Genomic DNA, 230,686 nt, shown 5'->3' with positions numbered 1-230,686 from the left:
GTAGCAGCAGGGCCGGCAGCTGAATGAGCCCGCCGCCGCCCACCATCGAATCAATAAAACCGGCCAGAAAGGCGAAAAAGCCTAGTGCAGCAATGGTAACCGAATCAATCCCGTGAGGCATACGAAAATCTACTTATGCTTCGGGATAAATCAATCTGTAAACCACAAGCACTATCAAAGGTGAGGTGATAATCAAGCAAATGAGCAGCGGCTTCCAAATACTTTTGGCCGGAAACTCGGCTTGTTTCTCGATGAACTGCTTTGAATAGGCATCCAGCCCTATGGCTCCCACATAGCCCACTACAAAGGGAAAAATGGGGCCGCCTGAAGTGATGTGGAAGGAAGTCTGCAGCCAAATCATGGCAATAGCATACACGATGCTAACCCACAGAATCTTGCGCCCCGCTTCGGGCTGGCCAATATCCTTGAGATTCTGCGCCGTCATCACTCCGCCAGCAATTGCGGTGAACAACATAGAAAACGCCCGAATGGCCCGCGCCGAATAGAGCGGATGGTCGGCGGCGAAACCGAGCGAATGATTGGTGGGCTGCATCACACGCTAGAACGGCGGCTCCTCGCCGAAGCTGTTGCTCTTCGGGAATGGCACCGGCGACTCGTTAATCTTCGAGCCCAGCCGGATGGTGTTCGGGGCGAAAGGACTTGGCTCGTTGTCGAAGTTGCTGGCGGGCAGGCCCATGGGCTGGTAGCCGCTGTCGAAGCCGCCGCCCACGCCATCGAGGTCGGCAAACTTGGTGTACTTGCCGATGAACTTGAGCTGCACGGTTTCGAGCGAGCCGTTCCGGTGCTTGGCGATGATGACTTCGCCCACGCCCTGGGTCGAGTTGCCCTCGGCGTCCTGGTCGAGGCCGTAGTATTCGGGGCGGTAGAGGAAGATAACCATGTCGGCATCCTGCTCGATGGAGCCCGATTCCCGCAGGTCACTCAGCTGGGGCTTTTTGTCGCCGCCCCGGGTTTCCACCGAGCGCGAAAGCTGCGACAGGGCCAGCACGGGGATGTTCAGCTCCTTGGCAATGCCCTTGAGGGCCCGCGAGATGCTGGCAATTTCCTGCTCGCGGTTGCCGCCGCGGCCGTCGGTGTTGCCGCTCATCAGCTGCAGGTAGTCGACGATAATCATCTGCACATCCTTCTGCGAGCGCAGGCGGCGGCACTTGGTGCGTAGCTCCCGAATGCTCAGGCCGGGCGTATCGTCAATGTAAATCGGGGCGGCCGAGAGGGCCGTTATTTTGTGGTTGAGCTGCTGCCACTCGTGGTCGGCCAGGCTGCCCTTCTTGATTTTCTCGGAATCCAGCTCTGCCTCGGCCGAAATCAGACGATTGACGAGTTGGAGGGAGGACATTTCCAGCGAGAAAATGGCCACAGCTTTCTTGAAATCAACCGCCGCGTTGCGCATGGCCGATACCACGAACGCCGTGTTGTGCGTCACCGTCATGTCCTGAAGCAGGAACAGGCGGTTGCCGTCAATCTCAAAGCCGTAATAGTCATCCACGTTGTCGAACTCAACGGTAATGCCGGTCTGCCGCCAGTCAACAGGCGAGGCCCAGGGCTGGGCCTTTTTGCGAGCCACGCGCACCGGCACCCGGTTTATGTCGCCGTAGAGGCGCACGCGCCACACGTCGCACTCGTAGCCGATGCTGGAAATGGTGGCGCGCTTCTTCGTGAGCGAAGTGCGGAAGCCCAGCGAGTCGCCCAAAAACTTGATTTGGCGGGCCAAACGCTGGTTTTTCTGGGTGATTTCGTAGCCGTTGGAAACTGGGTCGAGGTGGCCGTCGCTGTCGATGAGGCCGGCCAGCAGGCGCAGGCGGTTCTCGGTCGAGTTGATGGCGTAGGCGCGGGGAATGTGCTTATCGCCCAGCACACCCAGCTGCCGCAGCTCATCCTGCAAGGAATACTCGGCAATGTTGCCACCCTGCCGGCCCTTGGTAATGCCGTAGCTGTTGCAGCGATTTTCCACCACGCCCACGGTCACCTGCATTTTCAGCGCAGTGGCGTATTCGTGCAGGTAATCGATGATTTCTGGGTCCTGGCCGGTGATGCGGCAGTTACCAGTGTTGCCATCGCCCAGCCATACGCCCAGGAAATACGGGTCCACGGGTAACTCCTGCGCCTCAAATTCCACCGGCACCTTGTAGCCCTTATAGTTTGAGCGGAATTTTGGGTCTTTGGCCAGATAGTCCTTTACGGTGATGTTCAGCACGTCGCCGTGGCGGTGTGGGCCCTCATTGCGTGAGCGTTTCAGGGAGAGAATATGGCTCTCGTTCACGCGGTAGTCGTCGCCCTTGTTTTGGCGCACCCAGTACATGTTTTCGCGTCCGCGCGCAATGCTCAGGACCCGGCGCGGGGTCGAGTCGTCGCCCATCAGCAGGTCGCCTTCGCGCACGTCTTCCACGTTGCACAGGTCGCCGTTGAACAACAGCACTTTGGTGCCTTTGCCCAAACACTTGCCCATGCCCGGACGAGCCGCAATAATCACAAGGTCAGATGGTTGCCAGCCGCTAGTGACGCGGTCCAGCGCCGTGAAGCCGGTGGGTACACCAGTCAGGCCGTCGGCCTGGTTCTTCTTTTCTTCGAGCTCCTTGATGGCTTTGCCCATCAGGCTCCGCATGTCGTCGAAGTTCTTGCGGATGTTCGATTCCGACACCTCGAACAGTGCCGATTCGGTATCGTCGAGCAGCTTGAATACATCGGTAGTATCCTCGAACGCATCGCGCTGGATTTCGCTCGAAATCCGAATCAGCTCGCGCTTGATGGCGGTTTCAGTGATGATACGGGCGTGGTACTCGACGTTGGCCGCCGAGTTAACTTTCAGCGTGAGGTTGGCTACGTAGAAGGGGCCGCCGGCGGCTTCAAGCTCGCCCATCTCGCGCAGCTCGTGCACCACGGTGAGCTGGTCGATGGGTTCTGACTTATCGAACAGCCGGATAACGGCGCGGTAAATGCGCTGGTGGGCATCTTTGTAAAAGCTCTCGGGCTTGAGCAGGTCAATAACCGAGGTGAGGGCGTCTTTTTCCAGCATCAGGGCACCGAGCACGGCCATTTCGAGCTCGGGGGCCTGGGGCGGCAGCTTGCCGGCCGCACTGGCATTCTGAGGAACTACCATACCCCCCCGATTGGTCCAGGCCGCTTTGGCGCGGGCGGCGGATTGCTTCAGGCGGTCGTCCATCTGGTCGGGCATAGGGGAATTGGGAAACTAAAGTAACGAAATAGCGGAGACGAGGAAACCGGCCGGGAAAATAAAACCGGGCCGGCCGTGATATATACAAAGCTAACCCCGCCAACGGAGAAAAGATTGGTGGACAAATTCGATTCTTTTGGTTATGGAATGGCGGCGGCAGCCGGTAGTTTGTAATTTCGCGCCCCACCGAAATAGTTTTTGGTTTCTTGTTTCTGGTGGCTGGTTGAACGTTAGCTACGTTAGCCGCTACTCCCCCTTAGCCTTTTCGGATGGCGGGGTACAAATCAGTGTTTAGAATCCAGCTTAAAGTGTCCTGAATCAACTCCTTTGGAACCAGCAACCAGCAACCAGCAATCAGCAATCCACCCAGAAGCCATTCACCTCATCGCGGTGGGCGGCAGCATTATGCACAATCTGGCGCTGGCCCTGCACCGCCGGGGTGCCCACGTCACGGGCTCCGACGACGAGATTTTTGAGCCCGCCAAAGGCCGCCTTGCCGCCGCCGGCCTGCTGCCCGCCCAGGAAGGCTGGGATGCCGCCCGCATCACGCCCGACCTCTCGGCTGTTATCGTGGGCATGCACGCCCGGCCCGATAACCCCGAGCTGCTGCGGGCCCAGGAATTGGGCCTGAAAATCTATTCCTTCCCCGAGTACATCTACGAAGCCAGCCGCGACAAGCAGCGCATCGTCATCGGGGGCTCGCACGGCAAAACCAGCATCACGGCCTGCATTCTGCACGTATTGCGGTTCCACGGCCGCAAGTTCGACTACGCGGTGGGGGCCCAGCTGGCGGGCTTCGATTTGATGGTGCAGCTGACCGATGACGCGCCCATCATCATCATCGAGGGCGATGAGTACCTGTCGTCGCCGGTAGACCGGCGGCCCAAGTTTCACCTCTACCAGCATCATATTGGGGTGATTTCGGGCATCAGCTGGGACCACATCAACGTGTTTCCGACCGAGGAAATCTACCGCGAGCAGTTCCGCATCTTCGCCGATATGACGCCCAAGGCCGGCGTGCTCATCTACGACCGCGACGACGAGCAAACCCAGCTCATCGCCGTGCCCACCAACCCCGACGTGACCTACATCGGCTACGGCCCGCACGAAAACGTTATCCGCGACGGCCGCACGTTCCTCATCACGAAAAAGGACGAGGAAGTGCCCGTGCAGGTGTTCGGCGAGCACAACCTGCGTAACATCTCGGCAGCCAAGGAGGTGTGTAAGCAGCTGGGCATCAAGGGTAAGGATTTCTTCCGGGCAGTGGCCACGTTCCCCGGCGCGGCGCGGCGGCTGGAGCTGGTGCGCGAAGGCACTACTTCGGTGGTATATAAGGATTTCGCTCACGCTCCCAGCAAGCTAAAGGCCACGGCCACGGCCCTGAAGACCCAGTTTCCGCAGCGCCGTTTGGTGGCCTGCCTGGAACTGCACACGTTCAGCAGCCTCAACCCGGCCTTTTTGCCGCAGTACGCGCATTGTTTCGATGCGCCCGACGTGGCCGTGGTCTACTTTAACCCCCACGTGCTGGAGCACAAGCGCCTGCCGCCGCTGGCCGCTGCCACCGTGGCCCAGGCTTTCCAGCGGCCGGATATCAAAGTGATAACCGATAGCGCCGAGCTGGCCGCATTTTTAAGAAGCCAGACCTGGGACAATACCAACCTGCTGCTCATGTCGTCGGGCACATTCGACGGGTTGGACTTGAATGGCTTGGCGGCAGAAATTGTGGGTTGATTGAATATGTCATGCTCCGGTCCGACCGCCCTAGGCGGTCCGACCGGTTGTCGTTGTCTATTGGAACGTGTTTTTTATAACTGGTTGCCGGTCTGCATCAAATCGTGCTTTCTTCAACCGGTCGGACCGCCTAGGGCGGTCGGACCGGAGTAGATAAGAAACCAAAAAAGCCCGCTATTCAGCGGGCTTTTTTGGTTTCTTATCGGTGGTGATGAGCAGGGCCAGCGCCGTGAGCGCGGCTCGCAGCAGCCATTTATTGCGCGTATTCATTTGACAGGGGCCGAGGAGAAGAGCGAATTGTTGATGTTCACTTTCAGGTCGCAGGTGCTGCCGCCCACTTTCTCGCCGCAGGTGGTGCCCACGATGCGTCCGTTTTCAAAATTGAAGAAGCACATGGGGCAGCCCTGGCCGGTGATGGTGTAGCGCTCGGCGGTGGGGCGTAGGTAGTAGGTGTTGTCGCCGCCGGCGGTGAGGGGCAGGGCCATGGCCCGAAACATGCCGTTGCGCAGGCCCATGCCAATTAGGTAGTAGCTAATGGGCTCGTCGGGGCCGGTGGGGGCTTTGCGCACCTGAATCTTATCGATTACGGTGCCATCGCCAAACTGCCGGATGAAGGCTTGGGCCAGCTCGCTGCGCGGCGTGTTATACTCCGTGGAGCTGTCGGTGAAATGCACGATTTGCCGGCTTTCCGGCTTGGCAATAACTTCGCCTTTGATGCGGTTGGGGCTGCCGAACTCACTGGTAGCCTGTTTGGTGCTTTCGCACGACATGACCAGCAACAGCATTGAAATACTCAATAGGCTCAACCCAAGCAAACGCGAAAAAAGCTTCATAGTAGAATAGCAAAAAGTTGGGCCTTGGGAGCCGCTACCTAGCGGCCCTTGTAGTACTTACGCGCTTCCGGCAATTCGCGCTGAATATCTGCGATGCGGGTGCCGTTGGAGGGGTGAGTAGAAAGGAACTCGGGCGGCGAGGCTTGGTTCTCGCGGGCATCCATGCGCTGCCAGAACGTAATAGCGCCGTCGGGATTGTACCCGGCCATGGCCATGAAAATCAGGCCCAGGTGGTCGGCCTCCGATTCCTGGTTGCGGCCGTAGCGCAACAGGCCCAGCTGCGAGCCTACGCCAAACGCCTGCAACGCCAGCTGCTGCGTAGCGGGAGCATTGGTCGAAAGGGCGGCCGAGAGCACCTGCCCGCCCAACTGCTGCAGCAGGCCCTGGCTCATGCGCTCGGAGCCGTGCTTGGCTACGGCGTGCGCGATTTCGTGCGACATTACCACGGCCAGGCCGTTTTCGTTCTGCGTAATGGGCAGAATGCCGGTGTACACGGCCACTTTGCCGCCGGGCATACACCAGGCATTCTGCTGCTTGTCGTCCTGAATCACATTGAATTCCCACTGGTAGCCGGCCAGCTGGTCGGAGGCGTTTTGCTGGCGGAAATAGGTTTCCACCGCCGCCTGAATGCGCTGGCCCACGGTGCGAACCATGGCCACCTGCTGCGAGTTGGTGGAGAGCGGGCCTTTGGCAATAATCTCGTGGTATTGCGTGGAAGCCAGGGTGTTGATTTCGCCGTCGCTCACGAGGCTGAGCTGGCGGCGGCCCGTGATGGGCACCGTAGAGCAGGCGGAAAGCAAGGCCAGACTGGCCACGAGGGTGAGTTTTTTGAGCATGAGCATGAGTGAAAAAGTGGAAGAATGCGCTGGCCCCACGCCAACGTGGCGGGCTCCGGCGCGGGCAGCCGTTTCGGGCTATACGGGGGCAGGGCGGGGTAAAGTTTTGGCCGGGCCAGGCCGGCGGGCCGTAAAAATGGGCCGGCCGATGGCCGTAAGCCAGCGGGGAGCCGTAGTTTTGACTTATCTACGACCCGCCTTTCCCGTCGCCATGAAAATCATCTGCATCGGCCGCAACTACGCCGACCACATTGCCGAGCTGCACAACGAGGTGCCCTCCGCGCCCGTTATCTTTATGAAGCCCGAAACGGCGCTGCTGCAACGCGGCCAGCCGTTTTTCATCCCCGAATTCTCGCAGGACATTCACCACGAAATAGAATTGGTGCTGCGCGTGAGCAAGAACGGCCGCCACATCGACGAGTCGTTTGCCCTCAATTATTTCGATGCCATTGGCCTTGGTATCGACTTCACGGCCCGCGACTTACAGGCCGAGCTCAAGAAAAAAGGCCTACCCTGGGAGCTGGCCAAAGCCTTCGACGGCTCGGCCCCGATTTCGAACACCTTCCGGCCCGTGGCCGAGTTTGCCGACCTGGCCAACATCAATTTCCATCTCACCGTGAACGGCGAAACCCGCCAGACCGGCAACTCCGGCCTGATGCTGCACCCCTTCGCCAAAATCATCAGCTTCGTATCAAAATACATCTCCCTGAAAATGGGCGACCTTATTTTTACCGGTACGCCCGCCGGCGTGGGTCCCGTGCAGATGGGCGACCAGTTGGAAGGCTTCCTGGAAGGGGAGAAGCTGCTGGAGCTGGGCATTCGATAGGGATGTAGAGACGCATTCTGGCGGCTTGGCGTTGAACGGTTGGGCTGTGAACGAGTCTGATTGGCGCGGTGCCGGAGACATAAGGATGCGTCTCTACATCCGTTTATGAAAAGTATTAGCTGAATTAAAAGAAGCGTTATTGTGCAAAAGGGAAAGCTAACTGCGCGGTTGATAGGAAGTGTGTTTTTGGTGCTGCTGGCATGGCGGGTAGGAGGGCAGGAGGCTGACACTTCCGACCGCGACCGCGCCCCCGGCGAGCTGCTGAATGCCGGGCGGGCTACCGTGGCGCCGGGGTATTTTATGTTTCCGATTGCGCCGGGCAAGCCGGGCTTCCTGGCCGGGAGCATGGGCGAGCTGCGGCCCAACCATTTCCACGGTGGCCTCGACATCAAGACCGGCGGCGGGGTAAACCAGCCCGTGTACGCCGCCGCCGATGGCTACGTGTCGCGTCTCAAGCAGTCGTCGTTTGGCTACGGCAACGTGCTCTATATCAATCATTCAAATGGTCTGACCACCGTGTACGGCCACCTCAACGAGTTCAAAGGTGCCTTCGCGGCCGAGCTGCTGCGTCGGCAGTACGACAAGCAGAGCTACGAGTTGGAAGCCTTCTTCGAGAAGGACCGGTTTCCGGTGAAGCGTGGCGAGCTGGTGGCCCTGAGCGGCAACACCGGCGGCTCGGCCGGCCCGCACCTGCACTGGGAAGTGCGCGATGCCCAGGACCGGCAGTACAACCCCCTGCAATGGGGCGGCTTCCCCGAGATTCAGGACCATGTAGCCCCTACGCTGCAGGCATTTGCGCTGGAGCCGCTGTCTATTGAGGCGCGGGTGAAGAACGTGTTTGCCAAGGCGCTGTTTGCGCCCAAAGTGCAGCCGGGGCCGGGCGTGGCCACTACCTGGGCCGATACCATCAGTGCCTTTGGCACGGTGGGCGTGCTGGTGCAAGGCTTCGATAGGTTTGACAATGCCTGGAACCGCAACGGTATTCAGCGGGTGGCCATGACGGTGAACGGGCAGCCGTTTTACCAGCACAACATCGATGCGATTCCCTTCCCGACGGGCACCCGGCAGGTGGGCAATTTCGTCGATTTCCTGTATCAGAACACCCAGGGCCGCACCTTGCAAAAGCTGTGGGTAGACGATGGCAACGACCTGCTGATGTACGCCACCACCAGCCCCACCAAGGGCCGCCTGACCGTGGAAGCCGGTAAGGTATACAACGTCGACATCACCCTGGCCGACTCCTACAACAACCAGACGGCCCTGCACCTGGTGCTGCGCGGCGAGCAGCCGGCCTACTTCAAAACCCGCGCCGCCGTGGTGAAAAAGCCCGCCCTGCGCTTCGAGGTGACCCGCAACCTGCTGAAAGCCGTGGCCGCCGACCCCAGCGCCGACTCGGTGGGCGCCAACCTGGTGCTGCTGCGCGGCAACCGTCGCCTCGAAATCAAGCCGAGCTACACCCAGAACAGCGAAACCGTGTACCTCTACGACCTGCGCGCCGGCCTGCCCGATTCCATTCGTTTCGGCACCATCACCAAGAAGTTCGACCGGCAGGTGATGATTCCGGCGGGCAAGGAGACCAACTACGCCACGGCCAAGCTCAACGTGATGTTCGGCAAGGAAACCTTGTTCGGCAACATCTACCTCGGCACCAGCTACAAGCCCGAGCCCATCGGCAGCGGCTTCTGGACGGTGGGCGCGCAGCTCATTCCACTCTATCACACGGCCACCCTCACTCTCAAGCCCACCACCCCGCCCGCCGATCCGGCCCGCACTGCCATTTACGCGGCCACGCTGAAGGGCGGCAAAGCCTACCTGGGCGGCAAGTGGGACGAGCAAGGCAACATCACGGCCAACATCCGCCAGTTTGCCTCCTACCGCATTCTCACCGATACCGTGGCCCCTAAGGGCAGCCTCATCGGGCGGCCCGGCGGGCAGGTGCTCTTCCGCGTCGGCGACGACCTTTCCGGCCTGGCTACCTACCGCCTGCTGGTGGGCGGGCGGTTCCGGATGCTGCGCTTCGAACACAAGAATTCCACGCTGTTTTCGGTGCCGACCGATACGCTGGGTGCCCGCTTGAAAGGCCCCGCCGAACTGCGTTTGACGGACCAGGCCGGCAATGAGCGGGTGATTCCGCTGAGCTTGTAGTAGCGGAGAAGTGCGAATAAGACTCCCCTCCTTACCAAGGAGGGGATGCTGGCGCGAAGCGTCAGCTGGGGTGGTTGTAGCGTTGCATGGCATCCGCACGATTTCCAGTCAATTCCCGTAAGCGCTTAAATTACATTTATTGCATTCATTTCGCCAGCCGTTCAACGCCACAACCACCCCAGTTGACGCTTCGCGCCAGCATCCCCTCCTTGGTAAGGAGGGGAGTTTTGACCGTCTTACTCTTCTCAAAAACCCTTCCCATCATGTCCCTCGAACCCGGCCAACCCGCCCCCGATTTCACCGCCCAGGACCAGGACGGCAACACCATCAGCCTGCACGAGCTGCGCGGTCAGAAAGTCGCCCTCTACTTTTACCCCAAGGACGATACCCCCGGCTGCACCGCCCAGGCCTGCAACCTGCGCGACCACCAGGAGGAGCTGAAAGCCAGCAATATCAAAGTCATCGGCGTGAGCATCGACGGCGCGGCGGCCCACCAGAAATTCGCCCTCAAGTACGACCTGCCCTTCCCGTTGCTCGTCGATACCGACAAAACCATCGTGCAGGCCTACGGCGTGTGGCAGGAGAAGAAAAACTACGGCAAGACCTACATGGGCACCGTTCGCACCACTTTCCTTATTGATGAAAACGGCTTGATTGAGCAGGTTATCAAGAAAGTGGACACCAAGGAGCACGCCGCCCAACTGCTGAAGTAGCGGCAGTCGGCAGCACTATTTTGCCCCGAAAGGGCCCGTTGGCCCATCCCGCCGTTTACTACCTTTACCCACCGAACCCAACTATTCCCGACATGGCCGATACCACCACCACCAAAACTGTTGAACAGCCCGAGAAATCAAACGAGGAGCTGAAGGAAATTGCCACCCAGGTGCGCCGCGACATCGTGCGCATGGTGCATGCCGTGAACTCGGGCCACCCCGGCGGCTCGCTCGGCATCACCGATTTGCTGGTCGCGCTTTACTTTAAAGTAATGAAGCACCACCCCGAGCCCTTCGATATGGACGGCAAGGACCAGGACCTGTTCTTCCTGTCCAACGGCCACACGTCGGCCACCATGTACTCGTGTTTGGCGCGTTCGGGCTACTTCCCCATCAGTGAGTTGAGCACGTTCCGCAAGCTCAACTCCCGCCTCCAGGGCCATCCCACCACCCACGAGGGCTTGCCGGGCATTCGGGTAGCCTCGGGCTCCCTGGGCCAGGGCCTGAGCGTGGCCTGCGGCGCGGCCCAGGCCAAAAAGATGAACGGCGACAAGCAGCGTGTGTTCGTGCTCATGGGCGACGGTGAGCTCGAAGAAGGCCAGAACTGGGAGGCCGCCCTCTACGCCAGCCACCACAAAATTGATAACCTCATTGCCATCGTAGACCGCAACGGCCAGCAAATTGACGGCTCGACCGATGAAATCGGCGGTCTGGGCGACATTGGGGCGAAGTTCAAAGCCTTCGGCTGGCACGTCATCGAAGGCGACGGCAACCACTTCGATGCCCTGATTCCCCTGCTCGAAAACTGCGTGGCCGCCACCGGCAAAGCCAGGCCCGTCATATTCGTAATGGATACGAAAATGGGCTTCGGCGTCGATTTCATGATGGACGGCCACAAGTGGCACGGCGTAGCACCGAACGATGCCCAGCTGGCCACCGCCCTCGATGAGCTGAAAACCGGGACGGAAGGCGACTACTAAATCACTGATTTTCGCTGATTAACCGAGATTTCGCTGATGCGGTCCTGCGCCTTACGTCAACCTCACCCCCCCGGCCCCCCTCTCCAAAAAAGAGGGGGGAGCTTTACGTTCCTGTTCAAGCAAAATCGTAAAGCTCCCCCCTCTTTTTTGGAGAGGGGGGCCGGGGGGGTGAGGTTGCGCCTGGCGGCGTTGCTGCTGCTGCTATGGAGCATTAACACCCACGCCCAGAACGCCCCCCTCGAAAAGCCCAAGGTCACCCGCATTCTTTTCCTGCTCGATGCCTCGGGCTCGATGATGGCCCCCTGGGAAGGCCAGCCCCGCTGGAACGTGGCCAAGCGCATGCTCAGCAAAATGGTGGACTCCCTCAACACCTATCCCAACTTGGAAATAGCCCTGCGCGTGTACGGCCACCAATATCCCAATGCCGAGAAAAACTGCGAAGACTCCCGGCTGGAAGTGCCTTTCGCTCCGCGCAACGCGGTGGCCATCAAGAAAAAGCTGACCGAGCTGAAAGCCCAGGGCAATACGCCCATCACGTACTCGCTGGAGCAGTCGGCCAACGATTTCCCCACCGATAAGTCCTCCCGCAACGTGCTGCTGTTGATTACGGACGGCCTCGAATCGTGCAATCGCGACCCCTGCGCGGCTTCCATCGCCCTGCAGCGCAAGCACGTTTTCCTCAAGCCCTTCGTCATCGGCATCGGGGCCGAGCGCGATTTCGGCAAGCAGCTCGAATGCCTCGGCCAGTACTACAACGCCGCCGAAGTCGCCACTTTCCGCACGGTGATGAACGACGTAATTGCCAAAACGCTGAGCAAAACCACCGTCTCGGTGAATCTCACCGACGCCAACGGCAAGCCCGTGGAAAGCAACGTGAACATGACCTTCGTGAACAACGTGACCGAGCAGCCGGAGTACAACTACGTGCACTACCGCGACGCCCAGGGCAAGGCCGATGTCGTCGATATCGACGCTCTCCAGAGCTACGACCTCGTGATAAACACGGTGCCGCCCGTGCGCCAGGCCAACATCCCCATCACGCCCGGCAAGGCCAACGTGCTCACTTACAAAACGCCTCAGGGCACGCTTTGGCTGCAAAACCCACCTCTCACACCCAACCCGTATGGTACCATCCGGGCGGTGGTGCGCAGCCCGGCGGGGGCCACCGTCACGGCCGGCACCTTCGGCACCCGCCAGAAACTGCTGGCCGGCAACTACGAAGTGGAAGCCCTGACCCTGCCGCGCACCGTGCGCCGCCTCACCATCAAGCAAGGCCAGGAATACGCTTTCACCTACGATGCCCCCGGCACCCTCAATATTACCTCCGACCTGAAAGGCTTCGGCAGCATATATCAGTTGAATGATGACGAGTCGCAGACCTGGATTTACGACTTGCCGCAAGGTGGCAGCAGCAAAATCAACCTACCCATGCAGCCGGGGGCCTACCGGTTGGTATTTCGCACCAAAACCAGCATCGGCAGCAAGTTTACGGACGTGCGCAATTTTAGCATTCGGAGCGGGCAGACGACATCAGTAGCCATTTTCGGAAAATGACGTGAGAACGGAAAACTCCCCTCCTTACCAAGGAGGGGACATTTTCACAAAGTGAAAATTGGGGTGGTTGTAGGCGTTGAAGAATCGTTGAATCAAATGACAGCCCCATGACAACCCTCAACAACCTCCCCCACAAAAAAGAAGAACGCCGCACCCTCCGCAACAACCTAACCCCCGCCGAAGTCGTCCTCTGGAACCAATTGAAAAACGGCCAGTTGGCCAACCGCAAATTCCGCCGCCAGCACAGCATCGGCGAGTTCATTCTTGATTTCTACTGCCCGCAGGAAAAGCTTGCGGTTGAATTAGACGGTGCGGGCCATTTCACGGCATCCGGCAATTTGCATGATGCAGCGCGTACTGATTATTTGAATGCATCGGGTATTCGGGTAATGCGGTTTGAGAATAAGTTAATTTGGTCGGCGCTGGATAGCGTGCTGCATTCCATTGAAAGTAGTTTTAGTGGGCGCTGACGTTTGCCGTTCAACGCCACAACCACCCCAGTTGAGCCTGCGGCTCAACGTCCCCTCCTTGGTAAGGAGGGGAGTTTGTTCTAACGAAACCTCCTTAATATACCCATGAAAGACTTCCCCTACACCGAATCCAAAGACACCCGTAGCGGCTTCGGCGCTGGCCTGGCCGAGCTGGGCACCACCCATCCCAACGTAGTCGCCCTCTGCGCCGACCTTACCGGCTCGCTCAAGATGGATGCCTTTAAAAAAGCCTTCCCCGAGCGGTTTTTCCAGGTAGGCATTGCCGAGGCCAACATGATGGGCGTGGCCGCCGGCATGACCATTGGCGGCAAAATCCCCTTCACGGGCACCTTTGCCAACTTCAGCACCGGCCGGGTGTATGACCAGATTCGCCAGAGCATTGCTTACTCCGGCAAGAACGTGAAAATCTGCGCCTCGCACGCCGGCCTCACGCTGGGCGAAGACGGCGCCACCCACCAGATTCTGGAAGACCTCGGCATGATGAAAATGCTGCCCGGCATGACCGTCATCAACCCCTGCGACTACAACCAGACCAAAGCCGCTACCCTCGCCATCGCCGACTACGAAGGCCCCGTGTACCTGCGCTTCGGCCGCCCCGTGGTGCCCAACTTCACGCCCGCCGACCAGAAATTCGAAATCGGCAAAGCCTGGGTAATGAACGAAGGCCCCGACGTGAGCATCTTCGCCACCGGCCACCTCGTCTGGAAAGCCGTGCTGGCCGGCAAGCTTCTGGCCGAGAAAGGTATCAACGCCGAAATCATCAACATCCATACCATCAAGCCGCTCGATGCCGAAGCCATCCTCGCCTCGGTGCGCAAAACCCGTTGCGTGGTCACCGCCGAAGAGCACCAGATGAACGGCGGCCTCGGCGACAGCATCGCCCAGCTACTGGCCCGCGAAGAGCCCCTGCCCCTGGAAATGGTGGCCGTGCACGACAGCTTCGGCGAAAGCGGCACCCCCGACCAGCTGATGGAGAAATACGGCCTCACCGATGCCGCCATCGTGGAAGCCGTAGAAGCGGTGATGAAGCGGAAGAAGTAGGTTGACCGGATAAGCAAAAGCCCTCGTAGCATAAGTTGCTGCGGGGGCTTTTATTTTGTTGTCGCTAACGTTAAACGACTTTGCGATGTGGTGGTATTTCTTATTCCGTTAGTTTAAATTTATTACTAAAGTCAATAGTAGTACCGTCGCTCAGCACTTATTCTTCAGCCACCATATTGCAAAACCGATGTTAGCGGCTGACTTATTTCACTGGAGTTATTAGCCGCTTTTGTTTTAAGCTCTTTTCTTCTTATTACATAATAGATAGCAAATAAAGTGGTAACTACAGGTAGTACAATTCCAAACTCATCTATATACCATGGGGTCATTTCATTACTTTTTGTTAGTGGCGTAAATATTTGTTGAACATACAGGTTGTGAGTAGCATGAAGTATCATGGCAGGAAACAAGCTGCCACTCTTAATAGTAAACCATGTGAAAATAAAACTGGAGGAAATAATCATAACAGTAAAACACGTTAAACCATAATAAAAAGGAGTGCCGTTGTTATAGTCTCCAAATATCAAAACAGTATAATGCCACACTGCCCAAATAATGCCTACAATAAGAGATGTTTTGACAAAACCAAACTTGATGTAAAGTTCAGGTGTAAGGAAGCCTCTCCATCCAATCTCTTCGCCAAGGGCATCTGAAGCGCTTCTGAAAATACCAAAGGTTCCTGTCATCAGCACAAACAGAAAAATTATCCAACCCGATGAAAGTGAAGAAATACCAAAGGAGACACCAATTTCTTTAACAAAATCGGAATTATAGAATTTTCCAAAACCAACGCTCCAAATGACGGAATAAGCAATCAGGGAGTAAAGTATAGGAATAAAGAAGGCAGTAACTAGATATTTTGTTTTTGACCACTGCCATAATAACCCACTAATCTTCTCTTTAAATATATATTTTGTCAACAGTGCTGCAATTGTCGGACACCACATGGCGGCTGTAGTGAATAGTCTTTCAGCATTACCTGATACTTTTAATAGCACAGAGGTAATGTCAAACAATGCTGTTAAAAGAAATGTCAAAGCAAGAAATGTCCATACCTTTTTTGGATGGAATTGCCCTTCTCTATTAATCATAAGCGTTGGTTTAGGTTTGCCGCTACGGACAGGTATTGCTGCAGGTGGGATATTTTATAACGTCCAGCCCGGAACCGCTGCCCAATTGAAATAAAAAGTTGAAGTTAACAACAAAAAGCCAAATAGATATTCGTCTGCCCGAACTAAAGTACAGCGATGCAAACAGCCGAAGTTTCAACGTCAAGCCCAACTATTACAAAACCCCATGTTGTGCGTTCGTTGTATTCAACGGTCTGTTATTCTGCTTCTGAAACGATGCCAATAATTTGTCCAAGATTATTTTTTGTAACTAACGCAACCCTTGCACCAACTTTATATTTAATTAGATACTTACTTTGATTACTATTGCCGATGTTTTCTAAACGCATCACATTTTGAACCTGTCCAAATGTTTTAAGCAAAAAATTATTAGAAACAGTTAGAGCTTTTATTTTAGGTACTACATCTTTTGAAAAAAGTTCATTATTGAAATCTGTCGCTAAAGGATTTTTAAAGAGTTCAGTAGACTTGTTGCGAAGTGAGTGAAGTGCGGAATTTTCGACAAACTGTACTTAAATTTAGAACATGAACTTTTCCGTAAAAAACCTCACTACTTCGCGTAAATGGCGTGCTGCCACGGGACTCACGGCGGAGCGTTTTGCGCAGCTTTTGGCGCATTTTAAGCAGGCGTATTTTCGGTTAAATGGAACAGATATGATTGAACGTGGGGCTTTTGCGCCGTATGAAGTAGCCCTTAAAACAGAAGAAGAATTACTGCTTTTCACCCTATTCAGCTTCAAAGCAAACTTGACGTATGATTTGTTGGGATTGGTCAGTGGGATGGACGGTTCCAACGCGAAACGCAACCAGGAATTAGGCATTACGGTGCTCCAAGAAGCGCTGGAGCAAACCGGGCATGCGCCAAAGCGGGAATTTGCGACAGTGGCCGAATTTGAAGCCTATTTTCAGGAACACGAGACGTTATTGGTCGATGGAACAGAGCAACGCAAGCAACGACCAGGAAATAAAGAGATGCAAAAAGACTACTATAGCGGTAAAAAAAAATACACGCCGTAAAAGAGATAGTTATTTCAACGACCATTCGCTGGATTGGTTTTATCAGCCGTTGTTACGGCGGAAGACACCACGACTACAGTGTGCTAAAAAGCATTTTACCAGTTGATAAAGAGTGGTTTAAAAAGTTCAAGGTGCGGTTGGACCTGGGGTTTTTGGGCTTCGCGAAAGACTACGTTTGCCGGAAAGTTTTTATTCCTATCAAAAAGCCGAAAGGGAAAGAACTCACCGATGAACAACGAGAAATAAATACAAAACAAGCAAGTGAACGAATTACCGTAGAGCATAGCATTGGCGGATTGAAACGTTATCGAATTTTGGAAGACCGATTACGTTTGCATAATTTGAACCTGTACAATGACGTGCTGGGAGTGTGTGCGGGCTTGTGGAATTTCAGCTTAAATCTGTGATTAATAGCTCGCAACAAGTCTAGTAATAAGATTTATCATAATTGCATTATCATCTTTTATTACAGAAACTTTTGGTCTGCTTAGTTCAGGAATATAAATTGCTGCAATATCTTTAGCTATTAACCCTGGACTTGAAGGATTTAGATTTGTCAAAACAATAATAGTTAATTTATCGTCTGGGAATCTCGCTATGTAATTATTAAAACCTTGCCAACTGCCGCTATGCTGAAAAGCCTTGTGTCCGTTAACTGAATTTAAAAACCAAGCAAAGCCGTAGGGATGCAGGCTGTCATTATTTAGTTTTACAGGAGTAACCATAGATTGTAAATCTTCGTGGGTTAATACTTTTTCTTTCGTAATTGCAGCATCCCATTTTATAAGGTCAAGGATTGTTAAATATAACGAACCGTCTGCTGTAGTATTTAATGTTGGAGCAACCCAACTTTGATTTTTCCACTCACCATTTTTTAACTCGTAACCTGACGAACGGTTTAATATAATATCGGGTTCATTTATAATTCTTATTGTTTCCATTGAAAGTGGAGAAAATATTTTTTCCTTCAATATTTCTCCATAAAACTTTCCTGTTATTTGATGAATGAGGATTCCTAATATTACATAGCCTGTGTTACTGTAAGCCCATTTTTCTCCTGTCTTAAAATCAAGAGGGAGTTTCATTGCTATTTTTAATAGTTCTTGTTCAGTATAATTATTCTGTAGATTTATTCCTGTAGAATCTTCTGGAATATCAGGAATACCTGAAGTATGAGTTAGCAGATTTCTAATGGTAATATTTTGCCAAGTTGCTGGTGTTCCTACAAAATACTTTGATATTTTATCATCTAATTTTAATTTGCCTTCTTCCTTTAATTGCAATATTGCCGTTGCTGTAAATTGTTTACCTATAGAACCTGACTGAAAAATAGTTTCAGGATTTACAGATGTATTATTCTCAATGTTTGACAATCCATATCCCTTTACTTTTACTGTCACTCCGTCAAGTATAACAGCCAATGATAATCCGGGAATATGCCGTTCAATCATAGCCTTCTGAACGTAGCTGTCCACTTTGTCGGAAAGTGTCTGAGCAAATAATGTTTTAGAAAAAGATAAGATGCAGAAGTAAAAAGTAAAGAAAAATAATTTTCTAAGCATATCGTTTGATTTATTAAAGCTTGTGCGGAATAATGCGTTAGGTTAATGCGCGAGATTCAGCAGTGGCCGAAAAGCATCCCAAGACGCATTGTTGCAAATCGTCTGTTTGTGCATACAAGCATTTTTCCCGCATTAACATTATTAGAGTGTTCGGAACAATGACGCACAACGTCCAGGACTTGCTGCAGGTGTGGAATTAGTATTCCGTCTGCCTGGAACCGCTGCTCAATAAGGATTTAAAAGTACAAGTTAAAAATCTAAAGCCCAATTGCATTCCGCCAAGCCCGGACTGAAGCGGAGTAGCGAACTGCTGCTGATGCTAATAACGTCCAGCCACACTTGCAGCAAACCCCATGTTGTAGGCAGGGCAGTTCAAATACTTTAATCTGCTCTTACCAACACTCTCTTCCATGTTTTATTATTACCAATAATTAAAGTGTCACCCTTTAGTATAAATGGTCTGGGTTGGTCAGTGTCAATATAATTTGGAATAGTACCGCCTTTAACATGATGAATCACTATTGATTTTTCCCAGTCAACTGTATAAAATCCGAAGTATCCAAGAGCTGTAGTATCAATATATTCATAAAGATTAGGAAAATACTTCTTTGTTGAGTCTTCCGATATTTTTAAGGGTATAGTAGATGAAATATTCAAGTTAACGATTCCATTTTTTGTATAAGTAAAATACCCTTTTGGATTTTTACCATAGCGATATTTCCAATTTCCTGTCAAAGAATCTAAGTCTGCAAATTCAACTAACCTCCATGTACCTATTAATTTCCCTTGCCCCAGTGTCTTTTTATTTGTCTTTTAGTTTTTACTATTATTTTGTCCGTAGGAGTTATGTGTGAGTGTCAATATTGCCATTAGAATTATCAGTCGAACTTTTTCCATTTTGTCAAAATTTACGTTTGGTGATGTGGTCATTTTTGCCTTGCCTACAACGTTTTGCAGCTACCCGAAGGGCGGGACTTTTACCACAAAACTTGATTTGAAAAACTAATGTTTGATTAAACACAAAACTGTCTTTGGAACACGAAACCCCGCCTTTTGGGTAGGTGCTGTTATAGCCAGTTTTTATTTTCACCAAAGTTTCCACCATTTTTTCGTTTCTAGTTTTTCTTCTGTTTGTTTTTCTTTTCGTGGTTCAACTTTATACTCTTCTAATAATTTTCCATCAAAGTCAAATTTATATCTGTTATAATCCCAATCAGTCGCTAAAATATAATCATCATAAACTGCAAAATCATCAATTCCTTCTGCAGTTGTCCAAATATCTCGTCCCCCTTTTTGCCAAACTATTTTTCCGTCTTTGTCAAGTCGCGTAATATCAAGTTCTCCGTGTACAATATAATCTTTGTCAAGAAAGTGAATACCAAAGCAAGTAGCCGAATCAGCAACGGTCTTCCATTCTAAATTCAAATCTGGAATTGTCAACTTGAATACCGTGTTGGAACAACAAATAACTAGTCCGCCATAACTAATCATTGTTGTGTTTCCCGTTATTCCTGTTCCGCCACCTTCTGAGCCTATTAAGCAACTTGATTTTAGATTATCGTCTTCAAATAATTCAATTCCAATCTGAGAAGTCAATATATTCTTGTCACCACTTATAAATGTCTTGCTGTATGTTTTGATATTGTCAGTAGAGTCCAACTTGTAATCAGCTTCATCATAAAACTTGATTACTTGTCTTTCCAATACTAAAACTTCTATCGGTTCTTTCATTTACTGTTGTCTTTCTAAAATTGGTTATAACATTACGATTGCCGCAACCCGCAGCATTGGCAAGTTGCGTCAATCTGACCTTAGTGCGCAAGTAACTTGCGGGAAACTGGCTAAACCAGCGTGCTATACGCAACTCGCCGGCTATAATCCCAAGCTGTCGAGCGGAGAGGGCGGGCGGGCGCGTTGAGCGACATGGGTATAGATTTCGGTGGTTTTTATGCTGCTGTGGCCCAGCAAATCCTGGATGATGCGCGTGTCGGTGCCGGCTTCCATGAGGTGGGTGGCATAGGAGTGGCGCAGCATATGCAGCGAAATGGGGCGCTGGATGCCGGCCCGGCTGGCGGCCTGCTTCACTACCATTTGCAGGCTGCGCTCGCTGTAGGGCTCGCCGGGGTGCTGGCCTTCGAAGATAAACGTGATAGGGCGAAATTCCCGGAACTGTTCGCGGAGCAGGAGCAGCAAGGATTCGGGAAGCGGGAGGTCGCGGTCTTTTTTGCCTTTTCCGCCGCGCACGTACAGTGCCATGCGCTTGCTGTCGATGTCGGCGGGCGTGAGGGCCAGCACTTCACCTAAGCGCAGGCCCAGGCCATAAGCCAGCATGAGCATGGCGCGGTGCTTGCGGTTTTCGGTGCCTTGCAGCAGAGCCTTTACTTCTTCCTGGGCCAGCACTTTGGGGTTGGTCTGGGGCCTTTTGGGGCGCGGAATGTTGTAGTACTGCCGGGGCTGGCCCTCCACCTGCTCGTAGTAAAACTTGATGGCGTTGATGAGCAGGTTTTGGTACGTTTCGGAAATGCCTGCCGCTACGCGCCCGGCCAGATAGTCGAGCACATCCTGTTTGCTGAGGGCCAGCGGCAGCCGTGGGCCGCAATAAGCCAGGAAAAGTTGAAACGCGCTACGGTAATTTTTGAGGGTGTTGGGGCTGTAGCGTTTGAGGGCGATGAACTGGCAGTAGCGCGAAAGCAGCACCTCGTGCGGGGTGGGCGGGGGCAGCGCCACGGCCAGCGCCGGTGTGGGCGGCACCAGCAGCACCAGGCCCAGGTGCTGGCAGGCGGCCCGTACCCGCGCCACCAGCGCGGCATCGGCAGGCAGCACGTAGCCTTTGGCGGCGGGCTCGTAGCGAACGCCGGCGGCGAGCAGGGCGGTCCGCGTCGGCTCATTGGAGAAGGGGAAGAACACCAGAAACTCGGTGCGCGAGGGACGGAGGCGGAGTGAAACAGCAGCTTTCATAGGTAGCAGGCGGATGATGGAAGTTTGCGCTACTGGTCGCCGGGCTTTTTGTCCAACATCAGTACCTGTTCGCCAATTATTTCGGTCACGTAGTGGCGTAGGCCGGCGGGGTCGTCGTAGTGGCGGGTTTTTAGTTTGCCTTCCACATACACCAGGCTTCCCTTGCGCAGGTAGGCCTGGGCCAACTCGGCGAGCCCCCGCCACAGGACAATGGTGTGCCAGTCGGTGTTGGTGTGGGTCTGGCCACTTTTGTCGCGGTACGTTTCGGAAGTAGCCAGCGAAAATTTGGCCACGGGCACGTTGCCTTCCAGTACTTGTATTTCGGGGTCTTTACCCAGGTTGCCGATGAGGGTTACTTTGTTGAGGCCGCGCATAAAGTTGATGCATTAAGCGGAGTATGCTGCTTGCAGAGGCAAGAACGTCAGGAAGTTTGATTAGCCTGTTGCCGTTGAGCCGGTAATGCGCCCCCTTTTTATGCGGCTTCATTAAACGCGGCGCTTACTTTGCCCTCCAACCGCCACTTCACCGCCCACGCCCCGGCCTCCCCGCTTGGAAGACCACGAAATTCTCCTCAAGTTCCAGGACCCCGCCAGCCGCAACCTGGCGTTCAACCAGCTCGTGCGCAAGTACCAGAGCAAGGTGTACTGGCACGTGCGCAAAATGGTGGTGGACCACGACGATGCCGACGACCTCACCCAGGACGTATTCATTAAGGTCTGGAAGCACCTCGAGAACTTCCGACAGGATGCCCAGCTTTTCACCTGGATTTACCGCATTGCCACCAACGAGTGCCTGAATTTCCTGAGCAGCAAGCGGCGCAAGTTCCTGCTGCCGCTCACGGATGTGGGAGCTGAGCTGGCCGCCAAAATGGAAGCCGACCCCGCCATGGCCGGCGATGCCATTGAGCTGAAGCTCCAGCAAGCCATTCTGCGCCTGCCCGACAAGCAGCGCCTCGTATTCAACCTGCGCTACTACGACGAGATGCCCTACGAGCAAATGGCCGAGGTAACCGGCACCAGCGTGGGCGCGCTCAAAGCCAGCTACCACCACGCCGTGAAAAAAGTGGAGGACTACGTGACCCGCAACACTGACGAATAGCCCGGCCCCAGCACAATTTTTTATTCGCGGAATTAAACGCCGCCCCCTCTTCCTCATCCAACCAACATGAAACCTACTTTCAAGCTAGATGCGCACCCTCGGCGGCCCCGCCCGCTGCTGAGCGAGCCGCCCGCTGGTTACTTCGACCACCTTCCGATGCAGATAATGGCCCGGCTGCCCCAGGCGGAGGCCCGCGAGGCGGCTGCCGGCTGGCGCTGGTTGGCTTTTCTGTCGCCGGCTTTGCGCACCAGTTTGGCCTCGGTGGCCGTACTGGGCGGCTTTGCGGCTTCGTTTTTCCTGAGCGGTACGCCGCCGCTGGTGCCGGCCACTGCCAGCACTGCCTCGCTCGATGCCGTGCCCCGTACCGAACTGGTGGGCTACCTGCTCACGAGCGGGGCCCGCGTCGAAAACTCCGACCTGGCCATCCTCACGGCCGCCAACCCCGGTTTGGCCAACGGTTTCCTGCACGCTTCGGAAGACGAGCTGAACGATGCCCTGGACGCGCAACCTTCCGAAGACGCTACGTATTTATAAATCCCTGAATTACCACTTTGCTATCATGTCCATTTTATCATCCACGTTTCGGTTATTGAGTCTGGCAGCGTTACTGCTGACCGTGGCACCTGCCGCGCATGCCCAGGGCGGCTTGGGCGGCGGCCGCAAGGGCCAGCGTTTGGGCCAGCTCGAAAATGCCAAAATTGCCTTTATCACCAACCGCGTGTCCCTCACGCAGGACCAGGCCCAGAAATTCTGGCCGCTTTACAACGAGTTTTCGACTCGCCGCCGCGAGCTCAACCGCAGTGGCCGCCTGTTGCGCCGCGACGTGACCGACGGCATGACTGACCCCGAAATCCGCGACAATTTCAACCAGGCCTTCGCCATGCGCCAGCAGGAATTGAACCTGGAAAAGGAGTACTTCGAGAAATTTCAAAAGGCAGTTTCGCTGCGCCAGGTGGCCCAGCTATTCCAGGCCGAGCGCGATTTCACCAAGGAAGTCATCAAGCGGGTGGCCGGGGCGGGTGGCCCGCCCGCCATTGACACCAACTAGATTCTTTTTCTTTCTGAGCTATGCCAAGAGGCCGCTGCCCCCGCAGCGGCCTCTTTATTTTTGTGGAATAATCGAAACCGGGTTTAGCTGGTTAGGTAAGGAGCCCTTGCCCGTCATGCTGAGCGCAGCCGAAGCATCTCTACCGCATTAGTAAATGAATTACTCATTGCGGTAGAGGTGCTTCGGCTGCGCTCAGCATGACGTTCAACCTACTTGCGCATCCACCCGCACCGAACCACAAAGAATACGTCCCAATCCGCTTAAATCCGATAAATCCGTGGTCCTGACACCCCGCCAATTATTCCTGCGCCACCAGGCCCAAACCTCCGATTTCCCGCTGCTGCTGGAAATTGAGCGGGCCGAAGGCGTGTACATGTACGGCCCCGACGGCCGCCGCTACCTCGACCTTATTTCGGGCATTGGCGTGAGCAACGTGGGCCACCGCCACCCGCGCGTGCTGGCCGGCATTCAGGCCCAGCTCGATAAGTACCTGCACCTGATGGTGTACGGCGAGCTGGTGCAGGCCGTGCCCGCGCAACTGGCCGAGGCCATCCACCAAACCCTGCCCGCGTACCTGGATTCGGTGTTTTTCACCAATTCCGGCACCGAGGCCATTGAGGGTGCGCTGAAGCTGGCCAAGCGCCACACCGGCCGCACCGAGCTCATTTCCTGCCTCAATGCCTACCACGGCTCCACGCACGGCGCGCTGTCCATCACTGGCTCCGAAGACTTCAAAAACAGCTTCCGGCCGCTGCTGCCCGACGTGCGCCACATCCGCCACAACGACTTTGCCGACCTGATGCTGATTACCGAGCGCACGGCCGCCGTCATCATCGAAACCGTACAGGGCGAGGCCGGCGTGCGCGTGCCCTCCCTCTATTACCTGCCGGCACTGCGCCGCCGCTGCCGGGAAGTGGGCGCCCTGCTCATCCTCGACGAAATTCAGTGCGGCTACGGCCGTACCGGTACCATGTGGGCCTTCGAGCAATTTGGCATCGAGCCCGATATATTAGTGTGCGCCAAGGGCATGGGCGGCGGCATGCCCATCGGGGCCTTCATTTCAAGCACCGAAATTATGTCGGGCTTCAAAACTAACCCCATTCTGGGGCATTGTACCACCTTTGGTGGGCACCCGGTGAGCTGCGCGGCCGCCCTGGCCACCCTGCAAGTGATGCAGGACGAAAAGCTGGCCGAAGGCGTGGCCGCCAAGGCGGCACGGTTCCGGGAGCAGCTGCGGCACCCGGCCATTCGGGACGTGCGCGGCTGCGGCCTGCTCATAGCCGTGGAATTCGATTCCTTCGCCGTGCTCAAGCCCATCATCGACTACGCCCTGGAGTACGAAAGCATCCTCACCGACTGGTTCCTGTTCTGCGATAACTCGTTGCGCTTGGCCCCGCCGCTCACCATCAGCGACGCGGAGATTGACGAAGCCTGCGCCGCGCTGCTGCGGGCCGTCGATGCGGTGGTGAAATAGTGAGTTGGTGAAATGGTGAAGTGGTGAGTTTGGTGTTCTGCCTGCGCAAATCGCGCTGCTCAAACATCAAGCTCACCACTTCACTAGTTCACCAACTCACCACCTACACCGCCACGTTGGGCCGGGGTAATTCGTTGTAATTCAGAAAAGAAGTGCTTTCTTCCTTGATGCGCTCCTGGGGCAGGCCATCTTTCACGCCCTGCGAAATCTTGCGCACCAGCACGCCCACAATGGCCTTGCGGAAGCCCAGCTTCTCGGCCATCATGATGCAGAAGTCCATCTCGGTATCGTCCACGATGCCATCGGCCAGCATCATATCCACGAGGTCAAAAATCTGGTCGAAACGCTCCGAATCGGTGGTAGGCAGGTCATTGCTGCTGCCTTTGGCACCCGACACCAACGCCTGCACTTCCGACGAGCTGATGCCGTTCTTCTTGCCCACCGCCAGGATGAAATTCATCTCCCGGGCATCGATATGGCCGTCGGCTTTAGCCAGTGCCGCGAGATTCAACAGGTGGCTCTTGATTTTTTTGGCCTGCTCATTTTCGAAAAAACCGAACATAAACGTGGGAAGTAAGAAGTGGGAGATGATTTTGGAAACGAAACTGCGACTTCAGGCGTAAGGTACACGTAAAATCGGCTTATTGTTGTCAATTTATTATTCTGCTAAGTGAAATTACAATCGTTTCCATAACGCCAATTTCTACGCTTGGGTTGAGGGTTTGCATTCATTTCACCAACTTTGCGCGCTTTGGGTGCCATTTGCGCGCCCTGCTGCATTTATGACAGTTCAGATGAAGAGAATAGCAGTTTTCACAAGTGGGGGCGATTCGCCGGGCATGAATGCCGCCATCCGGGCCGTGGTGCGCACGGCTACGTACCACGGCATTGAGATATACGGCATTATGCGGGGCTACAGTGGCATGATTAAGGGCGAGTTTGTGCGTCTCGATTCGGCCTCGGTGTCCAACACGGTGCAGAAGGGCGGTACCATTCTGAAATCGGCCCGCAGCCAGAAATTTATGACCAAGGAAGGCCGCCAGCAGGCTTTCGACCAGCTGGTGAACAACGGCATTGAAGGCTTGGTAGCCATTGGCGGCAACGGTACCTTCACTGGGGCTATGATTTTTGAGGAGGAGTTCGGCATCCCCACGGTGGGCGCACCGGGCACCATCGACAACGACCTATACGGCACGGACTACACCATTGGTTACGACACGGCCGTGAATACGGCGCTGGAGTGCATCGATAAAATCCGGGATACGGCCGACTCGCACGACCGGTGCTTCTTTGTGGAGGTGATGGGCCGCGATTCGGGCTACATCGCCATTCCGTGCGCCATTGGCGGCGGGGCCGAAATCGTGATGATTCCGGAAACGCAAATGAGCGTGGATGTGGTGATTGAAACCCTGCAGACGGGTTGGAAGCGCTCCAAAACCTCGTTTATCGTCATTGTGGCCGAGGGCGAGGAAGAAGGCAATGCCACCACCACGGCTGCCCGCGTGAAGGAAGCCATCCCGCAGCTCGATACCCGCGTCACGGTTATCGGCCACATTCAGCGCGGTGGCTCACCCACGGCCGCCGACCGCCTGCTGGGCTCCCAAATCGGCATCGCCGCCGTGGAAGGCCTCATGAACGGCATGCGCAACGTAATGGCCGGTATTGTGGATAAGAAGCTGGTTTATACGCCGTTCACGGATACTATTAACAAGAAAAAAATCATCAACCAGAGCTTTATGCGGATGGTGGAGATTCTGAGCGTATAGTGTGTAGCGCGTAGCGCGAAGCGGCAGCTTCGCGGACGAACGAAGTGAGTGTTCAGCGTTTGAACTGCATGCTCGCTGCGCTCGTCCGCGAAGCTGCCGCTTCGCGTTACATTTCTACCCACTGATACGCCGGGTCGCGCCGCAGCCAGCTCATTTGGCGCTTGGCGTAGTGGCGGGTGTTGCGTTGGAGCAGGCGCACGGCTTCGGGCCAGTCATAATCCCCATCCAGAAAACCGAAAATTTCCTGGTAGCCCACGGTTTGCAGGGCGTGGTGGTGGCGGTATGGGAGCACCGATTTTACTTCGGCCAGCAGGCCGGCGGCCAGCATGTGCTCTACACGCAGGTTGATGCGCTGGTAGAGCGCTTCCCGCTCGCGGGTGAGCGCCACTTTCACGTTGCGAAAGAGCGGGTTTTCGGGCGGCGGGCCGGCGGTGTGGAAGCTGGAAAACGGCCTGCCCGTAGCACGGGTGATTTCCAGGGCGCGCACCACGCGCTGGGGGTTTTGCTGGTCGATGCGGGCGTGGGCCACGGGGTCGGTTTCGGCCAACTCGGCCACAAGGTGGGGGAGGCCGTGGGCGGCCAGCTCGGCGTGGAGCTGGGCGCGCACCTCGGGCGGCACGCCGGGCAGCTCATCCAGCCCATCGGTCACGGCCTGCACATAGAGCCCCGAGCCGCCGGTGAAGATGACGAGCGGGTGTTTTTGGAGCAAGTTGCCGAGCACGGCCAGGCACTCGGTGGCGAAGCGGCCGGCGCTGTAATCCTCCGTGATGCTGTGGCTGTCGATGAAATGATGGGGTACACCCTGCATTTCGGTGTGCGTGGGCTTGGCCGTGCCAATGCTGAGCTCGCGGAAAAACTGGCGCGAGTCGGCCGATACAATTTCGGTGTGAAACTGCTGCGCCAGCTGCACGCACAGGGCCGTTTTGCCCACGGCTGTGGGGCCGGCAATGGTGAGCAGCACGGGGCGCGGGTCGGCGGCAGTAGGGGCCAGCTGGGCGAGGATTTCGGGAGGAAGCATGGGGTGAACGGGTGGATGGGCAAACAGCTGTCATCCTTCGCAAGCTCAGGATGACAGGCAATGAAGTTGTTTAGAAAGTCACAAAAGGTGCTCAAACGGTCATGCAGCGCGCAGCGCAGCATGACCGTTCGGGGACTTTCTAAACAGCTTCAATTAATGATTACAGCCCCACGATGCGAAATTCGACGCGGCGGTTGAGGCGGCGGGTGGCTTCCTGCTCGTTGCTGGCAATGGGCTCGGCCCCGCCCAGGCCCAGGCCGGTGATGCGGGTGCCTGCCACGCCATGGTCGGCGAGGTAGGCTTTCACGGCGGCCACGCGCTGCTGGCTGAGCACTACGTTTTTTTCGGGCGGCCCCACGTTATCGGTGTGGCCGCGCAGCTCGATGGTGAGGCTGGGGTTGTCAATCATGAGCAGCACCAGCTTGTTGAGCGCGGTGGCCGACGAGGGCAACAGGGCTGCTTTGCCCTGCTCAAACTGCACAGTGGCCAGCTGCTGGGTGGCCCCCACGGCCAGCGGCCGGAGCAGGATGTCGCGCACCAGCGGACCGGGAGCAGCGGCCCAGGTGCTATCGGCGGGGAAATAGCCGGGGTGCTGGGCGTGGTATTGGTAGCTGCGGCCCGGCGCAGTAGTGTAGGTGAAGCTGCCCCGTACCGACAGCAGCACGGCCGTGCCCGCCTCATCGCGGTCGAGGCGCAGCTGGGCCTGCGGCAGGGGTAGCGAGGTGGTGGCATCCAGCACGCGGCCTTCCCAGGTGGCGGTGGTGGGCGTGGGTGGCGGCACGGCCGGGGCGGGTGGCACCACACCAAACAGGTTGCAGCCGGCCAGGTCGGTGTAGGTGCCGCCGCGCACGCGGGTGGCCTGGCGGCGCGCCAGGTCAACCTGATAAAGTCCGTGCGGTCCGGCTAGGTACATGCGGCGGCGGCCGGCGGCGTCGTTCTGCATCAGCAGGTCGCTGTAGCCGCCGCGCACGGGCAGGCCATCGAGCATAATGCGCTCGGGCGACGGCTGTTTGGTATTCATATTCACTTTCAGCAGCGAGCCATCGGTGCTGTACACCATGTACATGGTGCTGGCATCGTCGAGGCAGAAGTTGCCGTGCGTGCCCGCGCTGGCAAACCCGATGAGCGAATAATACGGGGCTTTGCGGATGGGGTCGGCGGCCCACACCACGCTCACGCGGCCCTCGTGGGGGCTCACGCGCACCAGCTGGTTGGCGTCGGAAGTCATGAAATACAGGTCGCCGTGGTCGTCGGTGGCGGCAGATATCCAAACGTTCTCGGGGCCTTGGGCGGGCAGCTGCCAGTCGGTGTAGGCCCCGCGCCGGGCGGCGGGGTCGTAGCGATATACGCGCTCGGGGGCGTTGGTGGGGGCTTTGGTAACGGAATACAGGCAGTTATCGAACCCCTTGGCCAGGGCGTAGGACTGAAACGGCAGCACCAGGCGGTGCGCTCTGGGCGTGGCCGTGGGGTTGGCCGTTGAAAACTCGTGAATGGTGCGGCAGTCATCTTCCCATTGCCCGTCGTGAAAGCGCAGGGCGGCGATGCCGTACATCTTGCCGTCGCAAATCTGGTCGGCGTAGCGGCGGCTGGGCCAGGGCGAGTTGGTAAAGGCAAACGACTCAACCAGCTGCCGGCCTTCGGCCAGATAGCGGCCGTCCTGTGCGGTGGCGGCCCGGTACTCTACCCGAAACTCGTAGCCGCCGCGCCACAGCTGCCGGCCCACTACGTGCGTGCGTGTGGCAGGGGCCGCTGGGGCGTAAGTGTATTCATAGTCAATCTCATCGGTGGGGCCGTCGCTGTGCTGGTCGAGGCGCAGTACCTGCACGCGGTGCAGCCGCTGAATGCGCTGCCACACCGAATCGGGCCGGCCTGCGCCCAGCAGCCGCAGGTCGCGCCGGTCATCGGGCAGGGCCTGTTGGCTGACTTTTACCGTTGCGCCCCCAGCGGGCGCGCCGGCCGTGAACGTGGCCACCGGCCCGCCCACCGCCCGGGGCGGCACCCAGCCCCGCGCATACGCCAGCTGGTAGCGGGCCTGCGCGTTGGTGTACTGGGTGGCCGGCGGCGTGGGCTGCGCGCTCAGTATCAACCGGCAACTTAACAAGACCAGCAGCAGAAAAATCTTCATAGGCCGGAGCAACGGGGGATTTCGTCAGGTAATTAAACGCAAATTACCACCTGGCGCACCCGGTGCAGCGCTTACCCGGAAATACTGTCCAGAAACTGTTCCCAGGCTCGGCCCTGATTTTTGCAAATAAGTATTTATTTGCTCATTAAGTATTCAAGTGGTTTGCTCTACCCTATAATTATCAGGCAAGTATTTGATAATAAAATACTTGCCTGATAATCCAGTCCAACAACCGTTCAGCTAACTGATTGGCTGTTGTTTGTGCGCCCGTCGTCGGACGGGTGAGTTGGCGCACGATGTCCAAGCCGTGGCGGCTCAGGCTCGTGGCCCGGTACCCGTGTTTTTTGCGGGCGATGGGCTGGCGTCGGTCTGCGGCCTGCCCCACGGCTAGACAAAAGGCGTAGGCCAGACTGACCAGGGCCAGGAGCTTGCGCAGCTTGTGGTGGCAGGCCAAGTGGCTGTTTTCCAAGTGGAAGCCCCGGCCTTTCAGATTCTGAAAGCACTGCTCGATGGTCCAGCGCTTGGTGTAGCGCTGGCCCAACTGCTGCAAGCCCGAGGTGCCAAAGAGAAAAAGAAACTTGCCGCCGGCCAGCGCCTTGACCCACACCTGCCCCCACACCCCATCCACCTGGCGCTGGGCAAAGCGCCGGTGCTCCCCCTCGGCCAGCCCCAGGTCGGCAATGGCGGGGCGGTGGCCGTGCGCGTCCATGAGCAAATGGTGTTTAGGCAGGCGTATGACGAAGTTCAGGCCGTTGTCCTTGAGTCACTTGAGCCATACATGGCCCACCAACTCACGGTCGCCCACGACCAGGCCGATGCGCGCGCGGCCGAGCAAGGCCATGCAGACCTCGAGCAGGGCGATGCGCTGGGCAGCGTTGGAGTTGCCGCTGCGGTTGTCGAGCAGTTCCCCGTACAACGGTACGTGAAACGCGCCCTGGCCCACGGTGACGAGCAGAATATTGACCTGACACCGGCCGAAATCCCATTCCGTGCGGTCGATGCACAGGCGCAGCTTGCCGGTGGCCGGCAACAGGCGGATAAAGAGCTGCGCCAGGGCGAGATAGTCCAGGGTCACGAGGCGGAAAAAGTTTTGAATCCGGGTCTCATTCGAGGCCGGTTTGGCCGCGTCGTTGAGGTGCTGGGCCACCTCGCAAAACGGCACGTTGCGGCTCTTTATCAAGCCAATAACGAACTGGGTGATGAACTTTTGCCGCGAGAGGTGGCCCACCAGGGGGCACGTGCTGTAAAACGGTCGTAATTTTGGCGATGAGGCGTTGCTTCACGGGGTGGGAAGGGCTTTGAGGTGTTGGAACTGCAAAGGTCGGCCCACCCCGTTTTTATGCCCGGTAACGTGGGCCAGCAGCTCTCCCCTGCTTAATTATCTGTGAGGCAATGCCTTGTGAAAATAGTAGGGTAGAGTACACCGGGCCTATACCTACTACTATTAACAGCAAACAATCAGCAAATCAGCAAGCGTCTAGTAATTAGACTAACAAAACCAAATGCTTTCAGTCCCAAATCAGGGCAAGTAGCCACAAAACAATGATTTCGGCGCGTAGTGCCACCCGTTAAGCCGGCAATGTATCCCTCAGCGCCGTCTTCCGTACAAAAAGCGGCCGTGGAGGCAGGGCAACCGGACTAATGGCTTATGGCATTGGCGGGTGTTTCTCGTCGAAATCGGTGGCGTCCTGGTAGGCCTTGGCGAGGGCCAGCAGGGTGCCTTCCTCATAAAGCTGGCCCATGAAGGTGATGGTGGTGGGCAGGCCAGCGGCCGTGAAGCCGTTGGGCAAGGCGATGGCGGGCTGGCCGGTGAGGTTGGTGAGCACGAGGTTGGCGCTGAACGAGGGCGCGATGTAGCAGTCGAAGCCCTTGAGTTGGGCGTCCATCTGCTCAATAAGCAGGCTGCGCACGCGCTGGGCCTGCAGGTATTCCACGGCCGGAATGAAGCGGGCCGAGCGGAAGCCGTTGGGCCAGGCCGAACGGTTCTGGAGCACCATCTGGCCGTCGCGGCCCGAGCGGGTGAGGTCGTCGAACGCCGCCGCGCCCTCGGCCGTGAGCACGAAGCGTAGCGCGCCGGGCGAGATGGCCGGCAGCTCCAGCGGCACCAGCTCCACGCCCAGCTTGCGCAGCACGTCGAGGGTGGCCTGGTCGTTGGCCTTTGTGGGGTAGTTCTGGTCGAACGCGGCCTTGAGGTAGCCGACGCGCAGCTTTTTGATATTGGTGCCGAAGGCGTACTGGAAGCGGTTGGGGGCCAGCATAGTGGCGGGGTCGCGGGCATCGGGGCCGGCGGCGCACAGGGCGGCCAGCACAATGGCGCAGTCCTCGGCCGAGCGGGTGAGGGGGCCGGCTTTATCCATGGTCCAGCTCAGAGCCATGGCCCCGGCGCGGCTCACGCGGCCGTAGGTGGGGCGCAGGCCAGTTACGCCGCAGGCCGTGCTGGGGCTAATGATGGAGCCCAGCGTTTCGGTGCCTATGGCAAACGGCAGCAGCCCCGCCGCCACCGCCGAGGCCGAGCCCGCCGACGACCCGCTGGAGCCCTTGGTTACGTCCCAGGGCGTGCGGGTTTTCTCGCCAAACCACACGTCGCCCTGGGCCAGCTCGCCCAGCGTGAGCTTGGCGCACAGCACGGCTCCAGCGGCCCGCAGGCGCTCCACCACGGCCGCGTCCTCGTCCAGGGTTTGGTCTTTGTAAGGCACCGAGCCCCAGGTGGTTTTGTAGCCCTTGGCACTAAACAAATCCTTCGCCCCGAAGGGAATGCCGTGCAGTGGCCCGCGGTATTTGCCGGCTTTAATTTCCTGGTCGGCCTGCCGGGCCTGTTGCAGGGCCAGGTCCTCGGTGAGGGTGATGACGCAGTGCAGGCGCGGGTCGTACTTCTTGAGGCGGGCCAGGAAGAAAGTGGTCAGCTCCTCGGACGTGACCTGCCGGGTGCGCAGCAGCTCGCTCAGCTGCCGCACGGTGTAAAAGGCCAGCTCGTCGCGGTTGGCGGGCAGCTTTACCTTGGCGGTTTCGGGCAGCTTGCCGGCGTTGGTGGTGGCGGCGGCCAACTGCGCCTGCCGCATCCGCAGCGGGCGCGGGTCGAATACTACGGATGGTGCCACGCTGTTTGGCAGCGGGATTTTGCGCAGGGCTTCGTAGCTGTCGCGGTAGCCCGTGAGGTTGCGGCGGGTCGAATCGAGCTGGGCGTCGTTGAAATTCAACCCGAAAACCTGCTGCGCGGCGCGCAGAATGGGTACCGTAATTTCATCGGGGGCAGTGGGACGGGCCACAAAGGCCCCGGCCACAAAGCAAGCGCCGCCGAGCAGCAGCGAGGGAAAAAGTTTTTTCATGCAAAACGAAGCTAAGAATACGTCTGGTTTAAATCTATTGTGCTGCTGGAACGGTGTAGAGACGCATCTTTGCGTCTCATCGTCCGCGCCGTGTGGCTGAAATCATTCACCTACGAGACGCAAAGATGCGTCTCTACACCATTCACCCGCTAACTCAAACAGCCTCTAAAGAAACAAACCAGCAAACAGTTTCAGCAGCACTTGTTCTTCGTGCTGCCAGCTGAGCTGGGGGGCGGCGCGGCGGCAGTTTTCGGCCAGGTGCTGGTAGCGGGCGGGCTCGTCGCGCAGTAGGCGGTTGAGGGCGGCGGCCAATGTAGCAGGTTCCAGGTCGCTCACCAGCTCGGCCACGTCGAACTGGTCGTTGAGGGCGCGGTATTCGGGGAAGTCGATGAGCACCTGCGGGATGCCGGCGTGCACGTAGTCGAAGAATTTATTGGCCAGCGAATAGTAGTAGCTCAGGCCGATATTTTCCAGCAGCATAATTCCCACGGCCGCGTGCCGCGTGACTTCGCGCAGCGCCCCCGGCAGCACGAAGCCGCGAAATTCAACCTTGCCGGAAACCAGCAGCCCCAGCCGCTCGGCCCGCCCACGCAGGGCGGCCGAGAGGTCACCTTCGCCGCAAATCACCAGCCGGCCCGCCACCTGTGGCATTGCATCAATCAGACTTTCCAGGCCCCGGCCCACGTTCAGCGCGCCCTGGTAGAGGATGTAGCCGCTGGGCGGCGCGGCAGTGGGCGTGGGCGGCAGCATCTCGTCGGTGCGCAGGCGGCTCACGTTGCGCACCACGGCGAAGGACCGGCCGTAGCGCTGCTCAAACACCCGCGCCAGGGCCGGGCCCACGGTGTAGGCCAGCCGGGTGCGCGGCACGATGAAGCCCTCGACCCAGCGCCAGAGGCGCTGCACGGCGGGCCGGGCCACCACCTCGGGCACTTCCGTAAATAGCTCGTGGGCATCGTACACGAAGGGCTGGCCGCCCAGCCGGGCGCGCAGCCACATGGGCAGCGCCGTGTCGAGGTCGCAGGCGCACCAGGCAGCGGCGCGCTGGCCCAGCAGGTAAAAAAACAGCCGCAGGTTGTATTCAAGGTAAAAAAACTTTCCCTTTTGAAACCAGCCCTGCAGCCGGTGCTGGTGGTAGGGCTGCGGCGTGAGCGGGGGCGAAGTAGGCCGCTGCCAGCCCACTAGCTGCACCCGGTAGCCGGCGGCGGCCAGGCTGCCACAGATGCGCTGCATGCGCTGGTCGAAGCACAAATCGGTGGTGACGGTGAAAAGCAGCGGCTTGGTTGGGAGCGGCAATGGGGGAGTGGGGCAAGGGCTGGCCGTGCGGGCACGGCTGGGGTTATTTTATTTTGGTCAAATTTACACCGCCGCCTCGCAGCGCGGTGGCTATCTTAGCCGGAAATATCAACCGGTAGTACGTGTCATTTATGGCTTCTTTTTCGGCTACTTCCACTACCCGCCCCGTGGCACCGCCCCTGGCGGCGCTGCTCGACCAGCTTGGCCAGATGTACCTGCTGGCCGATTTGAAGGGCACTATCATCGACGTAAATGAGGCCCTGCTGGCCCTCACGGGCTATACCCGCGATAAGGTGCTGGGGCAGCTCTACCACCAGCTGTTTTCCCCGCCGGCCGAGCGCGAGTCGCGGCGCCGCGAATTTTTAGAATGTATTGATAATCAGGTTTTAGATGCTAAGTACGAGCGGTCGGTACTGACGCGCACGGGCCAACTGCGCTACCTGACCTGGCAGGTCGGCTTCACGCACGATGCCGCCGGGCGCATTACCGGCATGTGGCTGGCCGGGCACGAAGTTGCCAGCCACAGCGTGGTGAGCCCGGCCCTGGCCGGCGACAGCACGCACCTGCAGGACTTCCTCGATAATGCCCAGGACCTGGTGCAGCACCTCGGGGCCGACAACGGCTTCCTGTTTGTGAACAAGGCCTGGAAGGAAAAGCTGGGCTACACCGATGCCGAGCTGGCCACCCGCACCCTGGCCGACGTGGTGCACCCCTACTACAAGGCCAAGCTGCTCTACCAGCTCCGCAACCTCTACGACGGCGAGCCGGTGAACAAGGTGGAAACCGTGTTTCTGACCAGTCAGGGCAAGCCCGTGCACCTCATTGGGAGCATGAACGTGGTGCGCGAGGAAGGCCAGCCGGTGAGCAGCCGCGCCATTCTGCACGATATTACCGACCGCATCAAGGCCGAGCGCCTGCAAAAAGTCTACTACAGCATTGCCAACCTGGCCATTTCGGCCAAGGACTTGCCCAGCCTCTACGGGGCCATTCACCGCGAGCTGAGCAAGATTATCGAAACCAGCAACCTGTTCATCGCCCTCTGCGACGATGCCCGCACGCAGCTGCAGTTCGTGTACCACGTCGACCAGCACCCGCAGGCCCGGGCGCAGGGCACGCGGCCGTTTTCGGCGGGTGTGTCGGAGTACATCATTGCCGGCGGGCAGCCGCGCTACCTCACCCACACCGACTACCAGCAGCTGGTGCGCAGCGGGGTTGTCACGGCCTTCGGGCAGGCCCCGGAGGTAATGCTGGCCTCACCGCTGAGCATCGGCGACCGCATTATCGGGGTGCTGGCCGTGCAGGACTACAGCCGCGCCGATGCCTACACGCCCGGCGACCTCGACGTGCTCCATTTCATCTCCAACCAGGTGGCGCTGGCCATTGAGCGCAAGCGCAACGAGGAGCAGATTGGCAAGCAAACGGCCCGGCTGAATGCCATTTTTGAGAGTGGCTCGCACGTGATGTGGACGGTGGATACCCGCGCCAACCTCATGAACTTCAACCGCAACTACGCGGCCCTGTTCCTGCGGCGCAACGGTATTTACCCGGTGCGCGGCCTCAACCTGTGGAAGTCCGACCTGGAGAATATGCCCGCCAATGAGCGCGACACCTTCGTGGCGCACTACGACGCGGCCGCCAATGGCCAGGCCCAGCGCTTTGAGATGCGCCTGCGCGATGCCCGCGGCTACGACGTGTGGACCGATATCTACCTGAACCCGATTTACCTGGGCGACGGCTCGTTTGAGGAAATTTCGGCCATTGCCCACGACATCACCGAGCAGAAGCGCGCCCAACTGGCCCTGGAAGGGCAGGAGGAGAAGTTCCGCTCCATCTTCGAGTCGTTTCAGGACATCTACTACCGCACCGATGAAGAGGGCCTGCTCACCATTGTCAGCCCCTCGGTGCGCGACGTGCTGGGCTACGAGCCCGAAGAAGTGCTGGGCAAAGCCGTGGGAGACTTTTACGTGGACCCTTCCGACCGGCTCCGGGGCAACGAGGAGGTGGAGCGCAGCGGCGGCCTGCGCAACTTCGAAACCCAGCTTCGGCACAAGGACGGCTACCCGGTGAGCATGCTCGTGAATGCGCGCATTGTGAGCGAGGGTCTGGTGGGCACCCAGGGCATTGCCCGTGACGTAACCGAAATTAAGCAGATGCAGGACGACCTGCGCCACGCCAAAGACGAGGCTGAAGCCGCCCTGGAGGCCAAAACCCAGTTCCTGGCCAACATGAGCCACGAGCTGCGCACGCCCATGAACGGCATTATCGGCATGATTGACCTGCTCGACCAGACGGTGGAAACCGACGAGCAGGTTGACTACGTGGACACGCTGCGTAAGAGCTCCGACGCGTTGCTCACCATTCTCAACGACATCCTGGACTTGTCAAAAATCCAGGCCGGCAAGCTCCAGATTCACGAAATGCCCATCGAGCTGCAGGCCGTGATGGAGCGCATCCGCGCCCTGTTCATCTACCGGGCCGAGCAGAAGCACATCCGCTTCACCTACTATATCACGCCGCACACCCCGCGCTACGTGATAACCGACGAGGTGCGCCTGCTCCAAATCCTGTCCAACCTGGTGGCCAACGCCATCAAATTCACCAACGAGGGCACCGTGGCCATCGTGGTGAGCAGCGTGAGCACCGACGGCGAGCTGCATACCCTGCGCTTTGCGGTGCAGGATTCGGGCATCGGTATTTCGAGCGACAATGCCAGCCTGCTCTTCACCAACTTCACCCAGCTCGACACCACGCCCAGCAAGGCCTACGGCGGCACGGGCCTGGGCCTGAGCATCAGCCGGCAGCTGGCCGAGCTGCTGGGCGGCGAAATCGGGGTGCTGTCGGACGAGGGCGAGGGCAGCGTGTTCTGGTTCACCATCAGCGCCCGCGAGGCCCACCACGTCGACCCGCCCACCATAGCCCCGGTGCGCGAGGCCGCGTTCCAGCCCTTTGAGGCCGCCCCGCAGGTGCTGCTCGTTGACGATAACGCCATCAACCAGAAGGTGGGCCAGCGCCTGCTCACCAAGCTGGGCTGCGACGTGACCATTGCCGGCAGCGGCCCCGAGGCCATTGGGCTGGTCAGCACGCCGGGCATCGGCTACAACATCATTTTCATGGACATTCAGATGCCGGACATGGATGGAGTAGCCGCCACCGCCGAAATCCGGCGCTTGCTGGGGGCCGCCTGCCCGCCCGTGGTAGCCATGACGGCCTACTCGATGCAGGAAGACGCCGGCCGCTTCATGAGCCAGGGCCTCGACGACTACGTGGGCAAGCCCGTGAAAAGCCGCCACCTCTACGAAGTACTGCACCGCTGGCTGCGGCCGCGGGCCACGCCCGCCCTGCTGCCGGCAGTGGCCGCCCCCCAGAACAATGGTACCGCCCCCGCTCCGCTACCCGCGCCAGTCGCGGCCAAGCCCCAGGAGCCTACGCTCGACACCACTATTCTGCACCAGCTGATAGAGCTGGGCGGGGCCGAATTTGCGTCCGACCTCTACCAGGAGTTTGAGCAGGAAGCCGGCGATTTGCTGCGCGACGCCGCGCTCCTGGTGGCCGAAGCCAACTTCCGCGAGCTTCTGCCCATGCTGCACCAGCTCAAGGGCACGGCCTCTACCCTCGGCGGGGTGGCCCTGGCCGCGCAGGCCCGGCACCTTGAGCATCAGTTCAAAGAGGAGCGTCTGGACGAAGGTGCCGTGGGGTTTCAACTTTTGGAACATTACTTTGCGCAGCTCGTTGCCGAATATCCCGGCGCAGTCGAGCGCGCTGCTAACCCTTCTGCCGCCTGAGCGCGGTAAATCTCTTATCTGCTCTACCCTATGAACCCAACCCAAAACCCTTCGAAAATGTCCGCCGAACCCGCATCCAAAACCATTCTAATTGCTGAGGACAGCTCGGTAATTCTCAATCTCACCCGCAAAATTCTGGAATTGCAGAAGTATAAAATCGTGCTGGCTAAAAACGGCGGCGAAGTACTGAAGCAGCTGGAAAGCAACCAGGTGGATTGTGTGCTGATGGACATCAACATTCCGGTGAAGGACGGCATGCAGTGCACCCGCGAAATTCGCGCCCACGCCGACCCCAAAATTAACAAGCTGCCCATCATCGCCATCACCGGCAACGCCAACAACTACTCGATGGACCAGTTCCGCGAGGCCGGCGTGACCGACTACCTGCCCAAGCCGCTCGATTTCGACGCCCTGGTGCGCGTGGTGAAGCAGTACGTGGGCTAAGGGAGTTAAGAGTTATGAGTTAAAAGTTAGGAGTTGGCAACGGAGATTCCGGTTGATGACCACTCAGGATTGACCACCCAAACTCATAACTCTTTACTCATAACTCTTAACTCAACTTAATGACCGTAACATTCTTAGGTACGGGTACGTCCTCCGGCGTGCCAATGATTGGCTGCACCTGCGAAGTGTGCCGCTCGCTCGACCACCGCGACCAGCGCCTGCGCGTGTCCGTGCACTTGGAAGTGGACGGCCGCAGCTTCGTGGTCGATTCCGGCCCCGATTTCCGCCAGCAGATGCTGCGCGCCCGCATCACGCACCTCGACGCCCTGCTCTTCACCCACGAGCATAAAGACCACACCGCCGGCCTCGACGACATCCGGGCCTTCAACTTCCGGCAGAAAACCGATATGCCGGTTTTTGCCGAGCCCCGCGTGCTCCAGCAGCTCCGGCAGGAGTTTGCCTACATTTTTGCCGAGCACAAGTACCCCGGCGTGCCCCGCGTGGTGCTGCACCCCATCGAGCGCGACGACGTGCCGTTCGACGTGCTGGGTGTGCCCGTACTGCCGCTGCGGGCCATGCACCACCGTCTGCCGGTGCTGGGCTTCCGCATCGGCGGCTTCTGCTACCTGACGGATGCCAACCACCTCGGCCCCGAAACCCGTGCCCAGCTCCGCGATGCCGACGTCATCGTTCTCAACGCCCTGCGCCGCGAGGAGCACATCTCGCACTTCACCCTGGCCCAGGCCGTGGCCGTGCTCGAAGAGGCCGCGCCCAAACGCGCCTACCTCACCCACATTAGCCACCAGCTGGGCCTACACCGCGAGGTAGAAGCCGAACTGCCGCCCTGGATTCGGCTGGCGTATGATGGGTTGAAAGTGGCGGTGTGAAATAACCGCTATGCTTGCACTTGGTAGGTAATTACGGCGAGCCGTCTGGTAATCATAGCCCTATTTGTCTCCAACTTATACTCAGCTTGCGATGAAAGTTATTAATCTTGAAGAGAAATTTGGTCAATTTAGCGACCATTGGCACCCGCGTGTAGTGGCCGATTTGAACGGGCAGCAGGTGAAGCTGGCCAAGGTGCAGGGTGAATTCATCTGGCACAGCCATGAAGCCGAGGATGAGTTGTTTTATGTAGTGAAAGGGCAGCTGTACATCGAGTTCCGAGACCATACAGCCACCATCAATACCGGCGAAATGCTGATTGTGCCGCGTGGCATTGAACACCGGCCCCATGCCAGTGAGGAAACCTGGATAATGCTCATGGAGCCCCAGGCTACCCGGCATACCGGGGCCGTCGAGCACGACCTGACGCGCCACGACCAGCCCCGGATTTAAGCGGCCCCGTGCACACCAACTACTATTTTCTGCGCCAACTGGCCCCCGCCCTCACCGAGCGGCTGCGGGGCTACCGCGTGGCCGTATGCTTCACCCAGGAAAAAGACGAGCTGGTAATCGGCCTTACCAACGGCACGGCCGAGTTCTGGCTAAAGGCGCAGCTGGGGGCTAATTTCCCCGCCCTGGCCCTGCCCGAAACCTTCCAGCGCGCCCGCGCCAATTCCGTCGATTTGTTCCCGGATATGCTGGGCGAGCAGGTCGAAACCGTGGCCGCCTGGCCCCAGGACCGGGTGGTGCAACTCAATTTCCGCAGCGGGGGCCGGCTCGTGTTCAAGCTCTACGGCCCGCGCCCGAACGCCATTTTCCGCGCTGCGCCCGATAGCAAGGCCCAGCTTTTCCACCAAAAGCTGCTGGCCGATGCCGACCTGCGCCCGCAGGCCCAAACTACGCCGCCCCCATCCGAAACCCCAAATTCATCCGAATCGGCGCAATCCGACAAACCCGTTAAATCTGCGGTCCAGAAACTTCCGCCGCCGCTGGCCGACCTGCCCCTGCGCTACCTGCGCGAAAACGGCTATGACTTGGCCTCGCCCGAAACCAAAACCCGGCAAGTAAACCAGGTGCTGGCTCAGCTCGAAAAGCCCGCCCATTACTACCTCATTCAGCTCGACGGCCGCACGCGCCTCAGCCTGCTGCCGCTAGGGGAGGTGCTGGAAACCTTTGCCGGTACCGACCCCGTGGCCGCCCTGCGCCGCTTTGTGCCCATGGCCCTGGGCCGCCGCGCCCTCGAAACGGAAACCAAACAGCTGCGCCAGCTGCTGGAGCGCCGCGCCGCCGAAGCCGATACCGCCGCCGCCCATGCCCGCCAGCGCCTCCACGCCCTGGCCCACGAAGCTGGCTATCGCCACACCGCCGACCTGATAATGGCCAACCTGCACGCCATTCCGGTCGGAGCCACGCAGATTGAGGTGATTGACTTTTACACTAACCTGCCCCGGCTCATCAAGCTTAAGCGCACCGAGAAGCCCCAGTTTACCGCCGAAAACCTCTACCGTAAGGGTAAAAACCAGCAAATTGAAGAGCGCCAGCTCACCGAGCGCATTGCCCGCCGCGAGGCCGAAGCCCTCTCGGCCCTGGAGCGCCTCGAAGACATGGACACCCAGCCGGCCCTGGCCGAGCTGCGCGGCCTGCGTACCTGGCGCAAGCAGCACGGCCTCGACCCCACGCCCACGGCCGCCAAAGCGGCCACGGAGCTGCCCTTCAAGGTGTTTGAGGACCGGGGCTTCACCATTCTGGTGGGCCGCAACGCCGCGAACAACGACCTGCTCACCCAGAAATACGCCCACAAGGATGACCTCTGGCTGCACGCCAAGGACGTAACGGGCTCGCACGTCGTTATCCGGCACCGGGCGGGGCAGCCCGTGCCCGAGCCCGTGGTGGAGCACGCCGCTATGCTGGCCGGCTGGTACTCGCGCCGCCAGCACGACACGCTGTGCCCGGTCACGGTCACGCCCAAGAAATTTGTGCGCAAGCCCAAAGGCGCATTGCCCGGCCAGGTGGTAGTTGAGCGTGAGCGGGTGGTGCTGGTGAAGCCCGGCAACCCGTTTGAGCAGCAGCAGTAGTGCGAAGCAGTGCTTCGCAGCCGTGAAACAGCAACTGGGGCGCGAAGCACCGCTTCGCACTATAGCAAAGAGCCCGCTGCAATTGCTTGCAGCGGGCTCTTCTTGTTTGCGTGCGCGCGGGGAGATTCGAACTCCCACACCCGAAGGCACCACCCCCTCAAGATGGCGTGTCTACCAGTTTCACCACGTGCGCAAATAGAGCAACTAAACCGGGTATTCGGCCGAGGCCGGCGTCGCTGAGGTAGCTTAGCGGGTGCAAAGATAGGAGGTGAAATCGGCTCCTACAACCTTCTGCCACGCTTTTTCATCAAAGGCCCATCGTTCAGTCGTTTACCTTGTGGTTCCGCAGAAGAAGGCCGTAAGCTTTCTCAATCTTACCGTTCATTTGGCCATGAATTCCGCCGCTAAATCGACTTCCAACTCCTTTTTTGGCCGCATGGCCGAAGGTATTACCAAGTTTTCGGGTTCCACGGCTGCTTTTATCGGGGCGTCGGCCATTATTGTCATCTGGGGTGTGACGGGGCCGCTGTTTCATTATTCCGAAACCTGGTAGCTGGTCATCAACACGGGCACCACCATCATCACGTTTCTGATGGTGTTTCTCATTCAGCGGGCGCAGAACAAGGATTCGCTGGTGCTGCACCTTAAGCTGAACGAGCTGAACGAGCTGAACGAGCTGATTGCGGCTACGCAGGGGGCCAGCAACCGCCTTATCAACGCGCAAGATTTTTCGGAGGAAGAAATCAAGCTTTTCCACAACTTCTACTGCGCCCTTGCCGAGTTGGCCAAAAAGGACAGCGACCTCGGCAAAACCCATTCGGTAGAAGAGGCCGAAGACAACGAAAATGATAAGCTGGAGGCGCGGGTCGAAGAAAATGTCAACTAGCCATCAACTCTCACTCAGATTGCAGGACAAAAAAGGGCTGCCGCAGATTCTGCGGCAGCCCTTTTTTGTCCTGCAGCCGGGAAGGTTACTCGGCTCGGGTGAGCGGCGACTCTACTACGTGCTCCGACACGAACCACACTTGCAGCTCGTTGGTACGCATGAGGTCGCTTACGATGAGGTCGTTGGTGCCGTCGTCGCCGGACTCATCGGCCCGCTTGGCGTATTCGTGGCAGTTTTTGAGGATGGACTGGTGGGCACTCAACAGGCGCGAAACCTGAATGGGCGCCTCCTCACGGTCGCGCGGGATGCGGGGCAGGCTGGTGAGCTCGGCCACGTCGTGGGCCATGGCCACGGCCACACCGCCCAGAATCTGGATGCGCTCGGCAATGGTGTCGACTAGACCGGCCTGCTCTTCGTAGTGCTTATCGTAGAGCAGGTGCAGCTGGTAGAACGTGGGGCCCACTACCTGCCAATGGTGCTTTTTGTACATATCGCGCAGCGTGATGGTATCGGCCAGCAGCTGGTTGAGCATGGTTACACTATCGTAGCGCGTGGCCTCTTCGAGGCCGATGGGCAGGCGCTGGCTCACGGTGCCGAAGCGCTGGGTGGGCGCCGGGGCATGGTTTTGCTGGTTGAGAATGGGCTGAATATCGACAGCGGCGTTGGAGCCGGCCCCTTTGCCGGCGTTACCGGCGTTTTTGGCGGGGGCTTTTTTGGCAGCCGGGGCGGCAGCTTTTTGGGGTGCGGCGGTTTTGGGCGCAGCGGTTTTGGCAGGAGCAGCCATAATGATAAAAACGAGTGAGGTGAGGGCAGCAACCGAAACATTTCGGCAGCGAAAATTCTATGTTCTTCGTACGTAAAGCACCCGGCCGGGTTCAGGCCACATTCTTAAATTTTCCTTTATGACCGAACCAATAAAGACGACGACCCAGCTGCCCCACGACGTGCATCCCGAGCACCACCTTACCAGCTCGGCCATGTTGCAGGACGTGGTCATTGGGTTGTCCGACGGCCTGACGGTGCCCTTTGCGCTGGCCGCAGGGCTGAGTGGGGCCGTGTCGTCCTCCAGCCTGGTTATCACGGCGGGGCTGGCCGAAATAGTGGCGGGTAGCATTGCCATGGGCTTGGGTGGCTACCTAGCCGGCCGCACCGAAGTAGAGCACTACGCCTCGGAGCTGGGCCGCGAGCACCGCGAGGTGCAGGAAGTGCCGGACAAGGAGCGCGTCGAAGTAGACGAGCTGCTGGCCGATATGGGCCTTTCGGCCGAAACCCGCCGCCAGGCTGTGGCCGAGCTCACCGCCGACCCCGAGCAGTGGGTGAAGTTCATGATGAAGTACGAGCTGGGCCTGGAGGAGCCCGACCCCCGGCAGGCTCCCAAAAGTGCCGTCACCATCAGCCTGGCCTACGCGGTGGGCGGGCTGATTCCGCTTAGCGCCTACTTCATGACCGACACGCCCCAGCAGGGGCTGGCGTGGTCGGCGGCCATCACGCTGGTGTGCCTGTTCGTATTTGGCTATTTCAAGAGCCGCATGACCGGGCAGCCGCCCGTGGCCGGAGCCGTGAAAATGGCTGTGGTGGGTGCGCTGGCGGCAGCGGCGGCCTTTGGCATTGCGCGGGCCGTGGGCGGCTAGCCCGCCGCCCACGGCTTTCGCGTAGGTATTCCTTTCAATCCTTATTTTCAGCAAGCGGCTCATGAAAGTTAACTATCCCGAAACGCCTGCCGTGCAGGTCAGGCATAAGTCCTTCAAACTGGCCGATGTTGACCCGGATTCCGAGAAGCCGTTCAAGCATCGCCTCACCAACCAAGAGGAGGCCCACCCGTTTATGGATGCCCTGCGCCACCGGCTCTGCGAGCTGCAGGAGCTGCTGTATGCCGAGCACCGGCACAGCATTCTGCTGGTGTTTCAGGCGATGGATACGGGCGGCAAGGATGGCCTTATCGAGAACCTGCTCACGGGCGTGAACCCGGCCGGGGTGCAGGTGGCCAACTTCAAAGCGCCCTCCACCGATGAGCTTAACCACGATTTCCTTTGGCGCATTCATGCCCAAACGCCCAAGCGGGGCCGCATTGGGGTGTTCAACCGCTCACATTACGAGGACGTGCTCATCACCCGCGTCCATGGCCTGATTGACGACAAAACGGCCAGGCAGCGCTTCGAGGATATCAATAATTTTGAGCAATTGCTGACCCGCAACGGCACGCGCGTCCTCAAATTCTTCCTGCATATCTCCAAAGACGAGCAGGCCGAGCGCCTGCAGGCCCGCCTCGACGACCCCACCAAAAACTGGAAATTCGACCCCAACGACCTCAAAGATCGTGCCCTCTGGGACGACTACCAGCGCGTGTACGAAGACGCCCTGCGCCACTGCTCTACCGATGATGCCCCGTGGTTTGTGGTGCCCGCCAACCACAAGTGGGTGCGGGACCTGGCCATTGCCGAAATTGTGGTGGCCGTGCTGGAAGAAATGAATCCGAAGCCACCCAAGCCGAATTTCGATGTGGAAGCACAGGTGATTGTGTAAGTGCTGAATTTCAGTACTATCCCCAACTGGCCCAACTGGCGCGAGTTACGCTGCGCTAAACTGGCGCCAGTTCCGGTAACTCGCGCCAGTTCCTTGCCTTACACGGCTACGGCGCTGGTTGCTTCTTCCTCCTTGCGCTCGCCGATTTGCTGGCGCCACATGGCGTAGTAGAGGCCCTTTTGGGCCAGCAGCTCGGCGTGGCCGCCCTGCTCGGCAATGTGGCCGCGCTCAAGTACAAAGATGCGGTCGGCGTGCAGGATGGTGCTGAGGCGGTGGGCAATGAGGATGGTCATGTGCTGGCGCGAGCCGGAGAGCTTGCGCACCGTTTTGCCGATTTCCTCTTCGGTGAGCGAATCGAGGGCCGACGTGGCTTCGTCGAACACCATGAGGGTGGGCTTGCGCAGCAGGGCGCGGGCAATGCTGAGGCGCTGCTTTTCGCCGCCGCTTACTTTCACGCCGCCCTCGCCAATCACGGTATCGAGGCCGAGCGGGGCGCGGGCCAGTAGCGTATCGGCGGCCGCCTGATGCAGGGCCATCAGGCATTCCTCGTCGGTAGCGTGGGGAGCCACGAAGCGCAGATTCTCGCGGATGGTGCCGGCAAAAAGCTGGGTGTCCTGCGTCACGAAGCCGATTTGCTCGCGCAGCTCATCGAGGTCGATTTCATCGCCGGGGATGCCATTGTACAGAATCTGGCCGGCCAGGGGCGGGTAGAGGCCCACCAGCAGCTTCACGAGCGTGGTTTTGCCCGAGCCCGACGGGCCCACGAAGGCAATGGTTTCGCCGAGCTTCACGCCGAAGGAAATATTGGTCAGCGCCTTGCCCTTGGCCGTGAGGTGCTGGAAGCTGACGTGGTCGAAGGCCAGGTTGTCGATGTGGGCTACCGACTTGGGCTGTGCCGGCTTCACGTCCTTGGGCGTGTCGAGAATCGTCTGGAAATTACCCAGCGAAATTTCGGTTTCGCGGTACACGCCAATGATGTTGCCCAGCTCCTGCAACGGCCCGAAGATGGAGAACGAGTAGATGAAGAACGAGAAAAACTGCCCCAGGCTGATGTGGCGCTGCACCAGCAGGTACAGCAGCAGCAGCACAATCACGTTGCGGAGCAGGTTTACGAAGGTGCCCTGCACGAAGCTCAGCGAGCGCAGGTAGCGCACCTTGCGCAGCTCCAGCTTCAGGATTTTATCGGTAGTGGCGTTCAGGCGCTCGGTTTCCTGCTGGGCCAGGCCCAGGCTCTTGATGAGCTCGATGTTGCGCAGGCTCTCGGTGGTAGAGCCGGCCAGGGCCGTGGTTTCGGCCACGATGGTCTTCTGAATAACTTTGATTTTCTTGCTTAGAAAAAAGCTCAGAATGCCCAGCAGCGGAATGGTGAGAAAGTAGCCTAGCGCAATGGGCCAGTACACCGTGATGGCGTACCACATCACGAAAATGATGCCCACCAGCGCCGTAAAAAGTACGTTCACGAAGCTCTGGATGAGCTTTTCTACGTCAATCCGCACTTTCTGGAGCTTGCCCAGGGTTTCGCCCGAGCGCTGGTCCTCAAACACTTGGTATGGCAGCTCCAGCGAGTGGCGCAGGCCGTCGGAATACATCTTGGCCCCCAGCCGCTGGGTGATGACGTTGACGTAATAATCCTGGAAGTTTTTGGCAATGCGCGACACCATGGCTGCGCCCAGCATGAGCCCGATATAGGGCAGCGCCTCGCGCAGGAATGGCCCAAATGGCACCAAGTGTATTGTACCCAAATCGCCACCCTTGGGGGAGAAGTGGTCAATGAGTTTGCGGAAGAAATACGGGTCGAGCAGCGAAAATACCTGGTTCACAGCGGCCAGCCCGAGGGCCAGCGCCAGCAGTGGCCAGTAGTTACGCAGGTAGCTATAAAGGATTTTCATGAGAACACACAAGTGGCCCGGTCAGTGGCCCGGTTGGGCCGGCCGGAAGACAAGCAACCCGGCCGGCGCGGCAATGGTTTGGGATAACGCTCGGCCTGGGGGGCGGTTTGGTGGCTATGCAAAGAAAGGCTTGTTACTCCGGGTTGAGTGGGCCGCCGGCCTTTTTGGCACAGCGCTTAGGCTGCTGCCCGGGCTGCGGTGCGGCTGCGCAGCACCAGCACTATCACCAGCAGCACCAGCGTCACAATAGCGGGTATGCCATTAGCCAGCCCGCCGGGTATTTTGGTGGCGTGCATGAACACGGCCCCCAGCATGATGACGATGAGGCCCAGGGCCGCCGGGCGCACCGTGCGCGGCACCAGCAGCCCAATGCCGCCCAGCACCTCGGCCACACCAATGAAGCCGCCAAACCAGCCCGGCAACCCCAGGTTGCCAAACATGGCCATGGTTCCATCGAGGCCCATGAGTTTCTGGCTGCCGGCATAAATAAAGGAGGCGGCCAGCAGCGCCTGTAAAATCCAGGCAATGACGTTGCGAACAGATGGACTCATGAGTGAGGAAGGGAAAGGTGAAAAAAGGTGGTAAAGCGCGATGTGGTGGCCAGCTTGCCAGCTTCACTTTGTTTATGGTACGCTGATTTATTGCGATTTATATTTTGCCGGATGGTGTAGCAATGCATGTCTGCAGCTGCACCGTGTATCTGGTAAAGTTCAGCTACACGGCGCAAAGATGCGTCGCTACACCGATGATGGGCCCATCCAAACGGGAGGGACAGCAGGATGACGGCTGAACTGCCATCGTGTTTTAACAAAAAGAGAATTTCCGGAATTTTTGCGGCCGAATATTGTTTTAAAGCTAAATATATAATTAAATTTATTTTGTTACAATAAAGAGTGCCCCGAACCGTTCCCGTCCCCGGCTCGGGTCCGGTCAATTGAGACACTAAGCAGCATAATCGGCGATACGATGAAAAATTTAATGGTAAAAGTCCTATTTAAGTACTTTTCATCATCATAATCCGTAGTTATCCATAAGGAATAGAATTATAACATTGGCGAAATTTGTATCAACATTGTGCGGATAACTACTGTATAGTGTTAGTTTAACTTGCTTATTTCTATTCGATTAATGGCTAAATTTTGTTTGCTATGCACGTTATCTATCATGAATTACTGCCGGAGAGCTACCTGCTCATTTTAGCCCCTGGCCGGCCCGGCCAGCCGGAATCGGTGCTGGCGCGCTGGCTGCGGCGGGCACGGCGCAGCGGCAAGACCTCGGTGTGGGTCGATTGCGGCATGCTGGATTCGCTGTCGACCGAAGCGGCGCGGCTGCTGTGGGACACGCATTTCCAGCTGCAGGAGCAGCACGCGCAGCTGGTGCTGGTGCACGTGCCCGAACGCGTGAAACGCGAGCTGCTGGAGCAGGAGCTTGGCCCCGCGCCCTGCATTGTGCCCACCCTGCTCGACGCGGCCCGGCAGGCCCACTGGCACGACTGGAGCATGGAGGCCTAAGCAATTATTCAAATTGGTAGTTGAGCAGACAGCCGGTAAAAGCCGGCCGCCCGCTTGTTTTGCTTAGCCCGCCGGCGGCCGCCTACGGGCCACTAGTCTTCGGGCGTGGCAATGGTGGTGGGGCCGTCATTGAGCAGGAATTCGCGCAGGCGGTTGATGTGCTTTTTGATTTCGTCCAGCCGCTCTTCCTGCTGCGCGGAGTAGGACCCGGTGCCGCGAGCCGCCATGCCGGTGAGCAGGTTTTTGCGTTCTTCCATCATGCGCAGGGCCACCCACAGGGTTTCTTCGAGGTGCTGCTGCGAATTGTGCAGCAGGCTGCCGGCGGTGAAAGCGTGACCGGTGTGGCAGCGGTAGCGCAGCACCTTGCCCTGGTTCACTTGCCAGAGGCTGCCGCCGCAGTCGGGGCAGGTGAGGGGCACTTGGTGCCCGATTTCAGCCACGGCGGTAATGTCGCCCACTACTCTTTCGGCAATGGTGGCCTCCTGTTTAAGGTCCTCGGGAATATCGGGCTGGCGCGGGGGAGCGGGGCTGTGGGTTATTTCTTCGAGCAGGGCCGCCATCTGGCCCAGGGGTACCACGTAGTCCACGTCCACATTGTGCAAAGCCGATTCGGGCATGCTGGGAAATTCGGCCTCGCTGGGGTCTTGCACAATGGCAATGCCGCCGCAGCGCTTAATGAATTCCAGGCCGGCCGTGCCGTCGTGCAGCATGCCGGTGAGCACGATGCCCACCGTGCGCGCCCCGTAGGCCACGGCTGCCGAGCGGAACAGGGCGTCGGCGGCGGGGCGGTAGTGGTTTTCACGCGGGCCTTTGGTCACCAGCAGGTGGGGCACGCTGCCGTCCTTGGCCAGTAGGTGGCGGTCGGGCGGGGCCAGGTAAATGGTGCCGGCGGCCAGGGTTTCGCCATCCGTGGGCAGGCGGCAGGGCAGGGTGGTGTGGCGGGCCAGGCGTTCGACGAGGTGCTGGCCGTTGGAATCGGGGGCAAAATGCTGCACCACCAGGATGGCGGCGGGCAGCGCGGCGGGCAGATGGGCCACAAATTGGACCAGTGCCGGCATGCCGCCGGCCGAAGTGCCAACTACAATAAGGTAAGCAGGCGCTGACATAAAGGAAAGAAGTGTGAGAGGTGGCATTTTCTACGGGAAATATCCGGGGACGGCGAAGGGCTCGGGCTTTTTCCGGTAAATTTGTTTCTGGTCTACTCCCGGGGCGACTGCGTGCGCCAATGCAAACGGCCACCATCTGCCGCCTGGCGCGCCGCAGGCAGCATCTCCCTGCGGCCCCTTTCATACCCGTTGCCTCATGACTCCCACCGATTCAGCGCCCGTCCCCGGCGAACCCGGTATTCTCATCACCCCGCCCGCAGAAATGCCCCGCGACGGCGATGAGCCCGTTATCCCTGTACTGGCCCGCGAAGTCCGGCACCCTGATTTCTCGCCCGATAAGTTCCCGCTGGTAGCGTTGGGCGGCTCGGCGGGCGCGCTGGCCGCGTTTGAGCGGTTTTTTCGGGCCATGCCGGCCGATAGCGGCATGGCCTTCGTGGTTATCACGCACCTCTCGCCCGACCAGGAATCGGAGCTGGCGCAGGTGCTCCAGCACTTCACCCCCATGCCGGTACGGGAAGCCAGCGATGGCCTGCGCGTGCGCCCCAACCAGGTGTACGTGATTCCGCCCAACCGCGACATGAGCATTCTGCACGGAATGCTGCTGCTGTTTGCGCCCACCCAGCCCAAGGGCCGGCGGCTGCCCATCGACTTCTTTTTTCAGAGCATGGCCAAGGATGCGCGCGCCCGCGCGGTATGCGTCATCTGCTCGGGGCTGGGTTCCGATGGCACGCTGGGCCTGAAAATGGTGATGGAAAACTTTGGGATGGTGATGGTGCAGGCCCCCGAAACGGCCGAGTTCGACTCGATGCCGCGCTCGGCCCTGGCCACCGAGTTTGTGGATTTTGTGCTGCCCGCCGAGCTGCTGCCCGCCAAGCTGCTGGCCTACATGCGCCACCCCGCCACCCGCCCGCGCCGCGAGGAAGCCGAAAGCGCCGCCCGTCCGGCCCACGCCCTGCAAAAGATTTTTCACCTCATCCGGGCCAAAACGGGCCACGATTTTAGCTTTTACAAGCGCAACACGGTGTTCCGGCGCATTGAGCGGCGCATGAACTCGCACCAGATTCGGGAGTTTACGCATTACGTGCGCTACCTTCAGGAAACCCCGGCCGAGGTAGATGCCCTGTTTAAGGAGCTGCTGATTGGGGTAACCAAATTCTTCCGCGACCGCGAGGCGTTTGAGCAGCTGAAGGTGCGCCTGCTGCCGCTGCTGCGCCTCAAGCCCGCCGACAGCACCGTGCGGGTGTGGGCCCCCGGCTGCTCGACGGGCGAGGAGGCCTACAGCCTGGCCATTGCCCTGCTCGAATGCCTGGACGGCCTGGAGTCTACCGCTTACCTCAAGCTCCAGATTTTTGCCACCGACATCAACCCCGACGCCATCGACTTTGCCCGTGTGGGCATTTACCCCGACAACGTGGTGTCTGACGTGAGCCCCGAGCGGCTGCGGCACTACTTTGTCAAAACCGAGGACGGCTACCGCATCAAGAAAGAAGTGCGCGACGTGGTGGTGTTTGCCGTGCACGATTTGAACAAGGACGCGCCCTTCACCAAGCTCGACCTGCTGGTGTGCCGCAACCTGCTCATCTACTTCAGCGCCGAGCTCCAGAAAAACCTTATCCCTTTCTTTCACTACGCCTTGATTACGAATGGCTTGATTTTTCTGGGGCCGAGCGAAAACATTGCTGGCTTTCAGGACTTATTTCAGTCATTGGACGTAAAATGGAAGATTTCGCGGCGTATGGATACGCCGTCGTCGCTCATTCGGCTGGCCAATTTTCCGTTTGCCCTGGCCCGGCAGCATGCCCTGGCTCCGTCCGCTTCTGCCGCTAGTCCCATGATGGCTCATACCGCCCGCAAAGATTCTCCGTTTACTGCGCTGGTCCAGCGCGTGCTCCTGCGCCAGTACACGCCGCCCGCCGTAGTCATCAACCCCAAGGGCGAAATTCTGTACGTGAACGGCCGCACCGGCCGTTTTCTGGAGCCGGCGCCCGGCCTGGGCGCCATGAACGTGTTTGACATGGCCCGCGAAGAGCTCAACTATGAGCTGAGCGAGGCCGTGCACAAGGCCGTGGCCACCCGCCACGACGTGGTGGCCGAGGGCGTGAAGCTGCGCCTTGAAACCGGCGTGCAGCTGCTGCGCCTCACGGTGAAGGTGCTGGAAGAAGGCGAGCCCCTGGCAGGCCTGCTGCTGGTGGTGTTTGAGGAGCAGCCCACGCCCCGGCGGGTGCGCCTGGGCAAAGCCACCCTGGCCCCCGACCACGACGCTCAGGTGCAAACCCTGCAAAAGGAGCTGCAATACACCAAGCACCGCCTCCAGACCACCATTGAGGAGATGGAAATCAGCGTGGAAGAGCTTAAAAGTACCAACGAGGAGCTGCAAAGCGCCAACGAGGAGCTGCAGAGTACCAACGAGGAGGCCATGACCAACAAGGAGGAAATGCAGAGCCTGAACGAGGAGCTGATGACCCTTAACATGCAGTATCTCAATAAAACCGAGGAACTGAGCCAGGCCGCCAACGACATGAAGAACCTGCTCGACGCCACGGAAATTGCTACCATCTTCCTCGACAATGACATGGTGATAAAGCGCTTCACGCCGCCCGTGAACCGCATTGTGAGCCTGCTGCCCAGCGACGTGGGCCGCCCCATCATGCACTTTGCCAATACCCTGCGCCACGAAACCCTGGCCCAGGACGTGCGACAGGTACTCGACCGGCTGGTGACCGTGGAGGCCAATATTCAGACCACCCAGGGCGAGTGGTACGTCATGCGCATTCTGCCCTACCGCACCCTCGATAACTACATCAGCGGGGCCGTTATCACCTTCACCGACATTACGGCCCTCAAAACCCTCGAAGCCCAGCTCCAGGAAAGTGCCCGCTTTGCCGAAAGCATTGCCGAAACCCTGCGCGAGCCCCTGCTTGTGCTCGATACCGAGCAGCGGGTGCTGGCCATCAGCGAGGCCTTTGCCACGCTGTTCGGTCTCGACCGCGACCGCAGTAAGGGCCAGCTGCTGCGCGAGCTCGATGGCGGGGCCTGGCAGCAGCCCGCCCTGCGCGAGCGCCTCGAAACCACCCTGCGCCACCCGGAGCAGTCCTTCCTGGATTTTCCCTACGTGGCTGATTTCCCCAAGGCCGGCCCCCGCACGCTGCGGCTGTTTGGGCGGCCCCTCACCAGCGGCGGGGCGCGCACGGGCCGCCTGCTGCTGGGCGTGGAAGTGGTGCCCGCCTAGCCGTCGGCCTTACGTCCGCTGGGCCGCCTGGCCTGTGGCAATGAAGCCACGCAGCGCCGCCGCCAACTCGGGCCCGGTGCGGGCACGCGGCACACATCGGGCCTGGTTACCGTCGGCGGGCACATGGGCCAGCAGGTCGCGCACCTCGTTGGGCCGCACAAAGCGAAGCACCATGGCCCAGCTGGCAAAGCTGGGCTTCAGGCAGGGGCCTTCGGCCAGGATGTGGCAATCGCGATGGCGCGGGTCCCGTACGATGTGGTTGTAGTAGAGGTGCCGCACGGCAGCTTCTGTGCCTTCGAGCAGCTGCAGGAACCGGCCGTCGGCGGTGTGGAGCAGCACGCCCGTAATGCCGTGGGTACCGTTGTAGGCCTGCGCCTGCCGATGCAGGGCCCGCAGCTCGGGTGCGTTGAAAGGCACCATGGCTTGGCTCTGGTAGATGAGGTGATATGTCCTCATAATTAAAAAAGTGCGTGGGGTACAGCGGGAAGTGGGTAATGTAGACTTCGAGAGTAGGCGCGGGGGGGAGGGGAGGGAACTTAAATATAAGAGAATCATAATAATTTTTGGCGTGTCTTTTATTCTTCGGTTGGGCGCCCCGCTGCGCTAGTGCCCCCAGGAAGCCCTGTGCCTGCCGGGCGTGCAATGCGGAGCGGTGCCACTGAGTAAAAATCCGTATTTATCCGGAGTACAATTGGGATAACCCACAAAGGGGAGGGCGGCGTATGACTAGCTGAATGAATGATGCCTTCCTGATAACCGAAAGCCAGCGTCGGCGGGCCGTGGATTGGGCTGTTGCGATAACAGCCAATACGACGCTCTCGCCCCAGCGCTACGAGCGCCAGCTGCTGGCCCGCTACTAGCTGGGCGACCTCACCATCGACCAGGTTATCGAGCTGCTCGATATCAGTGTGTACCAGATGCTCTACCGCAGCCGGGCCACCGCGCCGCTGAGCGACGAGGCGCTGGGACAGCTTCTCCACACGGCCCGCCGCTTTAATGCGGAGCACCGGATTTCGGACATGCTGCTCTATAGCGCCAGGCACTTTGTGCAGGTGCTGGAAGGGCCCGAAGAGGCCGTGCGCGACTTGTACGCCGCCATTCAGCAGGATACCCGGCACACGCAGGTGGTGACGGTGAGCGCCGGCCCAACGGCCGAGCGGCACTTTGCCGGCTGGAGCATGGCCTTTGGCCGCGTAGCGACGCCCGACCTGGACCGTACCTTGCGGGCACCGCTGCTGCCAGCCCCGCCAGCTCCGGCCAGGGTTGGCAAGAAAGCCAAAACCAAGCCCTGCCCACCGGGGCGTACTCCTCCTGTTTTTAATCCTACACCGTTGAGCACTTATACCCTGAGCTACCGCCCCGACCTCGACATCGTGTTCCTGCGCTGGCTGTCCCCCGACACCCTGGCCGAAGCGCAGGCCTCGTACGAGGCGACCCTGGTGTTGGCGCTGGCCCACGGCTGCGGCAACTGGCTGCTCGACTCGCGCCGCTCGGGCCCGCTCAAACTGGCCGAAACCGCCTGGCTCACTCACGACTTCTTTTCGGTGGCCGTGGCGCAGCTGGCCCCGCGCCGGCTGCGGCTGGCGGTGTTCAGCTCCATGCAGCGCCTTGAGCAAATGCGCCACGATGCCGAAGTAGTTCCGGCCGTGCAGGCCGCCCTCGCGGCCACGCAGCCCTACGAGGCCGCCATCTTTATGGGCGAGGCCGAGGCGGTGACCTGGCTGCAGGACCCGGCGGCTTAGGCCACCCGCCGGCCGGGGCGCCATGTCCCGGGCCGGGAAGTATTTTTGCCGCTTCCGTTGGCACCGCCATTCTTTTTTGCCCATGCCCGATTCTGACTTTCCCGACTACGCTTACCGGCCCGACCTCGACCTTTTCACCGTGCGCTGGCCTACCCACGAGCTGGTCGCTACTTCCCGCAGCGACTACGAGGCCCTGCTGCTGCTGCCCGAAGCCCGACGCACCACCCGCTGGCTGTTCGATGTGCGCCGCCGGCCCTACACCGATGCCACCAGCGCCCGCTGGGTCATCACCGACTGGCTGCCCCGGGCGGCGGCCCTGCTGCCCGCCCCCCTGCGCCTGGCCTACCTGGTAGCTCCCACCCGCGCCGCTGAGCTTGCCGCCGATACGGCGATAGGAGACGAGGTGCGGCCGGCCACCCTACCCGGCCTTCCCTACCTGCTGCGCCCCTTTGCCGACGAGGGCGCGGCCGTGCGCTGGCTGCTGGCCTGAGCCCGGGGCTATAAACGATAGCACTTACCAGCTCTGGGGGGGTGCACCTCGGTGTAGGCGCTGGCCGCACTAGCTGAATGGAACTGGCTGAGCATACGGTGGGCGGGTAATTATTGGGAGAAGCAATACAGATGCCCGGCCACCGGAAAGCCGGTGTTTTTAGGCACTTCCGGCGGGTGCAACCCAAATTGTCGCTATGCCTGCCTGAGTGAGTTGCAGGGTTCAATGCGTTGTCGTATCAAGTGCCACCGATTACTCACCGCGCAAACGCGCAGGGTCAAGACCCGCTGTGCGCCGTTGTTGCTTCAGCGTTGCCCCGCCCGCTTTAAGCGCCGTTGCATCACCGTGCGGTGAGCGGATTCGATGGCCCCCGAGCCAATCAACAACCCGCGTTCGCGGTACGATTTATAATCCATCCGGTCGCGGTTTGATTGCAGGTACGCACCGACGGAATGGCGCAAGGCAGGGGCTATTTTCAACTGCTGGAGGTTTGCCAATACTTCGTATAACTTACTTTCTAATAGTAATTTGCGTTGTATATCAAACCAGTCGGCAGCCGCTTGTCCGGTCCCAAGACCCGCCTTTCCGGCTTGGCCAATGTATTCCATGGCGTGGTAGAGGTCCAAAATCAGCGTTGCCTGCGGACACGTTTTTTCCATCAGCTGACGCAGCCACAGCGCCCCGTCGCTGATAAAAACCAGGTCGCGCCCCCGGCCGTTGTAGGGGGCGAGTTGCGTCGCTAACTTGACCCCAAACGCCGCCGCATTTCCTCGATGGCCCACAAAAACGGATGAGGCAATGTGCCCGCCCCGCTCCTCTACGGCGCTCGTTTGCAGGGCTGTAGCCGCAAAAATACGGCCCAGTTTCACTTCTTTGTAGCCTTCGTCAGTCAGCAGCATGGCCCCGTCCGCCTGCGCGTAGACGACCCCCACGGCGGCGGCATCGGCGGCGGCATCGGCGGCGGCATCGGCGGCGGCCAGGTCTATATCGTCGGCGATGGCCCCGCCGTAAAAGTGCGTCAGGCGGTCAATTTGGCTGGCCCCCACGGATAGGCCCAGCAACGTTTCTACCAACGCGGCGGCCTGTTGATAGACCTCGAATTGCCCCAAAAAAACCAGTTTCTCCTGTAGGTAGGGGCTGACGCCAAACCCGTTCGGATGATGGCTAAATTCCTGATTGTTAGTTATATGAATCTGACCAAAGCGGGTCGTTATCTTTTTTTACGGCGGTCAGCCGGCACAACGCCGACGTTGCGCTCCAACACTTGACGGTCCAAATCCATCCAGATGGCTTCAAAGGATTTCTCGTAACCGTAAAACGTCGGCTGGGTCGCAAGCGCCTGCAAATCGTCGTATTTTTGCTCGGCCAATGCCAGATATTCAGCCTTGCTCATGGCGGGGGTAGGTGCTGTTGTCATGACACAAGTTAATCCGAATTTAGCGACAATTTGGGTTGCACCCCACTGGCCCGGCGCGCTGCCTTGCTTACCTTCACAATCTACCTTGCTTCACCGCCATGCTGCCCCCCGATACTCCAGCGCCCCTCACCGATTTGCACGCCTCGCTGCTGGAACTGCGCACCCGGGCCGAACAGCGCCGGGCGCTGGTGACCCAGCCCACCGAGCTGCACTCCCCCGAAGAAATGCAGCGCCTGGTGCAGGAGCTGCAAGTGCACCAGATAGAGCTGGAAATGCAGTACGAAGAGCTGCTGCTGACCCAGACCGAAGCCCAGGCCGCCCGCAGCCAGTACGTGGACCTCTACGACTACGCCCCGGTGGGCTACTTCACCCTCACCGATACGGGCCTCATCGAGCAGCTCAACTTTTGCGGGGCCCGGCTGTTGGGTACTGTGCGGCAGCAGCTGGCGCGGCGGCGCTTTACCCTGTTTGTGGTTTCGGCCCGGCGCCTGGATTTTGAGCAGTTTCTGGCCCGCGTGTTCAGCAGCGACAGCACGCAGAGCATCGAGCTGAAGCTGCAGCAGGAAGACGGTACCACTTTTTTCGGGCAGCTCGAAGGCCTGCGGGTTGATAGCCCCGCGGGCCCGCAGTGCCGCCTGGCCGTGCTCGACACCACGGCCCGCCAGCAGGCCACTACCGCCCTAGCGGCCAGCGAAGCCCGCTTCCGCAAGCTGTTCACCGAAAGCTATTCTGCCGTGGTGCTCGTGCAGGGCTACCACTTTGTGGATTGCAACGCTGCTGCCCTGCGCCTGCTGGGCACCACCGACCGGCAGCAGCTGGTGGGCCAGGTGGCCTGGGCTCACTCCCCCGAGTACCAGCCCGACGGCCGCCGCACCATCGACCTGTTTCACGACACCATGGCCGAGGCCCTGCGCACCGGCTCGCAGCGCTGCGAAGCCGTGATGCGCCACGCCACGGGCAAGGAAATATGGGTTGAGGCTGTGTTTACGCCCATCGAGCTGGGTGGCTCCACGCCGGTGGTGCACACTGTGTGGCGCGATATCACGGCCGCCCGGCAGGCCCAGCAGCAGCAGCGGCAGAGCAAGGGATTTACCGAAAGCCTCCTCGATAACACCTTCGACGGTATTATTGCCGTTGACCAGGCGCAGTGCATCACGGCCTGGAATGCCCAGGCCACCACTTACTTTGGCCGCGAAGCCGCCGAAGTGCTGGGCCGCCCCCTGGCCGAGGTGTTGCCTTACCTTAACAACGAATCGCAGCAGCTCGTGGCCCGGGCGCTGGCCGGCGAGCGCATCGACCTGTTCGGCCGCGAGTTTCAGCAGCAGCCCGGCCGCTACGATGTCCACATCGTGCCGCTATACCACAATGGCAAAAGCCAGCCCAGCGGCGTGCTCACGGTGGTGCGCGACGTGACCGAGCGCGACCGCCTGGCCGAAGAGGCCACTCAGCAGCGCCTGCGTCGGCAGCAGGAAGTGCTGGCCGCCATTCTGGACACCCAGGAAACCGAGCGCAAGCGCATTGCCGAAGCCCTGCACAACGGCCTGGGCCAACTCCTCTACGCCACCAAGCTGAGCCTGGCGGGCCGGGCCGGGGTGCCGGGCCTGGCCCGCGAGTCGTTGAAGCTGCTGGATGAGGCCATCCGGGCCACGCGCACCATTTCCTTTGAGCTCACGCCCGGCGTGCTCGAAGACTTTGGCCTTCAAACGGCCCTGCAGGAGTTGGTGAAGCGCATTGCGCCGTCCGGCCTGCCGGTGCGCCTGCACTTGCTTGGCCTCGGCCACCGCCTCAATTCCCAGGCCGAAATTGGGGTGTACCGCACGGTGCAGGAGCTGCTCAACAACGTGATGAAGCATGCCCACGCCACCGAAGCCGTGGTGCACGTAGCCTACGAAAACGGCCGCCTCGACGTAAGCGTGGAAGACAACGGCTGCGGCTTCGAGCCGGCCGCGCTGGTGGGACAGCCGCTGGCGGGCATTGGCCTGGCCGGGGTGCGCAACCGGGTGGCCCTGCTGGGCGGCCGGCTGGCCATCAGCTCGCGCCTGGGGCAGGGCACTATCGTGAGCTTCGAGCTGGAAGTGTGAGGCCCTGGTTGAGAGTTAGGAGTTAAGAGTTAGGAGGGAAGGCACAAGCTCATCCCTCCTAACTCTTAACTTAGCTCTTCCGCCTTCCCATTAACCACTCTTTACTCCTGAATACCCAAATGCGGAAGGCTACGAAAACAACCGCCGCGTGGCTGTGCGCCAGCCTACTGGCCCTGGCCGGCTGCCAGCACGACCGCGACACCGTGGACCCGGAAGGTCCGGTAGTGCCCCCCACGGCCTATAACCTGACGGTGCCCGGCAACTTCCCGCCCCTGCCTGCCACCCCCGCCAACAACCCCCTGACGGTGGAAGGCGTGGCGCTGGGCCGGCAGTTGTTCTATGAAAAAAGTCTGTCGGTGAACAGCACGCTTTCCTGCGCCAGCTGCCACCGCCAGGAGCTGGCCTTCACCGACGGGCTGGCCCACGCCCGGGGCGTGAACGGCGGTACCACGCTGCGCAACGCCATGCCGCTGGCCAACCTGGCCTGGGAGCCCCTGCTCACCTGGGATGGTGCCGCCAGCAGCCTCGAAGCCCAGGCCCGCATCCCCATCGAAAACCCTGTGGAGATGCACCAGTCGCTGGTCACCGGCGTGGCCCGCCTGCAAGCCACAGCGGCCTACCCGCCGCTGTTCCGTAAGGCTTTTGGCAGCAGCACGATTACGGAGGATAACCTGCTCAAGGCCCTGGCCCAGTTCGAGCGTACCCTGATATCTAGCAACTCGCGCTACGACCAGTACCAGCGCGGCAACCGTGCCGCCCTCACCAGCTACGAGCAGCAGGGCCTGGTGCTGTTCGTGACGCACCCCGACGGGCCGGCCGGCATCCGGGGCGGCAACTGCCAGGACTGCCACGGCGGCAGCCTGCAAACCGACCACGCCTTCCGCAACAACGGCCTCGACGCCACCCTCACCGACCTGGGCCTGGGCGCGCAAACCGGCAAGCCCACCGACAATGGCAAGTTCCGGGTGCCCTCTCTGCGCAACATCGCCCTCACGGCCCCCTACATGCACGACGGCCGCTTCCCCAACCTCGACAGCGTGCTGAGCCACTACAACGAGCACATTGCCACCGCCAGCCCCAACCTCGACCCGCTGATACTGAACGGCAGCAATAACAAGCTCGGGGCCGGCCACCCCTTGGGCCTTACCCGGGACGAAAAGGCCAAAATCGTGGCCTTCCTGCGCACCTTCACCGATACCACGTTCACCCACGACCCGCGCTTTGCTAAGCCGTAGTTGCCGTACCGTGGACGCTGCGAGTCCGCGCGTCTGGCGGTTCAAGCGCATAGACCGCCAGACGCGCGGACTCGCAGCGTCCACGGTACGGCAGCACGGCACAGAATTGCCACAGGTTCGGACTGCAATTTTGGGGCTGCAAGCAGCTAGTGCGGGGGAATGGGGTCATTTACGCCAGTGAATCGATGACTTTTAGGGATAGGACTTACGCAGTTGAAGCACTAACCAACTGAAAAACAGCAATATAATAAATATATGTCTTTAATGCAAGTCATTGATTTTCAGGTTACATAGCTTTTGAAGTGCGTAAGTCCTAAGGGATATGAAACGTCTACTCGCCGCCCTCGTGCGGTTTTTTAGTGCCCGCGCCATTGGGCTGGGGCAAAAGCAGTTTTGGGGTGGGATGTTGTTGATGGCAATGCTGGCCAGTCCATCCACTGCCCGGGCGCAGGCTAGTGGCACCGTGAGCGGCCGGCTGCTCGATGCGGCCACCAACGAGCCGCTGCCCTTCGCCGGCGTGGTGCTGCTGCGGGCCACGGACTCCAGCTTCGTAGCCGGCGCACAGACGCTGGAAACCGGCGCGTTTGTCATCGAGAAAGTGCCTTTTGGCAGCTACGTGCTGCGGGCCTCGGTGGTGGGCTACTGCCCCGGGCAGCGCGCCGTGGCCCTCACGGCTGCTGCGCCCACGCTCCAGCTGGGGCCGCTGCGCCTGCGCGTGGCCGCCACCAAACTGGCCGAAGTAGTGGTGAAGGGCGAGCGCGCCATCGTGACCGATAACCTCGACAAAAAGGTAATCGACGTGACCAAGGACCTTACCGCCACCGTCGGCACCGCCGTGGATGTGCTCCAGAACGTGCCCAGCGTGACGGTGGACCAGAGCGGCGCGGTAAGCCTGCGCGGCTCGACGAATGTGAGGATTTTTGTGGACGGCAAGCCCACCGGCGTCACGCTCGACCAACTGCCGGCCAGCTCCATTCAGACCATTGAAGTGGTCACCAACATCGTGCTGAAAAAGGAGCGCCAGGATGGCTGGAACGGCCAGGTCAGCGCCACCGCCGGCACCGGTCAGAAGTACAACACCTCCTTGGGCCTGAACTACCACAAGGGCAAGGTGAACGTGTTCGGCTCCTACGACTTTCGCGACGACCGGCGCACGGGCTACGGCTCGGTGCGCCAGCGCACCACCCGCGCCGATACCACCGTGGTGCTGAACCAGGACCGCACCAGCGTATCGCAGGGCATTTCGCACGCCGTGCGCCTGGGCCTGGACTACGCCCTCACGCCCGACCAGACCCTGACTCTGACCGTGCAGCCGCGCTTCAATACCCAGGATAACCGGGTAAATATCCTCTCGACCCAGACCAACCTGAGCACCGGCGCTACGCCGCCGCTGGGTAATGCAGCCGTTACGTCACCAACGCTGGCACCGCGAAGCAGGCCGATTTCAGCCTCGACTACTGCCGCCTGCGGCCCGCGCAGAAGCGCCGCGAGCTAACCGCCAACGCCATCTACATGCCCGTGCAGTACAATGTCGGGGTGAATTCGGATGTGAATTTTTGCGACCAGACCACCGGCTCCCAGCACCAGCAGTTCAGTATCTAGTGGTCTGACTCGATTTGCAGCTCTTGGCCAACTACCGCTCGCCGGTGGTATCGGCCCTGGGCCAGCGCCTCACCCAGTTCAGCGCCGACTTTGCCGCCAAGCAGAGCGTGCTCAAAGACAAGGGCAACATCACGCTGCGGGTGTCCGATATCTACAATACCCTGCAATTCAACTTCAACGCCTACGGCCCCGGCTTCGAGTCCTTGGCCCGCAACAAGCGCGAGTCGCGCATTGTGTACCTGGGCTTCACCTACCGCTTCGGCAACGCGGGCGACACGCCCCGCAGTAAGCGCAAAGACGAGCAGCCCGACGACGCCGGCGGGCGCGGCTGCGAGTAAGCGGCCGTTGGAAAATGGCGTTTTTCATTCCGACGAAGGAGGAATCTGAGCAAAACCAGGCAAGAGCCGTCGTCAGAGTTCTCCTTCGTCGGAATGACAAACGCCTGTTCGAATAGGTGCTAAGCCGCCGGCGCGAGCAGCCCAAACGGAACCTTACGCCTTAAATTTGCCGTTCGGCTGCCGCTACTGCCGCGGCGGTAGTTTCCTTGCTTTTTCTTCTTCCTGACTCCCTGATGTTTCCAAAAATTCCCGCTTTTCTGCTGGCTGTCCTTTGTTCAGCCCCCCTGCTGCTGAGCAGCTGCGAGAGCCCGAAGTCCGCCGCCGCCCCGGCTATGACTACGCCCGCCGCCACGCCCGTGGCCGAAGCCAGCTATGAATGCCCGATGGGCTGCGCCGGCAGCCAAAGCAGCAAGCCCGGCAAGTGCCCCATCTGCGAGATGGAGCTTGTCAAAAAATCGTAGCTGCAAGCCGCTCGTGCCAGAATTCTGCAGCTTTGCATAGGAATTCTGTGCCCGCCAGCGGGGGCTGTAGTCATAACTTTACAGTGTCGTCCCCATACCAAAGGTTGGGCGCTTTCCCACTGCTTAACTGGTCAATTCCATGTCAACGCTTCGTTTCAAAACCACCATCAACTGCGGCGGCTGCATCAAGGCCGTCACGCCCGGGCTCAACCAGGAAGTTGGGGCCAACAACTGGAAGGTTGATACCGCCAATGCCGATAAAATCCTCACGGTCAATTCCCCTACGGCCATCGCCGCCCAGGTTGTGAAAGCCGTGCAGGACGCCGGATTCGAGATTCAGGCCCTGGTGGCCTAATCCTTTCATAATCAGTAAAAAAGGCGGCTCCGTAGTGGAGCCGCCTTTTTTGCCTTTTGACCTTGCCAAAGCTACTGCACCACCACTTTTCGGCTGGTGAGCTGGTCGCCGATTTGCAGCCGGACCAGGTAGGTCCCGGCGGGCAGGCTGCCGAGGGCAAACTGCTGGTTGCCGGCCTGCTCGGCATCGGCCAGGGCGCGCACGCGCTGGCCCAGGGCGTTGTACACGGCCAGCGCCACGGGCTGGCGGCCGGCCGGCACGGTGTAGGCGATGGTAGACGTGGCCGAAGCCGGGTTGGGGTACACCTGGAAATGGAGGCTGCTGGCCACGGCGCTGCGGCTGGCCAGCACGCCCGCGCCCAGCGAGAACGCCACCGACTGCGTGCCGGGGATGGTGGTGAAGTTCGGGTCGGTGCCAAGGGTGGTGGTGCGGCCGGTGATTTGTGGGATTACATCGGAGAAGAAGATGCCGTCGCCGTCGGTGTAGGCGGCAAATAGGTCGAGGCGGCTGCCGGCGGTGAGCAGGGGCGTGCCCAGGGCCGCGAGCGGAATCTCAATCTCAAACCCCGCATTGCCGGTGTTGGCCGTGAGGTTGGCCGTGTTCAGGTAGGCAAATCGGGTGCCGGGCAACACGGTTGCCGAGGAGGTAACCACGGTACCGTTCTTGTTGCCCGAGCCGGCGTACGTATCGGTGCCGGCCGTGGGTGCCCCGGTACCGGTGATGTACGAGGCGTTGCTGAAATAGACATCGGTAGCGCCGGGCCCAGCCGACACGCGGAAGCCGTAGTCCGTCTGCATATCCAACGTGGGCCGGTGCTTCAGGGGCGATTGGTTATCGGCCCCGCCCAGCTGCACCCCCGCCGGAGCACCGCTGCGTAGCGGCGTGTTCAGGTACACTACGAGGGCGCGGTAGCTGCCCGAAGTGGCTGCTTCGGCCGAGCCGGCCACCAGAATATTCAGCGTGGTGGCGGTGTAGCCCATGTACAGGGCTTTCAGGCCCCGGTCGGCGTCCAGATGATTGCCGATTTAGCTGCCGGCCAGCTGGTATTTGCCAGCTCCAGTGCCAATTTCCGCAGCCGTAGCCTGGCCATCGAGGGTGAACTGCGCGTGGGCAGTGAGCGAGGCGACTGTGAGGGCGCCCATCGCTGCAAGCGTAAAGATTTTCATGATGGTGGGTTTTTAAAAGTGGGTTTGAGGATGAAAATGATGGAAAGCGGTGGGCGTGACAGGCGGCTACAGCTGCACGTATTGTCGCATCGTAACCTGGTCGCCATGCATTATTTTCAGGAGGTAAGTGCCGGGCGCAATTCCGGTTTCGTGGGTCGAAAGCTGATGCGCGCCCCGCGTGAGGCGCTGGGCCGGCGTGAGGGTGCGCACCAGCTGCCCCGTGAGGGTGTAGAGCGTGAGCTGCACGGTCTCGTCGCGGTCGAGCACCAGGGCTACGGTGCGGGCCCCTGGGGCCGGGTTCGGAAATACTTGGGCCGTGAAGCCTGCCCCGGAAGCACCAGGCAAAGAAGAGGTTACGGATGAAGATACGAATTCTACGTCATCAATGCCAGCCGTTTCGCCGGCGTGGGCATCGGAGCGCAGCCCGATTTCGCACTGCCCGTTGCTCACCACAATGCCGCTCACCAGCACCTGCGTCCAGGTGCTGGTGGTGGGCAGGGTGGTAGCCAGCTCGGTGCCGCCGAAGCCGTTGGCGTAGAGCTGGCACTGGGCCTGGCCGCCGCTGCTCTGGGCCCAGGCGCGCAGGGTGTAGGTGCCGTTGGGTACGTTGGCGAGCAGCTGGTAGGTGCGCACCTGGTAGGCGGTGGCTTTTTGGTGGGCCAGCTGGTAGGTGCTGGCGTAGCCGTAGTTCTGCGTCAGGTCGGCGTCGGCATCGGCGGTAGTGGCGGTGCTCCAGCCCAGCGGCGTTTGGGTGGCAGCGGTGTACTCCAAGCCCGGGTTGTAGACCAGGCCGGGGCTAGGCGGGTTGTTCAGAAAGGCATTGATGGCCCCGGTGGGCTGGCCGTTGCTGTTCCAGATGCTTAGGCCGTAGCTCATCCAGTTATACGCCTGGGGCTCCCAGTAGAGCACGCCCAAGCTCTTGTTGTTGGGCACGGCGCGGGTTTTGGCCATCAGGTCGAGCAGCATTTGCTGTGCGGGAATGGGCACGTTGGCGGGCATGCCGGCTTCTACCACCATCACTTCCTTGCCGGGGTAGCGGCTCACCATGTCATTCATATTGGTGAGGCACTGCGCCGTGAGCGTGGGCCAGTTGGCGGCCGTGGGGTAGAGCGACATGCCAATGACATCGTACCGGGCATTGTTATTCCGCAGCCCATCGAACAGGTAGCGAAACAGGCTGTTATTGAAGCCGTTGGAAATATGCACGATAACCTTGCTGGTGGGGTTCACGGCCTTCACGGCCGCGTAGCCCCGGTCGACGAGGCTGGCGAAGTTGGCCATGTTGGTCGAGGCGCGGCCTTCGGGCCAGAGCATCCCGTCGTTGGTTTCGTTGCCCACCTGCACCCATTCGGGCACGATGTTGTTAGTCTTCAGCGAGTCGAGAATGCTGTAGGTGTGGTTATACACGTCGGTTTGCAGCTGGGCCAGGGTGTGGCCCACCCAGGCGGCGGGCTTGGTCTGCTGGCCGGGGTCGGCCCAGGAGTCGCTGTAGTGAAAGTCAATGAGGAGCCTGAAACCCAGGTTGTGCGCTCGGATGGCCTTGGCGATGACGTCGTTTTTGCCGTTCCAGCCGCCGGCCGGGTTCACCCACACCCGCAGCCGGATGGTGTTCATGTTGTGGTCGTGCAGCAGCTGAAACAGGTCCTGCTGCGTGCCGGCCTCGTTGTAGAAGCGGTAGTTGGCGGCCTCCATCTGGCTCACCCAGCTCACATCGGCCCCTTTGGCAAAAGCAGCGGGGGCTTGGCCGGCCGCGTGGCGCGGCAGCCCAGTAAGGGCCCCCATTATCAGCAACAAAAGTAGGCTTCTCATGATAGCGGTGGGGGTGTTTGGCGAGCGAATTGACTAACGTAGAGGGTTTTACGGAATCATTGAGAAAAGTATTCGTTCAGTCTGACAGAACCGCTATTGCAGCGAAATCGACTCTATATCCACATTCGCCGGGCTGCCGGTAACGTTGGCCGCATCCCAGGTCAAATGCAGCACTTCGGCCTCCGCAATTTTCAGGCTGCCCGCGCCGGGAGCTTGGTAGTGCAGCGGCAGAAAGCCGGGGTAGGGCCGGGGCATCAGCAGCAGCGCCGCCGGCCGGAAGGCACTGAGCGGCAGCCGGATTTCCCGCACCTCCGTGCTCAGCGCCAGCGGCGCGGCGTAGGCCACGGCATCTTTCGTGGTCAGGGTGAGGCTTACGCTGGTATTGGGCTGGCTGCTGCGGGCCCGCACGACGACAGTCGTAAAATCCGCTAAATCGGTGGTGCGGCCAGCCAGCTTATCGCCGAAAAATGCCCGCAGACTAGCGGCCGGGCCGGTAGCAACGGGCTGGTTAGGCCGGGGCGGGCCTTGCACAAGGCGCAGGGCGAGGGTGCCGTTGGGCAGCGTCACGTAGTCGGTCCAACTCATCGGAGCCAGCCCATGGGCCTCAATGCGCTCTTGGTCGCGGCTGGCCTGGAAGAGCGGCAGCGGCGCGCCAGCCGCCACAATGGGTACTTCGTAGTGCTCATTATGGGCAAAGTCCCAGTCGCGCGGCTGGCCACTAAAGCCGCCGGGAAACGTGAGCGCCTGCGCACCTTTTTTCACCATCAGCCAGTAGCGGAGCTGGCCGGGATAGAGCAGCTCGGCGGGCACGGTGGCCTCTAAATTGGCGTAGCTCCGGGTGGTCATGGGTAGGGTGCGCGTGGGGCCATAGTAGTGCTGCGCCACCAGAAACACGCTGTCGGTGGGCACGAGGCCGCTGATGGTAGCGCTGATGCGCAGGGGCTGGCCCGCCGTGGCCTGGGCCGGCGCGGTGTGCCGCACCTGCGGACCCAGCTCGGTAGGTTTCGGGGCCACAAACTCGCCCAGCTTGATGTGATTGAAGGCTGTTTGGGCCGTGAAGGCGGCCGTGGATTTGCCGGACGCGGCCAGCAGGTACACACCGGGGCGCACGGTGGCGCAGCCCTCGGCGGCTTGGGTCTGGATGGCGTTGCCCTCGTTCAGGCCTTTTATAGTGAAGCTGCGGCCGAGGTCACTCAGCGACACTTGCAGCGGCTGGTCGTTCCACGAAATCTGCGTTACTGGCTTGCTCAGTGAGGCTTTCTCGAATGGGTCGCGGATGGCCACGGCATCGGGCATTACCTCCAGCCGCCACACGCCGGGGGCCAGCTTATCCAGAAAATACGCGCCGGTGCCGCCGTAGCGCACCACCGGCGACGAGCCCACGCCCGCCAGGTGCTGCAACCGGGCCGGCTGCCGGAGCGCGGTGCCGGTGTTGGCAGTGTAGTAGAATTCTTCGGGCGAGTTCAGCTCGCTCAACCCCAGCCGGTAGCTGACGTGAAAGTTGCCAAAAACCGAGTCTTGCGGGTAGCGCCCGAACGACTGCCCGCGTCCCACGCTCCGAAACGCCTTGCCCGCGATGAGCAGGCTCAGCGCCTTGGCCGGCGTGTAGGCCAGGTTCAGGTAATGGGTTTGGTACTCGGTGTTGGCGTAAGCAATGGCCATGGGGTCGTAGGCAAACTGCGTGGCCCACTGAAAACCGGCCTCGCGGAAGCTGCGGGCCATTGCCGGGTACATCACCGGCTGAATAATATCAGCCGACTCGAACTCATACACCATCTTCGTCTTGCTCCGAAAGCGCGCGTCTGTGCGGTACGGAATGGGGTACTGGTCCACGTAGGGAAGGAAGTTGCCGCGTAGCGTGTGGTTGCTCACCAGGCCCTGCGGGTACCATTGGTAAGTCAGGCCATCAACTTTGGCGTTGAGGATGGCCTGGTACACATCGGGGTTTTCCGAGATGTTGTAGAACACCGGCTTGCGGCAGCCCGTGGCCCGAATGGCAGCGGCCATGCGGTCGGCAAAAATGGTTACCTGGGCTTCGGGCTTATGGTAGCGCGGCTCGTTGCACACCTCAAAGGCCAGAATATCCGGGTCTTCGCGGTTGAGGTTTTTGGTATAGGGGTTGCGGTGGTTGAGAAACTGCTTGAGGTACCGCTCCTGAGCCGCGATGGCGCGCGGATTGGTGTAGGCTTCGCCCTTGGAATAGATGCTGGAAAAGCCAGTGCCCGAGTCCTTTTCGGGGTAGCCATTATTCCAGTAGGCAATGGGTGTAAGGATGAGTTTGATGCCGCGCTGCTTCAGCTCATTCACCAGGAAATCGAATAAGTGCAGGTGCTCATTTTCTAGCAGATTTCCGGTCGTATCGGTAATTTCCACATCCCAGACGTGCACCCGAAACGCATCGACACCCAGCCGGGCCAGGTGGTATACATCCTGCCGGATGGCCTGCTCCACGTTCACGCCCAGCTTCTGGTGGGCCCGGTAGGAGTAGGCGAAGGGCGCGGTGTAGTTCACCCCGAACAGGGCTACTTCCTGCCGGGTTTTCTGCCAGCGCAGCACGCCCTTGCTGTCCACAAAAACATCGCCCGAAGGCAATTTAGCCGCCTTTTGAGCCGTGGCTGCCGGAGCGCTAAGCACCTGAAGAAAGCCGCCGAGCAGCAGCAAAAACGAAAGGCGGAGAGGCATACGCAAAGGGAAATGTCGAAAAACAGACAAGCGAAAAACGTCGGAGAAACGAAGCTGCGCCAACTGGGCAGCCGGCCCGATGTTGAACCGAAGGTTATAAAAACGGTTCGCCGTAACAGCCAGTACACTGCGCAGGAAGGCCGGATACTTTACACAAACGATTGTGCAAATGTACGCGCCAAGCTGTACTTTTCGGCTCGCAAAGGCGTCTGGCTGTCCACTTGGTCCGCCGTTGCGTAATTCCATAGCCTCGTTTGCATTCGGTTTTTGTCTGGTCTTTTTCCCACCGATTTTCCATGCCTACTCCACTCATTCAGGCCGTTCAGGCCGATTTTCAACAACGCTTTGGCTACGCGCCGCTGCTGGTGCGCGCCCCCGGCCGCGTCAACCTCATCGGCGAGCATACCGACTACAACGCCGGCTTCGTGCTGCCCGCCGCCGTGGACAAGGAAATGAGCTTCGCCGTGGGCTTGAACGGGACCGAGAAAATCCGCCTAGTGGCCTATGATTTGGGCGAGGATTTTGAGCTGGCCAAAGCCGTCGAAATCAGCTCCAGCGCTACGCATTGGGCCAATTACCTGCTGGGCGTGGCGGCCCAGTTCCAGCTGCGCGGCCACGCCGTGCCGGGCTTCGACTGCGTGTTTGCCGGCACCGTACCCATGGGTGCGGGCATGTCGTCGTCGGCCGCCGTGGAGTGCGGGCTGGCCTTCGCGCTCAATCATTTCCTGGGTACCAACCTCGATAAAATGGAGCTGGCCCGCATTGCGCAGCTGGCCGAGCATACCTACGCCGGTGTGCAGTGCGGCATCATGGACCAGTTTGCCAGCCTGTTTGGGCGGCCCGGCCATGTCGTGCGCCTCGACTGCCGCTCGCTCGACTACGAACATTTCCCCTTCGATACCACGGCCTGCCGCATCGTGCTCTGCAACTCGGGCGTGAAGCACAGCCTGGCCAGCACCGCCTACAATACCCGCCGCCAGGAGTGCGAGCGCGGCGTGGCGGTGCTTCAGCAGCATTACCCCCACATCGCAGCCTTGCGCGATGCCACGCTGGCCCAGCTCGATGCCCACCGCGACGAGCTGGGCCCCACGGTGTTCCGCCGCTGCGCCTACGTGGTGCGGGAAAACACTCGCGTAGTAGAAGCCTGCCGCCACCTCGAAGCCGGCGACCTGGCCGCCTTTGGCCAGGAGATGTACGCCAGCCACGCCGGCCTGCGCGACGACTACGAGGTAAGCTGCGAGGAGCTTGACGTGCTGGTAGAGGCAGCCCGGAAAGCGCCCGGCGTGTTCGGCTCGCGCATGATGGGCGGCGGTTTTGGCGGCTGCACCATCAACCTGGTTGCGCCCGATAAGGTGGCGGCGTTTATTGCCAGCGTGAGCGCGGCGTACCGGGAAAAATTCGGGATGACGTTGGAAACCTGCCAGACTACGATTGTGGGTGGAGTAGGGGCGGTGGCGGTGTAGTGACGCAACATTTTGCGTCTCGTCGTTGAACGACCCGCGTTGAACGGCCGGAGCCGTGCCGTTCGCACAAACAACTAAATAACATCAGCAACGACGAGACGCAAAATATTGCGTCTCTACACCGTTCTAAAAATACTTGTTAAGAAGCTGTTTAGAAAGTCCCCGAACGGTCATGCAGCGCGCAGCATCTTGCTCGCATCGTCAGGCCCGTTCAACGATGCGAGTAAGATGCTTCGCTGCGCGCTGCATGACCGTTTGAGTACCTTTTGTGACTTTCTAAACAACTCCTATGTCTTCTTTCGACTCCACCGAGCACCCGCACCGTCGCTTTAATGCCCTTTCGGGCGAATGGGTGCTGGTGTCGCCGCACCGTTCCAAGCGCCCCTGGCAGGGCCAGCAGGAAGAAACTGCGCCGGACCAGCGCCCCGCCTACGACCCCACCTGCTACCTCTGCCCCGGCAACGTGCGCGTGGGCGGCGAGGTGAACCCGCAGTACACCGATACCTTCGTGTTCAATAATGATTTCGGCGCGCTGACCCCCGACGTACCTACCGGCGGCATCACCAAAGGCGGCTTGCTGCGGGCAGAGGCGGAGTCGGGCATCTGCCGCGTCATCTGTTTCTCGCCGCGCCACGATTTGACGCTGCCGCAGATGGAAGCGCCCGCCATTCGCAAGGTGGTGGACCTTTGGGTGGAGGAATTCACGACGCTCGGGGCGCGGCCGGATATCAACTACGTGCAGATTTTCGAGAACAAGGGGGCGATGATGGGCTGCTCGAATCCGCACCCGCACGGCCAGATTTGGGCGCAGCGCACCGTGCCCGGCGAGCCCGCCAAGGAAACGGTGCAGCAGCTGGCCCATTTCCAGCAGCACGGTCGCACGCTGCTGAGCGACTACCTGAAAATCGAGCTGGAGCAAAAGGAGCGAGTCGTTATCGAAAACGAGCATTTTGTGGTGTTGGTGCCGTTCTGGGCCGTGTGGCCGTTCGAAACCATCGTCATTGCCCGCCGCCCGGTGCAGGACGTGACCCAGCTCACGCCCGAGGAGCGCGACGCGCTGGCCGACATGCTGCGCCGTCTCACCATTCGCTACGACAACCTGTTCAGCATCTCCTTCCCATATTCGGCCGGTCTGCACCAGCGCCCCACCGACGGCCAGGAGCACCCCGAATGGCACCTGCACATGCACTTTTTCCCGCCGCTGCTGCGCTCGGCCACGGTGCGCAAATTCATGGTGGGCTACGAGCTGCTGGGCGACCCGCAGCGCGACATCACGCCCGAGTTCAGCGCCGGGCGGCTGCGCGAGCAGTCGGAAGTACACTATAAGGCCGCTCAATAGGCTTATTGCCGCCGGGCGCCGTCCCCCGGTCTGACCGCCCTAGGCGGTCAGACCGGGCGGCGTCGTGAGGTCGTTCCCGGTCAGCCCGGCCCAGGCGCGTAGCCCGCCCGAAATCAGAAACAATAATTGCCGTTAACGTTCCGCGCTTCATCGGTGTTATGGTACCAGTGGGTTACATTTAGCCCCGCACTCACTAATTTATTTCCGCTTTGGCTCAAAAACGCGCCTCTATCTCGGACATTGCCAAGGAGCTAAACTTGGCCGTTTCTACTGTTTCGCGGGCGCTCAGCGGCCATTCGCGCATTAGTGAAGCCACCCGCAAGCGCGTGTGGAAACTGGCCGAACAACTCAACTACCAGCCCAACCACCTGGCGGCGGCCCTGCGCAAGGGGCGCAGCAACACGCTGGGCGTTATCGTGCCGCACATCGATGGGTACTTTTTTTCGCAGGTGATGAAGGGGGCGGAGGCCGTGGCCAACCGCGCCGGCTTCAACGTGCTGCTGTGCCAGTCGAACGAGGACTACGGCCAGGAGCAGAAGAACGTGGATACGATGATTAACGCGCAGGTCGATGGCATCATGGTGTCGGTGGCCCGTACCACGCACGACTACAAGCACTTCGACAAGATTAAGAAGCGCGATATTCCGCTGGTGTTCTTCGACCGCATTCTGGATAGCCCGGAGGTGAACGCCGTGGAGCTCGACGATTTCCAGGGCGGCTACCAGTCGACCAAGCACTTGCTGGAGCAGGGCTGCCGGCGCATTGCGCACTTCGGCGGGCCGCAGCACCTCAATATCTACATCAACCGTTTTGGCGGCTACCGGCAGGCCTTGCTGGAGTACGGCATTCCGGTGGAGGAAGAGTTGGTGCTGTTCAGCGAGATGTGGGAGGCCGATGGCCGCACCGGCATGGAGCAGCTGCTGGCCCTGCCCAAGCCGCCTGAGGCCGTATTCTCGGCCAGCGACTTTTCCATGGTAGGGGCCATGCGCGTGCTCAAGGAGCGCAAGCTGCGCATCCCCGAGGACATTGCGCTGTCGGGTTTCAGCAACGAGAGCTTCACCCTGCTCACCGAGCCCAACCTGACTTCGGTGGACCAGTGCTGCGAAGAAATGGGCCTGGCCGCTATGCGCCTGCTGCTCGAAATGGTGCAGGAGCACGAGCAGGCCCCCCGCAAAATCGTGATTCAGCCCCGGCTGATGAAGCGGGAATCGTCGCTCTGGCACCAGCGGCCCTAACGTCGCGCCCGGTTCCCGTGAGCAACTACCTGCTGTTCGTCGATACCGAAACATCGGGCATTCCGCGCGACTGGACGCAGCCGTACGCCAGCCGCCACAATTGGCCGCACATTGTGCAGCTGGCTTGGGTAGTATGCACCCCCGATGGCCAGGAAGTGAAGGCCGAAAACCACTACATCCGCCCCAGCGACTACGACATGAGCCCGGAGTCGGGCAAAATCCACGGCCTCACGGCGGCGTTTTTGCAGGCCAACGGCCGCTCGCGCCACGCCGTGATGCAGCGCCTGCACCGCGACCTGCTGCATTATAAGCCCCGCGTGGTGGCCCATTTCATGCAGCTCGATTTCCATATGCTGGGCGTGGGCTTTCACCGGGCCGGGCTGAAAAACCCGTTGCTGGAGCTGCCCCAGTTTTGCACCATGCGGGCCACGGGGCCGCTGCTGCGCCACAGCACCCAGGGCTTTTTGCGGTTGGGCGAGCTGCACCAGCGCCTGTTTCAGGAGCCGCTGCTACGCGAGCATGATGCCCTGGTGGATGCCCGCGCCACGGCCCGCTGCTACTTCCAGATGCAGGCCCAGGGCGTGATTACCGACGAAATAATTGCCCAGCAAGTCCCCATCGGGCTGCCCACGCAGCCGGCCCGGCTGGCGCGCCGGCTGCGGCGCCGGTTGCGTATTGGCGTGGCGCCGTGGCTGCTGCTGGCCGGCGTGGCGCTGGTGCTGCTGGCGGTGTTTTTGTTGGTGTGAATGAAGATGGAAGTCCGTCATGCAGAGCGCAGCGAAGCATCTCGCTTGTGATAGTGACTCAATCGAATGAATTAGTAATGCACGCGAGATGCTTCGCTGCGCTCTGCATGACGGTCTACTTTTACCCATTAAACCTTCGATACTCTGCCCCATGAGCGAAAAACTCGATTTCCTGCGCACCGTGAAGCCCTTCGACCGCCTGCCCGAAGATGTGCTGGCCGAAGTAGCCGAGGGCCTGGAAGAAGTGCGCCATCCCCGCGAGGGCGTCATCTACTACCAGGACGAAACGAAACTGCGGGGCCTCGACATCATCGTGGAGGGCGAGTACGAGACGTTTTTCTACGACAGCCAGCAGAACCGGCGCGTGGTGGAATTCACCCGGCGCGGCGAGTGCTATGGAGGCATCTCGCTGCTGCTCAACAAGAAGAAGTCGCTGCGCACGGTGGTGGCCAAGCGCCACACCCGCGTGTACTTCCTGCACCGGCGCGAGTTTCTGGCGCTGTGCCAGGGCTACGAGAGCTTCTTTCACTTCTTCACCACGCGCTACGGGCAGCGCATGCTGAACGAGGAGTACGCCCACTTTGTGCGGCCCGCCACGAGCAGCGGCTCCAGCTACCTGGCTTCGGACCAACTGTTTTCGCGCCGTATCGAGACGCTGGAGCTGCGGCCCCTCGACGTGTGCGCCGCTTACACGCCCATCCACGAAGTGGCCCGGCGCATGGCCGCCGCCCGCACCAGCTGCTACTTCATCACCAATGCCGACGTGGACGGCCACATCATTGGCTACGTCACGGATATTACGCTTCGCGACAAGGTAGTGGCCGCCTGCGCCGATGCTAGTCTGCCCGTCGAAACTATTGTGGACGCGCCGGTGGTCAGTATCAGCTCGCGGGCGTTTGTGTATGAGGCTATTTTGCTGATGTTCAGGACTAAGACGCGCTATTTGCTGGTCGAAACCGATGGCGAGTACGTGGGTTTTCTGAGCCGCAACAAGCTGCTGACCGACGACCAGGCGCAGTCGCCGTTCATCTTCATTCAGTCGGTGAAGCAGGCGCAGGCCGTGCCCGAGCTGAAGCGCCGCTGGGAGCAGGTGCCGGAAATGGTGTACCAGCTCCTGAACCGGGGCGTGAAGCCCGAAATCGTGAACCAGGTCATCACCACCGTGTCAGATGCCATTGCCCTGAAGTTGATTGAGGGGGCTATTGCCGAGCTTGGCCCACCGCCGGCCAAGTTCGTGTACATGGTGCTGGGTAGCGAGGGCCGCAAGGAACAAACCCTGCTCACGGACCAGGACAACGCTATTATCTACGAAGACAAGGCCAACGAGCAGCGCGAGCTGGTGCGCGACTACTTCCTGAAATTCGCCGAGATGGTGAGCGACCAGCTCAACGAAATCGGTTTCAGCTACTGCGAGGGCGGCTTCATGGCCAAAAACCCGAAGTGGACGCACTCGCTCTCGCACTGGAAGCGCAACTACGTGGCGTGGATGACCGAATCGAACCCCGAAACCGGCATGCAATTCGCCGCTTCCTTCGACTGCCGCTACCTCTACGGCGACCCCGCCATCATGGACGAGCTGCACGATTTCCTGGCCGTGGAGCTGCAAAAGCCGGTGGAGCGCTTCTTCCACCACATGGCCGTGAACGCGCTGCAATACGAGCCGCCCCTCACGTTTTTCAATAATATCCGCACCTTCGCCCACGGCGCGCACCAGGTGTTCAACCTCAAGAAAACCATGTCGCCCATCGTCGATTTGGTGCGGATGTATGCCCTCAAGCACCGCATTTTCGCCACCAACACCGGCGAGCGGCTGGAGGCCCTCAAGGTGCTGGGCATCTTCACCGAGCGTGAGGCCCACGAGCTGCTGCAATCGTACTACTACCTCATGGGCGTGCGCCTGAAAAAGCAGGCCGCCCAGATTATCAACGACAACGTGACGCCCGATAATTACCTCGACCCCAAGACCCTAACCAAGGTAGAGCAGGTGACGCTGAAGGAGATTTTCAAGGTCATTGCCGATTTTCAATTGAAGATTAAGGTGGGGTTCACGAAGTCGCTGAGCTGAAAAGTAGCCGCGTAGCGGCGACAGGTTTGTAGAGAATCACGATTCAAGTGATTCAAAAGCCGCGTAGCGGTGACAGATTTGCGGGCGTTTCTGTCACCGCTACGCGGCTTAGTGGGTAAACGGTTATCGGAACTACAAACCTATCGCCGCTACGCGGCTGTTGCTTTACTTTTGCCGCATTTCCTCGCGGCGCATGGGCATTTTATCCACGGTGCCGAACAGGATGGCGGGCTGGATGGGATGGCTGCTTCGCTCCTTCACGCCGCCGTCTTTGCCGATGAGCACGGCCGCAAATGCTGGGGGCGAAACCCCGGTTTTCTTCGTGAGAAATTGCTGGTCGGTGGTGGAAAGCTGGTTGTAGAATACTTCCAGTACGACGAAATCGCGGGCCGCCATTCCGGCTTTTTCGGCAGCGAGCAGGGCTTTCTGAGCTTTAAAATCGGCTTGTTCGGCTGTAGGGGCGGCCAGCAGGAGCACGCGTTTCTTCCAGCGGTATTCGCGCAGGGTTTGTTCCAGCGGCATGGGTTTGGAGGTTTGGGCGGTGAGTAGGAGCAGACCCAGCAGCAGGAGCGGGGCCGGAAGCAAAAAACGCAGTCGTTTCATAGGGAGTTGATTAAAAGCAGCGCGCTCATGATAACGGCTGGACGTGTTATAAGTGCCGTGATTTGTGCGTTCCCGCTACTTTCGCTGCCTTTCGCCTTGATGAAATCAACTTCTCTCGCTACTGGTTTCCTGCTCACCCTCGGCTTTTTCACGGCCTGCCAGACCATGGAGCCTACCACCACCACTACCCCCGCCGTGCAAACGCCCATCTGGCAATCCGATGCCTACCGCCTGTACCGCGATAAAGTGGCGGAGAGGGCCCGCACGAGGCCCGCGCCCTCTCCGCCACTGAGCTGGTATCCAACTACGTGAGCCCGGCCAACGACCGGCAGAGCCCGCGCATCGAGTTCAAGTTCAGCATCAACGGCAAGGATAATGAAATGACTCCCGGCCTCAACCATTTGTTGGTGGCCGTGCCCCGGCCCGGCGGCGGGCCCATCGAAACGCCGCCCATCGTGTTCGGGCAGCGCTACGTGGATGCCGTGCCGGCCACCGCCGATACTTATCTGGCCCCCAATACCCCGATTAAAATCCGGCTGGATTTGCGGCCGGTGCTGGCGGATTTTAAGAAGCAGGGTTTCTACACCACGTTCAAGGGCGACAAGCTATATCATCAGGATTTCAAGCACGTTTACGTTGCCGGGGGCACTGCGCCGCTGAGCTGGGATTTCGACAACCTGACCAACAAGCCGGAGCTGGAAATGAAGGACCCGGACGGCGACGGCATCTACGAAGCCACGCTGACCCTGAACCAGCCCGCTGCCACCAAAACCACTGCCGCCAGCTGGAAAAAGGTCATTAACACCGCCGATTTCCCGCAATATTCTTCCGACTATCCCCTCGCCGATGCCCTCTACAACCTGGCCCTGGAGGAAGCCCGCCGCGCCGTGGAGCCGGATAGCACCTTCCGTACCGGCAAGGAGTGGGCCGGCGTGTGGACCCGCGATGTGAGCTACAGCATTATTCTGGCGCAGGCTTCTTTGCAGCCGAAAGTGGCCATGAAAAGCCTGATGCGCAAGGTGAGCCCCACCGGCCGCATCATTCAGGACACCGGCACGGGCGGGGCCTACCCGTGCTCCACCGACCGCATTATCTGGGCCACGGTGGCGTGGGAAGTCTACCAGGCCACCGGCAATGAGGCCTGGCTGCGCAAGGTATATCCCATCATCCGGCAGAGCATTGCCGATGATGTGCAGAACGCCTACGACCCCGCCACCGGCCTGGTGCGCGGCGAGTCGTCGTTTCTCGACTGGCGCGAGCAGACCTACCCGCGCTGGATGCAGCCCGTGGACATTTACCAGAGTGAAAACCTGGGCACCAACGTCGTGCACTACCAGGCCAACGTGGTGCTGGCCCAGATGGCCGCCCGGCTTGGCCAGCCCGGCGTGGCCGCCCAGCACAAGCGCCAGGCCGCCAATATTAAAGACGCCATCAACCAGCACCTTTGGCAGGCCGACAAGGGCTATTACGGCCAGTTTTTGTATGGCCGTACTGCGCTGGTGCTCTCGCCCAAAGCCGAGGCGCTGGGTGAGGCCCTGTGCGTGCTGTTCGGCATTGTCGAGGGCGAGCGGGCGCAGCAGGTAGTGAGCAAAACTCCCATCGTGCCCTTCGGTATCCCGTGCATCTACCCCCAGATTCCGGGCATCCCACCGTACCATAACGATGCCGTGTGGCCCTTCGTGCAGAGCTTCTGGGCGCTGGCCGCCGCGTAGGCCGGCAACGAGGCGTCGCTTACTGAGAGCATGGCTGCTATCTACCGGCCGGCAGCGCTGTTTCTTACGAATAAGGAGAATTTCGTGGCTCGCACCGGCGACTATGCCGGCACCCAAATCAACTCCAGCAACATGCTTTGGAGCCTGTTGGGCAGCTTGGGGCTGGTGTATAAGGTACTGTTTGGACTGCGGTACGAGGGTGAGCGGCTGGTGTTTCGGCCCTTCGTGCCGCAGGCGTTTCAGGGGGCGCGCCGGCTCATTGGTTTCAAGTACCGCAAGGCCGTGCTCGACGTGGAGATGATGGGCTTCGGCAACGCCATCAAAAGCATCACCTTGGATGGCCAGCCGCTGGTTGATGCCGCCGTGCCGGCCAGCCTGAGCGGGCGGCACGCAGTGAAAATCGTGCTCAGCAGCGAAGTGCCCGTCGTTCAGCCTGTGAACCGCGTGGTCGATGCCGTGGCCCCCGAAACGCCCACCGTGACTTACCGCGACGGCAAGCTGCACTGGGAGCCAATAGACGGAGCCAACTTCTACTTAATCTTGCGAAATGGGAAGGTGGTTGGTGATAGCGATACCGCCGACGATGCAGTACTTGACTATTTTTCTGTCCCGGACCTTGCGGGCTACCACGAGTATCAGGTTATTGCGAGGACTCGTGCAGGTTTACAGTCATTTGCCAGCGAGCCGCTGGCCGTCGGCCCCGGCCTATTCACCCACGAGAATCAGCTCGAAACCTTGGCTCCCAAAGCCACCCAGCCCTACAAAGGCTACGCCGGCAAGGGCTTTATCGAAATATCGACGACCAAAAACCCGGCCCTCACCATTCCCGTCACGGTGCCCGAAACTGGCCTTTACGCGCTCGATTTCCGCTACGCCAACGGCAACAGCCCCATCAATACCAACAACCAGTGCGCCATCCGCACGCTGCGGCGCGGCCCTGCGCTGCTGGGCACCGTGGTGCTGCCCCAGCGCGGCGTGCAGGAGTGGAGCAGCTGGGGCTTCTCAAACCCCATTCTCGTCCGCCTCGAAAAAGGCACTCACCCCCTCACCCTGGCCTACGAGCCCGCCAACCAAAACATGAACGGCGAGGTGAGCCAGGCCATGCTGGACTATCTGCGTGCGCGCCGGGTGGAGTATTTTAGCGCTTTGCTCTTTCGGGGTTGTACTCCAAAAGTCGCCCTGTTGCGGAGTTATACGCCGCCCGTGGGTGGGCAGCGACTGGGGACTACAAGTCCCCGGCAGTTGGAGCTTTCGGAGTGCAACTCCGAAAGAGCACCCGAGAGCACCAAGGCGCAATTGGACGGGGCAGCTACCGGACAGCTTTTACCGTATGCTGGTAAGCTTCGCCCACGTTCCGGCTGCTGAGCCCTTCCCGAATCTCATGAAAAAACCACTCCTTGTTGCCTTGGTCCTGTTGTTGATTGTTGTGGCCGTAGCGGGCCGCCGCTGGTGGTGGAAATCCACGGCTGAGGTCGCGACCCTGGCCGCCGGCCCCGCGCCCGCCGCCGTTGTGCCCGATTCGACGGTCGTCATCCTAACGGGCCGCGTGGGGGCTGGCGGCACCGAGCCGGTACTGTCGCGCAAGCGCGGCCGTATCCGCAACGTGTATTTTAGTCCCGGCGAGTACATGCACCGCGGGGCCGTGATGGCCAAGCTGGCCGACTACAACTTCGTAGTAGCTCCGCACGACGGCTTTCTTGGCGAGCGGCAGGTGACCGTGGGCCAGTACGTGACGCCTACAACTGTGGTCAGCACCATCTCGAAGAAGGGCTTCCTGCTGGTGCCGGTGGGCCTGCTGGCCAAAAGGACGACCCACGTGCAGCCCGGCGACTCGGTGCGGGTATGGGCCACGGCCCGGCCCACCCGCGTGGTAACCGGTGTGGCCGCACCTGCCACCGACACCACCGGCGGCATCACCCTCGAAATCCGGCTGCCCTCGCGCTCCCCGCTGCGCCTGGGCGAGGTGGCTAGCGTGCTGCTAAAGCGCTGAGCTACTTTGCCGTTAGCTTAAACGGCACCATCTGCACATCGCGCGAGTTGCCGCCCACCATCACCTGGAAGTCGCCGGGCTCGGCCATGAATTTCAGGTCGTTGTTGTAGAATTTGAGGGCATCGGGTGTGAGGCGGAAGGTGAGGGTTTTGCTCTCGCCCTTCTTCAGCATCAACTTCTGGAAGCCTTTCAGCTCCGAAACCGGGCGGGAGATGGAGCCCACCAGGTCGCGGATGTAAAGCTGGGCCACTTCTTCGCCGTCCATCTGGCCGGTGTTCTGCACGGTCACGCTCACGGTCAGGGTTTCGGCGGGGCCGATGGTGGGGTTGCTGAGCGTGGGCTTGCCGTAGGTGAACGTGGTGTAGCTCAGGCCGAAGCCGAAGGGGTAGAGCGGCTCGTTGGGCACGTCGAGGTAGCGCGACTTGTACTTGTCGAGCTTCACGCCGGTGTAGGGCCGGCCGGTGTTTTTGTGGTTGTAGTAAATGGGTTCCTGGCCCACGGCCACGGGGAAGGTGGCCGTGATTTTGCCGCTCGGGTTGTAGTCGCCAAACAGCACGTCGGCGATGGCATGGCCTGCCTGCGTACCCGCAAACCACGTTTCGAGGATGGCGTCGGCGTTCTGGTTTTCCCAGGGCAGGGCCAGCGGCCGGCCGTTCATGAGCACCAGTACCAGCGGCTTGCCAGTGGCTTTCAGGGCCTTGAGCAGGGCCAGCTGCTGGCCGGGCAGGCCGATGTCGGCGCGGGCGGCGGCCTCGCCGGTCATGCCCTGGCTTTCGCCCACTACGGCCACCACCACGTCGGCGGCCTGGGCCACCTGCACGGCTTCTTTTATCATGTCCTCGGCGCTGCGTTTGTCCAGCTCCAGCTCGCCGCCGTGGGCTTGCAGGCGGTCCAGCATCTGCTGGTCGTCGGCAATGTTGGCCCCCTTGGCATAGGTGATTTTGAGTGCGGGCGCGGCGGCGCGCAGGCCCTGCTCTACCGACACGGCCTGGTGCCAGTCGCCGGCTCCGCTCCAGCTGCCAATTACATCGCGCTGCCGGTTGGCCAGCGGGCCGATGAGGGCAATGCTGCCGGTTTTCTTCAGCGGCAGGGCGCTGCGCTCGTTCTTCAAAAGCACCATGCTGCGGCGGGCAATGTCGCGGGCGGCGGCAATGAACTCAGGTTTCATCAGCGTGCTGGTGGCGCGCTCGGTGCTCACGTTGCGGTAGGGGTCTTGGAACAGGCCGAGCTTGTACTTGGCCTCCAGAATGCGGCGGCAGGCGGCGTCGAGCTGGGCCTTATTTACCGCGCCCGACTGCAGGTTTTTGGCCGTGTAGTTCAGAAATGACTCGCCCACCATGTCCTGGTCGATGCCCGCGTTCAGGGCCAGGGCAGCCACTTGCTCGGGGGTGCCCATGCCGTGTTCCACCAGCTCGGGAATGGCGGTGTAGTCCGTGGCCACGAAGCCCTGAAAGCCCCACTGCGTGCGCAGCAGGTCGGTCATTAGCCACTTGTTGGCGGTGGCGGGCGTGCCGTTCACGTCGTTGAAGGACGACATCACCGAGCCCACGCCGGCCGCTACGGCGGCTTTGTAGGGCGGCAGGTACTCGTTGTACATGCGCTGCTTGCTCATGTCGGTGGTGTTGTATTCGCGGCCTGCCTCGGCGGCGCCATACAGGGCGAAGTGCTTGAGGCAGGCCATCACGGTATTATCCTTCGTCATATCGTTGCCGGGGCCCTGATAGCCGCGCACCATGGCCTCGGCAATGCGCGAGCCGAGGTAGGGGTCTTCGCCGGCACCTTCCGAAATGCGGCCCCAGCGGGCGTCGCGGGCAATGTCTACCATCGGCGAGAACACCCAGTTCAAGCCATCGGCCGTCGATTCCTCGGCCGCGATGCGGGCGCTCTGCTCAATGGCTTTCAGGTCCCAGCTGGCCGACAAGCCCAGCGCAATCGGAAAAATGGTGCGGTGCCCGTGAATAACATCGTACCCAAACATGAGCGGAATGTGCAGCCGTGATTCCTTGATGGCCATTTCCTGCAGCTTGCGCACGGCAATGGGCGTGTAGGTATTAAACACGCCGCCCACCAGTCCCTTTCGGATGTTGGCGTCAACGTCCTTGCTCACCACCGGCCCGGTCACGTCGAACCCCACGGAAACCAGGTTTAGCTGGCCGATTTTTTCCTCCGTCGTCATCTTCGCCATCAGCCCATCGATGTACTGCTTCATCTTCTGGGCGGAAGGGGCGGCGGGTGGCGTAGGCTTTTTCTGGGCCTGGGCGGCGGGAGCCAGGGCGAGGGCGAGGAGGAGCAGGGGAATTCGTTTCATGTGGGAGGGGAGGTTGATTTCTGAGCTAAATTGTCATGCAGAGCGCAGCGAAGCATCTTTACCGCTTCGTTGCAACAGCATTAATTACTATCGAGGAAGCTGTTTAGAAAGTCAAAGGACTCCCAAAAAAGCGCGAAATTTGAGGTGTAACACTCCTTTTTTCGCATTTTAATGGAAGTCCTGTCCAAAGATATGATTCGCCAATGGATTCTGCCCGCGCTCCCTTTCTCGGCCCACGGCCGCCCCTCGGTCGTGGAGCCGGTTGAGTTGGTAGAAGTCATTCTCTACAAGCTCAAAAGCGGCTGTCAGTGGCGCTTATTGCCGGTCAAACAGTTTTTTACGGGCGCATCCCTGACCTGGCAGGGCGTGTACGCCCACTTTAATGCCTGGCGCAAGGACGGGTCCTGGCAAGGGTTCTGGCTCAGGATGTTGCGCGAAAACGGGGCCCATCTCTACTGTTCCAGCGTCCAGCTCGACGGCAGCCACACGCCCGCCAAAAACGGGGGGGGGAGCCGTCGGCTACCAGGGCCGCAAAAAAGCCCGCACCACCACGGCCCTGTTCCTCTCCGACAACCGGGGCCAGTCCCTGGCCTGCGCCAGCCCGCAGGCGGGCAATCACCATGACACCCACCTGCTCAATAACCTGTTCGGCGAAATCTGCGCCTCGCTCGAAGCGGCCAATATTCCCGTCGCCGGGCTGTTTCTGAACGCCGACAAAGCCTTTGACACCAAGGACTTTTGCCGGGAATGCGCCCGGCGCGACATCGAGGCCAACATCCCCCGCAACCGCTGCGCCGCCGCCTGGCAGACCGCCGACGACACTCCCTTCAACCCCGAGCTCTATCGCCACCGCGTCGTGGTCGAACACGCCAACGCCTGGCTCGACGGCTTCAAAATCTTGCTCGTGCGCTACGAAACCAGCGTCGGCAACTTGCTGGCCTGGCACTGGCTCGTCTTCGTTGTCATCATTTTTGCGAAAAATCAACCGAAAACCGACTTTTTAAACAGCTTCGTTGTTCCGGTCCGACCGCCCTAGGCGGTCGGACCGGCGCAACCCGATTTTCTAAACAGCTTCATATGTTCAAAAAATCCTCGTCTGTTCTGGGCGAGGATTTTTTGTGCGTGTTAGGGGAGGCGTTTAAAACCCCGGCACCTGATTTTATGCAGCAGCTGCGCCGCTCTGCCGGAAAAGCTGTCGCTCATCGCAACCAAAGCCGCTTTTCGAAGCGCTGCGGCATTTCGTGCTTCGTATCAGCTGGCACAATTGAAGCCGCATGAGCATTGTAACCTTCGCCCAGCTGTTGCCAGTGATGCTATTGGGTACAATAAAAAAGGCCCTTACATTGCTGTGAGGGCCTTTTTAGTAGTCCGTAGGGGAATCAATGCTATAAATAGCCCCAAATAAACCCTGTTTACAGCCAATAGAAGGGTATGAAAAATGATGGTTTTACAAAAATATAGAGGTGTTACACAAAGTCAATAATGGTACAATAGCGGTTTTGGGGTAATATTTTGGGGTTCGGATATTTTTGTGTAACTTTGTGAAACCTTCACAAAGGGAGGCGTTTTGTAAAACCTTCTAGCCGCAAAGACCATGCCCGCCAAAAAACCAGAGTCTAACGTGCTCAAGGTTGCCAACGGTGCCACGATTACACCCCAGCTACACCACTACCTCAGCAAGAAGGACGGTGGGCACCATGTGTTGTTGCGGGTCACCTACGCGAAGCAACACAGCTACTTGGATTCGGGCATCTATGCCATGCCAAAGGATTTTGATGCGGATACGAAAACGCTGAAAAAGCCAGAGCAGAATCTTGAGTTGCGGCGGCTGCTGCGGGAAGCGCGGGTTGAAGTTGAGTGTTTTAAGCCTGAAGAACTCACGCCAGTTCGGGTAAAAGCCGCTTGGGAACGGTTCAAGGCAGGGGAGCAGTCGCACGATTGGATGGACGAGGTCACGACCTACATGGAGGAAGACAGCCTGCGCAAACTCATTGCCAAGCGCGAGGAGTTGGAAGCACGTCTAGCCGAGGTGAATCAACACATCAAGCAGCTAGCCGAACACACCGGTACCGACGTGGTGAAGGCGGAACCCTCTGCGCAAGAAGTATCAGAATACGAAGCCGCTAAAAAGCTATTTCTTACTAGCCTGATAGGACGCAAACAACGGGACCGGAACGCTTTTGACAGCTTCTTTACGGTTTTGGAAGAATGCGCAAAAGCTAAGAAGTTCAAACTTTCTCTTGCGGTCTTTGACATGCAGTTTTACGGTGCCTACGCCAAGTACATCTTGGACGACCGGGACAACTACAATAATACCTTTGGCGCCCACGTCAAAAAGCTGAAAGCATTCCTGAAATATGCTGAGAGCAAAAAGTTTAAGGTCAATCAGGACTACAAAGACCGGGAATTTAAAATCCTTGAGGAAACGAAAAAGGTGGTGTACTTGGATGCTGAGGAACTGGATATGTTGTGGAACCTCAAGTCAATTTATCCGCAAAACTCCAATCACATTGACCTCTGCGTTTTCCAGAACTTGACCGGTCTGCGTGTTGGGGATTGTATGCAGAAACATTACGTGGTTACGGAGAAGGGCGAAAAGTTTCTTAGCAGCACCACGCAAAAAACCGAAGGGACCTATTGGATACCGCTGGCACTAGACGACCGCATTCTTGAAATCCTTGAGGCGCACGGCAACAACATGAAAATAATGTCAGAGGCGGTCTACAACAGGGATATCAAAGGGGTGTTGAAAAAAACGTACGCCCACTACGGCAAGGAAGACACCCTGATTGAGTACAAGCGTTACAAGTTGAAAGAGGGTATTGATTGTGAATCGTTGAAAAGTGACTTGATTACTTCGCACTCAGCACGGCGCGGGTTCATTAGCCGCAACATCAACAGCGGTCACTTTAACGAATCCGACCTGCTTTCCATGTTGGGGAGCAAGGACTACACCCAACTCAAGAAGTATATCAAGATTGAGTCTGCCGCGCTGGCTGCCAAAGCCGAGAACAGCAAGCGGTCGGTGGTAGTGTCGTAAGCCAAGCTTCTGCACCCGAAACAAAAGAGCGCTCGTTACTGGCGCGCCCTGGTTTGTCCTGCAAATACCTGTATTTGATATATAAATTTCATGTTGTTAATGAGTAATAATCCTTGCCATGGGGCATTATTGGGGTTGGCCGTTGGTGATGCGCTTGGTGTGCCGGTGGAATTTGAAAGCCGGGACCAACGGGACAGTGACCCGGTCCAAGGCATGCGCGAGTTCGGGACGCACGACCAGCCTGCCGGGACATGGTCTGATGATGCATCTTTGACCTTTTGCTTGGCGGAATCACTGGCAGGGACCGGCCCCGCCGCCATGGACTTGCATGATGTAAGTCAACGCTTCGTTCATTGGCTAGATGAAGGGTACTGGACTGCGCACGGGAAAATCTTTGATGTTGGCATCGCTACTCGTGCAGCCATTGGGAGATTACGAGCCGGCATAAGTCCCGAGAAAGCAGGAGGGAAGCGCGAAAGCGATAATGGCAATGGTGCCCTGATGCGCATACTTCCGTTAGTGTTTCACCCGCTTTGGCAGCAAGGCACTGCTGTAGAGCGCCAGCAGCTTACGCAACGAATATGTGGGCTCACACATGGGCATTCGCGCTCAACCCTGGCTTGCTACTTCTATCTCAAAATAGCTTGGAGTCTCATCCAAGGCGACACTCCAGCGCAAGCCCATAAGCTTGTGCGTGAAGAAATTCCGTCAGGATTGATTTCGGCTTTGGCCAGTGAAATCGACCATTATACTAGGTTGCTGCACCCTGATTTTGTTCTGACACCGCGAGAGGAAATTCAAAGCAGCGGCTACGTGGTTCACACGTTGGAAGCAGCATTGTGGTGCTTACTGCGCGGGACGAGCTTCGCTGAAGTTGTTCTGTTGGCCGTAAACTTGGGTTCCGATAGCGATACAACGGGTGCTGTTGTGGGTGGGCTCGCAGGCATTTACTTTGGCGCGCAGCAGATTCCCACTATGTGGTTAAAGGAGCTCGCCCGCCGAGATGACATCCTGGTACTGGCTGATTCGCTTGCTGTATTGCTTAAGGGAAGTGGCGAACCATCGGGGCAAAATAGCAATCCGCTGCCTCGAATGGCGTAAATTGGGCACTTATATCCTTCTTCCCAAACCCTAGTGACTTCTACCGATTTTAAGGCACGCTGGCAACAAGCTGGTGGGGCTGAGCGGGCTAACTACGGCCTATTTCTGCAAGACCTGTGTGATTTGTTGGGAGTAGGCCGGCCTGACCCTACTACCGACGACCCCACCAAAGACGCTTACGTGCTGGAGCGAGCCGTCACTTTCGGTAGCAGCACGGCTGGTGGCAAGTCCAGCACGGGACGCATTGACTTATATAAGCGAGGATGTTTCGTGCTGGAAACGAAGCAGGGCACTGACACGCCTGACCAGCAGGCATTAGCTGCAAAAGCAGAACTCGGGCTACCCGCGGATAAGCGCCGAAGGGGACACGCCGTGCGGGGCACTGCCAAATGGGGGCAGATGATGGAAGCCGCTAGGCAGCAGGCGTTGGGCTATGTGCGCGCCTTGCCGGTGAGCGAAGCGCGGCCGCCGTTTGTCGTAGTAGCCGACGTGGGCTATTGCATCGATTTGTACAGCAACTTTGCAGGTGTAGGCGACAACTACGTGCCCTTCCCCGACTCGCAGAGCTACCGGCTGCGGCTGGCTGACTTGGCAGACGATAAGGTGCTGGCCCGGCTGCAAATGTTGTTTACGGACCCGCAGCAGCTAGACCCCAGCCGCCGGGCAGCACAGGTGACGCGGCAATTAGCCGGACAATTGGCGGCACTATCGGCGCAATTAGAAAGAGCAGGACACACTTCGGAGATTGTTGCGCAGTTTTTGATGCGCTGCCTGTTCACGATGTTTGCCGAGGATGTGGAATTGATTCCTGCTAATTCATTTTCGGGTCTTTTGGAGGCTTATTCTGCTACAGATGCGTTGCGGGAGCTATTGCCGGATGCGTTACAAAGCTTGTGGCAGATTATGGATACCGGAGGGTTCGCACCTGATTTACGAGCCCGGTTGCGGCGTTTTAATGGGCAACTATTTCACAATGCCAAAGCGCTGTTGCTAACGGCTGACCAACTGACTTTGCTGCGCGAGGCCGCTAAGGCGGATTGGGCAGAGGTAGAGCCAGCAATTTTTGGTACTCTGCTGGAACGAGCCCTTGACCCTAAGGAACGGCATAGCCTAGGGGCACATTATACCCCACGCCGGTATGTAGAGCGGTTAGTGGTGCCCGTAGTAGTGGAACCCTTGCGCCGGGAATGGGCTGCTGCCCAAGCCGCCAGTGCGTTACGGCTGGAGGAAAACAAACCCAAGGAGGCTAGAGCTGAGCTGGTAGCGTTCCTAAGGCGGCTTACATCAGTTCGGGTGCTAGACCCGGCATGTGGGTCTGGCAACTTTCTATACGTGACTTTAGAGCACCTAAAGCGGCTGGAAGGAGAGGTGTTGGCAGCAATCAATAGCTATGGGCAAACGGGCCTATTGGATTTGGCTGGTGGCACAACAGTAAGCCCGCGCCAGCTATTGGGCTTGGAGCTAAACCCCCGAGCTGCTGCCATCGCCGACGTAGTGCTAAAAATTGGCTACCTGCAATGGCACCTGCGAACCAATGGCGCCAGCGAGTTGCGGGAGCCGTTGTTGGACGAGTATCGCAATGTAGAAAACCGGGATGCGGTTCTGGCAGTAGATGCCGAGGGCAACTTTCGAGTAGCAGAATGGCCTGCGGCTGATTTCATAGTGGGCAACCCACCGTTTGTGGGCGCGAGCCGCATGCGAGACGCCCTTGGTATAGAATATACCGAAACCCTTCGTAAGACGTACGCCAGCTTAGTTCCTGATTCGGCTGATTTCGTCATGTTCTGGTGGTACCGAGCCGCCGCTGCGGTTCAAGCAGGAGTGGCCAAGCGGTTCGGCTTTATCACCACCAACAGTTTACGCCAGACCTTCAACCGGCGCGTGATGCAGCCTTTCCTGGACGGCGAGCAGCCGGCGCTTGCCCTGACCTTTGCCATTCCCGACCACCCGTGGGTGGACAGCAGTGACGGAGCCGCTGTTCGTGTTGCGTTCACAGTAGCTGAGCCAGCAAAGTCGGCGCCTACTGGCCTATTGCTACGGGTAACCAGCGAAAAGACCGTCGCGAACGACGATTCAACTGAGGTTTCATTCAGCAGCGAAGAAGGACGTATTCAGCCTGATTTGACAATTGGGGCTGACTTAGATACGGCGAAAGCACTCCGAGCGAATGCCGGAATAAGTGGGCCGGGTGTAAAGCTGAACGGCGCAGGATTCATTTTACCCGAAAGCCAAGCAGCAGCAATTGTTAATGCCAGCCCAAAGGCGGCCAAAGTGGTTCGACCTTACCTCAACGGGCGAGACTTTACCGGTAATAGCCGCGGAGCACTTATCATTGATTTCTTCGGATTGAGTGAATTTGAAGCTTTGCAGCAGCATCCGCAACTGTATCAACACGTACTGGAAAAGGTGAAGCCGGAGCGTGACCGCAGTAACGAAGCGAGGGTAAAGATGAACTGGTGGTTGCACGGCCGTACCCGAGATGACCTACGTCTTGCCCTTACTGGTCTGCCGCGCTATATCGCCACCGTAGAAACTGCTAAACACCGGGTTTTTCAGTTTCTGGATGCTAGCGTTTTGCCAGACAATATGCTTATAGCAATTGCGGTGGATGATGCGTTTTGCCTCGGAGTTTTATCGAGCCGGATTCATATGGCATGGGCGATAGCAGCCGGTGCTATCCTAGGTGTGGGAGCAACACCCCGCTACAACAAAACCCGCTGCTTCGACCCGTTCCCATTTCCAACCGCGACAGAAGTCCAGCAAGCGGAAATCCGCAAGCTGGCTGAACAGCTTGACACGCACCGCAAGCACCAACAGTCCTTGCACCCTACGCTCACCCTCACCGACCTCTACAACGTGGTGGAAAAGCTTCGTGCCAATCAGGTGTTAACAGCCAAAGAGCAGGTGATTCATGAAAATGGGCTCGCTGCTGTGGTACTTGAACTACACCGCCACCTAGATACAGTCGTGGCCGCAGCCTATGGCTGGCCGACTGATTTACCCGATGGCGAATTGTTGATGCGCCTGGTTCAACTCAACCAGCAGCGCGCGGCAGAGGAGGCAGCAGGAGTGGTGCGTTATCTGCGTCCCGCCTTTCAATCCAAGGAAGTGGACGAGCAATTGACCATGGGCGACGGGTTCCTGGCTGCAACGCGGGCTGAGAAAATTGGCGCGGTGGTGTTCCGGGAATGGCCAGCGGGGCTAGCTCAACAGATGCGGGTGGTGCGCGAGGTGGTGACAAGCGCAAGTGGTACGCTTTCAGCCGCAGCCGTTGCGGGCAGCTTTGGGACGTCGGTCAAGGTGAAGCAGGTACAGCCGCTGCTGGAGTCACTAGCTGAACTCTCACTTTTACGTTGGGACGCTGAGAGTAATGGGTACAGCGCTTAAGACGCTTTTAACTGCCGGCTTAACCGAGTGGTATCAACTACGGCTTGCACTGATGAACCAACTTCAATCAATATCTTTCCTAAACATCCACTAAAAAGTGGAACTTTGCGTATAGCATATTACATTTGACACCTGAACCCCCTCCATCTACCCTTAGGGAAGTAGCAGACTATTTGAAGGAGTTTAAAACCAAGCTGAGCATTTTCAGCGTCTTCTTCCTTGACCGCGACAAGAACAGCACCAAGACTCTGCTGAAGCTCGGAATTTCGGGCGACAACCGCAGAGCTTGCTTGGATGAATTGGAACCAACCGACTATGTGCAAGGCCCACTACCCAACCAGCAACCATCCGAGGCCCCGCTGTGGGTCTTCGGCCGCACCATCCGCCACCGCGAAATCTATATCAAGATGACGTTAGGCCGGCCTAATAATTCGGTGCTGTGCATTTCCTTTCACCTGGCTGAGCATTCACTGCAGTACCCTTTCAAGCAACCCAATATTTCAGCCTCTTCCAACTCATGATTCAGCCCCGGATACCTAGCCCCTTGGCCAACGGTTACGCGCTGCTGCGCCAAGAGCCGGATACGCAAACCTTCCGCAAGGAAGAGTTTAGCTACATGTACCACTGCTATGAGTGTGAGGTCACGCATGAGCGCTTCACCACCACCGAGCTGGACAACCTCAATACGTCCCAGATTTATAACCAATACCGGGAGAAATATCAGTTTGTATTTCCTGAGCAAGCCCGGCGCGTACGAGAGCGGTACGGTTTAAGCGCCGCGCGCATGGCATTACTGTTGGATTTTGGCCCTAATCAGTACAGCAATTATGAAGCGGGTGAGATGCCAAGTGCTTCAAATGCAAAGATTTTGCGTCTGGCAAGTGACCCGGTGACGTTTTTGACCATTGTCCGTAGCAAAAAAGAAATCCTACGTCCGAACGAGTACGCCAAGCTGCGAGGTCTAATAGACGAGCTGATTGACGAAGCACAAGCACCACGGCGGGTAGCTGGACTGATGGTGCGCTCAGCCGCGCAGGTTGAATCGGACCCCGACCAGTACACAGGATACGTGCTGCCGGATAGTGAGAAGTTTGCGGAGCTGGTCCTGTTCTTCTTTCAGCACCTAGACAACTTGTTCAAAGTTAAGCTGCTGAAGCTGCTGTTCTACTGCGATTTTCAGCATTATCGCCTCACTGCGCATGCCATTACCGGGCAGCGTTACCGAGCCATTCAGCACGGGCCGGTTCCGCAGGAATATGGTCAACGGCTGCAGGAAATGGTACAGCAGGGTCTGCTCGACGCAAGTTTCCACAAAAGCATGGTGCACAGCGACGACGGCAGCCCAGTACTGGTGTACAGCGCCACTCGCAAGGCTAACCTAGATGTGTTCACCGCGTCGGAACAACTGGTGATTGAGCAAGTTTTCCAGCGGTTAGGCAAAAAGAGCCGCGCTGAGTTAGAGAACCTCAGCCATACCGAGCGGGCGTGGCAGGAAAACAAAGAAAAAAACGGGCAAATCAGTTATCAAGAATACGCCTACGACCTGCGGTCTTTACCGCTGGCGTAGGCTTTTTGCTTTTAACCTTTTTAATAACCTTAAACGGCTACCTTTTAAACAAAAACCAGTCGCTGCAGGCCGCGGCGACTGGCAAAGAGAAAAGTAATTTACGATTGGACCCGTGGTTACTGTAGCCGGGAGTTGCTCCCCGGCGTCTTCTCTCTTTTTTCTAAGTGAGGGCGCAAAGGTAACGGCATCCCGTTACGGAACAAGACTTTGCCCTGTTGCGAGGCCCGGCGATTGCACACCCCCCGTCAAAGGGTGGGCAGATACCCTTTTGCCTAAACTCAATATGGCTAAGAACACGCATGTAGTACCCCGCCCAACCGGCTGGGGCGTAATCACCGAAGGAGCCAGCCGCGCTGGCGTAGTAACCCGCACGCAGGCCGAAGCCATTGCGGTGGCCCGCCAACTTTCCATCGACCGGGGCAGTGAAATGCTAATCCACGGTGAAAATGGTCGTATCCGGGCTCGAAACACCTACGGCAACGACCCGACTCGAAGCAAGGGCTAATGGCCTGGCTCCCGTCGATACTCTGGTAGCGGCGGGAGCTTTTCGTGCATCCTCACTTAACTATTTAGCATATGGGTTACTTAGACTACCTCAAGGTAAAGGAGAGTCCAGCGGAACTGTACACGCGTAAAACCGCGCTCTACTCCATTTTCGATAAGATTGGTCAGGAACTTGAAATGCCTGAATCACGCTACAACGAGGCCGAAAAACGTTACACTTCCGTAAGCGACTGGCTTCACGAGTGCCCGGTGCTTGGGCGCTTTAACCCAACGATGTTTGCCCAAGGGTCTTTCGCCATTGGCACAACTGTCAAGGCTTTGAATAATGACGAATACGACCTTGACTTTATCGGCCATCTCCAAGACGCTCATCCCCATCACTACACGCAACAACAGGTTTATGAGCTATTCCTGCGACGCTTAAAAGCCCATGCCACCTACGCGAACATGGTGGAGATGATGAAGCGCTGCGTGCGCATACGTTATGCGAATGAGTTCCACTTGGATATAACGCCCGCAGTAAGCAATCCGAACTGCTCGCTAGGCAGTTTATTCGTTCCTGACCGTAAACTCGGGATTTGGAAAGATTCTCATCCAAAGGGCTACGCCACTTGGTTTAAGAACATTGCGGTTCTTCAACCACGATTCTCTCATCTGACCAAGGCATTTTCAGAAGGTCGTCACATTGCCTTGGGAACCACCGAGGCGGTACCGAATCAAAAAGCACCGCGGGGGGTGCTGCGCCGGGCGATACAGGTAATGAAGCGGCATCGCGATACCTACAAGGAAAAACATCCGGAGCGCGCTGATTATGCCCCAATATCCATCATCATTACTACTTTGGCGGCCCACGCTTACCAATTGGCAGTTGGTCAAGGGGAGTATGATTCGGAGTTTGATTTAATGCATGCCATCATCAACCTGATGCCGCAATTTATCGAAGGACCGGATTTTCGCGGTGCCTATACTGTAAAAAATCCGACCAATGCCGGCGAAAACTTTGCCGATAAATGGCAGGACCCAAAGTACCATCTGGTGTTTTCGGAGTGGCACCGGGCCGTACAGCTTGACCTGATGTCGCTGGAGAAAATGCATGGGAGTGACGAGCTGCGAAAATCTCTGAACAGTACCCTTGGTGGGCAAGAGGTTGACCGGGTTTTTAGCAATCAAATGGCGGCAATAACACAGGCGCGGCCACAGGGTCAGCTTTCCATTCCGGCACCGAGTCGCATTGGTACAACCGCCGCCGCGGCACTTCCCATTGTGCGCAATAACTTTTTTGGCCAAGATTAGTCGTGGCATATCAAGGAATTAAATCCTTGTCAATGGCACAGCAATATGCCGCCCTCCGTGTCGATTGGCCGGAGGGCGACTTGTGCCTTGATAAAGACGGCGTCACGTGGACAGGCTTCTTAGCCCCAACTCCGCTCAGCCGGCACTACCCGGTGCAACTCACCTATCCATCCATCAATCACGCGCCGCAAGTACATGTGCTCGGAAATGTACTGCAGGAAATAGCACGTGGCCGTCGGATTCCGCACTTGTACTGCCAGCAGACTGCACGCCTGTGCTTGTACACACCCAAGTTGCGGGAGTGGCTTTCCCACATGCGGCTCTCGCGCACTATGTTGCCGTGGGCCTCGCTTTGGCTTCTGTTTTTTGAGGACTGGCTAGCCACTGATGACTGGAAGGGGGAAGGTACACATCCCACTCCTAAGCCAACTAACACATTCAGTAGCAGTATTCTGTCCCGTTTGCGATGAAAACCCCTGGCTCCAACAAAAAGAATGCGCAGCGCAAGAAGCCCGCACCAGCAGTAGTTCGTAAAATCTACGCCCGCGCCGCTGGACGCTGTCTACTTTGTAAAAACCAATTGCTTGAAAGCAATGACCTAGGCACCTATTCCTTCAATATGGGGGAGATGGCTCATATTGTGGGGCAAAGTCTGGATGCTAGTTCGCCTCGTTCTGACTTTGAATTAGCCAAGGAGTTCCGGGATGAGGACGAAAACTTTTTGCTGCTCTGCCCCAAGTGCCATCAAACGATAGATTCAGCCGCGACACGGGGCGATTTCACGGTGGAGTGGCTACGTGGCTGGAAGAAAGACCAGGAAGCTCATATCGAGCACGTGACCGGTCTGCCACAGAGCCACCGTACTTGTATCGTGCGCCTCGTCGGTTCCATCAGAGGCAAAGGGGTTCAAATTACTCCTGCCGAGTGCAATACTGCCACCCTCCACCACAGCACCCCACGGTTTGCGTTCTTCCCTCTGGCTTTTGGTCGGCAGGAGGTTGAAATTGACCTGGTTGTCTTGGGAGAGCCAGAGGAGAATCCGGACCAGTATTGGGCTAGTGCCCGATTAATAATTAACCAGCGCCTCCAGACTATTCGTGAAGGCATTGAGCGGGGCGAAATCGAGCATTTATCTATTTTCGGCTTCGCGCGCATACCCGTGTTGGCATTCTTCGGATTTGCAATAGGCAACAAAGTAGGCTCTACGCTTTTCCAGCGTCGTCGCGTAGACAGCAAGCCTTGGCAATGGATTCAGGAAGGCGCTACGCAAGCATTTGAGTGGAGTCACTTACAAAAAGGTCTGAGTCCTCGCTGCGTTGCGCTGGTGCTGAACGTGAGTGGGACCATTCAACGCGAGGAACTACCAGCAGCTATCGACGAGCAGTACAGCATCTTCGTTATCCGTCCATTTGGTGTTGACCCCCAGCCCGATGCTATCTTAACTGAGGCTTCGTTAGATGCCTTTCGCCTTTGCTACCGTAGGTGGCTTGCTTATCTGGAAACCAGCCATAAGTCAGCGCATGTTATTCACGTTTTTGCCGCGGTGCCGGCGGCGGTTGCCATCTCTATTGGGAGCGATTTGATGCCCCATACACAGCCTGAACTCCTGATTTATGACCGAACGCCGCGAGAGTTCAGGCCGGCCCTCAGTATCAACGCTCAGTACTAGGAAGCCTTAGAGTTTAGGAAGGCAAAGCGTAGTTGTAGGCGTAGTTCCATTCAAGAAATTGTTGAGCTTGGTTTGAATGCCTGCTAATATTTCAAGAGTGGTATCCAGGTCGGCCCACGAAATGTCGAGCGTTTCATCCTTGAAAGCCGTCAAGAGAAATGGGTGTTCATTCGGATTGGCATCTTGAGTAGCAAGTAGTAAGTCTTCGAAAAGAGAGTAGTTGCATGTGACGGTTACGTTTGACCTCGATTTCAAGACAGCATTGGTCCCATCCTTACTCACGGAGAGCCCAAGATTGGCGGGCTGGCCGAATTTCGCTAGAGCGCGGGCGTGAAATGCTCGAATATCTTTCTTTTGGATTGGCGTTAAAGTTTTCATTGTTTTAAGTTGGTAGTTTTTGTGCATTACTAATATCGCTGCAGTTATTTGTGCCCGAAGTCCATGTAGTGGTGGCGCATAATGACAGTTTTTATAGCTGAGCACCAGGTTCTTGCTCAGGCGCTAATAACAGCGGTGTTGGCAGCGGAGGACGAATTGCAATACATCTAAGTAGGTGTTGCCATTGGGGAAAAAACTTGGAGTTATGCTAGTCAGCGTTAGTTCATCTTCTTTGCCATTGTTGAAGACAATTTCTAGTATAGGTTGAGCAATATTTGGAAGAATATTGTTTTCCATTATTGCCAAGATGGCGAGCATTACTTCGTAGCGAGGGATTCCAGCGAAGCCAATTCGCCAAGCGCTGTCCCGGTTAGTAACAAAGGCCAGCAAACTGGACCCAGACAAGTCAAGGTTGAAGGCGGTTTTAAGCGAGTTAACCAAGATATTTGGCTCTACATAAGCAATTTCTGCTTTCTCAGCCGCTGACAGGTCTAGAAAATCTTCGAAATTGCCGATGGATTCTGCTTGTGTGTTTTCTAAAAATTTCATCTTCGTCTTTTTAGATATATATCCAGTTTAAGCTGGCCTCTATGCCTACTGGATGAAAATATTTCAAGCTGTGGAGCATTGTGAGGTTGCTGGTCGGTGCGAGTGGGGATGCCCTTGTGTTTGGTGGCATCAGTTGAGCGAGTAACCGGCCTTGGTGTGAACTATAATGGGGGCAGCAAGCGCAACACCTTTGGCACGTGAAGGGGACTTCCCTTATTGAACATGCCTCTTTGCAGCAGCTTTTATGGGCATCATAACATGGTACCAATTTGCCTGCCACTAGGCTTCACGCTGGTGGCTGGTGAATCGCATCGTTTTGACTAGCTACGCGCCGAAGTGGCGCTACCTTAATCGTGGTCCCATTTAAATAGCAGGTTGTCGCTTCCTTACTCATCACTTGAAGTGCGACTTTGTACAAGTCCTTAGCAAGGAAGAGCTAACAGGTTGTCTATCCTGTTGTTGCGATTATGGGTGGTTTGAACCAGGCGGAGGCTTTTCAACATTGCTTCAAAAGCCACCATATCGTATAACTCGATTTCTTGAGCGAAACAGTGAGCCACTTGCTGAAAAAGCTCCTTGCTCATGCAGCACTTGTAGTCAACCATACTTCTGATGCTGTAAGGATGGTGCCAAGACCCTTTGACACCATAAATCTCAGCTATTGGGTCTACCTCCCAATAATTGAAACTCCAAAATTGGTCCAAGTCATTCGGGTCACTTAAAACTTCCAACCTAAGGTTGAACCCGTCACATGTAGTTAACTCTTCCACCATTTCATCCATTGTTGTTACAAAGGGTCTAGCTATGCTGATTGTAACATCTTGCGCGCACTCGATGGTATAGTAACCCTCATATTGAGTATAGTCGTCGTCTTGCTGGTCAGGACGTGAATCGGTGTTTTGCTGGTACCATTCTATGTCTTCGCTGGTAATTGTCTGTTTCATAATGCGTTGTTTTTAAAGTAGGGTCTAGATTTCTATCTATTATATCCCTCATTTTTATAAAGTTTTAACATTCGAGTTTTATTTTTTGGGGCCAACCCCTAAACCCATTGTTCCTGCCGCGTGCCAGCAAATGCGTAATCCTTCGTCTGCTGGTACTGCCAAGTTGCTGTGAGTCGATGGAGTGGACAGTGGAGTCGGACCCTGCCAAGGCCCAAAAGCAAACCCGTTGGTATGCGCTTTACTGAAACTTTTGGCAGACCCACGCTAGACGCGACTCCAAACACTATGACAGTACGGCCGCAACGCCTGGCGTTCGAGCGGCATTAATGCCAGAGATTATTTCAGCAATAAAAACTGGCTTTCACCTGGCATTGTGGAACTGCAGTAAATGTTGAAGAAGCCATAGTCTTTTACTGGTCCCATTCCAACCCTTGTAATTAGCTTGCTCTTCCTTTGATGCCCGAGTCGCGATGCTTAAGTTGCCGTGGTCGCTTGAATTGATGGAGCCAACAGCACATCCAGTTTGCGGTTTCGGTGAACAAGGCGAAGTTCGCGGAGCATTTCTTTTTGTCCCGCCTCGTCATATTCATCGATGTATGTTTCGGGAAAGCACGAGGAAATGCTTACGAAAAGCTCTCTGCTCATGCAGCACCGGTAATCCGTTGATAGGGTTCCACCTTTGCTAAGCCAACTTCCCCCTATCATGTAGAGTTGGTCAATCGGAGCGACGCTCCAATTTGAAAAACTCCAAAAGGTTGCTAAATCCCGAGGGTCCGCCTGAGTAAACAGCTCAAGCGTAAACTTATGTAGTCGGTATGTCATCTCAGCGACGATTTCATCTATGGTTGTGACGTGAACTACAGCAATCACTTCACTTAAGTCATGGAATGGTACGTACATGACCGTGTTTCCATTCACCAGCTCGTAGCTCTCGTCTTCATAGGGAAAGCCGGAATCGGCATTTTGCTGGAACCACTCCGTTTCTTCTTCGGTAAATACTTGTTTCATAATAATTTGAGTTTATGTGACAGGGTAATTTTCTTACATATTATATCCGTGGATTTCGTTAAGTTTTAAACTTTCTAAATTTATTTTCGGGCGCAGGCCGTAGTTCGCGTATTCCTCGAGCATCATGTTATAAACCACGGCCACCATGCCGTCGTCTTGTGTAGTGAGAATAGCATCGTGGACTGTCACGAAACCGTACAGATTTTGCTCGTATAGTCTGCGCGCGACACCATCAATCATGATTTCACTCTCCAATAGACTCAACTGTGCCGAGAGCCGTCGAGGGTCACCAGCAACGCGGTAGGGGATGGCACCCTTTACTTCAAGGATAGCCGCTGAAACGGCCGGAAAAAAGTGGTGGAAAAGGGTGCGCCACCGGCCAAAAACTTTTTCTCGGCTGAAGAAGATTTTAGCAAAAAACTCGCCTTTGAACGTCGCTTCATCAAATTTTAAGCGATAAAAAGTCAGCAGGTTTTTGATGTAGGAATAAAATTCTCCGTTCTGCACCAACTCCAGGTAGTGCTGCATGTCGCTGGTAAGTACGGTGTAATGGCGTTTCAAATACAAGGCAAACAACAATGGCTGTGAGTTGGCGCAGTCCAATTGCCACAGGGACATGCCATTGATGCTCAAGAAACTTTTCAACGCTTTGGGAAAGTTGGTGATGAACGTGTACACCCGGCCACTGCTTCCAAACTCCACATGGACTTCGTACTGGCCCCGCTGAATGGCATTAATGGCCGAGGTCCAGCTACTGTGTACTTCTTCGTTCACCACACGATTTGTTTCTAGCCACCAGCCGCGCAACTTGTTTGGAAGGGACATTCCCGCGGCTTTTGCGTCCTCGGCATACCCCAACGCTGCGGGGAAGTCTATGTTTACGAGGGAAAGACTTCGGCGAATTGAGGCATATACTCCCGTAATTGGTGCAGAAGTCTGCTTAAGCGTAATCGCCCTGTTCGGTACCCATTCCGACCAGCCGCGCAAAGCCACTTCGTCCAATACCTTGGCAAGGGAGGTTCGGGTTCGGGTTCCGTTGCTGCCTACGTTGTTCTTGTATTTGCTGAGGATGATATTCCATCGCTTCAGGTCTTTGCGAATACGGTCCACGAACCAGCAGTTTTTGCCGGCCATCTTACTGTTCCCTAATTCATGCTTCAGTCGCTGCGTGCTAACTTTTACCCATCCCGATTTCAAGGTGGTATAACGCCGCTTGTTCAACACGTAAGTCAGCACGTAGTAGTATTTCCATATGTTATTTTTGATGTATGTGGGTGAATTTCCATCTTTTTCAAGCAGTGTCTGAAAACTTATTGTATTTATTTGATATAATGTATGCATGAGTTTTGTTTTTTTAAGGCAATGGAAACGCCATTGCAGCCGCGGATATCGGTGCGGTGCCTGGGGTTTTGATAGTTCAACGGTAGTATTTTAACAAGTGTGCCGATTCCTGACATCCCCTTGCATCTGGATTGAGTGGAAGGGGTGGAAGCGTCCCGTTCACCAAGTTCGCATCAACTTTCATCATGGGAAATGAAGAAAGTAAGCTCTTTATTTAGGTAGTTAAAATGTTGTTAATAATGTTATTTGCCTTGATTGGTTTTTGATTTCTTCTTATGCAGGCGCTTCGCATAAATGCTTGGCCCACGTATATTATATCGCAGAATTTCATAAAGTTTTTGCCATTCTTTACTTTTTTTGCCTGCACTTGGGGCGCAGGCTCGTGACTCATCATATGTAACGTTTCAATGGTTTTTTTCTTTCTTCATTCCTACTTCTTCCTTCCGTATCGGTAATACTACCCTTTATAACTTTCCCTATATAGGATGCTTTTATCCTGAACTGCGACGGGCAATAAGGAAGCGCGTGAGTTCTCGCAGGAGCGCTAATTCTTTTCTTACCCAAAATCAAGTCCTTGCATTCTACTGCTTCCCATGTCATGGTATTTGCGGGAACCCCCAACCGTGAGTTGGAACCCACCATTCGCGGCTACGAATCCGCTTTTACTTCTTCAGAGGACGTTGTCGCCAAATGGGTGGAGCATGTCCATGGTGACATATGCAGGCTACGGTCCGATGAGCTTAATGCAACGTGCCAAGCCGAGCATTCTGGCCTTTTTTGTCCCAACACGTGACATTACGCTGGTGCCATGCCCATCCAAGTATCGTCGCACGTGTGGATGGTGTTATAACCTTGTGAGCGAAATATTGCTATAGGTTACGTCGTGCGCACAGGCTATTTGTTGCGCTATTTGCCGCATGATTTGCCGCCGTAGGTTAGGTGCTACCAGCAGTAGGCCCGCTGGCGTGATACTCGCGTGTTCGAGGCGCTGACCGACGATTTGCGCCAAGTGCTCCGGCTGAACGAACTACGGCCAGCCGGCCCCAGCTCCCTCATCTTTTATTCGCGCCGCTGTAGAGCACGCCCGAAAACGGCTCTTAAAGGGTCACGACGGGGCTAAGCGGTGCAAGGGTGGAATGGTACACGTGGCGGTGAACACTTCGGCCCACCTGCTGGCAACAGTGCTCACTTCCGCCAAACAATGAACAGGACCGCGCCTAGGTGGCCTTCCAGGCGCAGGAAGTACAGCTAGCTTAAGGCCGGCCTATGCGGACCAAGGGTAACCGGCTAAGTGCCGTCCCAAGCTACTCAAACCCACGGCATCGACCTGAAAGTCGTTAAGTCGCGGCAAGTTAAACGCAGCTTCGTGCTACTGCCCCGCCGCCCGGGCGCAGAAGGTAGCCTAAGTTAGAGCGCCAGCTATAAACGGTTGGCCCGTGACAACGAACGACTAGCTCTCATTTACAGCAATTCTTCTAGTTTGCCTTTGTGAGACTCATACTCTCCAAAGCCACCGGCCTTAATTTGCTCTCAAGTGTATAACGCCTGCTAGTATTCTGAACGTTGTAATATCACCCTTTCAGGTTCAAATTTTGAGGGCTCAACACCTTTACAGTACTCAGGAGGCTTACGAAATGAGTCACTAGACCCAAATTCGCACTCATTATGCCAAAAATTTAACCAGTATTCTATTCTTTGAGGGTAATGTTGATTGTTTGTGATTTCGGATGGCATTACCTTCATTGTGAATACCTTATTTGTAACAAAATCTCCTTCAGCAGGTGCTGTTTTCCCGCAATAAGTGAAGCTCCCATCCGGAATGATATAAGTGTCACTAGTACCCGTTATATTAACGTAGGGCTTATAAAGTCGAGAACTGCCCTTTAAAGGCTGGTACTTTAGAAATGGAATTGTTGCCTGGTTTGTAGCATAATCATAGTTTTTCCTTATATATTTTACAAGTGTATCTCGCTTTATATTCATAAATACCTCACCGTCAGTAACGTCTCTATACACCCGTGATGTCATGATTCCGTTACTATAATTAATCTTATCCTCATAGGTTCGCCATTTACTGCTGAAGGAGCTATACTTTATAAACGCAGGTCCCTCAAACACTCCATTATCGTTGAGGAATGCTGTAATATTTAATGTCCCAAACTCATAATCATCATTAGATTCAAGAGAGATTTGGCCTACTTGAATATTGTCCTCAAACTTAGAAGAATATTTTATAAGTGTCTTAGCGGTTGCTTTTGATACCTTTTGATATAAGCAGTTACCATGCAATTTGCCATTGAGGTAGTTCTTATAAATATCGGTGACAGTTCCGGTTGGTGAACTCTCATCATATCGAAAATGCCATAATCCGTTACGCTTATCATCAACAAAGGACCCTTCAACTAACGTACGGTTGCTATCTCCCTTATATAAGTATTTTCCATGAAAAATACGTTTGTAGTCATCATTTTCATAATATTGATAAGTACCCGTTCCATTATCTAATGGTCCATTGAATTGCTTCACAACCTGAGCGGATGCCGAAGAAGAAAGTACCAGTATTAAACCAATTATAAGTTTCATGAGATTAGTTTTCAGCAAATTGACTATGGCAGTTTTTTTAACCCTTTGCCTTTGTAAATAGAGCATAGCTGGAAGCTCTAAAAGCAATAATAGCTAACTTACCCCAGTAATAAGAGCTGCAAATATAGTAGGATTATATTATTATTTTTAGGTTTTAACATTCTACATCAGAAATTTACTAACACTGTCTGGTCCTACGCTGGTGTTACGCTCAGTCACATACATCTGCTTTATTAACGAGGCGAGGTAAGCCAGCAGCCGCTCGTGTAGTTGAGTATTCTCAGTAATGCGGGTTAAATCGGTGTTCCGGCCGGGTAGAATGACTTGCGCAAATGTGACGGTTTGCAGCTAGCCGGTGTCAGGGAGCCGGGGCTTTTGCTCCTGGCTGTATGGTCGGGGGTGCGGTCCCAAATTTTGACGAAACGGTCGAGTACGTCGGCTTTCAAGAGGTGCGGCTCGGCTGTAGTGTAAATACATTAAACAACTTACGCGACAGGTATTGTAGCAGCACAGCGTCTTCGCACGCCAGCAGCGAAGGAGGTAGAAAGTGCCATTCGTCATTCATCACGTCGTCGGGTTAACCTCGGCGGGCAATGTCCATAGCATTTAGTCTCGCTTATAGGTTCTCAACACCGTTTAGGGCATGAAACATAAAATCAGAACCGTTCCAGTTGAATCAATTGCATAGGCAGTTGGTGCTAGGCAAGGCTACAGCAGTGAGCAGGCGGTCTGCGATGATTCCTTGCTCGACCATGCCGTGCCACAGGTGCACAAAACTGGCTGCACGCCGAGGTACCGGGCAACAACGAAGCCATCCTGAGCGAAAGTCTGCGTTACTGCCCACGGTTTTTGCTTGTTTGATATTACAATAACTGCGTGGTCCAAGTACGCGTGACAATGAACTGCACAGAAGACACGTGATTAGTTTGTGATTGCTATTGTAGCATTAACAGCGATTATAAATATTATAAAAACAAGTATTTAAGTAATTATAGTATTATTCACATTATGTTAGGAAGGGGTGTTTTCTCGCGGTAATGTTGTGCAACCTAGCATTTACTCACCCCACTAAAGCGCATGTGTTCACCCCACCAAATTCAGGCCCTAGAAGCAGGCAAAGCCACCAAGCTGCCTGCCAGCCGCGTTATCACTCAGGCCGAATTGCCTTCTTCCTCCTATACCTATTTCCTGTATGACGAATGTTGGTTAAAAGACCAGGCCACCCTGCCTCAATTGTTGGAAGGGTTGCGCGTGGCCAACATCCCGGATTTAGGGGGATTCATTTGCCACTACTATCATACCGCCTTGGCTGGGCGGCTTCCAAAGACTCGCTACCTGATTGAGCAGCATGTGCCTTTCGCTGCCGAGTTCAGCGAGTACCTGTTGGCAAATGACCGGCGTGCCCGCCCCCGACCCACCGACTGGCTCGATTATCTTACGCGCCAGATTCATGAGGCGCAGCCAGAAGACATTGACTTTTTCTTTACGGAAATAGCAACCACCCTCCAGCACCAACTCGTCGTCCGAACGGAAACCAGTACCTACCGCATCACGGAGCTGGAGTTCTATTATCACAACCGCAACCACCCAGACCCTTACGTGCATAAGGGGGCCGAACAGCTCAAGCACCTGCATTGGTACTTCAACCAAGCCACCAGCTTGGACCTGACTTTTGGTGACCAGGACACCGCCAGCTTCGGTGGCATACTTCTCCGCGGGCTCCAACTGCTTAATCTTGACCGCACGGATGTACAGCCTGAAGTGCAGGAATACATTAGCGGTCCACAGCTTGCCCTTAGAGCCTTGGTCGCTAGCTGGGGAAGCGCCGTACATGGCGCAACCTACCTTGGCTTGGATGAAAGCCCGGCGCCAACCGTACCCATAGGAGCCCCTTGGCGTACGCAGCGCGTGGGCCTGAATCACCTTTTGGGCGACGATTCCGAAAGTCCGTACTCATCCCGTCCTTACCGCTTCATCGCCGGTAAAGGCTATTTGAAGCAGCTCGATTATAAGGAGTCCATTTGCCGGCAACAAGCAATGGACGCGGACACTGTGCGCTTCATCTTGGGCTATAAACCCCAGTGGTTGTGAGCACCACCAATAGGGTCAATCAAATATATCTGGCTGATACCCTAGCCAAGCGGTTCCCAACAACGGCTACTGCACTCGCCAACGCCCTGCGCTGTGGCGGCGCCGACGTCGCGACCCTACCCGGCACCCGCGACATTTGGGCTCGGGATTATATGCCCGTACCCACCGCCAGTGGCCGGCTGGTACAATTCCGATACGCCCCCGACTATCTGCGTCCCAAACGCTGGCAACCCACCATTACCGACGGCGCCTTGGTCGTCCAGCGGCTAGGTTTTTCATTTGAACACAACTCACTCGTGCTGGATGGGGGCAATGTCGTGAGCCGCTTTGGTCGGGTCATTATGACCGATAAAGTCCTGCGCGAAAATCCCACGGTGCCGCGTGCGCAGTTGCTCACATCATTGGCGGAGTCCTTGGAGGTCGACCACATCGACCTCGTGCCGGCTCACCCCGATGACTTTACGGGCCATGCCGATGGGTTGGTACAGTTACTAGACCCCTACACCGCGCTCATTAACGATTGTCGTCGCCATGAACCAGCGTTATGGTCAGACCTACAAGCTGCGCTACGCCGTGCTGGGTTCGACTGTGTCCCGCTACCCTATAATCCCTATGGAAATTCTACTTACACGTCAGCAGTGGGGGAGTACATCAACTTTCTGCGCCTCGGAACAACCTTGATTGTGCCCGCTTATCAACAAGCCGAAGACGATGCGGTGGTACAACGCCTGCAGCAGCTTTACCCGAGCCATTCAATTATCCCAGTCGATGGAACGGACGTGGCCAAGCAGGGCGGCGTTTTTCATTGCGTAACATGGTCAAAGGCCGTATTTCTATAGCTTCAGGGGCCATTCCATCAGCTCCTTACGTAGCTAGTGCTCATTGTGCGCGTCCTCGTTTGCACCGGCCACCGCTGTGGTGAACGCCCGTATCACAAAGGTTCAATGTGAGGTCGACAAACACCCATTGCCCACGCTTCGGTATCCTCGACTCGCGAAGTCATCAGAGCTGGCCTCGGACAGGGGCGCCTATTGTGCAGATAAAATCAAGGAGTTGGTTTTAGCACAAAATCCACCTTTTCGCTACGGAGGCTGTGGTTGAATAGAGAAATGAAATCATAGGGATTGGGTGTAGCTAGCACCAACTTTGTAAAGCCCTCAAGGGTATCAGGACTGTTGAAGCTTTTATTCAATCCACTTTTCACCTGCTTGTACTTCAGGTCGGATAATGGTACCTCGTAAACGTAAGATGGCCCATCGAAATCTGAAAGAACAAATAATGATTGTTCTTTCATAGCTATTAAGTAGTAACCAGTATGGTTTTTATGCTCAGCAATGGCGGCTGCTAAATCAAGCAGATTGGGGAACACGAGTTTGGTAATAGACATGAATTTTACTTTGATGTTTAAGTAATTAAGTTGTGGGTTAGCGCCCATGACGTGAGCCAAATCCAAAAGAAGCAAATGGTAATGCGGCGCTCGCCGTGCCGGCGGTATAAAAATTACTAGGAGCCCTTACTCTTGACACGCTTGACAAGAGAGGAGCATTGCTGGCTGGGAAGTTTCGCTCATGTTGCGGTGGTAAGGTGCCAGCAGGCGCTCACTAGTAGCAGATGCCTTACTTCTTAGTACTAAGGAGGTGCTGCTTGTGGGTTAAATATTTGTTGCATAATAAGTTGGGCTTTGGGTCTTCAGATAATTTTTCTACCTATTGTATTCAAGAAGTTGAGCAAAGTTTTTAGCTTTCGGATTTTTTTTCCGTGAGCAAGTTGTCAAGCCGTTCGGAATAGACTTCGGGACCCACAGCCGCGGATTCCTTCTGGCCGCTGGGCTAAGGTGCCCGCATGAGCCGGACCCTTGCCACGACTCTTGGTCCCGCTGCCGAAGAAGCGGTTATTACAAGCTTACGGGCCGACTCGGCGAGCCAGTAGTTTGCGGTTTGCCCAGTCGTGTAGTGTAATCTGACCGAGGCACGGTCAAACTCGCAGTTGGCGAATGCGTCCCTTGCGAGTCGAAGCCAAGGACGCGGGGAGTCTGGCGCGTGATGGACCGCCCACCCAGGCGTGGGTACAGCTTGGGGGAACCCATCGTTTTACTGCCGCCGGGGCAAATTGTGGTAACATCCATTGTGGTTTTCCACGGCCCTTGCCGGCCCGCCTGCGCTACGAGCGCACTGCTCGCTCTCTTTTCCGGGCAGCATCCATGCCTGCCAGTATATATCAGTCCTTTTGACGCACGAGGCACGTGCTAAGCGACATCGGAAGGAGTGACAGACCCGCCCTACACTGACATAGGCAGGCCTGTTCACGTATCGCTACTCCAAACCCTCGTATCCTAGGTGGTTTCGACGGGTCCTCAATCAGCTTGGGGACGCCGGTTTTTTCGGCTTCGGAAAGTGCCCATTTAAAGGTGGCAAAAACGCTCCTCAAAAATGGCCTTTACGAACGGTTTATCGAGGGGCGATTTGCTGCCCATAAAAGACCCGATTAATGGGCGTAATTTTGACCGACTTAAATTTTCAGTGGGTAAATATTATGGCGGATGCGGAGAAAGTGTATTTTGACGAAAAAGCACACAAGCAAATTGTGGGGCTTATCGACAATGCCTACCGCGAGTATTTAGCCGCTCGTGTGCTTTTTGATAACATGCTTCTGCAGCCTGCATGCATCATGGCAAATACTGCCATTGAAAAGTCGCTCAAAATTCCGCTGCTGATTTCTGGCAAGTACAATGGCAATAAGAGCCATGACGTCTTTGCTCTGTTCAATATTCTGAAACGTGAAATCCCCGACTTGGACAATTTGATTAACTCTGATTTCTTGAAGTCACTGAGCAAAATCTACCGGTCCAGGTACTACGAAGATTTATCGCCGGGCTACAGTTATGTCATCATAAAAAACAGGTTCTTGGCTGAGTTAGACAATGCTTTTTTTGTGCTCAGCCAACTAGTTAATAGAGTTGAGCCCGAACCATTGAAGACCCTGTATCATGTCGATGTAGAAAACAATGAGGAGATACTGTTCAAAAACAATTACCTTCTGGCGAATCAAAAGCGAGAGGATTTCCTCAGCCAGCCGGATGACTTATTGGAGTTTAAAATTCTGAAGAATCATGTAACAATGGAAGTCATAGCGCGTGGCGTTTTTCCGAAGGAACATCAGGCGTACTTTCCTTTGGTCTCATCAACAATTGTAGAAAAGTGAGAGTCGCCATTTATGCCCGGGTCTCGACCCGCGACAAAGGTCAAACTACCGAAAACCAGTTACCAGACCTAAGGCGCTATGCTGAAGTGCAAGGGTGGTCCATATATAAGGAGTACTCGGAAGAAGAATCGGGTGGCACCGCCAAGCGCAGCCAGTTCCAGCAACTATTTGCCGATGCCCACCAACGCCGGTTTGACTTGGTGCTGTTCTGGAGTCTGGACCGTTTCAGCCGGGAAGGTGCGTTGCCCACGCTCCAGCACCTGAACCAACTGGAGCAGTGGGGGGTGGGCTATAAATCTTTCACGGAGCAATACCTCGACTCTACTGGATTGTTCAAAGACGCCATCGTATCGATACTGGCTACTTTGGGCAAGCAGGAGCGGGTAAGGTTAAGCGAGCGAACCAAAGCAGGCCTGGCGCGAACCAGGGCAAAAGGCACCATACTTGGGCGTAGAGCCATTGACCCCAGAGTTGTTGAGCAGATTCGCAACTTGGGTGCTCAAGGTAAAAGTGAGCGGGCCATCGCGTCTGCGTTGGGTGTGAGTAAAGGGGCAGTGGGCAAGTATCTTAAAGTGGAGGTAGCTAGTTAATCATCCTGCTTTTTCCTTGGTATATGCGTCAGTACCATTCAGCTCGACTCAGACACCATGGGTGAAGTGGCTCCGGTGCAGGTATTACTGCCCTGCCGGTTCTCATCTGCCGGCGCTAGGTCCCTTTGCGGTAAAGTGAGAAAAGCGAGAGCAGTAGTCTAGATTTAACGCATTTTGCCGGCTAGCTTTGCGCTCGGCGCTCTACCCATTTTCTCCTTTATTATTCGCATGGCTGATTCTACCCTCGATACTGGACAGAAATACATCAAAGAAATTTTCTACCAGCAACGGTTCTACAATATCCCTGAGTACCAGCGGCCCTATGTGTGGGGGCCCGACCAAGTCATGGTGATGTGCGAGGACATCGCCTCGGCAATGACTCATGGCAAAAACCGCGAGTATTTCCTCGGCTGCATGATTTGGAATACCAAAGAGGAGCCCAACGGCGGCAGCCCATACACCTACCACGATATTCTTGATGGTCAACAGCGATTTATCACGCTGTACCTGCTCCACGCCGTCATCCGAGACCTTTCGACCAATGCCACCGTCAAGGCTCAGGTTGCCAAGCGCTTGCAGCAAGAAGCCAACGAGCTGGAAAACATCCCGGAGCGTAACCGACTGAAATTTACCATCCGGCAGGACGACGAGTTTTTCCAACAGTTCGTACTCACCGAACAAGGCACTATGCGAGCCTTGCAGCTTACGAATTTGGCTGACGACGCGAGCCAAAGCACCTCCGTACGCAACATGGCTCTGGCCGTGCGCACCATCCACGACTGGTGGGCGAGCAAACTACCGGATTATAGCTCGGAGGAAGCCTACCAGAAGTTTATCTACGACTTCTTGCTTTACCTCGGCAACAAGGTGTTGGTGCTCTACCTCGCCACCGCCGACAACCTTGATGACGCTTACAACCTGTTCACCGTTCTCAATAGCCGGGGCTTGCAGCTTCAGTCCAGCGACATTCTACGAGCCCAGAATCTTCGGGCCATTGGCAATGATGAGGGACTCAAAAAGAAACACGCAGCCAACTGGGACGAGTACCAGAGCGCAGTCGAGTCGCCCTACAAATCATTCGATGAGTTTCTGTGGGCCATGATTTGGATTTTGGTGAAATACCGAAGCGGCGAGAACCTGGGCAACATCAGCAAGTCATTCGACTTCATTTACAACATGAAGCTGCTGGAGAAGGGAGCCCCAACTTTCAATTTCATAGGCAAGTACGTGCAGCACCTTGATGCTGTATTCCGTTCCAACCACCAAGCAGAGAAGGGTGGCTGCCTCTACGAAAATCTGAATTACATCCTTTCAAAGACGTTTGGCAATCAATACATCTTGGTCTTGATGCACTACCGTGAGTGCTTTGGCGAGGCTAACATACTCGAGTTTCTCATTAAAATTGACAACCTGTTTTCGGCAGCGTGGCTCACGGTGTCCTTTAATTTGCAGACACGTATCTTCATCATGCTGCGCAAGATGGACGAGATTAAAGACAAAATAAAGGACCCGCATGCGGCTTCATTGACATTTTTGCAGGACGCCGTGCTACGCTACGACTACCAAGATGAAAAGGCTAACACGGTTATCAACATCGATAAGTTCTTTCAACTGCTAGATGAAGAAAAGTGGGGCAGCTTCTCAGGTACCCGCATCAACAAAACCCGTTACCTGCTGCTCAAACTTGACCTTCTCACCGGCAACCTCAATACCAAGCTACATCTGAATAAGGCCTTTGCTTCTGTTGAGCACATTTTGCCCCAAAAACCTGCCGCCCCGGCCTGGAACGTGAGTGAAGAAGAGCACACCGAGTGGTTGCATCGGCTTGGCAACATTGTGTTGGTCGACATGAAGAAGAATGCTTCCTTGAGCAACTCCTCCTTTTTAGACAAGCGCCACAAATACAGCGGCTACATCGAAGGCCGGGCTAATACAAACTACGTCTTCATGACCTACCAGCACTGGAATGCCGAAACCATCCAGAAAAATCATGCTCGGGTGGTCGGTTTACTCCAAGCTTACTACACCGGCAATAGCTTTCAAACCCTGTTGGAAATCAAGAGAAATCTCTTAGTTATCACACCGCAGCCCATGCTGGCCTAAGCTCACGTTTAACTATTCGGACCGTAGCTGTTGCAAAACTTCCTGGTGGGCAGCCATTCATGCTTAGCCCACCCTAAAGTGCTGGAATAAACTTTTGGAACCACATTTCCGGAAGTGGGCGCCCTTCTGAGCTCCGGGAGCTTACTGATGGTAGGTTCTGCAACGGTTACGGTCATACAAGCAAACGAAGGTGGCTGTTGCAGAACTTATGTCATGGTCAGCTTTGGGTTTCGTAGCAAGATGAAGCAAGGTGTGAAGCAACTACTCAACAAAGAGATGACCCGCTTACACCTCTCCGAGCGCGTGCCCCGCACCGCTCTCCATCGGCGACTCGACGAGGTGCTGGAGCGGTGTTTACTATATGAGGTAACTCTATAGTCCGAGGCTACTTGCACTTCTTCGGCCACCACGCTGACTTGCGCCCGGTCTTGTTCATTGGCCAGCGCGACAACGGCTGCCAGCAGGTGGCCCAAGTTTTCAGTGGGGATTCCAGTAGTTTAGACGCATGAAACATGCGTTCCTATTATTGCTATTGCTGTGTGCCAGTATGGCGTTTTCGCAAACTCCATCTACACGGGTGCCCCTTGCTTCAGCGCAAAGTCCGCTGGCTGCTCCTGCTGCCGGAGTAACCAACACAGAAAAGGAGCGGGACTTATACAAATTGATGTATGAGAACTCTGCCAACGCCAACGAAAAGCTACTGACCTTGACTCAATGGACGTTGGGGGTATCGCTGGCCATTGTGTTGGGCATCATTGCCAGTCAAGTGTTTTTCAATTATCGCATCAACAGGCAAGAACTTGATGCAATTAGCAATGGGATTCAAGGGCAAATTGACCGTTTGCAGTTAGAAATAGCCCAGAAGTTTACCGAAGAAGTTTCAAAAGCTAATAGCTCGTTGGAATCGAGCAAAACCGAATTAACCCGAAGCGTGAACGCACTTATTGAGGCTCAATTCACCGTTAACGAGAAGGCCTTAGAAAGAGAACTGCGAAATCAAAAAGGGGAACTGATGCTGGAAATTAGGCAATTACGGCGTTTGGCGAAAAAGAACGAAGGTGATATTTGGAACTTGAAGAACGTTAAAAGCAATGCTCTCTCTTGCTTTATCGAAGTGGCGGAGCTGGAGACAGGCTTGCTAATGGACGAGAAATACACTCTGAAGGAGATAGTGCAGCTATTAACCGAGTTGGATGAGGTGATGCACACCACTCACGATAAATTGGAAGCCTTATTGCCCAAAATCAGGGCCTCCAACATATCCCTTAAAAACAAAATGGTTGAAATACTAAAAACCAAGCCCACTTATAATTTTGTGCGGCCGGACCGCCAAGACCACTTTTTATTTAATATGCCCCAGAAGCAGTACGTCCGTAACAAACCTAAATGAATCCGGCCGGGCTAGCATAATCCGGAACGAAGTCAGGCCTTGCATAACTGGATGTTGGTGCCCTTTTTTTGTGATTCGGACCGTTTTTCCTAAACCAGCGTGTTACATGGCCGTTCACCTCACCCGCTATTGGATGGAAGTCCAGTTGCCTGAAGGCCAGTTGCACCCGCGACACTTTGGGGTGACGGCATATTCCCTCGACGATGCTCTGTCGCTGCTCCACGCAAGTGCTGCTTACACCTTGCCTACCCCGCCAGTGGTTGTGCAAGCTTGGCCTGAAATAGACGTGAGCACCTTGGACCTGGACCACGTGCTGCCCAATATGTTGCCGCCCAATAGGCGCGGCGTTTGGTTTCCCATCACCTAAACGCTTCTTCGCCATTCGGACCGTTTCCCTGAGTGATAGGGAAACAGCGGTTAGATGCAAGTCAGTAAACTGTGCTCAAATGAAGCCTGATACCTCTGCGGCCAACGCGCTGCTCCAACAAGCCCTCATGGGAGCCGCTGTGGAAAGTTTTGGCCTTTACCATCAGATTCCGATGCTGGAATTTCGGAACGACCGCACCCAAGACCACCGCCTGTATATCGATACGGAAATGAGCTCGAATGTAGGCTTTGACCCGGCGCTTGCGCTCACCGAGGATGAAAAGATGCTCGTAATATTTAACCGGATAAATCTGCGCTACGTCACCCGAGTTGCCTGCGACGACCACGCAAATCTGCTCCTCGAATTTGACAATGGCATGCACCTGCGATTTACTGGAACCCCGCAAGAGGCTACGAGCGAACCTTGGCAAGTGGCCAGCCGAACGTCGTTGAATGAGCCAGGCGGCTATATGGTGATTGCCACGTACGACGGTGGATACGCGATTTGGGATGCTGCCGCGGCTCCATAGGCAAGTCCAAAACTCTTAAGTTATTCAGTTATATCCTCGATTGTTGAACATAAATTCTAACTTTGACGCTCATCATTAAAAAAAGGCAACTATGAGTTTAGTAACTGGAGTTTTTTCAATTGAATGCTCAAACTGTGGCACAAAACGCGATTTTACGCCTAGTGATGTTGATTTTGAAGTTGCTAGCTCTACTGAGGAGCCAATGGGTACTCAGACCGGCTATCAATGGGAGGAAACCATTGAGTGCGAAGAGTGCGAAAAGGAGATAGGAATTGAATATTCTGTCTACGAATACCCTGAAGGTGCATTTGATATGGATGAAGTGAAAATTAAAGGAGGTAAAGAATTATCTCGCTTTGGTTATGAATTTCATGATGCACCTGAGCGTGATGAGGATGACTCCGATGAAAGTGATTTTGATTCTGAGGACTTTGATGAAGAAGATTTTAAAACCAAATAATAGCGACCAATATTACGGGTTAATTAACCATGAATAGAGTTGTTTTTATGCCTTCAGTGTAACCAAGTAATTGTTAATCAAGTACTTAAAGGAAGGCATGTTTGGGTGCTACTTAATCCGGGGTGCGAACCAACCGGAATGTGATTTACTTTCTTAAGTGGCAGAAGTAAAAATGTTTGGTTTGGTCGAAGAAAGTATGGATTGTGCTATTTTTTTTAATGCTGCGAATCGGCTCCAGGCTTGCAGCTTTTCGTGAAGATGAACACGCAATGGTTGCCCACTACGCCCCATAAAATCTTCATAAGCTTCCAGTAGCTTGCGGGTGTTGCGTAGCGGCTCGTTCGGCAGTTCTACCAATAATGCACCGAAGAGCTGACACAAGGCATCGTCAGTCATGAAATCAATGGCGCGGGCCTGAGTGAGATTATCCGCCAGCCGCTGCACGGGAACAAATTCAACCGCTAGCAACTGCCCCAAGGTTGTCCCCAGCGCCTTGGGGCAAACCCGCTGGCCCTGTATTGCACTTAGTAGGACTTCTAGGGCTAGTGCCCGGCACTCGGGCGTGCTGTGAGTCAATCCACACGCAAGTAGCCGCGTTGTGGGTTCCTCAAAGACTGGCCCGGCCTCCAGCATGACCCGGAGTGCTTGCTTGATGACATCTCGCTCCGTGGATTCTAATTTATCAGCCCACCCAGCGGTGCGTAGTACATGCCAGTGCAATGGAGCTAGATGGTTTGGTATCAGCGATGCTACAAAGGGATAATCCACCGACAGGGCTACATTGGCGTGATTCATCCCGGCAAAGCGCACATACTGCGAGTAGAGCAGCAAGGGCGAGGGTGGCACTTTGCTGGTGTAGGTACTCGGAAAGGCGAACTGGGTGGAGCGGTGCGTCACGACCGGCTTACCGGGTTTCCACTCTTCCACATAGGTATTGGTTTTGACATCAAAAACCCACTCCGGTTTCCAAGGCTGGACCACGCCGGGGTAGTCGCTGCCAGTTAAGGCGGCTAGCTGCTCAAACGTCTCGTTAGGGTGTTTTGTCCGAGCGGCCACAGCCCACAGCCAGGACATCGCTTCCGTAATCGACGCCGGTACAATGGCTGTGCTGGGCAACAGTTTACCCAGGCGTTCGGTCAAATGACGGACCAGTGACTTCTTTTCACCATTGACGGGCAATATAGGGTCGGGTTGCGCCAAGAACCAGTCCAAAAGTTGCCGTAGTCCCTCGTGTTGAAGCTGGGGGAGCAATTCCCGCGCCGCTTGTGCCTCGGCTGGGTGCGCGAAGACAGTTCGCGCCAGGGCGATGGCTACATCCGCGCTGTTCAGCGCTACGTTGTTCGATTCGTAGGCTAGCATTCTGCCCACCAAGGCAGACGGTGCTACCCAATACGGCAAGTGCGTCGGCGTGCTGATTAGCGGTAACCCGGTGCGGCGCTTGAGATATTCTTCAGTAGCAGCAAAGCGTAGCTGTTCCACTTTAACCAATGGGTCCGCTACATAGTAGGCATCCTTGAGGTTCACTTCGGCAACCCGAGCGGCGCGGAACCCCTGTGCCCAGCTCAGAAACAAGGCCTGTACCACTCCGAAATGACCGCCCTGACTGTGTTTGGCGATAATGGCTTCGGCTTGGGCCTCGCTTTTGCCCTTCAAAAACGGCAACATCTGGACAAGATATGGTTGCAACTGTCCCGCGTAGTTAGCAGGATACGTTGCTTGCAAGCGCAACAGTCCATCCACCCAGCGCTCTAGGAGGGTTGGGTCTTCGTGTTGTATCACTTGCCCGGTCAAAAACAACAGTTCGTGCCAATCCTGCACCGGCTGGATAGCAGTTGCGTCGGACAACTCCGGCACCATGTGCTCCCTAAGTTGGTACCCGTCGGTTTCGACGTAGCCGCTGGCAATGGCAGGGCCGTCGGTCTTGGCCAGCCACGGGTCCAAGAGGGCACGGGCGCCTGGTGCCAACAAGTCGGCATACTGCCCCACCACTTCCAGCACTGCGGCAATTTCCGTTTCCGATAACTCCGGCTTTGTGGTCTGAAGAACAATAACAAGCACCTTCGCAGCTTTATCCTGCACCGCCGAATCACCATTTGCTAGTGCACTGGCACTGAGACGAGCAATTTCTGGTGCCAAGGACGGGTCTTGTTTCAGGAGCTTCTCGAAACCACTTAGCAGCGTGCGGATGCCCGTTTTTAGCTCTTGGCGCGTCATGAGCGCATCCGCATAGACCCACAAATTTGAGGGGTCAAATCCGGCCTCTGTCCACAGACTTTTTATTTGGTCCAAAGCGAAATTGACCACCTGCGACTGTGGGTGCGCCAGCAGTTCAACCAAGTCTGCTTGTCGTTCCAACCGCTCGGCCACCGTCGGCTTGAAGGCCAAATATAGGTTTTTGAACCACGTTAGCAGGGGCCGACGGAAGTCCCGGCGTAGAGCCAGCAGGCTCCGCGAAAGGACGTCAGCCCGCGATAACGCCCCCAAGTCAACGAGTCTTACCAAAGCATCCAGCCACGAAATCACTTGCCGGGGGTAAGCTTTATCCCAGGTTTGCCACGTCCATTTCCCACGGTCCGCCGGCATGCGCAACTGCACGAACGCTTGGGTGCTGTCTATCGCTGTGTCAAAATCGAAGACCAACGGCAAGTCCCGTGTAATGAATAGCTCGTCTCTGTGAAGCCGCTCTGCGATGACTTCGAGGGCGTTGGGGGGGACCGGCGGTTGCCTGCTCAGTTGGTTTCCTAGGGTAGAAAGCAATTCCGATGCTGAAGCGGCAAATAAGGCCTGGTGATGAATAATTAGTTGCCGCCTTTCCATTTCCCGGACCATGAAGTAATCAGGCGTTCCGTTGGTTTTACTGGCTGCGTGTTGCGCGAGCATGTCCCCTAACCAATCTGGTCTGGCCTGGTCGAGCACCGTCCAAAACCCCGTGACCCAAGGTTCATCGAGCACGTAATTCCATATAATGAAATTTGGCCCGAGTGCTTCCTTGCGAGAATACGTTTTAAATCCCGCTAGCAACAGCATGTAGCGTTGTTCGTGGGTGATGAGGCTAGACCACGAGTTGGGGGTATGTTCTTTGAAGACCTCCAACTCTCGTTTGAGGCTTTTCACTTTTTGCCGAACGGCTACTGTTTCCGTTTTCGGCAGCTCTAGCAGAAACGGCACCAGTTCTTGGGCGCTTTGGTGACGGATGATGTGTTCGAAGGTTTCGACGGAGGACATTTAATGAGCCGGTGGGCAAACCGGTAAGCCGTAAAGAATTAAGACAAAAGCGTTGAGCAGACCTACAAAAAGCGCATTTGCGCAGCCAAGATGTGCTTACATGGCCCCCGTTGGCCTTGGTGCCCACTGAACCATGGGCAGGTACACTGCGGTCCTTCATTGCCGCCTACCACGACCGTATGCCAGACACCGGTGCCGCGAACGCGAGCTTCCGTACGCCCACCGGCGCCAATTCCCACCAATTGCACGCCATCAGCGGCCTCCAGCAACATCCGAGCATTTTTCAGCCGAGGATTTAGGCTCACTATGCGACTCAGCTTGAAGGGCAGGCGGCGGTAAAAGTGTTGGTTATCAGCCAAGTCAAAGCCGAGTAGGCCCATCGCCGAAAGACTGGCACAGAGGCGGTCAACCGTATTGGGTACTAGGTCATGCTCCAAGGCGAACATGGCTGGATTAAAAACTTCATTTCCCCGAAAGTGCTGGTTCGCATTGGTTACCCATGCCGTCGGCAACTCCTCCATGAGCGTCTCCAGTTGGTTGCCTTCCCCTGAAAATCCCCGCCACACGTCGGCCGACAAGGCGAGCAAGAAGCGGTGCCCGCCGCCCAATTCCAGGAGGAACGCGGCGGCTTGCCCATCTGGTGCAGCATACACCCGCACCGCATCACACAGCGGCAACAGGCCTTCCAGCAGCCGCAGCCGGTGCACGCCACCGACCCGAACCGCACCCGGACTGGCCACGGGCGCAAAGCTGGGGCGGGGACCGCGTAGCAACAGGTAATAATCGATTTTAGCTGCCCCAGCCGGGATGTTCTGCACCAGTTGCACAGCCTGGACCCGTGTCAACCGAAGCTTCTCCTCCATGTTGGCTAGGTAGGCCTGTACCGAGGTAAGTCCTTTAATCCAACGCTCGGGTAAAGCGACTTTGCGCTCAACTACGCGTCCCGCAGCGCGTTCCAAGACCAGTTCTCTTTGCCCAATAGAGAGCACCACGGGTTCAGTACGAGCGATGCGAGCAAGCGCGTTCACCATCGGCTCGTTAAAATCAACGTTGGTGGTACCGCTGCTGAGAAATTCGCCATCTAGGGCTTCCGGTCCCAAGTCTAGGCGAGCATACACGCCGTTACAAGAGGAAAAAGCTTCGAAACGGAGTTGTCCTGCGCCCGCCGTTACAATAGGGTCCCGTAAGGCTGCACTTTGCGGCACGAAACGGGAAGACACCACTTTCGCCAAGGTGCTGAGGCCACGCGCCGCGAGCCACGAGTTCCGTAGGCGTCCCCAAAAGAAGCAATCCGTGCCAGAAGTAGCGGGCTCCTCAGAAAAGGACGACAATTGCAGTGAACTACCTGCCGCATCCGCTTTAAGCGCCGAAGGTTGAGTATATGTATAAGAAAAATCAGACATAGCCCAGAATGGCGTGAGGTAAAGAAGACGAAGCTAAGCGGGTTTAATGATAATCCTCCGTTTGCTATCCAGACCGTTTCGCTAAACGAGCAAAGGGGACTCGTTTTACTATTCCACCCGCGTGTTAGGCAGGGATTCCATACAAATGTGGTCCGGCTAACCGGGCCTCGGCGCAAGCTGTCAGCCCAACCCGTTACCTTCGAAATTCCCTATATATTCTTGCCCTGTGCCTCCTCGTTTCCCTGTATTTGCTCTGCTGTGGTTCCTAGCCGCCTGCCACTCCGAGCCCGAGGGGGAGGGGAGTGCGGCCTCTCACAGCGAGCCGTTTCCATTTCTGCGGGTAGGAGCCGTTCCTCCGACGCGCCCGCTTTCAGCCACGTGGCAGGCCGAGACGGCGCACCCCGTCTTGTACATTGGCCCACTGCGCGATACGCTGACTCTGCAGTACCAGGCAACGACGGCCCCACCTCCGCCGCCCTTGCCGGGGGCACGCCCCACGTGGCCCACGACCGCCGATTCCATGCTGTTGCGCTACGCCGTGCACGAAGACACCGACGTAGACTTTCCCCGGCGTTCGGCGCATTGGCCGTTGGGCTATAGCGCCCGCATGAGCCTGACGCTCGACACGACCCGGCGCCTGGCCGCCGAGGAACGGTTTAATGCGGACCTGCAGGGCGACTCCACGAGCCAGTGGTTTGCGGCCTACCCGGTCCTGCTGCGCAACCGGGACCGGGACACCGTGCGCGTGGGCGAAGGGGATTATGTGCCCCTGCACGTCGAAGCACAGGATGAGCTCGGACGCTGGCGCGTGATGGAAGCGCCGCATTCCTATTTCTGCGGCGTGGGACTCCCCTTGATTTTCCTGCCTCCGGGGCAGGTCGTGGTTACCTCCGTACTCATTCCTCACGGTCCCTTTTCAACGCGCTTGCGCCTGCGCTACGGGCGCACGCTCTCGCGCCCTTTTGCGGGCAGTATCCATCCCCGGCAGTTCACCCGCCCCTTTGACGCCCGCGGCGAGTACCAAGCGGCTTACTTGATGGAGCGACAGAACCGCCCGCACTGACCTGTGTCGACCTGTTTACAGCTCGCTTATCTAAATGCTCTTTTTGCGTTTCGGCCCATTTAAATGAACTCCAACTGCCACCCGTGCTATTCGGCTGATTGGCCATTACTTTCACTCCGCATTCTGCCAATGCAAGTACTTCTACCTCTATTCAGCCCCACCTTGGACCGTTTTCTAACATTATCTACCAGCGACGACCAGCCCCGAATCGATTCGCTGGCCGCCTATTCCCTTGCCGAAACTGAGTTGCTTCCCACCAACTTTGGTCCCGTTGGTGGCATCAACATTTTCCTCGGCGAAAACAACTCTGGCAAAAGTCGTTTCATGCGCGAAATAATGCGCGACAGCGGTCTCACCACTATCCACCTATGGCCCGATTACCAGCAATTCCATACCGCCATTGCGGCCGTTGCTGCCTCCATTGACGCCGCCACGGCACTATTGAATTTTACGATAGATGTCAATGCACCCGGTTCTGTAACAATTAACCAAGGTAACAACCAGCAAATCATTGACTTGCTGTGGAACCCACCTGGTCGTATCTCCCAACTCGACCGCCTGAAGATTGACCCGATGGAGTCACTCGGCAAAGTTGGCGAAATTCTTGCCCAAATACGCATTGCTACCCAAGGCGCTCAGAAGCTAATTGCTGCTTTTACCAACGAGGCAATCGCAAACCAGCTTGCCAAGTTTGACCCCCTTGTGGCAGAGGTTGCCAGGGTTTCTACAATATTCAAAGAGCTAAAAACCGGTGGACTTCTCGCAAGTGGAGGATTTGGCTATAGTGGGTTTGAGTTCGACTTCGGATATCTGTCATTCAGCAATTATCCATGGAATGGGATTAGGCCAAATGTCACTGACGTCAATCAGGCCCTGACTATATTTTTGGACGCGCTTACCAAGGTGCTGGACACCGTTGCCGCACTAAAACACACCATTGAAGCCCGGCACAACAGCATAGCTCGCGCTAAATCACGGACCTACATTCCCACGCTTCGTACAGCCCGTACCCTCATCAACCAGGAAGGCAAGCGTTTAAACGCTCTCAACGACGTTTTTCTCCACACCACCCAGCACGATTATAAACTAAAAGACGAAGGCGTTCATATCGACACTGGGTTTGGTCTCTACCACGCCATCGACCGTACTCGTAACGCCCGGCGCGAAGGCCGCACCAGCTTCAAAGCCTTCGAAGAGTTTCTGTCCGATACATTCTTCAACGGCAAGCTGGTCGAAGTCGTTGCCGAGCGCGTTTCCGACGACCGGGGCGGCAACATCCTCGTGGCTGTAGAGGGCGTTGAACGCGATATCCACGATTTGGGCGACGGCATCCAGGCCATCATTATGTTACTCTACCCGCTGTTCATAGCCCCCCAGAACGCTTGGTTTTTTATCGAGGAGCCGGAAACTCACCTGCACCCTGGCTTCCAGCGCCTGTTCATCGAAACCATTGCGGCCAACAAAATTCTACAAGCCAAACAGCTCACGGTATTTCTTACCACCCACTCCAATCATATTCTGGATTTTGCCATTCAGGACGCCCACCACGTCAACATCTTCACCTTTCGCCGCCGCGCCGGCCAGCACAACAAATCCACCTACCAAATCCAGCTCACTAGCCCCCACGACCTCGATAACCTGACTGCCCTCGGCGTTCAAAACTCTTCTGTTTTCTTGGCCAACTGCAGCATTTGGGTCGAAGGCATCACCGACCGGCTATACTTTCGCGCCTACCTGCAAGCCCTGCTGAGCCACCTCGCCACTGCCAAGCATCAAACGGTTTCGCTAATCGAAGGACTCCATTATACATTCCTCGAATACGCTGGGGCCAATATTGCCCATTACGATTTTGAGTTGAGCGAAGGTCCCATCAGTCCCAAGGTTCTCGACAAGATAAAGGCACTGTCCATCGCTAACCGCGTCATGCTCATCGCCGACGCCGACGCCGGCAAGGCCACCCGCCACAGCCAACTTACCGCCCAGCAGCACGACGGTTTTGCCTACCGCGTCCTGCCCGTGCGTGAAGTAGAGAACTTGCTTTCTCCATCGCTCATCGTCGCAGGCCTCTCCAAGTTATACCGCAACCTGACCTTCGACATCTCCACCCTAAAGCAAAAAGACTATGCCAAGTGCTACCTCGCTAATCATCTGCGCAGCACCTACCCAGTATTGCCCTCTGGCTTCGCGGCTCCTAGCGGTACCGTCCACAGCAGCATCAAGCGCCGGTTTGCCGAAGCTGTTGTTCCACACATTACCTGGAGCAGCCTCAGTCCCGCCGCACAAAAAATAACCGTTGAGATGTACGATTTCATTCTTCGCCATAACCCACGGCTAGGCTCCAATTAACCTGCGTCCTCAATGCTGCTGGATTACTGCGGCGCGCCAGCTAAGTTCGTAACCCTTGTAAAAAACGCCTCTATTGCACTGATGGTGGGATGCCACGGTCCCGGTGATAGCTCAGAGTGTACTGCGGTTTTACTAGTAGGTAATTGGTAGGTTAGCTGGCATCGGCGACCGCACCGCTCGGGTTGCCAAGCGCCAGATGGTCGTCGCGGGTTGGGATGGAAGTATCTGCCGTGGGCGCAGGAGTCTCTTGGTCGAAGCACGCGGACAGAAAAGTGGCAAGGAATACACTCAGAATAAATCGAGTCGGCAATCGCGAACCAAACATTGCAAAAGGGGAGGGCTTAGCCTGATATAGCCAAACTATAAAGATTTGGGGTTGTCGAAAAGGAAGTTTGACAAACCCCTCTAACTTTTTGTAAAACCGATGCTAAGTAAAAGGACATAAAAAGCCCTTCCTGATATCAGGAAGGGCTTTTATTGGGCTTGTCAGAGTTTGACAATTAGTAGTCCGTAGGGGAATCGAACCCCTGTTGGTAGAATGAAAATCTACTGTCCTAACCCCTAGACGAACGGACCGTTGTTCGTTTTGATGATGCAAAGGTACGGCGCGCTTCGTTTCGTGCAAGTTCTGAGTGAAAAAAAAGTGCTATTCAGAGCAAAGTACCCTGTTTTTCAGGCTGAAAAATTTTCACGGCGTCCTATTGCGGGTCTGTCGTGGGGCCTGGGACCGGACAACTGCCCGTTGAATCGGGCCGGAGGCCGGAGAGGAATCGGGCTTTATGTAAGGTCGAAGCAGAATGTGGGCTAACCCGCGCCGGTTTGCTATCTTCGCCCCGCGTTTCAACCGGCCGCCAGCGTGGCGGCTGGCCACTAATCCCCACCTGTTTTACAATGGCAAAAATTAAAGTCGCCATCAACGGCTTCGGCCGCATCGGCCGTCTCACCTTTAAGTCGCTGCTTGGCCGCGACAACGTGGAAATCGTTGCTATCAACGACCTGACCGACAACAAAACGCTGGCCCACCTGCTGAAGTACGACTCCGTACACGGCCGTTTCGACGGTACTGTGAGCTACGACGAGGAAAGCCTGACGGTGAACGGCGTGAAAATCGCTGCCCTCGCCGAGCGCGACCCCAAGCTCCTGCCCTGGGGCAAAATGGGTGTTGATGTAGTTTTGGAATCGACCGGCCGCTTCGTTGACGAGGCCGGCGCTGGTCAGCATATCACTGCTGGTGCCAAGAAAGTTGTGATTTCGGCCCCCGCTACGGGCAACATTCCGACTGTGGTACTGGGCGTGAACGAGGAAATTCTCACCGGCTCGGAAACCATCATCAGCAACGCCAGCTGCACCACCAACTGCCTGGCCCCCATGGCCAAAGTGCTGGATGACGCGTTCGGCATCGAGAAAGGCTACATCACCACGGTGCACGCCTACACGTCGGACCAGAACCTGCAGGATGCGCCTCACAAGGACCTGCGCCGCGCCCGCGCCGCTGCCTACAGCATCATCCCTACCAGCACCGGTGCGGCCAAGGCCGTGGGCCTGGTGCTGCCCCAGCTGAAGGGCAAGCTCGACGGCCTGGCCATGCGCGTGCCCGTGCCGGATGGCTCAATGACCGACCTGACCGTTATCCTGAAAAAGGAAGTGACCAGGGAGCAAATCAACGCTGCCCTGAAGGCCGCCGCTGAAGGCCCCATGAAAGGCATCATCGAGTACACCACCGACCCGATTGTGAGCATTGACATCGTGGGCAACCCCCATAGCTGCATTTTCGACTCGGAGCTGACTTCGGCCAACGGTACGCTGGCCAAGGTCATTGGCTGGTACGACAACGAAACCGGCTACTCGACCCGCACGGCCGACCTGATTCAGAAGCTCGGCGAGCAGATGAACGGGTAAGTTTTGATGTGAAAATGTGCTGAATGTGAAAATGTGCGCAACAGCGGATTTTCGGCAAAGCAACAAAAAAGCCTGCCTTTTGGCAGGCTTTTTTGCTTTGTATCCGTAGCCTATACATCCTTCCTTTTGCACATTCTTCCTGTTTTCCGTCTCCTTCATATTTAAAAAAATTGCCCAAAACCTGCTTCGTTCTGAACCCCAAGGCCGGCCCCAGCCAGCGCCACGACATGCCCGCCCTGATTGCGCGGTACTTCGGTGCGCGGGAAACCGACTACGAAATTTGGCCCACGGAATACGCCGGGCATGCTGTGGAGCTGGCCCGCACGGCTGCCGCCGAAGGCTTTGCCGTGGTGGCTGCCGTGGGCGGCGATGGCACCGTGAACGAAGTGGGGAGGGGTTTGTTGGGCACCGAAACTGCCCTGGGCATCATCCCGCAGGGCTCGGGCAATGGCCTGGCCCGCCACCTAAAGGTGCCGCTGGGCCTGGCCGATGCGCTGCGCCGGCTGGCCGCGCCCACCTTCAGCCGCATGGACGTGGGCGTGATAAACGGCCACCCGTTCTTCTGCACCGCCGGGCTGGGGTTTGATGCGCACGTGAGCCAGCACTTCGCCCAGGCCGGCTCCCGGGGCCTGAGCACGTACTTGCAGGTAACGCTGCGCGAGTATCGCCGCTACCGCCCGGTGCCCGTGCAGGCCAACCTCAATGGTCAGGAAATCAGCACCGATTGCTACGTGCTGGCCTTCGCCAATGCCTCGCAATACGGCAACAACGCCTATATTGCCCCCCTGGCCGACCTGCGCGACGGCCTGCTCGACGTGTGCCTGATTGATGTCCTGCCCGTGGGCCGGGCCTTCCGCGTGAGCCTGGCCATGGCCCTCGGTACCCTCCCGCAAAGCAAGGCGGCCGAATATTTTCGGGTGCCGCGCGGCCGGGTGGTGGCCGCCGCGCCCATCGGTTTTCACGTCGATGGCGACTACCTGGGCCATGCTACCGAGTTCGACGTAGAGCTGCTGCCGCTGGCCTTGGCCGTGGCGGTGTAGGTCATCTAACAGGTGTCACTTAACATTTAACAAATTTTGGATGATACCTCGATAAACTGATGCCGGCCCGGCTTTCCCGAATTGTTAAATGCTAAATGTTAATTATTAAATGAAACAGAACCGTACCGGCGTGGTCTATTCCACCAATCCCGATTTCTCCTTCCAAACCGATGAAGCGGCGGCGGCCACCACGCTGCCCCCCCAGCAGCAGCAGCTGCGCGTGCAGCTCGATAAAAAGCAGCGCGGCGGCAAGCAGGTCACCCTCGTAACTGGTTTTATGGGCACCGACGGGGACTTGCAGGCGCTCGGTAAGCTCCTCAAAACCAAGTGTGGCGTGGGCGGCAGCGCCAAGGATGGCGAAATAGTGGTGCAGGGTGACTTCCGCGATAAGGTGCTGGAAGTGCTGATTAAGGAAGGCTACAAGGCCAAGAAAGCCGGCGGCTGATTCGGCTTCGGGCGTGGGTTTCCCGTATTCCGCCTCGCGTTCCTGCTTCGCTTGCGCCTATGATTTTGCTGCTTACTCCTATTTTGTCGGCCCTGCCCGAAACGGCCCGCGACGTGACTTCTGTGCACGGCCGGGCCGAAAGCACGATTATCGACGCCGTGCTGTGGCTGAAGCTGGGCGTGGAAACCGTGGGCGCGGGCATCATTGCGCTGGGCATTATCAGCGCGGGCTGGCTGTTGATAAAGGCCCTGAGCCGGGGCCAGACGGCCGATTTTACGGCTATTCGGCTGGCACTGGCCCGGTACCTGGCCCTGGCGCTGGAGTTTCAGCTGGGGGCCGATATTCTTTCGACGGCCATTTCGCCCAGCATGGGAGCAATTGGGCAAGCTCGGGGCCATTGCCATCATCCGCACGGCCCTCAACTACTTTCTCTCCCGCGAAATGCGCGACGAGCGCCACCAGACCAACACCGAAACGCCGGCCGTGGCAGACCGCGCCGATAGCTAAACGCCCAGCCGCGCCCGCGCCCGCGCCACATCCTCCGGCGTGTCAATACCGAACGCATCCAGTTCGGTTTCCGCGCAGCGAATCTGGAAACCGGCCTCCAGCCAGCGCAATTGCTCCAAGCTTTCGGCGGCTTCGAGGGGCGACACGGGCAGGCGCGTGAGCTGCGCCAGTACCTGCGGCTGGTAGGCATACAGGCCGAGGTGGCGCAGGTAGCGGTGGTGGGCCAGCCACTCGGCCGGCTCGCGGCCGCGCTGGTAGGGCAGGGGGTGGCGGCTGAAATACAGGGCGTGGCCCTGCTGGCTGAGCACCACTTTGGGCAGGTGCGGGCTGAATAACTCTTCCGCCGTGAGCACCGGCTTCACCAGCGTGGCAATGGCGGGCGCGGTGGCGGCATCGGCGAATAAATCGGCCAGGGCGTTGATTTGGGCGGGGTGAATGAACGGCTCATCGCCCTGAATATTGACGATGCAATGCACGTCGGCCGGGCTGCCGAGCTGCTGGAAGGCCTCCCACAAGCGGTCGGTGCCGCTGGGGTGGTCGGGGTGGGTGAGCACGGCCTCGCCCCCAAAATCCTGTACGTGACGCAGGATGCGCGCATCATCGGTGGCCACCACTACGCGGGCCAGGTTGGCTTGCTGGGCCTGCCGCACCACCCGCTGAATCATGCTCTGGCCGCCCAAATCGACGAGCGGCTTGCCAGGCAGGCGGGTGGAGGCAAAGCGGGCGGGAATCAGGCCAAGTACCATGGATGGAAGTGGGAAGTGAGGAGCGGGAAAATGACTGCCAACAAGCCCCAAATAACGGAACTGGGCAGGGTTGAAACCGGCCGGGTTCAATTTCCCACCGGTTATTGCGTTATTTTGCCTCGCGGGCTGCCTGAGCCGGCGCTTCCGGGCGGGGGCAAAGTGAATTTTGGAAGGCTATTTTCTATGACTGTAATTCTTTCGTTGCTGACGCTGCTGGCCCTGGGCGGTCCCGGTCCGGGCAAACCCGGCCACGCCAAAAGTGCCCCTGCCGACTCCATTGGCCAGGAAATGCGCGGCGGCCAGCGCTTCGTGAAGCACCGCGTGGCGGCTGGCGAAACCCTCACCGCCCTCACGCGCCGCTACCACGTCACCCTGGCCCAACTCACAGAGGCCAACCCGCAGATTAAAAACGGGCTCGGCGTGGGCCAGATTGTGTACGTGCCCCGCCCCGCCGCCGGCCGCGCTACAACTGCTGCCGCGCCCGATAAAACCCCCACGGCCGTCGCGCCCGTGGCCGTGCCTGCTCGCTACACCGTGGTGAAGGGCGAAACTCTGTTCGGTATTGCCCGCAAGTTTCAGCTCACGCCCGATGAGCTGATTAAACTCAACAAGCTGCCCGCCGGCGGCACCGTGCGCGTGGGCCAGCTGCTCATCCTCACCGGCACGGCCGAAACCGCTGCCGCCCCGGCCACCGCCAAAACCGCGCCCGTGCGCCCCATTGAGGTAGAAGCCGTGCCCGCCACGCCCGCCAAGGCCCCGGCCCCCGATAAGCCCGCCCAGGTAGCCACCGTGACGCCCGACCGCGAGGAAGAAAAGGAGGACCGCACCCCCAGCCGCGCCAGCGAAGTACTGGCCCGCGTGGTGGAGTCCGGCCTCGGCGCGCCCATCGAAAAGAGCATTACCGATAAGTACCTTGCCCTGCACAAAACGGCCCCCGTGGGCACCATCATGCAGGTGAAAAATGCCATGAATGGCCTCTCGGTGTACGTGCGCGTCATCGGCAAGCTGCCCGATACGGGTGAGAACAACAACGTGCTGGTGCGCCTCTCGCCCCGCGCCGTGCAGAAGCTCGGCACCGCCGACTCCCGCTTCCGCGTGGAGACGAATTACATCCCGCAGTAGGGCTGGTCGTTCAAACAGAACGTCATGCAGAGCGTAGCATCTTGCCCGCAGTAAGTAATTCATTCGATTGAGTTAGTTGCTGCGGGCAAGATGCTTCGCTGCGCTCTGCATGACGGGCCTTACTCCTCCCACCCAAACGCTGCCATTCCCGTGAACATCGCCCAGCTCCGCCGCCAGCTCGACGCGCAATACGAGCGCTACAACCGTCCCGAGTTCATCAAAAACGACCCCATTCAAATTCCCCACCGCTTCACCCAGCGGCCGGATATTGAAATCGCGGCCCTGTTTGCGGCGCTATTGGCCTGGGGGCAGCGGCCAACCATCATCAATAAGTGCAACGAGCTGCTGCGCCGCATGGACGATGCCCCGCACCAGTTCATCACCCAGCACCAGGACGAGGACTTGAAGAAGCTGCTCGGTTTCTGCCACCGCACCTTCTGCGATACTGATTTGCTCTATTTCGTGCATTTCCTGCGCCATTGGTACGGGCAGCACGACACGCTGGAAACCGCGTTTCTGGTGGGCCACACGCAGCGCGAGCGGCTGATAAACTTCCACAACCATTTCTTCAGCCTGCCCGATGCGCCCCAGCGCACCCGCAAGCACGTGGCCACCCCGGCCCGCAAATCGGCCTGCAAGCGGGTGAACATGTACCTGCGCTGGATGGTGCGCCGCGACGAGCGCGGCGTGGATTTCGGCCTCTGGACCCGCCTCTCGCCCGCCGACCTCATCATGCCCATCGACCTGCACGTCGAGCGCCAGGCCCGCCCCCTGGGCCTGCTCACCCGCAAGCTCGTGGACTGGGAAGCGGCGGAGGAACTGACGGCTAACCTGCGTTTGCTGGACCCCAGCGACCCGGTGAAATACGATTTCGCGCTCTTTGGGGCGGGGGTGGATAAGTGATACTCAAACCAATGGCAAAGCAGTAATGCTGATGCGGTAAAGCTAGTTATGTTATCCCGTGAGGCGAGGCCGTATTTTTGAGGATGAATTATGTGGCCCTGCGCGAGCGGCCGACGCAGTTTTTGGCCTTGACCAGCCTGCTGCCCGCCGAGTTTGATGACCTGCTCACTGACTTTACGCCCCGTTGGGAGCGCTACCACCGCTACCATACCCTCGACGGCGACCGGCGGCGTATCCCGGCGCACCGGGAACGGGCCAACGCCACCTTAGCGGGCACCGACACGAAGCTTTTTTTCTTGCTGACCTACCTCAAAACCAATTCCTTGCAGCAGCACCAGGCTGCCAGCTTCGGCGTGTCGCAGACCCGCGTGAGCCGCCTGGCGGGCCCCTTGCTCGACGTGCTCAACCAGACGCTGGCCGCCCGGCACCTGCTGCCCGTGCGCGACGGGGCGCAGCTGGCCCAGCGCCTGGCCGCGCACCCGGTGAAGGTCTTCACCTGCGACGGGGTGGAGCGCGGCATTCCGCGCAACGCCGACCGGGCAGCACAGGAAGAAGAGTACAGCGCCAAAAAAAAGTCCACGCCCTGAAAAACATCACCTTATCCGACGATACGCAGTACCTGCACGATCTTTCGCCCACCGAGTCCGGGCGGGTGCACGACAAAAAAAAGGTCGACCTCTACCCCCTGTGCCTGCCGGTCGGCAGCGTGCTGCGGCAGGATTTGGGCTTCCTCGGCCATCGGCCGCCGGGGGTGCTCATCGAGATGCCCCATAAGAAGCCGCCGAAAGGCGAGCTGACCTTTTCCCAGCTGCTCTACAATCAGTTGCTCAGCTCATTGCGGGTGGTCATTGAACACGTCCACAGCGGCATCAAGCGCTTACGGATGGTCCGCGACAAGCTGCGCCTACGCGGCGACTGGTTTCGCGACACCGTGATGGTGGTGGCTTCCGGACTGCACAACCTGCGCGTCCGCAGCCAACACCGGGCTTATCTCACACACGCACCCGCCAATCTTGACAAGTAGACTTGTTGCGTAATGTTTGTGCTCAAAATTAGCCTATTACAGGCATGAAATCGCGCTAATTTTATTGGCAATGTGGCTTAGACGTTCTCTTTGCAATTTTTGTCGGCTTTTATTTTTGACATAATTAATTGATTATCAAGGCTTTTTGCTTCGCAACAACTCTATTATATAAAAATGAATGTGTGGAAATTATAGTCGGGGCCAAAGCTACGGGCCGGTTTGGATAAACGCTATATGCCGGTGCTTCCGGCCACAGGTATTTTTTGACTTTCTGGTCCTATTGAGAGCGAAGCTTTTCATTAATCCGATATTCTGAGCGTCTGTCATCCCGAGCGGAGCGAAGGACCTTCTCAAGTTTGCACCTATCGTTCGGCGGTGATAAGGTCCTTCGCTCCGCTCGGGATGACAGACGCTCATGAAACAGCATCAACTTGAGCGGCCTCCCGCGAATCTTTCCCGCCCCGCTCGCTGTTTACCTTCGTACCCAATTCTGAAATCCCGCAAAGCTCAATTTCTTGCTGTTACCCCAACACTTCGAACAAAAAATCGGCTTCACCACCCTGCGCGAGCAGCTTGAGGCCAATTGCCTTTCCGCCCTGGGCCGGCACTACGTGGCCCGCATGGAGTTCCAGCCCAAGCACGAGCCCCTGCTGAAACTGCTCCAACAGGCCGACGAATTCACTTACCTGCTGCGCTCCGGGGCCGATTTTCCGGCCTCGCACTACCACGATGCCCAGGCCCACCTCAAGCGCGCCGCCCTGCCGGGCGCCTACCTCGACGTGGCCGCCTTCTTCGAGGTAAAGATGAGCCTGCGAACCATCCGGCAGGCGTTGAGCTTCTTCTCCGATGCCGACCCCGGCCTATATCCCTCGCTGCGCCTGCTGGGCATCGGCGTCCAGGTCGACCGCAATTTGCTGGCCGCGCTGGACAAAGTGGTGGACGACGACGGCGCGGTGCGCGACGACGCGAGCCCGCTGCTGCGCCAGATTCGGCAGGAGCTCATTGCCCGCCAGGGCCAGCTGCGCAAGCAGATTGCCGGCATCCTGCGCCACGCCAAAAACGAGGGCTGGATTCCCAGCGACTCCGAGCCTACGATACGCGGCGGGCGGCTGGTGCTGCCCGTCATCGCCGAGCACAAGCGCAAGGTGAAGGGCCTGATTCACGACGAATCGGCCTCGGGCCAGACGGTTTACATCGAGCCGGAAGCCGTTTTTGAGCTCAATAACGACATCAAGGACCTCGACAATGCCTATCACCGCGAGCTGATTCGCATCCTCACGGCCCTCACCGACCAGCTGCGGCCCCACATCCCGGACCTGCGCAAAGCCTATTCCTACCTCGGGCTGATTGACTTTATCAGAGCCAAAGCCCGGCTGGCTGTCACCCTCGACTGCCGCCTGCCCGTGCTGCACAACAAGCCCCTGCTGAAGTGGGTGAAAGTGCGCCACCCGCTGCTCCAGCTGGCCTTTGCCCAGCACAAGCGCGACACCGGCGACCCCCGCGAAGTAGTGCCCCTGGACCTGGAGCTGAACCACGAGCAGCGCATCCTCGTCATCTCCGGCCCCAACGCGGGCGGCAAATCGGTGAGCCTGAAAACCGTGGGCCTTGTGCAGTTTATGCTGCAGATGGGCCTGCTCATTCCCTGTGCCGACAACTCCGAAGCCGGCGTATTCGAGGATATTTTCCTGGACATCGGCGACGAGCAGAGCCTGGAAAATGACCTTTCGACCTACTCCTCGCACCTGCTGGCAATGAAGCAATTCATGCTGCTGTCCGGTAAGAAGAGCCTGGTGCTGATTGACGAATTCGGCACCGGCACCGAGCCCAGCCTGGGCGGGGCCATTGCCGAAGCCGTGCTCGACCAGTTGAACCGCAGCCGTGTGTACGGCGTCATCACCACCCACTACACCAACCTCAAGAACTTCGCCGAGCGCACCCCGCATCTCGTGAACGGGGCCATGCGCTACGACCCGGAGAAATTGCAGCCGCTCTACCGCCTCGAAGTGGGCAAGCCGGGTTCGTCGTTCGCCATCGAAATAGCCCGCAAAATCGGCCTGCCGAAGGAGGTAGTGGAACGTGCCACCCAGCTGGTGGGCAAGGACAAAATCCGCTACGACCGCCTGCTCGAAAGCCTCGAAAAGGAGAAAACCGAGCTCGAAACCCGTACTGCCGAGGCTGCTAAAGCCGAGCGCCGCCTCAAAAGCGCCGCCAAGGAATACCAGGACCTCAAGCAGCACCTCGAAGACACTAAGCTTGAAACACTGCGCACGGCTAAGCAGCAGGCCAAAGCCTTGTTGGTGAACACTAACCAGCAAATCGAGGCCACCATCGGCGAAATCCGGCGTGGCAATGCCGACAAGGAAATCAACAAGGCCGCTCGCGAGAAGCTTGATAACTTCGTCAAGAAAGAGCTACAAATAGAGCCGCCCAAGCCCAAAGCCACCCGCGAGCGCGCCGAGGCCGGCGACCTCAAGCCCGGCGATAAAGTGGCCCTGTTCGGCCAGGAAGGCCACGGCGAAGTAGTGAGCGTGAAAGGCCAGACCGCCGAAGTCATGTTCGGTGGCATGAAGACGCTGACCAAGCTCGGCCAGCTCGAAAAGCTGGGCCGGGCCGAAATCCGCGAGCGCGAGCAGGCTGCCAAATCCAAGAAATCAAAGCTCAGCGGCGGCAGCTCCGGCGGTGGCAACGGTGTGAACATCACTGACCGCATGGCCGGTTTCAGCCCCACCCTCGACCTGCGCGGCGAGCGTGCCGAAGATGCCCTCACCAAAACCATGAGCTTCGTCGATGACGCCGTGATGCTGGGCATGCCCGAAATCAAGCTCCTGCACGGCCGCGGCAACGGCGTGCTCCGCCAGGTGGTGCGCAACTACCTCCGCTCCCAACGCGCCGTAGCCAGCGTGGCCGACGAGCACGCCGACCGGGGCGGCGATGGCGTGACCATTGCCGTGCTGAAGTAGGGGAGAACGGTTTTATGACAGACCGTCCGTCATGCAGAGCGCAGCGAAGCATGACGGTTCAGATAATTTTCTGACGTTCACCAACAACAAAAAAGGCGGCTCCCGATTCGGGAGCCGCCTTTTTTGTATCAGTTTCGCGCAAGCTATTCCACTACCACGCGGCTCGTCTGCACGGCCTCGGGAGTGGTTACCTGCACCATGTACAGGCCCGATTTCAGCGCCGTCGCGTCGATGTTCAGGTCGGTGCCGGTGAGGGGCTGGGTCTGGGTGAGCACCACGCGGCCGGTTACGTCGCGCAGCACGATGGTGGCGGTGCGGGCCGAACTGCTGGCCAGGTGCAGCTGGAAGCTGCCACGGGCCGGGTTGGGGTAGGCTTGCATTGTGCTGGCCTGCACGGTGCCGGCGCGGGTGGCCAGTACCAGGCGGCACACCGTGAAGGCCGTGGTGTTTTCGGCGATGCGGGCGGCGTACTCCTGGTAGTAGCGGTTGGTCACGCGGGCATCGTGTACCACCAGCGTGTTTTCGTCATTCTCGGTGTCGGCCGAAGCCGTCCAGTTGTGCGAGCCCACGAATACCGTGGGGTCCGACTGGCTGGCGCCGGCATCCACAATCAGCGTTTTGTGGTGCATGATGCCGAAGCCAGCCGCCGTACGCTTGATGATGAGACGGTTGCCCAGGCCGGCCTGCGCGAGGCGGAAGGCGTAGCCGGCCGTGCCGCTGGTGTCGTTCACGAGGCCGTCGGAGCAGCCCGTGATGCCGCGCTGGGTGACCTGGTTGGCAATGGCGCGGCCCAGGTCGGCACGGGTCACGAGCATGGACTCGAAGTGCAGGTCGTTGTCGGCCGAGGCGATGGCGGTGAGCAGACGGGCGTTCACGTTGTCGGTGGGCGAGAAGTACGACTCGACCGATTTGCCGCCAATGTTGAGGATGTGCGGCGTGTTGTCGGACTTGCGCGAGCCAAACAGGCTGGTGCCGGGCGTAGCCGTCTGCGAGCCCCACATCTCATTGAACTCCACCGCGTAGACGCGGGCCAGTGATTGGTCCTGAATGGCAATCACGTTGTTGGCGTCGGTGGTGAGCTGGGCCGGGGTCCAGTTCATAGAGCCCGTCCACACCCACGGCACGTTGGGGTTGGTGCTTTCGGCATCAATAATCACAAACTTGTTGTGCATGATGCTGCTGCCGCTGCTGCCGGGCTGGGCCGGCCGGGGTACGCGGGGAATAGAAGCCAGCAGCTGGCCCACGCTCACGTTGGCGTTGTCGTCTTCGAAAATAACGCGCACCTGCACGCCGCGCGTCTTGGCGGCATTCACCGCGTTCAGAATAGTCGTGTTGTTCCAGTTATAGATGGCAATGTCCAGCGTCTGGGTGGCGCGGTTGATGTAGCGCACCAGCGTATCGGGGGCCGCGCCGTTGAGCATGGTCACGGCCGCATTGCCGGGCAGGGCCAGGGAGGCATCTACGGTCCGGTTGAAGAAGTTTTTGATAACGCCCGACGACAGCGAAGCCGTAATCATGGGCACCGCGCGCGACTCCGACCGGCCCACGCTGTTCACCGACACGGCTTGCACGTAGTAGATGGTAGCGGGCTGCAGGCCCGTAATAACCTGGCTATGAGCTGTGGTAAGGGCCGTGGAACCCGGCACTGTCGTGAACGTGCCGGTAGGCGAGGTTGAGTACGACAGGATGGTATTGCCGGCGTTCTGGGTGTTGAAGCTGACCGTGAAGCCGGTGGTGGTGATGTTGGAGGGCACCGGGCTGGTGGTCAGGTTAGGCGTGAGGCCCTGCACGAAGTCGGCATATTTGCGGCTGAGCATCTGGTAGCCGCCCACAATGCTGGTGGCCGAAGGCGAATACTGGCTCATGATGCCAATGGCATCGAAGGTACCCGTGGGGCTGGGCTTGCCAATGAGGCCATCGGGGCCGTTGGAGTTGGTCGGTACATAGTTGACCAGCGTCGTATTGTTGTTCAGGCGGTAGGTGGTGTTGGCCGTGAAGGCCGATACCGCGCCGCCGCCGGTGGTATTCACCGAAGTCAGGCCGTTGATGCGTACCAGCATGCCTTCGTACTGCTCGGCGTAGGCCGAAGCAGCCTGGGCCGCCGTGAACACTACCGGGGCCGGCACCGGCCGGTTGCCAGCTAGCACGGTGAGGGAGGCAATGGGGTCGATTTCGAGCAGGCCGCGATACATTTTCAGGCTGCCGGTTACTTCAATGCTGTCGCCGGGAACCAGCGGCGCCACCAGCGGCCCCGTGGCACCGCCCGTCGTGTATACGGCAATGCCCGCCGTGCGGTCCTGGATATAACGAACGATGCTCACCGTGGAGCCCAGCTCGTCGCCGTTGGTCACAATGCCGCGCACCGTTACGGTGGGGCCGGCCACGTTGTTGGCCGTGGGGGCCTGAGCGCGGGCCGCCGCAATGGTGATGGCCGTTTGGGCGGAAGCCGCGTGCCACGACGTAGCACACGCCAGCAACGCCAGCAGAGTAAGTTTCTTCATAAGAAAACTAGAATGTAAAGAAATGATTAAGTTAAAGTTGAAGCACTGGGCCGAAATACAAAGATGCTGAATTTTGGGCAAACCAACGCCCGTGTCGGGCCGCCGGTTTGCGTGGCGGCCCAACACGGGCGTTGGCGTATTTAACGTCCCCGATTTAGTTTTTGCCGCTGCTACGGTTGCGCTTGCCGGTGCTCGTGATGAAGGGCACCGGCGTGGCCGTTTCGGTACCGGCTTCATTGCGCGACCCCACCTCCACATAGTAGGTAGTACCGGGAATCAGGTTGTTCAGCGTGAGGCTGTGGTGGGTGGTCAGGCTTGCATCCAGGCGGCTTTCTTTCAGCTCTTTGGCATTGAGGCCGTAGCGCACGCGGGTATCACCGGGGTTCAGGGTGGAATACACCACGGTGAAGCCCGTAGCACTGACATTGACGGGCACGGGCTCTTCGGTGAGGCGGGGCAGGCCGCTGCCGCGCACAAAGTCGGTGGCCAGGCGCGGCAGCAGCTGGTAGCCGCCGGTGCCCCCCGGCGAGTACTGGCTCATGATGCCGCGCACGTCGAACGGCTCGCCGGTGGGCGGAGTGGTCCCGATAAGGCCGTCGGGCCCGGTGCTGGCGGCCCCCACGCGCAGCAGCGCGCCGGCCGTGCCGTCGAGCAGGTAGTTGGCGTTGCCAACCAGGGCCTCGGCGGGGGCGCTGGTTGGGGTGAGCAGCCGCGTTACGCCGGTTATTTCAACAAGCCGGCTTTCATTCGCCTCGGTATAAGCCGTGGTAACCTGGTCTGCCGACACGCGCAGCGGATGCAGCCGCCGGCCGCCGGCCAGCTTATGAAACGAAGCGACGGGGTCCATTTCCAGCAGCCCGTTGTAGGCCTTGAGCTGGCCTGTAACCTGAATGCTGTCGCCGGCCTGCAAATCGCCGAAGCCCGGCAGCTTAGCGGGCTGGGCATAGAGGGCCAGGCCGGCTTCGCCATCCTGCACGTAGCGAATGTTGCCCATCTCGGTCCCGTTCAGTACTACGGCCCGTATCGTAACCGTGCTGCCCGGCCCCAAGGCCCGGGCCGTTTTCAGGGTGAGAACCGGGGGCGTAGGGGGCGTGAGCAGGGAAGCCGGAGCTGCCCACACCGGGCCGGCAAGCACCCCGGCAAGCAGAAGGAAAGTTGGTTTCATAAATTGAAGAATAAGCAGACCGGCCGCGAAATGGCTGATGTAAAGAATGCGACAAATTACGCATCATTTCTTGTTTTCAGCAATATTATCGACTGATTGGCCGGGTGCCATTCAATCACAAAATATTAACTTCCGGGTGAAGGTCGACGCCGAACTGCTGGCGTACGGACGAGATTATCTCTTCGGCCAGCTGGCGTACTTCGCCGCCCGTAGCCCCGCCGTGGTTCACCAGCACCAGGGCCTGGCGGGCGTGCACGCCGTGGGTGCCCGCGCCGGGGCCGCGCCGCAGCCCCTTCCAGCCGGCCCGCTCGATGAGCCAGCCGGCGGGCACTTTCACGCCGCCGGGCACGGGGTAGCCGGGCAGGTCGGGGTACTGGCTTTTGAGGTGGTCGAACCGGGCCTGGGAGATTTCGGGGTTCTTGAAGAAGGAGCCGGCGTTGCCGATTTCGGCCGGGTCGGGCAGCTTGGAGCGGCGAATGTGCACCACGGCCCGGCTCACGTCCTGCGGCGTGGGCTCGCCTTCGATGCCGAGCTCGGCCAGCGTATCGGCAATGGCTCCGTACTGCAGGTTGGGGCGGGCCTGGCGGTGCAGGCGCAGCACCACGGCCGTCACCACAAACTGGCTCTTGAGCACGTTTTTGAACACGCTTTCGCGGTAGCCGAAACCGCACTCGCCGGCCGAAAACACGCGGCCTTCGCCGGTGGCTATTTCCACGGCCTCCAAGTGGTCGAAGGTATCGCGCAGCTCGGCCCCGTAGGCGCCGATGTTCTGCAGCGGTGCCGCGCCCACCGTACCGGGAATGAGGGAGAGGTTTTCGATGCCGCTGAGCTGCTGGTCGAGCGTGTATTCGACCATGCCGTGCCAGCTCTCGCCGGCTCCGGCCCGCACCAGGGCCGTTTGGGCATCACCGTCTTCGCTGATAATTTCCAGTCCGCGAATCTCATTCTTAAGCACCACGCCGGCGAAATCCTGGGTGAACAGCAGGTTGGAGCCACCGCCCAGAATGAGCTTTTCAGCCGCCTGTACCTGGGGTAGCTTTAGTAGCGCGCGCAGCTCATCGGCCGAGGCGAAGCGGGCGAAGTAGCGGGCCCGCACATCGAGGCCGAAGGTATTGTAGGGGCGGAGGGAGACGTTTTCTTCGAGCTGAGGCATCATGCCCGCAAAGGTAGCGGACGATGTAGCGCGGACTTTTAGTCCGCGCATATTCCGGCGCTGCCAGCAAGCCCGGTGGCTGGCCGGCACTCGCAGACTAAAAGTTCGTGCTACATTATTTCAGCTTGGCTTTCACGTTGAAGCGCGATTCGGCGCGCACGGTGGTGTTCTGGCGCACGGGCTGGGCCAGGGTCACATCGGTAAACAGCGAGTAGGAGCCGCTGCGCAGGTACAGGTCGAGCTTGGCGCCGGAGGGCGTCAGGGTGATGGCCGTCTGGCCGGTGGGCACGGGGTCGAGGGAGGCCAGCAGGGTTTTGTTGGTGCCCTGGTTGTCGCTGGCAATATAGATTTTTACGCTCTTCAGGAAGTCAAAATTCTGCCCGGCCGGGTCGGTCACGGTCAGGGCGAGGCGGTCGAGGGTCACGTCCTGCACGTAGTCAGCGCTGGTGTTGTTGGCCGAATACGTGCCCGACGACGAGGAGCTAACCGTAGCGCCCGGCAGCGAGAGTACCGTGGTATTGAGCAGGCCCGAGGCCGGTATCACGAAGCTGCTGGAATCGTTGACCTGGAATGTGAGCAGGTCTTCAATTTTCTTGCAGCTGCTGGCACCCAGCAACACAACAAGCAGAAACAGTGATAGGACTTTGGAAGTGTTAGACGGGTTTTTCATGACCAATAAGCAGTTGTAATAAGATAACAGAAAGAACCAGGCCGGTAAATTTACGGACCACGGCGCAATCTACGGCCAACCTCAGCTCCTGGTTTGAAAGCCCCATTCATCTCGCTGCGTCGCTCGCTCTACCGTACTCGGTAGCCGCTCACGGCATAAAACAACAGGTATAGGTAGCACAATGCTGGCACTACAAACGCCACCCGCAGGCCGCCGCCATGCGTAGCCAGCCAGCCCATGAGGAGCGAAATCACGGCCCCGCCCACAATACCCATAATCAAATAAGACGAGCCCTGCTTGGTGAAGGGCCCAAGCCCTTTGATAGCAAGCGGGAAGATAACAGGCCACATAATGGAGTTCATCAGCCCACAGAGCACGATGAGCCACAGGGCAGTTTCGCCGTGCAGGGCAATAGAGCCCATCACCAGTAGGGCACCGGTAGTACACACGCCTACCAGCAGGGGGCGGTCGGGGTAGCGACGCAACAATGGGATGCCGGCTATGCGGCCTACCATCGTGCCAAACCAGTAGGATGCGACCATTACCGCCCCCACGGCAGCCGTGAAACCGTGGGCTGTATCGATGGGTAGCGGGCGCTGGCCAATGACAAGAAGGCCGAAATTGGTGATAGCATTGAGCTTCTGTACCAGCAACTGCGTGAAAGGGCTCAGCTGCAGAATGTGCTGCGCCTGGCCATAGCGAATCAGAAAATCGCCAAGTCCTACTTCGACGCCCACGTACAGGAAAATGGCTCCAATACCTAGCACAAGGTGCCGAAAATCGAGCGCGGAGCGTCGCCCCACGAGTAGGGCCGATTCGTCGGCACTGGCTTCCTCATCGGCCGGAATGCTTTCGATTCTAGGCAGCCGCACCATAAAAAACAGAACGGCCAGGGCCGCTAAAAAAGCGGCCAGACCTAGGTAAGGCATTTTTACCAATGCCGCCTCCTGCGCTAGGCGCTGAGCAGCGGGTAGGGCCGCCAACTGCTGCTTGAGAAGTGAGGCGCTACCAAACAGTAGCAACCCGCCTACCAACGGCGAAAGCGTGCCGCCTAATCCATTGGCGACGCCCACAATGCTGACACGGCTGGCCGCTTCGCGCGAAGGGCCTAGTACCGAAACGTAGGGGTTGGCTGCTACTTGCAACAGCGTGACCCCTGCGCCGAGCAGACTTAGGCCGGCCAGAAATAAGCTGAACGCCTGAGTGTTGGCTGCTGGTACGAAAACTAATGCGCCGGCTGCCATCACCAGCAGCCCCAGCACAATGCCCCGCTGGTAGCCGATTCGATTGAGAACCCAGCCTGCCGGCAGCGACATCAAGAAATAAGCGGCAAAAAAAGCCGAGGGTACCAGCGACGACTCAAAATCGCTCAACTGGCACACATCCTTGAGATAAGGCATCAGCACCCCATTAAAATTGGTGACGGCCCCGAACAGGAAGAACAGGGTAGTCATCAGCACCATGGGGCCGGCGTAGGAGCGAGCGGGCGCGGCGGTGCTGATGGTGGGAGCGGAGGAAGGGGCGAGGGCCATAGGAGCGTAGCGCATGCTTTAGCCTGCGCCCAGTGGGAATGTGACGGGTTTGATGGCGCAAGCTAAAGCATGCGCTACACTTTCTGCCGACCTTTGCGGCCGCGGACTAAAAGTCTGCGCTACTTTATGCACCTCACCGCCACCACCCAGTTCGGCCTGGAAGAACTGCTCGCCGACGAGCTTTACGCCCTCGGGGCCGACATCACCCACGTAGGCAGCCGCGCCGTCGAGTTCATCGGCGACCACCGCCTGCTCTACGAAGTGGCCCTTTGGAGCCGTCTCTCCATGCGCCTGCTGCGGCCCTTCGCTGCCTTTCATGCCGCCGATGAAAAGGGGCTGTACCGCGAAGTAAGCCGCATCGACTGGCAGGATTTCATCGGCCCCGGCCAGACCTTCGCCATCACGCCCGTGGTGAACCGCTCCACCTTCGAGCACTCGCTCTTCGTGGCCCAGCTCACCAAGGATGCCATCGTGGACCAGTTCCGGGCCCGCACCGGCGAGCGGCCCAGCGTGGACACCCGCCAGCCCGATATCCGCCTGCACCTGCGCATGACGGAGAACGAAGTCATCCTCAGCCTCGACGCGGCCGGCGACTCGCTGCACCGCCGCGGCTACCGCCAGCACACCAACGAGGCCCCGCTGAACGAGGTGCTGGCCGCCGGCCTGGTCCTGCTCTCGGGCTGGGATGGCAAGCAGCCGCTCATCGACCCCATGTGCGGCTCGGCCACCATCCTCACCGAGGCGGGCCTCATCAGCCAGCGCATCGCGCCCGGCCTGTTCCACCAGGGCAAGTTTGGCTTCGAAAACTGGTACGACTTCGACCCCGAGCTCTGGAACCAGGTGCGCGAAGAAGCCAAAGCCCAGCGCTTGGAGGAGCCGCAAGCCTATCTCGCCGGTTCCGACCTCGACCCCCGCGTCATCGACATGGCCGCCGCCAACATCACCGCCGCCGGCCTGGAAGACTACATTAAACTGTCGGTGCGCGACGTGAAGGATGCCGTGGTCCCGGCCAAGGAGGAGCCCGGCATCGTGCTGATGAACCCGCCCTATGGCGAGCGAATAGGGGAGGAGGCCGAAATGACGGCGCTGTATAAGACGATTGGCGATTCGCTGAAGACGAATTTTCAGGGGTACAATGCGTTTGTGTTCACCGGGAATCTGGAGGCGGCGAAGAGCATCGGGCTGAAGCCGGCGCGGCGCGTGCCGCTGTTTAATGGGCCGATTGATTGCCGGCTGCTGAAGTATGAGCTGTACCGGGGGTCGAAGCGGGAGCCGCGGGCGGCGCAGCCAGAAAACCTCACCCCCTGACCCCCTCTCCAAAAAAGAGGGGCACCGGCATTGCTCGGATGTAAATTTTGATGAATTTTTGAATTGAGCTTTCAGCCTTTTTAAGGCTGAAAGCTCAAAATCAGGGCAGGTCCGGTACCCCCTCTTTTTTGGAGAGGGGGTCAGGGGGTGAGGTTGACGTCAGGCGGTACTACCTTACCCGTATGGAAACCCCGCCCAAACTCAGCGGCCCGCAGGAACACATTTACACCACCGACCCCCATACTTGGGACAAGCGGCTAAAGGCCTACGCCCGCGAAAACCGCAAAGCCCCCACGCCCGCCGAAAATCTGCTCTGGCAGCAACTGCGCGGCAATAAGATAGGTGCCAAATTCCGCCGCCAGCACGCCATCGACTTTTTTATCGTCGATTTCATCTGCGTGGCTGCCAAGCTCACCATCGAGCTCGATGGCGAAATTCACGCCGCTCCCGAGAACGCTGAATACGACCTCGGCCGTACCTTCACGCTAACTGAATTAGGCTACCGCGAACTGCGTTTCACCAACTAGCAAGTGCTAACCAGCTTAGACGCAGTCTTAGCCCAAATTACTAAATTCCTAAAAGACAACCTTATAGAACGACCGTCTGACTCCCCCTCTTTTTTGGAGAGGGGGCCGGGGGGTGAGGTGACCCGCTCGAACAACATGCCCGAATTAGCCCCCGCTCCGCCCCTCGCCGCCGCCCGCCAGGCCCTGAAACGGTACTACGGCTACGACAATTTCCGCCCCATGCAGGGCGACATCATCGAGCACATTCTGGCCGGTAAAGACACCGTGGTGCTCATGCCCACCGGCGGCGGCAAGTCGGTCTGCTTCCAGATTCCGGCCGTCGTTTCCGAGGGCACCTGCATCGTCGTATCTCCCCTCATCGCGCTGATGAAGGACCAGGTGGAAGCCCTGAAAGCCAACGGCATCGCGGCCGCCTACATCAACAGCAGCGTCGGCCAGAACGAGGCCAATGACATTGCCCGCGCCGCCACCGGCGGCTACCTCAAGCTGCTCTACGTGAGCCCCGAAAAACTGCTGAGCGAGGGCTTTATGCAGTTCCTGAACCGCATCAATATCAGCCTCTTCGCCATCGATGAGGCACACTGTATCTCAAGCTGGGGCCACGATTTCCGACCCGAGTACACCAAGCTGGGAACCCTGCGCACGCACTTTCCCAACACGCCCATCATCGCCCTCACGGCCACGGCCGACCGTCTCACCAAGCGTGACATCATCACCCAACTCAACCTGCGTGAGCCTCGGGTGTTCTTATCGAGCTTTGACCGGCCCAACATCAACCTCAACGTGCGGCCGGGCCAGGACCGGGTGGGCTCGGTCATCGATTACATCGGCCGCCACCCGCAGGACCCCGGCATTATCTACTGCCTCTCGCGCAAGACCTGCGAAACCATCTCGGCCAAGCTCGTCGCCAAGGGCATCAAGGCGGCGCACTACCACGCCGGCCTCACGCCTTTGCAGCGCGGCAAGGCCCAGGAGGCTTTTTTGCAGGATGATATTCAGGTGATTGTGGCTACCATCGCCTTCGGCATGGGCATCGACAAAAGCAACGTGCGCTGGGTGATGCACTACAATCTGCCCAAAAACATCGAGGGCTACTACCAGGAAATCGGCCGGGCCGGGCGCGACGGCGCCCCCAGCACCGCCATCCTGTTTTACAGCTTCGCCGACGTGATGCAGATGCGCGAGATGGTGACCAAGGATGTGCCCGCGCGTCAGGCCCAGCTCAACACCGCCAAGCTCGAGCGCATGCAGCAGTTTGCCGAAGCCGCCAGCTGCCGCCGCAAAATTCTGCTCAACTACTTCTCCGAAACCCTGCCCCAGGACTGTGGCAACTGCGACATCTGCCGCAACCCGCCCACCACCTTCGACGGCACGCTCATTGCCCAGAAAGCCCTGTCGGCCGTGTTCCGCAGCCGGGAGAAAGTCGCTATCAATCTGCTGATTGACATTCTGCGCGGCATGCGCAACCAAGCCGTGCTGCAAGGCGGCTACGACCAGATAAAAACCTACGGCGCGGGCTCCGACCTGCCCTACCTCGACTGGTACAGCTACGTGCACCAGATGCTGAACGACGGCCTGTTCTACATTGCCTACGAGGAAGGCTACGCCCTGAAAATCACCGAGCGCGGCCACGAAGTATTGAAGGGCCAGCTCGCCCTGCCGCTCAAGAAGTTTCAGGTGGCCGAGAAGGCCGAGAAGACCACCCGCGCCGGCAAAAAAGCCGCCAACGCCGTCGCCACTGCCGCCTTCGGCACCCCCGAAGCGCAGCTGTTCGACAAGCTCCGCAAGCTGCGCAAGCAGATTGCCGACGAGCAGGGCGTGCCGCCCTACGTGGTGTTCTCCGATGCCACGCTGCAGGAAATGGCCGCCGAGCGCCCCGTCAACCGCGTGGGCATGCTGGGTATTTCGGGCGTGGGCATGAAGAAGTTCGAGACCTACGGCGAGAGCTTCATTCGCCTCATTCTGGAAGATGGCGGCGGGGCCGTACCCTCCGATTCCGACAACATGTTCAGCGAGCCGCGCCCCCGTATTGCCGTGGCCGAAAAGCCCGTGAGCGACTCCGAGGATGCCACCATCCAGTTCCACCAGATTGGCCTCACCCCCGAGGACATTTCCGAGCGCCGCGGCCTGGCCCTGAGCACCGTGAAAACCCATCTCTACAACGCCTACGCCAAAGGCCGCGAGCTGCGCATCCACGACTTCACCACTGATGCCGAGCTGGCCGAAATCTTCACCGCCCGCGCCCAGCTCGGCGGCGACCCCACGCTGCGCGACCTGTTCGACCACCTGCGCGAGAAATACGACTACTTTCAGCTACGCATGGCCGCGCTGTATCACAGGCGTTTGCGCGGCCAGTAAAGTGAGGTAAGCTTTCGCTTGCCGTTTGAATTCAGGTCGTTATCAGAGCTCAAAAAGCCTGATAAATCAACCACATAAAATCTGCGAACCTCCGCGTTACCCTCGGCGAACCTCCGCGAGAAAAAGCAAAGGCGGGGAATTGGGAGCCGAAAGACAAATTGCTCGACGCTAAAGTGGTGGGCAGAAATTTATTAGCTAAGTGAATTAGTAACTTCGCACTTGCGTTGCTAACTTCACCAGCCGAATCCGCGTTGAATCCAACGCCACTCCCGGCTGCCGCCTCCCACCGATGATAAATACCAACCTCAAGTTTTGCCGGCGCGAGCTCGCCCTCACGCAGGCCCAGATGGCCGAAAAGCTCGGCATCAAACGTTCCCTGGTGGGTGCCTACGAAGAAGGCCGCGCCGAGCCCCGCCTCGCTACGCTCGTCAACATGGCCCGCCTATTCGGCATCACGCTCGACCAGCTCGTAACCACCGATTTCAGCAAGAAGAAGAACACCAAAATTATCGGTTCGTTGCCCGCGCCCGACCCCAACGCGCTCGATTCTGATTCCGCCGACGATAACCCCGAGCCGCCTACGCCGGCGGCTGGCGGCCGGCTCCGCGTGCTGGCCTTCACCGTGGATAAGGACCAGAACGAGAACATCGAGCTGGTGCCCCAGAAAGCCGCTGCCGGCTACCTCAACGGCTACGCCGACCGCGAATACCTGGAGGTGCTGCCCAAATTCCGCCTGCCCATGCTCTCGCAAACGGGCACGTACCGCGCCTTCGAAATTGCCGGCGACTCGATGCTGCCCATCGCCAGCGGCACCGTTATCGTGGGGCGCTACGTAGAAGAATGGGCCAGCATTAAGGATGGCACGCCCTGCATCGTGGTGAGTTCGCGCGACGGCATCGTGTTCAAGCGCGTGTTTAATAAGATGCGCTCCGGGGCCATGTTCGTGCTCCACTCCGACAACCCGAATTTCTCGCCCTATGACGTGAAGGCCGACGACGTGCTCGAAATCTGGGAGGCTAAAAGCTACATCAGCAGCACGTTCCCCATTGCCGAGCTCTCGCTGGAGCGTGTGGCCAGCCTCGTGCTCGACCTGCAGCAGCAGGTAGCCCTGCTGCGCAAAGCGTAGCCTGAAACTGCTTCCTTAAATAAGGTCATAAATCCCTTTCGACTTTCGGAGGGGATTTGCTGTGCGGGGCAAGGCCAACTTCCGGCCCGGCCTGCGCGTATGGTAGGCACGCCATGTCCTCTCGCTCTCACGCTATGCTCAAGTACATTTCCGCCGCCGACCGTCACCATGCTGCTCCCGCTGCCTGGCTCAGTAGCTACTTTCTGTTTTCGTTCGCCGATTATTTCGACCGCGCCAATATGCACTTCGGGCCGTTGCGCGTGTTCAATGATGACAGCGTGGCCGCCCAGTCGGGCTTTCCGCAGCATCCGCACTCGGAAATGGAAATCGTGACGCTGATGCTCGACGGCGAAATCACGCACCAGGACACGATGGGCAACAAAACGACCATCAAGGCGGGCGAAGTACAGCGCATGACCGCCGGGACCGGCCTGGCCCATTCCGAGTTTAACCGTCAGGATACCCCCCTGCATCTCTACCAACTGTGGTTCATCCCCAGCCAGAAGGGCCTGGCCCCCAGCTACGAGCAGAAAGACCTGGGCTTCACCAGCGGCAACAAGAACCAGCTGGTGCCCCTCGTAACCGGCCAGAAAGTGCTGGAAGACGTGGTGTACATGAATTCCAACAGCACGGTTTACTGGTCAAATCTGGACGAGGGTGAGGAAATTGAGTTCAAAACTTTCCCCATTCGCCTCACCTTCATTTACGTGAAGCAGGGCTCCATTTTCGTAAACGGCACCGAGCTCGGCCCCAACGACCAGGCCCGCATGACCGACGACGACGTGGTGCAGATTCGCGCCGCCAAAGACGCGCAGTTTATCCTGATTGACCTGCCTTCGTCAGAATCGAATTATTAAGATTTAAGCCACAAGCCACAAGCTCCAGGCTGCAAGCCTTTTCCGAAACAACGGAGAAAGCTTGCAGCCTGGAGCTTGTGGCTTAATAAAAGCTGATTAACCTAGAAGTTATACGTGATACCGGCCGAGTAGCCGGTGGCCTTGCCAATGTTGCGGCCGGCCACGTAGGTATTGGCCCCCAGCGTCAGGCCGAAGCCGTTGGTGATGGGCCGGTAGGCGCTGGCGCCCAGGCGGAGATAATTGACGCGCGTGGAGGGAAAAAAGCCGTTGAAGCCCTGGGCGGCAATGTCGGTGCCGCCGTTCGATTCCTGGAAAGAGGCATTGCCTTCGAGGTAGATTTTGGGGCCTGCGTAGCCCAGCTTGGCCTCGCCCACGAGGGCATCGGGCACGGAGCCGGTGCGCAGGCTGTAGCCCACCTGGGCCGTGGCAAACACGCCCGAGCTGGTTTTGAGGTGCGCCACGCCGGAGGCCGTGTACTTGGTGGCCCGGTTGCCGATGGCGATGATGTAGCCGTAGCCGGTGTTGCTCTGGTAGTCGCTCACCGGGGTGCTGAAGCTGACCACGCCCAGCAGGTCGAGGATGCTGCTGCCAATTTCGCGGGTGTAGGATTTGAACTTGAGTAGGGCGGTAACGTCCTGCAGGCCCTGGCGCACGTTGGTGTAGCCCTGCGTGGAGTAGTAGGAGTTCAGGCCATCGATTACCCCCTCCGCAGCGCGGCCTTTCGACTGAATGTAGGGCAGGCTGATAACGGCGTCAATCTTGTCGGATAGGCCATAGGTGCCGTAGAGATTGAGCGAATTGACGCGTACCTCCTGAAAAACCGGCACGCCCGATATTTTTTCGGGGGCTAGGTACACATCGGTATAGCGCTCGGCCGTGCCCGACACTACCACCGAGCCGTGGCCCTTGCCCGCCATAAAACCACTCACCAGGCTCTGCCCCCGAGCAGTGGTAGCCACGCCGGTAAGTAAAAAAACACCACAAAACAGCTTGGAAAAATTTTGCATAAAAACAATAAATAAGAAACTACTATTAGGGGTAGCCTGGCTGGGTATGGCCAAACAAAAACAGCTCATTTAGTCTATTCTGATGCAATTTACGGGTGTGTTTAATGGAACAGATTTACCTTAGCGCAATCCGATGGCTTTATGAAATCATTTATATTCAGCAATTTGAGTTGAATGAACTTGTTAGCACGATAAAAACAATAATTTACCCGATGAAAAAATATCTTCCCATTAAAGCCGGTTTGCTGGCATTGGGCCTTTTAGCCATGAATGGCTGCGCCAAGAATAAAGAGGTTGACCCTTCCATCACCAATATTGCGGTTACCAATCCCGATTTTCAGGAACTGGAAGATGCTGCTATTCGTGGCAACGTGGCCGTGCTGCTCGGCAACAAAAACGAAGACCCGGCCAGCGGCGGAAAGTTCACGGTGTTTGCGCCCACTAATGCCGCTTTCAGCCGCCTCGGCCTCAACACGGCCCAGGACCTGGGAGCGTTGCAGCAGTCCTTTTTGCAGAGCACCCTCTATTACCACGTCTTCAGCGGGACGCTGGCGGGCAGCGCGCTCACGGCGGGCAGCACGTCTGGTTCGGCGCTGGGTGTCACGCGGCGCATTATCCGGCGGGCCGATGGTACGCTATATGTCAACGGCTCCAAAATTCTGGGTACCGATGTGAAGGCGGCCAACGGCCTGATTCACCCCATCGACAAGGTGCTGCTGGCTACGGGTGTCGATATCCTTAATTCGGCGTTGGCCCTGCAAAGCAGCAAGGTTTTCGTGAAGCCGGAGCTGACTTTTCTCGTTGAAGCCGTGGTATATTGCAACTTGCAGGGGGCCCTCACGGGGTCGCCCGGTAGCGCGCCGCTCACCGTATTTGCGCCCACCGACCAGGCGTTTAAAGACCTTGGCGTGCTGCTGGGCGTACCGCTGAATCAGCCCAGCGACATCCGCAAGCTGCCTGTGGCTACCGTGACGGCAGTGCTGCTCAACCACGTAGTTGGGGGTGCGCAGGGCGGGAAATTCACGCCCGAATTACCCGAAAACACTTCGGTGGCCTCGGCTGGTGGCGCACCGGTGGTGCTGGGAGGCTTCCAGAGCGGTGTGCTTACCGTGAAAGGTGCCAGCAACACGGTACCCGCTAACATGGTGATTCCGGACGTGCAGTGCACCAACGGCGTGGTACACGTGATTGACCGCGTGCTGCTGCCATAAGTAGCTGATAAGCATGGTTTTATTGCTTCGGCCATGAGTTTGCCTTAAATTGATATGATACGGAAGCTGCTCCGCAACGCGGGAAAGGTGGTAATAGGCGTGGGGCTGTGGCCGGCGGCAGTGCTGGGGCAAGCCAGCGCGCCCATCCGTCCCGACTCAGTGGCCCAGCATTCCGCAGCGCCGGTGGCCAGTATGCCCAGCGTTGCCGGCGTTTGGAAGGGGCCGCTGTCAATCCCCGGCGGGACGCTGCCCATCCAAATCAGCATCATTCAGCCGGCGGCCAATAAGCTGATTGCCACCCTTGACCTGCCCGCCAAGCGCCTGAATAAGGTGCCGGCCTCGCTCACGCTGCGGGGCGATACGCTCATCTTCTACGCCGCTACCGTGGATTGCCGCTTTGTGTGCATTCAGGCGGGCGAGGCGGGGCAGGAGCTGCGCGGCATATGGCTACAACCCGGGCTGCGCGTGCCGTTGGTGCTGCAGCGCGCCGACCCCAACGGTGCCGGCACAGTAGCCGTGGAAAAAACCGCAGCCGTGAAGGCGACCACCTACCACATTGAAACCGTGCACCTGACCAGCCAGCCGGGCAACGTGGCCCTGGCCGGCACCCTCAGCATTCCGGACGGGGCCGGGCCGTTTCCGGCCGCCGTGCTGCTCACCGATATGGGCAGCCAGGACCGTGACTCGCGCCAGGGCAGCTACCGCTTCTTTGCCGATATCGCCGCTACGCTGGCCCGCCAGGGTATTGCTGTGCTGCGGCTCGACGACCGGGGCGTGGGCGAGTCGGGTGGCAACGGCCCGCTGGCGACCACCGCCGACCTGGTGCGCGATGCGCAGGCGGGCCTCGGCTACCTGCGCATCCGGCCGAGCATCGACCCGGCGCGCACCGGCCTCATCGGCCACGGCGAGGGCGGTAATGTGGCCCTGCTGGCGGCGGCCCAGCCCGTGCCCCCCGGCTTTGTGGTGGCGCTGGCGGCATCTGGCCTGGTGGGACTGGACCTGCTGGCCAGCCAGCCCGAACCGCTGAGCGCCGCCGACACGGCCCGCACTGGCGAGGCCCGCCGCCAGGCCTGGGCCGAGGTGTTGGCCAAGGCCGCCAAGCTGCGGGCCAGTGGCTCTAACTCAGCCCAGGTCGAAACCTACGTGGCGCAGCAGCGCCTCAAAATCAAAAGCGAAGAGCGTAAGCAGGCGGAAGCAACCCTCAAATTTCGGCGAACCATGCTGGAAATTGTGCGCCAAACGGCCAGCAACGACCAGGCGCAGGCCATCGTGGTAAACATGCTGCACCAGCGCTACCCCAACCAGGACCCCGCCCTGGCCCGCGCCCGCGCCACCGACTTGCTTACGCCCTGGTACCGCTATTACCTGAAATTCGACCCCCAGCCCGGCCTGGCCGATGTGCAGTGCCCCGTGCTACTGCTTAATGGCACCGACGATGCTGAGGTGAATGCCGCTACCAACCTGACCGCCCTCGAAAAAGGCCTTAAAGGGAATAAGCGCGTCAGCGCCCGCCGGCTGCCGGGCCTCAACCACTGGTTTCAAACCCCCGCCGCCGAGAGCATTGCCGCCGCCGATGGCACGGTGGAGTCCGTGGTTGCTCCGGTGCTGCTGACTGCGGTGCGTGATTGGGTATTGCAGCAGGGGAGCCGGTAGCGGCAGGTCAGGATAAATCAAAGCAGTCCGTCATGCTGAGCGCCATCGAAGCATGACGGACTGCTTGATAGGTGTTTATACCGGCTGCACCGCCAGGTGGCAGTCCTTGTATTTCCGGCCACTGCCGCAGGGGCAGGGCGTGTTGCGGCCAAATTTGCGGCTGCTGCGCAGGATTTTTATCCACTCGCGCGGGTCGGTGGCGAAGCGGAGGAAGCGTTGTTTGGGTTTTTGGCGGAAGGCCTGGGTGAGCAGCTGATAGAGTTCGGGGTGGTGCTCCTGCAGCTTCTCGGGCTTCTCAAAGAAGTACTCGGTGACGACGGCGAAGAACTCGGCCTCGTTGGTGGCGGCGTAGGGGTTGATTTCTGATTTGCCGGCCTGAATGGCCGCGATTTCGCGTTGCACCACGGCCGCCCACTGGGGCAGCAAATCGGGGGGCATGGCGACTTTGGGCAGGCCGTCAATCACGCCGTCTGCTTCATCGAGCAGGTGCGCAAATTCGTGGATGCCCACGTTCTGGCGGTCCACCGCGTCGCGGAAGCCCTGTTCGAGAGACGCTTTGGAAAGGCGCATGTAGTGCTGGTTCTGGAAGCCCTGCACCGAGCCGAGCAGCGTGCCCTGCAAGGTTTTGATTTCCCTGGTAGGGTCGTTTTGCAGCTGCCAGGCATCGGGCACGATGAGAACTTCGCTCAGATTGCGGTACTCCCAATCGGGAAACCCAAACACGGGGATGAGGGCCGAGGCGGCCACTAGCAGGCGCGTGTTGTCGTCCACTTCCGTCTGTACGCCGGTGATGCGGGTGCGGGCCAGGAAAACCTGCGTCTGCTTTTCAAACCGGGCTTTTTCGGCATCCGTCAGGGCCACGTAGAAGGCGACCTGCTCGAATAGAATCTGCCGCCAGGCGGCCGGAAATTCCTGGGCCAGCGCGGCCGTGCGGAGGCGCGAGTCGGCAGTGGCGTATTGGTAAAACGCGTACAGAATGGCCACCAATACGGCCAGAGAAATGAGGTAGGGCATGGCCCGGTTTAACGGGAATGAGTCCGCTAAGTTGGCTCAGGGCTGTGCCGGTGCTGTTTTGGCCATTTCCTTGTCGGGGTTATGCCCTAAGCGGTAGGCCAAGCCCAGCCGCAGGGCAAAGTTGCTGCCGAAAAACATGCCTGAGAAAAAGGAGCTAATGCTAGTGCCGCCAACCGCATTCTGGTTGCTACGGGCTTCGCGGCTATCGGCATACATCTGCCCATCGATGGTTGCGGTGAGGCGGTTGGCCCGCCAGCTTAAGTCCACGTTGGGAAAAAAGGTAGGCCTTGCATAGTTCACATCATACCCCTCCGCAACCGATGGACCCGAAATCACGGTCAGAGTTGGGCTCAGCACCTGGTTCAACTCGTAGCCCAGGCCCAAGATGAGCTGTTGCTCGCGGGGGAGTCGGAAAAAATGCCGAACCCCCAGACGGGCCGTGGCCAGCCACGCCTGGTAGCGGTAATCGGTGAGCACGACCGTGCCGTATTGGTAGACGGATTCCGTTCCCGCTCCCGTGAAACGGCTAAGGCTGATTTCGCCGTAAAGCGCCCCCGTACGGCTAGGCTGCAGCAGCTCGGCATAAAGCCCGGCGTAGAGGTGCGGCTGGCAATCTACGCACGCGCCGGTAGCTGTGCTGATTGGAGCCGTGATGCGTTCGGTGCGGTTGTAGCGCAAACCTGCCAGCAGGCCGCCTTGCAGCGCTACCGGATGCCGCAACTGCGCCGGCACCAGCCAGTTGCGGCCGGGCTGCTGGGCCGGGCTGCAGCTTTGATTATAGATTTGTACTACTTCAGCCAGGCCCTCGGGCGTGAACGGTGCGGTTTGAATGACGGCGAAAGCCGCTGGGCAAGCATCAAAGTACATGCCCAGCAAACCACGGTAGTTATTGCCATCGGTGCGTTTCCAGGCCCCGGTAGGCGATTGGCGTAGATACTGCTGCGCACTCAGGTCCAGTACTGGTTGGTTGGAGCGACCCAGCACTAAAAAATGTGGCCCGCTTAGCCGTCCGACCCGTAGTAGCGAAACCGAACCCTCCACCAGCACTTCCGCCAACAGCGAGTCGACGTGAATATTGGTTGCGTTGCCGCGGTGAATGTACTCGAAACGGCTTTCGGCCGCGTGGTCAATCGGCAGGGCCTCGTAGCGAAAATACCGCCCACCAGTCAGACTAAAGGAGCGCAACTGACGCGGCTTAAATATTTCCGTGGGGCTTTCGGCTGAATGCCGAAACCGAACGGCGGTGGGGGGCTCAACCCAAAAACTGTTTTCGATTTCACCGCGTAGCGTGTCGCCGTTGGCGCGCACCAGCATGCCCGGCTCAAAGGCCTGGGCTTGGGTTTGGAAAGTATAGGATAGCGCGAAGGCCAGCAGGAGTAAAAGTCGTTGCAGCATAAAGGGTAGTTGATGCGGCTGCTAAAGTAGTGGCAAATACGTCGCCAGCTTCTCCCGCAGCAGGGCAATCAACGTGCTGTCGCCAAACGGGTACTTATCTGGAATGCACAGAGTGACCACTGTTTTCCCGTGCAACACCTCTGCAAACTTTTCCCGTAGCCGGTCGGCGTGGCGGCGCTCTATCACGAAGATGATTCCGGCCCAGCCCAGGTGGCCGGCCGTGACGCGCACCCGCGCCCCGGCTCGGTGCCGGCCGAGCGGGCCTCGTAGTGCGGGTGGTCGTCAAAAAGCCGCTCAGCGGTGAGGCTGCGCCACTTGTTCTGGCTGCAGATGAAGCGCATGAGTATGGCTACTGGCTAGTGATGAATAAAAAGAACGTCATGCTGAGCGCAGCCGAAGCATCTCGCGTGTGGTAGTTACTCAATCGTTCAACGAAAGAATTACCATTGCACGCGAGATGCTTCGGCTGCGCTCAGCATGACGTTTAGGGTGACGTTTCAGCCTACCGAATCAGCGCCACTTTTACTTTCTTCCCCTTCACCTTGGCACCCTGCATTCTCGCCAGCACTTCCTCGGCCAGCGCCTCAGGCACGGCCACGAAGCTGTGGTGGTCGAAAACTTCGATGCGGCCCACGGCGTCGCGCTCCAGGCCGCCCACGCTCACGAAGGCCCCGGCGAGGTCGCCCCGGCTGATTTTTTCACTCTTGCCGGCCGATACGTGCAGCGTAACGGTGCTGGGGCGCGGGGCTTTGGGAGCGGCGGCGGGCAGCACCGGCGGACGCAGGCCGGCCCACTGCACGGTGCTGGCGGCGGGCCAGTTTTTGATTTTTTCCTGCTCGAAGGGCGTCACGATGAGGTGGGCGGTGCCCACGGCCCCGGCGCGGGCCGTGCGGCCGGCGCGGTGCTGGAAGGTATCAGTTTCGTGGGGCGGGTCGAACTGCACCACGGTGTCGAGCTCGTTCACGTCGAGGCCGCGTGCGGCTACATCGGTGGCTACCAGAACGGTAGCCGAGCCGTTGCGCAGCTTCATCATGGACTTGTCGCGCTCGGGCTGAAGCATTTTGCCGTGCAGGGCTTCGGCGGCCAGGCCCCGGCCGCGCAGGAAGCGGGTTAGCTCCTCTACCCGGTCGCGGGTGTTGGCAAACACCAGCGACCGGCCGGCGGTGGGCTGGGTGATAAGGTGAAAGAGGGCGGCGGGCTTCTGGTCGGCGGCGCTCACTACGTGGCCGCGCAGCACCAGGCTTTCGGGCAGGGTAGTGGCGTTGGAGCCGCCCACGTTCATCACCCGGGGACGGGTAAGGTATTCGCGCACCAGCGTCAGCACCTTATCGGGCATGGTGGCCGAGAACAGCAGCGTTTGGCGGCGCTGCGGCAGGCGGCTGATAATGGTGGCCATTTCTTCCTGAAAACCCAGCTCCAGCAGCTTGTCGGCCTCGTCCAGCACCAGCACTTTCAGGCGATTGGGCACAATGGTGCGGCGCTCCAGGTGGTCGAGCATGCGGCCGGGCGTGGCCACCACTACGTGGGGCATCTGCTGCAGGCCTTTCACTTCTTCGCGCATGGCGTGGCCGCCGTAGTAGCCGGCCACGCGCAGGTTGGGCATGTGCTTGCCGAGGCTGCGCAAGGCGTCGCGCACCTGCATCACCAGCTCGCGGGCGGGCACCAGCACCAGGGCCTGCATGGTGGCCGAGGTCACATCGACCTGCTGCAGCATGGCCAGGCCGTAGGCAGCGGTTTTACCCGAGCCGGTGGGCGCCTGGCCGGCCACGTCCTGCCCTTCGAGTGCGGGGGCCAGCACCAGCTGCTGCACGGGGGTGGGCTGGGTGAAATTCAGCTCGGCCACGCCAGCCAGCAGGGCGGGGGAGAGGCCGAAATCGGCGAATTGGAGGTTGGGCTTGGTGGTGGGCTGGGCCGGCGAAGCGCCGGCAGCGGCGGAGGTATCAGGAGTTTGCACGGGACAAAGGTACGGCTTGGGTTTTCGGGCCGTCGAAGGGACGATAAAAGAAAAGAACGTCATGCCGAGCGCAGCCGAGGTATCTCGCATGTAATAGTAGTTCTGTCGTTCAACGATGGGATTACTATGGCACGCGAGATGCCTCGGCTGCGCTCGGTATGACGTTCTCCTCTGCACACGCTACTCCTCCACATTCACCAGCCGGTACCGCACGGCCGACTTCTTGGGCCGGATATCGAGCCCGATGCGGTGAGCGTATGCCTTCGTAAATGCTGCCCCGAAATAGAATATCATGGCGCAGTAAAACACGAATAGCAGCACCAGCACCAGGCTGGAGGCGGGGCCGTACACCGGCCCCAAATCGCGGGCTACCAGCAGCTGGCCCAGCACCACTTCGCCCAGGCTGATGAGCAGGGCCGTGAGCGCCGCGCCGCGCGTGACGACCCGCCACGGCACTTTGGCCAGGCTCAGGGTGCGGAAGGTGACGCCGAACCACGCCGCCAGAATAAGCCAGGCAATCACGGAGTTCAGCCCGCGCACAATGAAATAAGTGAAGGTGGTATCGAAGTCGCGGATGCTTTCGGCGAATAAGCTCAGGGCAGCATCGGTGCCGAATGCCAGCAGCGTGAGCGCCGCCGTGGCCAGCAGCACGCCGCCCGAGCGCATCCGCTCGCGCACGGCTTGCAGTACCTTGCCCGTACCCCGCTTGGGCCGGATTTGCCAGAGCTGATTGAGCGAATGCTGGATGACGGTGAACAGCGTGGTGGCCACAAACAGCAGAAACGCAAAGCCCAGCCACGTTACCAGCCGGCTGCGCATGGGGTCGGCCACGTTCATCACAATCTGCGATACCAGCCCGGCTGCCGGTGCCCCCACTAGGTTGCTCACCTTGCCCAGCAGCATCACCCGCACGATGGACGAGGGGTAGAGCGAGCTCAGCAGCTGCACCAGAATGATGAGGATGGGCGGCAGGGCAAACGAGGTGAAAAATGCCGTGGCCGCGCCCAGCCGCAGCGGGTCGTTCTGACCCAGCTCGCGGGCGGCGCGGTGCAGCAGAATGGGCAGCTCGCGCCACCACGGACCCGGCAACTCGACCGGGGAATCTAACTTTGTCATAAATACCCGTGGGGCAATATTGCGGGCCACCGCCGTATGAGGAAAGCCCCCAGCGAAGGTACGGGCTGCCGTGCGGCCCGGCTTTCGGCCCCGTTATATTTCTGTATGTCGCCTTCCGAAACCCAATTGCCGCCAGTAGTCCCGCCGCGCTCCTGGCTGCGCCGCCGCGTGCTCGACCCCTTGCTGGACCTGCTCAAGGCCGGCCTCTCGCCCCAGCAGCTGGCCCTCACCGTGGGGCTGGGCGTGGCCGTTGGGCTGGTGCCCGCCTTCGGCATCACCACCGTGCTGAGCGCCGCCGTGGCCCTGCGTCTGCGCCTCAACGTGGCCGCCATGCAGCTGGCTACTCACCTGATGACGTTTTTTCAGCTGGCGCTGCTTATTCCGTTTTTGCGCGCCGGGGCCGTTATCATGGGCCAGGGCGATAAAGTGGCGAACCTCACGGTAGCCAGCCTGCGCCAGCTCATCGCCCTCGAAGGCTGGGCTGCGGTGGGCAAGCTCCTGTGGCGGGCCGAGCTGGGCGCGCTGCTGCTGTGGGTCATGGCGATGGTGCCGCTGGTGGCCGTGCTGTATTTCACGCTACGGGTGGTATTTCGGCGGGTATTGGTGCGGCAGGCGGCCACGCTGGATAGCGAAGCGGAAGTAAAAGCCTAAATAACCTGCCCTATGTCTCGTTTTACTGGCCCATCCCTTGTGTTTTACCTGCGGCAGGTGCGGCAGCCGCTGCGCGAGTCGCTCTGGTTTGTGCCCGTCCTGATGGTGCTGGCCTGATTCGGGCTGGCCTATAGCGTAGTGCAGTTTGACCAGGCCAGCAGCGTGCAGGGCCTGCGGCGGCTGCCGCTACTGTTTGGCATTGATGCGGGCGGGGCCAGCGGGATGCTGTCGGCCATTGCGGGCTCTATGCTGACGGTGGCCGCACTCACGTTTTCGCTGCTGCTGGCGGCGCTGGCGCAGGTCAGCAACCAATATTCGCCCCAGGCGCTGCGCAACTTCATGCGCGACCGGGTGAACCAGGTGGTGCTGGGCTATTTCGTGAGCGTGTTCACCTACTGCCTGGTAGTGTTGGGCACTATTCGCTCGGTGGTGGGCGGCCACCAGGTGGGCTTGTCGCAGTTTGTGCCCACCACGGCCGTGCTGGTGGGTCTGGTACTGGCCCTGGGCGGCGTGGGCGCGCTGGTGTATTTCGTGCACCACGTAGCCGAGGCCCTGCAAACCGGCACCCTGCTGCGTAACATCGCGCGCGAAACCGAAGCGGAGATTGAAGCGCTTTTCCCGGACCGCATTGGCCAGCCTGTGCCCGAGGCCGAGCAGGCGGCGGCCCAGGCCTTCGTGGCCCGACACGGCTGGCACGCGGGGCCGTCCGACACGGCTGGCTATCTCCAGCGCTACGTGGGCATTGGCCGGCACCGCAATCCGGCGCAGGATGTGGCCTTTGGACTCCAGCAACTGGTTGATGTTGCGCTCAAAGCCCTCTCACCGGCCGTGAACGACACCACCACGGCCATCATGGCCGTCGATTACCTGGGCGAGCTGGGCGGCCGGCTCGCCCGCCGCGACTCCCCCAGTCCCCTGCGCTCCGACGGCCAGCACCTGCGCGTATTGGTAAAAGTGCCCGATTTCGGCGATTACATCCACCTGGCCTTCGATTTGATTCGTGCTAATGCCCTAAACAACCCGGCCGTGCTGCGACGAATGCTGTGCGCCCTGGCCCTAATCGGCGGCCAGACTACTTTACCCGAGCGCCGGCGCATCCTGCGCGAGCAGGCCGGCCTGCTCCTGGTCGGCGCCGTGGCCACCCTGCCCCAACCCTACGAGCGCCAACAAGTGGAGGCGACCCACGCGGAGCTGAGTGCCGCCTGGCAATGATGGGGCCGACCGCCAGTGAGCTGCGCAGCAACAAAAACCCGCCGCAGTAGTAACCCTATGCGCCGGTCCGACCGCCCTAGGCGGTCGGACCGGCGCATAGGGAGGACAAAATCGGGGGTACTTCAACCGGTCTGACCGCCTAGGGCGGTCAGACCGGAGCATCCGCCTGTTGCTATACGACTATTTTAAGACGCCAGCAGTGCCACCGCCTGCTCGCGCAGCAACTGGCGCGACAGGTCGTGGTTGAGGCCGTGCTCGGCGTTCAAATCCTGATTGATGAAGGGCAGGCGCACGCGCTGGGGCAGTACCGTGGTGCCGAGATACATCAGCACGTCGGTGAGGTGGGTCATGGCCAGCAGGCCGCCCTGGCCGCCGCTGCTCAGGCCCACCAATACTGCTTTTTTGCCCTGAAGGCCGCTGGGGTAAGTGAGGCCGTCGATAAACGCCTTCAGCACGCCGGGAAACGAGGCATTGTACTCGGGCACGATGATGACCACCTTCGCACTGTCATCGAGCATGGCGGCCAGGCGGTTGAACTCGGGGTGCGTGCCGGCGTTGGCATACAGCGCCGTGGCAATGAAATCGGCCGGCAGCTCGGCCAGGTCCAGAATCTGGCTTTCGGCCCCCAGCTCTGTAAGCAGGTTGCGGTAGTATTTGGCAATGCGGCGTGCGCGCGAATTGGGCCGGTTGGTGCCCGCGAGAATGGTAATCAAAACAAGAGTGGGCTAACTAACAATGGAAACCGTGTTGCTAACCGGTTGGGATGGCTGCTGGTTACGGCCAATTGGATAATAGTATCACATTGCCGGAAATAGCCTTGGCACAGCAAGCTGCTGACGCGAAAAAAAGAGGGGCGCCCAATGCAGGACGGTGCGGCTACCATAGCTGCCTGAGCTGCTACCTGGTTCGGGCAATAGAGTGAGACTCTGAAATAAAATAGGCTCTTTTCCGGCCCGCCCCTGGCTAACGCACCTTGCCGTTGCCGGTGAGCTTTTTGTTGCGGCCTTTGGGTTTGGCGTAGGGGCTGGCCAGTGGGGTCAGGGTGATGTCGAGCGGCTGGCAGTTGGTCAGGGGTAGTTCCAGGGTGCTGTAGCCCAAGGCGTTAATCTCCATAACGGTATTGCGGGCAATGGCCTGCTTCGACGTGATGATGTAGTGCCCCTCGGCGTTGGTGCTGAACGCATCGGGGCTGAGGCCCTGCCCGGGATGCCGCAGCATGATGGTGGCCCCCGTGAGCGGGTACGCAAACGGGTCGGTTACCCGGCCGGTCAGCACCCGGCATTCCAGCTCATCGGCCTGCGGTGATGGCTTAGCCGCTGCCGGCTGCTGGGCTCGCACGGTGGTAGCAGTCAATAGCAAAGCCAGCTTAATCGCAACGGAAAAGTACCTCATGAGAGCGGTAATTAGCAGTAATGAAACCAGTTCAGTCCAAACACCCGCAGGAAGCGGAGAGTGCCGGACCTGAGTCAGGAAATCAGCTAAAAATAAAAAACGCGAATTCCCTGATATGGCAATATAGTAACCCGTGGCTTACCTGCGTTTCCGGCCTTCGCTATCCGTAGCCGCCAGCACGGCTACGGCCCCCAGGCACAGCGCAAACCACGCCCACGGCAGCCGCAAATCCAGCACCGATAAACCCCCGAATACCAGCGCCGTGCCGAAGCTGGCCAGGGACTGAAAAGCCTGGTTCAGCCCGAATATCTCGCCCCGGTCGGCCTCGGTGGTGTGGCGGGCCAGGCGGCCTTCCAGCAAGCCCTGAATGAGCGAAAGCGTGAAGCAGTCCAGCGTAACCAGCACGTACAGCGCCAGCTTGGAGGTGCCCATCAGGCCGTAGCCGGCCAGCACCGGCGCGCCCAGCGCGGCCAGCCACACAATGACCCGGCGCTGGTTGATGCGGTCGGCAAAATAAGTGTAGAACACGTAGTTCAGTCCCACGCTCAGCGCCCCGAAGTACATGAAGAAATAGGAAATTTGCCGCGCATCTAGGTGCAGCGGCCCCAGGCTGGCAAAGGGCACAAAGTAGAAATAATAGCCCGTGCTGAGCGTGAGGGCCACCTGCGTGAGCACAATGCGCCGCACCCCGGGATTTTGCCCGTTCTTTTCGCACAGCCGCGCCCAGAGCGTGAGCGGGTTGATGGCGAGGCTCAGCTCGGCCCGTAGCTCGGCCCCGCGCACTCCCCCGCGTCCGGCGTGCGTTTCGGGTAGCCACACGCTCAATAGCACGTTGAGGGCGGCCAGCGTCACGGCCAGGCGCACTACGTAGGTAGCCTGCTGGCCGGGCGGCACCGCCAGAAAGGTCAGCATCAGCCCGGCCGCCATGGGCCCCAGCACAAAGCCCAGCGAGATAATTGCGCCCTCGATGCCGAGGTTGCGAAACAGCCGCTCGGGCGGGGAAATATCGGTAATGGCCGAGCGCACCGTGGCGTACATGCCGTTGGTGAGGCCGTCGGAAACCCGGTTTGCGAAATACAGCCCCGCCTGCACCGGCAGTAGCAATATGTTGGCCAGCAGCGTGCCCACCGCCGAAAGAATAAAAATGGGCCGCCGCCCGTAGCCGTCGCCCAGCCGCCCCAGCAGCGGGGCCGAAAACAGCTGTACGCCCAGAAAAATGCCCGTGCCCACGCTCAGCCATAGTTGTGGCTGTGGCAGGCCCCGCACAAACTCCGGTAGCACCGGCCCCACCGCCGCCCCCACAATTACATCAACAAGAATAATGGCGTAGAGAAGTGGCAGGCGACGGTCGGAGGGCAAGGGCACGCAACAAAGTAACGGCACTGCTGCGGGGTAATCCGGCTGGTGCCCGCCCGCCAGCACTATCTCACGCTTTCGGCCCTGATAAAACAATCCCGTCATTTAAACGTCTTATGGACCACCTCGCCATTAATTGTGCCGGGGCATTTCATCTCAAACCAGTTCTCATGTCCGATACCACCACTTACCCCGCTACCTTCACCATCGGCGGCGACCTCACCGTCAACCGCCTCGGCTACGGTGCCATGCGCATCACCGGCGAAGGCATCTGGGGGCCGCCCGCCGACCACGACGAATCCATCCGTGTGCTGAAGCGGGCCGTGGAGCTGGGCGTCAACTTTATTGATACCGCCGACAGCTATGGTCCCAATGTATCGGAGGAGCTGATTGCCGAAGCCCTGCATCCCTACGCCAAAGGCGTCGTCATCGCCACCAAAGGCGGCCTGCTCCGCACTGGGCCCAACGAGTGGCCCATCGATGCCAGCCCCAAGCACCTCGAAGAAGTTCTCAACGGCAGCCTGAAGCGCCTGAAGGTGGAGCAGATTGACCTCTACCAGCTCCACCGCATCGACCCTAACGTGCCCTTCGAGGATACGCTCAAATTTCTGCAAAAGGCGCAACAGGATGGCCGCATCAAACACATCGGTTTGTCCGAAGTGAGCGTGGCCGACATCAAGAAGGCCCAGGAATTCGTGCCCATCGTGTCGGTGCAGAACATGTACAGCGTCGAAAACCGCAAGTGGGAGGCCGAGCTCACCTACACCCGCGAGCAGAACATCGCCTTCATTCCGTGGTTCCCGCTGGGCGGCGGCAATGCCGACGCCCTCAAGGCCCTCGACCAGATTTCTGCCAAGCACGGCGTAAAACCCCAGCAGATTGCCCTGAGCTGGCTCCTGCATTACTCGCCCAACATCCTGCTCATTCCCGGTACTTCCAAAGTAAAGCACCTGGAAGAGAATATGAAAACAGCTGACATTCAACTCTCTGCTGAGGATATGAAGGCGCTGGATGCCGTGATAGCCTAGAAGTGCAGTAGGGTGCGCCGTCGAACGTCTGCGAAGCCGGCCGCACCCTACAACAGAACGCCCCGGCAGTCGCACGACTGCCGGGGCGTTCTGTTAATTATATTTTACCGGCCTTACGCCAAGTTATTCGACGTAGCCTTTGCCGCGAGGAACTCACGGTTCAGGATGGCGATGTTCTCCAGCGAGATGCCCACCGGACACTCAGCCGCACACGAGCCGATGTTGGTGCAGGCACCAAAGCCTTCTTTGTCCATCTGAGCTACCATGTTTTCAACGCGGGTTTTGCGCTCCACATGGCCCTGGGGCAGCAAGGCCAGCTGCGAAACCTTAGCCGAAACGAACAGCATAGCCGATGCATTTTTGCAGGCTGCTACACAAGCTCCGCAGCCGATGCAGGTAGCCGCCTCGAAAGCACGGTCCGAAATTTCCTTTGGAATCGGAATCTCGTTGCCGTCGGGTGCGCCGCCGGTGTTCACGCTCACATAGCCACCCGCCTGAATGATGCGGTCGAATGCCGAGCGGTCCACGCTCAGGTCCTTGTTCACGGGGAACGACGATGCGCGCCAGGGCTCGATGGTGATGGTGTCGCCATCCGAGAACTTGCGCATGTGCAGCTGGCAGGTAGTAGTGCCCTTCTCCGGACCGTGCGAACGGCCGTTGATGAACAGGTCGCACGAGCCACAAATGCCCTCGCGGCAGTCATGGTCGAAAGCCACCGGGTCTTGGCCGCCGCGCAGTAGGTCCTCGTTCAGCACATCGAGCATTTCCAGGAACGACATATCGGGCGAGATGTCCTTCACGTGGTACTCCACAATTTTCCCCTGCGCCTGACGGTTGGGCTGCCGCCATACGTTCAGGGTCAGATTCATCGGTTTAGCGTTGGGGTTGGAACCGGCCATTTTTTTGAATTAATAATTAATAATTAAGAATTAGAAATTAGCACATTTGATTTTTTGCCAATTCTCAATTCCTAATTATTAATTCATAATTATTAATTAATTACTTGTAGCTGCGTTGGGTCAGCTTCACGTTTTCGAAAGTTAATTCTTCCTTGTTGAGCTTCTCGGGCTGATTTTCGCCCTGATACTCCCAAGCCGCTACGTAGGCGTAATTTTCGTCGTCGCGCAGGGCCTCGCCCTCGGGGGTCTGGTACTCTTCGCGGAAGTGGCCGCCGCAGCTTTCGTTGCGGTCCAGGGCATCGTCCACCATCAGCTCGCCGAGCTCGATGAAGTCGGCTACGCGGCCGGCTTTCTCCAGCGCCTGGTTCATTTCCTCGCCGGTGCCCACCACTTTCACGTCGCTCCAGAAAGCCTTCTTGATTTTCTGAATCTCGGCTTTGGCGTGGCGCAGGCCTTCGGCGGTGCGGGCCATGCCGCAGTATTCCCACATAATGAGACCCAGCTCTTTGTGGAACTCATCGGGGGTACGGTTGCCCTTGATGTTGAGCAGCTGCTCGGTGCGGGCCTGCACGTAGGCTTTCGACTCGGCAAAAGCGGGGTGGTTGGTGTCTACTGGCTTGGGCGGCGTGCTGGCCAGGTAATCACCAATGGTGTAGGGGATTACGAAGTAGCCGTCGGCCAAGCCCTGCATCAGGGCCGAAGCACCGAGGCGGTTGGCGCCGTGGTCTGAGAAGTTGCACTCGCCGGCAGCATACAGGCCGGGTACGCTGGTTTGCAGGTTGTAGTCAACCCACAGGCCGCCCATGGTGTAGTGCACGGCCGGGTAAATGCGCATCGGCCGCTCGTAGGGGTTTTCGTCGGTGATTTTCTCGTACATGGCAAACAGGTTGCCGTACTTCTGGCTCACCGCCTCGGCGCTGGTGCGGTTGATAATATCGGAGAAATCGAGGTACACGGCCAAACCGGTGCTGCCCACGCCGCGCCCTTCGTCGCACATCAGCTTGGCATTGCGCGAAGCCACGTCGCGCGGCACCAGGTTGCCGAAAGCCGGGTACTTACGCTCCAGGAAGTAGTCGCGCTCGTCCTCAGGAACGTCCTGCGGCTTGATTTGGTTCTGGCGCACCCGCTCGGCCATTTCCACCGTTTTGGGTACCCACACGCGGCCGTCGTTGCGGAGCGATTCCGACATCAGCGTGAGCTTCGATTGGTAGTCGCCCGATACCGGGATGCAGGTGGGGTGAATCTGCGTGAAGCAGGGGTTGGCGAAATACGCGCCCCGCTTGTGCGCCCGCCAGGCGGCCGTCACATTGCAGTACATGGCGTTGGTGCTCAGGTAGAACACGTTGCCGTAGCCACCCGTGGCCAGCACCACCGCATGAGCGGCGTGGGTTTCAATCTCTCCCGTGATAGTATTGCGCGTCACGATGCCGCGCGCCTGCCCATCCACAATCACCACGTCGAGCATTTCCGAGCGGGTGTACATCTTCACCTTGCCGTAGGCAATCTGACGGCTCAGGGACGAGTAGGCCCCCAGCAACAGCTGCTGGCCAGTCTGGCCCCGGGCATAGAACGTGCGGCTTACCTGGGCACCACCGAAGGAGCGGTTGGCCAGCAGGCCGCCGTATTCGCGGGCAAAGGGTACACCCTGCGCCACGCATTGGTCAATGATGTTGACCGATACCTGGGCCAGGCGGTACACGTTGGCCTCCCGGGAGCGGTAGTCGCCCCCCTTGATGGTGTCGTAGAACAGGCGGAACACGGAGTCGCCGTCGTTCTGGTAGTTTTTGGCGGCGTTGATGCCGCCCTGCGCGGCGATGGAGTGCGCGCGGCGGGGCGAATCGTGGTACGTGAAGGCTTTCACGTTGTAGCCCAGCTCGGCCAGCGAGGCGGCGGCCGAAGCACCAGCCAGGCCCGTGCCGACCACAATCACGTCGTATTTCCGCTTGTTGGCGGGGTTCACGAGCTTGACGTTAAACTTGTGCTTGTCCCATTTTTCGGCGAGGGAGCCTTCGGGAATTTTGGAATCCAACAGCATAGAGCGACGGAGTGATTGAATGACTGAGTGATGGAGCAATAAGGTAACAGCGAAACGCCGCAGGTGTTAGCGCGTTAGGCGAGTTTTATCGCTCCTAATCAATTAAAAAGCCGCAGCCACGGTGTGCAGAAAAGCGGGGGCGTTGGCGGCCATTTCTCCCTGCGCATCGGTGAACAGGAAAAAGTAGAGGGGCATGGAGGCAAAGCCCGCCGATACAACCACGGCAAAGCCATAGCCCACGTATTTAATAAGCGGGGTGTACTTGCGGTGGTTCAGGCCCAGGGTCTGGAAACCTGAGCGGAAACCGTGCCACAAGTGGTAGCCGAGGCTGATTTGAGCAGCCACGTACAGCAGCACGTACCACCAGATGTGGAACGACGACACCACGGCCAGGTACAGGTTATCATAGTCGCTGGTCAGCGGGTCGGCACCGCCCATGCGGGGCAGGTCGCCGGCAAAGCGGGCGCGCCAGAAGAAGTTGTAGAGGTGAACAATGAGGAAAATCAGGATGATGCTACCCAAAATACCCATGTTGCGCGAGGTCCACTCGCTGTTTTGCTCCGAGTGGTTGCTCACGTAGCCCTGCGTGCCCCGGGCGGCTTTGTTGCGGCGGGTGAGCGCGAAGGCTTCAAAAATATGGAAGCCGAAACCCAGCACCAGGCCCCACTCGATGGTGCGGATGATGGGGTTGGTGCCCATAAAGTGGGAGTAGGTGTTGAAGGCCGCGCCCTGGTCGTGCTTGAATAACTGCAAGTTGCCAACCAGGTGAACTACCAGGAACGTGCACAGAAACAGGCCTGTAGCGGACATAATTATCTTCCGGCCGATGCTGCTGGTTAAAGCTTTTGTTATCCAACTCATAAAGTAGCCAAACTAGGGAAGTGAAGAGGTGTGTTTAGGTTGCCCAAAGGTAGCCCCCACCCGCTAACCGGGCAACGGGCGAGCCTGATTCTTGCAAGGACAGGCAGGCCGAAAAACATTGCGGGGACGTGGTGAATCTATCCGCGCCCGGAATCGTTAACACGCACGGGCGTGCTGATGTTAGCTATCGGCAAATAGCAACAGCTGATGATGTCGAATTCAGCGGCCGGCTCCCTTGCTAGGTGCCCGTGCGTGCATCGCAGTTTTCCTTTCTCGTAAACAAGTTGGTATGGTACAGTTTACTATTCCGAAGGCTGGCACGCTGGCGCGGACGGCGCTGCTGTTGATGGTGGTGCTGGCAGGGCTGGGCCTGCGGCCCGAGGTGGCCCAGGCCACCCACATCCGGGCGGGCGACATTCAGGCCAAGGTGGACACCACGGCCAGCCCAAACCCGAGACGCATTTTTTTTAAGATGATTCTGTACCTCGACATTAGCCGGGGGGCAAATTCGGTAGACCAGCCCAACGCGGTTATCTTTTTTGGCGATGGCACGTCGAGCTGCAACCCGGGCATTGCCCGGCAGGGGGGGCGGCTGCCCATTCCCGGCAACACCGATACGGCACTCAGTATCTATTACTTCGAGCATACCTATCCGGCCACGGGCAGCTACACGGTCAGCTTTGTGGGCGAAAACCGCAACGGGGGCGTCATCAATATGAGCAACCCACTCGACCAGTCTTTCTATATCAGCACCAAAATCACCATCGACCCGGCGCTGGGGCTGAATCATTCGCCGGTGCTCACGGCCCCGGCCATTGACAAGGGAGGCATGGGGCAGGTGTTTTTGCACAACCCGGCGGCGTACGATGCCGACCAGGATTCGCTGTCCTTTCACCTGCGCACCAGCCAGAAGGAGCCCCGGCTGGCCTCTACCATTATCGGCCCGCCCTGCCCCGGTACCACCGGCGACAACTCGCCCAGACCGGTAACGGTGCCCGATTTTAAATACCCCAACGACCCCGCCATTGCGGCCAACCCCCTGACCGTGCCCTACGGCGGTGTGCCGGCCGACCCCACCGGCGGCAACCCCGCCATATTAGTGCAGGACGTGCACACCGGCCAGATTACCTGGAACGCCCCCGTGGCGGCCGGCCTCTACAACGTGGCGATGGTGGTGGAGGAATGGCGGCGCACCCCGCTGGGGCGTCGGCTCATCGGCGAGGTGATTCGGGATATGCAGATTGCCATTGTTGCCACTAACAACCTGCGGCCGACCCTGACCGTTCCGCCCGACATTTGCGTGGTGGCCGGGCAAACCGTGACCGGCAGCGTAACCGCTGTGGACGGCGTGGCTTCGGGCAGCCCCCAAACGCCGATTACCCTGTTTGCCTACGGGGGGATTTTCCCGCCCGCCACTTTCCGGCAAACCACGACCGGCCCGCCCCAGGCCGCTGGCACCTTCCAGTGGCAGACGAATTGCAGCAACGTGGCCGGACTGCCCTATCAGGTGGTGTTCAAAGCCCAGGACAGCCCCACGGCTCCTGCGCCGATATTGATAGACGAGAAAACCTGGCGCATTACGGTAGTAGGCCCGCCGCCCCAAAGCCTGCGCGCTACGCCCACGGCGGCGGCCGGCGGCTACAATGGCATGGTGCTGAGCTGGGATGCCTACACCTGCGCCAACGCGGCCCGCATCTACATCTACCGCAAGGTGAACCCCTCCACGTTCACGCCCGGGCCATGCGATACCGGCATTCCGGCCTCGGCGGGCTACGTGCGCATTGGCACGGTAGCGCCCGGTGCCATCACCTTCACCGACCTGAACGTGGACCCCGCCACCGGCACCACGCTGGGCCTGAGCCGGGGCCAGAACTACTGCTACCGCATTTATGCCGACTTCCCGCTGCCGGCCGGTGGCGAGAGCATCGCCTCGAACGAGGCCTGCGCCCAGGTATCGGGCCGGGGCGCGCTGCTGACCAACGTGGACGTGGCCACCACCAGCGCCACCATCGGCCAGATGGCTGTGCGCTGGACCCAGCCCCGCCCCACCGGCGGGGGCACGTTCACGGGCACGCCGTCGTATGTGCTGTCGCGGGCCGAAGGGCTGAACCCGCTGGCCACGGCGTTTGGGCCGGTGGCGCACGGGCCGTTCACGGCGCTGACTGACACGAGCTATGTGGACCTGGGCCTCGATACCCAGAACAAGCAGTACACCTACAAGCTGGAGTTTGTGCGCACCTTCGCCCAGGGCCAGGGTACTACGCTCACCGAGGCCTCGCCCACGGCCAGCAGCGTTCGCCTCACGGCGCTGCCCAACAACCCGCCCACGGCCATTACGTTGAGCTGGACGTATCAGGTGCCGTGGAATAATTCGGGCAAGCCGGCAATTATTTATCGCCGTACCGGGACTGCCGGGGCGCTGGTCCAGATTGGCACTGCGCCCACGGGCGCCACTGGCGGCACCTTTACCGACCTTGACCCCACGCTGGTGAAGGGCCAGAACTATTGCTACTACGTGCAGACCGAAGGCGGCTATGCCGGCTTCGGCTTCCTGAGTTCGTTGCTGAACCGCAGCCAGGTGCAGTGCCTCTCTCTCAGTTCGCTCCCATGCAAGCCGGTGCTCACGCTACTGCCCACCAACTGCGACAGCCTGGCCAACCTGCCCGAGTTCCCGGGCCTGCACGAGCGCTACACCAACCGCCTGCGCTGGACGGTGGGCACCACGCCCCCCGGCTGCGATGCCAACATCATCAGCTACCGGGTATACTACCGGCCCACGCCCACGGGGCGCTTCGCCCTGCTGGGCACCACCTCGGCCACCAGCTTCGTGCATTCGGACCTGGCGTTTTCGGGCGGGTGCTACGCCTTGCAGGCCGTGGTAGCCAGTGGCGCGGTGAGCGACACCAGCAACGTGGCCTGCCAGGATAATTGCCTGTTTTTCAAGCTGCCCAATATCTTTACGCCCAACGGCGACGGCCAGAACTCGGTGTTCCGGCCCAAGAATAACAGCCCGGTGCGGCGCATTCACTTCCAGGCCTTCAACCGCTGGGGCACCAAGGTCTTCGAGAACACCACCACGGCCGACGACCCCATCCTCATCAACTGGGACGGTGGCGGGCCCACGGGCGAATCGGGCAACGGCACCAGCAGCAAAGTGAGCGATGGCGTGTATTTCTACCTGGCCGAGGTGGAGTTTGCCGACTTTGCCAATACCAGGCGTACGTATAAGGGCTGGGTTGAAATCATCCGCTAAGGCTGGCGGTTGGCTGGACTAATATACTGAAGCTGTTTGGAAAGTCAGCCCAAAGTCGTTGTTCCGGTCCGATTTTCTAAACAGCTTCATTGGTAGCCCCGCAAAAACTGCCCTGCTCGGAGCGGTTTTTGCGGGGCTATCTGGCGTAAGCAACCCGCTGGGCGCGGCCGGCGGCCGATGCGCTTTCGGCCAAACTAAGGACTAACTTTTCCTTCTCCCGTTACTTCTCGTATAGCTTCGCGCTGCAGGGCTCGCCCTTGAGACCCAAATCAGCGTAAGGCTAACGATTTTTCTTTCTTTCAATATTATATGATACAATCTTTTCTACTCCGGGGTGGGGCCGGGGCGCGGCTGACGCTGCTGCTGCTGCTCATGATGACGGGGCTGAGCCTGCGCCCGCATGCTGCTCAGGCATCGCACCTGCGCGCCGGCGATATTCAGGCTAAGGTGGACACCACGTCGCCCGCCAACCCGCGCCGTATCTTTTTTAAGATGGTGCTTTACACCGACAACAGCTCGCCGGTGGACCAGCCGGCGGCCACCATCTTCTTTGGCGATGGCACCTCCAGCTGCATCGACGGCATTCCGCGCGCCGTGAAGCGGGCCATTCCGGGCAATACCGATACGAGCGTTAATATTTATTACTTCGAGCATATTTACCCGGCCACGGGCGGCTACAACGTCGAGTTTATCGGCGAAAACCGCAACGACGGGGTGGTGAACATGAGCGACTCGAAAAGCCAGTCGTTCTACATCCGAACCTACGTTTACATCGACCCGGCGCTGGGGCTGAACCACTCGCCCGTATTCACGGCCCCGGCCATCGACAAAGCGGCCACGGGCCAGGTGTTTTTGCACAACCCCGGAGCCTATGATGCCGACCAGGATTCGCTGGCTTTCCACCTCATGGCCAGCCAGCAGGTACCGGCCGGCATTCGTGGCACAGTGGGCGGCTTTCCGTGCAGCGGCCAGGGGGCCGGCACGGGCAACAATACGCCCGTGCCAAGGCCGGTGCCGAATTTCCGCTTTCCCAGCGACCAGGCTATTACTGCCGGCAACCCCCGCGCCGTGCAGGTAGCCTACGGCGGCGTGCCGGCAGGAGTTGTTGATGCCGACGCCATTTTTGTGCAGGACGTAAATACCGGCCAGATTACCTGGAATGCGCCTGTGGCGGTGGGCTTCTACAACATCGCGTTTGAAGTGGAGGAGTGGCGGCGTGTGCCGCTGGGGCGTCGGCTCATTGGCCGCGTGATTCGCGACATGCAGATAATCGTGACGGCCTCGACCAACCTGCGCCCCACCATTACCATTCCGCAGGACATTTGCGTGGTGGCCGGGCAGCGGGTGACGGGCACGGTAACGGCCGTGGACGGAGCTACACCCAGCAGTCCGCAGTCGCCCATCACGCTATTTGCCTACGGCGGAATTTTTCCGCCCGCCACCTTCCGCCAAACCGCATCCGGCCCGCCGCAAGCCACCGGTACCTTCAGCTGGCAAACCACTTGCAGCAACGTGGCCAAGGTGCCGTATCTGGTGGTGTTTAAGGCCCAGGATAACCCCGTTTTGCCCTCCAACACCAACCCCGCGCTGATTGACGAGAAAACCTGGCGCATTACGGTGGTGGGCCCGCCGCCCCAAAACCTGCGCGCCACGCCCACTGCGGCTCCCGGCGGCCTCAACAGCATGGTGCTGAACTGGGACACCTACACCTGCGCCAACGCAGCTCACTTTTACATCTACCGCAAAGTGAACCCCTCCACGTTCACGCCCGGACCGTGCGATACCGGCATCCCGGCTTCGTCGGGCTACGTGCGTATTGCTACAGTGGGGCCTAATATGACCACGTTTACGGACCTGAACACGGACGCTACCAACACCAACCGCGGCCTGGATCGGGGCCAGAACTACTGCTACCGCATTTATGCCGACTTCCCGCTGCCGGCTGGTGGCGAGAGCATCGCCTCGAACGAGGCCTGTGCTCAGATATCGGGCCGGGGCGCGCTGCTGACCAACGTGGACGTGGCCACCACTAGCGCCACCACCGGTCAGATGGCCGTGCGCTGGACCCAGCCCCGCCCCACCGGCGGGGGTAGCTTCTCCAGCGCGGTGCGCTACAACCTGTCGCGGGCCGAGGGGCTGACCCCCGCCGCCGCCGACTTCGTGCCGGTGGCGCACGGGCCGTTCACGGCGCTGACTGACACGAGCTATGTGGACCTGGGCCTCGATACCCAGAACAAGCAGTATACCTACAAGCTGGAGTTTGTGCAGGCCCTGGCCACGCCCATCAGCGAGATTTCGCCCACGGCCAGCAGCGTGCGCGTGAGTGCCTTGCCGGCCAACGTGGCCGCCTCGGCCATCACGGTAAGCTGGACGTATAATGTGCCCTGGGACAACGCCACGCAGCCCACTGCTATTTACCGACGCACTGGCAATGCCGGGCCTTACGTACGCATCGGCACTGCCGCCTCTACCGCCGCCGGCGGCACTTACGCCGACCGCGACCCCGCGCTGGTGAAGGGCCAGAACTATTGCTACTACGTAGAAACCAACGGCCGCTATCCCGGCTTTGCCTTTCTGAGCTCGCTGCTGAACCGCAGCCAGGAGCGCTGCCTCACGCTTATTTCGCCGCCCTGTACGCCGGTGCTCACGCTGCTGCCCACCAATTGCGACAGCTTGGCCAGCCTGTCTGAATTTCCGCGTCTGAACGAGAAATACACCAACCGACTGCGCTGGACGGTGGGCAACACGCCGGCAGGATGCGATGCGGCCCCGGTGAGCTACAAGGTGTATTACCGGCCCACGCCCACGGGCCGCTTCACGCTGCTGGGCACTACCACCGCCACCAGCTACGTGCACGGCAACCTGGCCTTTTCGGGCGGCTGCTACGCCTTGCAGGCCATTGCCGGCAGCGGCGCGGTGAGCGACACCAGCAACGTGGCTTGCCAGGACAACTGCGTGTTCTTCAAGCTACCCAACATCTTCACGCCCAACGGCGATGGGGCCAACGACCAGTTCCGGCCCAAGAACAGCAGTCCGGTTCGGCGCGTCCACTTCCAGGCCTTCAACCGCTGGGGCACCAAGGTATTTGAGAATACCACGACATCCGACGACCCCATCCTCATCAACTGGGACGGCGGCGGGCCCACGGGCGAAGCCAACACCAAGCTGAAGAATGTGGACGGTGTGTATTTCTACCTCGCCGAAGTAGAGTTTGCCGACTTCGCCGGTACCAAGCGCACGTATAAGGGTTGGGTCGAAATCGTCCGGTAATCATGCTTTTAGATTAATTGACTGCTAATATTGAAGCGGAGCGGGCCTGATGGTTCGCTCCGTTTTTTTTGGGCAATGCGGCTTTTTGTGCAGCTTGCGCCCGCTTTGCCGCTGCTGAGGTAGCCGGCAGCCCCCATTTATCAATTCCCACTACCTGAAAACCGCGAATCCGCGACTTCCAATGAATTCGACCCAATCCGTACTATTTCCCGGCCAGGGCAGCCAGTTTCCGGGCATGGCCCGCGAGCTGTTCGACCAGCACCTCGACGCCCGCGCCCTGCTTACCCACGCCAACGACATCCTGGGCTTTAGCCTCACCGACATCATGTTCGGCGGCTCCGAGGACGACCTGCGCCGCACCGACGTTACGCAGCCTGCCATTTTTGTGCATTCGGTGGCGCAGTTCGTGGCCCGGCCCGATTTCCAGCCGGCCAGCACGGCCGGGCATTCGCTGGGCGAATTTTCGGCCCTGGTAGCCGCCGGGGTATTGAAATTTGAAGATGCCCTGCCACTCGTGGCCCGCCGCGCCCAGGCCATGCAGGCCGCCTGCGAGGAACAGCCCGGCACCATGGCCGCCATCCTCGGCCTCGACGATGCCACGGTGGAGCGTATCTGCCAGGAAATTACCGGCGCCGGCAACGTGGTAGTAGCCGCCAACTACAACTGCCCCGGCCAGCTCGTCATCTCCGGTTCGGCCGAAGGCGTGGCCCAGGCCTGCGAAGCCATGAAAGCCGCCGGCGCCAAGCGCGCCCTGCCGCTGCCCGTGGGCGGGGCCTTCCACTCGCCCCTGATGCAGAGTGCCGCCGCCGCCTTGGCCGAGGCCATCGAAAAAACCACCTTCAGCCCCGCCCGCTGCCCCGTGTACCAGAACGTGGATGCGCTGCCCCATACCGACCCGGCCGAAATCAAAGCCAACCTGCTGGCCCAGCTCACCGCCCCCGTGCGCTGGACGCAGTTGGTGCAAAACATGGCCGCCGATGGCGCGACCGACTTCGTGGAGTGCGGCCCCGGCAAGGTGCTGCAAGGCCTGGTGAAGAAAATAGTGCCCACGGCCACGGTGGGTAGCTTCGCGGTATAAACCGAGGGCGTCAGGGTAAATTTTATCGTCATGCTGAGCGGAGTCGAAGCATCTCTACTGCGCAGGTAATTTGATTTACTCCTGCGGTAGAGATGCTTCGACTCCGCTCAGCATGACGTCTTGTACGCCATCATAATCGAATCTATGGCGTTTGCCAAGTTTCCCTCTGATTCTGCCGCCGCCCGGCGCTTCCGGTGGCTCTTCGCGGGGCTGCTGGCGGCAGCCGGGGTGTTGCAGCTGGCCCTGTTTGCCTACGCCGCCGCGCCCGGCCTGGCCGGCACCGGCGACTCGCGCCACTACCTCCATGCCGCCCGCACGCTGCGCGAAACCGGCCGCCTGCTCAACCTCGATGGCACGCCGTACCGCTACTGGCCCCCGCTATTCCCGCTGCTGCTGCGCACCGTTGGCTCGCTGGCAGGGGCGCGGGTGCTGCACGGCGCGTGCTTGCTAGGCAGCCTGCTGCTGTGGAGCTGGCTGGGCCGCCAGCTGCTGCCCGCCCGCCGGGCGCTGGTACTACCGCTGTTGCTGGCGCTGAGCACATCGTGGCTGCTGGTGAGCAAATTTGTGTGGGCCGAAAGCGTTTTCCTGCTGCTGTTTGCGGCCTACGCGGCAGCGCTGTGGCGGTGGCTGCGCACGGGGCAGTGGCAGTGGTGGGGCGTACTCACGGTTGCCGGGGCTTTGCTGCCTTTGCAGCGCACCTTGGGACTTTTTCTGTTGGCTGGGGTAGGAGCGGGGCTGCTGGTGAGCGGCTGGCGCAGGCTTTCGGCGCGTGGTTGGGGCATGTTTTTCTTCCACTTGCTGATGAGCGGCACCGGCGGCGTGCTGTGGCAGTGGTACGCGCTGCTGGTGGCCGGCCCCAGCCGCTACCACCCCAGCCGCGGCTGGAGCCAGCTGCTCAGCTCAGTGGCAGATTACGGCTTCGTGCTGGGCCGCTGGCTGCTACCGCTACCGGTTTCGGGCCGAACGATGCTGCCTGATTTGATATGGGCCATCAGCCTGCTTGTATTAGGTTGGCTGATATGGCCACGCCATAAGACGACTACGACCAAAACGGCTGCTGTTCCGGCTGCTGCTCCGGCTGCCGCGTTGCTACGTAGCCCAAATCTGCTTTTTAGGCCACAATTGGATATTGATTTTAGCCGTCAGCTAATGCCGAAAATACTTTGGAGTGCCGGTGCCGCTTTGATTTTATTGGTGGCGGGCCTGACAGTATTCTCCCAAAGTGCCGCTGGTATTCACGATGCCGAGCGGTACGCCAGCGTGCTATTTGCGCCGTTTGCGCTGCTGGTGTTGGCGGCGTGGCCGGTCCGGGCGCCGCGCTGGCTGGGGGCGGGGCTGCTGGCCGTCTGGCTATTGGGTGCGGCGGTTCGGGTAGGCCACGTAGCGCAGGAATTGCGCCGGGTGCCGCCGCTGCCGGCCGGCTCATTCGCCGGGCCAGGGCCGCACGGGCAAGGGGTCGGGGCAGCGGGCGAGTAGCGTGGCCACCGTTTCATCCGATTGCGGATGAGCTAGCGAGCCGGCAATTTCGGCCAGTGGCACCAGCGCAAAGCGGCGCTCGGCCAGGTGCGGATGCGGCACGCTCAGCGTGGGCGTGGCAATGGTTTCGTGCCCAAAAAACAGGATATCGACATCCAGTGTGCGGCTGCCCCAGTGCTCCAGCCGCTCGCGGCCGGCGGCCTGCTCGGCGGCCTGGCAGGTCGCCAGCAGCGCTGCCGGCGATAAAGCCGTGAGTACGGCCAGCGACTGGTTGAGAAATGCTGGTTGGTCTTCGCGGCCCCAGGCGGCCGTTTCATACAGCCCGGATTCGGCCACGATGGCCCCGGCCGTGGCCGCCAGCCGGGCGCGGGCCTGCGCCAGCAGCGCGGCGCGGTTGCCGAGGTTGCTGCCCAGCAGCAGGTAGGCCAGCACGGGTTCGCTCATGTTTGCTGCTTAAAAAAGGCTGTTGTGGCCTCCGCAACGTGCCGGGCGGGCGCGGGCAATTCCGCTTCGGGCCAGGGGTGGGCACCGCCAAACATGTGCGTGGCCCCGGTCACCAGCAGCAGCTCCGCATCGGGCTTAAGCTGCTTGAGCTTGTGGGCCGCCGCCACGCCCACCGTCTCGTCCTCATCGCCGTGGATGATGAGCAGCGGCTGCTTCAGCTTGCGGCGCACGTTGTGCGGAATATCGAGGCGCGGGCGGTTGGCGTGGTAGTTCTCCACAATCTGGTAGTGCATGGGCAGTTCCACGCCGGTGCGGGTGTTGGGCACGTGCAGCACCCCCACGCGCTGCCACTCATCAAACACCGCCTGGGGCCACTGCGGATGAATTTCGGCGATGGCGGCCCACGTAGCCACGGCCCGGATGCGCGGGTCTTCGGCGGCTTTCAGCAGCGCCAGGCCGCCGCCCCGGCTGTGGCCGGCCAGGAAAAAACGCTGCAAATTAATCTCAGCGGCGGGCACGGGCGTGGCGCCGGGCGTAAAAAGTGCGTCGATAACCTGGCCAATGTCATCGAGCTCAACACAGAAATTATTACGCCCAAAAGCCTCCAAATCTTCCAAATCGCCGGTGCCGCCCACCACCAGGCCGTTGTGCGACAAGTTCAGCTTCACGCACACAAAGCCCTGCGTGGCGAAATAATCGGCCAGCAGTGGGAAGTGCCCCCAGTCCTTAAACCCCTTGAAACCGTGCACGAACAGCAGCACCGGTTTGGCGTGGCCGGTAGCCTGGTACGTGGCGTCGGCCTCGAAGGGCCGGCCGTGGGCGGGGCCCGTGAGCAGGAAGGAGGCGTGGGTGAGCATAGGGCGAAGGTAGGAGCGAAGCGCAGCCAATTGGCCGCCGACGCGGTTATAATTCGTAGCCGGCCCAAAAGGTTGGCGCTTCCCGGGTGGTCCCTCCGCCGTTCTGCCGTATCATTGTCGCCGCAATGCCCCAACACTCCCCCTTGTCCCTCGACCAGATTCAGGCCCCCATCGCGGCCGAAATGGAAGAGTTTGAGCACAAATTCCGCCAGTCGATGCGCACCAAAGTGCTGCTCCTCGACAAGATAATGGGCTACATCGTGAAGCGCAAGGGCAAGCAAATCCGGCCCATGTTCGTGTTCCTCACGGCCCGCGCCACCCGCCCCGAGCCCGCCACCAGCGACCCGCTGCCCGACGCCAGCTTTCGGGGCGCTGCCCTTATCGAGCTGCTGCACACCGCTACCCTCGTACACGACGACGTGGTGGACGAGAGCAATTACCGGCGCGGCTTTTTCTCCATCAACGCGCTTTGGAAAAATAAAATCGCGGTTTTAGTCGGCGATTATCTCCTCTCGCGTGGCCTCTTACTAGCCCTCGAAAACGACGATTTCGACCTGCTGAAAATCGTGAGTAATGCCGTGCGCGAATTGAGCGAAGGCGAGTTATTGCAAATCGAAAAAGCTCGCAAATTAGACATCACCGAAGAGGTGTATTTTGACATTATCCGGCAAAAAACCGCTTCGCTGATTGCCTCCTGCACGGCCGTGGGCGCGGCCTCCGTGGGGGCCGATAAAGAGGTGATTGAGCGTGCCCGTTTATTCGGTGAGAAAGTGGGGATTGCCTTCCAGATTAAAGACGATTTATTCGATTACGGCACTGCCGAAATTGGAAAGCCCGTGGGCATCGACATCAAAGAAAAAAAGATGACCCTGCCGCTCATTTATGCTCTGCAACAGGCTTCCTGGCTCGAAAAGCGCAAGGTTATTTTCAACGTAAAAAATAACGACGGCCACCGCGACCGGGTGCAGCAGGTAATTGAATTTGTGAAAAAATCGGGCGGCCTGGACTATGCCATACAAACCATGAAACGCTACCGCGACGAGGCCCTCGCCATCCTCCATACCTTCCCCGAATCGCCCAGCCGCACGTCGTTGGAAGCGTTGATTAACTACACGATTGAGCGGGAAAAATAAATCACTGATTAGCACTGATTTTAGCGGATTTCACGGATTTTGCAGTCGACTGCTAATTTTAATGGGTGGTATTATTGCAATGGAGTGGTTTAGAAAGTCATAAAGGGTACTCAAACGGTTATGCAGAGCGCAGCGAAGCATTTTGCTTGCATCGTTGAACGGGCCTGACGATGCGAGCAAGATGCTTCGCTGCGCTCTGTATGACCGTCCGGGGGCTTTCTAAACAACCCCAATAAAAAAGCCTCTCATGCGAGAGGCTTTTTTATGTTTTTATTCTGGGAATCGGGAAAACGAAAGTCGGCTACAAAATCCGTGAAATCCGCTAAAATCCGTGCTAATTAGCGGCTCAGAATTAGTGGCTCAGTTGGTAGCTCACTTTTTCGGGTGCCACTTCGCTCACTTTAAAGCGGACCCCGGCGGTGGTGCTGTCTACTTCCAGCTGGTGCGTCATTTCGCAGGTGGGGCACTTCACCTCTTCAATTTCGTGGTTGGCGGCGTGCTTGATGGAGTCGGCACTTTCGTTGATTTCCGGCACACCGATGAGGGCGGTGAATACCTCGGTCTGGCACTTGTTGCACTCAAATTTGAGGCCCACCGTGCGGCCCTGCAGGTCGGAAAGGGAGGCGGGAGCATTGGCTTGTTGCTGAATCCACATAACGGAGAAGGGTTTTTGGGATGGCAAGAAAGATAAGTGGCGCTCGGGAGCTGGAGCCGTACTAGGTGCCTTTGGCTGTACGCGGGTAGGGGCAAAAAAGATGAGCCGGCGTGTGGTCAGCTGTATTTTTGGGGGCCGCATCCAAGTGCGGCCCGTACCATGAGCGAGCTGTTGGTTGCTGATAAAGCTTCGGAAACGCCATTTCGGCTGCCCCGGCTGCCGCGCTGGCGCTCGCTGCTGCGCTCATTCGCCCTGGCCAAGGACCCGCTGCCGGTGCTGAACCAGGTGCTGGCCCGCCACGGCGATACGGTGGAGCTGTTCATTGGTGGGGTCGAAAAAAGCATTCTCACCCGCGACCCCGGCCTTATTCAGCACGTGTTGCAGAAGAACAACCGGAACTACGCCAAGTCGAAGTTCACGCGGGGCTTTTCGCGCTACATCGGCCACGGCCTGCTCACCAACGACGGCCCCGACTGGCTGCGGCAGCGCCGGCTCATTCAGCCCGGTTTTCACCGGCAGCGGGTGGCGGGCCTCACCGGCCTCATGCAGGAAATAACGACCGAAACGCTGGCCCCGCTGGTGGCGCAGGCCATGGCTGCGGGCGGCGTGGCCACCGTGGCCGTACACGAATTGATGACGCGCCTGACCTTCCGCATCATCGCCCGCTCGGTGTTCAGTACCAATTTCCCGGAGGCCGAACTGGACCGGCTGGCGGGGCTGATTACCGAGATTCAGGCGTTTTTCGTGCGCTCCATCCGGCAGCCATACCTCAAGCCGTGGTTTCGGTTGCGGGGGCGGTTTGCGTATCACGATGCGCTGGCCGCCGAGCTGCGCACGCTGCTGGATGGCCTCATCGCCCAGCGCCAGCAGGCCAACGCCCACCCCAACGCCCCCACGCCGCCCGACGACCTGCTGCAAATGCTGCTCGACGTGCGCTACGAGGACACCGGCGAACCCATGCCCGCCGACCGGCTCATAGACGAGTCGCTCATCCTGCTCGTGGCCGGCCACGAAACCAGCGCCAACGCCCTCACCTGGCTGACCTACCTGCTGGCCCACCATCCGGCCGAGGCCGTGGTTATTCAACAGGAAATGGCCGCCGTGCTGGCCGGCCGCACCCCCACGTTTGAGGACCTACCGCGCCTCGGTACGGCCCTCTATGCCGTGCAGGAAGCCATGCGCCGCTACCCGCCCGCCTGGATGGTGGACCGCGTGGCCCTGGCTGATGACGAATACCAGGGCCTGCGTATTCCCAAAGGCACGCTGTTTTCGCTTTATTTCCACGGCCTGCACCACAACCCGAAATATTGGCCCGCGCCCGAGGAATTCCGGCCCGGCCGCTTCGCGCCCAGCCAGGCGCAGCCGGTGCAGGCCAATGCTTACGTGCCCTTTGGTGGTGGGCCGCGCCTGTGCATCGGCATGCAGTTCGCCCTCACCGAAATGCAGCTCGTGACGTTGGAGCTGCTGCGGCAGTTCGATATCGAGTGGGTGGCCGGGCAGCCGCCCGTGGCCATGCAGCCGCTCGTCACGCTCCGGCCGAAAAATGATTTTCAGGTGCGGCTGCGGGTGCGGGGGTAGGCTTTCAGACCGTCATCGTCATGCAGAGCGCAGCGAAGCATCTTGCCCGCCACCAGAATTCAATCAATTAAATTGCGTTGTGCGGGCAAGATGCTTCGCTGCGCTCTGCATGACGGTCCTGATTGTGGCGGTCTGAATAACCAAACGGCCAATAACTACGCGGCCAGATGGTACGTCAGCACTGGTGGGAAGGCGTGGGTAGCCACGGTTTCGGCAATGCTGGTGCTTAGGAAGCGGCTCAGGCCCGAGCGGGCGTGCGTGGGAATGACCACCATATCGGCTCCTACCTGCTGGGCGTATTCTTCGATGCCGAGGCTGGTGCGCTCCGCGTCTACCTCGGTCGTCTGGCAGTTGAGCAGGTGGCGCTGCCGGGCGAAAGCCTGCATTTGCTGCTGGGCGACGTGGCCGCTGCCGCCGGCCGCTACGTGCAGCAGGTGCAGCGTGGCATTGGGAAAATCGGCTTGTACCTGGCGCAGGCCTTCGAGGGCGCTGGCAGCATCGGCCGCGAAATCGGACGGAAATACGATGTTCTGCACGTCGAAATCGGTGTGCGGGTGCTTCACGGTGAGCACCGGGCAGGGGGGCAGTCGAATGATGCGCTCGGTGGTGGAGCTCACGAAAAAGTGCTCGACCGCGCCGTGGCCGCGCGCGCCCAGCACCACCAGGTCGGGGTGGTCGCGCCGGATGGCATGCAGAATTCCATCGCCGACGCGGGCAATTTCTACTTTGTCCTGCACCGGTACTTCGGGGGCCAGCTGGGCGGCCTCATCGCGCAGGAAGTGCATTCGCCGCTTGGTGGTTTCCAGTAGCTTGATGGTGAAAATCCGGTCGACGCTGTGGGCACCCGTCGGGATGCCCATCGTGCTGAAGCCGCCTGCTACGCCCTCGGCTTCTTCCAGCACATACAGCAGCGTGACGCGGCCATCCGTGCGTTTGGCCAACTGCAAGGCCACTTCAAAAGCGTTGTGGGCTTCGGGCGAAAAATCGGTGCAAACCAATATGTTCTTCATGGCCGAAGTGGAATTAGGGTGGGCAGTAATCCGTCATTTTTGCCGTGTAATGGCGGGGCGCAGCCATTGAGTTGTTCTATAAGTTGCCACATAAATTTCAGGATTAATATTTATAATTAGCTATTTGTATTATAATATTGATTTAAAGGTGTTTAAGTGAAATGATTGTCGGATTTTTGGAGGATAGCACTTATTAGAAGCCTGGGCATTCAACAAAAAAGGCTGCCCCTGGGGCAACCTTTTTTGTTGGGATGTATCCGTTGTAATAGCGTGTGAAACCTGGGCGCTCGCTATGCCAGATGGTAAGTGAGCACCGGTGGGAAGGCATTGGTCGCCACCGCTTCAGCGATGCTACTTTGGAAGAGACGGCTGAGGCCAGAGCGGGCGCGGGTCGGAATCACCACCAGGTCGGCGCTGACCTGCCGGGCAAATTGCTCGATGCCGGCGCTGGTGCTGTCGGCGGAGATGGAGGCGGTCTGGAAGCTAGTCAGCTGGGCGCGTTCGGCAAAGGCCAGCTCGTGCTGCCGGGTCGTGGTGGTTTCGGCGCCGTTCGTGACGTGTAGCAGGTGCACAACGGCGTTGGGGAAAGCGGCCTGCACCTGCTGCAAACCAGCAATGGCCCCGGTCGATTCCTCCGTGAAATCAGACGGGAATACGATGTTGCGCACCTCAAACGTGCTTTGCTGATGCTTCACGGTCAGAACCGGCACCTTGGCCAGCCGGATGAGCCGCTCGGTGTTCGAACCCACAAAAAAGTTCTCCATCGCCCCGTGGCCCTGCGCGCCCATCACCACCAGGTCGGAGCCGTGGCGCTCCACGGCTTTCAGAATGCCGTCGCCGATGCGGTCAGCTTCCACGGCATCGGTTACCGGCACGCCGGGGGCCAGGGTTTCGGCTTCGTTGCGCAGGGCGTGCAGCCGGCCCTTGGTCACCTCCATCAGTTTGATGAAGAAAATCTTGTCGATGCCGCCGTCGCTGTTGGGTAGCTCGCTGCCGTTCACGGGGCCGCCGTAGGTGCTGAAATTGCCCGTGTTTGTCTCGGGGGCTTCCAGTACGTGCAGCAGGGTTACGGTGCCGCCGGTTTGACGGGCCAGCTGCAGGGCTACCTCAAACGCATGGTGCGACTCGGCCGAAAAGTCGGTGGGAACAAGAATGTTTTTCATAGGGAAAAGATTGGGTGCTGAAAGATGCAGCGCGGGTAAGGAAGCCACTATAATGTTTACGTAGATTACTAACTTAGGTCGTAAGCTTCTGCGTAATAGGGCTTATTCCAGCGCCCAATCCTCACTTCCGCTTCATCTTTTTGCCCCGCACTACTCCTTTAGCAGCTTGTCAATCTCCTTATTAAAACCATCGATTTCTTCCTGATAATATCGGCCCGTGCCCGGCCCTGAGAAGCCGGTATGAATCTTCCGCACGTTGCCTTTTTTATCCAGGAAAATGGTGGTCGGAAACGCTACGAATTTTGCCAGCTGCGGCAGCGACCGCGCCACCGAATCCTTATCGGAAACGCCCGCAAAAGCTACGTCGTAGCCAATGTGAAACCGCTCGCGCATGTTGCGCAGCTTGGGTGCCGACTTGGTGTAGTCGCCGCTGCGTTCGTAGCCCAGGCCGATGATTTCCACGCCGCGCGCCTTATTCTTTTCGTACCACGGGGCCAGAAAGTTGGTTTCGTCCATGCAGTTGGGGCACCACGAGCCCAGAATTTGCACCACCACCACCTTGCCCCGGTACTTGGGGTCGGTGGGGGAGATGCTGCCGCCTTCCAGCACGTTCGGGAACTTGAAATTCAGCCGCGATTCGCCTTTTTTGAGGTAGACAAGGGTGTCGGCGTCGGGCAGCTTGGCCTTGGGGTCGGGCACGGCCGTCCAGGTTTCGTGACCCGCTTTGCCGGAGTAGAAGTCGCCGAACAGCGTGTTAGGCGCGTATTCCTTGGTGATATCCACCGGTTCCTTCGGTCCGTTGTGGGCCGTGAACAGAAAGGCGTGGCTGCCGTCGAAGGTGCTCAGCTTTATATCCTGGCCGCTTACCTGGCCGCTGAGGTAGCGATAGTCGCCAGTGTTGGTCAGGAAGGTGCCGGTGAGCAGACTGCCCTGCTGGGTGAAGACCCCCGTGGCCGGGTAGCGCTTGCCGTTATCGTCGAAGGTAGCCCGCCAGGTACCGTTAAAGTCACCCGGCTTTTCCGCCGATTGAGCGGCTGGGAACAGCTCCTGCGCACCCGCCGTGGCCGTCATTGGCACGCGATAGGGCGTTTTGGAATCATACTTCACCCAAGTGCCTTTCAGCTTATCCGCGCCGTCGGCCCGCACGACCAGCGCCGCATCAAAAGCGTGCATCCTTATCGTAGTAGAGTCGCCGGCCGATTTAATGTCCTCGCAGCGCAGCCGTTCCTCGCCGTTCAGGCCTTTGTTAATAAGATAAACCACCGGCTTGCCGTCTTCATCTTTCACCTCAAATAAAAACGGGATTCCCTGGCCCTGCGTGGCCAGTACGCCGCGCCACGGGCCGGGCGTGAGCACCGGGGCTCCGGCCGCGCCGCCGGTAGTGGCCGTTTCGGAAGAAGTGGAATTGGATGAGCAGCCGGCGAGGCTCAGGCCCAGCGTGGCCGTAGCCAGCAGCGAAAGGGAAATTGATTTCATGGTAAGCGCAAAAATGCAGACAGAAGCCCAACAACCAAGCCCCGGGCCGTTAGGTTACGCCTGCCTTTGCGTACCGCTGCGGAAACCTCCGCGCACCTCCGCGAGAAATAACGGCCGCCCCACCCCGAACGCCACCCCAAAAAATCACGTTAAACCTATGAAAACCCGCATCGGCGCATTTTGGCTAGGTACAACTTAGCCGGAGTGCTACATTTGCGCAACCACTCTTTATATAACACGCATCCTATGGCTTTCGACCTGGAAATGATTCGCACGGTGTACGCCGGCATGGGTTCCCGCATCGAGGCGGCCCGCGCCGCCGTGGCACGCCCGCTTACCCTCACTGAGAAAATTCTCTACGCCCACCTTTATGGCGGCGAAGTAAAGCAGGCCTACGAGCGCGGCGTTTCCTACGTCGATTTCGCCCCCGACCGCGTGGCTATGCAGGATGCCACCGCCCAGATGGCGCTGCTCCAGTTTATGCAGGCCGGCAAGCCCACCGCCGCCGTGCCCAGCACGGTGCACTGCGACCACCTCATTCAGGCCAAAGACGGCGCTACTGCCGACCTGGCCGAAGCCAATTCCGAAAACAAGGAAGTGTACGACTTCCTGGCCTCGGTTTCCAACAAATACGGCATCGGCTTCTGGAAGCCCGGCGCGGGTATCATTCACCAGGTAGTGCTAGAAAACTACGCCTTCCCCGGCGGCATGATGATTGGCACCGACTCGCACACCCCCAACGCGGGCGGCCTGGGCATGGTGGCCATCGGCGTGGGCGGCGCTGATGCCGTGGACGTAATGGCCGGCATGGCCTGGGAGCTGAAGTTCCCGAAAGTCATCGGCGTGAAGCTGACCGGCCGGATGAACGGCTGGACTTCGGCCAAAGACGTGATTTTGAAAGTAGCCGGCATCCTGACCGTGAAGGGCGGCACGGGCGCTATCGTGGAGTATTTCGGCGACGGTGCCGAAAGCCTCTCGGCCACTGGCAAAGGCACTATTTGCAACATGGGCGCTGAAATCGGCGCTACCACGTCGGTGTTCTCCTACGACGAGAAAATGGGCGACTACCTGCGCGGCACCGGCCGGGCCGAGATTGCCGAGGCCGCCGCCGCCGTGCGCCAGCACCTGCGCGCCGACGAGGAAGTGTATAACGAACCCGCCAAATACTACGACCAGCTCATCGAAATCGACCTCAACACGCTGGAGCCTTACGTGAACGGCCCGTTCACGCCGGACGCCGCTTGGCCGATTTCGGAGTTTGCCGCCGCTGTAAAGGAGCACGGCTGGCCCGAGAAGCTGGAAGTGGGCCTCATCGGCTCGTGCACCAACTCTTCGTACGAAGACATTACCCGCGCTGCCAGCATTGCCAAGCAGGCCGTAGATAAGGGCTTGACTGTAAACGCCGAGTTCACCATCACGCCCGGCTCGGAGCTGGTACGCTACACGGTGGCCCGCGATGGCCTCCTCGACACCTTCGCCGACATGGGCGGCGTGGTGCTCGCCAACGCCTGCGGCCCGTGCATCGGCCAGTGGGCCCGCCACACCGACGACCCCAAGCGCCGTAACTCCATCATTACGAGCTTCAACCGCAACTTCGCTAAGCGCAACGACGGCAACCCCAACACCCACGCCTTCGTGGCCTCGCCCGAAATCGTGACAGCCTTCGCCATTGCCGGCGATTTGACCTTCAACCCCCTCACCGACACGCTACCCGGCAAAAACGGCCCCGTGAAGTTCGACGAGCCGGTAGGCGTGGAAATGCCCCCGCGTGGCTTCGCCGTGGAGGATGCCGGTTTCCAGGCTCCCGCCGCCGATGGCTTGGGCGTGCAGGTACTGGTGAGCGATACCTCCGACCGCCTGGAGCTGCTGACACCCTTCAAGGCTTGGGAAGGCACCGATTTGATGGGCCTGCGCCTGCTCATCAAAGCCCAGGGCAAGTGCACCACCGACCATATTTCGATGGCCGGCCCGTGGCTGAAATACCGCGGTCACTTGGATAATATCTCCAACAACATGCTCATCGGAGCCACCAACGCCTTCAATGGCGAGGCCAACTCGGTGCGCAACTTCGCCGTGCAGGGCGACGGCTACACCACCGTGCCGCAGTCGGCCCGCGCCTACAAGAGCATGGATATTGGCACCGTGGTAATCGGTGACGAGAACTACGGCGAAGGCTCGTCGCGCGAGCACGCCGCCATGGAGCCCCGCCACCTCGGCGTGCGCGCCGTGATTGTGAAGAGCTTCGCCCGCATCCACGAAACCAACCTGAAGAAGCAGGGTATGCTCGGCCTCACCTTCGCCAACAAGGCCGACTACGACCTGATTGAGGAAGGCGACACCATCGACATCCTTGGCCTGACGGATTTCCAGGAAGGCCAGCCCCTGCAAGCCCGCCTGCACCACGCCGACGGCGACACCGACCTGATTACGTTGAACCACACCTACAACGAAGGTCAGATTGAGTGGTTCAAAGCCGGCTCGGCCCTGAACCTGATTCGCTTGAAAGAAGCCGGCCCGGTGGCGTAACTGCCCTCAGCCAATAGCTTAAGCTGCAACGGCCGCCTCGGGAAACCGGGGCGGCCGTTTTTAATAAATCGCCATCTTATGAAAGAAGAATTACAGCAGTATTTGTACAAGGCATTCGGTAATTATCCGCCTTATGCAACCAATAATATCAATCTGGATTACTCCATTGGGGGGCAGGTGCACATTCGTTTTGAGCTTGGTGGAGAATTGCTTAAGAATGGTACCAGAGAGCGGGTTGCGCAGGCATCACAACGGGCCGTTACGCTATTCAAGGAAGCTTTTCCGGAACCTGAAAATAAAATATGGGTTTTAATTTATGAGTATTCGGGAATCCTGATTAATGAGACTCCGAACTTTTTATGTCAGCAATTTCCGGCGGAGGTATTTGCTGCCTTTTATAATCAAGTAGAAAGAGTTTATGAATGTGTCGGTAATGTATATGAGCTTGGAAAAGAGCATAATGAGGGAAATAATTGCAAAATAATTATTGGCAAAGTCAAGGTCAAGGATATCAAATATCAACATATCCTTGAGGCAATTGCTAATAGTGAAATGGGATTTGAGCCGGCAATAGATAGCCGGGTGTATTTTATTGACCCAAAAACTGACCGTATTTTCCGCATGTATGATGACCGAGGCTGCTTTGTAGAAAGCAATTCAGCGGATAAAATTCGGGAATTATATCAGCGGCGAAATGACTGGATTATTGATTATCACCGTCCGGAAATCGATAAATATTTCCAGCAGTTTCCCTGCTAATAAATACAGCGCCGCTGCTCCCGCTGCTCTTTTGGAGTTGTACTCCGATACTACTCTACCCTACTATTTTTCAGGTACAAAAACGGGGCAGCCCGACCTTTGGGGTTACGACACCACCAAAAAACCGTTCTGCCCCGTGAAGCAACACTTCGCTGCTAAAATTACGACGCTTTTGCAACAGGCCCCGTTTGTGGGCCACTTGTCCCGCCAAAAGTTTGTGGGCCAGTTCATTCTTGGCCTGATAAAGAGCCGCAACGTGCAATTCGGCGAGGTGGCCCAGCACCTCAATGACGCGGCCAAGCCCGCCTCGAACGAAACGCGCATTCAGGACTTTTTCCGCGAAGTAGACCTCAATTACGTACTGTTGGCCAGGCTTTTACTGAGTTTGTTGCCTGCGCAGGGCAAGCTGCGCTTATGCCTCGACCGCACGGAGTGGGACTTCGGCCAGTGCCAGGTGAACATCCTGCTCGTCACCGTCGGCACGGGCGAGGTCCACGTGCCCCTTTATTGGCACCTGCTCGACAACCGCAGCGGCAACTCCAACGCCGCCGACCGCATCGCGGTGCTCGAAAAGTGCCTGGCCTTGCTGGGCAAAGACCGCATCGGCCTGGTCGTGGGCGACCGGGAATTTGTCGGCCATGCGTGGTTCAAGTGGCTCAAAGACAATGGGCTTAATTTTGTCATGCGCCTGCCCAAGCACCACTGCCTGACCCACGCCGACGGCCGGCGGCAGGCCGTGGCCGACCTGGGCCTGGTGCCGGGGCAGGTGCGCCGCTTCGCCCACGTGCAGGTCGACGGAGTCTGGGGGCAGGTCTGGGTCAAGGCCGTGGCGGCGGACGCGTTTGTCTTCCTGTTTGCCACGGCCGGCCTGAACCACCTCGCGCAACTCTATGCCAAGCGCTGGACGATTGAGCAATGCTTTCAAAATCTGAAAGGGCGGGGCTTTAACCTGGAAGCCACCCACTTGCGCTGTTTCCAAAAGCTGCGCAAGCTCGTGGCCCTGGTCAGCCTGGCCTACGCGTTTTGTCTGGGCGTGGGCGCGGCCGCCCACGGCGGCCGCCAGCCCATTGCCCGCAAAAACCACGGCTACCGGGCCGCCAGCCTGAGCCGCCACGGCCTCAATCTGCTCCGCCAACTCGCCCGCCCGCTGACCCTGCCCGAGGACCCATTGGCCCGCTTGGTTGAAACGCTACTGAACTGGATTACGAGGCAACTTGCTAAAAATCAATTACTAAAAATAGTAGGGTAGAGTACTCCGAAAGTCCAACCTGCCGGGGGCTTGTAGCCCTCGTGCCTGGCTCGGTACCTGCCATACGGGCGGAGTAGAACTCCGCAGCAGGTGGCTTTCGGAGTATGGAGTTGTTTAGAAAGTCACAAAAGGTCCCCGAACGGTCATGCTTCGCTGCGCTCTGCATGACCGTTCGGGGACTTTCTAAACAGCTTCTATAACTCCGAAAGAGCTTTCCGAGCTTTTCGCCTTTTTCAGTCGAGAAATAGGACGTCGAGCAGGCCGCCTTGCTCGGCGTAGTTGGAGGCGGAACTGTAGAGGTAGTATTCGGCCTCAGCCACTAGTTCGGCGCGAACGGGGTTTTGGTGCAGGTAATGCAGCTTTTGCAGGGTGAAATCCCGGGTCATTAATTCTTTGGCTTCGTTGCCGTCCTGCCAGAATTTATAGGTTTCGCTTTTGGCATTGGTGCGGGCGTTGTAGGCGAAGCGGTGCAACAGCCACTGCCGCCGGCTTTCGGGGTCGCGCTGGATGGCGGTGGTAATGGCTTTGCTGGTGTGGCGCTTGAAATCGTGCAGGATGTCCGACAGGTTCTTGCCGGGCGGGGTGGCGGCAATCAGGTGTAGGTGGTTGCTCATCAGGCACCAGACGTACAGTTCCAGGCCCTTGTGCTGCTGGCAGTAGCGCAGGGCATCGACGATGATGTGGCGGTAGGAGGGGCGGGTGAATACGTCGACCCAGTCGACCACGGTCATGGTGAGGAAGTAGATGTGGTCGGGGAAGATGCGGTTTTTTAGGCCCATTTGGGTGGGAGCGAGGGGGGAGTTGTGTTTTGCCCGAGTGGTAAATTTCGGGCCGGGCGCGGGGGCTGCAAGCCCCTGGCAGGTGGCTTTCGGAGTGTAACTCCGAAAGAGCTCCTTAAGCTACTCCAGTTGCCGGGCCGTAAAATACCGCATCCGGTAGCAGTTCTGGGCCGTGTGTCCCAGCTGCGCGATGAGCTTGTAGTTGGCCACGGCCCCCACGGCGGCCCCCACGAAGGGCAGGAGCTGGGCCATTTTGGCGAGGTCGATGTAGTCGCGGTATTCCTGTTGAAAAGTGCGCCAGTCGAATTCCTCGGGGTTGAGGGGCAGGGTGAGGCGGTAGGCGTCCCAGGTGGCGAGGCGGTGGTAGGTGGCGTTGCGGGTGTGCTGGCTGCTGAAGGCCAGCTGGAACACGTAGAGCACGTAAAGGCGCTCGGTGTAGTCGTGCACGTCGTAGCCGTAGGCGGCGGCCACGTCGAAGAGCAGCTTGAGCTTGATGCCGAGCAGCAGCGGAAAATCGGCCAGGCCGAGCAGGAAGCCGCCCGCACCGGTCACGGCACCTTCGGCGGTGGCCATGGTGCGGTAGTTGCGAATCTGGCTGCGCACGGCGGTTTCGCGCTGCGCAAAGGTGGCGTTGGCCAGCAGTTTGCCGGTGGTGTGCTGCGAGCCGAAGAGCACGCCGCGCACCATTTGCCGGATGGCGGCCGTGATGGCCTGGTGCACACGCTCGGGCAAAAAGGCATTGAGCCGCACCTGCACGCGCCGGGCAAAGTTGTTGAGAAACGACGGCGACCGCTGCATTTTCAGCTGCCAGGCACGAAGCTCGATGCGGGCTTGCTGTTCTTCGGAGTTCATTCGGAAAAGGGAAAAGGGCCGTAGCGCGAACGTTACAGCTTGCGCTACAAGGTAGCTACCTGGCTGGCCCGCGTTTCGCGGGGCTTCTGCACCAGGTAATAATACAGCAGAATGCCCAGCCCGATGAGAAACGGCACCAGCGCCAAGTGCTTGCCCGTGACGTGCGGAGCCACCTGCACGGTATCGAACCCAAAAAACTCGCTGGTCATCCAGTAGGAATTGGCCGTAATCCAGAATACGATGGCTAGGTTGTGAGCCAGCTCCGAGGCGTAGGCGCGGGTGCGCCAGGCAATGACCAGGGCAATGCCCAGCGTGGGCACCACCATGAGCAGGCCCAGTGGCCGCCACACCATGCACCAGGCAATATCCTTCAGCAGCCAGAACAGGATGTGCGTGTTTTCCATCTTCCGGTACGCGGCCGGGATGGCGTATACTTCGGGGGCGGCGGCAGTTTCGGGGACGGCCATGGGGCGGGCAAAAGCCCAAAAATAAGGCCGGCGCTACTTCCCTGGTGCGGCAATGCCCAGCGCCCGCAGCTGCGGCGCGTATTTTTCGTAAATCACCTGCAAATCGGCGTTGTGCTTCCCGGCATCTACCCCAATGCTCACGTTGCGGGCGTGGAAGCGGTGCAGGTGGCTGATGTGCGGGCACACCACCGGCAGCTGCCCGGCCAGCAGGAAGCGCACGTAAAGGTCGAGGTCCTCGGCCATGGCCAGCTCGCCGTCGTAGCCGCCCACCTCGTCTACAAAAGCCCGGCTGTAGCACACGTTGCCCTGGATGAAATGCTCGGCCCGGAAAATGGCTTGCAGCATGGCCGTGGGCGTTTCAAACTGCCAGGCGTAGTAGTCCTCGTGGGGCAGGTAGCGGCCGGATTCATCCACGCGCAGGAAATCGGCCACGAGCCATGGCCGGTCGGGGTGGGCCTGAATGTGGGCGGCGTAGTGGTACAGGGTGCGCTGGAGCATGATGTCGTCGTCATCGAGGGGCACAACCCAGGCATCGGGCGCGGCTTCCCGGATGAGGGCGTTGCGGGCCGCGCCGGCCAGCTGGCGGCTGGGCGAGTGCCAGTGGCGCAGCGGCGGGCCGGGCTGGGCGGCGGCCTCGCGCAGGTAGGCGGCCGTGCCATCGCGCGAGCCGCTGTCGTAAATCAGGTGTTCGAAGGAGAAGTTGAGCGGGGCGCTGATGTTGGCGCGTACGCTGGCCACGGCCTCGGGCAATAGCTCCCGGCGCTGGTGGGTGGGGGTGATGACGGTAAAATGCATAGGCAGGGTGTTCGTCGGGAAAGCCAAAAAAGTTGTCGTTTAGGCCTGTTGGGGTGCAGCGCCCGCCTGCCCAGCCGAACCGTGCGGCCCTGAACCCGCCGAATGCCCGGCACTTGGTTACTTTGCCGGCACATGCAACAATCGGCCATTTTTAACTGGAGCGGGGGCAAAGACTCGGCGCTCGCGCTCTACAAAACGCTGCAAAGCGGGCACTACGCGGTGCAAACGCTGCTCACCACCATCAGCGAGCCTTACCAGCGCATTTCCATGCACGGCGTACGCACGGCCCTGCTCGACCGGCAGACGGCCGCCCTCGGGCTGCCTTGCCGCAAGCTTCAGCTGCCCGAAACCCCCACCATGGCTGCCTACGAGCAGCTGATGGCCAGTACTATGCACGAGCTCCAAAGTGCCGGGGCCACGGCCTCCATCTTCGGCGATATTTTCCTGGAAGACCTGCGGCAGTACCGCGAAACCAAGCTAGCCGAGCTGGGCATGCAGGCCGTTTTTCCGCTCTGGGGCGTGCCCACGGGCGAGCTTATCCGCGAGTTTATCGGCCTGGGCTTCAAAACCATCACCACCTGCGTCAACGAGAAATTCCTGGACCAGCGCTTCGTGGGCCGCATCATTGACGAGGAATTCCTGCGCGACCTGCCCGCCAATGTGGACCCCTGCGGCGAAAACGGCGAATTCCACACCTTCGTGTTCGATGGCCCGCTGTTCAGCCAGCCCATTCCCTTCGAGAAGGGCGAAATCGTGTACCGCAAATACCTCGCGCCCGCGCCCCAGCCTACCGACGCGGCCGACTACGACTGCGCCCCCGCCGCCTCCGACCCTAGCCCGTTCGATACCGGCTTCTGGTACTGCGATTTAATTTAGCCGGCGGCTGTGCCCGGGGCTGCGGCACCGGCCGCATCCAGGGTGCGGCTCAGGGCCAGGGCCTGCTGCACGATGCTGGCCGGGTAGCCCGCCCGGGCCAGCAGCCGGATAGCGTTGCGGGTGGTGAGCGGGCCGGGCTTGAGCTCGTAGTCGAAGTACCAGTCGGCCTCGGTCACGGTTTCGGAGAAGTGGTATTCGGTGAAAGCCGGGGCCAGGAGTGCGCCCAGCTCGCCGTCGTGCGTGGAGGCCACCACCAGGCTGCGCGATTGCAGGTGCGCCAGCACCGCCTGCGTGGCCGCAATGCGCTCCACGGTATTGGTGCCCTTAAACAGCTCATCGAGAATAAACAGGTAGCCCTCGGCTTCGGTCTGCTGAATAAAGCCCAGCACGGCCTCGGCCTCGGCGAAATAATAGCTCTTGCCCTCGGGTAGGTTATCGGCCAGGTTGATGCTGGATACTACCCGCCGGAATGGGGCCGCGTAGGCCGCCGCCGGACAGGTAGCAATGGTTTGGGCCAGCAGGGTATTGAGGCCGATGGTACGCATAAAGGTGGTTTTGCCCGACATATTGGAGCCTGTGAGCAGGATGCTGGCCTCGGTTACGGCCAGGTCGTTGGGCACGCAGCCGGGCACCAGCGGGTTGTAGGCCGCCGTGAGGTGCAGGCCGGTTTCTTCCGTTGAAAAAACCGGGGCGCAGTGTGCGTATCTCGCTCGAAACCCGGCTACTGCTACCGCGCAATCGGCGTAGCCCACTGCCTCATACACGGCCCGGATGGCCTCGGCGTGCTGCATCACGTCGCGCCGGCAGCGGTGGTATACGATGAAATCGAGCAGCAGCACAATCTTCACGTATTGCAGTATCAGCCACGGCAGGGCCGCCAGGTCGGACTGCAGCTGGCCCTCAAACTGTAAAAAAGCTGCCTTACTCACAATGGAGCTCAGCCGGCCCAGCGGCGCGGCCAGCCCAGCCAGGGGCTCCAGGGGCAGGCTCAGGCGGCCCAGGTCGCGCCCGGCGCGGTAGAGGCTGCCCAATTGCAGCATGGGCCGCACGCCGGCCACCACCCGCGTCCGGTTCCAGAAATGCAGCAGCGTGTGCACCAGCAGCTGTCCCGCCGTGAGCAGCCACAGCGCCGGCTCCCAAAAGCCGCCCACGGCCGTGGCCAGCAGCAGCAGTACCAGCGCCGGGGCGGTGGCCGTCCAGGACAGCTCGGGCAGGGCATCGCCGGCCAGCAGGTCGGTCAGGTAGTAGGCTTCGGTAGAGGCGAGGCGGCTGAGAGCCAGCTGCGCCCGGCCGCGCTCAGGGGTCTGGGTGGCGAAAAACGTAGCTGCTTTGTCGAACTCCCGCAGGGCCGTTGCATCGGCCAGGGGGCTGCGCAGGCGGTGGTAGAGGCACTGCTGGCCCACGCGGCTCACGGTGCCGTCGAGGAGCGTGAACAGCTCGTCGCCGTTCAGGTCGGTCCAGGTTTGCTGGTCGAGGCGGTGGTAGGCGGGCTCGGCCTGCACCGCTGCGTGGTAGCGGGCAATAAGCGGAAAGTTGCGAAAGCGGGCCGGGGGCTGCCGCCACTCGGCGTCGAGGGCGGCCAGCCGCTCGGAGGTTGAAGTCCACATGGAAAGCGAGGGGAGGAGCGCCGCAGGTGGCGGCGGCCAGGCAAAAGTACTGGCGGCGGCCGGTTGCCGCCGGCCCGTGGCTTTCCCTGTTTCTGCCATACTTGGCGGCGCAAAATTCAACCATTTCCACCCACCTATGAACCCCCAGCCGCAACCGTCCAATGCCTTCATCGCCGCTTTCTGGGCAGCCCTGCTGGCTGGGCTAGCCGCCTTCATCATCGGCCTCTGGAACGCTGCCATGCCCCTGAACGAGAAAGGCTACTACTTCATGGTGCTGATGTACGGCCTGTTTTCGGCCATTTCCCTGTAAAAAAGCGTGCGCGACCGTCTCGAAGGCATTCTCGTAACCAACATTTATTACGGCCTGAGCTGGTTTTCTACCGTACTGTGCATTCTGCTGCTCAGCGTGGGCCTGTGGAACGCCACGCTCATCCTGAGCAAAAAAGGCCTCTACGCCATGTCGTTTCTGCTGAGCATGTTTGCGGCCATTGCCGTGCAGAAAAATACCCGCGACAGCCAGCGCGTGGGCACTGCTCAATAAATCCGCTTACCCCAATCTATGCCGCTTAAGCTTCGCAAAACGCTGAAATTAAACGCCTATACCGTTGGCGGCATCATAGGCGTCGCGGCGCTTTATGTGGGGTCGGCGCTGGTGCTGTCGGCCATTCCGGTGCCCAAGGCCGACTCCAACGCTCCGGCCGACGTCACGGTTTTTCTGCGCACCAACGGCGTGCACACCGACATCGTGCTCCCCATCAAAACCAACCAGATTGACTGGGGCCAGTCGCTGCCCATCGCCAATATTCCCTCGCAGGACAGCACCATGCGCTATATCGCCTTCGGGTGGGGCGATAAAGGATTTTACCTCGATACGCCTACCTGGGCCGACCTCAAGGTGAGCACGGCCTTCGTGGCGGCGTTCTGGCTGGGCTCGTCGGCCATGCACACCACCTACTTTCACAGCCTCGCGCCCGGCCCCGAAACCATCCCGCTGCACCTCAGCCACGCCGAATATGCCCGCCTGATTGCCTACATCCAGCGTAGCTTCGCCCTCGATGTCGCCGGCCGCACCCAGCACATCGCCGGCCACAGCTACGGTCCGGATGATGCTTTCTACGAGGCCCACCGCGTGTACAGCTTCCTCTATACTTGCAACACCTGGACCAACAATGCCCTGAAAGCCAGCGGCCAGCGCGCCTGCCTCTGGACGCCTTCCGACAAAGGTATTTTCCTCATCTACGGCCGGTAGCTGATTGGTGCGGCCGGTTCCGTGGGCCGCAGATGAGCATCACCGTTCTTTGTTGCTCTTGTTTGGCCGGGTGCGTTGTTTCGCGCGCCGTTTTCCCCGTCTTGTCCCGCTATTTTGCTTCTAATGCAGCCCGCAACCATCATCACTCCCCGCACCGCTCGTTTTTTTAGCCTGGGCGAGCCGGGGCCAGCCATTCAGCACGTCTGGATATGCCTGCACGACCACGACCAGCCCGTGGCGGAGCTGGCCGCGCAGCTCGTGAACCTCGATACCCCGGAACGGCTGCTCATCCTGCCCGAGGCGCTTTCGCGCTACACGCTGCCCGACGGGTCCGACCAGCCCGCGTCGGACCGCGCCATGTGGTTTGCCCCCAACTCGATAGCGGATGACCTGGCCGATTCGGCCACCTACCTGCAAGCTCTGGCCGCTCAAACGCTGGCCGCCTGCCCGGCCGGTACCCCCGTTACGGTACTGGCCTACGGGCACGGCGCGGTGGTGGCCTGCCATTGGCTGGCCGAAAGCAATATGGCCTACCAGCGGCTGGTTCTGTACGCGGCCGTGTTTCCCCCGCTGCCCGACCGGCGCAATTTGCTTGCGGGCTTGCCGCTGCGCCCGGTGCAGGTGGTGGCCACTACCGCCGATGTCTTTACGCCCGAAGCCGATGGCCCGGCGCTGCTCCAGGACCTGCGAGCCGCCGGCCACACCGCCCGCCTGAGCTACACCGAGCCCGGCCCGCTCACGCTGGCCGCCCTGGGCGCGGGGCGCGAAGAAGGTGGCCTGCTCACCTCCGCCACGGCCTAGGCTGGTGGTTCCGCAGCTAGTGGACGGCCGGCCCGCCGGTAGGCAGCGGCTCTACCCGGAAGCTCGGCGCCACGTAGTCGGCGGGCAGGTAGCTGGCCGGGATGGTGGTCTGGTTGCCGTCGCGGGCGGCGCGGTAGTGGGGCGACATAATTTCGACCCCGGCCGCGTTGAACTGGTCCTGGATATTCTGGTGAATGCGCGAGTAGATGCCCGCCTGCGCCCCGGCGGCGCGGGTGTAGGCATTGAGCTGGTAGCTCACGTAGAAATCGTCGAGGCTGGTTTGCAGGATGAAGGGGGCCGGGTCGGGCAGCAGCTCCTCCACCTGGGCGGCGGCGGCCAGCATCAGGGCGTGCACCTGCTTCCAGGGCACATCGTAGCCGATGGTAATGGTGGTGTGCAGAATCAGGCCGCGGGTGGGGGCGGCCGTGCTGTAGTTGGTGGTGTGCGAGCTCATCACCGTAGAATTCGGGATAGTAATTTCCTCGTTTTTGACGGTGCGGATGCGCGTTACGAGCAGGGTTTTTTCGAGCACGTCGCCGGTCACATCGCCGATTTTCACCCGGTCCCCGATTTTAAAGGCCCGCATGTACGTCAGCACCAGCCCGGCCACCACGTTGGAGAGCGAGCCGGCCGAGCCGAAGGTGAGTAAAAAGCCCAGAAACACTGATACTCCCTGAAAAATAGGCGAATCGGACCCCGGCAGGTAAGGGAAAACCACTACCAGCGCAAAGGCAAACACCAGCACCCGCACAATCTGATAGGTCGGGTCGGCCCAGTCAGGGTAAAAGCCGTCGATGGTGAGCGTGCCCTGCCGGATGCCTTCTTTCAGCGAATAGATGAACTTGAGCACGTAGCGAAACACCGCCACTATCACAATGATGGTGAACAGATTGGGCAGGTAGTTCCAGACCGAGTGCAGAATCTTTCGCACCGGGTTCAGTACGTAGCCCACCAGCATATCGGCAATGTTCTGGGTGCCGGGAAAAATGCTGAATACGATGGGCAGCACCAGGTAAATAGTGAGCAGAATTACGGTCCACTGCAGAATGGTGAGCAGCAGTAGCACGGCATTGAGCTGCCAGTCGGCATTGAAAAACTCGTAGGTGCCCATCTTCATGCCCGTAAACCAGGTGCCCTTGCGGGCCACCAGCTTGCCCTGCACCCAGCCAAACAGCCTGTTGATGTACTTAACGGCAAAGAAGAACACCAGCAGCACGAGTAGCGTGAGCCCCGCCTGTCGCAGGTAGGTCTTCACGCTATTGGCCTTTTGGTAGGCCGTGATGGCCCGGATAATGGCTTGCTGGTGCTGGCGGGCCAGCGAGTCCTTGCTCACGTTTTGCCACAGCGCGTCGTTGTCGCTCACGCTTTGCAGCACGCGGTCGGCATACATCAAATCCACGGTTTGCTCCGAGGGGACCAGTCGTAGCGAGTCGGGCCGGAAGAAGGCCTGTTTCTCCAGCTCCAGAATTTTGCTGGTCGTAAGCGCGGCCCGCTCCTCCGGCCGGAACGGCCCGAACCGGGTATATACGTAGAACAGCGTATCGGCATGGGCCACCACCGGGTAGCCCCGGGCAAACTGCTTGAGCGAGTCGATGTAGCGGTGGGCCCGCACCTGCCGCATCGAGTCGACGGTGCGCAGCGCCTGGAATTGGGTGAGCAGCTCGCGCTCGCGCGAGCGGTTGGGCCCACTTTTTAGCCCCAGCAGCTCCTGTTGCAGCTGGGCCAACTGGGCCGTGTTCTGGCGGCGCAGCGAGTCGAGGCGCTGCAGCCGGCCCATGTCGGTGCTCAGGCCCAGGGTGCGTGCCGAGTCTTTGATAACCGTCGCGGCGGGCTTGGCTGGTGGGGTTTGCGCGTAGTCAGCGCGAGGGATAATAAACAGGCTCAGGCACAGCAGCCAGAGGCCCAGGGTATAAAAACGCATACTGGGAAAGGAAGAAAGATGGCAGGGATAAGCCCGACAATGTAGGTAATCTTTTTTCCCAAGCTAGTATTTTATGCTAATCAACGCCCTTCTCGCGGTCAGTGGCACCAGCGTCCACACGAATAGGGCCATTGCACCAAATGCACAGTTAGCGTTGCTATAGTTGAGCTAATATTTACAACGCATTGACCAATAGCATACTTTGAACAAGGCAAGTTGTGAGGAGGCTGTTGTAACTATTTGAGCAGCCAGTAAATCATTTCACCGAATCCTGGCGCTGTAAAGGGCTTTCCGATTCAGCAATCGACACATGTTTTTTTAAGCTCAACCAGAAAATGCTAACTACGCATTTGGTGCAATGACCCTATCCACACGAACGGGAATCGGGCGATTTGAGTAATTGCTGTTAAGTACTCGATTTCTGGTTGCTTGTTTTTGGTTGCTCGTTTCCCGTTTTTAAGCCGTTTTAGGGTCGGAATTCAACCAGCAGCAACAGAAGCCAAGGCCGCTGGCGTGCCGGGCATTCCCCCCCCCCCAAACAAACCGACCCCGCCGGCGATGAAGCCAGCGGGGTCTTAAGGGATGAAACCATCGGGCGAACGGCCGGCGCGGCCTAGTTCAACCATACATCCGCCACCTGCTCGAAGCGGTGGGCGGCAAAAGCCCCGTAAGGACGCTCGGCATAGAAACCAAGGACGTGCACCTGCGGCTGGCCCGTGCGCACATGCGGCAACACGCGCACGGCGTACACGCGGCCGGCCTCAGGCCAGTCGCCAACGTAGTCGGCCGGACGTTGCGCGTCGTTCACGCAACGGGCAAATTGCTGCAAGGGCAGCGGCGTAGGGAGTTTGACGTTTGACATACCCAAAGATACAATTATTACAGTAAGCTAAAAAATTTGGAAAGTATTTTATTTAGGCTTTTTTGATGAGGAGTTAGGTGATTTCATATTTTCAATATGATTATATCATGAATCATGTAACGTGTTCAGCGGAAGATAGTTGTGTAATAGTTAGGATAGTGGAAAATGCCCGACTAATTTATTTAGTAATTTATGGGAGCGACTTTTTTCACTAAGACAGCTAAATATTGTTATGCTTGTATTGTCTGACTGGTTTATTGTTGCTCCGCTTTTTAGCACCCGGCAGCTGCTATTGCTTGGTTGTCCGGGGCCGGTCAGCTAGTCCCTGCCGCGTGCCGCAATGGGCTGGAAAATAATTGCGCGGGTAAGCTACTGATGGCGTAAGCGGGAGCCGAGATGCACCACAAACCTAGCGCGCCAGGTGCGCCAGATTGCACTAAACCGCTGGATAGCTGATATTCCCCGGCGAAGCACCCATTAATCACTATGTATGCTCCCGGCGGCGGTAATGCAGTGCAATTGCGGCAGGCGGTACGAACTGCTTTCGGCTCAAGCCAAAAAAAGGCCCTTCAGCATGCGGATGGGCATATGAAGGGCCTTTGGGCAATTCTGGTAAGTGCCACTAACGGGTTATCACCACTTTCTGCTGATAGGTGCCGGCTGTGCCGGGAATGCGCAGCACGTACACGCCGGCGGCTATCGCGCTCAGGTCGAAGGTAGCCTCGGCCTGCTGGGTGGGCAGGGCCCAGCGGCGCACGGCGCGGCCGGTGAGGTCGAGTAGGGTGGCCTGCGTGGCGGGCGCTACGGCCGGCAGCACCACGGTGAGGCGCTGGCTGGTGGGGTTTGGATACACTCGGAATGTGTTGTTTGCCAAAGCTGCCGAGCGCGTGGGTAGCACGGTGGCATAAGCCGTGGCCGCCGCATCGGCCGAGGCTTGGAGCTGCGCCAGCGTGGGCGCGGCCAGCACGGCAAAGGCCACGGTGGTAGAGTCGCCGGGGGCCAGCCGGGCCAGCCGGGTGCCCACTACCTGCGATACATCGGCCCCGTTGGGCAGGCCGGCGGTGCGCTGGGCGCGGGCGGTGCCGCTGCTCAGGGCCAGGAATTTTTCGGCCAATGAAAAGCCGTCGGCCAGGCGGATGGGGGCGCCGGCGGGCGCGCCGCCGTCAATGGAATACACGGCCGGCGCGCCGCCGCGCAGCAGCCGGATGCCCGCGTAGGCCATGGGGGCGGGGGTGCCAGCCGGGCCGGCCAGCGCGTAGCAGTAGCCCAGGGCGCGGGCGCTGTCGTAGGCGGCGGCGTTGCGGGCCGCGCCGTTGGAATTGGGCAGGTCCCAATCGGCAAAAATGCCGGCGTAGAGGGGCTTGAGCGTATCGGCGGTGAGGTTTTTGAGCGAATATTCCAGCACCACGAAATCGCGGCGGCCGGGCGTGGTCCAGGCGTAGGCGCGCTGGCGCACGGCCACGCCCACGCTCCGCACGCGGCTGCCGGCCACCGGAATGGTGTCCTGAAAGGCGATGCGGGCTTCCTGGTCGGTGCGGGGGCCGGGCTGCTGACGGGTAGCCTGGCGCAGGCTGAAAAACGACTGCCGCGACTGCCCGCCGCTGCTGCGCAGCCGGTCCGATACCCGGGTGGGCGTGGTGGCCAATAGCAGGCCGCCTTCGCTCAGGATATTGCCACCGGCGCGGTAGCTCAGGCCTGCGCCCACGGTGCCGATGAGGTTATCGAAGGCCAGATTGCCCCGGCTGGTGAGCGTGATATTCAAATCGTTGGCATCGAGCACCACGTAGTCGGGGTTCAGCATCAGGTCCACGTATTGGTCGTACTGAAAGCCGCCGGCGGCCGTGATGCGGTAGCGCAGCGTGGCCGTGGCATTGAGCGGAATACCGCTGGCCGCCACCGCCAGCCGGAAGGGCGCGCTGAAGTTGGTGGCGCGGGCCAGCGTGGCCATGTTGCCCACCACAAAGCTGCCCTGCCGCACCGTGAGGTAGGGCGAGAGCGAAGTGAGCGTGACCGTGAGCCCGGCCACCGGCAGTAGCATATTCTGCACGTCCACGGCCAGGCGCAGGGTGTCGGCGGGGGCATAGGCGGGCCGGGCGGGTAGGAACGTGCTGGCGATGACGCGGGCCTCCTTCGGGCTTTCGGTGAGGGCGCGCAGCACGTTGAGGCGGCCGGTGCCGAGGCGGCCGGCCCAGGCCGCGTTGGCGGGCAGGGCGTCGATATTGTCGGTGGTCTGGCGCAGGCGCGCCCTTACCTGGGCGGCCGTGAGCTGCGGGAATCGCCACCGCACCAGCGCCGCCGCCGCCGCCGCCAGCGGCGCGGCAAACGAGGTGCCGCCCACGGCCACGTAATCGGCATCGGCCACGCCGCTCGCCGATACCGTGTGGTAGCCCTGCGTGGTGAGGATGCTGATGCCCGGGGCCACCAAATCGACGCGGTGGTTGAACGTGCCGCTGCCGCTTTTCTGGTCCGTGCTTTGCACCCCGGATACCGACAGCACATGGTCGTAGGAAGCGGGGTAAAAGAGCACGTCGGCGTTGGTATTGCCGGCGGCGGCTACCACCACGGCGTCGCGGTTCACGGCTGCGTACGTGATGGCATCCTGCTCGAAGCGCGAGTAGCCACCTATTGCGCCCCAGCTCATGTTGATGACCTGACAGCCGTGGTCGGCGGCATACACCACGGCCTCGAACCCGGCAAAAGAGCCGGTGGGCGTGTTGGGATAAATGTTCAGGGGTAGAAACCGGCACTGGTTGCCCAGGCCGGCAATGCCGAGGCCGTTGTCGGTGCGGGCGGCGGCCACCCCGGCCACCATCGAGCCGTGGATGATGGTGATGTCGTAGCCGCAGTCGTTGTCGTTGTTGGCCAGGTCCCAGCCGGTGAAGTTGTCCACGTAGCCGTCGCCGTCGTCGTCGAGGCCGTTTATAGGGTCGGCGTAGTTGTGCTTCAGCTGCTGGCGCAGGTCCTCGTGGGTGAGGCGCACGCCGCCATCGGTGATGCCGATGACGATGCTGCTGTCGCCCCGGGTAACATCCCAGGCGCGGTAAGCGTGAATTTGCTTCAGGTAGAACTGACTGGCTGCGAGGCTGGTGAGCGTAGAGTCGGCCCGGGGGTCGTTGGGCTGGTATAGCGGCTCGCGGGTATAAAGCGGCTCCACGTACTCCACGGCCCCGGTGCCCAGCAGCACGGCCCGGGCCCGGTCGAACGGCGTGGCGGCGGGCAGCTCAACCTGGTAAATCCGCCGCAGGTCCACGCTGCCGGGCCGCTCGGGACTAGGGGCCTGGGTGTGGGGAAATTTCTGCCGCAGGCCGTGGGCGCTCAGCGCATTCAGCGCGGCCTCAAGAGCCGCCGGGGCCTGGCCGGGCCGCAGCTTCAGCACCAGCCGGCCAGGAATGGTGGGCGGCGTGGCCACGGCCGTAGCCGCCTGCCCCAATCCAATTAATAAGAAGAAAAATAATGCACGTAACGTGTTTTTCATCAGGTAAAAGCCTTGCAGTGATATCGCAGTTAAAGATAAGAGCTTACGTATTGATTACGCGGGTTGGATTATCGGCAGACCCGTAAAAAGCAAGCCCGTCGCTTCAGCAGAAGCGGCGGGCTTGGCAGGATAGGGCTGCGCGGTGCTAACGCGGGTTGTAGTACTTGTAGGGCTTAGGCGATTTGGCCGTTTTGAAGGACTCCAGCTTGTGGGGCTTCATGTCGATAACCGGGCGGTTGCTCTCGCGGCGAAACTGGATTTTGTTGTTTTTGCCCTGGCCCGATTCCGAGGTGTGGGAAAAGGCGCGCCGGGCTTTCAACTTGGGGCGCGACTGCGCGGTGGCCGGAATGGTCAGGCTCAGGCCGAGGCCCAGGAACAGCAGAAAAAAAACTTGTGCATGATGGTAAAAAAAGACAGTGAAGGACAGAGCAAATAAGTTGCTCGGGAAGTGATTGAGGAGCAAGTAAGTGGCTAACCAGCAGCAGATAGCTATAATAGGGCTTGTACGTCGTGGCCCAGATTTTCGATATCCTGCCGCAGCTGCTGCCAGGTGCCGTGCTCGGAGCCGGAGGTCGGAGTGTCGGCCTGCGTAAGCTGCGCTGCCAGGCGGGCGCGCTTGGCTTCGAGGGCGGTGGCGTGGGCCTCGTAGGTATTGGCGGAGCCGGCGGCCGTGGCGTGGGCGCGGTTGTGCAGGGTCTTGATTTTGGCATCCAGCTCATCAAGGGCCAGGCGCAGGTTGGGAGCCGAAAGCTGCGGGTCGCGCGGAGCACAAGCGTCGGAAGTAGGGGAGGGGACCATGGGCGGCGAAGTAAGCGGCAGGACAGTTGGGTGTTGTACTGCTTTCAGCCCCGAAAAGATGCCGCCCAGGGCCGCCGTCCCGCCCCCGGTTATGTTGCCAACATTACCACAACAAAAGGATAATTCTCCGGCCGCTGCGCCCGCAACAAGGCCAGGTAGCTTTGTGGCATAGAACTTTAGCCCGACCCCTCATGCATTACCGTTGCGCTTTTGTGGTTGGCCTGATGGTGGCGGCGAGCGGCCTTGCTCAGGCCCAGACGGCTTCGGTAGTGGCGGTGGCCCAGGCCGAAGGCAGCGCCGCCGCCGCCCCGGCGGCTCCCACCGTCTATTTCACGGCCGAGGAAATGCCGAGCTTCCCCGGCGGCGACGCGGCGCTGGTGAAGTTCCTGAGCAGCAAGGTGCAATGCCCCGCCGCCGCCCTCGACCGTGGTTTGTCTGGCAAAGTCCACGTCGCCTTCACCGTAGACCCCGCCGGCCACCTGCACGACCCGCACGTAGTGCGCGGCCTGGGCAGCGGCCTCGACGCAGAAGCCCTGCGCCTCGTGCGCCTCATGCCTTGGTGGACGCTCGGCAAGGTCCACGGCCAGCCCGTGTGGGTGAGCATGACCATGCCCATCGTGTTTCGGTTGCTTTGAAAATCAGTTAATTAGCCATCCATAATGCGGGGCAGGCCCAGCTCCCGCGCTAGTGGGGCCGCGCCCGACTGCCACAGGGCGGCCAGCACCGCGTTGGCGGTTTCGGCCAGTTCCAGGTGGAAGTCTTCGTGCAGGCGGGTGGTTTGGCGCAAGGCCTCCTGGGTGCGTTTGGCCAGGTGCTGAAGCAGGGGCTGGGTGGGGCCATGCAGGCGCGCCGTGCTGGCCGTCTGGTGCCGTAACACGTTGGCCAGCAGCCGCCATCTGAGCTCGGCCTCGCCAAAAGCATCATCGGTTATTTTGGCGTGGTAGGCCAGCCGCGTCTGGAGCTGCCGCAGGATAACGAGCAGGTCGTTGGGCGTTTGGTGGAAGTCCCGCACCGGGTCGTCGACCTGGGTGCGCAGGGCGGCGCGGCGGGTTGCCAGCGCCTCGGGGCCCTCTAGCAGCCGGAAGGCCAGCTGTTCGGTCAGCACGGCATCTTGGGCCACGAGGCGGGCCAGGAGCTGGTCCTTTTCTTTCTGCGGCAGCTGCAGCAGGGCTTTGCGAAGGGCGGGCGGGAGGGCGGGCATGGGGAGGTGCTACGCGGGCAAGGTTCAGCCGCAAGCTACGTGCCTCGCGCCCGCAAGGTGCCGCTGTGCCTACCGGGCCGGCAGTATCAGGATGGGCAACGCGCTGTCCAGCGCGAGCTGGGCCGTCACGCTATTATGAAAAAGCTTGCCCAGAAAGCTGCGCTCACGGGCAATCACCACCAGCAAATCGAAGTCATGGGGCTGGGCCACCTGCATAATGCCCCGGGCCGCGCTGGCGCTGGTCACGGTGCGGGCGTGGGGCGGGGCCAGGTCGACCAGCAGGCCGGTTTGCCGCACCGATTCCAGGGCGGCGAGGTCCTGCTCGTGGTGGCCGGCCGATACGTTCAGCACGGTCACTTCGGCCTCCAGTGCCTTGAAGAGCTGCTGCATGGTGCCGGCGTGCGCGCCCAGGTTGAAGGGCTCCCCATCCACAGCCATCAGCACGCGCCGGGGCGGGGCCGTGCTGCTCACCAGGTAGGGCACCACCAGCATGGGGTAGGGGGCGTGGCGCAGCAGCTCCAGCGAGGTGGTTTGCACCAGCTCATCGGGCAGGTCTGAGTGGTCGGGGCGGCCCAGTACTATCAGGGTGGGGTGGTGCCGGGCCACGGCATCGGCCACGGCCACCTCCACGCGGCCGTAGCCTACTTCGGACACCACGGGCACAGGCAGGCCACGCGCCACACTGCTCAGGGCCAGCGCCACGGCTTCCTTGCTCAGGTCGGAAAAATCGCCCGTGAGGCGCTCCGGGTCCAGCACGGAGTCGCGGCGCACGTTCAGCAGCACCAGCCGGGCATGGAGGGGCCGGGCCAGGTCAGTGGCATAGTCCAGCGCCCGGTTGGCGGCCTGAAAAAAGTCGGTGAGAACAAGCAGGGAGGCGGTCATGATGAGGAGAGGCTGGTGAGAGTGCGCAAAGCAAAGAACCGACCTGCACTGCGCGGGTCAACTGGCATACGTTAGTAAAACCACTTGATTTTTATCATGTTTCGCGGCGAGCAGCTGGCCTTATTTACGGAGTTGTTTATAGAAAATCACAAAAAGTCCCCGAACGGTCATGCAGCGCGCAGCGCAGCATGACCGTTCGGGGACTTTCTAAACAGCTTCTACAGCTTCGGCCCCCGTCCCAAAAGGGAGAGGATGAATTTAGTGAAGATATATATATTAATAACTGTTATAATGAATTAAGTCTGCTGCTGATGGCTGCTCTTCGCCTCATGCCGGTTTGCCTGTGCCTGGTCCTTATGGCCCCGGGGAGCGGCTCCGCGTCCGGCTGGTAGGTCCCGGCCCCGACTTCGGCCGCCATCAACCCCGCCAGCCCACTGCCCACCGAGCCCGTGGGCTCATACATTCAGGCCCTGCTCGATACCACGGTGGCCGGCAGCCAACGCGCCGCCGATGAGCAGCGGGGCCTGCAGGCCGGAGCCGCCCTGCGGGCGTTTTACGGCCCCGACTGCGCCCCGGCCTGGGGCACCGCGCCCGACAGCCTCAACATGAGTGCCGCTCTGGCCCTGCTGGCCCGCGCCGCCGAGTACGGCCTGAGCCCCGCCGACTACCACCTGGGCCAGCTGCTGGCCCTGCGCGATTCGCTGGGCCGCGCTCGGCGTCCGGCCGCTGCCCGGCAGGCCCGCCTCGATGTGTACCTCAGCGATGCGGTGCTGGCTTTTGTGCGCGATTTGCGGCGTGGGCGGCTGCGGCCCTACACGGTGTCGGGGGGGGGAGCGGGCTGCCGGGCCGGCCGGGCAGCCGGGCCCAGTGCTGCGCGCCGCCCTTGCCGGCCACAATGTGCCCGCGGCCCTGCTGGCCAGCCAGCCCGCCAACCGCGAGTACCGGCAGCTGCAGCAGGCCCTGGCGCAGTGGCTGGCTGCCCCCGTGCTGCCCGACTCGGCGGCCCGGCACCAGACGCAGTACGAGCTGGTGGCCCTGAACCTGGAACGCTGGCGCTGGGATGGCATTCCGGAACCCGAATACATCCTCATCAACCTGCCCGCCTACGAGCTGGAGGTAATTGCCCGCGACTCGGTGCAGCGCCGCCACCGCGTGGTGGTAGGCAAGCCCGAAACGCCCACGCTCAGCAGCCGCCTCAGCCACTTCACGCTGGCGCCCGACTGGCATGTGCCGCATTCCATTGCCACTCAGGAAATGCTGCCCCGTCTGAAGAAGGACCCCGGCTATCTGTACCGCAACAACTACCGCCTCACCGATGCCCAGGGCCGGGGGCGCAACCCCTGGCACATCAACTGGAGCCGCGTCACGAAAGAGAACTTCAGTTACACCATCCGGCAGTCGCCCTGCTGCGATAATGCGTTGGGCAACATTGTGTTTCGCTTTGCCAATCCGTACGCCATCTACGTGCACGATACGCCGGCGCGGGCCCTGTTCAAGGCCAGCCGCCGCGCGCTCAGCCACGGCTGCATTCGCCTGCAGAACCCCATGCTGCTGGCCGCCTACCTGCTGCGCCGCGAAGGCCGCCCCGTGCAGCTGCCCACCGAAGACGAATGTGCCCGCATGCCGCGCTCGCGCTATGTGCGCCTGAGCCGGCCTCTGCCGCTCTACGTGCGCTATGCCATCTGCACCGCCGAGAACGGCCAGCTTCGCTTCCTGGTCGATGTGTACCACCGCGACGAATCCCTGCGCCAGGCCCTGTTTGGCCTGCGGCCCTGAGCCGGAATTCGTATTTCGAGCCCGATGGCCTGGTGATAAAAATCATGCAATAAGGCGATTGACATCATGGCGGTGCCGGGTTTATTACTTGACATTTGACTGCTTGCCCGCGCCTCCTAACCCCGGTCCCATCACGCTAAATTCTGCCGCTTATGCAACCGCTGCTGCTCCTGTTTTCGGTGCTGCTGGCCGGCGTGCTGACCCTGCTGGGATGGCACCTGGAAGCCAGCGCCCGGCCCCCGGCCTAGCGCGCCGGGGCGGGGGCCGGGCCACCCGCCGGGGAGTAGCCCGGGTAGGGATATTCGGAGTGTTTTAAACGTCATCTTTTCGTCTCACGGTCATGAATCCATCTGTTTTGGTACTCGACAATCCGCCGACTCCGGTGGTGCAGGCCACCCGGTGGGCGGCTGTGCTTGGGGCCCCGCTCCAGGCCCGGCTCGAGCTGCTGCACCTTTGCCAGGACTCCGAGCCGGCGGCCCGGGCCGGCTTCCCCGCCCACCATGGCCCGGCCGAAACTACCCCGGCCCTCGAAGCCCTGGCCCACCAGCTGCCCACGCCCACCGGCATCACCAGCACCCGGGAGCCCCTGGCCGAAGCCGTGGCCACGGCCGTGCACCGGTACCGCCCGCTGCTGCTGGCCCTGGGCCTGAGCGAGGAGCACGGCCTGTTCGACCACCTGCTGCACAACCGCGCCCTGCCCGCGCTGCGGGCCACCTACCGGCCTCTGCTGCTGGTGCCCGAAGCCGCGCCCGAACCCCGGCTGCCGCGCCGCGTGGTCATCGCCGTCGATGCCGAGCCTTTTGAGCTCAATGCCGCCGCCAAGGCCCTGGCCCCGCTCATGGCTGCCTGGCACGCCTCCTACACGGTGGTGCACGTCACGGCTGCTCCCGAGCCACTGGCCCTGTCCAGCCGCATGGCCCTGGCCGATGTGCGGGCCAGCCGGCTGCTGCCGGCCGCCACCTCGCTGGTGCTGCAGGAGTCGCACCACCCCATTCCGGCCACCGGCATCGTGGAGGCCCTGTATGGCCCGAGCATCGACCTGCTAGTGCTCATTGCCCGCACGCGCAGCTTTCTGGGGCGGTTGTTCCACCGCAGCGTCACGGCGCAGGTGCTGCGGCACACGCCCGTACCGGTGCTGCTGCTGCCGGCCGATACCCCCGAGCTGCCCAGCATGAGCTGAGGCGTTGAATGTGGCTTGAATTGCCGAATGCTCAGGAAGACAAACGTCGAAAAGCCGAAAAAATTAAACTGCTGAAATTACCGAACTGCTGCCCACACTATTGTGCTGCCACCTTTTTCTCGCTTCGTCATGCAACCCAACTTTGTTGTCTTAACCGATTTTTCGCTCGCGGCCGAGCGCGCCCGGGTGTATGCCGCCGCCCTGGCCACGCCCCTCAAGGCCGACCTGCACCTGATACATGTTTTCCTGCCGCAGCCCATCACCACCGAATACGGCACGGTGCTGCCCGTGCTCGACGACCAGTATGTGCCCGCCACCCGGCGCAGCCTCCAGCAGGTGGCTGCCGCCCTGCCCGTGCACGCCACCGCCGAGCTGTTGGAAGCTGACTGGCCCAGCGCCATCGAGCAGGCCCTGCACCAGCACCACCCGCTGCTGCTGGTGTCCGGCCTCACGGCCACCAGCGGCTACCTCGACGAGTGGCTGAGCAACCGCACCCTGCCCCTGGTGCACCAAACCGGCTTCCCGCTGTTGCTCGTGCCCGAGTACTTGCCCGATGCCGCCATGCAGCCGCCCCGCCGCGTGGTGCTGGCCCTGGAGGCCGACCAGGCCTTCACGCTGGAGCCCGCCGCCACTGCCGTAATCCCAGTGCTCCAGGCCTTGGAGTGCGAAATAATACCCATGACGGTGCTGCCGCCGGGCGCGCCGGCCGGCACCGGGGCGGGCTTCGCGGCGGCCCAGGCGTGCGGACTGGCTTCCGCCACGCCCGGCCACGAGCTGCGCCCGGTGCTGAGCGAGCTGCCCGCATCGGGGGTGCTGCAGGCGGTGCAGGAGCTGAACGCCGACCTGCTGGTGCTGCTCGATCAGGGCCATGGCTGGATGCACAAGCTGGTGAGCGGCAGCGTGATAGACCATGTTCTGCGCTACACCAAGGTGCCGGTGCTGCTGCTGTCGGCCCGCCCGCGCGAGTAGGAGCGGAGCGGCCATCAACGTTCGCCGCAACAATTAAAGCTCCTCCTTCGGAAGGCTGCGAATTGTGCAAAATGATAAAAGTCATCTACCGGTATGATGCTGATTATTGGATGTGCAGGAAGACTGAGCGAGCTTTAAGGGTGGTATTCACGGGGCAGTCCTTGCATCGCGGAGCGCCTTCGGCTGGCCGGTGGGCGCCGCGCCAAATTGGCCTGCTTTATTCATTCATGCGGGAATTTCAGCGATTCCCCGCCAGGACTATGCACGTTTCTACCGACCATCTGCAACTGATTTTTGTGTCATCCACGGTTTCGGCGGCGTGGGGCGCGGGCTGGGTGGCCACGGCGGTGCCGGCTCCGCGCCTGGGGCAAATGTCTGTTGCCGTGTTGCCCGTGCGCCTGACGTTGGTGCCAGCCTAAGCCGCCGCTGGCCGGCCGGCACCGCCAGCCAGTCGATGCCCTGGCGCAGCCACTGCTGCGAGGCGGCTTCGGGCGAGGCGGGCGCGGGCGTGAGGTTGTAGTGCCAGTCGGCCTGCGGGGGCAGGCTCATGAGGATGGATTCGGTGCAGCCCCCGGTTTCGAGGCCGAAGCGCGTGTCCCGGTCGATGGCCAGGTTAAACTCGGCGTAGCGGCCCCGGCGCACGCGCTGCCACTGCTGCTCGCGCTCGGTGTAGGGCAGGGGCGCATTCTGGCGCATAATGGCGCTGTAGGTGCGGTCATACACCTCGCCCACGTCCTGCACGAAGGCGAACAATTCCTCAAACAGACCATCGCGGCTCACCGTGAGGCGGTCGAAAAAGAGGCCGCCCACGCCGCGCGTTTCCTGGCGGTGGGGCAGGTAGAAATATTCATCGGCCCAGGCCTTGAAGCGCGGGTAATAGTCGGGCTGGTGGCGCTGGCACACCTCCCAAATCTGCTCATGAAACCAGCGGGCCTGCTGGGCATCCACATAAATCGGGGTCAAATCGAGCCCACCACCGAACCAGGCTTCGCCGTTGCCCACCTCGAAATACCGCACGTTCATGTGCGAGATGGGCACCCGAGGGCTGCGCGGATGCTGCACCACGCGCACGCCGGTGGCAAAGTAGCGGCGGTCGGGCATGAGCAGCTGCCGGGCGGCGGCCTCGCTCATCTCGCCCCACACGGCCGAAAAAGCCACGCCGCCCTTCTCCAGAATATCACCGTGCTGGAGCACGCGGGTGATGCCGCCGCCGCCCTCGGCGTGGGTCCAGTCCTCGGGCACGAAGCGGTGGCCGCTGCCGTCGGCAGTTTCCAGGCGGTGGCATAGCCAGTCCTGAAACTGCCGCATCCACTGCTCGACCATGGCGCGCGGCGCTCTAGAGCGTGAGGACAATTACTTGTGGTCATCTGCTTGTTACCTGAAACAAATTAAGGATTTAAGTATATGCGTCATCATGAAATTATGGACCCTCAATGGGTGGCTATTGCCCCTCTGCTCTCGGGCAAAGTCACCGATTGCGGCGTAACCGCCAAGGATAACCGCCTTTTTTTCAACGCTATCGTGTGAATAATGCGCGCCGGCTGCCCGAACGCTTCGGCAAGCACAATTCTGTCTGCAAGTGCTTCCGCCGCCTGGCCCAAAAAGGCGTGTGGGAACGGGCGTTCGAGGCCCTGCAAGCCCCCGAGTTGGACGGGGTCATGCTCGATTCGACCGTTGTGCGGGCGCACCAGCATTCGGCCGGCCAAAAAAAAGCACCGCCGACGCCGAGCGCTTGGGCCGCAGCCGCGGCGGCATCGGCACCAAAATCCACGCCTGCGTCGAGTCGCTGGGCAACGCCGTACGCCTGATTGCCACCGGCGGGTAAGCCGGCGACAGCCCGCAGGTCCTGCCGCTGCTGGCGGACCTGGCGCCGGGCAAGGTGCTGGCCGACACGGCCTACGACAGCGATGAAACCCGCGCCTATTGCGCCGAAAAGGGCATCGAAGCCGTCATTCCCAGCCACCCCGGCCGGACCCAACCCCTTCCGATGGACGAGGAAACCTACCGCGACCGCAACAAAGTCGAGCGCTTTTTTGGCCGCCTCAAACAGTACCGCCGCCGGGCTACCCGCTACGAGAAAACCGTCGTCTCCTTCCTGGCTTTCTAGCATATTGGAGTAATGATAGATTGGCTTAGATAAATTAGGACTTACGCAGTTGAAACACTAACCAACTGAAAAACAGCAATATAACAAATATACGTCTTGAATGCAAGTCGTTGATTTTCAGGTTACATAGCTTTTGAAGTGCGTAAGTCCTATAAATATATAATTGCTAAATTTTTCTCACGCTCTAGGGGCCGTGTCCGGCAGGGATGAGGTGCCCGCAGAGGGCGACCAGCCAGAACATAACGCCACTAGACAAGGACAGTAGGGCAAAGAAATAGCCAGCCAAACTGGGGAAGGGCCAAATCACAGCAACCCCGCATAAATAAGCCTCCATCCGGCAACAATTTGCGTACTCCGCTGGTCTGCGTCGTGCTGTTTGCCTTACCTGTCTATGCCTCTTCGTTACCTGTTGCTATTGTCCTTGGGGTTGCTCCGGCTGCCCACCCGGGCCCAAACCCGGCCCGATACCACCCGCGCCGTGGTCCTGCCCGAAGCTACCGTCACCGGCTACGGCCAGCGGCTGCCGCTGCGCCGCACCGCCGCCGCCATCGGGATAATCGATGCCCGCGTGATTGCGCAGTTCAGCCCCACGGCCCTCACGCAGGCCGTAAACACGCTGCCCGGCGTGCGGCTGGAGGAACGCGCCACGGCCAGCTACCGGCTCAGTATTCGCGGGAGCTCGCTGCGCTCGCCGTTCGGCGTGCGCAACGTGAAAGTGTATTACAACGGTATTCCCTTCACCGAGGCCGGTGGCAGCACGCCGCTCAATCTGCTCGACCCCGCCATTATCGGGCGGCTCGAAGTGCTGAAAGGGCCGGCCGGCAGCGTGTACGGCGCAGGCACGGGCGGCGTGGCGCTGTTTGGCACGCCGGCGGTGGCGGCGGGCGTTAGCCGGGTAGCGGTGGGGGCCACGGTGGGCAGCTACGGCCTGCGCCGCAGCACCATCACGGTCGAAACGGGCAGTGCCACCAGCAGCATCCGCGCCCAGTACGCCCACCAAAGCCTCGACGGTTACCGCCAGCAAAGCGCCTTGCAGCGCGACGTTTTCGCCCTCGATACCCGCACCGTGGCCGGCCCCAAAACCACGCTGGCCGCCCACTTGCTCTACACCGACATCAGCTACCAGCTGCCCGGCGGCCTTACCCGCGCCCAGTACGCGGCCGACCCCCGGCAGGCGCGCCCGGGCACGGCCACCGCGCCCGGCACCGTGGCGCAACAGGCCTTCTATGCCTCGCGCACCGGCCTGCTGGGCCTCACCCACGAGTACCGCTTTAGCGATAAGCTGGAGCTGCAAACCACGCTCTACGGCAGCGGCACCGTGATTCGGACGCCTTACTTAGTTGATTACGAAAGAGATACCGGCGTGGGCGTGGGCGGGCGCACGGCCCTGAGGTACCGCACGGCGCTGGCCGGGCGGGTACTGCGGCTGCAGGGCGGCGGCGAGTTCCAGGCCGGCTTCACCGACGGGCGCAGCTACCAGAACAACGGCGGCACGCCCGGCGCGCTGCGCTACAACGACGAAATTGCGACCACCACCGGCTTCGCCTTCGCCCAGGCCGACTACAGCCTGCCGGCCGATTTCCAGCTAACCGTGGCCGCCAGCTACAACCGCCTGCGCTACCGCATCGCGCGGGTGAGCAGCGCCGCCACCCAGCCCAACGATTATCAGCTCAGCCGCGATTTCCAGCCCGTGGTGTCGCCCCGCGTGGCGCTCCTGCGCGAGTTCAGCCCCAATTTGTCGGTGTATGCCAGCGTGAGCACCGGCTTCTCGCCGCCCACGCTGGACGAAATCCGGACTTCCGACGGCCGCATCAATGGCGACTTGCAGGCCGAGCGCGGCACCAGCTACGAGGTGGGCGCACGGGGCAATTTCTTCGCCAACAGGTTGACTTACGACGTTAATATTTTTGACCTGGAGCTGCGCCAAACCATCGTCAGCAGCACCACGAGTCAGGGCATCGTCGTCTTCCGCAATATCGGCAGCACCCATCAGCGCGGCCTCGAAGCCGCGCTGAGCGGCTGGCTGTGGCGCGAAACCGTCCCCGTTTCAAGCCCCGAAAATGCGCAAACTGCCGGGCGCGGCCTGCGCGCCTGGGCCAGCTACGCCTACAACGATTTCCGCTTCGGCAGCTACACCAGCGGCACTGCCGACCTTGGCGGCAACCGCCTCACCGGCACCACGCCGCACACCCTGAGCGCAGGGTTGGACTTCAGCGAGCGCCTCGGGTTCTACCTCAGCCCCAGCCTCAGCCATCAGGCCCGCATCGTGCTCAACGATGCCAATACCGAGGAGGCCGCCGGCTACTGGGTGTTTGGGGCGCGGGGCGGCTGGCGGCGCAGCTTCGGCCGTTTGGAAACGAATATTTACGGCGGTATTGACAATGCCACCGACCGCAATTACAGCCTGGGCAATGATTTGAACGCCTTCGGTGGGCGCTACTTCCAGCCTGCGCCGGGCCGGGCGTGGTACGCCGGGACACAGGTGGGCTGGCGGTGGTAGGGGCGCACGAATGGAGTAGCCGACAAAGCCCCAGCGGGGCGACACTTGTCGGACAAGTGTCGCCCCGCTGGGGCTTTGAAAACCATAATTACGGTTCATTGCTACCGATATGTGGCCCCGCTGGGGCTAGCATAAACGGCCGTTCTAGCTATGCTCTTCGGGCAGGGTGAAGGCAGTATCGCTGGGATTGATGAGCTCTTTGGGCAGGGTACCGGGAATTTCGCCGGCGGTCTGCTCGCTCATGTTCATGTTCTGCTCGAAGGTGCGGAGGGAATCATCCATCTCGTCGGCTTTTTCCTGGCCGGAGTCATTGTTGTTGTCGAGCACCTGGCCGTGGGTGGCCGCGTCGAGCATGGGAGTGGAGGCACCGTCTTCCGAGGGTTCCTGGTCGAAGGTGTCGTTGGGGTTATTGGGCATGGTCGGGGATAAAAAATCGAATGGAAAACGAAGCGTAGGGCCGGGCCGGCCTACTCGTCTTTGGCGGGGTAGTCGGTATCGGCCGATTCCTCGCGGGTGTTGTGGGTGCCGCCGCCGGCGTAGCGGGGGTCATCTTTGGCCCAGGCCTCGCGCAGCTCGGTATTGTCGCCGCCTTCGGCCTGCACTTCACGCACCAACTCAGGCGCCTGGTTCTGCATGATGTGGCCGGGCTGGTCCTCGGGGTTGTTGGGAGCGTTTTGAGCTTCTTTCTCGCGGTCCGAGAATTCGCTGAACTCGTCGGGATTATCATTGGCCCCGCTGCGGCCGGAGGCGGCGGCAGTAGCGGCGCTGGCATGGCCGAAGCTGCCGTAGTCGGGGCTGGTGGCCGTCACGGCCGGGTCGTTGGGATTGAGTCGGGCAGCGGCGTCGCGTTCCTGCTGGTCGATAGAACGGGGGTCGTTGTCGTGAGAGAGGGGGGGAGTGGGCGTATTCATGCAGAAGATAATTGAAAAGCAAACGGGCCGGGCCCGCTTCAATAATCTCTTGTACGCAAACCGGCGGTACTCGTTCGCTTTCGCGTATAGCCCGCAGCTTTTATCCTTTCAACTACGCAAGCCGATGCCCATTCAGCACGACACCAAAAACCAGCAATTTACCCTCAGCCAGGACGGCCACACCGGCGAGCTGGCCTACGCCCGCCCCGCCGAGGGTGTTATCGACGTCACCCACACCTTTGTAGACGAGGCCCTGCGCGGCCAGGGCCTGGCCGACGACCTGGCCCGCGCCGCCCTGGCCTTCGCCCGCGAAGAAAAGCTCAAGGTGAAAGCCAGCTGCAAATTCATGGCCGGCTTCGTGCAGAAGCACCACGCCGAATACGCCGACCTGCTGGAATAAGCCCGGCCCCCGGCCCTGTCCGAACGCAAAAGCGCCCCCGACCAGCTGGCCGGGGGCGCTTTTGCGTTCGGGGAAGTAGTGGGCTATTGCACCACTACGCGGCCCGTGTACTCCACGCCGGCGCAGCGCACGCGCACGGCATATAGGCCGGCGGGCAGGCCGCGCAGGTCTACCAAAGCTGCCTCGGTAGCGCTGAGCTGGGCGGTGCGCTGGCGCACGGCGCGGCCCAGCAGGTCGAGCACTTCTACTGTAGCGGAGCGGGCGGCCGCCTGGCCGGGCAGGCGCACCTGCACGGTGGCAGTGGCCGGGTTGGGATATATTTCGAGGGCGGTACGCAGGCCGGCAGCGGTGCGGGTGGCGGTGGTCAGGCCGCAGGCGGTGCTGGTGTAGCTGCCCACGCCGGCGTAGTTATCCACGCCATTGCCGGTCCAGGTGGCTGCTCCGTAGGGGCCATTCCAGCGGCCGCCCTGGTTGGTGTTGGGCAGGCGCACCATGGTATTGTTCAGGGTCGAGCCGCCGCCGGCCACCGTCCATTCGGTGGGGCGCTGGCCAATCACGCCAATAATATCGAGGGTGTCGGTGCCATCAAAGAGGGCCACGGCATCGTCGCCGTTGAAGAAAGCCACGCCGCTTTGCAGGTCGGTTTGGGCGGCTACGCCGGCATCGGTCACGCCGGTGTTAGCAATCACGAACACGTCATAGGGGGCAATGGTACCGCTCAGGGCCTGCGTAGTGGTGGCGGTAGTGGCCCCGTTGGCGTACAGCACCACGCGCTTGCCAGCCAGGGGCATGGGCGAAGTGGTGGGGTTGTAGATTTCCAGCACCTTGGTATTACCCGTGTTCGACTCGGTGTACTGCGTGAAGTAGGGCTTGGTGCAGGGCGCGCCGGCCGGGGCCGCGTCGTCGTTGGTGATGGTGAGGACGTGGGCAGTGGGCTGGCCCAGCAGCACGCCGGCCGTGGAGGGCGTGCCCAGGCGCAGGCGCAGGGTTTCGTCGGGCTCGAAGGTCAGGTCGCCGTTCACGGTCACGGTCACGGCCCGGGTGGTGGGGCCGCCCACGGTGAAGCTCACGCTGGTCGTGTTCAGGGTATAGTCGGACGGCGAAGTGGCGGTGCTGTTGGCCACGTCCACGTTCACCGGCACGGTGATGGCGCTGGTGATGGCCGCGCCGGTCAGGGCCACATTCACGGTGTAGGTGCTGGTGCCGGTGTTGCCCTCAATAATAGCGCCGGTGGCCGAGGCGAAACTCACCGTAGAAGGCGTGCCGTCGTCGTTGAGGATGGTGAGCGTGTGCACGTTGGGGCCGCCCAGGCCGGTGCCGGTGCTGGCGTTGGTCAGGTTGAGAACTACCGTTTCATCGGCTTCGGGCTGGGTGTCGCCGTTCACGGTCAGGGTCACGGTCTGGCTGGTGCTGCCGGCCGGGAAGGTCACGGTAGCGGGCGAGGCGAAGGTGAAATCCGAGCCGCTGGTGGCGGTCGAGTTCATGGCATCGAAGCTCACCTGCACGGTGGTGGCCGTGGCGGCGGCCGGGGCCAGGTTCACGGTAAACGTGTAGGTGCTGGTGCCGGTATTGCCTTCGATGATGCTGCCCGTAGCGCTGGCAAACGTGAATATCGGGCCGGGAGGGGCCAGGCCGTAGGCCTGGGCCACCAGCTCGGGGTGCTCGATGTAGGGGTTGTAGTTGCCCTGGCTGGCGGCCACGCGGCGGTTGCGCTCAATCTCGTGGGCATCCACCGGGTCGGCCAGGTGCCAGGCGTAGAGGGTGGCCAGCGGGGCCAGTGCCGTGATGCTCTGGTGGCCGGTGGCAATCAGCTCCGGCTGGGTGTCGTGCATCGTGTAGAAGTAGAACGCCGTGCGGGCCACGTTGCCTTTGTGGTCTTCGCGGGGCTCAAACTGCGAGTTGGTGTCCTCGCTGTACTCGTCGATGTTGGTGGTCGGGATGGTGCTCTGGCTGCTGGTGTTGCGCATCCAGAGGGTGGTGGCGGCGTCCGGAATGTCGGCGTAGGGGTTGTTGCCCCGGTTCGAATTCCACTGAATATACGTGGGGTAGAGGTGGTGCATATCCGACACCATGCGGGCCGCCGAGCTGAACCACGACTGCGGAATGCTGTGCTCGCAGTTGATGTTGGCCGCCGATGTGGTGCTGGAGCTGGTGAAGCTGAACGGGTTCGGGGTGTTGTAGCCCGAGTACACGCAGGTTACCGAGTTGTTGTAGTTGTCGGCGTAGTTATACATTTTGGCCCGGGCTCCGGCATAGGAGAGCACCGTGCGCTTGCCGTCATACCAGTTGGTACGCAGCCAGTCGCGCAGGGCCTGGCCCTGCAAGTTGGTGGGCGGAGCAGTCGGTACGGCCGGAAATACCTGGGCCTGCAGCGCGGCGGGTACCAGGGCCAGCGCCACCAGCAGCGAAGCGAAAAAGTGTTTCATATGAAACGGGAGAAGGGGATAATGGGATGAGGGATAAGCGCGGGGGCAGAGGGAAGCAGTAAAGGTAACGGATTCGGCCCGGGCGGCTGAGGGCCCGCGCATTACGAAACCAAGAAGACTTCGCCCTATTTTCGTCCCCTCATACCCTCATACCCTCATACCCTACATATATGGCCGACATCACCACCACCGAACTCCGCCAGCGCCTGCAGGCCGGCGAAACCCCGCACCTCGTCGACGTGCGCGAACCCTGGGAGCACGAAGAAGCGAGCATTCCCACGGCCCAGAACATCCCCCTCGGCTCCCTGCCCGAGAAGCTCGACGACCTCGACGCCTGGAAGGACGAGGAAGTAATTGTGCACTGCAAGAGCGGCAGCCGTTCCTCGCAGGCCAAAGCCTACCTCACCCAGCAGGGCTTCAGCAACGTGCGGAATCTGCTGGGCGGGTTCACCGAGTATTCGGCTGGTTAGCAAGTAAGTGCCTCCCTTGTAGCACATGCTTTAGCTTGTGCGGCGTCAGGCAGTTTCGCGCCACCGTCGCACAAGCTAAAGCGTGTGCTACAAGCAGCTATGCCGCCACCAGACGCCCGTCGGCCGCATACGCCAGCTCGCCGCGGTCCACCATTTCCCGCACGGCTGCGGTAATAGCCGCCGCATCCTTCGGCGGAAACGCGGCCAGCAGCTCGCGCGGCGACAGCGCCCCAGCCCGTAAGTGCGCCAGCAGCGGCTCGCGCAGCGACGGAGCCTGGACGGCGGCCTGTGCCGCTTTTTTCTCAGCCAGGCAAATGTCGCAGACTCCGCAGCGGGCCGGGTCGGCCTCGTCGAAATAGGTGAGCAGCAGAATCTGGCGGCAGCGGGTGCCGTTAAGGTACTGGCCCACGGCGTGGGTTTTGGCGCGGGCCAGGTCGCGGGCGGCCGTCATCCGCACCTGGTCGATGGGCAGCTTGGCCGCATCGAAGCGCGGCGTGGTGAACATCGCCTGCGGGGCCTCCTGTTTGGGCTGGTAGTGCAATATGCCCGCCGTGTGCAGGTAGCGCAGCTGCTGGCGCACTTCCACCACGCTGCGTCGCAGGTGCGTGGCCAGCGAATTTTCCGAAATGGTCTGAAAATCGGCAAACAGCTCGCCGCCGTGCAGCCGCAGCAGGGCCTTTATCAGCAAGTCGTGCTGCGCATTGGCCACCTGGAACGTGTACAAATCCTGATGGCTCATTATCAGGTGCACCCGTGCCGGCTGGTTCACGGCCTCGTTCAGCTGCACAAAGCCTTCGCGCTGCAAAATCTTCAGCGAATTGTGCGCGTCCACGGCCTTGATGCGGTAGGTTTCGGCAAACTGCTGCAGGTCGAACTCGAACGCGGCCAGCTCGCCGCCACCCACCGCCGTGCGCGAGTAGTTGGCCAGCGCCTGGTACACGCGCCGCACCGTATCCAGGGGCGGAAACGACTGGCTGGTGCGGCGGCGCAGCTCATCGGCATCGTTGGGCCCGGCCAGCAGCACGGCAAAGGCATATTGGCCGTCGCGCCCGGCGCGGCCGGCCTCCTGGTAGTAAGCCTCCAGGGTATCGGGCGCGTCGAGGTGGGCCACGAGGCGCACGTCGGGCTTGTCGATGCCCATGCCGAAGGCGTTGGTGGCCACGATGAGGCGCACTTTATCGGCAATCCAGTCCTGCTGCACTTGGGTGCGCTTATCTGATGGCAGGCCCGCGTGGTAGGCCGCCGCCGCAAACCGGTGCTGCTGCAGAAACGCGGCCGTGTCCTCCGTCTGCCGCCGGGTGCGGGCATAAACAATGGCCGTTTTGTTCGGCCCCACGCCGCGCACCACTTCCAGCAGCCGGCGCAGCTTGTCCTCCGTTTGCAGCACCGAGTACGAGAGCTTGGGCCGGGCAAAGCTCTGCCGAAACACGCCCGAGCCCGGCCCAAATTTCAGCTTCTCCACGATGTCGGCCTGCACCTGCGCCGTGGCCGTGGCCGTGAGGGCGATAACCGGCGTGCCCGGCGGCAGCTTCTCGCGCAGCTCGGCAATGCGCAGGTAGGGCGGCCGGAAATCGTAGCCCCACTGCGAGAGGCAGTGCGCCTCGTCCACGGCCAGCAGCCCCACGTTCATTTTCGCCACCCGCACCTGAAATAGCTCCGTGAGCAGCCGCTCGGGGCTTACGTACAGGAACTTCACGCTGCGGCCATACACGCAGTTGTCCAGCGCGTGGTCGATTTCCTGGTGGCTCATGCCCGCGTAAATGGCTTCCGCTTTCAGCCCACGCTTGCGCAGGTTGTCCACCTGGTCCTTCATCAGGGCAATCAGCGGCGACACCACGATGCAGATGCCCGGCCGCGCCAGCGCCGGCACCTGAAAGCAGATGCTCTTGCCGCCGCCGGTGGGCAGCAGCGCCAGCGTATCGTGCCCATTCAAAACCGAATTGATGATTTCTTCCTGCCCCGGCCGGAAAGCCGTGTGCCCCCAATGCTCTCGCAGCAGCGCCAGGGGCGAGGTTTCGGTAGGAGCGGAGGACATGGGGCGAAGTTAAGGCCAGGTGTTGCTAAACGATGGGCTTTTGCTTGGCTTTGTGTTGTGCACCGAGACAGCAATTAGCTGAAAAAACGCTTTCGGTAGGAATTTACGAAACCTGCGCGGCTCAGACATATTTCAGGGCCAGCAAACACAGGGTTGGCGAAATCGCGTAGCCCAGCGCTCTGAAGAGGTGCGCAAGGATTTTGAGCGCTTTGGCTGCCTGCCGCAGTCGCAGTATGCCCCCCCCGAAAAGCAGACGTTTGCGGTGACGAATCGGCCCGATAAGGGCTTATTCTGCTTTGCCAACGGGTTGTCCATACACATAACGTACCCCCATCGAATCCCCGTGGACGGATTCGTGAATCACCACGACGCCTTCGAGTTGGCCGTCGCGGCACGTGCCGGCCAACATCCTTTTTCCGTTAGGGTAGTAGTCGACGCGCGGCCCGTTGGCGTGATTGTGTTGGTACACCGAACGGCTCTGCAACTGCCCGGTGGGGTAGTACTGGCGGCGGGTCCCGGTTTGCTGCCCGGCGAGCATCGTCCCTTCGGTTTCCAACGTGCCAGTGGGGTAAAACCCTTGGAACGGGCCGTTGAGCCGGCCGTGGACGTAACAGAACTTGTTTTTCAGGTGGCCGTTGGCGTAGTAAACCCGTTGCAGGCCTTCCAACAACCCATGGCGGTACTGTTCGACGGAGTGCAGGCCGCCGGCCTCGTAAAACATCGAGTCCACCCCATGGCGTTGGCCTCCTTCCACCCAAAAAATTTCGCGGACAGCGCCCGTGGGGAACCGCGCGATTCGTTTAACTGCGCCGTCCGCCTGGGGGTGACACGCCCCACCGAAGCCGGCTAGTAACGCGTAAACCGGCCAGCGCCAGTTCCCATGAAGGGCGCGTGGCAGGCGGTAAACCATAAAAAAGTAGGCATTCGTCATGCGCCGAAATTACGCCAGCACCCCCTTGTTTATTGGCAAAAAAGCACCGTGCGGCAATTTTGCGAAAACGGTGATTAAAACAATCCTGCCTCACTGCCCCTTAAAATATGCTCACAAAAAAGCCCGGCACCTCACGGCACCGGGCTAGTAGAAGCAGGAGAAGTAGGACTAAGCCGCCACTTTCTCCCCGTTCTCACGGTCATCAATGGCCTTGCGCAGCTTGGCAATTGCCTGCACGGCGCGCTCCTCATCGAGGCGGTTGATGTTGAGCAGCATCTTGGTCTTCTCGGGGCGGGTAATCACCGGATGGTTCAGCAGGCGGATAATTTCTTCCTTCTGCGAAGCCGTGGCGTAGTGTACTGGCGCGGCGGGCTGTTCGGCGGCAATGGCCGGTACCTCGGCGGGCAGCACCTGCATGGCGGGCACGGGCTGGGCTGCTACCGGCGCGGGAGCCGCTACGGCCACCGTGTTGGTGTTGTAGTCCATTTCCTCGGCGGGCGTGGGCTCGTAGCCGGCGGCGCGGATAATCCAGGCCAGGCAGTTGCGGTAAGCCTTGCCGATGGCACGGGTCTGGGCCATGCTCATAATGGCGAATTCCTGGTAGAATTTCTTGCCGCTCTCCTTGTTCGAGCACACCGCGAAGCCGGCGCCCACCGTGGTGCCGTGGCGCAGGTCAAACAGCGTCACCTTGGCTTGGTACTTCATTTCCTCGGGGCTGCTCACGTTGATGACGTGCTCCACGATGGGCACGATGCCCAGGCGCGAACCGGCGTACTGCCAGCCCTCCACGTTCACAAACTCCTTGCCTTGCACGTTGGTCGTGAGCTTGTTATCCTTAATGAACTTAGCGAGGTCCTTCGCCAAATCCAGCGTTTCGTCGGAGCGGGCAATGTCGTAGCTCTCGACTTTAACGTTTTTGGTAACTTCCTTGGTGGTTTTCGGGGCCTCGTTCATAGCTTTGTTCTTTAGTAATGTGTCCAACTGATGTTCGGGTTAATAACCCAGAATTAGAAACAAATGTGCCAGAATTGCCAAAAATATTGGTAAATTTTATTGCTGTTGTTCAGTAATTTATCAGCAATAAGAAAATTATTAAGAACTAAGCAGATTGGGAATGGTCGGTGGCGGCTTTTACTAAGCTCCTCCGTTTAGTAAGCATAGCCCGGCGGGCATCGTTTCGGCGGCGCCAGGCAGCGGTTCCTGCAGCGGGTGCCGTGTAAAAAGGCAGAGGTCCGCAGAGCCGTGCCGAAACACTTCTGCGGACCTCTGCGGGAACCGATGTACAGGACGAGAAATGAACCTATCCGCCTTCCAGAATATGGCCGTCGCGCATCACAATCTTACGGTCGGCCATGTCGGCCAGCTGCTCGTTGTGCGTCACGATGACGAAGGTCTGGCCCAGCTCTTTGCGGAGCAGAAAGAAAATCTGGTGCAGCTCCTGGGCATTTTTGGTATCGAGGTTGCCGCTGGGCTCGTCGGCGAAGATGATTTCGGGCGAGTTGATGAGGGCGCGGGCCACCGACACGCGCTGCTGCTCGCCGCCGCTCATCTCGCTGGGCTTGTGGTTGGCCCGAAATTCCATGTTCAGCATGCCGAGCAATTCGCGGGCCCGTACGCGCACTTCTTTTTCGGAGCGGCCAGCCAGGTAGGCGGGCAGGCACACGTTTTCGAGGGCCGTGAACTCGGGCAGCAGGTTGTGAAACTGGAAGATGAAGCCGATGTGCCGGTTGCGGAACCGGGCCAAATCGTTGCGCCCCAGCGAGCTTACCGATTCGCCATCGAACAGGATATCGCCCGAGTCCGGCGTGTCCAGCGTGCCCAGAATGTGGAGCAGCGTGCTCTTGCCGGCCCCGGAGGAACCAACAATGCTCACGATTTCCGACTTTTCAATCGTTAAATCAATGCCCTTGAGTACGTTCAGGGAATTGTAGCTCTTGTGAATGTTGATAGCTTGCAGCAACGGCGGGCAGCGATAGACGTGAATGAAGCGGTAGTGGCAAAGCTACGCACAATCCGGGCGGTGCCCTGCCGCGCCTTAACACGCAGCCCGCCGATTAAGCACAAACCGATTCTTCGCATTGCCCCACTTTCTTTTCATGCCGCGCTCTTTTTTTTCGATACGCCGCTGGTGGCCGTTGGCTTTGCTGGCCTTGGTGCCGCTGCTGGCCCTGTGGCGCTGGCCGCGCCGCGCCGCCCTCCCCGCCGAAACCGCCCGGCAGGCCCAGACGCTGGCCACGGCCCCATCGGCTTTCGGGGCGGCGTTTGCGCCGCGCGGCCGGGGCGCGGTGGTGTCGGACAGCCTGCGGCTGCGCGGCGTGAGCTGGGTGGGCGGCGACTCCGTAACCATTGCCGAGTTGGCCCCGCTGCGGCGCGACCACATCAGCTGGATTGCCCAAACGCCCTTCGGCTGGCAGGCCGGGGCCGCCGAGCCCGCCGTGCAGCTGCACACCGCCCGGCCCGGCGGCCGCTTCGGCCTGTGGGGCGAAAGCGACGCCGGCATCGAATACACGGCCCGGCTGGCCCGGCCGCGCGGTATCCGCACGCTGCTGAAGCCGCACTTGTGGGTGCGGGGCCGCAGCGCCTGGCCCGGCGATATTAACATGACCAGCCCGGCGGCCTGGGATGCGTGGTTTGCCAGCTACACCACCTTTATTCTGCACTACGCCGCGCTGGCCGAGGCCGCGCACCTCGACGGCCTGTGCATTGGTACCGAATTGCAGCACGCCACCGAGCCGGCCCACGAAAAAGCCTGGCGCAGTCTCATCAGGCAGATTCGGCAGGTGTACCACGGCCCGCTTACCTACGCCGCCAACTGGAGCGGCGAGTACGAGCAAATCCGGTTCTGGGACGCGCTCGACTACGTGGGCATTCAGGCCTATTTCCCCCTGTGCTCGTCTGCCAGCCCATCACTCGATACGCTGCTGCGCGGCTGGCAGCCCCACCTGCAAAAGCTGGTCCGGTGGCAGAAAAAAATCAAAAAAACCGTGGTATTTACCGAAGTGGGCTATAAAACCACGCCCGATGCCGCCGCCCGCCCTTGGGAGTGGCCCGAGCGCACGGCCGCCCTGCAAACGCCCGACGAGGCCACCCAGGCCCGTTGCTACGAGTCGCTGTTCCGGGCCTGCTGGGGCCTGCCGTGGCTCAAGGGCATGTTTATCTGGAAGTGGTACCCCGGGCTGGAGGCCGATGGCCCGGCCCGCCGCCACGCCGACTTTACGCCCCAGCACAAGCCCGCCGAAGCTGTGCTGGCTCGCTGGTATGGTCAGTAGCACCCAAGCTTGTACCATAAGCTTTAGCTTGTGACAAGCGCCGCGAGTTCCGGAATCCGCACCGTTCAACGGGTACACTCGCTGCGTTCGTCACAAACTAAAGCTTATGGTACAAACCGCTTGTCACAAGCTAAAGCTTGGGCTACTGCCTACCTGCTTCGTACTTTCGCCCCAACAACCGCGAGGTAGCGTAGCTAAAACCACCCCTTACCCGTTTTTATGAACATTCACGAATATCAGGGCAAAGAAATCCTGAAAAAATACGGCGTCCGCGTGCAGGAAGGCATCACCGCCGATACCCCCGAGGAGGCCGTAGCCGCCGCCGAGAAGCTGACCGCCGACACCGGCACCAGCTGGTACGTGCTGAAGGCGCAAATCCACGCCGGTGGCCGGGGTAAAGGGGGCGGAGTGAAACTCGCTAAAAACCTGGAGCAGGTGAAAGAGATTGCCGGCAACATTCTCGGCATGCAGCTCATCACCAAGCAAACCGGTCCCGAGGGCCGCAAGGTGCATAAAATCCTGGTTGCTCAGGACGTGTATTACCCCGGCGCTTCGGAGCCCAAGGAATACTATATGAGCGTGCTGCTGGACCGTGAGCTGGGCAAAAATGTCATCATCTACACCACCGAGGGTGGCATGGACATCGAGGAGGTAGCTGAGTCGCACCCCGAGAAAATCCACCGCGAGCACGTGGACCCTTCGGTAGGCCTGCAAGGCTTCCAGGCCCGCAAAATAGCCTTTAACCTCGGTTTGGAAGGTGAGGCCCAAAAGGAAATGGTGAAGTTCGTAACCGCTTTGTACAAGGCCTACGACGAAACCGATTCCAGCATGTTCGAAATCAACCCGGTGCTGAAAACGTCGGACAACAAAATCCTGGCCGTTGACGCCAAGGTGACGCTGGACGAAAACGCCCTGTACCGCCACAAGGATTTCGTGGCCCTGCGCGACTTCAACGAGGAAGACCCCCTGGAAGTGGAAGCCAGCCAGAACAACCTGAACTACGTGAAGCTCGACGGCAACGTGGGCTGCATGGTGAACGGCGCCGGCCTGGCCATGGCCACCATGGACATCATCAAGCTTTCGGGTGGCGAGCCCGCCAACTTCCTCGACGTAGGGGGTGGAGCCAACGCCCAGACGGTGGAGGCGGGTTTCCGCATCATCCTGAAGGACCCGAACGTGAAGGCCATCCTGATTAACATCTTCGGCGGCATCGTACGTTGCGACCGGGTGGCTAATGGGGTAGTTGAGGCCTACAAAGCCATCGGCGACATCCGCGTGCCCATCATCGTGCGCCTGCAAGGCACCAACGCCGAGGAAGGCGCCCGCATCATCGACGAGAGCGGCCTGAAAGTAGCCTCGGCCGTGTTGCTGAAGGATGCTGCCGCCCGCGTGAAAGAAGTGCTGGCCAACGCCTAAGGGTAACCGACCATTAATTGCCGAAAAGGCCCGCCTGAATCATCAGGCGGGCCTTTTCTTTGTTCTTTTCGTGGCACCGGAGCGCACGGGCTATTTCTTTTCGGTGAGGGCAGGCACGGCCTCGCCTTTCACGCGTAGCTCCACTTCCATGTTGCCACGGGTGCCCACCGAGTATGGGCAAATCTGGTGGGCATGGCGCACCATGTCCAGCGTTTTTTCCTGGTCGAAGGATTTGAGGTCAACGTCGAGCACGGCGCTCAGGCCGTAGCCTTCGCCCTCCTGAAACAGGGTAACCGAGCACTGCACGGTGGTTTCGGGGTCGAGCCGGTCACCGGCCTTTTGGGCGATGACGAGCAGGGCCTGCTGGAAGCACGAGGCGTAGCCGGCGGCAAACAGCTCTTCGGGGTTGGTGGCGTTTCTTTTGCCGCCCAGGCCCTCGGGGACCGACATGTCGAGGTCGATGATGCCGGTGGAGGAACGGACGTGGCCGCTGCGGCCACCAACGGCCGAAGCATCGGCCGTATACAGGTTCTTTTTCATGAATGAAGCGTGAAAGTGGAAATTTCTGATGCGATAAGGGTTGTTGGCTTAACTGGTTTTGGCCCGCCTGGGTTATGGCATTCGAGTAGAATTGCCAAGGAATTTGGCGTTGAAATTTGGTCGCCCTCGCTTTTATGGCTACTTTTGCAGCCTAATCCGGCCGCGTCGTACAACGGATAGTATGAGAGTTTCCGAAGCTCTTGATTTAGGTTCGATTCCTAACGCGGCCACTTTAAACCCCGTTTCCAAGCTGGAAACGGGGTTTTTTATTTTCCGGGGTACGGTACAGGACCCGGGTAGGAGTTTTGCCCACTGAAATGGCTTGTCGAAGCGCTGTTCAGCATAGGCCCAGAGTTACTGTTCTATGATATGGTTGGCCTGAATTCAAGTTCATGTACAGGGTGTAACGACGTGACAATTCGCGACGTTGTATTTCGCGCATTAACTCGAAATGTTCCCTAAGAAGCTATGCGGGCAGGTAGTTGCGCGGGCTGACGGCTCTTCGTATACTTTGCGTGGCAATCGGCAAACATTTTCCTTTCCCGACTCTTGGTTCAGCATGAGAACAATTACCCTACTGCTTTTTCTGCTGCTTTCCTTCGCTGGCCGCGCCCAGAATCCGGGCACCGTGGCCGGCACCGTGCGCGACCGGGCCACCCAGGAAGCCCTGCCTGGCGTGAGCGTAACGCTGGAAGGCACCACCTTCGGCACCGCGACCGATGCGGAAGGCCGCTACCGCCTCACGGGCGTGCCGGCGGGCGCCTACAACCTGCGCGCCAGCTTCGTGGGCTACGATGCCCTGCTGCGCGCCGACGTGGCCGTGAGCAGCGGCAATGTGAACACCCTCAACCTGGAAATCAACAAAGGCCCGCAGGCGCTGGGCGAGGTAACCGTGACGGCCAACCGCGCCATTCGGGTGGCCACAGCCGAAACGCCGCTGAGCGTACAGCGCCTCACTACCGAGGAAATCAAGAGCAACCCGGGCGGCAACTTCGATATTTCACGGGTGATACAGAGCCTGCCCGGCGTGGGCGGCGGCGGCACGGGCGGCACGGCGGGCTTCCGCAACGACATCATCATCCGGGGCGGCGCGCCCAACGAAAACGTGTACTACCTCGACGGCATTGAGGTGCCCATTATCAACCACTTCCCCACGCAGGGCAGCGCGGGCGGGCCGGCCGGCATCCTCAACGTCAGCTTTATTGAGGACGTGACGCTGAGCTCCTCGGCCTTTCAGGCGCGGTATGACAATGCGCTGAGCTCGGTGCTGCAGTTCCGGCAGCGCGACGGCAACTCCGAACGGCTGCAGGGCAACCTGCGTACCTCGGGCACCGAGGTGGCGGCTACGCTCGAAGGGCCACTCACCAAGAACACGACCTTTCTGGCGTCGGCCCGGCGCAGCTATTTGCAGGTGCTGTTTAAGCTGATTGACTTGCCCATCCGGCCCGATTTCTACGATTTTCAGTTCAAGACCACGACGAAGATTTCGCCCAAAACCACGCTCACCACGCTGGGGTTGGGGGCCATCGACCACTTCGAAATTGTGCCGCCCAAAAAGAGCTCGCCCAGCAAGGAGTTCATCCTGCGCAACAACCCCACCATCGACCAGTGGAACTACACCGTGGGCCTGAACCTGCGCCACTTGGTGGACAACGGCTACCTGAACCTGGCCCTGAGCCGCACCCAGCAGCACAGCGCCGCCGACCAGTTTCAGTACGGCTACATCGGTCAGGAAGCCTACCGTAAGCTATTTGCCCGCAGCGGCGAAACTGAAAACAAGCTGCGCGCCGACGTGAACAAGCGCGTGGGCCGCTGGCAGTACAGCTACGGCGTGGTGGGCCAGCTGGTGCATTATGATAATAACCTGCGCAACCGCATCCGAGCCGAAGTGCGCGATGCCAGCGGCGCGCTCGTGAGCCCGGCCGTGACGGTGAACTTCACCACCAGCCTCGATTTTGTGCGCTACGGCCTGTTTGCCCAGGCCACCCGCACCTACGGGCCTGAAGGCCGCCTCACGGTATCGGCCGGTGTGCGGGCCGATGGTACCAATGCCCTGCTGCAAGGCTACCGGCTCGACCGGACGCTCTCGCCCCGCGTGTCGCTGAGCTACGCCCTGCTGCCCACCCTGAACCTGAACGCCAGCCTGGGCCGCTACTACAAGATTCCGCCTAGCACCATTCTGGGCTACCGCGACCCGGCGGGCCGGCTCGTGAACGAGGGCAGCCGCTACATCCGGTCCGACCACGCCGTGGCGGGGCTGGAGTGGCTGCCCACCCAGGGCACCCGCGTCACGCTGGAAGGCTTCTATAAAAAGTACGCCTACTACCCGGTGAGCGCGCGCGACGGCATCAGCCTGGCCAACCTGGGCGGCGATTTTAACGCCATTGGCAACGAGGCCATCACCAGCACCGGCGACGGGCGCGCATACGGGGCCGAGGCCTTTTTCCAGCAGAAACTCAGCGGCAAGCTCTTCGCCATTGTGTCGCTCACGGCCTTCCGCTCCGAGTTTTCGGGGCGCGATGGGGTGTACCGGCCCACGGCCTGGGATACGCGCTTTCTGGGCTCGGCGCTGCTGGGCTACAAGCTGGGCCGGGGCTGGGAAATAGGGGCCAAGTACCGCGTGGGCGGCGGCGCGCCCTACACGCCCTACGACGAAGCCGCCAGCCGTGCCAGCTACCAGGCCGTGGGCCAGGGCATTCTGGACTATAGCCAGCTTAATACCCGCCGGCTCGGGGGCTTCCAGCAGCTCGACCTGCGCCTCGATAAAAAGGTGAGCCTGCGCCGCCTGAGCTTCGATTTTTACATCGATGTGCAGAATGCGCTGCTGACCAAGCCCGTATCGGTGCCCACCTACACCTTCGAGCGCCAGCCCGACAACTCCGGCTACACCACCACCGACGGCCAGCCCCTGCGCCAGGATGGCGGCAACGCCGTACCGGTTTTATTGCCGGCAAGTGACGCGCTGGTAGTGCCCACAATTGGGTTCATCGTGGAGTTTTAAGGGCCAGCTGTTGGGGTGGAGGTCTGCTTGTTTGATATGAAGCAAGGATGTAGCGCGGGGTGGTGCGACGACGATTTCGGTCGTCGCATCACCCCGCGCTAGGTATTTATTCGAAATGGTTGCGTGGGCGCTGCTTGTTTCTGCTGTGGCCACAGGAAAGCTCCTTTGCAGGCTGCAAAGGAGCTTTCCTGCTTCGTGCCCTGCTGCATCGATATGCAGCAGCTTGACATATTTGAACTACCGATGTAATAACTGTTGCATGAATAAATAAAAAATATATGAATATTTTATGTTATAAACAAGATTTAACACCGCTGTGGGCACATGCGCTAAACCTAATACTACCGTGCCGCCGTATAGGCTGAACATTATCAGTGACTCTCACTCCAACTCCCAATACCATGAACACGAAAAACATCTTCACCGCCCTCGCCCTCACCGTAGCCTGCTCGGCCACCTCCTTCGCGCAGGATATGAAGACCAAGAGCGACGACGAGAAAACAAAAACCACCGTCGACGGCATGATGACCAAGACCAAAATGGCCGACGATGGCAAAATGAAAGTCAAAGGCAAATCGGCTGCCGGCGACAAAATGAAAGCCAAAACCAAGCCCCGCTCCGCTGCCGACCGCAAAAAGATGGGCATGGCAGACAACTCAATGAGCAACGGTGTGATGGTGGGCGGTGCCATGATGACCCCCGATAAGGATATCGTGGACAATGCCGCCGGCAGCGCCGACCACACCACGCTGGTAGCCGCCGTGAAAGCCGCCGGCCTGGTTGAAACGCTGAAAAGCGCTGGTCCCTTCACCGTATTTGCCCCCACCAACGCGGCTTTTGATAAGCTTCCCGCTGGCACCGTAAACTCGCTGTTGACGCCCGAAATGAAGCCCACCCTCACCAAAATTCTCACCTACCACGTAGTACCCGGCCGCCTCACGGCCGCCGACCTCAAGAATGGTCAGGTGCTGACCACCGTGGAAGGCGAGCAGCTGACGGTGATGATATCCGGCAGCAGCGTGATGCTGAAAGACGCCAAAGGCGGCATGGCCACGGTCACCATCCCGAACGTGATGTCGAGCAACGGCGTAACGCACGTAATCGATACCGTGTTGATGCCAGCTAAGTAATCAGCAAATTCAGGCTTCGTGCCCCAATAAAAAAGCCGTCCGGAGTTATCCGGACGGCTTTTTTGCTAATGAGGCTGTTTAGGAAGTCGTTGCGCCGGTCTGACCGCCCTAGGCGGTCCGACCGGTTGTCGTGCGGACGAAATCGGGGGTACTTCAACCGGTCAGACCGCCTAGGGCAGTCTGACCGGAACGATACTACTTTCTAAGTAGCTTCGATTGCTACAGAGGGCAAACGCTATTCCAACATCAGCTTTTGCCCGATGGTGCGGCCGTCGGCCAGGGTCAGGCGCACGGTGTAGAGGCCGGCGGGCAGCGTGGGCAGGGCCAGAGTGGGGTTGCCGGCCTGGGCAGTGGGCTGCTCCCACACCACGCGGCCCAGAGCATCGACCAATACCGCTCGCACAAAACCCGGCCCGGCAATGCTCACGGTGCCGTGGCCGTGCCCGGCAGGGGCAGGGTTGGGGTAGATGCTGTAGGCGGCGGCGGCGCGGCTGGCGGCAGTGGCGGTGGCCACGTTATTGGTCATCACGGGGCGCATCATGAGCGCGCCCCGGCCGGATGCGAAGTTGGTGGTGTCCCACACGCCGGTGTTGTCGCGGCGCAACAGGTGTTGGGCCGGGAAGCTGCTGTTGTAGTCGAGGCCGTAGGGCAGGAAGCGGCCGGCGGAGGTAGAAGGCTGCGAAAAGCCCACGTAAAAAATGCCCGATACTGGCACGGGCTGGTCAAAATCAATCTGATAATACTGCCAGCCGGCCGGAATATTGGCGGCGGCCGGGATGGTGGCCGTTTTGGAAACCCGGGCGGTGGTAGCGGGTCGGCCGTTCGCATTGTCCCACACGCTGATGGTGACGGGGCGGGCATCGAAATCCAGCGTCCGGTTGCCGCCGGCCACGCTGGAGCCGGGATATACCGGGTATAGGCGCAGGCCGCGCACGTAGTCGGCCTGGTTCAAATCGAAGCGGTAGGCAAAGGCGAGCTGCTGGCCGCTTGTGAAGGGGTCGAGGTTGGTAAATCCTTCGGCCGTACCATCGTCGTAGGCGTAGTAATTGGCCAGCTCTACGTCCCGGAAAATGGTGTCGTTGGGCAGCGTAAGCGGGTTTTGCTCCTGCGAGTTCAGCGCCATGGTGTAGCGCAGGCGCTTAGCATCGGGGGTGGCGGGCAGGGCCACGGCGCTGGCCGCGCCGGTCACGGGCGTAAGGCGGGGCTGCGTGCCCAGCGGCAGGCTGCGCTGCAGCCAGGTACCCAGCACCGGACCGGCGGGCAGCTGCTGCACGGTGCCCAGCACGTTCACGTTCAGTGGGAGCAGGCCGCTGCGCAGGTTGCTGTAGTTCACGCCCAGGTTGGCGGCCAGCTCGCTGCCGGTCGGCGAGGCCGTGTTGAACTGCCAGACCGGCATGGAGGTGAACCGGCGCAGGGGGCTGCGCATGCCGCCCGAGGGATTGCCGCCGGTGAGCCCGCCGCCGGCCCCCGAATCCAGAAACGTGGTATCGGCCAGGCCGGCGGTGCGGCCCCGGTTCAGCAGAATGTAGTCCACGCTCCAGTTGTCGCGGTTTTCGGAGCTGTTGCCGGTGGCAATGAACATAAACTGGAAATTGCCGTGCAGGTACTTGGCTTGCTCCAGCAGTACTACCTGCTGCCGAAAGCCGGTGCGCACACGCTGGCCGTTGTAGGCCCACACCTGCTCCCAGGCATTGGCATCGGTTTTCACAAACAGCTCCAGGCGCACGGGGGTGGTGCTGCCGTTGGCCCCCGGGATGCTCACGATGCTGCCGGCCTGCCAGGCAAAGCTGAGCGCCACCTTGTCGTTGGCCGTGAGGCCACCCAGGTTGATGGGCTGTGATACCAGCGAGTCGATGGGGCCGTACACAATGTTTACCTGGCCGCTGTAGTTCTGGCCGTTGGCACGCAGGCCGTCGAGGGTGGCGGCCCCCCGGGTGAGGGGCTGAATGGCCAGGCGGTTGCTCACGAAAGCGCCGCCGATGGGCATCCACCTCTGCGGGTTGGGCGCACCGTTCAGCGGCGTGGTGAAGTCATCGAAAAAGGGCAGTGCCAGGGCCGTGGTGCCACGCAGCTGGGTGCGGATGGCGGCGCTGGGCGCGTAAGCTGCCCGGCTCGGGTCGGCCGACAGGGGCTCGGAAGGCGAGAGCTGGGCCGAGGCCGCGCCGGCGCTCAACAGCAGCGCCGGCAGCAGCAAGCGCGACCATGGGAGGAATCGTGTCATCATAAGTTAGCAGGAGGTTGAGGGCCTAACGACCAAAGCGCCCGGAAAAGTGCATTACGACGAAGCGGTGCCCCACGCCGCTACGCCAGTGAAAAAGGTTTTCCGGCGCGGCGACGCAAAGCACCGCTTTGCGTTGAAAGTCAACTATTTATTTCGCTACCCAGATATCCACCAGCTGGCCCATGCGGATGGTGGCATCGGGGCCATAGGTGGGGCGCTGGCGTACCACCGTGCCGGGAGTCTGCCCTGCCTCAGCGGGCTGCTCGAACACCTCGCCCTTTTGCAGGCCCTGGCCCACGAGGAGCGTAATGGCCTCATCCTCGGGCATGTCGATGAGGTTGGGCACGGCGAAGGTCTGGTTGCCCTGGCCGTCGCCCACCACGAGGTCCACTTTGGTACCCTTGGCGATGGGCGCGCCGGCCGCTATCTCCTTGCCGTTCACCAGCTGCTTCAGCACCGCGCCGGAGGCCAGGTCGGGCACCAGCTGAATCTGGCCCACCACGAGGTCGTAGCTTTTGAGAATGAGCATGGCATTTTTCGAGGAGCCATCGGTAAGCTTGGGCATCTTAATCACCGGCGGGTTTTTCATGCTCACCTGCAGGTAGATTTTGCGGCCTTCCTTCACCTTTTCGCCGGGGGCGGGGTCCTGCACCAGCACGGTGAAGGGGCGGATGTTGGGACTGTAGCTGGAGTCGTCCACGAAGTAGTTCAGGTTGCGCTCATCGAGGTAGGCTTCGAGGTCGGCCACATTCATGCCCGTCACCTTGGGCACTGTGATGGTTTCGCCGTGGTGCGTGCTCATGGGTAAATACACGTAGAAAAAGCCCAGCACGAGCAGCAGGCCCGCCCCGGCGATGAGCACGAGGTGCTTCACTACGTCGAGCGGGGTATTGGAGGTGAGGAAAGCCATTTAGCAAAGAAGACGTTATATGGGGCAAAGAACGGAAAACTCCCCTCCTTACCAAGGAGGGGATATTTTGCCGCAGGCAAAATTGGGGTGGTTGTGGCGTTGAGCAACGTTAGAATAGTGTCATCATGTGTTGTGCAATGCCACAACCACCCCCGTTTGCGCTTCGCGCAAACATCCCCTCCTTGGTAAGGAGGGGAGTCCGATGTTCAGCTAACCCGGGCCGCCCGCGCCTTGCCGAACTCCAGAATCCGGTCGATGAACTGATAAGGCGTGTAGCCGGCCAGGGCCGTCTGGTGGAAGATGCAGGTGGCGGGCGTCATGCCGGGCAGTGAATTTACCTCGATGATGAGCACCTCCACCTCGCCCTCCTGGCGCACGCGCACGAAGGCGTCAATCCGGGCGTAGCCCTGAATATCGAGCACTTCGGCCACGCGGTGCAGCACGGCCTTCACCTCGTTCGAGATGCGCTGGCGCTCGGCGGGGTCTGCATCGTAGCGGGCGGGGGTGATGTTCTGGCCTTCGCCGGCCAGGAATTTCTCCTCCAGGCTCAGCACCTCGCCGTTGGCCAGGGCCTCGCTGGCCTCGAATACTTCGATGTCGAGCAGGCCGTCTTCGTCGTAAGAAGTGAGCAGGCCGCCCGTGACTTCGAGGAAGTGCGCGGCCCCGTCGCGGCTGATGAGCGTTTCGACCAGGAAGGCCTCCTTGCGCGGAAATTCCTCCTTAAAACCCAGATTCAACACGCCGGCCGGGGCGGGCATGAGGTCTTCCCCGGTGCGGAAGATGAGCTGACTGAAGGCTTCCAGCTCCGCGCGGTTCTTGATTTTCTTCACCGCCGAGGAGCAGCCATCGTCGGCAGGCTTGGCGATGAATGGGTAAGGAAACTGCGTTTCGAGGCTGCGGTAGAAGCTTTCGGCATCGGCCTGCCACTCCAGCTTGGTGGCCATGCGGTGCTCGGCCACCAGCAGGCCGGCGGCACGCAGGCGCTTGTTGGTTTCAAACTTGTTGATGGTGACGCTGCTGCTGGCCACGCCCGAGCCGTTGTAGGGCAGGCCGAATTTCTCGAGCTCCTGCTGTAGCGCGCCGTCCTCGCCAGGGCGGCCGTGCAGGGCTATGAATACTTCATCGACCATGCCGGCCAGCTCCCCGAACGAGATGCGGCGCGGCAGGGCCAGCGCCTGTCCGGCGTAGGTGCTGGTAATCTGGCTGGCTTCCTGTCGGATGCGGGCCAGAATGGGATGCGGGGCCTCGCCGGCCTCGGCGTGCTCAATTTTCTCGCGGATGTCGTCGGCGTTGTCCTTCAGCATCACGTTCACGGGCAGCACGTAGAGCTGGTGCTCTTGGGCCGAGCCGGTGAGGAACACCGGCACCGGCGCGTACTTGGCCGACGAGCTGAGCTTCTCGAAAATATTGCGCCCGCTCTCCACCGAAATATGACGCTCCGAGGAGTAGCCGCCCATTATCACGGCCACCCGAATGCGCTCGGTGGCCTCGTGCTGGCGGCCGGCTACGGCCGCATCGAGCTTGGCCAGCAGCGCCCCCAGCTTCACGGGGCGCAGGCCGGCGCGGCGGCGGGCCGCCAGCGACGTGCGGATGAGGTAGGTCAGAAACTGGCTCGGGTTGAGCCCTATTTCGGCCGCCTGGTGGAAGAAGAACGAAGCCGGCAGCATGCCCGAAGTCGTGTTCGGGTCGTTGAGAAACAGGGTAGAAGGGGAGGAGGGTATAGGGGATAGGGATTGGGCACCACCATTTTCCGTATTCCCTATCCCTTCTACCTTATTCTCCTCAACCACAAACCCATCCAAGCGGGCATACACCTGGAAGCCGAACGTGCGGAACATCTCCTCGCAGGCCTCGCGGATTTCCTGAATTTTATCCTCCGGTAAGTCAATCGGGGTGATTTTGCGGGCCAGGCCGGG

At 59.5% G+C, this 230,686-nt stretch carries 192 protein-coding genes, 3 tRNA genes and 6 pseudogenes (2 of these 201 only partly in view); 111 read left to right on the top strand and 90 right to left on the bottom strand.

The annotated features are described in order from the left end of the window. The 3 genes in view from KQ661_RS17785 to dnaB are tightly spaced (at most 12 nt apart) and all read right to left on the bottom strand, a layout consistent with a single transcriptional unit that may run on beyond the window. On the bottom strand, positions 1-121 hold the start of the coding sequence (locus KQ661_RS17785; RefSeq protein ID WP_216727647.1) for a sulfite exporter TauE/SafE family protein. 668 nt of this gene lie to the left of the window's left edge; only the first 121 of its 789 coding nucleotides appear in the window; the start codon lies at positions 119-121; its stop codon lies off the left edge, out of view. A gap of 12 nt (positions 122-133) precedes the next feature. Beyond that, positions 134-556, bottom strand: coding sequence for a hypothetical protein (locus KQ661_RS17780; protein WP_216727646.1), 423 nt, complete (start codon positions 554-556; stop codon positions 134-136). A 3-nt stretch (positions 557-559) separates the two neighbouring features. Continuing rightward, positions 560-3,118 (bottom strand): replicative DNA helicase, encoded by a 2,559-nt coding sequence (gene dnaB / locus KQ661_RS17775; RefSeq protein ID WP_235727314.1) that lies wholly within the window; start codon positions 3,116-3,118, stop codon positions 560-562. Positions 3,119-3,520: 402 nt separating this feature from the next. Here dnaB and KQ661_RS17770 point away from each other — a divergent pair, with 402 nt between their 5' ends. Further along, positions 3,521-4,924, top strand: a complete 1,404-nt coding sequence (locus KQ661_RS17770; RefSeq protein ID WP_226915627.1) for a UDP-N-acetylmuramate--L-alanine ligase — start codon at positions 3,521-3,523, stop codon at positions 4,922-4,924. A 266-nt stretch (positions 4,925-5,190) separates the two neighbouring features. On the opposite strand, the gene KQ661_RS17765 is transcribed toward KQ661_RS17770, so the two are convergent. Beyond that, complete coding sequence (locus KQ661_RS17765; RefSeq protein ID WP_216689602.1) at positions 5,191-5,709, bottom strand: hypothetical protein; 519 nt, start codon at positions 5,707-5,709, stop codon at positions 5,191-5,193. An 86-nt stretch (positions 5,710-5,795) separates the two neighbouring features. Beyond that, positions 5,796-6,593: a M48 family metallopeptidase gene (locus tag KQ661_RS17760; RefSeq protein ID WP_216689600.1), complete on the bottom strand. Its 798-nt coding sequence runs from the start codon at positions 6,591-6,593 to the stop codon at positions 5,796-5,798. Positions 6,594-6,804: 211 nt separating this feature from the next. On the opposite strand from KQ661_RS17760, the gene KQ661_RS17755 reads away from it, so the two are divergent. The 7 genes from KQ661_RS17755 to KQ661_RS17725 all read left to right on the top strand — a co-directional run bounded on the left by KQ661_RS17755 (position 6,805) and on the right by KQ661_RS17725 (position 14,343). Further along, positions 6,805-7,419 (top strand): fumarylacetoacetate hydrolase family protein, encoded by a 615-nt coding sequence (locus KQ661_RS17755; RefSeq protein ID WP_216726603.1) that lies wholly within the window; start codon positions 6,805-6,807, stop codon positions 7,417-7,419. 168 nt (positions 7,420-7,587) lie between these two features. Next, complete coding sequence (locus KQ661_RS17750; RefSeq protein WP_216727644.1) at positions 7,588-9,564, top strand: M23 family metallopeptidase; 1,977 nt, start codon at positions 7,588-7,590, stop codon at positions 9,562-9,564. Between the two features lie 263 nt (positions 9,565-9,827). Next, a complete protein-coding gene (gene bcp / locus KQ661_RS17745) occupies positions 9,828-10,277 on the top strand; it encodes a thioredoxin-dependent thiol peroxidase (RefSeq protein ID WP_216689594.1) in 450 nt (149 codons plus the stop codon). 92 nt (positions 10,278-10,369) lie between these two features. Beyond that, positions 10,370-11,257, top strand: a complete 888-nt coding sequence (locus KQ661_RS17740; RefSeq protein WP_216726601.1) for a transketolase — start codon at positions 10,370-10,372, stop codon at positions 11,255-11,257. A 147-nt stretch (positions 11,258-11,404) separates the two neighbouring features. Continuing rightward, a complete protein-coding gene (locus tag KQ661_RS17735) occupies positions 11,405-12,811 on the top strand; it encodes a vWA domain-containing protein (RefSeq protein WP_235727008.1) in 1,407 nt (468 codons plus the stop codon). A 107-nt stretch (positions 12,812-12,918) separates the two neighbouring features. Further along, on the top strand, positions 12,919-13,281 hold the full coding sequence (locus KQ661_RS17730; RefSeq protein WP_216727642.1) for an endonuclease domain-containing protein: 363 nt from the start codon (positions 12,919-12,921) through the stop codon (positions 13,279-13,281). A gap of 105 nt (positions 13,282-13,386) precedes the next feature. Then, complete coding sequence (locus KQ661_RS17725) at positions 13,387-14,343, top strand: transketolase family protein (RefSeq protein WP_216689589.1); 957 nt, start codon at positions 13,387-13,389, stop codon at positions 14,341-14,343. Between the two features lie 164 nt (positions 14,344-14,507). On the opposite strand, the gene KQ661_RS17720 is transcribed toward KQ661_RS17725, so the two are convergent. Next, positions 14,508-15,434, bottom strand: coding sequence for a CPBP family intramembrane glutamic endopeptidase (locus KQ661_RS17720; protein ID WP_216727641.1), 927 nt, complete (start codon positions 15,432-15,434; stop codon positions 14,508-14,510). A gap of 236 nt (positions 15,435-15,670) precedes the next feature. Further along, positions 15,671-15,835 (bottom strand): hypothetical protein, encoded by a 165-nt coding sequence (locus tag KQ661_RS17715; RefSeq protein ID WP_216727640.1) that lies wholly within the window; start codon positions 15,833-15,835, stop codon positions 15,671-15,673. Between the two features lie 163 nt (positions 15,836-15,998). On the opposite strand from KQ661_RS17715, the gene KQ661_RS17710 reads away from it, so the two are divergent. Both KQ661_RS17710 and KQ661_RS17705 read left to right on the top strand, forming a co-directional pair. Then, positions 15,999-16,490 (top strand): transposase family protein, encoded by a 492-nt coding sequence (locus KQ661_RS17710; protein WP_216686216.1) that lies wholly within the window; start codon positions 15,999-16,001, stop codon positions 16,488-16,490. Further along, on the top strand, positions 16,478-16,897 hold the full coding sequence (locus tag KQ661_RS17705; RefSeq protein WP_216680677.1) for a transposase family protein: 420 nt from the start codon (positions 16,478-16,480) through the stop codon (positions 16,895-16,897). The genes KQ661_RS17710 and KQ661_RS17705 overlap by 13 nt, the downstream gene beginning before the upstream one ends. On the opposite strand, the gene KQ661_RS17700 is transcribed toward KQ661_RS17705, so the two are convergent. The 5 genes from KQ661_RS17700 to KQ661_RS17680 form a co-directional block, all read right to left on the bottom strand. Further along, positions 16,898-18,052 (bottom strand): serine hydrolase domain-containing protein, encoded by a 1,155-nt coding sequence (locus KQ661_RS17700; protein WP_216727639.1) that lies wholly within the window; start codon positions 18,050-18,052, stop codon positions 16,898-16,900. A gap of 381 nt (positions 18,053-18,433) precedes the next feature. Next, a complete protein-coding gene (locus KQ661_RS17695; RefSeq protein WP_317196156.1) occupies positions 18,434-18,829 on the bottom strand; it encodes a lipocalin-like domain-containing protein in 396 nt (131 codons plus the stop codon). 309 nt (positions 18,830-19,138) lie between these two features. After that, entirely contained in the window at positions 19,139-19,783 is a 645-nt protein-coding gene (locus KQ661_RS17690) for a hypothetical protein (protein WP_216727638.1), read from the bottom strand. Positions 19,784-19,924: 141 nt separating this feature from the next. Beyond that, positions 19,925-21,010 (bottom strand): tyrosine-type recombinase/integrase, encoded by a 1,086-nt coding sequence (locus tag KQ661_RS17685; protein ID WP_216726597.1) that lies wholly within the window; start codon positions 21,008-21,010, stop codon positions 19,925-19,927. Between the two features lie 29 nt (positions 21,011-21,039). After that, a complete protein-coding gene (locus KQ661_RS17680) occupies positions 21,040-21,384 on the bottom strand; it encodes a single-stranded DNA-binding protein (RefSeq protein ID WP_216726596.1) in 345 nt (114 codons plus the stop codon). Between the two features lie 175 nt (positions 21,385-21,559). Between KQ661_RS17680 and KQ661_RS17675 the strand changes: the two genes are divergently transcribed. From KQ661_RS17675 to KQ661_RS17660, 4 genes are all read left to right on the top strand, one after another. Further along, positions 21,560-22,108: an RNA polymerase sigma factor gene (locus KQ661_RS17675; RefSeq protein WP_216689584.1), complete on the top strand. Its 549-nt coding sequence runs from the start codon at positions 21,560-21,562 to the stop codon at positions 22,106-22,108. A 66-nt stretch (positions 22,109-22,174) separates the two neighbouring features. Then, on the top strand, positions 22,175-22,642 hold the full coding sequence (locus tag KQ661_RS17670; RefSeq protein ID WP_216689582.1) for a hypothetical protein: 468 nt from the start codon (positions 22,175-22,177) through the stop codon (positions 22,640-22,642). A 25-nt stretch (positions 22,643-22,667) separates the two neighbouring features. Continuing rightward, positions 22,668-23,156 (top strand): hypothetical protein, encoded by a 489-nt coding sequence (locus KQ661_RS17665; protein ID WP_216727637.1) that lies wholly within the window; start codon positions 22,668-22,670, stop codon positions 23,154-23,156. A 283-nt stretch (positions 23,157-23,439) separates the two neighbouring features. Next, positions 23,440-24,630 carry an aspartate aminotransferase family protein gene (locus tag KQ661_RS17660; RefSeq protein ID WP_216728003.1) on the top strand — a complete coding sequence of 397 codons (1,191 nt, stop codon included), beginning with the start codon at positions 23,440-23,442 and terminating at the stop codon, positions 24,628-24,630. 103 nt (positions 24,631-24,733) lie between these two features. On the opposite strand, the gene KQ661_RS17655 is transcribed toward KQ661_RS17660, so the two are convergent. Beyond that, complete coding sequence (locus KQ661_RS17655; protein ID WP_216726592.1) at positions 24,734-25,192, bottom strand: tellurite resistance TerB family protein; 459 nt, start codon at positions 25,190-25,192, stop codon at positions 24,734-24,736. Positions 25,193-25,424: 232 nt separating this feature from the next. Between KQ661_RS17655 and pfkA the strand changes: the two genes are divergently transcribed. Continuing rightward, entirely contained in the window at positions 25,425-26,396 is a 972-nt protein-coding gene (pfkA, locus tag KQ661_RS17650) for a 6-phosphofructokinase (RefSeq protein WP_216689577.1), read from the top strand. Between the two features lie 106 nt (positions 26,397-26,502). On the opposite strand, the gene miaA is transcribed toward pfkA, so the two are convergent. The 6 genes from miaA to KQ661_RS17620 form a co-directional block, all read right to left on the bottom strand. After that, positions 26,503-27,414, bottom strand: coding sequence for a tRNA (adenosine(37)-N6)-dimethylallyltransferase MiaA (miaA, locus tag KQ661_RS17645; protein ID WP_216727636.1), 912 nt, complete (start codon positions 27,412-27,414; stop codon positions 26,503-26,505). A gap of 160 nt (positions 27,415-27,574) precedes the next feature. Further along, positions 27,575-29,539, bottom strand: a complete 1,965-nt coding sequence (locus KQ661_RS17640; RefSeq protein WP_216727635.1) for an OmpA family protein — start codon at positions 29,537-29,539, stop codon at positions 27,575-27,577. Positions 29,540-29,720: 181 nt separating this feature from the next. After that, positions 29,721-30,248 carry a transposase gene (locus KQ661_RS17635; RefSeq protein ID WP_216727634.1) on the bottom strand — a complete coding sequence of 176 codons (528 nt, stop codon included), beginning with the start codon at positions 30,246-30,248 and terminating at the stop codon, positions 29,721-29,723. 54 nt (positions 30,249-30,302) lie between these two features. Next, complete coding sequence (locus tag KQ661_RS17630) at positions 30,303-30,767, bottom strand: hypothetical protein (protein ID WP_216727633.1); 465 nt, start codon at positions 30,765-30,767, stop codon at positions 30,303-30,305. A gap of 418 nt (positions 30,768-31,185) precedes the next feature. Further along, entirely contained in the window at positions 31,186-32,865 is a 1,680-nt protein-coding gene (locus KQ661_RS17625) for an amidase (protein WP_216727632.1), read from the bottom strand. A gap of 165 nt (positions 32,866-33,030) precedes the next feature. Beyond that, a complete protein-coding gene (locus tag KQ661_RS17620) occupies positions 33,031-34,158 on the bottom strand; it encodes a glycosyltransferase (RefSeq protein WP_216727631.1) in 1,128 nt (375 codons plus the stop codon). 131 nt (positions 34,159-34,289) lie between these two features. Between KQ661_RS17620 and KQ661_RS17615 the strand changes: the two genes are divergently transcribed. From KQ661_RS17615 to KQ661_RS17595, 5 genes are all read left to right on the top strand, one after another. Beyond that, on the top strand, positions 34,290-37,940 hold the full coding sequence (locus KQ661_RS17615; RefSeq protein ID WP_216689566.1) for a PAS domain S-box protein: 3,651 nt from the start codon (positions 34,290-34,292) through the stop codon (positions 37,938-37,940). 57 nt (positions 37,941-37,997) lie between these two features. Next, positions 37,998-38,384, top strand: coding sequence for a response regulator (locus KQ661_RS17610; RefSeq protein ID WP_216689564.1), 387 nt, complete (start codon positions 37,998-38,000; stop codon positions 38,382-38,384). A 119-nt stretch (positions 38,385-38,503) separates the two neighbouring features. Next, complete coding sequence (locus tag KQ661_RS17605) at positions 38,504-39,271, top strand: MBL fold metallo-hydrolase (protein ID WP_216727630.1); 768 nt, start codon at positions 38,504-38,506, stop codon at positions 39,269-39,271. Between the two features lie 91 nt (positions 39,272-39,362). Beyond that, positions 39,363-39,722, top strand: a complete 360-nt coding sequence (locus tag KQ661_RS17600) for a cupin domain-containing protein (RefSeq protein WP_216727629.1) — start codon at positions 39,363-39,365, stop codon at positions 39,720-39,722. Between the two features lie 8 nt (positions 39,723-39,730). Continuing rightward, positions 39,731-41,344, top strand: coding sequence for an NFACT RNA binding domain-containing protein (locus KQ661_RS17595; protein ID WP_216727628.1), 1,614 nt, complete (start codon positions 39,731-39,733; stop codon positions 41,342-41,344). Positions 41,345-41,455: 111 nt separating this feature from the next. Here KQ661_RS17595 and KQ661_RS17590 read toward each other — a convergent pair. After that, a tRNA-Leu gene (locus KQ661_RS17590) sits at positions 41,456-41,537 on the bottom strand. 198 nt (positions 41,538-41,735) lie between these two features. On the opposite strand from KQ661_RS17590, the pseudogene KQ661_RS17585 reads away from it, so the two are divergent. Further along, positions 41,736-42,230: pseudogene (locus KQ661_RS17585) on the top strand (low affinity iron permease family protein). Between the two features lie 85 nt (positions 42,231-42,315). On the opposite strand, the gene KQ661_RS17580 reads toward KQ661_RS17585, so the two are convergent. Beyond that, complete coding sequence (locus KQ661_RS17580; RefSeq protein ID WP_216689556.1) at positions 42,316-43,014, bottom strand: Dps family protein; 699 nt, start codon at positions 43,012-43,014, stop codon at positions 42,316-42,318. A 118-nt stretch (positions 43,015-43,132) separates the two neighbouring features. Here KQ661_RS17580 and KQ661_RS17575 point away from each other — a divergent pair, with 118 nt between their 5' ends. Together KQ661_RS17575 and KQ661_RS17570 are read left to right on the top strand one after the other, a co-directional pair. Further along, positions 43,133-43,861: a VIT1/CCC1 transporter family protein gene (locus KQ661_RS17575; RefSeq protein ID WP_216689553.1), complete on the top strand. Its 729-nt coding sequence runs from the start codon at positions 43,133-43,135 to the stop codon at positions 43,859-43,861. A 61-nt stretch (positions 43,862-43,922) separates the two neighbouring features. Then, complete coding sequence (locus KQ661_RS17570) at positions 43,923-44,753, top strand: polyphosphate kinase 2 family protein (RefSeq protein ID WP_216689552.1); 831 nt, start codon at positions 43,923-43,925, stop codon at positions 44,751-44,753. A gap of 98 nt (positions 44,754-44,851) precedes the next feature. Here KQ661_RS17570 and KQ661_RS17565 read toward each other — a convergent pair whose 3' ends face one another. Then, positions 44,852-46,642: an ABC transporter ATP-binding protein gene (locus KQ661_RS17565; protein ID WP_216689551.1), complete on the bottom strand. Its 1,791-nt coding sequence runs from the start codon at positions 46,640-46,642 to the stop codon at positions 44,852-44,854. A 176-nt stretch (positions 46,643-46,818) separates the two neighbouring features. After that, positions 46,819-47,193, bottom strand: coding sequence for a DoxX family protein (locus tag KQ661_RS17560; RefSeq protein WP_216727627.1), 375 nt, complete (start codon positions 47,191-47,193; stop codon positions 46,819-46,821). Between the two features lie 597 nt (positions 47,194-47,790). Between KQ661_RS17560 and KQ661_RS17555 the strand changes: the two genes are divergently transcribed. Further along, entirely contained in the window at positions 47,791-48,153 is a 363-nt protein-coding gene (locus tag KQ661_RS17555) for a hypothetical protein (RefSeq protein WP_216726586.1), read from the top strand. A gap of 92 nt (positions 48,154-48,245) precedes the next feature. On the opposite strand, the gene KQ661_RS17550 is transcribed toward KQ661_RS17555, so the two are convergent. Then, on the bottom strand, positions 48,246-49,259 hold the full coding sequence (locus KQ661_RS17550) for a chemotaxis protein CheB (protein WP_216689547.1): 1,014 nt from the start codon (positions 49,257-49,259) through the stop codon (positions 48,246-48,248). A gap of 196 nt (positions 49,260-49,455) precedes the next feature. On the opposite strand from KQ661_RS17550, the gene KQ661_RS17545 reads away from it, so the two are divergent. Then, positions 49,456-52,488, top strand: a complete 3,033-nt coding sequence (locus KQ661_RS17545; protein WP_216727626.1) for a CheR family methyltransferase — start codon at positions 49,456-49,458, stop codon at positions 52,486-52,488. 9 nt (positions 52,489-52,497) lie between these two features. On the opposite strand, the gene KQ661_RS17540 is transcribed toward KQ661_RS17545, so the two are convergent. Next, positions 52,498-52,944 carry a BLUF domain-containing protein gene (locus KQ661_RS17540; protein ID WP_216726584.1) on the bottom strand — a complete coding sequence of 149 codons (447 nt, stop codon included), beginning with the start codon at positions 52,942-52,944 and terminating at the stop codon, positions 52,498-52,500. 278 nt (positions 52,945-53,222) lie between these two features. Here KQ661_RS17540 and KQ661_RS22615 point away from each other — a divergent pair, with 278 nt between their 5' ends. The 3 genes from KQ661_RS22615 to KQ661_RS17530 all read left to right on the top strand — a co-directional run bounded on the left by KQ661_RS22615 (position 53,223) and on the right by KQ661_RS17530 (position 54,720). After that, the gene (locus tag KQ661_RS22615) at positions 53,223-53,348 is read left to right on the top strand and encodes a hypothetical protein (protein WP_262898304.1); all 126 of its coding nucleotides are present in this window, start codon (positions 53,223-53,225) and stop codon (positions 53,346-53,348) included. 57 nt (positions 53,349-53,405) lie between these two features. Next, positions 53,406-54,230 (top strand): BLUF domain-containing protein, encoded by an 825-nt coding sequence (locus KQ661_RS17535; RefSeq protein ID WP_216727625.1) that lies wholly within the window; start codon positions 53,406-53,408, stop codon positions 54,228-54,230. An 82-nt stretch (positions 54,231-54,312) separates the two neighbouring features. Continuing rightward, positions 54,313-54,720 carry a hypothetical protein gene (locus KQ661_RS17530; protein WP_216689539.1) on the top strand — a complete coding sequence of 136 codons (408 nt, stop codon included), beginning with the start codon at positions 54,313-54,315 and terminating at the stop codon, positions 54,718-54,720. 194 nt (positions 54,721-54,914) lie between these two features. Here KQ661_RS17530 and KQ661_RS17525 read toward each other — a convergent pair. Then, positions 54,915-56,137: pseudogene (locus KQ661_RS17525) on the bottom strand (ISLre2-like element ISRsl1 family transposase). Positions 56,138-56,235: 98 nt separating this feature from the next. On the opposite strand from KQ661_RS17525, the gene KQ661_RS17520 reads away from it, so the two are divergent. From KQ661_RS17520 to KQ661_RS17495, 6 genes are all read left to right on the top strand, one after another. Continuing rightward, positions 56,236-58,218, top strand: coding sequence for a PAS domain-containing sensor histidine kinase (locus KQ661_RS17520; protein WP_216689537.1), 1,983 nt, complete (start codon positions 56,236-56,238; stop codon positions 58,216-58,218). 119 nt (positions 58,219-58,337) lie between these two features. Further along, entirely contained in the window at positions 58,338-59,453 is a 1,116-nt protein-coding gene (locus KQ661_RS17515) for a cytochrome-c peroxidase (RefSeq protein WP_216726582.1), read from the top strand. A 322-nt stretch (positions 59,454-59,775) separates the two neighbouring features. Further along, entirely contained in the window at positions 59,776-60,948 is a 1,173-nt protein-coding gene (locus tag KQ661_RS17510) for a carboxypeptidase regulatory-like domain-containing protein (RefSeq protein WP_216727624.1), read from the top strand. Positions 60,949-61,069: 121 nt separating this feature from the next. Next, positions 61,070-61,393 (top strand): outer membrane beta-barrel protein, encoded by a 324-nt coding sequence (locus KQ661_RS17505; RefSeq protein ID WP_216727623.1) that lies wholly within the window; start codon positions 61,070-61,072, stop codon positions 61,391-61,393. A gap of 233 nt (positions 61,394-61,626) precedes the next feature. Continuing rightward, a complete protein-coding gene (locus tag KQ661_RS17500) occupies positions 61,627-61,854 on the top strand; it encodes a heavy metal-binding domain-containing protein (protein WP_216727622.1) in 228 nt (75 codons plus the stop codon). 139 nt (positions 61,855-61,993) lie between these two features. After that, complete coding sequence (locus KQ661_RS17495) at positions 61,994-62,209, top strand: heavy-metal-associated domain-containing protein (protein WP_216727621.1); 216 nt, start codon at positions 61,994-61,996, stop codon at positions 62,207-62,209. Between the two features lie 71 nt (positions 62,210-62,280). Here the strand turns inward: KQ661_RS17495 and KQ661_RS17490 are convergent, their stop codons facing one another. The 4 genes from KQ661_RS17490 to KQ661_RS17475 form a co-directional block, all read right to left on the bottom strand. After that, positions 62,281-63,189 carry a T9SS type A sorting domain-containing protein gene (locus tag KQ661_RS17490; RefSeq protein WP_216727620.1) on the bottom strand — a complete coding sequence of 303 codons (909 nt, stop codon included), beginning with the start codon at positions 63,187-63,189 and terminating at the stop codon, positions 62,281-62,283. A gap of 45 nt (positions 63,190-63,234) precedes the next feature. Further along, on the bottom strand, positions 63,235-63,375 hold the full coding sequence (locus KQ661_RS17485) for a hypothetical protein (RefSeq protein WP_216689527.1): 141 nt from the start codon (positions 63,373-63,375) through the stop codon (positions 63,235-63,237). Between the two features lie 66 nt (positions 63,376-63,441). Then, positions 63,442-65,157: a glycosyl hydrolase 53 family protein gene (locus tag KQ661_RS17480; protein WP_216727619.1), complete on the bottom strand. Its 1,716-nt coding sequence runs from the start codon at positions 65,155-65,157 to the stop codon at positions 63,442-63,444. Between the two features lie 120 nt (positions 65,158-65,277). Beyond that, a complete protein-coding gene (locus tag KQ661_RS17475) occupies positions 65,278-67,866 on the bottom strand; it encodes a cellulase family glycosylhydrolase (protein WP_216727618.1) in 2,589 nt (862 codons plus the stop codon). 296 nt (positions 67,867-68,162) lie between these two features. On the opposite strand from KQ661_RS17475, the gene galK reads away from it, so the two are divergent. The 5 genes from galK (at position 68,163) to KQ661_RS17450 (ending at position 74,714) form a co-directional block, all read left to right on the top strand. Further along, positions 68,163-69,329 (top strand): galactokinase, encoded by a 1,167-nt coding sequence (galK, locus tag KQ661_RS17470; protein ID WP_216689524.1) that lies wholly within the window; start codon positions 68,163-68,165, stop codon positions 69,327-69,329. A gap of 289 nt (positions 69,330-69,618) precedes the next feature. Then, entirely contained in the window at positions 69,619-70,668 is a 1,050-nt protein-coding gene (locus KQ661_RS17465) for a UDP-glucose--hexose-1-phosphate uridylyltransferase (RefSeq protein ID WP_216689523.1), read from the top strand. 209 nt (positions 70,669-70,877) lie between these two features. Continuing rightward, on the top strand, positions 70,878-71,903 hold the full coding sequence (locus KQ661_RS17460; protein ID WP_216689522.1) for a LacI family DNA-binding transcriptional regulator: 1,026 nt from the start codon (positions 70,878-70,880) through the stop codon (positions 71,901-71,903). Positions 71,904-71,920: 17 nt separating this feature from the next. Next, positions 71,921-72,649, top strand: coding sequence for a 3'-5' exonuclease (locus tag KQ661_RS17455; protein WP_216727617.1), 729 nt, complete (start codon positions 71,921-71,923; stop codon positions 72,647-72,649). A gap of 151 nt (positions 72,650-72,800) precedes the next feature. After that, complete coding sequence (locus KQ661_RS17450) at positions 72,801-74,714, top strand: DUF294 nucleotidyltransferase-like domain-containing protein (RefSeq protein ID WP_216689520.1); 1,914 nt, start codon at positions 72,801-72,803, stop codon at positions 74,712-74,714. Positions 74,715-74,879: 165 nt separating this feature from the next. On the opposite strand, the gene KQ661_RS17445 is transcribed toward KQ661_RS17450, so the two are convergent. Then, positions 74,880-75,317, bottom strand: coding sequence for a DUF4174 domain-containing protein (locus KQ661_RS17445; RefSeq protein WP_216727616.1), 438 nt, complete (start codon positions 75,315-75,317; stop codon positions 74,880-74,882). Between the two features lie 99 nt (positions 75,318-75,416). Between KQ661_RS17445 and KQ661_RS17440 the strand changes: the two genes are divergently transcribed. The 4 genes from KQ661_RS17440 to KQ661_RS17425 are packed head-to-tail and all read left to right on the top strand — an operon-like array spanning position 75,417 to position 79,019. Further along, complete coding sequence (locus KQ661_RS17440; protein WP_216727615.1) at positions 75,417-75,629, top strand: hypothetical protein; 213 nt, start codon at positions 75,417-75,419, stop codon at positions 75,627-75,629. After that, positions 75,626-77,029, top strand: a complete 1,404-nt coding sequence (locus KQ661_RS22910; RefSeq protein ID WP_216727614.1) for an alpha-L-rhamnosidase-related protein — start codon at positions 75,626-75,628, stop codon at positions 77,027-77,029. The genes KQ661_RS17440 and KQ661_RS22910 overlap by 4 nt, the downstream gene beginning before the upstream one ends. Positions 77,030-77,059: 30 nt before the next feature. Beyond that, entirely contained in the window at positions 77,060-78,394 is a 1,335-nt protein-coding gene (locus KQ661_RS17430; protein ID WP_216727613.1) for a carbohydrate-binding protein, read from the top strand. 16 nt (positions 78,395-78,410) lie between these two features. Beyond that, the gene (locus KQ661_RS17425; protein WP_216689516.1) at positions 78,411-79,019 is read left to right on the top strand and encodes an HlyD family efflux transporter periplasmic adaptor subunit; all 609 of its coding nucleotides are present in this window, start codon (positions 78,411-78,413) and stop codon (positions 79,017-79,019) included. Position 79,020: 1 nt separating this feature from the next. On the opposite strand, the gene bglX is transcribed toward KQ661_RS17425, so the two are convergent. Beyond that, complete coding sequence (gene bglX, locus KQ661_RS17420; protein WP_216727612.1) at positions 79,021-81,327, bottom strand: beta-glucosidase BglX; 2,307 nt, start codon at positions 81,325-81,327, stop codon at positions 79,021-79,023. Positions 81,328-81,498: 171 nt separating this feature from the next. On the opposite strand from bglX, the pseudogene KQ661_RS22320 reads away from it, so the two are divergent. The 11 genes and pseudogenes from KQ661_RS22320 to KQ661_RS17370 all read left to right on the top strand — a co-directional run. Next, positions 81,499-81,684, top strand: a pseudogene (locus tag KQ661_RS22320) (IS5/IS1182 family transposase); the annotation flags it as partial. A gap of 25 nt (positions 81,685-81,709) precedes the next feature. Then, entirely contained in the window at positions 81,710-82,363 is a 654-nt protein-coding gene (locus tag KQ661_RS17415; protein ID WP_235727006.1) for a transposase, read from the top strand. 41 nt (positions 82,364-82,404) lie between these two features. Further along, positions 82,405-82,605, top strand: a complete 201-nt coding sequence (locus KQ661_RS17410) for a hypothetical protein (protein WP_216726574.1) — start codon at positions 82,405-82,407, stop codon at positions 82,603-82,605. A 316-nt stretch (positions 82,606-82,921) separates the two neighbouring features. After that, positions 82,922-84,367, top strand: a complete 1,446-nt coding sequence (locus tag KQ661_RS17405) for a site-specific integrase (protein WP_216727611.1) — start codon at positions 82,922-82,924, stop codon at positions 84,365-84,367. A 99-nt stretch (positions 84,368-84,466) separates the two neighbouring features. Further along, positions 84,467-85,468 carry an ADP-ribosylglycohydrolase family protein gene (locus KQ661_RS17400; RefSeq protein WP_235727005.1) on the top strand — a complete coding sequence of 334 codons (1,002 nt, stop codon included), beginning with the start codon at positions 84,467-84,469 and terminating at the stop codon, positions 85,466-85,468. Positions 85,469-85,501: 33 nt separating this feature from the next. Further along, positions 85,502-88,855 carry a class I SAM-dependent DNA methyltransferase gene (locus KQ661_RS17395; protein WP_216727609.1) on the top strand — a complete coding sequence of 1,118 codons (3,354 nt, stop codon included), beginning with the start codon at positions 85,502-85,504 and terminating at the stop codon, positions 88,853-88,855. 125 nt (positions 88,856-88,980) lie between these two features. Next, positions 88,981-89,376 carry a hypothetical protein gene (locus tag KQ661_RS17390; RefSeq protein ID WP_216727608.1) on the top strand — a complete coding sequence of 132 codons (396 nt, stop codon included), beginning with the start codon at positions 88,981-88,983 and terminating at the stop codon, positions 89,374-89,376. 23 nt (positions 89,377-89,399) lie between these two features. Next, entirely contained in the window at positions 89,400-90,422 is a 1,023-nt protein-coding gene (locus tag KQ661_RS17385) for a type II toxin-antitoxin system antitoxin SocA domain-containing protein (RefSeq protein WP_216727607.1), read from the top strand. A 283-nt stretch (positions 90,423-90,705) separates the two neighbouring features. Then, on the top strand, positions 90,706-90,927 hold the full coding sequence (locus tag KQ661_RS17380; RefSeq protein ID WP_216727606.1) for a DUF2188 domain-containing protein: 222 nt from the start codon (positions 90,706-90,708) through the stop codon (positions 90,925-90,927). A 71-nt stretch (positions 90,928-90,998) separates the two neighbouring features. Continuing rightward, positions 90,999-92,219, top strand: coding sequence for a nucleotidyltransferase domain-containing protein (locus KQ661_RS17375; RefSeq protein WP_216727605.1), 1,221 nt, complete (start codon positions 90,999-91,001; stop codon positions 92,217-92,219). 466 nt (positions 92,220-92,685) lie between these two features. Beyond that, entirely contained in the window at positions 92,686-93,888 is a 1,203-nt protein-coding gene (locus KQ661_RS17370; RefSeq protein ID WP_216727604.1) for an SAVED domain-containing protein, read from the top strand. A gap of 6 nt (positions 93,889-93,894) precedes the next feature. Here the strand turns inward: KQ661_RS17370 and KQ661_RS17365 are convergent, their stop codons facing one another. The 6 genes from KQ661_RS17365 to KQ661_RS17340 form a co-directional block, all read right to left on the bottom strand. Beyond that, entirely contained in the window at positions 93,895-94,293 is a 399-nt protein-coding gene (locus tag KQ661_RS17365; RefSeq protein ID WP_216727603.1) for a hypothetical protein, read from the bottom strand. Positions 94,294-94,389: 96 nt separating this feature from the next. After that, positions 94,390-94,815 carry a hypothetical protein gene (locus KQ661_RS17360; protein WP_216727602.1) on the bottom strand — a complete coding sequence of 142 codons (426 nt, stop codon included), beginning with the start codon at positions 94,813-94,815 and terminating at the stop codon, positions 94,390-94,392. A gap of 422 nt (positions 94,816-95,237) precedes the next feature. After that, positions 95,238-95,759, bottom strand: coding sequence for a hypothetical protein (locus tag KQ661_RS17355; protein ID WP_216727601.1), 522 nt, complete (start codon positions 95,757-95,759; stop codon positions 95,238-95,240). Between the two features lie 474 nt (positions 95,760-96,233). Next, entirely contained in the window at positions 96,234-96,767 is a 534-nt protein-coding gene (locus tag KQ661_RS17350) for a hypothetical protein (RefSeq protein WP_216727600.1), read from the bottom strand. A gap of 33 nt (positions 96,768-96,800) precedes the next feature. Beyond that, on the bottom strand, positions 96,801-98,108 hold the full coding sequence (locus KQ661_RS17345; protein WP_216727599.1) for a hypothetical protein: 1,308 nt from the start codon (positions 98,106-98,108) through the stop codon (positions 96,801-96,803). Positions 98,109-99,656: 1,548 nt separating this feature from the next. After that, on the bottom strand, positions 99,657-100,691 hold the full coding sequence (locus KQ661_RS17340) for a hypothetical protein (protein WP_216727598.1): 1,035 nt from the start codon (positions 100,689-100,691) through the stop codon (positions 99,657-99,659). Positions 100,692-101,768: 1,077 nt separating this feature from the next. On the opposite strand from KQ661_RS17340, the gene KQ661_RS17335 reads away from it, so the two are divergent. Together KQ661_RS17335 and KQ661_RS17330 are read left to right on the top strand one after the other, a co-directional pair. After that, positions 101,769-102,782 (top strand): hypothetical protein, encoded by a 1,014-nt coding sequence (locus KQ661_RS17335; protein WP_216727597.1) that lies wholly within the window; start codon positions 101,769-101,771, stop codon positions 102,780-102,782. Further along, the gene (locus KQ661_RS17330) at positions 102,779-103,621 is read left to right on the top strand and encodes an agmatine deiminase family protein (protein WP_216727596.1); all 843 of its coding nucleotides are present in this window, start codon (positions 102,779-102,781) and stop codon (positions 103,619-103,621) included. The genes KQ661_RS17335 and KQ661_RS17330 overlap by 4 nt, the downstream gene beginning before the upstream one ends. A 206-nt stretch (positions 103,622-103,827) precedes the next feature. Here the strand turns inward: KQ661_RS17330 and KQ661_RS17325 are convergent, their stop codons facing one another. After that, positions 103,828-104,169 carry a hypothetical protein gene (locus KQ661_RS17325; protein WP_216727595.1) on the bottom strand — a complete coding sequence of 114 codons (342 nt, stop codon included), beginning with the start codon at positions 104,167-104,169 and terminating at the stop codon, positions 103,828-103,830. Between the two features lie 1,112 nt (positions 104,170-105,281). Here KQ661_RS17325 and KQ661_RS17320 point away from each other — a divergent pair. The 7 genes from KQ661_RS17320 to KQ661_RS17290 all read left to right on the top strand — a co-directional run bounded on the left by KQ661_RS17320 (position 105,282) and on the right by KQ661_RS17290 (position 111,422). After that, the gene (locus KQ661_RS17320) at positions 105,282-105,983 is read left to right on the top strand and encodes a HEPN domain-containing protein (protein ID WP_216727594.1); all 702 of its coding nucleotides are present in this window, start codon (positions 105,282-105,284) and stop codon (positions 105,981-105,983) included. Continuing rightward, positions 105,980-106,573, top strand: coding sequence for a recombinase family protein (locus KQ661_RS17315; protein ID WP_216727593.1), 594 nt, complete (start codon positions 105,980-105,982; stop codon positions 106,571-106,573). Before KQ661_RS17320 ends, KQ661_RS17315 begins: the two co-directional genes overlap by 4 nt. A 228-nt stretch (positions 106,574-106,801) precedes the next feature. Then, entirely contained in the window at positions 106,802-108,676 is a 1,875-nt protein-coding gene (locus KQ661_RS17310; protein WP_216727592.1) for a DUF262 domain-containing protein, read from the top strand. Between the two features lie 505 nt (positions 108,677-109,181). Beyond that, a complete protein-coding gene (locus KQ661_RS17305) occupies positions 109,182-110,066 on the top strand; it encodes a hypothetical protein (protein WP_216727591.1) in 885 nt (294 codons plus the stop codon). 106 nt (positions 110,067-110,172) lie between these two features. Beyond that, the gene (locus KQ661_RS17300) at positions 110,173-110,433 is read left to right on the top strand and encodes a hypothetical protein (protein ID WP_216727590.1); all 261 of its coding nucleotides are present in this window, start codon (positions 110,173-110,175) and stop codon (positions 110,431-110,433) included. Between the two features lie 79 nt (positions 110,434-110,512). Then, a complete protein-coding gene (locus tag KQ661_RS17295) occupies positions 110,513-110,962 on the top strand; it encodes a hypothetical protein (protein WP_216727589.1) in 450 nt (149 codons plus the stop codon). A gap of 91 nt (positions 110,963-111,053) precedes the next feature. Further along, the gene (locus KQ661_RS17290; protein WP_216727588.1) at positions 111,054-111,422 is read left to right on the top strand and encodes a hypothetical protein; all 369 of its coding nucleotides are present in this window, start codon (positions 111,054-111,056) and stop codon (positions 111,420-111,422) included. A 153-nt stretch (positions 111,423-111,575) separates the two neighbouring features. Here KQ661_RS17290 and KQ661_RS17285 read toward each other — a convergent pair whose 3' ends face one another. Together KQ661_RS17285 and KQ661_RS17280 are read right to left on the bottom strand one after the other, a co-directional pair. Next, entirely contained in the window at positions 111,576-114,647 is a 3,072-nt protein-coding gene (locus KQ661_RS17285; RefSeq protein WP_216727587.1) for a DUF6493 family protein, read from the bottom strand. A 62-nt stretch (positions 114,648-114,709) separates the two neighbouring features. After that, entirely contained in the window at positions 114,710-116,050 is a 1,341-nt protein-coding gene (locus KQ661_RS17280) for an SWIM zinc finger family protein (protein ID WP_216727586.1), read from the bottom strand. 406 nt (positions 116,051-116,456) lie between these two features. Here KQ661_RS17280 and KQ661_RS17275 point away from each other — a divergent pair, with 406 nt between their 5' ends. Further along, complete coding sequence (locus KQ661_RS17275; RefSeq protein ID WP_216727585.1) at positions 116,457-117,113, top strand: hypothetical protein; 657 nt, start codon at positions 116,457-116,459, stop codon at positions 117,111-117,113. Between the two features lie 162 nt (positions 117,114-117,275). Further along, complete coding sequence (locus tag KQ661_RS17270) at positions 117,276-119,459, top strand: ATP-dependent nuclease (RefSeq protein WP_216727584.1); 2,184 nt, start codon at positions 117,276-117,278, stop codon at positions 119,457-119,459. 504 nt (positions 119,460-119,963) lie between these two features. Here KQ661_RS17270 and KQ661_RS17265 read toward each other — a convergent pair. After that, positions 119,964-120,035 (bottom strand) — tRNA-Glu (locus KQ661_RS17265). A gap of 315 nt (positions 120,036-120,350) precedes the next feature. On the opposite strand from KQ661_RS17265, the gene gap reads away from it, so the two are divergent. The 4 genes from gap to KQ661_RS23280 all read left to right on the top strand — a co-directional run bounded on the left by gap (position 120,351) and on the right by KQ661_RS23280 (position 123,346). Continuing rightward, a complete protein-coding gene (gap, locus tag KQ661_RS17260) occupies positions 120,351-121,358 on the top strand; it encodes a type I glyceraldehyde-3-phosphate dehydrogenase (protein ID WP_216689510.1) in 1,008 nt (335 codons plus the stop codon). Between the two features lie 170 nt (positions 121,359-121,528). Continuing rightward, entirely contained in the window at positions 121,529-122,398 is an 870-nt protein-coding gene (locus KQ661_RS17255; RefSeq protein ID WP_216727583.1) for a diacylglycerol/lipid kinase family protein, read from the top strand. A 109-nt stretch (positions 122,399-122,507) separates the two neighbouring features. Continuing rightward, a complete protein-coding gene (locus KQ661_RS17250) occupies positions 122,508-122,843 on the top strand; it encodes a translation initiation factor (RefSeq protein ID WP_216689506.1) in 336 nt (111 codons plus the stop codon). 59 nt (positions 122,844-122,902) lie between these two features. Next, positions 122,903-123,346, top strand: coding sequence for a DUF1622 domain-containing protein (locus KQ661_RS23280; protein ID WP_455551014.1), 444 nt, complete (start codon positions 122,903-122,905; stop codon positions 123,344-123,346). Here KQ661_RS23280 and kdsB read toward each other — a convergent pair whose 3' ends face one another. After that, positions 123,347-124,096 carry a 3-deoxy-manno-octulosonate cytidylyltransferase gene (kdsB, locus tag KQ661_RS17240; RefSeq protein WP_216689502.1) on the bottom strand — a complete coding sequence of 250 codons (750 nt, stop codon included), beginning with the start codon at positions 124,094-124,096 and terminating at the stop codon, positions 123,347-123,349. A gap of 183 nt (positions 124,097-124,279) precedes the next feature. On the opposite strand from kdsB, the gene KQ661_RS17235 reads away from it, so the two are divergent. From KQ661_RS17235 to KQ661_RS17215, 5 genes are all read left to right on the top strand, one after another. Next, a complete protein-coding gene (locus KQ661_RS17235) occupies positions 124,280-125,218 on the top strand; it encodes a DPBB and LysM peptidoglycan-binding domain-containing protein (RefSeq protein ID WP_216689500.1) in 939 nt (312 codons plus the stop codon). A 150-nt stretch (positions 125,219-125,368) separates the two neighbouring features. Beyond that, a complete protein-coding gene (locus KQ661_RS17230) occupies positions 125,369-126,121 on the top strand; it encodes a TIGR02757 family protein (RefSeq protein ID WP_394369631.1) in 753 nt (250 codons plus the stop codon). Between the two features lie 83 nt (positions 126,122-126,204). Beyond that, the gene (locus KQ661_RS17225) at positions 126,205-126,708 is read left to right on the top strand and encodes a transposase family protein (protein ID WP_216727582.1); all 504 of its coding nucleotides are present in this window, start codon (positions 126,205-126,207) and stop codon (positions 126,706-126,708) included. Next, on the top strand, positions 126,618-127,145 hold the full coding sequence (locus KQ661_RS17220) for a transposase family protein (protein WP_216728002.1): 528 nt from the start codon (positions 126,618-126,620) through the stop codon (positions 127,143-127,145). The genes KQ661_RS17225 and KQ661_RS17220 overlap by 91 nt, the downstream gene beginning before the upstream one ends. Before the next feature lie 515 nt (positions 127,146-127,660). Next, entirely contained in the window at positions 127,661-130,105 is a 2,445-nt protein-coding gene (locus KQ661_RS17215; protein WP_216727581.1) for an endonuclease MutS2, read from the top strand. 143 nt (positions 130,106-130,248) lie between these two features. Here KQ661_RS17215 and KQ661_RS17210 read toward each other — a convergent pair whose 3' ends face one another. The 5 genes from KQ661_RS17210 to KQ661_RS17190 form a co-directional block, all read right to left on the bottom strand. Continuing rightward, positions 130,249-132,606 (bottom strand): phospholipase D-like domain-containing protein, encoded by a 2,358-nt coding sequence (locus KQ661_RS17210; protein ID WP_216727580.1) that lies wholly within the window; start codon positions 132,604-132,606, stop codon positions 130,249-130,251. Between the two features lie 154 nt (positions 132,607-132,760). Then, positions 132,761-133,771 (bottom strand): fibronectin type III domain-containing protein, encoded by a 1,011-nt coding sequence (locus KQ661_RS17205; protein WP_216727579.1) that lies wholly within the window; start codon positions 133,769-133,771, stop codon positions 132,761-132,763. A 115-nt stretch (positions 133,772-133,886) separates the two neighbouring features. Then, positions 133,887-134,927 carry a UDP-N-acetylmuramate dehydrogenase gene (gene murB / locus KQ661_RS17200; protein ID WP_317196128.1) on the bottom strand — a complete coding sequence of 347 codons (1,041 nt, stop codon included), beginning with the start codon at positions 134,925-134,927 and terminating at the stop codon, positions 133,887-133,889. 112 nt (positions 134,928-135,039) lie between these two features. Continuing rightward, a complete protein-coding gene (locus tag KQ661_RS17195; protein WP_216727578.1) occupies positions 135,040-135,594 on the bottom strand; it encodes a hypothetical protein in 555 nt (184 codons plus the stop codon). A 128-nt stretch (positions 135,595-135,722) separates the two neighbouring features. Further along, positions 135,723-137,141, bottom strand: a complete 1,419-nt coding sequence (locus tag KQ661_RS17190; RefSeq protein ID WP_216727577.1) for a sugar MFS transporter — start codon at positions 137,139-137,141, stop codon at positions 135,723-135,725. 111 nt (positions 137,142-137,252) lie between these two features. Between KQ661_RS17190 and KQ661_RS17185 the strand changes: the two genes are divergently transcribed. The 5 genes from KQ661_RS17185 to KQ661_RS17165 all read left to right on the top strand — a co-directional run bounded on the left by KQ661_RS17185 (position 137,253) and on the right by KQ661_RS17165 (position 143,302). Beyond that, entirely contained in the window at positions 137,253-138,434 is a 1,182-nt protein-coding gene (locus KQ661_RS17185; RefSeq protein ID WP_226915621.1) for a THUMP domain-containing class I SAM-dependent RNA methyltransferase, read from the top strand. A gap of 182 nt (positions 138,435-138,616) precedes the next feature. Then, positions 138,617-138,961, top strand: a complete 345-nt coding sequence (locus KQ661_RS17180; protein ID WP_216726565.1) for an endonuclease domain-containing protein — start codon at positions 138,617-138,619, stop codon at positions 138,959-138,961. Between the two features lie 135 nt (positions 138,962-139,096). Continuing rightward, positions 139,097-141,319 carry a DNA helicase RecQ gene (gene recQ, locus KQ661_RS17175; protein ID WP_216727576.1) on the top strand — a complete coding sequence of 741 codons (2,223 nt, stop codon included), beginning with the start codon at positions 139,097-139,099 and terminating at the stop codon, positions 141,317-141,319. Between the two features lie 289 nt (positions 141,320-141,608). Next, complete coding sequence (locus KQ661_RS17170) at positions 141,609-142,445, top strand: LexA family transcriptional regulator (protein ID WP_216689479.1); 837 nt, start codon at positions 141,609-141,611, stop codon at positions 142,443-142,445. A gap of 113 nt (positions 142,446-142,558) precedes the next feature. Then, positions 142,559-143,302: a pirin family protein gene (locus KQ661_RS17165; RefSeq protein WP_235727003.1), complete on the top strand. Its 744-nt coding sequence runs from the start codon at positions 142,559-142,561 to the stop codon at positions 143,300-143,302. 101 nt (positions 143,303-143,403) lie between these two features. Here KQ661_RS17165 and KQ661_RS17160 read toward each other — a convergent pair whose 3' ends face one another. Continuing rightward, positions 143,404-144,309: a hypothetical protein gene (locus KQ661_RS17160; RefSeq protein WP_216689476.1), complete on the bottom strand. Its 906-nt coding sequence runs from the start codon at positions 144,307-144,309 to the stop codon at positions 143,404-143,406. Positions 144,310-144,521: 212 nt separating this feature from the next. On the opposite strand from KQ661_RS17160, the gene KQ661_RS17155 reads away from it, so the two are divergent. Both KQ661_RS17155 and KQ661_RS17150 read left to right on the top strand, forming a co-directional pair. Continuing rightward, positions 144,522-145,520: a fasciclin domain-containing protein gene (locus KQ661_RS17155; protein ID WP_216727575.1), complete on the top strand. Its 999-nt coding sequence runs from the start codon at positions 144,522-144,524 to the stop codon at positions 145,518-145,520. A gap of 54 nt (positions 145,521-145,574) precedes the next feature. After that, the gene (locus tag KQ661_RS17150) at positions 145,575-147,173 is read left to right on the top strand and encodes an alpha/beta hydrolase (RefSeq protein WP_216727574.1); all 1,599 of its coding nucleotides are present in this window, start codon (positions 145,575-145,577) and stop codon (positions 147,171-147,173) included. 75 nt (positions 147,174-147,248) lie between these two features. On the opposite strand, the gene KQ661_RS17145 is transcribed toward KQ661_RS17150, so the two are convergent. From KQ661_RS17145 to KQ661_RS17125, 5 genes are all read right to left on the bottom strand, one after another. Continuing rightward, entirely contained in the window at positions 147,249-148,187 is a 939-nt protein-coding gene (locus KQ661_RS17145; protein ID WP_216727573.1) for a M90 family metallopeptidase, read from the bottom strand. A 36-nt stretch (positions 148,188-148,223) separates the two neighbouring features. Then, a complete protein-coding gene (locus KQ661_RS17140; protein WP_216726560.1) occupies positions 148,224-149,582 on the bottom strand; it encodes a hypothetical protein in 1,359 nt (452 codons plus the stop codon). Between the two features lie 182 nt (positions 149,583-149,764). After that, a complete protein-coding gene (locus KQ661_RS22305; RefSeq protein ID WP_216726559.1) occupies positions 149,765-149,923 on the bottom strand; it encodes a hypothetical protein in 159 nt (52 codons plus the stop codon). 161 nt (positions 149,924-150,084) lie between these two features. Beyond that, positions 150,085-151,536 carry a DEAD/DEAH box helicase gene (locus KQ661_RS17130; protein WP_216689464.1) on the bottom strand — a complete coding sequence of 484 codons (1,452 nt, stop codon included), beginning with the start codon at positions 151,534-151,536 and terminating at the stop codon, positions 150,085-150,087. Positions 151,537-151,716: 180 nt separating this feature from the next. Beyond that, positions 151,717-152,652 carry a YihY/virulence factor BrkB family protein gene (locus KQ661_RS17125; RefSeq protein ID WP_216689462.1) on the bottom strand — a complete coding sequence of 312 codons (936 nt, stop codon included), beginning with the start codon at positions 152,650-152,652 and terminating at the stop codon, positions 151,717-151,719. 105 nt (positions 152,653-152,757) lie between these two features. Between KQ661_RS17125 and KQ661_RS17120 the strand changes: the two genes are divergently transcribed. Both KQ661_RS17120 and KQ661_RS17115 read left to right on the top strand, forming a co-directional pair. Beyond that, positions 152,758-153,303 (top strand): DUF2062 domain-containing protein, encoded by a 546-nt coding sequence (locus KQ661_RS17120; protein WP_216689461.1) that lies wholly within the window; start codon positions 152,758-152,760, stop codon positions 153,301-153,303. Positions 153,304-153,426: 123 nt separating this feature from the next. Continuing rightward, positions 153,427-154,515 carry a DUF2254 domain-containing protein gene (locus tag KQ661_RS17115; RefSeq protein ID WP_262898352.1) on the top strand — a complete coding sequence of 363 codons (1,089 nt, stop codon included), beginning with the start codon at positions 153,427-153,429 and terminating at the stop codon, positions 154,513-154,515. Between the two features lie 185 nt (positions 154,516-154,700). Here the strand turns inward: KQ661_RS17115 and KQ661_RS17110 are convergent, their stop codons facing one another. From KQ661_RS17110 to KQ661_RS17100, 3 genes are all read right to left on the bottom strand, one after another. Then, entirely contained in the window at positions 154,701-155,228 is a 528-nt protein-coding gene (locus KQ661_RS17110; RefSeq protein WP_216689459.1) for an NADPH-dependent FMN reductase, read from the bottom strand. 250 nt (positions 155,229-155,478) lie between these two features. Beyond that, positions 155,479-155,907, bottom strand: a complete 429-nt coding sequence (locus KQ661_RS17105) for a carboxypeptidase-like regulatory domain-containing protein (protein WP_216689457.1) — start codon at positions 155,905-155,907, stop codon at positions 155,479-155,481. A gap of 138 nt (positions 155,908-156,045) precedes the next feature. Beyond that, on the bottom strand, positions 156,046-157,272 hold the full coding sequence (locus KQ661_RS17100; protein ID WP_317196127.1) for an MFS transporter: 1,227 nt from the start codon (positions 157,270-157,272) through the stop codon (positions 156,046-156,048). Positions 157,273-157,433: 161 nt separating this feature from the next. Here KQ661_RS17100 and KQ661_RS17095 point away from each other — a divergent pair, with 161 nt between their 5' ends. Further along, complete coding sequence (locus KQ661_RS17095) at positions 157,434-158,291, top strand: aldo/keto reductase (protein ID WP_216726557.1); 858 nt, start codon at positions 157,434-157,436, stop codon at positions 158,289-158,291. 113 nt (positions 158,292-158,404) lie between these two features. On the opposite strand, the gene KQ661_RS17090 is transcribed toward KQ661_RS17095, so the two are convergent. The 3 genes from KQ661_RS17090 to KQ661_RS17080 all read right to left on the bottom strand — a co-directional run bounded on the left by KQ661_RS17090 (position 158,405) and on the right by KQ661_RS17080 (position 162,086). Continuing rightward, positions 158,405-159,160 (bottom strand): succinate dehydrogenase/fumarate reductase iron-sulfur subunit, encoded by a 756-nt coding sequence (locus KQ661_RS17090; protein WP_168673975.1) that lies wholly within the window; start codon positions 159,158-159,160, stop codon positions 158,405-158,407. Between the two features lie 130 nt (positions 159,161-159,290). Further along, positions 159,291-161,225, bottom strand: a complete 1,935-nt coding sequence (locus tag KQ661_RS17085) for a fumarate reductase/succinate dehydrogenase flavoprotein subunit (protein ID WP_216689453.1) — start codon at positions 161,223-161,225, stop codon at positions 159,291-159,293. Between the two features lie 102 nt (positions 161,226-161,327). Beyond that, positions 161,328-162,086, bottom strand: coding sequence for a succinate dehydrogenase cytochrome b subunit (locus KQ661_RS17080; protein ID WP_216689451.1), 759 nt, complete (start codon positions 162,084-162,086; stop codon positions 161,328-161,330). A 289-nt stretch (positions 162,087-162,375) separates the two neighbouring features. Between KQ661_RS17080 and KQ661_RS17075 the strand changes: the two genes are divergently transcribed. From KQ661_RS17075 to KQ661_RS17060, 4 genes are all read left to right on the top strand, one after another. Beyond that, positions 162,376-165,339, top strand: coding sequence for a T9SS type B sorting domain-containing protein (locus KQ661_RS17075; protein ID WP_216727572.1), 2,964 nt, complete (start codon positions 162,376-162,378; stop codon positions 165,337-165,339). Between the two features lie 309 nt (positions 165,340-165,648). Beyond that, complete coding sequence (locus tag KQ661_RS17070) at positions 165,649-168,609, top strand: T9SS type B sorting domain-containing protein (protein ID WP_216689447.1); 2,961 nt, start codon at positions 165,649-165,651, stop codon at positions 168,607-168,609. 181 nt (positions 168,610-168,790) lie between these two features. Next, positions 168,791-169,687: an ACP S-malonyltransferase gene (gene fabD, locus KQ661_RS17065; RefSeq protein WP_216727571.1), complete on the top strand. Its 897-nt coding sequence runs from the start codon at positions 168,791-168,793 to the stop codon at positions 169,685-169,687. A gap of 144 nt (positions 169,688-169,831) precedes the next feature. Further along, positions 169,832-171,163, top strand: a complete 1,332-nt coding sequence (locus KQ661_RS17060) for a hypothetical protein (protein WP_216727570.1) — start codon at positions 169,832-169,834, stop codon at positions 171,161-171,163. Here the strand turns inward: KQ661_RS17060 and folK are convergent. Beyond that, positions 171,110-171,607: a 2-amino-4-hydroxy-6-hydroxymethyldihydropteridine diphosphokinase gene (gene folK / locus KQ661_RS17055; RefSeq protein ID WP_216726553.1), complete on the bottom strand. Its 498-nt coding sequence runs from the start codon at positions 171,605-171,607 to the stop codon at positions 171,110-171,112. The genes KQ661_RS17060 and folK overlap by 54 nt on opposite strands. Further along, positions 171,604-172,464, bottom strand: coding sequence for an alpha/beta hydrolase family protein (locus KQ661_RS17050; protein WP_216726552.1), 861 nt, complete (start codon positions 172,462-172,464; stop codon positions 171,604-171,606). The genes folK and KQ661_RS17050 overlap by 4 nt, the downstream gene beginning before the upstream one ends. A gap of 125 nt (positions 172,465-172,589) precedes the next feature. Between KQ661_RS17050 and KQ661_RS17045 the strand changes: the two genes are divergently transcribed. Further along, a complete protein-coding gene (locus KQ661_RS17045; RefSeq protein WP_216689437.1) occupies positions 172,590-173,597 on the top strand; it encodes a polyprenyl synthetase family protein in 1,008 nt (335 codons plus the stop codon). A 352-nt stretch (positions 173,598-173,949) separates the two neighbouring features. Here KQ661_RS17045 and KQ661_RS17040 read toward each other — a convergent pair whose 3' ends face one another. Next, the gene (locus tag KQ661_RS17040) at positions 173,950-174,252 is read right to left on the bottom strand and encodes a hypothetical protein (protein ID WP_216689435.1); all 303 of its coding nucleotides are present in this window, start codon (positions 174,250-174,252) and stop codon (positions 173,950-173,952) included. A 159-nt stretch (positions 174,253-174,411) separates the two neighbouring features. On the opposite strand from KQ661_RS17040, the gene KQ661_RS17035 reads away from it, so the two are divergent. Then, positions 174,412-175,830 carry a cytochrome P450 gene (locus tag KQ661_RS17035; protein ID WP_216726551.1) on the top strand — a complete coding sequence of 473 codons (1,419 nt, stop codon included), beginning with the start codon at positions 174,412-174,414 and terminating at the stop codon, positions 175,828-175,830. A 155-nt stretch (positions 175,831-175,985) separates the two neighbouring features. Here KQ661_RS17035 and KQ661_RS17030 read toward each other — a convergent pair whose 3' ends face one another. From KQ661_RS17030 to KQ661_RS17020, 3 genes are all read right to left on the bottom strand, one after another. Next, complete coding sequence (locus KQ661_RS17030; protein WP_216726550.1) at positions 175,986-176,840, bottom strand: universal stress protein; 855 nt, start codon at positions 176,838-176,840, stop codon at positions 175,986-175,988. A gap of 290 nt (positions 176,841-177,130) precedes the next feature. Beyond that, the gene (locus KQ661_RS17025) at positions 177,131-178,003 is read right to left on the bottom strand and encodes a universal stress protein (RefSeq protein WP_216689430.1); all 873 of its coding nucleotides are present in this window, start codon (positions 178,001-178,003) and stop codon (positions 177,131-177,133) included. A gap of 150 nt (positions 178,004-178,153) precedes the next feature. Continuing rightward, positions 178,154-179,479 (bottom strand): peroxiredoxin family protein, encoded by a 1,326-nt coding sequence (locus KQ661_RS17020; RefSeq protein WP_216727569.1) that lies wholly within the window; start codon positions 179,477-179,479, stop codon positions 178,154-178,156. Between the two features lie 246 nt (positions 179,480-179,725). Here KQ661_RS17020 and KQ661_RS17015 point away from each other — a divergent pair, with 246 nt between their 5' ends. From KQ661_RS17015 to KQ661_RS17005, 3 genes are all read left to right on the top strand, one after another. After that, a complete protein-coding gene (locus KQ661_RS17015; RefSeq protein ID WP_216727568.1) occupies positions 179,726-182,005 on the top strand; it encodes an aconitate hydratase in 2,280 nt (759 codons plus the stop codon). Positions 182,006-182,083: 78 nt separating this feature from the next. Beyond that, entirely contained in the window at positions 182,084-182,764 is a 681-nt protein-coding gene (locus KQ661_RS17010) for a DUF3885 domain-containing protein (protein WP_216727567.1), read from the top strand. A 136-nt stretch (positions 182,765-182,900) separates the two neighbouring features. Further along, positions 182,901-184,013, top strand: a complete 1,113-nt coding sequence (locus KQ661_RS17005) for an IS4 family transposase (protein WP_216685412.1) — start codon at positions 182,901-182,903, stop codon at positions 184,011-184,013. 233 nt (positions 184,014-184,246) lie between these two features. Here KQ661_RS17005 and KQ661_RS17000 read toward each other — a convergent pair whose 3' ends face one another. The 4 genes from KQ661_RS17000 to KQ661_RS16985 all read right to left on the bottom strand — a co-directional run bounded on the left by KQ661_RS17000 (position 184,247) and on the right by KQ661_RS16985 (position 186,906). Further along, entirely contained in the window at positions 184,247-184,792 is a 546-nt protein-coding gene (locus tag KQ661_RS17000) for an REP-associated tyrosine transposase (protein ID WP_216727566.1), read from the bottom strand. A 120-nt stretch (positions 184,793-184,912) separates the two neighbouring features. Then, positions 184,913-185,644 (bottom strand): EcsC family protein, encoded by a 732-nt coding sequence (locus KQ661_RS16995; protein ID WP_216689418.1) that lies wholly within the window; start codon positions 185,642-185,644, stop codon positions 184,913-184,915. Between the two features lie 44 nt (positions 185,645-185,688). Then, the gene (locus KQ661_RS16990; RefSeq protein ID WP_216689416.1) at positions 185,689-186,111 is read right to left on the bottom strand and encodes a hypothetical protein; all 423 of its coding nucleotides are present in this window, start codon (positions 186,109-186,111) and stop codon (positions 185,689-185,691) included. Between the two features lie 33 nt (positions 186,112-186,144). Beyond that, positions 186,145-186,906, bottom strand: a complete 762-nt coding sequence (locus KQ661_RS16985) for a glycosyltransferase family 2 protein (RefSeq protein WP_216689414.1) — start codon at positions 186,904-186,906, stop codon at positions 186,145-186,147. A gap of 132 nt (positions 186,907-187,038) precedes the next feature. Between KQ661_RS16985 and KQ661_RS16980 the strand changes: the two genes are divergently transcribed. Next, positions 187,039-187,782 (top strand): Dph6-related ATP pyrophosphatase, encoded by a 744-nt coding sequence (locus KQ661_RS16980; protein ID WP_216689412.1) that lies wholly within the window; start codon positions 187,039-187,041, stop codon positions 187,780-187,782. Here the strand turns inward: KQ661_RS16980 and KQ661_RS16975 are convergent. Beyond that, positions 187,779-189,389: a MutS-related protein gene (locus KQ661_RS16975; protein WP_216689411.1), complete on the bottom strand. Its 1,611-nt coding sequence runs from the start codon at positions 189,387-189,389 to the stop codon at positions 187,779-187,781. The two genes, KQ661_RS16980 and KQ661_RS16975, sit on opposite strands and share 4 nt — an antisense overlap. A 136-nt stretch (positions 189,390-189,525) precedes the next feature. Here KQ661_RS16975 and yiaA point away from each other — a divergent pair. The 3 genes and pseudogenes from yiaA (at position 189,526) to KQ661_RS16960 (ending at position 191,439) form a co-directional block, all read left to right on the top strand. Beyond that, positions 189,526-189,930: pseudogene (gene yiaA, locus KQ661_RS16970) on the top strand (inner membrane protein YiaA). Positions 189,931-189,948: 18 nt separating this feature from the next. After that, a complete protein-coding gene (locus KQ661_RS16965) occupies positions 189,949-190,638 on the top strand; it encodes a TIGR02117 family protein (RefSeq protein ID WP_216689410.1) in 690 nt (229 codons plus the stop codon). Positions 190,639-190,761: 123 nt separating this feature from the next. Next, positions 190,762-191,439 (top strand): hypothetical protein, encoded by a 678-nt coding sequence (locus KQ661_RS16960; protein WP_216689409.1) that lies wholly within the window; start codon positions 190,762-190,764, stop codon positions 191,437-191,439. Between the two features lie 16 nt (positions 191,440-191,455). On the opposite strand, the gene KQ661_RS16955 is transcribed toward KQ661_RS16960, so the two are convergent. The 5 genes from KQ661_RS16955 to KQ661_RS16935 all read right to left on the bottom strand — a co-directional run bounded on the left by KQ661_RS16955 (position 191,456) and on the right by KQ661_RS16935 (position 198,495). Then, complete coding sequence (locus KQ661_RS16955) at positions 191,456-193,360, bottom strand: mechanosensitive ion channel family protein (protein ID WP_216689408.1); 1,905 nt, start codon at positions 193,358-193,360, stop codon at positions 191,456-191,458. Between the two features lie 613 nt (positions 193,361-193,973). Further along, positions 193,974-194,222, bottom strand: coding sequence for a hypothetical protein (locus KQ661_RS16950; protein WP_168673872.1), 249 nt, complete (start codon positions 194,220-194,222; stop codon positions 193,974-193,976). A 622-nt stretch (positions 194,223-194,844) separates the two neighbouring features. Then, positions 194,845-197,652, bottom strand: coding sequence for a S8 family peptidase (locus KQ661_RS16945; protein WP_216727565.1), 2,808 nt, complete (start codon positions 197,650-197,652; stop codon positions 194,845-194,847). Between the two features lie 190 nt (positions 197,653-197,842). After that, positions 197,843-198,160, bottom strand: coding sequence for a hypothetical protein (locus KQ661_RS16940; protein WP_216689406.1), 318 nt, complete (start codon positions 198,158-198,160; stop codon positions 197,843-197,845). A 26-nt stretch (positions 198,161-198,186) separates the two neighbouring features. Then, positions 198,187-198,495, bottom strand: a complete 309-nt coding sequence (locus KQ661_RS16935; RefSeq protein WP_216689405.1) for a hypothetical protein — start codon at positions 198,493-198,495, stop codon at positions 198,187-198,189. 191 nt (positions 198,496-198,686) lie between these two features. Between KQ661_RS16935 and KQ661_RS16930 the strand changes: the two genes are divergently transcribed. Further along, positions 198,687-199,130: an energy transducer TonB gene (locus tag KQ661_RS16930; protein WP_216689404.1), complete on the top strand. Its 444-nt coding sequence runs from the start codon at positions 198,687-198,689 to the stop codon at positions 199,128-199,130. Between the two features lie 11 nt (positions 199,131-199,141). On the opposite strand, the gene KQ661_RS16925 is transcribed toward KQ661_RS16930, so the two are convergent. Next, positions 199,142-199,696 carry a hypothetical protein gene (locus KQ661_RS16925; protein WP_216727564.1) on the bottom strand — a complete coding sequence of 185 codons (555 nt, stop codon included), beginning with the start codon at positions 199,694-199,696 and terminating at the stop codon, positions 199,142-199,144. Between the two features lie 69 nt (positions 199,697-199,765). After that, positions 199,766-200,578 carry a universal stress protein gene (locus tag KQ661_RS16920; protein WP_216727563.1) on the bottom strand — a complete coding sequence of 271 codons (813 nt, stop codon included), beginning with the start codon at positions 200,576-200,578 and terminating at the stop codon, positions 199,766-199,768. 449 nt (positions 200,579-201,027) lie between these two features. On the opposite strand from KQ661_RS16920, the pseudogene KQ661_RS23120 reads away from it, so the two are divergent. The 4 genes and pseudogenes from KQ661_RS23120 to KQ661_RS16900 form a co-directional block, all read left to right on the top strand. Beyond that, positions 201,028-201,342 (top strand): annotated as a pseudogene (locus tag KQ661_RS23120) (L,D-transpeptidase scaffold domain-containing protein); the annotation flags it as partial. Positions 201,343-201,475: 133 nt separating this feature from the next. Further along, the gene (locus KQ661_RS16910) at positions 201,476-202,354 is read left to right on the top strand and encodes a L,D-transpeptidase family protein (protein WP_216727561.1); all 879 of its coding nucleotides are present in this window, start codon (positions 201,476-201,478) and stop codon (positions 202,352-202,354) included. A 340-nt stretch (positions 202,355-202,694) separates the two neighbouring features. Further along, on the top strand, positions 202,695-203,534 hold the full coding sequence (locus tag KQ661_RS16905) for a universal stress protein (protein WP_216689400.1): 840 nt from the start codon (positions 202,695-202,697) through the stop codon (positions 203,532-203,534). 129 nt (positions 203,535-203,663) lie between these two features. Further along, entirely contained in the window at positions 203,664-204,503 is an 840-nt protein-coding gene (locus KQ661_RS16900) for a universal stress protein (protein WP_216689399.1), read from the top strand. Positions 204,504-204,773: 270 nt separating this feature from the next. On the opposite strand, the gene hemF is transcribed toward KQ661_RS16900, so the two are convergent. Continuing rightward, positions 204,774-205,856: an oxygen-dependent coproporphyrinogen oxidase gene (gene hemF / locus KQ661_RS16895; RefSeq protein ID WP_317196126.1), complete on the bottom strand. Its 1,083-nt coding sequence runs from the start codon at positions 205,854-205,856 to the stop codon at positions 204,774-204,776. A 487-nt stretch (positions 205,857-206,343) separates the two neighbouring features. Between hemF and KQ661_RS16890 the strand changes: the two are divergent. Beyond that, positions 206,344-206,610 (top strand): annotated as a pseudogene (locus tag KQ661_RS16890) (transposase); the annotation flags it as partial. Between the two features lie 391 nt (positions 206,611-207,001). Further along, on the top strand, positions 207,002-209,110 hold the full coding sequence (locus KQ661_RS16885) for a TonB-dependent receptor family protein (RefSeq protein ID WP_216727560.1): 2,109 nt from the start codon (positions 207,002-207,004) through the stop codon (positions 209,108-209,110). A 144-nt stretch (positions 209,111-209,254) separates the two neighbouring features. On the opposite strand, the gene KQ661_RS16880 is transcribed toward KQ661_RS16885, so the two are convergent. Together KQ661_RS16880 and KQ661_RS16875 are read right to left on the bottom strand one after the other, a co-directional pair. Beyond that, on the bottom strand, positions 209,255-209,527 hold the full coding sequence (locus KQ661_RS16880) for a hypothetical protein (RefSeq protein ID WP_216689395.1): 273 nt from the start codon (positions 209,525-209,527) through the stop codon (positions 209,255-209,257). 50 nt (positions 209,528-209,577) lie between these two features. After that, positions 209,578-210,021 carry a hypothetical protein gene (locus tag KQ661_RS16875; protein WP_216727559.1) on the bottom strand — a complete coding sequence of 148 codons (444 nt, stop codon included), beginning with the start codon at positions 210,019-210,021 and terminating at the stop codon, positions 209,578-209,580. A gap of 124 nt (positions 210,022-210,145) precedes the next feature. Between KQ661_RS16875 and KQ661_RS16870 the strand changes: the two genes are divergently transcribed. Next, positions 210,146-210,421 carry a GNAT family N-acetyltransferase gene (locus tag KQ661_RS16870; RefSeq protein WP_216689393.1) on the top strand — a complete coding sequence of 92 codons (276 nt, stop codon included), beginning with the start codon at positions 210,146-210,148 and terminating at the stop codon, positions 210,419-210,421. A gap of 83 nt (positions 210,422-210,504) precedes the next feature. Here the strand turns inward: KQ661_RS16870 and KQ661_RS16865 are convergent, their stop codons facing one another. Further along, positions 210,505-212,847 (bottom strand): endonuclease, encoded by a 2,343-nt coding sequence (locus KQ661_RS16865; protein WP_216727558.1) that lies wholly within the window; start codon positions 212,845-212,847, stop codon positions 210,505-210,507. Positions 212,848-213,017: 170 nt separating this feature from the next. Here KQ661_RS16865 and KQ661_RS16860 point away from each other — a divergent pair, with 170 nt between their 5' ends. After that, positions 213,018-213,317 (top strand): rhodanese-like domain-containing protein, encoded by a 300-nt coding sequence (locus tag KQ661_RS16860; RefSeq protein ID WP_216689391.1) that lies wholly within the window; start codon positions 213,018-213,020, stop codon positions 213,315-213,317. Between the two features lie 97 nt (positions 213,318-213,414). On the opposite strand, the gene KQ661_RS16855 is transcribed toward KQ661_RS16860, so the two are convergent. The 4 genes from KQ661_RS16855 to KQ661_RS16840 all read right to left on the bottom strand — a co-directional run bounded on the left by KQ661_RS16855 (position 213,415) and on the right by KQ661_RS16840 (position 218,243). Further along, positions 213,415-215,352: a RecQ family ATP-dependent DNA helicase gene (locus tag KQ661_RS16855; protein WP_216689390.1), complete on the bottom strand. Its 1,938-nt coding sequence runs from the start codon at positions 215,350-215,352 to the stop codon at positions 213,415-213,417. 286 nt (positions 215,353-215,638) lie between these two features. After that, positions 215,639-216,283: a toxin-antitoxin system YwqK family antitoxin gene (locus KQ661_RS16850; protein WP_216727557.1), complete on the bottom strand. Its 645-nt coding sequence runs from the start codon at positions 216,281-216,283 to the stop codon at positions 215,639-215,641. A gap of 168 nt (positions 216,284-216,451) precedes the next feature. Next, positions 216,452-217,237, bottom strand: a complete 786-nt coding sequence (locus tag KQ661_RS16845; RefSeq protein WP_216727556.1) for a hypothetical protein — start codon at positions 217,235-217,237, stop codon at positions 216,452-216,454. 346 nt (positions 217,238-217,583) lie between these two features. Beyond that, on the bottom strand, positions 217,584-218,243 hold the full coding sequence (locus KQ661_RS16840) for an ABC transporter ATP-binding protein (protein WP_216689388.1): 660 nt from the start codon (positions 218,241-218,243) through the stop codon (positions 217,584-217,586). 136 nt (positions 218,244-218,379) lie between these two features. Here KQ661_RS16840 and KQ661_RS16835 point away from each other — a divergent pair, with 136 nt between their 5' ends. Both KQ661_RS16835 and sucC read left to right on the top strand, forming a co-directional pair. Next, on the top strand, positions 218,380-219,552 hold the full coding sequence (locus tag KQ661_RS16835) for a glycoside hydrolase family 113 (protein WP_216727555.1): 1,173 nt from the start codon (positions 218,380-218,382) through the stop codon (positions 219,550-219,552). A gap of 219 nt (positions 219,553-219,771) precedes the next feature. Next, positions 219,772-220,968 (top strand): ADP-forming succinate--CoA ligase subunit beta, encoded by a 1,197-nt coding sequence (sucC, locus tag KQ661_RS16830; RefSeq protein ID WP_216689386.1) that lies wholly within the window; start codon positions 219,772-219,774, stop codon positions 220,966-220,968. 90 nt (positions 220,969-221,058) lie between these two features. Here sucC and KQ661_RS16825 read toward each other — a convergent pair whose 3' ends face one another. Next, positions 221,059-221,508: an organic hydroperoxide resistance protein gene (locus KQ661_RS16825; RefSeq protein ID WP_216689385.1), complete on the bottom strand. Its 450-nt coding sequence runs from the start codon at positions 221,506-221,508 to the stop codon at positions 221,059-221,061. A gap of 158 nt (positions 221,509-221,666) precedes the next feature. On the opposite strand from KQ661_RS16825, the gene KQ661_RS16820 reads away from it, so the two are divergent. The 3 genes from KQ661_RS16820 (at position 221,667) to KQ661_RS16810 (ending at position 225,639) form a co-directional block, all read left to right on the top strand. After that, positions 221,667-221,738, top strand: a tRNA-Arg gene (locus KQ661_RS16820). Positions 221,739-222,067: 329 nt separating this feature from the next. Beyond that, positions 222,068-224,509: a TonB-dependent receptor gene (locus KQ661_RS16815; protein WP_216726536.1), complete on the top strand. Its 2,442-nt coding sequence runs from the start codon at positions 222,068-222,070 to the stop codon at positions 224,507-224,509. 638 nt (positions 224,510-225,147) lie between these two features. After that, complete coding sequence (locus KQ661_RS16810; RefSeq protein ID WP_226915824.1) at positions 225,148-225,639, top strand: fasciclin domain-containing protein; 492 nt, start codon at positions 225,148-225,150, stop codon at positions 225,637-225,639. 235 nt (positions 225,640-225,874) lie between these two features. On the opposite strand, the gene KQ661_RS16805 is transcribed toward KQ661_RS16810, so the two are convergent. The 3 genes from KQ661_RS16805 to KQ661_RS16795 all read right to left on the bottom strand — a co-directional run. Continuing rightward, positions 225,875-227,863, bottom strand: a complete 1,989-nt coding sequence (locus KQ661_RS16805) for a T9SS type A sorting domain-containing protein (RefSeq protein ID WP_216727554.1) — start codon at positions 227,861-227,863, stop codon at positions 225,875-225,877. Positions 227,864-228,008: 145 nt separating this feature from the next. Next, positions 228,009-228,770, bottom strand: coding sequence for a PASTA domain-containing protein (locus KQ661_RS16800; protein WP_216727553.1), 762 nt, complete (start codon positions 228,768-228,770; stop codon positions 228,009-228,011). Positions 228,771-228,976: 206 nt separating this feature from the next. Beyond that, positions 228,977-230,686 carry the 3' portion of a D-alanine--D-alanine ligase family protein gene (locus KQ661_RS16795; RefSeq protein WP_216727552.1) on the bottom strand. 1,086 nt of this gene lie beyond the right edge of the window, so only the last 1,710 of its 2,796 coding nucleotides appear in the window; the start codon falls outside the window, past its right edge; the stop codon is at positions 228,977-228,979.

Source organism: Hymenobacter siberiensis, from assembly GCF_018967845.1.
Lineage (GTDB): Bacteria > Bacteroidota > Bacteroidia > Cytophagales > Hymenobacteraceae > Hymenobacter > Hymenobacter siberiensis.
The sequence above is the reverse complement of the archived record's forward strand: the minus strand, read 5'-3'. Positions and strand labels throughout refer to the sequence as shown.

Coding starts and splice junctions, on each gene's coding strand:
- KQ661_RS17665 (WP_216727637.1), top strand. CDS start 22,668: ATGTCCATTTTATCATCCACGTTTCGGTTATTGAGTCTGGCAGCGTTA.
- KQ661_RS17755 (WP_216726603.1), top strand. CDS start 6,805: ATGAAAATCATCTGCATCGGCCGCAACTACGCCGACCACATTGCCGAG.
- KQ661_RS16925 (WP_216727564.1), bottom strand. CDS start 199,696: ATGCCCGCCCTCCCGCCCGCCCTTCGCAAAGCCCTGCTGCAGCTGCCG.
- KQ661_RS17040 (WP_216689435.1), bottom strand. CDS start 174,252: ATGTGGATTCAGCAACAAGCCAATGCTCCCGCCTCCCTTTCCGACCTG.
- KQ661_RS17625 (WP_216727632.1), bottom strand. CDS start 32,865: ATGAAAAAACTTTTTCCCTCGCTGCTGCTCGGCGGCGCTTGCTTTGTG.
- KQ661_RS16800 (WP_216727553.1), bottom strand. CDS start 228,770: ATGGCTTTCCTCACCTCCAATACCCCGCTCGACGTAGTGAAGCACCTC.
- KQ661_RS17495 (WP_216727621.1), top strand. CDS start 61,994: ATGTCAACGCTTCGTTTCAAAACCACCATCAACTGCGGCGGCTGCATC.
- KQ661_RS17045 (WP_216689437.1), top strand. CDS start 172,590: ATGCCCCAACACTCCCCCTTGTCCCTCGACCAGATTCAGGCCCCCATC.
- KQ661_RS17300 (WP_216727590.1), top strand. CDS start 110,173: ATGGCCGTTCACCTCACCCGCTATTGGATGGAAGTCCAGTTGCCTGAA.
- gap (WP_216689510.1), top strand. CDS start 120,351: ATGGCAAAAATTAAAGTCGCCATCAACGGCTTCGGCCGCATCGGCCGT.
- KQ661_RS16985 (WP_216689414.1), bottom strand. CDS start 186,906: ATGCATTTTACCGTCATCACCCCCACCCACCAGCGCCGGGAGCTATTG.
- KQ661_RS17080 (WP_216689451.1), bottom strand. CDS start 162,086: ATGAGTTGGATAACAAAAGCTTTAACCAGCAGCATCGGCCGGAAGATA.
- KQ661_RS17720 (WP_216727641.1), bottom strand. CDS start 15,434: ATGATTAATAGAGAAGGGCAATTCCATCCAAAAAAGGTATGGACATTT.
- KQ661_RS22615 (WP_262898304.1), top strand. CDS start 53,223: ATGAATGATGCCTTCCTGATAACCGAAAGCCAGCGTCGGCGGGCCGTG.
- bcp (WP_216689594.1), top strand. CDS start 9,828: ATGTCCCTCGAACCCGGCCAACCCGCCCCCGATTTCACCGCCCAGGAC.
- KQ661_RS17090 (WP_168673975.1), bottom strand. CDS start 159,160: ATGAATCTGACCCTGAACGTATGGCGGCAGCCCAACCGTCAGGCGCAG.
- KQ661_RS16885 (WP_216727560.1), top strand. CDS start 207,002: ATGCCTCTTCGTTACCTGTTGCTATTGTCCTTGGGGTTGCTCCGGCTG.
- KQ661_RS17540 (WP_216726584.1), bottom strand. CDS start 52,944: ATGAGGACATATCACCTCATCTACCAGAGCCAAGCCATGGTGCCTTTC.
- bglX (WP_216727612.1), bottom strand. CDS start 81,327: ATGAAACGAATTCCCCTGCTCCTCCTCGCCCTCGCCCTGGCTCCCGCC.
- KQ661_RS16865 (WP_216727558.1), bottom strand. CDS start 212,847: ATGAAACACTTTTTCGCTTCGCTGCTGGTGGCGCTGGCCCTGGTACCC.
- KQ661_RS17520 (WP_216689537.1), top strand. CDS start 56,236: ATGCTGCCCCCCGATACTCCAGCGCCCCTCACCGATTTGCACGCCTCG.
- KQ661_RS17140 (WP_216726560.1), bottom strand. CDS start 149,582: ATGCTGCAACGACTTTTACTCCTGCTGGCCTTCGCGCTATCCTATACT.
- KQ661_RS17530 (WP_216689539.1), top strand. CDS start 54,313: ATGCCCGATTCTGACTTTCCCGACTACGCTTACCGGCCCGACCTCGAC.
- KQ661_RS17405 (WP_216727611.1), top strand. CDS start 82,922: ATGCCCGCCAAAAAACCAGAGTCTAACGTGCTCAAGGTTGCCAACGGT.
- KQ661_RS17610 (WP_216689564.1), top strand. CDS start 37,998: ATGTCCGCCGAACCCGCATCCAAAACCATTCTAATTGCTGAGGACAGC.
- KQ661_RS17710 (WP_216686216.1), top strand. CDS start 15,999: ATGAACTTTTCCGTAAAAAACCTCACTACTTCGCGTAAATGGCGTGCT.
- KQ661_RS17685 (WP_216726597.1), bottom strand. CDS start 21,010: ATGAAAGCTGCTGTTTCACTCCGCCTCCGTCCCTCGCGCACCGAGTTT.
- KQ661_RS17680 (WP_216726596.1), bottom strand. CDS start 21,384: ATGCGCGGCCTCAACAAAGTAACCCTCATCGGCAACCTGGGTAAAGAC.
- KQ661_RS17510 (WP_216727624.1), top strand. CDS start 59,776: ATGAAACGTCTACTCGCCGCCCTCGTGCGGTTTTTTAGTGCCCGCGCC.
- KQ661_RS16855 (WP_216689390.1), bottom strand. CDS start 215,352: ATGTCCTCCGCTCCTACCGAAACCTCGCCCCTGGCGCTGCTGCGAGAG.
- KQ661_RS17185 (WP_226915621.1), top strand. CDS start 137,253: ATGCACCTCACCGCCACCACCCAGTTCGGCCTGGAAGAACTGCTCGCC.
- KQ661_RS16950 (WP_168673872.1), bottom strand. CDS start 194,222: ATGTCAAACGTCAAACTCCCTACGCCGCTGCCCTTGCAGCAATTTGCC.
- KQ661_RS16815 (WP_216726536.1), top strand. CDS start 222,068: ATGAGAACAATTACCCTACTGCTTTTTCTGCTGCTTTCCTTCGCTGGC.
- KQ661_RS17345 (WP_216727599.1), bottom strand. CDS start 98,108: ATGCATACATTATATCAAATAAATACAATAAGTTTTCAGACACTGCTT.
- KQ661_RS16995 (WP_216689418.1), bottom strand. CDS start 185,644: ATGAACTCCGAAGAACAGCAAGCCCGCATCGAGCTTCGTGCCTGGCAG.
- KQ661_RS17375 (WP_216727605.1), top strand. CDS start 90,999: ATGGGTTACTTAGACTACCTCAAGGTAAAGGAGAGTCCAGCGGAACTG.
- KQ661_RS17160 (WP_216689476.1), bottom strand. CDS start 144,309: ATGCAAAATTTTTCCAAGCTGTTTTGTGGTGTTTTTTTACTTACCGGC.
- KQ661_RS17225 (WP_216727582.1), top strand. CDS start 126,205: ATGAATTATGTGGCCCTGCGCGAGCGGCCGACGCAGTTTTTGGCCTTG.
- KQ661_RS17480 (WP_216727619.1), bottom strand. CDS start 65,157: ATGGGGGCCCTTACTGGGCTGCCGCGCCACGCGGCCGGCCAAGCCCCC.
- KQ661_RS17280 (WP_216727586.1), bottom strand. CDS start 116,050: ATGTCTGATTTTTCTTATACATATACTCAACCTTCGGCGCTTAAAGCG.
- KQ661_RS17570 (WP_216689552.1), top strand. CDS start 43,923: ATGAAAGTTAACTATCCCGAAACGCCTGCCGTGCAGGTCAGGCATAAG.
- KQ661_RS17580 (WP_216689556.1), bottom strand. CDS start 43,014: ATGGCTGCTCCTGCCAAAACCGCTGCGCCCAAAACCGCCGCACCCCAA.
- KQ661_RS17085 (WP_216689453.1), bottom strand. CDS start 161,225: ATGCTGTTGGATTCCAAAATTCCCGAAGGCTCCCTCGCCGAAAAATGG.
- KQ661_RS17560 (WP_216727627.1), bottom strand. CDS start 47,193: ATGAGTCCATCTGTTCGCAACGTCATTGCCTGGATTTTACAGGCGCTG.
- KQ661_RS17760 (WP_216689600.1), bottom strand. CDS start 6,593: ATGCTCAAAAAACTCACCCTCGTGGCCAGTCTGGCCTTGCTTTCCGCC.
- KQ661_RS16880 (WP_216689395.1), bottom strand. CDS start 209,527: ATGCCCAATAACCCCAACGACACCTTCGACCAGGAACCCTCGGAAGAC.
- KQ661_RS17250 (WP_216689506.1), top strand. CDS start 122,508: ATGAAACAGAACCGTACCGGCGTGGTCTATTCCACCAATCCCGATTTC.
- KQ661_RS16955 (WP_216689408.1), bottom strand. CDS start 193,360: ATGCGTTTTTATACCCTGGGCCTCTGGCTGCTGTGCCTGAGCCTGTTT.
- KQ661_RS16810 (WP_226915824.1), top strand. CDS start 225,148: ATGGGCATGGCAGACAACTCAATGAGCAACGGTGTGATGGTGGGCGGT.
- KQ661_RS16960 (WP_216689409.1), top strand. CDS start 190,762: ATGCAGCCCGCAACCATCATCACTCCCCGCACCGCTCGTTTTTTTAGC.
- KQ661_RS17440 (WP_216727615.1), top strand. CDS start 75,417: ATGAAATCAACTTCTCTCGCTACTGGTTTCCTGCTCACCCTCGGCTTT.
- KQ661_RS17015 (WP_216727568.1), top strand. CDS start 179,726: ATGGCTTTCGACCTGGAAATGATTCGCACGGTGTACGCCGGCATGGGT.
- KQ661_RS22305 (WP_216726559.1), bottom strand. CDS start 149,923: ATGCGCTTCATCTGCAGCCAGAACAAGTGGCGCAGCCTCACCGCTGAG.
- KQ661_RS16870 (WP_216689393.1), top strand. CDS start 210,146: ATGCCCATTCAGCACGACACCAAAAACCAGCAATTTACCCTCAGCCAG.
- KQ661_RS17545 (WP_216727626.1), top strand. CDS start 49,456: ATGACTCCCACCGATTCAGCGCCCGTCCCCGGCGAACCCGGTATTCTC.
- KQ661_RS17445 (WP_216727616.1), bottom strand. CDS start 75,317: ATGAAACGACTGCGTTTTTTGCTTCCGGCCCCGCTCCTGCTGCTGGGT.
- KQ661_RS17020 (WP_216727569.1), bottom strand. CDS start 179,479: ATGAAATCAATTTCCCTTTCGCTGCTGGCTACGGCCACGCTGGGCCTG.
- sucC (WP_216689386.1), top strand. CDS start 219,772: ATGAACATTCACGAATATCAGGGCAAAGAAATCCTGAAAAAATACGGC.
- KQ661_RS17655 (WP_216726592.1), bottom strand. CDS start 25,192: ATGTTCGGTTTTTTCGAAAATGAGCAGGCCAAAAAAATCAAGAGCCAC.
- KQ661_RS17725 (WP_216689589.1), top strand. CDS start 13,387: ATGAAAGACTTCCCCTACACCGAATCCAAAGACACCCGTAGCGGCTTC.
- KQ661_RS17615 (WP_216689566.1), top strand. CDS start 34,290: ATGGCTTCTTTTTCGGCTACTTCCACTACCCGCCCCGTGGCACCGCCC.
- KQ661_RS17355 (WP_216727601.1), bottom strand. CDS start 95,759: ATGAAACAGACAATTACCAGCGAAGACATAGAATGGTACCAGCAAAAC.
- KQ661_RS17340 (WP_216727598.1), bottom strand. CDS start 100,691: ATGAAACTTATAATTGGTTTAATACTGGTACTTTCTTCTTCGGCATCC.
- KQ661_RS17205 (WP_216727579.1), bottom strand. CDS start 133,771: ATGAAACCAACTTTCCTTCTGCTTGCCGGGGTGCTTGCCGGCCCGGTG.
- KQ661_RS16965 (WP_216689410.1), top strand. CDS start 189,949: ATGCCGCTTAAGCTTCGCAAAACGCTGAAATTAAACGCCTATACCGTT.
- KQ661_RS17305 (WP_216727591.1), top strand. CDS start 109,182: ATGAAACATGCGTTCCTATTATTGCTATTGCTGTGTGCCAGTATGGCG.
- kdsB (WP_216689502.1), bottom strand. CDS start 124,096: ATGGTACTTGGCCTGATTCCCGCCCGCTTTGCCTCCACCCGCCTGCCT.
- KQ661_RS17000 (WP_216727566.1), bottom strand. CDS start 184,792: ATGGGCCTAAAAAACCGCATCTTCCCCGACCACATCTACTTCCTCACC.
- KQ661_RS17485 (WP_216689527.1), bottom strand. CDS start 63,375: ATGAAAATCTTTACGCTTGCAGCGATGGGCGCCCTCACAGTCGCCTCG.
- KQ661_RS16835 (WP_216727555.1), top strand. CDS start 218,380: ATGCCGCGCTCTTTTTTTTCGATACGCCGCTGGTGGCCGTTGGCTTTG.
- KQ661_RS17165 (WP_235727003.1), top strand. CDS start 142,559: ATGTCCTCTCGCTCTCACGCTATGCTCAAGTACATTTCCGCCGCCGAC.
- KQ661_RS17410 (WP_216726574.1), top strand. CDS start 82,405: ATGTTCAAAAAATCCTCGTCTGTTCTGGGCGAGGATTTTTTGTGCGTG.
- KQ661_RS17125 (WP_216689462.1), bottom strand. CDS start 152,652: ATGACAAAGTTAGATTCCCCGGTCGAGTTGCCGGGTCCGTGGTGGCGC.
- KQ661_RS17325 (WP_216727595.1), bottom strand. CDS start 104,169: ATGTCTATTACCAAACTCGTGTTCCCCAATCTGCTTGATTTAGCAGCC.
- KQ661_RS17535 (WP_216727625.1), top strand. CDS start 53,406: ATGCTCTACCGCAGCCGGGCCACCGCGCCGCTGAGCGACGAGGCGCTG.
- KQ661_RS17670 (WP_216689582.1), top strand. CDS start 22,175: ATGAAACCTACTTTCAAGCTAGATGCGCACCCTCGGCGGCCCCGCCCG.
- KQ661_RS16845 (WP_216727556.1), bottom strand. CDS start 217,237: ATGAACGAGGCCCCGAAAACCACCAAGGAAGTTACCAAAAACGTTAAA.
- KQ661_RS17010 (WP_216727567.1), top strand. CDS start 182,084: ATGAAAGAAGAATTACAGCAGTATTTGTACAAGGCATTCGGTAATTAT.
- recQ (WP_216727576.1), top strand. CDS start 139,097: ATGCCCGAATTAGCCCCCGCTCCGCCCCTCGCCGCCGCCCGCCAGGCC.
- KQ661_RS17430 (WP_216727613.1), top strand. CDS start 77,060: ATGGCTGCTATCTACCGGCCGGCAGCGCTGTTTCTTACGAATAAGGAG.
- KQ661_RS17380 (WP_216727606.1), top strand. CDS start 90,706: ATGGCTAAGAACACGCATGTAGTACCCCGCCCAACCGGCTGGGGCGTA.
- KQ661_RS16975 (WP_216689411.1), bottom strand. CDS start 189,389: ATGTGGACTTCAACCTCCGAGCGGCTGGCCGCCCTCGACGCCGAGTGG.
- KQ661_RS16900 (WP_216689399.1), top strand. CDS start 203,664: ATGCAACCCAACTTTGTTGTCTTAACCGATTTTTCGCTCGCGGCCGAG.
- KQ661_RS17360 (WP_216727602.1), bottom strand. CDS start 94,815: ATGAAATTTTTAGAAAACACACAAGCAGAATCCATCGGCAATTTCGAA.
- KQ661_RS17335 (WP_216727597.1), top strand. CDS start 101,769: ATGTGTTCACCCCACCAAATTCAGGCCCTAGAAGCAGGCAAAGCCACC.
- KQ661_RS17400 (WP_235727005.1), top strand. CDS start 84,467: ATGAGTAATAATCCTTGCCATGGGGCATTATTGGGGTTGGCCGTTGGT.
- KQ661_RS17210 (WP_216727580.1), bottom strand. CDS start 132,606: ATGAAGAAACTTACTCTGCTGGCGTTGCTGGCGTGTGCTACGTCGTGG.
- KQ661_RS17500 (WP_216727622.1), top strand. CDS start 61,627: ATGTTTCCAAAAATTCCCGCTTTTCTGCTGGCTGTCCTTTGTTCAGCC.
- KQ661_RS17550 (WP_216689547.1), bottom strand. CDS start 49,259: ATGTCAGCGCCTGCTTACCTTATTGTAGTTGGCACTTCGGCCGGCGGC.
- KQ661_RS17155 (WP_216727575.1), top strand. CDS start 144,522: ATGAAAAAATATCTTCCCATTAAAGCCGGTTTGCTGGCATTGGGCCTT.
- fabD (WP_216727571.1), top strand. CDS start 168,791: ATGAATTCGACCCAATCCGTACTATTTCCCGGCCAGGGCAGCCAGTTT.
- KQ661_RS17190 (WP_216727577.1), bottom strand. CDS start 137,141: ATGCGCTACGCTCCTATGGCCCTCGCCCCTTCCTCCGCTCCCACCATC.
- KQ661_RS17600 (WP_216727629.1), top strand. CDS start 39,363: ATGAAAGTTATTAATCTTGAAGAGAAATTTGGTCAATTTAGCGACCAT.
- murB (WP_317196128.1), bottom strand. CDS start 134,927: ATGATGCCTCAGCTCGAAGAAAACGTCTCCCTCCGCCCCTACAATACC.
- KQ661_RS17475 (WP_216727618.1), bottom strand. CDS start 67,866: ATGCCTCTCCGCCTTTCGTTTTTGCTGCTGCTCGGCGGCTTTCTTCAG.
- KQ661_RS16805 (WP_216727554.1), bottom strand. CDS start 227,863: ATGATGACACGATTCCTCCCATGGTCGCGCTTGCTGCTGCCGGCGCTG.
- KQ661_RS17575 (WP_216689553.1), top strand. CDS start 43,133: ATGACCGAACCAATAAAGACGACGACCCAGCTGCCCCACGACGTGCAT.
- KQ661_RS17105 (WP_216689457.1), bottom strand. CDS start 155,907: ATGAGGTACTTTTCCGTTGCGATTAAGCTGGCTTTGCTATTGACTGCT.
- KQ661_RS17555 (WP_216726586.1), top strand. CDS start 47,791: ATGCACGTTATCTATCATGAATTACTGCCGGAGAGCTACCTGCTCATT.
- KQ661_RS17765 (WP_216689602.1), bottom strand. CDS start 5,709: ATGCTGTTGCTGGTCATGTCGTGCGAAAGCACCAAACAGGCTACCAGT.
- dnaB (WP_235727314.1), bottom strand. CDS start 3,118: ATGGTAGTTCCTCAGAATGCCAGTGCGGCCGGCAAGCTGCCGCCCCAG.
- KQ661_RS17425 (WP_216689516.1), top strand. CDS start 78,411: ATGAAAAAACCACTCCTTGTTGCCTTGGTCCTGTTGTTGATTGTTGTG.
- KQ661_RS16825 (WP_216689385.1), bottom strand. CDS start 221,508: ATGAAAAAGAACCTGTATACGGCCGATGCTTCGGCCGTTGGTGGCCGC.
- KQ661_RS17290 (WP_216727588.1), top strand. CDS start 111,054: ATGAGTTTAGTAACTGGAGTTTTTTCAATTGAATGCTCAAACTGTGGC.
- pfkA (WP_216689577.1), top strand. CDS start 25,425: ATGAAGAGAATAGCAGTTTTCACAAGTGGGGGCGATTCGCCGGGCATG.
- KQ661_RS17565 (WP_216689551.1), bottom strand. CDS start 46,642: ATGAAAATCCTTTATAGCTACCTGCGTAACTACTGGCCACTGCTGGCG.
- KQ661_RS17740 (WP_216726601.1), top strand. CDS start 10,370: ATGGCCGATACCACCACCACCAAAACTGTTGAACAGCCCGAGAAATCA.
- folK (WP_216726553.1), bottom strand. CDS start 171,607: ATGAGCGAACCCGTGCTGGCCTACCTGCTGCTGGGCAGCAACCTCGGC.
- KQ661_RS17640 (WP_216727635.1), bottom strand. CDS start 29,539: ATGAAGATTTTTCTGCTGCTGGTCTTGTTAAGTTGCCGGTTGATACTG.
- KQ661_RS17350 (WP_216727600.1), bottom strand. CDS start 96,767: ATGAAACAAGTATTTACCGAAGAAGAAACGGAGTGGTTCCAGCAAAAT.
- KQ661_RS17060 (WP_216727570.1), top strand. CDS start 169,832: ATGGCGTTTGCCAAGTTTCCCTCTGATTCTGCCGCCGCCCGGCGCTTC.
- KQ661_RS17150 (WP_216727574.1), top strand. CDS start 145,575: ATGATACGGAAGCTGCTCCGCAACGCGGGAAAGGTGGTAATAGGCGTG.
- KQ661_RS17195 (WP_216727578.1), bottom strand. CDS start 135,594: ATGAAAAACCCGTCTAACACTTCCAAAGTCCTATCACTGTTTCTGCTT.
- KQ661_RS16860 (WP_216689391.1), top strand. CDS start 213,018: ATGGCCGACATCACCACCACCGAACTCCGCCAGCGCCTGCAGGCCGGC.
- KQ661_RS16930 (WP_216689404.1), top strand. CDS start 198,687: ATGCATTACCGTTGCGCTTTTGTGGTTGGCCTGATGGTGGCGGCGAGC.
- KQ661_RS17605 (WP_216727630.1), top strand. CDS start 38,504: ATGACCGTAACATTCTTAGGTACGGGTACGTCCTCCGGCGTGCCAATG.
- KQ661_RS17490 (WP_216727620.1), bottom strand. CDS start 63,189: ATGGGCTACACCGCCACCACGCTGAATATTCTGGTGGCCGGCTCGGCC.
- KQ661_RS17145 (WP_216727573.1), bottom strand. CDS start 148,187: ATGCCCTACCTCATTTCTCTGGCCGTATTGGTGGCCATTCTGTACGCG.
- KQ661_RS16980 (WP_216689412.1), top strand. CDS start 187,039: ATGCAACAATCGGCCATTTTTAACTGGAGCGGGGGCAAAGACTCGGCG.
- KQ661_RS16935 (WP_216689405.1), bottom strand. CDS start 198,495: ATGGTCCCCTCCCCTACTTCCGACGCTTGTGCTCCGCGCGACCCGCAG.
- KQ661_RS17450 (WP_216689520.1), top strand. CDS start 72,801: ATGAGCGAAAAACTCGATTTCCTGCGCACCGTGAAGCCCTTCGACCGC.
- galK (WP_216689524.1), top strand. CDS start 68,163: ATGCCTACTCCACTCATTCAGGCCGTTCAGGCCGATTTTCAACAACGC.
- KQ661_RS16920 (WP_216727563.1), bottom strand. CDS start 200,578: ATGACCGCCTCCCTGCTTGTTCTCACCGACTTTTTTCAGGCCGCCAAC.
- KQ661_RS17365 (WP_216727603.1), bottom strand. CDS start 94,293: ATGCACAAAAACTACCAACTTAAAACAATGAAAACTTTAACGCCAATC.
- KQ661_RS17730 (WP_216727642.1), top strand. CDS start 12,919: ATGACAACCCTCAACAACCTCCCCCACAAAAAAGAAGAACGCCGCACC.
- KQ661_RS17690 (WP_216727638.1), bottom strand. CDS start 19,783: ATGAAAGAACCGATAGAAGTTTTAGTATTGGAAAGACAAGTAATCAAG.
- KQ661_RS17070 (WP_216689447.1), top strand. CDS start 165,649: ATGATACAATCTTTTCTACTCCGGGGTGGGGCCGGGGCGCGGCTGACG.
- KQ661_RS17310 (WP_216727592.1), top strand. CDS start 106,802: ATGGCTGATTCTACCCTCGATACTGGACAGAAATACATCAAAGAAATT.
- KQ661_RS17120 (WP_216689461.1), top strand. CDS start 152,758: ATGTCGCCTTCCGAAACCCAATTGCCGCCAGTAGTCCCGCCGCGCTCC.
- KQ661_RS17030 (WP_216726550.1), bottom strand. CDS start 176,840: ATGAAGAACATATTGGTTTGCACCGATTTTTCGCCCGAAGCCCACAAC.
- KQ661_RS23280 (WP_455551014.1), top strand. CDS start 122,903: ATGATTTTGCTGCTTACTCCTATTTTGTCGGCCCTGCCCGAAACGGCC.
- KQ661_RS17285 (WP_216727587.1), bottom strand. CDS start 114,647: ATGTCCTCCGTCGAAACCTTCGAACACATCATCCGTCACCAAAGCGCC.
- miaA (WP_216727636.1), bottom strand. CDS start 27,414: ATGCTTCCTCCCGAAATCCTCGCCCAGCTGGCCCCTACTGCCGCCGAC.
- KQ661_RS17415 (WP_235727006.1), top strand. CDS start 81,710: ATGCCTGGCGCAAGGACGGGTCCTGGCAAGGGTTCTGGCTCAGGATGT.
- KQ661_RS16850 (WP_216727557.1), bottom strand. CDS start 216,283: ATGACGAATGCCTACTTTTTTATGGTTTACCGCCTGCCACGCGCCCTT.
- KQ661_RS17170 (WP_216689479.1), top strand. CDS start 141,609: ATGATAAATACCAACCTCAAGTTTTGCCGGCGCGAGCTCGCCCTCACG.
- KQ661_RS17035 (WP_216726551.1), top strand. CDS start 174,412: ATGAGCGAGCTGTTGGTTGCTGATAAAGCTTCGGAAACGCCATTTCGG.
- KQ661_RS17050 (WP_216726552.1), bottom strand. CDS start 172,464: ATGCTCACCCACGCCTCCTTCCTGCTCACGGGCCCCGCCCACGGCCGG.
- KQ661_RS17700 (WP_216727639.1), bottom strand. CDS start 18,052: ATGCTTAGAAAATTATTTTTCTTTACTTTTTACTTCTGCATCTTATCT.
- KQ661_RS17235 (WP_216689500.1), top strand. CDS start 124,280: ATGACTGTAATTCTTTCGTTGCTGACGCTGCTGGCCCTGGGCGGTCCC.
- KQ661_RS17180 (WP_216726565.1), top strand. CDS start 138,617: ATGGAAACCCCGCCCAAACTCAGCGGCCCGCAGGAACACATTTACACC.
- KQ661_RS17465 (WP_216689523.1), top strand. CDS start 69,619: ATGTCTTCTTTCGACTCCACCGAGCACCCGCACCGTCGCTTTAATGCC.
- KQ661_RS17635 (WP_216727634.1), bottom strand. CDS start 30,248: ATGGACGCGCACGGCCACCGCCCCGCCATTGCCGACCTGGGGCTGGCC.
- KQ661_RS17515 (WP_216726582.1), top strand. CDS start 58,338: ATGCGGAAGGCTACGAAAACAACCGCCGCGTGGCTGTGCGCCAGCCTA.
- KQ661_RS16905 (WP_216689400.1), top strand. CDS start 202,695: ATGAATCCATCTGTTTTGGTACTCGACAATCCGCCGACTCCGGTGGTG.
- KQ661_RS17095 (WP_216726557.1), top strand. CDS start 157,434: ATGTCCGATACCACCACTTACCCCGCTACCTTCACCATCGGCGGCGAC.
- KQ661_RS16875 (WP_216727559.1), bottom strand. CDS start 210,021: ATGAATACGCCCACTCCCCCCCTCTCTCACGACAACGACCCCCGTTCT.
- KQ661_RS17075 (WP_216727572.1), top strand. CDS start 162,376: ATGGTACAGTTTACTATTCCGAAGGCTGGCACGCTGGCGCGGACGGCG.
- KQ661_RS17025 (WP_216689430.1), bottom strand. CDS start 178,003: ATGAAAAACATTCTTGTTCCCACCGACTTTTCGGCCGAGTCGCACCAT.
- KQ661_RS16990 (WP_216689416.1), bottom strand. CDS start 186,111: ATGGCCGTCCCCGAAACTGCCGCCGCCCCCGAAGTATACGCCATCCCG.
- KQ661_RS17295 (WP_216727589.1), top strand. CDS start 110,513: ATGAAGCCTGATACCTCTGCGGCCAACGCGCTGCTCCAACAAGCCCTC.
- KQ661_RS17370 (WP_216727604.1), top strand. CDS start 92,686: ATGAAAACCCCTGGCTCCAACAAAAAGAATGCGCAGCGCAAGAAGCCC.